Below are 173561 nucleotides of genomic sequence, written 5' to 3'. Positions count from 1 at the left end.
GGTGCCGAACCTCAGTTCTCCGAGCTGGATTTCTTCAGCTGTGGCACGAAGAAGATGGGTCTCTGCGGGGGAGCTATCAGAATATCACTGGATTTGATGCTAGTGCCCTTGCGACGCCTGGTCTTGCCATCCTTACCGACCGCCAGCAAATCACCGGTCGCAACAGCGATATCGAGCGCCTGCTTTACGCGAAACTCGTCAGCCATGGTGTAGTTGGTCAATCCGCTCATCAGGCCCAAAAAAGGTTTCCGTTCTACCTCGTAGACCTGGTTGGGCAAGAGCTCTGAAAGTTCTCCTCGGACGCGGTCATCGGTGGCATCGTCGAAGTGATGCTCATCCAACAGCAAATCGTGTTTGCATGATGGCGAGCGTTATGAGGTGCATCTCTGTGAGGCCTGCTTTTTCCGAGCGCTGAGTGGTCTCCGCCGCGAGCGTATGGTCAACACCATGTTCGACGAGAATCCCGATAGGACTGGCGATGAGTTCGGCCTTGTGCAGCGGAGCGAATTCTGGAAAGACAACTGAGCTCGGTTCAGATGGGACTATGGATACGGGTAGGAAGTGGGGCGTTAGCCTCGCAGATGTAATGCAGCAGAGAAGATCACGTGTTTACTAATTCGACTGCCGAGAGACTGACACGCTGAGGTTGAGTACGTGCGATCTCCCTCCACTCGGTACTGGTGCCCAAGCTCGCTACCTTGTGCATCACGAATTGAAAGGATCTCCAGTAACGGCTCCATCAACCAGCGACCCACCTCGTTCATATGCCCGGGACTCACAAGATACGCCTGCTCCAGCCAGGCGTGCTCGGTCTGCGCAGCTATGACCTGTTCCAGCAATGGAACCGACGGAACCATTAGCATGCTTCGAAAGGCCGCGTTTCCATCGTCCTCAACGATCTGCAGGTAGAACCAGGGCCAGGTCATCTCTAGCTCGACATATGACCAGAACTGCACGCCATCTGGCGCTGTTGAGAGCCCAGGAAGCAGTTCCGCATTCCGACTGGTTTTGAACACGCGCCAATCTCCTAATGATAATTGTACTTGATTGATGAACAATATATTTTGTAGTCATATATTGTTCAATCGCGCTTCATCGTTCCATTTTGCGGAGCAGCAAAATGGAAGTCCGGGATTCGTTCGGGAAAGCGTTGAGGCTCGTGCGGCAGCGTAGGGGGCTGGCACAGGAAGATTTCTCGCTCGTTAGCAGTCGTACCTTCGTCAGCATGCTGGAGCGCGGGGCAACGAGCCCGACTCTCGAAAAGCTCGATAGCCTCTGCACGGTGCTCGACACTCACCCTGTCACCCTCTTGGCCCTGACCTACTTGCTTGGATCCGAAGCTCCTGAAAGTTTTGAGCAGCTCCTGGAGAAGGTTGGTGAGGAGTTGAGAGCTCTAGTCGAACCTGACTGATTACTCAGCGAGGCTGTGTGAGGGGCCGGTTCCGTGGCCGCACAGTGAGTGTTGATCTTGCTGTCCCTCTGTCCCCAGTGGCTGGCCTGGAGGTCCTGTTTTTGGCAGGGCTTATAGTTTTTGTGGGCGTCAGAAAATATGTGGATTCTGACTTTTTGGGGCTCATATGTCCGTCGCGCAAGCTATTTTAAATCGAGTCAAGCACATGCCAAAGGGGAGGCCATTTGCCGGCGCGGTGTTCGCGCAGGTCGGTTCCCGTGCGTCGATTAATAAAGCGCTTTCTAGGCTGGTGCAATCAGGCACGCTGGAGCGAGTCGCTCGCGGTGTCTACATGCGCCCCAAAATGAGCAAGTACACCGGCAGGGTGGTGCGCCCGAGTCCGCTGGCTGTCGTGGAGGTCATCACGAAGGCGAACGGCGAGACGATCCAGATACACGGCGCGGAGGCTGTTCGGAGGTTGGGCCTCAGCACACAGATGCAGGTGTTGCCGACCTTTTACACCAGCGGATCTACTCGCGAGATCAAGGTTGGCAATGCGGTGGTTCGCCTCCGCCACGTATCCAAGGACCGCTTGCAGCACGCCGGCACGACGGTAGGTGTGGCGCTTACTGCTCTCTACTACATCGGGAAAGAAGGGCTGTCCGCTAATGTGGTTTCCAAGATTGTTAGTGCGCTGAGCGGCGAAGAGCTGATGAAGCTCCGGGCCTGCAAGATGCCGGAGTGGATGCGGTCGGCATTGCGCTTTGCTGCCAAGGAGATTGAGTAGTGCGCAATAGCACCTACCCGACTCCACCTACTGGCAGCTACCAAAGCCTGAGGCGAGACGTGGCTGGCTTTTCTGACAAGACAATGCGACTTCCTGCGCATTTAGCAAAACGTGGAATTCGTCGAAGATCACCAGGCCGACGCCTTCCAGCGCCGGGTCGTCCTGCAGCCGCCGCGCGAGAATGCCCTCGGTGACTACCTCGATGCGCGTGTTCGGCCCGACCTTGCTGTCCAGCCGGATGCGGTAGCCGACGGTTTCACCGACGCGCTCGCCCAGCTCACTGGCCAGCCGCTCAGCCGCTGCGCGGGCAGCCAGACGGCGCGGCTCCAGCATGATGATGCTCTGCCCGCCCAGCCAGGCTTCGTCGAGCAGCGCCAGCGGCACGCGAGTGGTCTTGCCGGCGCCGGGCGGTGCTTCGAGCACGGCTTCGTCGCGCTGTTGCAGGGCCTGGCGCAACGCCGGCAGGACTTCGTCGATCGGTAGGGAATTCATGGGCACTCGCTTCGGGCAGACGATTCAACAACCGAGGCGCCCGCCCGAAGCTGGGCGCATCAGTTGACGCTATAGCCGCGTCCGGTCAGGCAGGCGCCAAGGGCGCGCTTGTAGGTGTCGGCAACGCTCGCCGCCGGAGCCGTCCGAGCGCTGGCCGGATCGAAACCGCTCTGGCTCACGGCCCAGGTATGACACTCGTAGCGCTCGCGGCTCTGCTGCTCGGCGCTCTGGCCCTTGGCCGGATAGGCGATGACATCATATCGCGTGGCCTCGCTGGCCGGCAGCGGCGGATGACTGACCGGCTCGTAGACATTGCGCTCTACATTCCACAGGTAATAGGTACCGGCGGCGATGAAGTAGAGCATGCTGCCGATCCAGATTTCCCGCGCACCGGGCGGCAGACCGTGGCCGTGACGCGGGCCCGGCACATGCTGCGTCCCCGGTCCCGCCGGCCCTCTATGCGCACCCGGCCCGGGACCGGGAGGTGCGGCGGTGACCGGCAAGGCGATGCAGAGGGAAAGAACGGCGCCAAGCGCGGCGCGCGGCAGTGACCTGGACATGATTGAACTCCGGGATGGGATGAAATCGCAGCGCGATTATCTGCCCGGCCGATGCAGTGGTCCGTCAGGCCTCGGTAAGGACTGGGTAAAGCCACCCCATGCGTCAGCGCACACGCCGAACACCCGAGCCCGCGGCATGGTCTGATATCGAGTAAACATCATCCAGCTGTCTTCCGGCCCTTGTATAGTTGCGCCACTTTTCCAGGAGGTCCTTATGCGTACTCGTAACCGAATCATCGGCGGCGTGTTGGCCGCTTCCCTGTTCACCCAGCTGACCGCCTGCGGCACGCTGTTCTACCCGGATCGCCGCGGGCAGATCGAAGGCCGCATAGACCCAGCGATTGCAGCTTTGAATGCGGTTGGTTTGATCTTTTACCTCCTCCCCGGCCTGATCGCCTTCGGCATCGACTTCGCCACCGGCGCGATCTACCTGCCCGACGACGAGTACTCCATGGCCCCGGAAAAGCTGCAGGAAGCCATTGGCGCCGACGGCCAGATCGATCAGGCCCGCCTGAAAGCCATCATCGAGAAGGAAATCGGCCGCAGCCTGCCGCTGGACGACCCGCGCCTGATCCAGCACAACGGCAGCGTCGAGCAACTGGCCGCCTTCGGTCTGCGCCCTGCGGCCTGATGACTCGCGCGGATAACGGCCAGCGATGAGCATCAATCGTGACCACGCCCGGCTCATGCGCCGGGCGACCGCTGCGGCCCTGGCGACGGCGATCCTGCTGGCGCTGAGCAAGGCCGTGGCCTGGTGGCTGAGCGGTTCGGTGAGTCTGCTCGCCGGCCTCACCGATTCGCTGCTCGACGGCGCCGCGTCGCTGCTCAACCTGCTCGCGGTGCACTACTCGCTGCGCCCGGCCGACGACGACCATCGCTACGGTCACGGCAAGGCCGAGGCGCTGGCCGGGCTCGGCCAGGCGGCGTTCATCTGCGTCAGCGCGATACTCGTCGGCGTGCAAGGCGTCGACCGCCTGCTGCATCCGCAACCGCTGGGCGCCCAGGGTGTAGGCATCGCGGTGATGATCTTTTCACTGCTGATGACGGCCATTCTGCTGAGGTATCAGCATCATGTGGTCAAGGTGACCGGCTCCACCGCCATCCGCGCCGACTCGCTGCACTACCGTTCAGACCTCTTGCTCAACACCAGCATCCTGCTCGCGCTGGTGCTGGCCAGCTTCGGCTGGGAGCGACTGGACGCACTGTTCGGCATCGGTATCGCGCTGTACATCTTCTGGAGCGCCATCACCATCGTCCGTGAGGCCGGCGCAGTGCTGATGGATACCGAACTGTCGCCGGAGATCAGCGAGCAGATGCAGAAGCTGGTCTGCGAAGTGCCGGGCGTGCATGGCTGCCATGACTTCCGCACACGCATTTCGGGCACCCGCTGGTTCGTGCAGTTGCATCTGGAGCTGCCGGGGGACCTGCCGCTGTCGCAGGCGCATGATCTGTGCGTGGCGGTGGAGAACGCGATTCACGATCGCTATCCGAATGCGGAGGTGCTGGTGCATGCCGATCCGCTTGAGGTTGCGCCGCCGAAGCGGTGATTGGAGTTTTCGGATTCCATTTCCAAGGCACCACCACAACGCCCACAACGAAAAAGACCACGCCTGGGCGTGGTCTCTTCGATTCGTCGGGCCGATGATAACGGCTTCTTCGCGCGGCGCCTCGTGAGCACCGGGGGCCCGGACCTTCGGTCTTGGTAAGACCTTCGGTGGTCACGGCGGGGATGCTGTGCCGTGTCCGTTTCTGCCGGGGGCTGAAGTTGAGATAAAGCTTACGCCGCACCACCCAGCACTGGATTGCGAATATTGCTGATCAAGGCATCACTTGCGCAATCAATCACCCGCCATTCATCATCATGCGCAATCCATTCCCAAACGAGCCTCTCCATGAGCAAACTAGATCGCTACGACCTGCGCATCCTCGCCGAATTGCAGCACGACGCCCGCATTTCCAACCAGGAACTGGCAGCACGCATCGGCCTGTCACCCTCGCCCTGCTCCCGCCGGGTCAAACAGTTGGAAGACGACGGCTACATTGCCCGCCAGGTCGCCCTGCTCGACCGCAAGAAGCTCGGCCTGACCCTTACCGCCTACGTGCTTATCGGCATGGACCGGCACACACCGGAGCGCTTCGAGCACTTCGAAGGCGTGATCGGCAAATGCCCGGAGGTGCTCGAATGTAGTCTGGTCACGGGGATGGACGCCGACTACCAACTCAAGGTCGTGGTGCCCGACATGGAGCATTACCAGCAGTTTCTGCTCGGCACCCTGACGCGCATCGAAGGCGTCTCCAGCGTGCGTTCCAGCTTCGTATTGCGCCAGGTGTCATCGAGTACGGAGCTGCCGCTGGAGCATTTGCGCAGCTGAGACACCGCTCACAGCTTTAGCCACACACTTCGCAGGGTTGCTGCCTATAATCCGCCCCCTTCTGCACCGCCTCGCATACGGATGATCCCGGCCGGGGCGGATCGTCCATCGCCTGCTCACCGGCGGGCCTCGCTGCAAAATGCCCTCGTGCAAGGGAATGCCCATGAAAGACACCAACCGCGTCATGCAGAGCTACGGCCGCTGCTGCGCCAGTCCCGACTTCTTCGATGACTTCTATGCGTCCTTCCTCGCCAGCTCGCCGGCGATCCGGGAGAAGTTCGTGCGCACAGACATGACCGCGCAGAAACAGCTGCTGCGCGCCGGCATTCTCAATCTGGTGCTGTTCGCCCGCGGCATGCCGGATACCAAACTCCGCGCGCTGGGCAAAAGCCATTCACGCGAGCAGCTGAATATCCACCCGGAACTCTATGACCTGTGGATCGCGGCGTTGCTGAAAACCATCGGCCAGCACGACGGGGAGCTGCAACAGCAGGACCTGCAGGCCTGGCGCACGGTGCTGAACAAGGGCATCGACGTGATCAAGGCGGCGTACTGAATACCGGTGAGACATTTCGCCGCACCGGCGCCCGCCTCGCGCGATCCGAACGCTTTCCGAGCTCGACCGTCCAACCAGCGGTGGCACACGCGCCGACTAATGCCGGCGTATACTGCGCCGCTTTCGCGCCCGGCCTGCCACGGGCGCATTCGTCGAAGTCAGTCAGGAGATCCCTGTGGAGCCCGAAGTTTTCGAAAAGTGGATGATGATCGTGCTCGTCGGCGGGCTGATGGCCTTCATGGCGTTCATCATCTGGGACCTGGCCAAGAAGTCGAAGGCCGGTCGCCTCGGCACCGCCATTCTCTTCCTCGGCCTGGGCCTGTGCCTGTTCGCCTTTCTCGCCAAGCCGGTCATCGGTTACGTCATCGAAGTGACTCAGGGCATCCCGCACTGAGCTGATGCCAAGCCGGCGCCTACAGCTGCGCCGGCACCTCCCGCCACTCACCCGGCTGCAGGCCATCGAGCGCCCACGGCCCGATGCGCACCCGCACCAGACGCAGGGTCGGCAACCCGACCGCCGCCGTCATGCGTCTGACCTGGCGATTACGCCCTTCGCGGATCACCAATTCCAGCCAGCTGGTCGGCACGCTCTTGCGAAAGCGCACCGGCGGGTTGCGCGGCCATAGCTCGGGCTCGTCCAGCTGCCGCGCTTCGGCGGGCAGGGTCAGGCCGTCATTGAGCTGGAGGCCATCGCGCAAGCGCTGCAGCTGCTCGGCGCTGACCTCACCCTCCACCTGCACCCAGTAGGTCTTCGGCAGCTTGTGCTTGGGGTCGGCGATGCGCGCCTGCAACTGACCATCGTTGGTCAAGAGCAGCAGCCCCTCGCTGTCGCGATCCAGCCGGCCAGCCGGATAGACGCCCGGCACCTGCACGTAGTCCTTGAGCGTCGCGCGGCCATCGGCATCGTTGAATTGCGTCAGCACGTCGAACGGCTTGTTCAGCAACAACAGGCGTGGCTCGGCCGGCGGTGCCTTGGCGACACGCCGCGGCGCGGATGGGCGCGCGGTTCGTGTAGGCGGACGCGAGGATGGAGGACGCGGTGGACGGGGCATGGCGACGGGTCTCGATACAGGCCGGCCATGCTAGAAGTGACACCCGGCAGCTGCAAGTGGCGCAGCCACTCGGCGCGGCACTGAAATCGGGCAAAGCGGCCTCCCGCGGTGCACCACCGCCCTTCGCGTGCACCAGCATGGCTCACCGCGAAAGCAGCCCGATCAACCCAAGATCGACGCAAAGCTGCGTCGCAGAAGGCTTTGCGCCATTTGGCACGGATGCTGCCATTACTCCTGGCGTTCCGATGTTTTCAGCCCACAGTTGCGCACGGACAGCCAAGGAGCCCCACAATGAAACGCCGTCCTCTGATCAAGACCACCCTCGCCGCCAGCGCCCTGATGCTCAGCGGCCTGTTCCCGTTCACCCTGCAGGCCGCCGAGACCATCAAGGTCGGTATCCTGCATTCGCTGTCCGGCACCATGGCCATCTCCGAGACCTCGCTCAAGGACATGGCGCTGATGACCATCGACGAGATCAACGCCAAGGGCGGCGTGCTCGGCAAGCAGCTCGAGCCGGTGGTGGTCGACCCAGCCTCCAACTGGCCACTGTTCGCCGAGAAAGGGCGCCAGCTGCTGACTCAGGACAAGGTGGCGGTGACCTTCGGTTGCTGGACCTCGGTGTCGCGCAAGTCGGTACTGCCAGTCTATGAAGAACTCGACGGCCTGCTGTTCTACCCGGTGCAGTACGAGGGCGAAGAGCTGTCGCCGAACGTCTTCTACACCGGCGCGGCGCCAAACCAGCAGGCCATCCCGGCGGTCGAGTACCTGATGAGCGAAGACGGCGGCAGCGCCGAGCGCTACTTCCTGCTCGGCACCGACTACGTCTACCCGCGCACCACGAACAAGATCCTGCGCGCCTTCCTGATCAGCAAGGGCGTGCCGGAATCGAGCATCGAAGAGGTCTACACCCCCTTCGGTCACAGCGATTACCAGACCATCGTCGCCAACATCAAGAAGTTCTCCGCCGGAGGCAAGACCGCTGTGGTGTCGACCATCAACGGCGACTCCAACGTGCCCTTCTACAAGGAGCTGGCCAACCAGGGCCTGGAAGCCACTGACGTTCCGGTTGTCGCCTTCTCGGTCGGCGAGGAAGAACTGCGCGGCATCGACACCAAGCCGCTGGTCGGTCACCTGGCCGCCTGGAACTACTTCCAGTCGGTTGAAAACCCGGTCAACGAAGCCTTCGTCAGCAAGTGGAAAGCCTACGCCAAGGCCCAGAACCTGCCTGGCGCCGACAAGGCCGTGACCAACGACCCGATGGAAGCCACCTACGTCGGTATCCACATGTGGGCGCAGGCAGTCGAGAAAGCTGGCACCACGGACGTAGGCAAGGTCCGCGACGCCCTCGCTGGCCAGACCTTCGAGGCGCCGAGCGGCTACACCCTGACCATGGACGAGAAGAACCACCACCTGCACAAGCCGGTGATGATCGGTGAAGTCCAGGACGACGGTCAGTTCTCGGTGGTCTGGGAAACCGAAAGCCCGGTCCGCGCGCAGCCGTGGAGTCCCTACATCCCGGGCAACGACAAGAAGCCGGATTACGCGGTGAAGTCGAACTAACCGCTGCGGTCGCCGCGGTGGATGGATGACGCGCCAACTCCGCGTCCCGATCCACCCTGCGATCACTCGGCTTTCGTTGGGCGGATCGAGACGCGTAGTCGAGACGATCTCATCCGCCTGCCCACCGCCGCCAGCTCCGCCAAGAGAGCACACGGCGCCCCCTGGGGAATACACAGATGAACACTGCCCTGCACCGATTATTGCTGCTGCTCCTGCTCGCCCTGCCCTGGGCGGCACAGGCCGGAGACGCAGCCGACTACGCCAAGGCCAGCCTGGCCAAACAGGCCAAGCTGCTGGAAAGTTGGGCCGCCGTGCCCGCGCCTGAGCGCCTGCCGTTGATCGAAGCGCTGCGCGCCAGCCGCGTGGTGATCGACCAGAACAAGACGCCCTTCATCGATGAAAACGGGGCCTACCGAGCCCTCGAAGGCGACGCCGAGCCGGTCGGCACGCCGAAGAAGCTGCGCCTGAACAACCGCCTGCGTGGTCTGCTCAACACCGCTCTGGCCAGCCACCAGCTGTTCGCCGAAGACCCCGCGCAGCGCCTCGCTGCGGCCAAGCGCCTGCAGCGCAGCGGCAAGCCGGAACAGCTCGAGCTGCTCCAGCAGCGCCTGGACGTAGAGGAAGATGCTGCCGTCAGCGAAGCGCTGACCCTGGCGCTAGCCAACCTGCAGCTGACCGCGAGCGACCCGGCCGTGCGCCTTGCCGCCGTGCGATTGCTTGGCGAAACCGGTGCTCCGCTGGCGCGGGTAAGGCTGGAAAACCTGCTGGCCGACGAGGCGGAAACCGACGCCGCCGTGCGCAAGGCCGCCGAGACCAGCCTGACCCAGGTCAAACGCAAACTGCTGATCGGCGAACTACTCGGCCAGGCCTTCAGCGGCCTGTCGCTGGGCTCGATCCTGCTACTCGCCGCCCTCGGTCTGGCGATCACCTTCGGCCTGCTCGGCGTGATCAACATGGCTCACGGCGAGATGCTCATGCTCGGCGCCTACACCACCTACATGGTGCAGGTGCTGATGGCGCGTCTCGCCCCTGAAGCGCTGGCGTTCTACCCACTGGTGGCGCTGCCGGTAGCCTTTTTCGTCACCGCCGCGATCGGCATGGCGCTGGAACGCACGGTTATTCGCCACCTCTACGGCCGCCCGCTGGAAACTCTGCTGGCGACCTGGGGCATCAGCCTGATCCTGATCCAGCTGGTGCGCGTGCTGTTCGGCGCGCAGAACGTCGAAGTCGCCAACCCCGGCTGGCTCTCCGGCGGCCTGCAGGTATTGCCGAACCTGGTGCTGCCGTACAACCGCATGGTGATCATCGGCTTCGCGCTGTTCGTGGTGCTCCTGACCTGGCTCTTGCTGAACAAGACACGTCTGGGCCTGAACGTGCGTGCGGTCACGCAGAACCGCAACATGGCCGCCTGCTGCGGCGTGCCCACTGGGCGCATCGACATGATGGCCTTCGGGCTGGGCTCCGGTATCGCCGGCCTCGGTGGTGTTGCACTTAGCCAGATCGGCAACGTCGGCCCGGATCTCGGCCAGAGCTACATCATCGACTCCTTCCTGGTGGTGGTGCTCGGCGGTGTCGGCCAGCTGGCCGGCAGCATCTTCGCCGCCTTCGGCCTGGGCATCGCCAACAAGATCCTTGAACCGCAGATCGGCGCCGTGCTGGGCAAGATCCTCATCCTCGCGCTGATCATCCTCTTCATCCAGAAGCGTCCGCAGGGGCTCTTCGCTCTCAAGGGGAGGGTCATCGATTGAACCAGCCACTTACCCTCACCGCCGCGCAGAAAGCCGGGCCGAAGCTCACCGCCGTCGCCCTCGGTATCGCTTTGGTCGTGTTGCTGGCCATGCCGCTGCTGCACCTGCTGCCGGCCGAGCATGCCCTGCACGTCTCGGCCTACACCCTGACCCTGGTGGGCAAGATCCTCTGCTACGCCATCGTCGCCCTGGCGCTGGATCTGGTCTGGGGCTACGCGGGGCTCTTGTCCCTCGGCCACGGCCTGTTCTTCGCCCTCGGCGGTTACGCCATGGGCATGTACCTGATGCGGCAGAGCGCCGGTGACGGCCTGCCGGCGTTCATGAGCTTCCTCGCCTGGAACGAACTGCCCTGGTACTGGTACGGCACGTCGAGCTTTCTCTGGGCCATGTGCCTGGTGGTGCTGGTGCCCGGCGTGCTGGCCTTCGTCTTCGGCTTCTTCGCCTTCCGCTCGCGGATCAAGGGCGTGTACTTCTCGATCATGACCCAGGCGCTGACCTTCGCCGGCATGCTCCTGTTCTTCCGCAACGAGACCGGCTTCGGCGGCAACAATGGCTTCACCGACTTCAAGACCATTCTCGGCTTCTCGATTTCGGCGCCGGCGACCCGCGCCACGCTGTTCCTCGCCACTGTGGCGCTCCTGGCCGGCAGCCTGTACCTGGGTTTCCGCCTGGCGCGCAGCAAGTTCGGCCGGGTGCTCACCGCCCTGCGCGATGCCGAGAACCGCCTGATGTTCTGCGGCTACGATCCGCGCGGCTACAAGCTGTTCATCTGGACGCTGTCGGCCGTGCTCTGCGGCCTCGCCGGTGCGCTCTATGTGCCGCAGGTCGGCATCATCAACCCCAGCGAGATGGCGCCGACGCAATCCATCGAGGCCGCCGTCTGGGTCGCCCTCGGCGGGCGCGGCACGCTGATCGGCCCACTGCTTGGCGCCGGTATCGTCAACGGTATGAAGAGCTGGTTCACCGTGGCCTTCCCCGAATACTGGCTGTTCGCCCTCGGCGCGCTGTTCATCATCGTCACCCTGTACCTGCCCAAGGGCGTCATCGGCCTTATCAAGCGGAGGGGCGAATGATGAAAACCGTACCTTGCAGCGCCGTCATCGACGGCTTCGATCCCACCGGCGGTGGCCTGACCCGCGATGCCATCGGCCTTGGCCGGGTAGCCGAGAAGGGCCTGGACGTACGCCACGGCACCATCCTCAGCCTGGAAGACATCAACGTCAGCTTCGACGGCTTCAAGGCGCTGACCAATCTCAGCCTGTACATCGGCGTCGGCGAGCTGCGCTGCATCATCGGACCCAACGGCGCCGGCAAGACCACCATGATGGACGTCATCACCGGCAAAACGCGCCCGGTCAGCGGCAGCGCCTGGTTCGGCGAAACCCTGGACCTGACCCGCATGAGCGAGGTGGACATCGCCCAGGCCGGCATCGGCCGCAAATTCCAGAAGCCCACGGTGTTCGAGGCGCTTTCGGTGTTCGAGAACCTGGAGCTGGCGCAGAAGACCGACAAGTCAGTGTGGGCCAGCCTCAGGGCCAAACTCTCCGGAGAGCAGAAGGACCGCATCGACGAAGTGCTGGAGACCATCCGCCTCGGCCAGTCGCGCCATCGCCCGGCCGGGCTGCTGTCTCACGGACAGAAGCAGTTCCTCGAGATCGGCATGCTCTTGATGCAATCGCCGCAACTCTTGCTGCTCGACGAGCCGGTGGCCGGCATGACCGACGCCGAAACGGAATTCACTGCCGAGCTGTTCAAGTCCCTGGCGCGCAAGCATTCGCTGATGGTGGTCGAGCACGACATGGGCTTCGTCGAAACCATCGCCGACCACGTCACCGTGTTGCATCAGGGTCAGGTGCTGGCCGAGGGTTCGCTGCAACAGGTGCAGGCGGATGAGCGGGTGATCGAGGTGTATCTGGGGCGGTAGAGCGGCTCGCAGGGGTGAATGAGGCCGGTTTGATCCATTGATGCCATCCCATGGTGGATGGGTAAAGCGTCATCCACCCTACGCCCGCCGAACGCCCATGCCCGCATCATCACAAACCTAATCGTAGGGTGGATAACGCCAGAGGCTTATCCACCAAGTGAAGGAGTCGCACATGCTGCAAGTCCAGCAACTGCACCAGTACTACGGCGGCAGCCATATCCTGCGCGGCCTCTCGTTCGAGGCGAAGGTCGGCGAAGTCACCTGCCTGCTCGGACGCAACGGCGTCGGCAAGACCACCCTGCTCAAGTGCCTGATGGGCCTGATCCCGGCCAAGGAAGGCGCGGTGAACTGGGAAGGCAAGCCGATCACCGGCTTCAAACCGCACCAGCGCGTGCACGCCGGCATCGCCTACGTGCCGCAAGGGCGCGAGATCTTCGGCCGCCTCACCGTCGAGGAAAACCTGCTGATGGGCCTGTCCCGCTTCAGCGCCAGGGAAGCCAGGGAAGTACCCGAATTCATCTACGAGCTGTTCCCGGTGCTGAAGGAGATGAAGCACCGCCGCGGCGGCGACCTCTCCGGCGGCCAGCAACAGCAATTGGCGATCGGCCGCGCGCTGGCGAGCAAGCCACGCCTGCTGATCCTCGACGAACCCACCGAAGGCATCCAGCCCTCGGTGATCAAGGAGATCGGCGCGGTGATCAAGAAGCTCGCGGCCCGCGGCGACATGGCGATCCTCCTGGTGGAGCAGTTCTACGACTTCGCCGCCGAACTGGCCGACCAGTACCTGGTGATGAGCCGCGGCGAGATCATCCAGCAGGGCCGCGGCGAAAACATGGACGCCGAAGGGGTGCGCGGGCTGGTCGCCATCTGAGCGATTAATGCACCAAAACGGCGCGTCATTCGCTCAATGCACCAGCCAGAAGCACAAGAGCGTCGTCCAGAAACGCTTGGTCAGGATGCGAATACGCGCCGGAAAGCGCTGCAACGCCTACCTGTCAGGCCTCGCCACCGGACGACGCACCAGGGCAGCGCACAACGGGCATGGCGATTGCTCTGCTTTCCTGACCGACAGATCGAAAAGCCTGCGCCCATGAACGCCCCTGCACCGCTGTTCACCCCCCACTGGCATGCCGAGCTCGAGCTCGGTTATGCGCTGTGCGCCAGTGCCACGCGGCCGGTGCTGCGTCGACACAGCGGGCCGCTGCGAGTGCAGAAGCATCTCTACCCAGAGGGACCTGAGGTCTGTCAGCACATCATCGTCCACCCGCCGGGTGGCATTGCCGGTGGGGATCGGCTGGATATCAGCGCCTCGGTTGCCGCCGGTGCCTGGGCGCAACTGACCAGCCCCGGTGCGGCCAAGTGGTATCGCGCAGTCGGCCCGGCGTTTCAGGACCTGCGCCTGCGCGTCGAAACCGGCGCCACGCTGGAATGGCTACCGCAGGAGACCATCGTCTACTCCGCGGCGCAGGCCGAGCTGAGCACGGTCATCGAGCTGGAAGGCGACGCGCGGCTGTTCTACTGGGACATGGTGGCGCTCGGCCGGCCGGCCGCAGGCGAGCGCTTCGACGCCGGGCATTTCCAGGCGCGCCTGGATATCCGCCGTGATGGCCAGCTCATCTGGCATGAACGCCAGCGCATCGCCGGCGGCGACGGCCTGCTGGATTCGCCGATCGGCCTCGACGGGCGTTCGGTGTTTGCGACCCTGATCGTCAGCGGCGAAATCAACGCGGAGCTGATGGAACGCTGCCGTGAACTACCCAGCCGCGTGCGTGGCGACCTGACCCAGCTGCCCGGCCTGGTGGTCGCGCGCTGCCTCGCGGACGAAGCGCTGCATGCGCGCGCCTGGCTGATCGATCTGTGGCGGCTGTTGCGCCCTGAACTGCTGGGCCGCGAGGCGGTACCGCCCAGGATATGGAGTACATGAACAACGGTGGGTAAGGCTGCGCCGTTACCCACCCTACCCAGCGCGCCTGTGTGCACGCTGCCTGAATGACGCTGCGTGGTCTCGACCACGAGCCGGTGGATGCGAAAAGCGACGTCCACCCTACGACTGGAGCTGTTATGGATCTGTCACCAAGAGAGAAGGACAAGCTGCTGATCTTTACCGCCGGCCTGGTGGCCGAACGCCGTCTGGCGCGCGGGTTGCAGCTCAACTACCCGGAAGCCATGGCCTACATTTCCGCGGCACTGCTCGAAGGTGCGCGCGACGGCCGAACGGTCGCCGAGTTGATGCACTTCGGCACCACCCTGCTCAGCCGCGAGCAGGTGATGGAAGGCGTGCCGGAGATGATCCCGGAGATCCAGGTCGAGGCCACCTTCCTGGATGGCACCAAGCTGGTCACCGTGCATCAACCTATTCCCTGAAACGCGGGTCAATGTCTACTGCGAACGACCTTGAACCGCTTTTGAAGGAACTCAACGTGCAGATACGCGACGCCCTGGACACCGACCTCGCAGGCATCCTGCGGATCTACAACGATGCCGTGCAGAACAGCACGGCAATCTGGAACGACCGGATCGTCGACCTCGACAACCGCCGCGCCTGGCTGGCCGAGCGCCACGATCAGGGTTACCCGGTGCTGGTGGCCATCGACGAGGGGGGCCAGGTGGCCGGCTACGCCTCGTTCGGCCCATGGCGCCCGCATGACGGCTTTCGCCACACCGTGGAGAACTCGGTGTACGTGAGCCCCGACCACCGCGGCAGCGGCATCGGCCGCAGCCTGATGAAGGCGCTGATCGAGCGCGCCCGGATGCTCGAGAAGCACGTGATGGTCGCCTTTATCGAAAGCGAGAATCGCGCCTCGGTGCATATGCACCAGCAGCTCGGCTTCATCCACGTCGGCCAGATGCGCCAGGTCGGCTGCAAGTTCGGCCGCTGGCTGGACCTGACCATGATGCAACTGACCCTGAACAGGACGTCCCAACCATGATTCCCGGCGAATACCAGATCCAGGACGGCGAGATCGAGCTCAACGCCGGCCGCCGCACCCTGACCCTCTGCGTGGCCAACAGCGGCGACCGGCCGATCCAGGTCGGTTCGCACTACCACTTCTTCGAAACCAACGATGCGCTCACCTTCGACCGCGCCGCCACGCGCGGCATGCGTCTGAACATCCCGGCCGGCACCGCGGTGCGCTTCGAGCCGGGACAGAGCCGCGAGGTGGAACTGGTCGAGCTGGCCGGCGATCGCCGGGTGTTCGGTTTCGCCGGGCGAGTGATGGGCGCGCTTTAAAAGCCCCTCCACCCCAGCCCTCTCCCAAGGAGAGAGGGAGAAAAGCAGCCACCGCGACGGAATGGACCAACGCCGATCAGCCCCCTCTCCCTCCGGGAGAGGGTTGGGGTGAGGGCAGAGCCAATACAGGGACCGACCAAGGAGCCCCGATGAAGATCAGCAGACAAGCCTACGCCGACATGTTCGGCCCCACCGTCGGCGACAAGGTGCGCCTGGCCGATACCGAGCTGTGGATCGAGGTCGAAAAGGACTTCACCACTTACGGCGAGGAAGTGAAGTTCGGCGGCGGCAAGGTTATCCGTGACGGCATGGGCCAGGGCCAGCTGTGTGCCGCGGATGTGGTCGACACCCTGATCACCAACGCGCTGATCCTCGACCACTGGGGCATCGTCAAGGCCGACGTGGGCCTCAAGGATGGCCGTATCGCCGCCATCGGCAAGGCCGGCAACCCGGACATCCAGCCGGACGTGACCATCGCCATCGGCGCCGCGACGGAAGTGATTGCCGGCGAGGGGATGATCCTCACCGCCGGCGGCATCGACTCGCATATCCACTTCATCTGCCCCCAGCAGATCGAAGAGGCCTTGATGAGCGGCGTCACCACCATGATTGGCGGCGGCACCGGACCGGCCACCGGCACCAACGCCACCACGGTGACACCCGGCCCCTGGCACATGGCGATGATGCTCAAGGCCGCCGACGCCTTCCCGATGAACATCGGCTTTACCGGCAAGGGCAACGCCTCGCTGCCCGAGCCGCTGATCGAGCAAGTCAAGGCCGGCGCCATCGGCCTCAAGCTGCACGAAGACTGGGGCACCACGCCCGCCGCCATCGACAACTGCCTGAACGTGGCGGACCAGTACGACGTGCAGGTGGCGATCCATACCGACACCCTGAACGAATCCGGCTTCGTCGAGACGACCCTCGGCGCGTTCAAGGGCCGCACCATCCACACCTACCACACCGAGGGTGCCGGCGGAGGCCACGCGCCGGACATCATCAAGGCCTGCGGCTTCCCAAACGTGCTGCCCAGCTCGACCAACCCGACGCGGCCGTTCACACGCAACACCATCGACGAGCATCTGGACATGCTCATGGTCTGCCACCACCTCGACCCAAGCATTGCCGAGGACGTGGCCTTCGCCGAGAGTCGGATTCGCCGCGAGACGATTGCGGCCGAAGACATCCTGCATGACCTCGGTGCCTTCTCGATGATCAGCTCCGACAGTCAGGCCATGGGCCGCGTCGGCGAGGTGATCACCCGCACCTGGCAGACTGCCGACAAGATGAAGAAGCAGCGCGGCGCCCTGCCCGGTGATGGCGCCGGCAACGACAACTTCCGCGCCAAGCGCTACATCGCCAAGTACACCATCAACCCGGCGATCACCCACGGCGTCAGCCACGAGGTGGGCTCCATCGAAGTGGGCAAGTGGGCGGATCTGGTGCTCTGGCGCCCGGCCTTCTTCGGCGTAAAGCCGACGCTGATCCTCAAGGGAGGCGCCATTGCCGCCAGCCTGATGGGTGACGCCAACGCCTCGATCCCGACACCGCAGCCGGTGCACTACAGGCCGATGTTCGCCAGCTACGGCGGCTCGCTGCATGCCTCCAGCTTTACCTTCATCAGCCAGGCGGCGTTTGACGCTGGCGTGCCGGAGCAGCTGGGCCTGAAGAAAAAGATCGGCGTGGTAAAGGGCTGCCGTTCGGTGCAGAAGAAGGATCTGATCCACAACGACTACACGCCGGATATTCAGGTCGACCCGCAGAACTATCAGGTGCGCGCGGATGGGCAGTTGCTCTGGTGCGAACCGGCCGAGGTGTTGCCGATGGCGCAGCGCTACTTTTTGTTCTGATCAACCTGTTCTGATCGACCTGTTCTGATCGGCAGCGCGCCGGGACGGAGGGCCAATTGCCTTCCAGTCAGCGCGCGTTTTGACCATCGCCGCAAGGTCGATGCTCGCGCTGCACTTCGTCGGTTCGCGAGTGAATCAACCGTTCGATGGATTGGGAAAGTCGGGCATGGAATTACCGTCTGACAACCCAAGCGCAACGCTCTACCCAGGGATGCATGGATGCGCAGCGACCACCGGCTACCGTGGCTGGCGGGAGGCATTGCCGGTGTCGCGTTCGAGGGGAAAGCGGGCGTTTTCGGGTAACCGCGTCAGCTGAAAACCAGCGGCGCGATTGACTGAATCCTACGGAGAAACAATCGATGTTCAAAACCAACGTGCTTTTCGCTGCTGTCCTCGCCGTCTCTGCCACCCAGGCTATTGCGGCCAGCAGTGAAGCGGTTATCGAACAAAACGGTGTTGACCAGATCGCCGATGTCTACCAGGAAGGCGTCGGCCAGGCTTCGTACATTTATCAGACCGGCGCTTCGCAGCAGAACAGCGCCACGACCACCCAGCTCGGCCAGGACAACTTTTCCGAGGTGACTCAGCAGGGTGCCTTGCACCAGGCCGATGTCATTCAAACCGGCGTCGAGGGCGAGGTGTTCATCAGTCAGTACGACCGGGACAACAGCACCATCGTCGAGCAGGCCGGCTTTGCCAACAGCGCCGACGTGACCCAGGACGGCGTGAGCAACGATGTGGTGCTGATCCAGGACGGCGCGTACAACAGCACCATTGTCGATCAGTTCGGGGAGGGCAACGAAGCACTGATCTCCCAGAGCGGCCAGGAAGGCATCGTCGATCTCATCCAGACCGGCAACATGAACGTGGCCGATATCGATCAGGCCGGAATCGGCAACTCCGTCGACCTGGAGCAGCAGGGCGACGGCAACCTCGCGCTGGTCGATCAGTTCGGCGATTCCAGCCAGGCCGTGCTGCTGCAGACTGGCGCCGACAACTTCGCGACAGTGACCCAGGCAGGCTTCGCCGACTACGCCAGCGTCAGCCAGACCGGCAGCAACAACACCGCGATCGTTACCCAGCAGTAATCGCGTCATCGGCCGATTCGGTCGGAAAGCCAGGCCCCACGCAGGCCTGGCTTTTTTATGTGCCATCGGAAAGCACCCTGCTGGTGCACTGCACGCACCTTAGGCTCTCGAGCGGCGCATCCACAGACAGGGCTTTGCACTCTACCCGCCTAAACTCGCCACCCTTTCTGTATACAAAAAATCCAGGCGAACTGCCTGGGAGCGCCTAGAATCCAGGGGTTGGCGACGTAGCGCGCTGCGCCACAGTCGGACAATTCGCGAGCTCTGCCTTACGCGGAACAAGAACTGCATACAAAAAATCCACAGTCTTGCTCAGAGCGCCCTCCCATGAACCATGACGATTTCCAGATCAAGCAGATCGATCCCAGCCTGTACAACGCCGATCTCGCGCCACTTGCCCCGGCTGAGCGCAAATGGGGCTGGTTCGAGATATTCAATGTGTGGTCCAACGACATCCAGAGCCTGTTCGGCTACACCCTCGCAGCCACGCTATTCATCAGTTACGGCCTCAATGGCTGGGCGGTCCTGGCGGGCATCGTGCTGGCCGGTTTCATCGTCATGGGTCTGGTGCAGCTCACCGGCAAGCCCAGCGTGAAGTACGGCATTCCGTTCCCGGTGATGGCGCGGGCGAGCATGGGGGTACGCGGCGCGAATTTCCCGGCGGTGGTACGCGGCATCGTCGCCATCTTCTGGTACGGCGTGCAGACCTATTTCGCCTCGACCGCGGTGGCCCTGTTGCTGCGGACACTGCTCGGCAGCGAGCCACAGGCCGCCACGCTGCTCGGCCTGACGGCCATCGACTGGGCCGCCTACGTGATCGTCTGCGTGTTTCAGGTGGCGCTGTTCGTCCGTGGCGTCGACTGGGTAACGCGCTTTCTCAACTGGGCCGGCCCGCTGGTCTACCTGGTGATGATCTTACTGATGATCGCCATCTGGTATCAGGCCGGCCCGAGCCTGCTCGGCGCCCTCGGCGACATCTTCAGCGGCAGCGGAGAGCACGCCGGCGGACCGATAGCCGCGTTCGCCGCGGTGGTCGGCACCATGGTCGCCTACTTCGCCGCCGTGGTGATCAACTACGGCGACTTCGCCCGCTTCGTGAAGAGCGAACGGCAGATGCGCATCGGCAACTTCCTCGGTCTGCCGGTGAGCCTGGCTATCTTCTCGATGATTGCGCTGGTGATCACTGCCGGAACCGTGGTGGTGTTCGGCGAAACGCTGACCAACCCCACCGACATCGTCGCGCGCATCGACAACGTGACCCTGACGGTGGTGGCCGCCATCACCTTCTTTGCCGCCACGGTCGGCATCAACCTGGTCGCCAACTTCATCCCGCCGGCCTACGACATCGCCAACCTGGCGCCGGCCAGGATCAGCGCGCGTACCGGCGGTTTCATTACCGCAGCCATCGCCTTCTTCATCGGCGCGCTGTGGGTGGCCTTCATCAGCGAGGTGGGTATCGCCGCCTTCGTCGACACACTGGGCGCGGTGCTGGCGCCGCTGTACGGCATCATCGTCGCCGACTACTACTTGGTTCGCCGCCAGCATCTGGACCTGCAGCAGCTGTTCTCCACCGAGCGCAGCGGGATCTACCACTTCAATGCCGGCTGGAACCGCAAGGCGATGATCGCCTTCGGCGTCAGCGCGCTGTTTTCGGTGGCCTCGGTGTGGGTGCCGGGCCTGGAGAGCCTGTCCGGCTTCGCCTGGCTGCTCGGCGCGCTGTTCGGCGGCGTGCTGCACTACGGACTGATGCGTAACCAGTCGTTGCTCGCTCGGGCGGGGCAACCCGCTCCGCTCGGCTGACCGGCGCCTGCTGCAGAGGTCGGCCATGTTAAAGTGGCCGGCCTTTTTACGTCGCTCAGGGCCTGCAGATGGTGCGATCCATCCTCGACGACCTGCTCACCGTCCAGCGCATCAGCGCCGTCCCGGCCATCCTGCAAGTGGTCAGCGAAACCACTGGCCTGCGCTTCGCTGCGGTTGCCCGCGTCACCGAGACGAGCTGGACCGCCTGCGCCGTACTCGATCGCATCGAGTTCGGCCTGAAGGTCGGCGGTGAGCTGGACATCACCACCACGCTTTGCAGCGAGATCCATGCCTCGCAGCAGCCGATCATCATCAGCCAGGTCAGTGCTGACCCCGATTACTGCAACCATCACACACCGCAGATGTATGGCTTCGAAAGCTATATTTCGGTGCCGGTGCTGCGCGCCGACGGCAGTTTCTTCGGCACGCTCTGTGCGCTCGACCCGCTACCGCGCGACCTTTCCCACCCGGCGACGCGAGCGATGTTCGAGTCATTTGCGCGGCTGCTGACGCTGCAGATCGAAGCCGAGGAGCAACAGCAGGCCACGCGTGCGGCGCTGGCCGATGAGCGCATCACCGGCCACCAGCGCGAACAGTTCATCGCCCTGCTCGGCCATGATCTGCGCACCCCACTGGCCTCGATCCAGGCGGCTAGCGATCTGTTAGTCCGGCGCTCTACGGAACCCGATACGCAACGACTCGCCGAGCATGTGCGCACGTCCAGTCAACGCGCCTCACGAATGGTCGATGATCTGCTGGATTTCGCCCGCGGCCAGCTGGGCAATGGCATACCGCTGAACTGGACGGCCTCGGCCAACTTGCATCTTGTTCTATCGCAGGTGGTCAACGAGCTGCGTACCGCCTATCCACGCCGGGTGTTGCTTGACCAGCTGCCGGAGCTGCCGGTGTTCGAGTGCGACCCGGACCGCATCGCCCAGCTGCTGGCCAACCTGATCACCAATGCCCTGCATCATGGCGCCAGTACCGGCCCGGTGATCGTGAAGGCCGAAATAGTCGACGGGCATTTCCAGCTATTGGTACACAACCGCGGCACGCCGATCCCAGCTGAACGGCTAGAACAACTGTTCCATGCCTATTCCCAGGAAGACGACACCTCGCGCAACGGGCTTGGGCTCGGGCTGTTCATCGTCGATCAGGTGGCCAAAGCCCATGGCGGCGGCATGCGGGTAACCTCCAGCGCCGAAGCCGGTACCACCTTCACCTTCCGCATGCCGCTGCGGCGCGCCTGATCAACGCAGCTGGCTGTCCTTGCTGCCACGGCGGTTGTAGCCGCTGAACCTGGCGTCTTCCTTGTCCTGCTCGGCCTGGCACTTGATGCACAGCCTGACGCCGGGCACTGCCTGGCGCCGCGCTTCGGGAATGGCCGCGCCGCACTCCTCGCAATGCTTGAGGCTCTCGCCGCGGGCGAGCTTGCTGCGGGCACGCTGCACCGCGTCTTCGACGGTACTGTCGATCTGCTCCTGGACGGCACCGTCGCCTGCCCAACCTGTCGCCATTGCTCACCTCCCGCATCGCTCGATGCTGTTCTGCTTTGGAGTCATTGCGCGGGGCGGATGCTCACCCCAGGCGATACCGCCCATCGAATGACGCCGGGCAATCGACGGATGGCGCTGCCCGGGCGGCATAGTCGCCTATCCTGCCCCGGTTCACGCCGACGGCTCAGCGCCTCGGGCATTTGCGAACCGGCAGGGCAGCCAGCATGAAGCGCATCTTACCGACCATAACCAGCCTGCTCCTGGCAGCGGGCTGCGCCAGCGAACCACAAGTGCTCGAGCGCGAACTGGGCACCTTCGACCTCAAGCTGGGCACCGAGCCTACCCGCAGCATGGCGCAGGGCCTGGTGCAACCGAGCACCGGCAACGCATTCCATGGCGGACTCGATCTCACCCATGCCAGCGGGCTGTATGTCGGGCAGTGGTCCCCCAGCGTCGGATTGGTCGACGGAAGGCAACTCGAGGTGAATTCCTATCTCGGCTATGTGCAGCAGAACGATCATGACCAACTCGGCTATGAGATCGGCCTGATGCGCTACAGCTTTCCGGAACTGCCCGAATGGGATCGTCACGAATACTACGGTGGCCTGACGCTGGGCGACCGGCGCCTCGGCGCGGCGCTGAACAGCGCCGCCGGGCGTACCGACAGCACGCTTTATCTGGACCTGGGCACGGTGACGCCTTTCGCCGTCGGCGTCCGCGTGAAGTACTCAAGCCACGCGCTGGCCGCACCGCATTATCTCGGCGGTGGCGACAGCGTGGACCTGTTCAGCGACTGGTCGCTGGACCTCTCGCGGCCCTGGCTGGGCCTGCAGCTGAACCTGTCCTACAGCGACTCCAGCCTGAGCGGCCAGGCGTGCAGCGCCTACTCGGGACAGAACCCGCGCTGCGACGGGCTGCTTACCTTCCGCGCCGAGCGTCAGCTGTTCTGAGCGCGGCTATTCCTTGACCTGCATGTATTCCTCGGCCCAGACGACGTATTCATCGGCCGTGGAGTATTTTACCGACAGCTGCGAAGCGTTCAGGTCCAGCGCATCGACCTGGCGTTGCTCGCGCAGGCAGTCGTAGGTGGCCTTGATCGCCGCGAAGTAGGCCGCGTGGCCGTTGACCACGATGCGCACGCCGAGCGCCGCCAGCCGAGCGTTGTCGCGCAGGTTGGGGTTGCCGTAGGTGACCAGCATCAGCGGCTTGCTGAGCTGGCTGGCTGGCGATGCTTTCCAGATGGTCGAAGTCCTCGATGCCGACCAGACAGATGGCATCGGCGCCGGCCTTCTCGTAGGCCTGGGCGCGGGCGATGACTTCCTCGAAGCCGATCACCCCGGCATTCGTCCGGCCGATGATGGCCATTTCCGGGTCGACTCGCGCCTCCAGCGCCGCACGGATCTTGCCAACCGCCTCGAACATGCCGATGAGGTCGGTGGAGCGGCGACCGAATTTGGGCGGCAGCAGGGTGTCCTCGATGGTCAGCGCGGAAATCCCGGCGCGCTCCAGTTCGGAGACGGTGCGCATCACGTTCAGCGCATTGCCGTAGCCATGATCGGCGTCGGCCAGCACCGGCAACTGGGCGACACGGCAGATACGCGTGGCCTGCTCGACGAACTCGCTCAAAGTGATGAGGTTGAAGTCCGGCGCGGCGAGGACCTGCAGCGAGGCCACCGAGCCGCCGAGGATGCCCACTTCGAAACCGAGGTCGGCGGCGATGCGCGCGGACATCGGGTCGAACACCGAGGCGGTGTGGAAGCAGCGGTCGGCGTTCAGCAGCTCGCGAAAGTTGCGGCGCAGGTCGTGATGAGAGAGTCGCGGCATATAGGCTCCATGGGTGCACGCAAGGGTCGATTCGCCCTGTCTTTTCATTTCAGTGTTGTTGAGAAGCTGCCTGGTCGGCCGAATGGCACATTTTCGCTGTTTATCCCTCGGCCGGCCCCTGGCGGCGCTGCACATAGGCCATGCACAGGCCGCTGGCGATGATCACCGCCATGCCGATCAGCGCCCCGGCATCCGGCGCGTGATCGAAGGCGACATAGCCGACCGCCCCGGCAAACACGATCTGCCCGTAGGTGAACGGCGCCAGCGTCGCCGCGCTGGCGAAGCGGAAGGCATTGGTCAGCAGCAGGTGCCCGAGCATCGCCATGCCACCGAGCGCGCCCATCAGCAGCGCGTCGTGCAGCGTTGGCGTGCGCCAGTTGAAGACCACCAGCACGCTCAGGGTCACGCAACCGACCAGGCTGGTCAGGTAGTTGCTGGTCACCGGGTGATCGGTGCCGGCCAGGCGCCGGGTCACCAGCTGATACACGGTGAACGACAACGCCGCGCCGAAGGGCAACAGCACCGCCGGGGTGAACAGCGCCGAACCGGGGCGCACGATGATCACCACCCCGAGCAGACCAAAGGCCACGGCCAGCCACTGGCTGCGACTGACCCGCTCGCCCAACAGCGCCGAGGCAATGGTTACCAGCACCGGGGTCAGAAAGATCACCGCGGTGGCTTCGGCCAGCGGGATGAAATGCAGGCCGTTGATGAACAGCAGGCTGACGCTGACCAGGCTTAGCCCACGCAGCAATTGTGGCCACGGCCGCAGAGTGCGAAACACACGCTGGCCCATGCGCGGCACGAACAGCGCGGTCATCAGCACCGTCTGCGCGACATAACGAGCCCAAATGACCAGAAACACCGGGTAGATTTCCGAGAGGTGTTTGGCCAGCCCGTCATGGCTGGCCAGCAACAGCCCCGACAGCAATATCAGCAGAACGCCGTAGAGCGGGTGGTGGTGATCGTTCAACGCAGGCCTCAAGCCACTTGTTAGCAGGCTAACCATTATGCCTGTCATCTTGTCGCACCGCTGCACCAATCAGCTGAAACCTTTCACCTGAGCCTGGACACGGCCGCGGCTGTCCGGCTGTCCGGCTGTCCGGCTGTGCTGGCAGCGGAGCTGCGGATGCGCCGCCCGGCGGCAAGCGGAGCGCCGGCATTTCGCGTATGATCGCCGGCTTTTTGCCGAGCCGCGCGGCGTTTCGCGGCGTTCGAGTGTAGTCGTGATGTACCAGTTGAGAGCGATGCAGGAGCGCGATATCCCTGCCGTCCTGGCGATCCAGGAAGAGTCCTATGCCGCCGAGGTTCTGGAAGACGAGGCGGTGATCCGCTCACGTCTGGCGACATTTCCGCAGTTGGCGTGGGTGGCCGAGGATGACGAGGGTGTGTGCGCCTATCTGTTCGCCTACCACTCGCGGCTGGGTAAAGTGACGCCGCTGGACGGGGAGTTCTGCACCGACGGCGAAGCCGATTGCCTTTACCTGCATGACCTGGCCGTGGCCGGACGGGCCGCCGGCCGCGGCATCGGCCCGGCACTGGTGCGGCATAACCTGCAACAGGCCGGCGCCGCACAGCTGCGTTATTCGGCGCTGGTGTCGGTACAGGATTCCACGGGATTCTGGTCGCGTCTGGGCTACGAAGCCCACGACGAACTCGACCCGCCGCAGGCCGGCAACCTGGCCAGCTATCAGATCCCTGCCGTGTACATGGTGCGCGACCTGCACCAATAAGGCGCACGCACCTGACCCGACCCCGACAGGCGCACCATGACGGTGCTCTCAAAGCCCCATTATCAGGCACTCTGGTCCGGCAGCCTCCGGGATCGCGATACATGGGCTCGGTTGGCAAGCCACTTGCTCTTGTTCCGGAAACGATCCGACCGGAACTCTGCACATGCTGGTGATTCGCCAACGCATCGACGCCCGCCCCGAGTGGCAGGCCGAACTTGAACTGACCTACGACGCGCGCAGCAAGAGTCGCCTGCGCTGCTTCAGTACCAGCGGCGAAGACGTCGGCCTGTTTCTCGAACGCGGCCAGCCGCCGCTGCACGATGGCGAATGCCTGCTCGCCGGTGATGGCCGTGTCGTGCGCGTGCGTGCTCGGCCCGAGCAACTGCTGCACGTCACCTGCGCCAGCGCTTTCGAACTGACCCGCGCGGCGTATCACCTGGGCAACCGCCATGTCGCCCTGCAGGTCGGCGATGGCTGGCTGCGGCTGCTCGACGACTACGTGCTCAAGGACATGCTGTTGCAGCTGGGCGCCGGCGTCGAACACATCGAAGCCCCCTTCCAGCCGGAGCATGGCGCCTACGGCGGAGGTCATCACCATTCCCACGCGGGTGAGGCAGAGTTCAGCTACGCGCCGCGCCTGCACCAGTTCGGCGTACGGACGTGAACGCGACGGCCGCTCCCGGCTCGGCCTGGGCGCTGCTCCGGCTGGCCAGCCCGCAGCTGCCGATCGGCGGCTACAGCTATTCCCAGGGTCTGGAAATGGCGGTGGAAAACGGCTGGGTGAACGACCCGGACAGCGCCCGGCGTTGGCTGGAGGATCAACTGCTGCTCAACCTCGCGCGCTTCGAGGCGCCGCTGCTGCTCGCGCATTGCGAAGCGGCGGCACAGGACGACTGGCCGCGTCTGTTGCTTCTGGCCGCCGAGCACCGCGCCAGCCGCGAAACCCGCGAACTGCAGCTGGAAAGCCGGCAGATGGGCTATTCCCTGACGCAGCTGCTCGACGGCCTGCCGGAACTCGACCAGCCAGCGCGCGACTGCCTGGCCGCTGCCGACGAGCCCGGTCTGGCACTGGCCTGGGCGCTGGCCGCCCGAGCCTGGCAAATCACGCCCGCCGACGCTCTCGCCGCCTGGCTGTGGGGCTGGCTGGAAAACCAGCTGGCGGTGCTGATGAAGACACTGCCGCTGGGGCAGCAGGCGGCGCAGCGGTTGACCTCGCAGCTGGTGCCCACTCTGACTCAGGCGCAGCGGGAAGCCAGCGAACTGCCGGAGCGGGAATGGGGCAGTGCGCCGTTTGGAATGGTGCTGACCAGCATGGCGCATGAGCGGCAGTACAGTCGGTTGTTTAGGTCATGAGCGGATCGAGTCCGGCGTTGCCGTGCGCGTCTGTAGGAGCGAGCGCTGCTCACGAACCCGATGGTCACTCGTGGCGAACGGTGTTCACCGAACCAATGCGAAGGAATCTTGGCCGCGAAACTGTTGGCTTTCTGCCTGAGTGCCGGCGCTCCGCACTTTCCTCGGCGCGAGCGACAGGTTGCGCCTCTCACGACGCCTTACTTTTCTTTGCACGCGCAAAGAAAAGTAAGCAAAAGAAAGCGCGCCCCTGCATCCGGCCCTGCACTACGCGCAGGGTTCGTTCACTCCATCGCCGCTCCAGGGGCCGGCTTACAAGGGCCATCCATGGCCCTTTAAGCCTTTCGCCGCATCCGTGCGGCTCATCCCCTTACGCAACGATTCCGCTCACCCTCCTGAAGGGGAATTGGATGTTGCCTGTCAGGCCGTGGATGGAAAAGCGAATGCCGGTGCAACGCAATGTAGGGTGGAAAACTGCGCAGCATTTTCCACCGCAAGCTACAAGCAAGCCCTTGCCGCGCCATGGCCGATTACTTTGCAGAACGGTGGGTAAGCTTCGCGTTACCCACCCTACGGACTTCGCGCCCCTCCGCGCACCCCGGCAGCACCCCCTTCGCATCAACCCCAAGGCAGCCACACCGCCTTCCAGAGGAGAACACCCATGAACACCCAACCCCTGCGCGTCGGCATTGGCGGGCCGGTCGGTTCCGGCAAGACCGCCCTGACCCTCGCCCTGTGCCAGGCCCTGCGCGACCGCTACAACCTCGCCGTGGTGACCAACGACATCTACACCCAGGAAGACGCCCAGTTCCTCGTGCGTAACGAAGCCCTGGCACCCGAGCGCATCATCGGTGTGGAAACCGGCGGCTGTCCGCACACGGCGATCCGCGAGGACGCCTCGATCAACCTCGAGGCGGTGGAGCAGCTCAACCGGCGCTTTCCCGGCCTGGATCTGATCATCGTCGAGTCCGGCGGTGACAACCTCTCGGCGACCTTCAGCCCGGAGCTGTCGGACCTGACCATCTACGTGATCGACGTGTCCGCCGGCGACAAGCTGCCGCGCAAGGGCGGGCCGGGCATCTGCAAGTCCGACCTGCTGGTGATCAACAAGATCGACCTGGCGCCCATGGTCGGTGCCTCGCTGGAGGTGATGGATCGCGACGCCCGCAAGATGCGCGGCGAGCGGCCGTTCGTCTTCAGCAACCAGAAGGTCGGCCAGGGTCTCGAGGAAATCATCGCCTTTATCGAGAAACAGGGAATGCTCAGCGCCGCGTGACCTCGCCCATCAACGGAAATCGACCGAGTGCCAGCTTCTCGGTCCAGCTCTCAGCCTTGCAATCAGAGGAACTCGCATGAACGTACAGAAAATCCTGGTCACCTCCGCCCTGCTGCTCAGCCCTGCGCTAGCCCTGGCTCACCCCGGCCATGACCACGCCGGAGTGCTGTCCGGTATCGCCCACCCGATCTTCGGCCTCGACCATCTGCTGGCCATGCTCGCGGTGGGTCTATGGGCGGCTCAGCAGACTGGCAAGGCGCGCTGGGCGCTGCCGATGACCTTCGTCGCGACCATGCTGCTCGGCGGCCTGGCCGGGTTCGCCGGAATCGAAATGCCGCTGATGGAAACTGGCATCGCCGGCTCGGTGCTGGCCCTCGGCCTGCTGGTGGCACTGGCGGTACGCCCGCCGCTGGTCGTCGCTGCCGCACTGACCGCGCTGTTCGCCGCCAGCCACGGCGTTGCCCACGGCCTGGAACTGCCAGAGCTATCCAGTCCGTGGGGTTATGCCGCCGGCTTCGTTATCGCCACTGCCGCTCTGCATGCCGCCGGTTACGCGCTGGTGCGTTACCTGCCGCAGGCCGCGGCGCCGCTGGTGCGTGTCGCCGGTGCTGCCTCGGCACTCACCGGCGCCTGGTTGCTGGCCAGCTGAGAACCAGGCCATGCCTAGTGGTAGCGCCGTCGCAGCGCCACATTGAGGCGATCGACCACTTCGGCCCAGTCGGCATCCTCGAGGATTTCCTCGCGCAGGAAAGCCGCCTGGGCCGGCGTCCAGAACGACGCATCGGCCAGATAGACGTCTTCGGCCAGGGGTGAGTGGGTTTCGATAAAGCGCCTGATCGAGACATCATCGTTGGGCAGGCCCAATTGCTCGAACAGGTTATGGAAGGCGTGGATCGACTGTTCCATGTTGAACCTCCGGTGCTGACGCGGGAATGAACGCTATGAGTATCGTCCATTCCCACGAAAGCGCCGGCAGCCCATGCTGATTCAGCGGAACGGCGGCTCGTCAAAGCTGCGTAGCTTGCGCGAATGCAGCGAGTTGAGCTGGCTGCGCAGCAGTTCCAGTGCGGTGATGCCGATTTTCAGGTGCTGGGTCACGGCCCGCTCGTAGAACGCATTGGCCGAGCCCGGCAGCTTGATCTCGCTGTGCAGCGGCTTGTCCGATACGCAGAGCAAGGTGCCGTACGGCACCCGCAGGCGGTAGCCCTGGGCGGCGATGGTGCCGCTTTCCATGTCTACCGCCACGGCACGTGACAGGTTGATCAGCGGCCGTTCCTGCGCCCAGCGCAGCTCCCAGTTGCGGTCGTCATAGGTCAGCACGGTGCCGGTACGCAAACGCTTCTTCAGCGCTTCGCCCTGTTCACCGGTGACCGTCGCGGCGGCATCCTGCAGCGCCTGCTGCACCTCGGCCAGTGCCGGCAGCGGGATGTGCGGCGGCAACACCCGATCGAGGATGCCATCGCGGCGCATGTAGGCGTGGGCCAGCACATAGTCGCCGATGGATTGCGACTGCCGCAGCCCGCCGCAGTGACCGATCATCAGCCAGCAGTGCGGGCGCAGCACGGCGAGGTGGTCGGTGATGTTCTTCGCATTGGACGGGCCGACGCCGATGTTGACCAGGGTGATGCCGTGGCCGTCCTCGGCGATCAGGTGATAGGCCGGCATCTGGTAGCGGTGCCACATCACGCCACCGATGATCGCCTGCGCCTCGCCCTCCTCCATGCCGCGCTCGATGATCACGTTGCCCGGCAAGACCATGCGCGTGAAGCGGGTGTCGTCGCGCAGCATGTCGAGGCCGTGGCGGATGAACTGGTCGACGTAGCGGTGGTAGTTGGTCAGCAGGATCCACGGCTGTACGTGGCGCCAATCGCTGCCGGTGTAGTGCACCAGCCGGCGCAGCGAGAAATCCACCCGCGCGCCATCGAACAGTGCCAGCGGATAGGGATCGGCGTGCTCCCAGTCGTAGAGCCCGTCGGCGATATCGTCGGTAGCGGCGGACAGGTCGGTGCTGGGGAATACCCGCGCCAGCTCAGCGGCGGTCACGCCGGTGCCGGCCAGCTCGTCGCCCTGCTCGATGACGTACGGATAAGGGATGTTGCGGTCGCTCATGCCGACCTCAACGGTGACGTTGAAGTCCTGGATCAGCGGTTTCAGCTGATCGAGCAGATAGGCGCGGAACGCCGCCGGATGGGTCACGGTGACGCTGTACACGCCGGGCGCCTGGACCTTGGCGTAGGCACGGGTCGAGGCCGGCACTTCGCCGTGGCACTCGTAGGTCAGGCGCAGCTGCGGGTAGCGGAACAGGTTGCGCTCCGCGGCGCTGGGCTCGGTGCGGCTGGTTACGTAGCGTTTGAGCGCCTGGTTTAGGGCCGCTGTGGCCTGCGCGTGCAGCTCGGCCAGCTTGTCGACCGCCTCCTCAGCGCAGGTGGCGACGGTGAAGGTTCTGGATTCGTTGGAAGTCATGGCTCATCCTGGCTTAACACACGGGCCTATCTTGGCTGCATTTGGTGACGGATGTATACGCAGCCGAGCGGTTGGAGCCGCATCCGAGACGCCGGCGCGCTGGAAATGTGCGCCGTCATCGGCGAAAAAAAATCCGACGCCAGAGCCTGGCGTCGGATTCGGGTACCGCTTCGAGCCCGCCGCCGATGCATTGCTGCATCAGCCGCACAGGCTCCTACCGATTACTTGTCCAGCAGCATGGTGCCGTTCTTGGCGAAGTTGGCATGCCAGGAGAAGGCTTTTTCCAGCACGTGCGGGGTGTGGCCGCCACGCTGTTTCGCCTCTTCGAGGTAGGCGAGCGCCTGGGCCCTGTAGTCCGGGTGCATGCAGTTGTTGATGACTCGCGCCGCCGCCTCGACGGGCGCCAGCCCGCGCAGATCGGCATAGCCCTGCTCGGTGATGATCACGTCGACGTCGTGGTTGGTGTGATCCACATGCGTGACGAACGGTACGATGGAGGAGATCTTGCCGTCCTTCGCCGTCGAGGTCGTCACGAAGATGCTGATACGTGCGTTGCGGGCGAAGTCACCCGAGCCGCCAATACCATTCATCATGTGGGTGCCGTTGACGTGCGTGGAGTTCACGTTGCCGTAGATGTCGGCTTCCAGCGCAGTGTTGAAGGAGATGATCCCCAGCCGGCGGATCACTTCCGGATGGTTGGAGATCTCCTGCGGACGGAACACCACCTTGCCGGCGTACTTGGCGAGGTCCGAGGCCAGGTTGTCCACGCGCTTCTTCGACAGGGAGAAGGCGGTGGCGGCGGCGAACTTCACCACTCCGGCGTCGATCAGGTCGAAAACGCCGTCCTGCAGCACTTCGGAAGCGACGGTCAGGTCCTTGAACTCGGAAGTCTTCATGCCGGCCAGCACCGCGTTGGCCACCGAGCCCACACCCGACTGCAGCGGAGCCAGGCTGTTGGTCAGGCGTCCCAGCTTCACTTCCTCACGCAGGAAGTCCAGCAGGTTGTCGGCGATCTTCTGGGTTTCGGCGTTCGGCTCGAACAGCGGGGAAGGAATGTCCGGCTCGCTGGACAGCACGATACCGCGCACCTTGGCCGGATCGACCGGGATACCGATCGAGCCGATGCGCTTGCTGACGTTGTAGACCGGGATGTCCTTGCGCGAATCCTCGCCGGCCGGGCCGGGAATGTAGATGTCGTGCATGCCTTCGTACTCGCGCGGAGCAGAGGTGTTCAGCTCGATGATCACGTGCTTGGCGTTCTGCACGAAGATCGGCGAGTTACCGACCGAACCGGTCGGGATGATCTGGCCGTCCTCGGTGATGGCCGCCGCCTCGATGATGGCGTAGTCGACCTGTGGCAGCACGCCTTGACGCAGCAGTTCCGCGGTATGGGACAGGTGCTGGTCGATGTAGAGCACCTCGCCGGCGTTGATCTTCTTGCGCTGCACCGGGTTGCCCTGATACGGAATGCGCTTGTTGATGATGCCGGCTTCGGCCATCGACTGGTCGGCTGCCGGGCCCATGGACGCGCCGGTGAACAGGTTGACCTTGAATTTCTCGCGCTGGCCGCGTTCGGACAGTGCCTTCGGAAACACCTTCGGCTCCCCGAACAGGGTGAAGCCGCTCATGCCCAGCGTCATGCCGTCCTCAATCCACGACGCGGCCTCTTCTGCCGAGACGACCTTGTCGAGAAACGCTGCGTTGCGGATGTACTTGTTTAGATCGGTTGCCATGAACTCACCTCAGAAACTCATCGAATGCTCGTCCGTGAAGGCTCTGCAAAGAAATTCGCCAGGCCTGACGAGGCAGGGAGACGGCCACTTGATGTCCGGAGACAAAGCGCCCATGTCTTTTGCCGCTCAATATCGGAACCTCAAAAAATCATGCGGCACTTGCAACCCCGTAACGTAGTCGCTCGCCCCATTCTAGGAGCACCAGCTCGTTTGGCTGTTATACAAAGGTACTAGCAGGCCGCCGCACAGGAGAGGTCATAGCCGGTATCGACGCCCAGCGCAACCGCAACCGGCCGGCGGCGAGGCGTTCGCGAACTGCACTTCCCGCAGTAAACCGGGCCATCCAGGCTGTCGCCGCGCTCAAAGCGCCGCCTGAACGCTGTCAAATCAGGTAACGAACCGGGCACCGCCGTCACTTCCCCGCGCTGGTCTTCGCCACCATACTCGCGCCCGCCCGACTGTATTCAACGGTAGCCCCACGGTCGCGGGCAGGGCGATGATCGAAACAGACAGGTAGGCATCATGCAGGCAACACCCGTGGAAACGAGTACTCGTCGTCGACTGCAACAGGTCATCGAGCAGCCAGCCGTTCAGCGCAGCATTCTGCTGCTGATCGTGATCAACGCGGCCATCCTCGGCATGCAGACCTCGCCGGCACTGGTGGCCAGCTGGGGCGAGCTGCTAAGAGTGCTCGACATGTTGATCCTCGGCGTATTCGTGGTGGAAATCGCAGCGCGCATCTACGTTCATCGCGCGGCGTTTTTCCGTGATCCCTGGAGCCTGTTCGATTTCACCGTGGTTGCCATCGCGCTGGTGCCCGCCAGCGGCCCGTTCAGCGTTCTACGTGCCCTGCGCGTACTGCGGGTGATGCGCATGGTCACCATGGTACCGTCGATGCGCCGTGTGGTCGGCGCGCTGCTGTCGGCCATTCCCGGCCTGGGCTCGATTGCCATGGTGCTGGCGCTGGTCTTCTACGTGTCGGCGGTGATCGCCACCGGGCTGTTCGGCGCCGACTTCCCCGAGTGGTTCGGCAACCTCGGCCGTTCGATCTACACACTGTTCCAGGTGATGACGCTGGAAAGCTGGTCGATGGGCATCGTGCGCCCGCTGATGGACGTGTTCCCCTACGCCTGGGTGTTCTTCATCCCGTTCATCCTGATTGCCACTTTCACCATGCTCAACCTGTTCATCGCCATCATCGTAAACGCGATGCAGACGGTTACCGATGCTGACCACGAAGCCACTCAGGCAACCATTGAGGCGGCACGCGAGCACATCGAGGCCGACCTGCATGAAGAGGTCCGCGCCCTGCGTGGCGAAATCGCCGAACTCAAGGAACTGCTACGCGGGCAGGCTCGCCGCTAGGCGACGCAACCCTGCCACGGAGTCACAGCTGCGGCCCACTGCGCGCCAGCAGCGCGTCGATGTCGAGCCCGCGCGGCAACGTTCCATAAACCCGCCCGTGCACTTCCAGGCGACTGACGATGAAGGCATCCGAAACGGCGGCGTTGCCCGCTTCGAGCAGCAGTTTGGCCTGCAGGCCGACGGCAACGTCCTCGGTGAGCTGACGGGCGCGGTACTGGATGTCCTCAGTATCGCCGAAGGCCGCCTTCAGCCGCCGGATATGCGCCTTCAGGCGGGCGTCGCCGTGGCCATCGCCGAGCTCGGCGAACAGTACTTCGAGCACGCCCGGCTCCTTCGATAGCGCGCGCAAGACGTCGAGGCACTGCACGTTGCCGGAACCTTCCCAGATGGAATTCACCGGTGCCTCGCGATACAGCCGCGGCAGGATGGTTTCCTCGACGTAACCGGCGCCACCCAGGCATTCGCTGGCCTCGGCGATCATGTTCGGCGCGCGTTTGCAGATCCAGTATTTGCCGACGGCGGTGACCAGCCGGGCGAACTTGTCTTCGTGCTCTTCATGGCGATTGTCCTGGGCGCGGCCCATGCGCAGGGTCAGCGCCAGCGCCGCTTCGCTTTCCAGGGCGAGATCGGCCAGTACGTTCTGCATCAGCGGCTGCTCCAGCAGGACCCGGCCGCCGACCTGGCGGTGCGCGCAATGGTGCATGGCCTGGGTCAGGGCCTGACGCATCAGCGAGCTGGAGCCGATCATGCAATCGAAACGGGTCGAGGAGACCATCTCGATGATGGTCGGCACGCCGCGCCCTTCCTCACCGACCATCCAGGCCAGCGCGCCGCGGTACTCGACTTCGCTGGAGGCGTTGGCCCAGTTGCCCAGCTTGTTCTTCAGGCGCTGGATGTAGAACTGGTTGCGCGTGCCATCCGGGCGATGGCGCGGCAGCAGGAAGCAGGACAGGCCCTTGTCGGTCTGCGCCAGGGTGAGAAAGGCATCGCACATCGGCGCCGAGCAGAACCACTTGTGCCCGACCAGCTCGTAGGTCTGCCCGGGGCCACCGGCGCCAACCGGATACGCGCGTGTGCTGTTGGCGCGCACGTCGGTGCCGCCCTGTTTCTCGGTCATCGCCATACCGATGGTGACGCCGGCCTTCTGCTCCAGCGGCAGGTTGCGCGGGTCGTATTCGCGGGCAAGAATCTTCGGCAGCCAGCGCTCGGCGAGATCCGGCTGCAGGCGCAGTGCCGGCACGCTGGCGTAGGTCATGGTCAGCGGGCAGCTGCTGCCGGCCTCGGCCTGGTTGTGCAGGTACATCAAGGCGGCACGCGCCACCTGTGCACCGGGTTGCGGGTCGCTCCAGGGCAGCGACGGAATACCGTGCTCGACGGCGCTGCGCATCAGCTCATGATAAGCGGGATGAAACTCCACCAGATCGATGCGATGGCCGTAGCGGTCATGACTCTTGAACACCGGCCTGTTCTCGTTGGCGTGAAAGCCGGCCTGCATCAGCGGCCCACCGGCAAGCGCGCCGTAGACGTCCAGCCGCGCCTGCGCCCAGCCCGCCTGATAACGCTGTACCCACTGCTGCAACGGCAAGTCGATGCGATAGAGATTGGCACCGTCGAGTGGCGGAACCTGGTTGGTGACCTCATGGGTTTCGGCGCAACTCTGCAGATTCATCTGAGCGTCCTCCTTCGATACCGGCGCAGCTGCCAGCAAGCGTAGTCGGCCTGGGCGGTGCGTCGGCCGCGCGGCAATGGATCGGCAGTGAAACATGCTGCGCGGCGAGGATTGAAGCGAGGTATCGGCCAAAAGGTCCGCGCGTCAGGCAATCGGCGCGCTGGGCGGAAGTCCGTTGGCACGGCCCGCGGCGAGCCCATCCGCGGCGCTCAGCGGCAGGCGCAGGCGCACGCAGAAGCGGCTACCCAGCCCCGGTCGCGATTGCTGATCGAGCTGTCCACCCATCACTTCGATCAGCCCCCGACTGATAGCCAGGCCGATGCCGAGGCCGCCGTAGCGCCGGGTCATGGAGCCGTCGACCTGACGGAACTGGTGATAGAGGAAGGCCTGATCGGCGTCGCTGAAACCGATGCCGCTGTCGACGACCTCGATATCCAGCAGCAGCTCGCGCTGCTCCACCGCGCCGGCGAAACGCAGCGTGACGGCTCCGCGGGAAGTGAACTTGACGGCGTTGTCGAGCAGATGACAGATGCTCTGTTCCAGCTTCTCGCCATCGCCGTACACGCGGTCTGGCAGTTTCTCGTCGAACTCGAGATCGAAGGCCAGGCCCTTGTCCTGCGCCCGCGGGTCGAACTGCTGCTGCAGCCGTGCCGCAGTTTCCCGCAGACTGAAACGCTGATCCTGCAGGCGCAGCTTGCCGGCGCGCAGTTCGCTGAGCACCAGGATGTTGTTGACCAGGCGCATCATGTCGCGCGCCGAGCCGGTGGCGATGTGCTGGTATTGCTGCAGCTCTTCCGCCGTATCCGAGCTGGGCAACAGCTCCAGGGCGCCCATGACGCCCATCATCGGCGTGCGCAGTTCGTGGCTGATATTGGAGAGAAACTCGTCCTTGAGCCGGTTGCTCTCGGCCAGCTCGCTGTTCAGTTGTTCCAGCTCGGCGCGGGCGTTTTCCAGGATCTTCGCCCGCTCGTCCTTCAGCGCGTTGATGCGATCGGCCAGCGCCATCGACAGCAGCACTACTTCCAGCGCGGCGCCAAGCTGGCTGGCGTACATGGTCAGGAAGTTGTGCGGCAGGTGCCCGAGCACCATCAGCGTGTTGATCTGCCCGCCGACCAGCAGCGCGCTCCAGGCGATGATGAAGTAGCGCGCCACGCGCATGCCACGCAGCCAGGCCAGGATGCCGGCGGCAAACACCGCCAGGGTGAACAGCAGCGCCAGCGCGGTGGCCAGGCGCAGGGCCACTCCGTAATCGGCGGCCATTGCGAGCGCCATCACCAGCACCGAGAAGACAATGATCAGCCGCAGCAGCCAATCCACCCAGCGGCTGTGCTCGGCGGTGCGCAGGAAGCTGCGGGTAAACAGGCAGCCGAACAGCCCGGTGGCCCCGATCAGCAGCGGCGTCGCGGCATTGGCCCACCAGGGACGATCCGGCCAGAGGAACTGCACGCCGGCGCCGTTCACCGAGACCTGGTAGAGGCCGAACGCGGCGATGTAGAGGATGTAGTAGAGATAGCTGGGATCGCGGATGCTGATATAGATGAACAGGTTGTAGACCAGCATCGCCAGCAGTACGCCGTAGATCATGCCCAGCACATAGAGCCGCCCGGGTTGCGCCTCAAGATAGGCGTGATGCGACCAGAGACTCAGGGGCACCTGGATCGAACCCTCGCTTTGCACGCGCAGGTACAGGCGCTGGGGCCGATCAGTCGGCAGCTGCACTTCGAACAGGTAGTTGCCCTGGCCGATCTCGCGGCTGGCCCAGGGCCGGGTGTCGCCGGTGTCGCGAGCCAGGCGGTAACCGCCTTTGCCGTCCGGCAGGTACAGCTGCAGGCTGTCGAGCGGCGGATAGGCCACCTCCAGCAACCAGCGTCGCGCGCCTTGCACGGTTTGCGGACGGTAATGCAGATCGACGCGCACCCAATGCGCGGAGCGCGAATAGCCGGCGTTGAACACCGCGGTCCGGTGAGGCAGGAAGTGACTTTCGAACGCGGGCGAGGCGACTTCGTCGATTTGCGCGTCGCCAAGTGGGTCCTCGAACACCCGCATGTGCTGCCCGAGTGGCAGGTGACGGGTGTGTTCGTCCAGTTCGACGGCAGCGGCCAGGGCCGGCAAGAGGGCCAGGATGAGCAGGAAGACGTACCGCATGATGCCTCGTGCAGGCCAGGCGACGAAAACGGATTCACGCCCCGCGAACCCCGCCACCCGGTCCGAAAACCAAAGTGCCAGCAATCTACCACAGCGACGGTTGCAGCCGGAAAAGGCGAATGTCTGAGCGATCGATCGCCCGACGTCCGGCGAACGCCTCGGTGGCGGTTCGACGCACAACTGCCGCGTCCCGCCAGCGCTGTTTGGTGATAAGCTCGCACGCCATGAAAAACCCTACTTCAAGACCCGTCGTCCTCTGTCTGTCCGGCCATGATCCCAGTGGCGGCGCCGGCCTGCAGGCGGACATCGAAGCCCTCCTGGCGCAAGCCTGTCACGCCGCACCGACGGTCACCGCACTGACCGTGCAGGACACCGTCAACGTCACCGACTTCCGCGTCCTCGACCGCGAATGGGTGCTCGCCCAGGCCAACGCAGTGATCGCCGATATGCCGATCGCGGCAGTCAAGCTCGGGATGCTCGGCTCGGTGGAAATGGTCGAGACCGTTCTCGAGATCATGGCCAGGCTGCCCGGCGTGCCGCTGGTCTGCGATCCGGTGCTACGCGCCGGTGGCGGCGGCGCGCTGGGCAAGGATGATGTCGGCTTCGCCATGCGCGAACGGTTGTTCCCGGTGTCGACCATCGCCACACCGAACCTGCCGGAAGCCCGCATCCTCGCCGAGCTGCCCGAGGGCAGCGCCGACGAATGTGCCGAACGCCTGCTGCCGCACATCCGCCACCTGCTGATCACCGGCGGCCACGGCGATGAAAGCGAAGTGCATAACCGTCTTTACTGCCGCGATGGTAGCCGCCACGATTTCACCTGCGCGCGCCTGCCCGGCAGCTATCACGGTTCCGGCTGCACACTGGCCAGCGCCCTGGCCGGCCGTCTGGCGCTGGGCGAGGAGCTGACCAGTGCCGTCCGTTCGGCGCTCGACTACACCTGGCGCACCCTGCGCGATGCCGAGGCGCCCGGCCACGGGCAATTCGTCCCGCGGCGCCTGCCACTGGACCTGGTCTGACTGGAGAGCAGCGCATGAAGGATTCGACCCGCCTGCGCGGCCTGTACGCCATCACCGACAGCAAGTTGCTCGCCGAGGGCCGTTTGCTGCCGTATGTCGAAGCCGCGTTGAAAGGTGGCGCCCGCCTGCTGCAGTACCGCGACAAATCCAGTGACGAGGCCCGTCGCTTGCGTGAGGCCGATGCGTTGCAGGAACTCTGCGCCCGCCATGGCGCGCAACTGATCATCAACGACGACGCCGAGCTGGCAGCGCGACTGGGTGTCGGCCTGCACTTAGGCCAAGAAGATGGCTCGCTGGCGGCCGCCCGTGCCCTGCTCGGCCGCCAGGCAATCATCGGCGCCACCTGCCATGCGCAGCTGCCGCTGGCCGAGCAGGCCGCGCGTGAGGGCGCCAGCTATGTCGCCTTCGGCCGCTTCTTCCAGTCGCAGACAAAGCCGGGCGCACCCTCGGCCGGTCCCGAGCTGCTGCGCGAAGCCCGCGCCTGCATTGGCCTGCCGATTGTCGCCATTGGCGGCATTACGCCGGAAACGGCACCAAGCCTGATCGCCGAGGGCGTGCAGATGATCGCCGTGGTGCACGCGCTGTTCGCCGCTGACAGCCCGGCCGAGGTCGAGCGCCGCGCCAGAGCGTTCAGCCAGTTGTTCAATACCCCCTGATTCCGCCACGGCTGACCCGCCACACGGCGGTCAGCCCCTGTTCTGCGAGGCCCGCATGTCCCGTTCCGAAGCCCTTTTTGCCAGCGCCCAGACCCACATCCCTGGCGGCGTCAATTCCCCCGTGCGCGCCTTTCGCAGCGTCGGCGGCACCCCGCTGTTTCTCAAGCACGCCGCCGGCGCCTATGTGATCGACGAAGATGACAAGCGCTACGTCGACTACGTCGGCTCCTGGGGCCCGATGATTCTCGGCCACAGCCACCCTGAGGTGCTCGATGCCGTGCGCCGCCAGCTCGAACACGGGCTGTCCTACGGCGCGCCGACCGCCATGGAAACCGAGATGGCCGAACTGGTCTGCCGCCTGGTGCCATCCATGGAGATGGTGCGCATGGTCAGCTCCGGCACCGAAGCGACCATGAGCGCGATCCGCCTGGCCCGTGGCTACACCGGCCGCGACGACATCATCAAGTTCGAAGGTTGCTACCACGGTCACTCCGACAGCCTGCTGGTCAAAGCCGGCTCCGGCGCCCTGACCCAGGGCGTGCCGAGCTCGGCCGGGGTGCCGGCGGATTTCGCCAGGCACACCCTGACCCTGGCCTACAACGATCTAGCAGAAGTCGAAGCCACGCTGAAGGAAAAGGGCGAGCAGGTCGCCTGCATCATCGTCGAGCCGGTCGCCGGCAACATGAACTGCGTGCCCCCGGCACCGGGCTTCCTCGAAGGCCTGCGCACCCTGTGTGACGCGTATGGCGTGGTGCTGATCTTCGACGAAGTGATGACCGGTTTCCGCGTCGCCCTCGGCGGCGCCCAGGCCTACTACGGCGTGACGCCGGACCTGTCGACCTTCGGCAAGATCATTGGCGGCGGCATGCCGGTCGGCTGCTTTGGCGGCAAGCGCGCCATCATGCAGCACATCGCCCCGCTCGGCCCGGTCTACCAGGCCGGCACCCTGTCGGGCAATCCACTGGCGATGGCCGCGGGCCTGACCACGCTGGGCCTGATCAGCCGCCCCGGCTTCCATGACGAACTGAGCGCCTACACCAGCCGTATGCTGCAGGGCCTGCAGGACCGCGCCGATGCCGCTGGCATCCCCTTCGTCACCACCCAGGTCGGCGGCATGTTCGGTCTGTATTTCAGCGGCGCCGATGACATCGTGACCTTCGCCGACGTCATGGCCAGCGATGCCGATCGCTTCAAGCGCTTCTTCCATCTGATGCTCGAAGGCGGCGTCTACTTGGCACCGAGCGCGTTCGAGGCCGGTTTTACCTCCATAGCCCATGGCGACGCTGAGCTCGCAATCACTCTGGATGCCGCCGAGCGCGCCTTCGCCAAGCTCAAGTGAGCCCGACGATGGAATTGCTGCAGAGCATCCTGCTCGCCCTGACTGCCGGCGTCAGCGCATTGCTGATCGGCCGCGCCCGGCGCCGTTACGGCGAGGCGGACCAGCCAGCGCTGTTCAGCGCACTGCTTGGCTTCATCCTGACGGCCGCCAGCGCTGCGTGCGCCGCCGCGAGCCTGCTTGGCATGGATCTGGAGGAGGCGTACCAGTGGCTGGAGCGCGCCAGCCTGCTGCTCGGTTTGCCGCTGATCGCGGTAGCTGCGCTGACCCTGGCGCGGCGCTGGGTGTGGAGTCGACCGAACTGGGGTCGCGTGGTGTTGGGGCTGTGCGTGTTCTTCGAACTGGCGCGACAGCTGGGCTGGAGCGAGCCCTACGCCTTCGGCCTGATGCTGACCAGTGCGCTGCTGGTGGTCTATGCCGGCGCGCTGCAATGGCCGGCAAGCCTGCCGACCCTTGCCGGCTTGGCGGCTGGCGCGCTTCTGCTGGGCGCGGCACCGCTGCCGAACGGCGTGTCGATCGTCCATCCGCTCGGCGACCTGAGACCGCTGCTATTGGCCATCGCCAGCCCGCTGCTGGCCATTCTGCTGGTGCGCCTGCCGGGCAGCACACGCGAGGACAGTCCGGCAGTCGCGTAAAAAGCCGATGACAGGCGGTTAAAGGCTTTGTAAGCAGGCTGCAGCTTATCCATAATGTGACGGCTGGCTCGTTCCAGCCTTTCATTACCGCCCTGCTCCTCGAGGCGCCAGATTTTCATGATCCGCACCGGCCGCATCCTGTCTTTGGGCTGTCTGCTGCTTCTCTCGCCTCTCACGGCCCTGGCCGGCGGGAATACCCTGCTGATCCCGGCGACCGCGCGCTGCGCGCTCGATACCCTTCCCGAAGAACTCCCCGAAGCACTGCGCAACTGCCAGCAGGCCGCCAGCGAAGGCGATGTGCAAGCCGCCTACGAGCTGGGCGAGTTTCACTACGACGGCAAGCGTGCGCCACGCGACCTGGCCAAGGCGCTGTACTGGTTCGAGCAGGCCTCACTGCGCGGTCATGCAGCCGCGCAACACCGGCTCGGCGTGATGTTCTTCCGCGGTGAAGGGGTCAAGGCCAACAACGTCCAGGCCTACATCGTACTGAAGATGGCTGCCGTGAATGGCGAAGACGATGCGCTGGATACCGCCGACCGAGTTTCCGGACAGATGCGTCGCGACGAGCTGGAAATTGCCACCCAGGTCCTCGGGCAGATCTTCCGCGACTACCTGATGCAACTGCAGGCCGCCGACGCGCCGCAGATCCCCTGAACAATCGAGAAACCCCGCGGCATCCACCCGCGCTTTCCCCTGCTCGGTCGTGGGCATATAATCGCCGGTCATTTTTTGCACAACGCCGGCCCGTAACATGACCCGCAAGCTTTTCATCGAAACCCATGGCTGCCAGATGAACGAGTACGACAGCTCGCGCATGGTGGACCTGCTGGGCGAACACCAGGCCATGGAGATCACCGAGAACCCGGCAGAAGCCGACGTGATTCTTCTCAATACCTGCTCGATCCGCGAAAAGGCCCAGGAAAAGGTCTTCTCGCAACTGGGTCGCTGGCGCGAACTGAAGCTGGACAATCCACAACTGGTGATCGGCGTCGGCGGCTGCGTGGCCAGCCAGGAAGGCGCGGCCATTCGCGACCGCGCCCCGTACGTCGACGTCGTCTTCGGGCCGCAGACCCTGCATCGTCTGCCGGAAATGATCGACGCCGCGCGCACCACCAAGAAACCGCAGGTGGACATTTCGTTCCCCGAGATCGAGAAGTTCGACCGCCTGCCAGAGCCGCGCGTCGACGGCCCCAGTGCCTTCGTTTCGGTCATGGAAGGCTGCAGCAAGTACTGCACCTTCTGCGTGGTGCCCTACACCCGCGGCGAAGAAGTCAGTCGCCCGCTGGCCGACGTGCTGGCGGAAGTCGTCCACCTGGCCGAAAACGGCGTGAAGGAAGTCACCCTGCTGGGGCAGAACGTCAATGGCTATCGCTACGACGGGCATGACTTCGCCGACCTGCTGCACGCCGTCGCCGCAGTAGAAGGCATCGGCCGTATCCGCTACACCACCAGCCATCCACTGGAGTTCTCCGACGCGATCATCCAGGCCCATGCGGACATCCCGCAGCTGGTGAAATATCTGCATCTGCCGGTGCAGGCCGGGTCCGACCGCATCCTCGCGGCGATGAAGCGCAACCACACCGCCCTGGAGTACAAGTCGCGCATCCGCCGGCTCAAGGCCGCAGTGCCGGATATCCTGATCAGCTCGGACTTCATCGTCGGCTTCCCCGGCGAGACCGACAAGGACTTCGAGCAGACCATGAAGCTGATTGAGGACGTCGGCTTCGACTTTTCCTACTCCTTCGTCTACAGCTCGCGTCCCGGCACCCCGGCCGCGGATCTGGCCGACGACACCCCGGACGAGGTGAAAAAGCAGCGCCTGGCGATCCTCCAGCAGCGCATCAATCAGCAGGGCTTCGAGAACAGCCGACGGATGGTAGGTACCACTCAGCGCATCCTCGTCAGCGACTACTCGAAGAAGGACCCTGGCATGCTGCAGGGCCGTACCGAGCACAATCGCATCGTCAACTTCCGCTGCGACAACCCGCGGCTGATCGGCCAGTTCGTCGACGTGCACATCGACGACGCGCTGCCGCACTCGCTACGTGGCACCTTGCTAGGTTGAGAACCGGGTATGCGGCCCCCATGTGATTGCATCGGGGCCGCGACTGCGCTTTCCGCTTTGCGCCCGCGGCGCTATTCTTCCCTCACCACTTCGCCGACCACGGCCACATATAAAAGCCCTTGAACGCACCCATAGAACCGCATCGTTTCACCCTCGAACCCTTTGAAGCCCGTCGCTTCGCCAATCTCTGCGGCCAATTCGACGAGCATCTGCGCCTGATCGAACAGCGCCTGGAACTGGAAATCCGCAACCGCGGCAACCAGTTCGAGCTGATCGGCCCAACCGACGCGGCCAAGTCTGCCGAACAGCTGCTGCGCCGGCTGTACCGGGAAACCAAGAACACCGAGCTCTCTCCGGACATGGTGCATCTGTACCTGCAGGAATCCGGAATGGAGGAACTGGCCAATCCAAATGCTCACCAGGGCGTCGCCCTGCGCACCAAGAAGGGCATGATCCGCCCCCGCGGTGCGAATCAGCAGCGCTACGTCAAAGCCATCCTCGACAACGACATCAACTTCGGCGTCGGTCCGGCCGGTACCGGCAAGACCTACCTCGCCGTCGCCTGTGCCGTGGACGCGCTGGAGCGCGAACAGGTGCGCCGCATCCTCCTTGTACGCCCGGCGGTGGAAGCCGGCGAGAAGCTCGGCTTCCTGCCCGGCGACCTGGCACAGAAGATCGACCCCTACCTGCGCCCCCTCTACGACGCGCTCTACGAGATGCTCGGTTTCGAGCATGTGGCACGGCTGATCGAGAAACAGGTGATCGAGATCGCCCCGCTGGCCTACATGCGCGGCCGCACGCTGAACAACAGCTTCATCATCCTCGATGAAAGCCAGAACACCACCCAGGAACAGATGAAGATGTTCCTTACGCGGATCGGCTTCGGCTCCACTGCGGTGATCACCGGCGACATCACCCAGGTCGACCTGCCCCGCGGCACCAAGAGCGGTCTGGCGCACGTCATCGAGGTGCTCAAGGACGTCAACGGCATCAGCTTCACCCACTTCAAGCCAAAGGACGTCGTTCGCCATCCGCTGGTGCAGCGCATCGTCGAAGCCTACGAGTCCTTCGAGGATCGCCAGTCGCCGGCCAGCAAGCGTGCCGCGCAGGACGCCAGCGATGATTGAGCTCGACCTGCAGTGCGCCAGCACGGGCGCTGCGCCGGCCCTCGCCGATCTGCAACGCTGGTGCGAACGGGCGCTACGCCAGCGTAGCGGCGACTCGGAGCTGACCATTCGCCTGGTGGACGAGGAAGAAGGGCGCGAGCTGAACCGCACCTGGCGGCAGAAGGACTACGCGACCAACGTGCTGTCGTTCCCGGCAGACGTTCCCGACGAACTGCTGGACATCCCGCTGCTCGGCGACCTGGTCATCTGCGTCCCGGTGGTCGAGCGCGAAGCCGCGGAGCAGGGCAAGGCACTGGCGGCACACTGGGCGCATCTGGTCATCCATGGCTGTCTGCATCTGCTCGGCTACGATCATATCGACGATGCCGAAGCCGAAGAGATGGAAGAGCTGGAGCGTCAACTGCTGGCCGAGCTGGGTCATCCCGACCCCTATGCCGAAGAATCGCCCGTCATGGGCACTTGCAAGGACTCCTGAGTCAACGACATGAGCGAAGATCGATCGATCAGCGGGCAGAAGACCTGGCTGGAAAAAATCACCCAGGCTTTTGCCCATGAGCCCAAGAATCGCCAGGAGCTGCTGGAAATCCTGCGCGAAGCCCATCAGAACAAGCTGCTCGACAGCGAGGCGCTGGCCATCGTCGAAGGTGCCATCCAGGTCGCCGATCTGCAGGTACGCGACATCATGGTGCCGCGTTCGCAGGTGATCAGCATCAAGGCCGATCAATCCCCCCGCGAGTTTCTGCCGGCCATCATCGGTGCCGCACACTCGCGTTATCCGGTCGTCGGTGAAAGCCTCGATGAAGTGATCGGCGTGCTGCTGGCCAAAGACCTGCTGCCGCTGATCCTCAAGGATGAACACCACAGTTTCGACATCAAGGATCTGCTGCGCCCGGCCACCTTCGTGCCGGAGTCCAAGCGTCTCAACGTACTGCTGCGCGAATTCCGCGCCAACCACAACCACATGGCCATCGTCATCGACGAGTACGGCGGCGTGGCCGGCCTGGTGACCATCGAAGACGTGCTGGAGCAGATCGTCGGCGACATCGAGGACGAGCATGACGTCGAGGAAGACAGCTACATCCGCCCGCTGCCCAGCGGCGACTTCCTGGTCAAGGCGCTCACCCCGATCGACAGCTTCAACGAATACTTCGGCAGCGCCTTCCCCGACGACGAATTCGATACCGTCGCCGGCCTGGTGATGAGCACCTTCGGGCACCTGCCCAAGCGCAACGAAGTCACCGAGATCGACGGGTTCCGCGTGCGTGTGCTCAACGCCGACAGCCGCCGTGTGCATATGCTGCGCCTGAGCCGCACCGCGGGCGCGTAAGCCGGCACGAGCCGTTCCGCGCAGCCGACCCTGCGCGGACGCTCGTCCGCCAGCTGCTTGCCGGCCAACTTCATCGCCCTTAGCCTCCCTCCCCGCACCGCTGCGCAAGGAACTTCCATGCACTGGATCACCCGTCCCGGATGGCCGGGCAACCTGCTGGCACTGGTCGCCGGCACACTGACCACGCTGTCGCTGGCGCCTTTCGACATCTGGCCGCTGGCGCTGCTCTCGGTGGCGCTGCTGTACCTTGGCCTGCGCGAAACCGCAGCGAAGCAGGCGGCGCAGCGCGGCTGGTGCTACGGCTTTGGGCTATTCGCCTCGGGGGTCAGCTGGGTCTACGTCAGCATCCATGACTTCGGCGCGGCCTCGCCGGCGCTGGCCGGATTGCTCACTCTCGGCTTCGTCGCCGGCCTGGCGCTGTTCTTCGCCCTGCTCGGCTGGCTCTGGGTGCGCCTGCTGCGCAATCGCCATTCCGCACTTGGCGATGCGCTGGCCTTCGCCGCACTCTGGCTGGCGCTGGATGCGCTGCGTGGCTGGATTCTCACCGGCTTTCCCTGGCTGTACATCGGCTACAGCCAGCTGGATGGTCCGCTGGCCGGACTGGCTCCGCTCGGCGGGGTCTGGTTGCTGAGCTTTGCCGTCGCACTGAGCGCCACCCTGCTCGCGGCGATCCCGCGACTGCTTGCCGACAAAGCACGCCTGGCCGCCGCCGTCGTGCTGCTGCTTTCCCCCTGGCTGGCAGGCCTGGCACTCAAGGACCATGCCTGGACGACCAGCAAGGGCGAACCGCTGACCGTTGCCGCAGTGCAGGGCAACGTCGCACAAAGCATGAAGTGGGACCCGAAGAAGCTCGAGATGCAGCTGCTGCTGTATCGCGACATGACCTTCGGTAGTCGCCCGGCAGACCTGATCGTCTGGCCGGAAACCGCCGTGCCGATCCTCAAGGAGCATGCCGAGGGCTACCTGACGATGATGGCCGGCTTCGCCAACCAGCGCGAATCGGCACTCATCACCGGCGTACCGGTACGCCAGCCCAATGCGGCTGGCGAGCTGCGCTATTACAACGGGCTGACCAGCACCGGTGACGGTGCCGGCACCTACCTCAAGCAGAAACTGGTGCCGTTCGGCGAGTACGTACCGCTGCAGGATCTGCTGCGCGGCCTGATCGCCTTCTTCGACCTGCCGATGTCCGACTTCGCCCGCGGCGAATCCGGCCAACCACTGTTGCAGGCGAAGGGCCTGCAGATCGCGCCATACATCTGCTACGAGGTGGTCTACCCGGAGTTCGCCGCAGGGCTCGCGGCGCAGAGCGATCTGCTGCTGACGGTGAGCAACGATGCCTGGTTCGGCCGCTCCATCGGTCCGCTGCAACACCTGCAGATGGCGCAGATGCGCGCTCTGGAAGCCGGGCGCTGGATGATCCGCGCGACGAACAACGGCATCACCGTGCTGATCGACCCCTACGGCCAGATCACCGAGCAGATTCCGCAGTTCGAACAGGCCGTGCTGTATGGCGACGTCACCCCGATGCAGGGGCTGACGCCGTATCTGCGCTGGCGCTCCTGGCCGCTGATCGCGGTATGCGTGCTGCTGCTCGGCTGGGCACTGGTCAGGCGCAAGGCATAGCCTCAGCTATGCGAAGCTGCTGGGACCTGAACGGGTCTTTTGACTGCCGCTGAGAGGGCTTCATCGCAAGCCAGGCGGTTATGCCGAGCGCTGCCGCTCTTGACTGCGAAAGTCCAGCTCCGAGCTGGCTTTGTTCGCGCCCAAGGCCGCTCCTACAGCCGCCAACGTGGGGGCGACCTTGACCGCAAATGGCGAGTTGCGGACAGAGGCTCACCCCACGACCGTACACTCAGGTTAATGCGTTCGACTCAGTCGTTCGCGGAGCGGTACACAAGCGGGTAAACCGCCATACCAACGACCTCGTTGAGCAACATGCCGTTCTGCCAGAAGGCCTTGGCCTCCGGCAACCAGCCATTCAACGGCCGACCATTGGGCACGCCCATGAAGCCCACCGGCGCAGCTATCACCTCGATCCCGTTCTGCTCGAAGCACCAGCGCGAGCGTGGCATGTGCGAGGCGGATGTCACCAGCACCACCCGCTCGATGCCCGCCTCACGCAGCATCTCGGCGCTGAAAACCGCGTTCTCCCAGGTCGTCCGGCTACGCTCCTCGAGCCAGCGCGTGGCGACACCAAAGTCGCGCTGCAACACCTCCGCACCGAGCATCGCCTCGCTGGGTGGCTGGCCATAGTGCAAGCCACCGCTGGTGAGAATCGGCAACTCCGTCACCTTGGCCAGGCGAGCGGCATAGCGCAGGCGCTCCAGTGCGGTGTAGCCGGGCTGATCGCCGCCCCATGCCGGATCGTGCTGCTCGCGCCCGGCCCCCAGCACCACGATGGCGCCGGCCTGCTCCGGCAATTGCGCCCACTGCGACTCGATCAGCGCCGGCTCGCGCTCGACCAGTCGCGCTGTCCACTCGACGACCACCGGCAGACTCATCAACCAGAGCCCGACCAGCCCGACACCAAAGCACAGCGCCGCGAGCCTTGGCGCACGTCGGCGTAACCACCAGCCGAGCAGCAGCAGGAGCAGCAGCCCGCCCGGCGGCAAGAGCATCTGCTTGAAGAAATAGCGAATCGGCATCCGACCTCCGCGACAAAGGCAGACACTCTAGCCGCAGCCGCGGCGTTTGTCGGCCATCGCAGCGGTCAATGTCGCGGATAGGTATGCAGACGCTGCCGTGCGCGTAGCAGTTGAGACCCGCACACATGACAGGCAGCGGGTCCGGCGCCCTCCGGCCAGCTCACCTCGGCGTTACACAGCGCGCAACTGAGAGTCTGTTGCAATGCCAGCGGCGCATGACGGCCGTGCGCAGCATGCCGCGGCCGAGCACTGCGTACAGCCGGTCGCAACGCCTGACGTGACAGATGAGCCTGCTCCTCGGCGGCGGCATGCCAACCGGAAAGCCACTGTGAATCACGCTGCAGATACGCACGGATCAGCTCGAATTCCGCCGGCGTCAAACCGCGCACTTCCAGCTCGCCAGCACCGTCCGCATCAGCGGACGTAGCACGTTCGGCCTCCTGCAGGGCCGAGCTCAGTCGCTGCAACACCCTTGCATAAAGACTACTGTCCTCAGATCGTGGCTCTCGGTCCATCAACCTCACCTCACATTCGTCCCGCCCCTGGATCAAGCGTAGCTCAGCCTGACGCGCTCAAGCCGCGCACGACGGACGGAGCTCTGGAGCAGCGGCAAATGGGGTTTCCCTAGGCCGCGGGGGGTCATGTATGCTACGGCGCTTCCATGCCTCCGCCCGCAGCCCGCCGGGTCGCGTTAGCGCCAGGTCCGCCGGACCTGCCAACGTGCCCGCGACAACGCATTCGCGGAGAGCCAGCCCCCATCCCAACGCCAGTAGCCATGCACGAACAGTATCAGCCCCGCGAAATCGAAGCCGCCGCGCAATCCCATTGGGACGCGCAGAAATCCTTTGAAGTGAGCGAACAGCCAGGCAAGGACACCTTCTATTGCCTGTCGATGTTCCCCTACCCCAGCGGCAAGCTGCACATGGGTCACGTGCGCAACTACACCATCGGCGACGTGATCGCGCGCTATCAGCGCATGCAGGGCAAGAATGTCCTGCAACCCATGGGCTGGGACGCGTTCGGCATGCCGGCGGAAAACGCCGCGATGAAGAATCAGGTGGCACCGGCGAAGTGGACCTACGAAAACATCGCCTACATGAAGGCCCAGCTGAAAAGCCTCGGCCTGGCGGTCGACTGGACGCGTGAAGTCACCACCTGCAAACCGGACTACTACCGCTGGGAGCAGTGGCTGTTTACCCGCCTGTACGAAAAGGGCGTGATCTACCGCAAGAACGGCACCGTCAACTGGGACCCGGTCGACCAGACCGTACTGGCCAACGAGCAGGTCATCGACGGCCGTGGCTGGCGTTCCGGCGCGTTGATCGAGAAGCGCGAAATCCCGATGTACTACTTCAAGATCACCGCCTACGCGGATGAGCTGCTGGAGAGTCTGGACGAACTGGATGGCTGGCCGGAACAGGTCAAGACCATGCAGCGCAACTGGATCGGCAAGTCGCGCGGCATGGAGATCAGCTTCCCCTACGACGTGGCCAGCATCGGCAGCGAAGGCGTGATGAAGGTCTTCACCACCCGTCCCGATACGCTGATGGGCGCAACTTACGTCGCGGTGGCCGCCGAGCACCCGCTGGCCACGCTCGCCGCGCAGAACAATCCCGAGCTGCAAGCCTTCATCGATGAATGCAAGCGTGGCGGCGTTGCCGAAGCCGACATCGCCACCCAGGAGAAGAAGGGCCTCGCCACTTCACTGCGCGTGCAGCATCCGCTGACTGGCGAGTTGCTGCCGGTGTGGGTCGCCAACTACGTGCTGATGAACTACGGCGAAGGCGCGGTCATGGCCGTCCCGGCGCACGACGAGCGCGACTTCGAGTTCGCCAGCAAGTACGACCTGCCTATCAAGCCGGTGGTACGCACCAGCGCCGGCGACCAGACCCCGGCACCCTGGCAGGACGCCTACGGCGAACACGGCGAGCTGATCAATTCCGGCATCTTCGACGGCCTCGACTTCGACGGCGCGTTCGATGCCATCGAAGTGGCGCTGCAGAAGAAAGGCCTCGGCCAGGCACGCACCCAGTTCCGCCTGCGCGACTGGGGCATCAGCCGTCAGCGCTACTGGGGCTGCCCGATCCCGATCATCCACTGCGACAGCTGCGGCGACGTCGCGGTCCCCGAAGACCAGCTGCCGGTCGTGCTGCCGGAAGACGTGGTACCGGACGGCGCCGGCAGCCCGCTGGCGCGCATGCCGGAGTTCTACGAATGCAGCTGCCCGAAGTGCGGCGCGCCGGCCAAGCGTGAAACCGACACCATGGACACCTTCGTCGAGTCGTCCTGGTATTTCGCCCGCTACGCCAGCCCGAACTACGAAAAGGGCATGGTCGACCCGGCCGCGGCCAACCACTGGCTGCCGGTGGATCAGTATATCGGCGGCATCGAGCACGCCATCCTGCACCTGCTCTACGCGCGCTTCTTCCACAAACTGATGCGTGACGAAGGCCTGGTCAGCTCCAACGAGCCGTTCAAGAACCTGCTGACCCAGGGCATGGTGGTCGCCGACACCTACTACCGCACCCTCGAAAACGGCGGCAAGGACTGGTTCAACCCGGCCGACGTGATCGTCGAGCGTGACGCCAAGGCCAAGATTATCGGCGCGAAGCTGGCCAGCGATGGTCTGCCGGTGGAAATCGGCGGCACCGAGAAGATGTCCAAGTCGAAGAACAACGGCGTCGACCCGCAGGCCATGATCGATGCATACGGCGCAGATACCTGCCGCCTGTTCATGATGTTCGCCTCGCCGCCGGACATGAGCCTGGAATGGTCTGACTCCGGCGTCGAGGGCGCCAGCCGCTTCCTGCGTCGCGTCTGGCGTCTGGCTCATGCACATGTCAGCGCTGGCGTCGCAGGCACGCTGGACACCGCCAGCCTGAGCGACGAGCAGAAGGCCGTACGCCGCGCGATCCATCTCGCCATCAAGCAGGCCAGCGTCGATGTCGGCCAGCATCACAAATTCAACACCGCCATCGCCCAGGTGATGACGCTGATGAACGTGCTGGAGAAAGCCGCGACCGCCAGCGAGCAGGATCGCGCGCTGTTGCAGGAGGGCCTGGAAACGGTCGCCCTGCTGCTCGCACCGATCACACCGCACATCTCTCACGAACTGTGGCAGCGACTCGGCAAACAGGGCGCGATCATTGACGCGCGATGGCCGAAGGTCGACGAGTCCGCCCTGGTGCAGGACAGCCTGACTCTGGTGGTACAGGTCAACGGCAAGCTGCGCGGGCAGATCGAAGTACCGGCTGCGGCCACCCGCGAGGAAGTCGAGGCCGCGGCCCGTGGCAATGAGAACGTGCTGCGCTTCACCGAGGGCCTGACGATCCGCAAGGTCATCGTGGTGCCTGGCAAGCTGGTCAACATCGTCGCTAACTGATTCGGCCCCGGCGCATGCGCCGGGCCTGCAAGGGGATAACAAGATGAACAAACGGAATCTGGTGGTGCTGGGCCTGACACTGCTGCTGAGCGCTTGCGGCTTCCAGCTGCGCGGCACCGGTGACGTGGAGTTCGGTCTCAAGGAGATCGACCTGCAGGCCCGCAACAGCTACGGCGAAACGGTTCAGCAGCTCGAAGACCTGCTCAAGAGCAATGGTGTGCGGGTTTACCCGGGCGCCAAGTACAGCCTGAACCTTGCCCGCGAGCAGACCCGCCAGCGCACCGCCAGCTACACCAGCTCGGCACGCAGCGCCGAGTATGAGCTGACCAGCACCCTCGATTACGAATTCCTCGGCCCGCAGAACATGCTGCTGCTCGAGGACAGCATCGAAGTGCAGAAGGTCTACGTGCACGACAGCAACAACCTGATCGGCTCGTCCCAGGAAGGCGATCAGCTGCGCCAGGAAATGCGCCGCGAGCTGCTGCAGCAGCTGACCCTGCGTATCCAGCGCATCACCCCGGCGCAGCTCGACCGCCTGCAACAGGAAGCCGAAGCCAAGGCCCGCGCCGAGGCTGAAGCCATGGAAGCTGCCCGTCGTGCCCAGGACGCGCAGCCGCAACAGTCGCCCATCCAGCTGCCCATCCAGTAACAGGTAACGGGGGCCTCAAGGCCCCCGTCTTCGTACCATGAAGCTTTCTCCCGCTCAGCTCGGCAAACACCTGCAAGGCCCGCTGGCGCCCGTGTACGTCGTCTGTGGCGACGAGCACCTGCTGTGCCAGGAAGCCTGCGATGCGATCCGCACAGCGACCCGAGCGCAGGGCTTCAGTGAGCGTCAGGTCTTTCACGTGGAGACCGGCTTCGACTGGAGCCAGTTGATCGAAGCCGGTGCGAGTCTTTCGCTGTTCGCCGAGAAGCGCCTGCTCGAACTGCGCATCCCCAACGGCAAGCCCGGTGACAAGGGTGCCGCGGCGCTGCTGGAATATCTGGCCCGCCCCGCCGAGGACACCGTGCTGCTGGTCAGTCTGCCCAAGCTCGACGGCAGCACCCAGAAGACCAAGTGGGCCAAGGCGCTGATCGATGGCAAGGACGTGCAGTTCCTGCAGATCTGGCCAGTGGATGCCGCGCAGCTGCCGCAGTGGATACGTCAGCGGCTGGCCCAGGCGGGCCTGTCCGCGGACCAGGAAGCCGTCGAACTGATCAGCGCCCGGGTCGAAGGCAACCTGTTGGCCGCGGCGCAGGAAATCGAAAAGCTCAAGCTGCTGGCCGAAGCCAGACAGGTCACCGCGGAAACCGTCCAGGCCGCGGTGGCTGATAGCGCCCGTTACGATGTATTCGGCCTGATCGACGCAGCCCTGCACGGCCAGGCGGCCCATGCGCTGCACATGCTGGAGGGCCTGCGCGGTGAAGGCGTCGAGGCGCCGGTGATCCTCTGGGCGCTGGCCCGCGAACTGCGCCTGCTGGCCAATATTGCGCAGCAATATGCTCAGGGCACTCCGCTCGAGCGTGCCTTCAGCCAGGCCCGCCCACCGGTCTGGGATAAGCGTCGCCCGCTGGTTTCCAAAGCACTGCAACGGCATGACGCGGCCGGCTGGAACCAGTTGCTGAGAGACGCGCAACGCATCGACGAGCAGATCAAGGGCCAGGCCGCCGGGGATCCCTGGATCGGTCTGGCGGACATTTGCCTGCAACTGAGTGGCCGCCGGATCGGTACCTGACGAGCGAATCGCGGAGAGCGAATTCACGCCGCAGCGCACTGGACATTTTTTGTACAAGGCCTATGATTCCCTCGCCCGATAGCGGGCCATTTGAGGGAATCGAAATGAGCACACGCAAGAAACGGCCGAACAAGGCCAAGCACCTGGTTGCGCAACCCCTGTTCCGCCTCCGCCAGGAAACGCCGAAAAAAGGCAAAGGCAGCTACCGCCGCGAAGCCTCCCAGTCCACCAACTGGGAGGCTTCGGTCCTTCTGGCAGCCTGAAAACCCAACACCGCCAAAGCGTGATAATGTCTGCGGCCGACGACACGTTTCGAGAGCGGTGCATGTATCACACCTTCGTTCCCGTTCTGCTGCTACGTACCCTGGTTGCCGCTTCGGCGATGAGCCTGGTCGTTGCCTGTGCAGCCGAACCCCTCGCGCAGTCCACTCTGGTCAGCAACGTCCCCGCCGCCAGCCAGCCTAGCGACGCCACCATCGCCGATGTCCGTTCGGAAGCCACCCACCTGAGCTTCAGCCAGTGGCGCGAGCAGTTCCGCGCTGAAGCCCTTGCGGCCGGTATCTCCGCCGCGACCTTCGACCAGGCCTTCGCCGGCGTCCAGCCCGATCCAGCGGTGATCGAGGCAGACCGTAGCCAGCCCGAGTTCACCCGGCCCGTCTGGCAGTACCTGGAAGGCGCCATTTCGCCACAGCGCGTGCGCAGCGGTCGCCGCTTGCTTAGCGAGCACGCCACCACACTGGATCAGATCGAGGCCCGCTACGGCGTCGATCGCGAAACCCTGGTTGCCGTCTGGGGACTGGAAAGCAGCTTCGGCCAGATAATGGGCGACAAATCGGTGATTCGTTCCCTTGCGACCCTCGCCCACGAGGGTCGCCGTCCGGCATTCGCCAAGAGTCAGCTGATTGCAGCGCTGGAAATCCTCCAGCACGGCGACGTCGCGCCACTGCGCATGCGCGGCTCCTGGGCTGGTGCCATGGGGCAGACGCAGTTCATTCCGACCACCTACAACACCCATGCCGTGGATTTCGATGGCGACGGCAAGCGCGATATCTGGAACAGCTCGGCCGACGCCCTTGCCTCCGCCGCGCATTACCTTCAGGCATCCGGCTGGAAACAGGGTAAGGCCTGGGGCTTCGAGGTAGAGCTACCCGAAGGGTTCGACTACGCCTTGGCCGACACCGAGATTCGCAAGCCGCTGGCCGAATGGCGCAGCCTCGGCCTGCGCAACCTGCCCGGCGACCAGGAAGAAGCCAGCGCCAGCCTGCTGCTGCCTGCCGGCCATCGTGGCCCGGCATTCCTCATCATGGACAATTTCCGCGCCATCCTGCGCTACAACAACTCCTCGGCATATGCCCTGGCGATCGGCCTGCTGGCAGAGAATTTCCAGGGCAAAGGCGAGGTCGCGGGCAGCTGGCCACGCGGCGAACAGCCACTCAGCCGCTCCGAGCGCCTTGAACTGCAGGAACGTCTCGTCGCTCAGGGCTTCGACCCGGGCACCCCGGACGGCATCATCGGCGCCAATACCCGCAAGGCTATCCGCGGCTTCCAGCAACGCCTGGGTTGGCCGGCCGATGGCCATCCCACTCAGGAGCTGCTCGGGCGACTGCGCGCCCACAATTGATCGAGTTGGGCTTGGCGCCATACACAAAAGCCCCGGCAGACTGCCGGGGCTTTTTTTTATCCCTGCAACAAGATCAGTGTTTGATGGCTACTTCGTAGAGGTAGTCCGGCAGCGGGTCGATGATTACCTGCTGGCCTTGATAGTGGGCCTTCACTGCCTCGCGCGCGACCACGCCATGTGGCACGCGCTGATCACCACCAAGGCGCTGGCGTGCGCGGTAGTCGATCACGCAGCCGTCGGTCTCGACCCAGAAGTGTGGTGAAACCACCTTACCGTCCAGTTCGACCTGCCCCAACATCGCTCGGTATGGAATGTGCTGCTTGGCCAGCCGCGTCACCACCAAGCGGCTCATCGCGTCGCACTCGACCTTCGCGGCATCCAGATCGTCAAGCAAGTCCTTCAATTGGGGTTCGTTCATCTGCAGTGGCCCTCGGTTGGCCTCATGGTGTAAACGAACGCCACTATAGACCAAAGTCTAATGCGACGTAATGCCGCAATTTTCTTGCCAACCGCTTGGCAGTTCCCGCGCCATGCGCTTTCGCAAGGCGCATGGCGGACGGAAAAGAAAAAACCGCGCAGACAGCCTGGACTGTCTGCGCGGTCCTCAAGAGCCGCAACAACTTTACGGTTTCAGTCTTTTTTGGCTCCGTGCGCCTGCTGATCGGCATGGTACGACGAGCGCACCAGCGGGCCTGAGGCGATGTTCTTGAAGCCCATCTTCATCCCCTCTTCGGCAAACCAGGCGAAGGTGTCGGGATGAACGAAGCGCTGCACCGGGAGGTGGTTACGCGAAGGCTGCAGGTACTGCCCCAGGGTCAGCATGTCGATATCGTGCTCGCGCATGCGGTGCATGACCTCGATGACCTCCTCGTCGGTCTCGCCGAGGCCGAGCATCAGTCCCGACTTGGTCGGCACGCCCGGCACGCGCTGCTTGAACTTCTCCAGAAGATCCAGTGACCACTCGAAATCCGAGCCCGGCCGCGACGACTTGTATAGCCGCGGTACGGTCTCCAGATTGTGGTTGAACACATCCGGCGGCTCGCTGGCAGTGATATCCAAAGCGATATCCATGCGCCCACGGTAGTCGGGCACCAGGGTTTCCAGCTGGATCGACGGCGACAGCTTGCGAATCTCGCGCAGGCAATCGGCAAAGTGCTGGGCGCCACCGTCGCGCAGATCGTCGCGATCCACCGAGGTGATGACCACGTACTTCAGGCGCATGTCGGCGATGGCCTGGGCCAGGTTCTTCGGCTCATCCGGGTCCAGCGCATTCGGCCGGCCGTGGCCGACGTCGCAGAACGGGCAGCGTCGGGTGCAGATGTCGCCCATGATCATGAAGGTCGCGGTTCCGCTGGAGAAGCACTCGCCCAGGTTGGGACAGGAGGCTTCCTCGCAGACGCTGTGCAGTTTGTGCTTGCGCAGGGTCTGCTTGATCTGGTCGACCTCCGGGGAAACCGGAATGCGCACGCGAATCCAGTCCGGCTTCTTCGGCAGCTCATCGGTGGGGATGATCTTCACCGGAATCCGCGCAACCTTCTCGGCACCACGCAGTTTGACGCCAGCCTCTACCTTGGCCGGGCGCTTGCCTGCCGTTTCTACACTACTCATATGCTTCGATTCCGCCCGCGAGGGTCTTCTGTTGCGCGTATCCGAGCTGCCGGACCAGATGACCACGCAGTCGATCGGCCACTTCAGAGATGTTGATCGGCCCGATCAGGTCACGCAGCTGGGTCATGGGCAGCCCTGCATAACCGCAGGGGTTGATGCGCCGGAAAGGTTCGAGATCCATGTCCACGTTCAGCGCCAGGCCGTGGAAGGAACGGCCATTGCGAATGCGCAGGCCCAGAGACGCGATCTTCGCACCGTTGACGTAAACGCCCGGCGCATCCGCTTTGGCAGCCGCCTCGATGCCATAGCTGGCGAGCAGATCGATCAGGCTCTGCTCGATACGACTCACCAGCTCGCGCACACCGATACCGAGTCGGCGCACATCGAGCAACAGATAACCAACCAGTTGGCCGGGCCCGTGATAGGTCACCTGACCGCCTCGATCCACCTGCACTACCGGAATTTCGCCAGGGAACAGCAGGTGCTCGGCCTTACCGGCCTGGCCCTGAGTGAATACGGGCGGGTGCTGCAGCAGCCAGATTTCGTCGCCACTGTCTGCATCGCGCGTGTTGGTGAAGTGCTGCATGGCCTGCCAGGCAGTCCGGTACTCGATCTGGCCGAGCTCACGCACGCCCACTTCGAGGGTCATCACAGCACCATGTGAACACGGCCAGTGGCGCGCAGGTCGACGTGAATGGCCTGCAGCTGCTCTACGCCGGTGGCGGTGATCAGCACCTGCAGCGAAAGGAATCGCCCGTTGCGGCTGTCGCGGGTGACGACGGTGGTTTCGTCGAAATCCGGCGCGTGGCGCTGGATGACTTCGATCACGACCTCACGGAAGCCTTCGCCAGCGTCGCCGATCACCTTGATCGGGTAGCGCTCGCAGGGGAAGTCAATCTTGGGTGCTGCGACATCTTGGTTATCGGTCATGGGCGTAACGGACTCGTGATCCGCACGTGCGCCGCGGCGGGATCAGCCGCGGTGCACTCGCGCGTGGTCAGTTGAACAGGCTGTAGAAGAAGAGGCGAATGCTATCCCAAAACCGGCGGAACAGCCCACCCTCTTCGATGGTTTCCAGCGCCACCAGATCGGTGCTGCGGACGACCTTGTCCTCCAGCTTGACCTCGACCTTGCCGATGACGTCACCCTGCTGGATCGGTGCGGTGAGTGTGCCGTTGAAGCTCATGACCGCTTGCAGCTTCTCTGCCTGACCACGCGGCAGGGTCATGGTCAGGTCCTGTGCCAGGCCCGCCTTAAGCTTGTCCTGCTGGCCTTTCCACACCTGCGCCTGAGCCAGCTCGGTGCCCTTCTGGTAGAAGGTGCGGGTCTCGAAGAAGCGGAAGCCATAGGTCAGCAGCTTCTGGGTCTCTGCCGCGCGGGCCTGCTCGCTGTCGGTACCGAACACCACCGAGATCAGGCGCATGTTGTCACGCACGGCAGAGGCCACCAGGCAGTAGCCGGCCTCTTCGGTATGACCGGTTTTCAGGCCGTCGACGGTCTTGTCGCGCCACAGCAACAGGTTGCGGTTGGGCTGCTTGATGTTGTTCCAGAAGAACTCTTTCTGCGCGTAGATGGCGTAGTGCGCCGGGTCTTCGTAGATGATCGCGCGAGCCAGCTTGGCCATGTCGTTGGCCGAGGAATAATGATCCGGGTCCGGCAGGCCGGTGGCATTCATGAAATGGCTGTTGGTCATGCCCAGGCGCTGAGCCGTGCTGTTCATCAGGTCGGCAAAGGCCTCTTCGCTGCCGGCGATGTGCTCGGCCATGGCGACGCTGGCGTCGTTGCCCGACTGAATGATGATGCCATGCAGCAGATCGTCGACCGAGACCTGCGTGTTGACCTGGATGAACATCCGCGAGCCGCCGGTACGCCAGGCCTTCTCGCTCACCGTGACCATGTCGCTGTCGCTGATCTGACCCTTCTGGATTTCCAGGGTGGCGATGTAGGCGGTCATCAGCTTGGTCAGGCTCGCTGGCGGCAGGCGCTCGTCACCGTTGTGCTCGACCAGTACCTCGCCGCTGGCCGCGTCCATCAGCATGTAGGACTTGGCCGCCAGCTGCGGGGCGGACGGTACGATCTGCGCTGCCCAGACGGTCGGGGTGACCGTCAGCACTGCCAGGACTATGAAGCGTTGCACGAGGCTGGTGATGTTCATCCGAATCTCAAATTAGTCAGGTAAAACGAAGGCAAGGTTTGCAGCGATCAGTCAGCGGCAACGCGCCGCGGCTGTCCGAGGTTGGCCAGGCGTACGCTCTCTTCGAGCTGCATGGCCTCATCCGGTGTGTCGATGGGTCCCAGGCGCACGCGGTGCAGGGTCTGCTGGTTGTGTACCACCGAGCTGATGAACACCGGGGCAGAGACCACGCCGCTCAGCTTGTCCTTGAGCAACTGCGCTGCATCCGGATTGGCGAAGGCGCCAACCTGGAGAAACAGGCCAGAGGCTGCGGGCGAAGCGTTTTTTTTTGCATCGACTTCCAGCGGCACCGTGGCCGCAGCGTGCTGCTGGGGCGGCGGCGTGTACTGTTCGATCGGCTGCGCGACATTGCTGGCGGGCTTGCTCGCAACCATCTCCGGCTGCGCCATCATCGTCGGCACCGGTCGGCCCTGGTCGGCCCACCATTGCTGAGGGTCGATGCCTTCGACCTTTACCCGCGCCGTTCCACTCTCGGCATAGCCGAGCTTCTTCGCCGCGGCGAAAGACAGATCGATGATCCGATCGGAGTAGAACGGACCACGGTCATTGACGCGCAAGACCACGGTGCGCCCGTTATCCAGATTGGTGACCTTGACGTAGGTGGGCAAGGGCAGCGTCTTGTGCGCCGCGCTCATGCCATAAAGGTCGTACTTCTCGCCGTTGGCGGTGGGCTGGCCGTGAAACTTGGTGCCATACCAGGATGCCGTCCCGGTAGCCGAATAACGTCGACCATCGCTGATTGGAAAGTAGGTCTTGCCCAGCACCGTATAGGGATTGGCCTTGTAACGGCCGTAATGCGGCATCGGCGTGGCATCGGGGATCTGCGAAACGTCGACGTCCCACCAGGGCGCGCCGTCCTTGTGCGGACGGCTGTAGTCGCCGGGACCACTGATACCGGTACTCTTGCTTGGTGCACTGCTCGGTGTCGGCGTCGATGAGCAGCTCGCCAGCAGCGCCCCGGCGACACCCAGCGCGACCAGCCTTGTCCAGATCACGGTCATTGTTCGCCTCGCGCTTCGGCCAGCAGCTGGGACAGCTGATGCACGGCCATCGCATACATCACGCTACGGTTGTAGCGGGTAATGACATAGAAATTCGGCAGGCCCAGCCAGTACTCATCACCCTCTGCGCCATCCAGGCGGAAAGCAGTAATGGCCGTATCGTCGGCCACCGACTTGTCGAACTGCCAGCCCAGGCTACGCATTTCGCCGGCATTCTTCTGCGACTCCAGGCCGACGGTCAGCCCTTCTTCATAACGCTCGCCGCCTACCTTGGCCCGTGCCACCACCGGCTCGCCCGCAGCCCAGCCATGTTGCTTGAAGTAGCTGGCCGCACTGCCGATGGCATCGGTGGGGTTGTTCCAGATATCGATGTGCCCGTCACCGTCGAAATCCACCGCGTAGGCGCGGAAGCTGCTCGGCATGAACTGCGGCAGTCCCATCGCACCCGCGTAGGAGCCCTTGAGCGTAAGCGGGTCGACCTGCTCCTCACGGGTCAGCAGCAGGAACTCCTTGAGCTGCTGACGGAAAAACGGCTGACGCGGAGGGTAATCGAAGCCCAGCGTCGACAGCGCATCGATCACCCGATGGCTACCGGTATTGCGGCCGTAGAAGGTTTCCACGCCGATGATCGCAACGATGATTTCCGCCGGCACGCCGTATTCGGTTTCCGCACGAGTCAGCGCGGCTTCGTTCTCCCGCCAGAAATCGACGCCCTGGGCGATGCGCGAGTCGGTGAGGAAGATAGGTCGGTATTCCTTCCACGGCTTGACCCGCTCCGCAGGACGCGAAATGGCATCGAGAATCGCCTGCTTGCGCTCGGCCTGCTTGAACAGATCACGCAGCTGCTCGTCGGCAAATCCATAGTCGCGGGTCATCTCCGCGATGAACTCGTCCACGTTGGCGCCGGTGTAATCGGCCGCCTGCAGCGGCAGGCTTCCCAGCACAGCGCCGGCCAAAGCCACGCCCCCTAGCATCCGCGCCATCCAGCCACGCCGTAATGAAGTCAACAAATTCACTCTCGTCAAACCTGCGCGATCCACTTGCGATGGGTGTGGATCGACATCAAAACCCCGAACCCTGACAGCAGGGTCACCAATGAAGTTCCGCCATAACTAATGAAGGGCAATGGCACCCCCACCACCGGCAACAGCCCACTGACCATACCGATATTGACGAAAACGTAAACAAAGAAGGTCATCGTCAGCGCACCGGCCAGCAATTTTCCAAACAGCGTTTGCGCCTGCACGGTGATAACAAGGCCGCGGGTGATCAGCAGACCATACACCAGCAGCAGCAGGCAGACGCCGACCAGGCCGAACTCTTCAGCGAGCACGGCGATGATAAAGTCCGTGTGGCTTTCCGGCAAAAAATCCAGGTGCGACTGCGTGCCTGCCAGCCAGCCCTTGCCGAACACCCCACCCGAACCGATCGCCGCCTTCGACTGGATGATGTTCCAGCCAGTGCCCAGCGGATCGCTTTCCGGATCGAGAAACGTCAGTACTCGCTGCTTCTGGTAGTTGTGCAGTACGAAGTACCACATTGCCACAGCGATGGGCACGATCGCCGTGACCGCGCCAATGATCCAGCGCCAACGCAGGCCGCCGATGAACAGGACGAATGCGCCGGAGGCGAGAATCAGCAGCGACGTGCCCAGATCCGGCTGTTTGAGGATCAGCACGAAGGGCACGAGGATCAGCGACAGACTGATCGCAGTGTGCTTGATGCTCGGCGGCAGGCTGCGCGAGGACAGATACCAGGCGATGGTCATCGGCATGATGATCTTCATGAACTCCGACGGCTGGAAGCGGATCACCCCCGGAATGTTGATCCAGCGGGTGGCGCCCATCGCTGTATGGCCGACGACCTCGACCGCCACCAGCAGCGCTACCACAGCGAGATAGCCCAGCGGTACCCAGCGCGCCATGAAGCGTGGCTCGAACTGTGCAATGACCAGCATTGCACCCAGGCCGAGGCCGAAGGACGTCGCCTGCTTGATGACCAGATCCCAGTTCTTGCCGCTGGCCGAATAGAGAATGAACAGGCTGCCCGCCGCCAGCATCAGCAGCAGCACCAGCAGCAGCCCGTCGATATGCAGGCGCTGCAACAGGCTGGCGCGACGCCGCAGTACGTCCTCGCGCGACAGGGTTCGGTCGAAATTGCCGCTCATGGCTTCTTCCCTTCGGCGGTCAGCGGCGGGGCGAACTCGGGCTTGAGCACGCCCTCCTCGTTCAGCAGCCAGGCGTCCATGACCTGCTTGGCCACCGGCGCGGCGACGCCCGAACCGGATTCGCCGTTCTCGACCATCACCGCCACGGCGATCTGCGGGTCATGCACCGGGGCGAAGGCGACGAACAGCGCATGGTCCCGATGGCGTTCGGCCAGCTTGGCACTGTCGTATTTCTCGCCCTGGCGGATCGCGACCACCTGGGCGGTACCGCTCTTGCCGGCAATACGATACGCCGCGCTGTCACCGACCTTCCTTGCCGTACCCCGCGCGCCATGCAGAACCTGCTCCATGCCGTGGGTCGCGTAGTCCCAGAAGCGCGGATCGCGAAGCTGGATGTCCGGAACCGGATCATGGTCCACCGGCGCTTCACTACCGACGCTGCGCGCCAGATGCGGCCGAATCCACTTGCCGCGGGTCGCCACTAGCGCCGTGGCCTGGGCCAGCTGCAGCGGCGTGGCCTGCATGTAACCCTGGCCGATACCGAGAATCACTGTTTCACCGGGATACCAGGGCTGGCGATAGCGCGCCCGTTTCCAGTCGCGCGACGGCATCAGGCCCGCCGTCTCCTCGTGCATGTCCAGGGATACGCGCTGCCCCAGGCCGAAGCGGGTCATGTATTCGTGCATGCGATCGACGCCCAGCTTGTGGGCCATGTCGTAGAAGTAGGTGTCGTTGGAGCGGGCGATGGCCAGGTCCAGGTCCACCCAGCCGTCGCCGTTGCGGTTCCAGTTGCGGTACTTGTGCTTCACGTTCGGCAGTTGGAAAAAGCCCGGATCGAACACGCGACTGCTCGGCGTGATCACGCCCGCATCGAGGCCGGCAACGGCCATCATTGGCTTGATGGTCGAGCCGGGCGGGTAAAGGCCTCGCAGCACACGGTTGAACAACGGACGATCAATAGAGTCGCGCAGTTCACCGTAATCCTTGAAGCTGATACCGGTGACGAACAGGTTGGGGTTGAAGCTCGGCTGACTGACCATCGCCACCACCTCGCCAGTGCTCGGCAGCAGCGCGACGATTGCACCGCGACGACCACCGAGCGCCGCTTCTGCGGCCTCCTGCAGGTCGAGATCGAGCGACAGCGTGATGTCCTTGCCCGGTATCGGATCGGTACGCTTGAGCACGCGCAAGACCCTGCCGCGGGCATTGGTTTCGACCTCTTCGTAGCCAACCTGGCCGTGCAGCTCGTCCTCGTAGAATTTCTCGATACCGGTCTTGCCGACATGGTGCGTGCCGCTGTAATTGACCGGGTCGAGTTGCTTGAGCTCTTGCTCGTTGATTCGCCCGACATAGCCTACCGAGTGCGCGAAGTGCGGACCCTGCGGGTAATGCCGGACCAGCTGCGCCGCCACCTCGACCCCAGGCAGGCGGAACTGATTCACGGCAATGCGCGCAATCTGCTCCTCGGACAGCTCATACATGATCGGTACCGGCTCGAATGGCCGGCGCCCCTGCAACACGCGTTTCTCGAACAGCCCACGCTCTTCCTCGCTGAGCTCCAGCACCTCGACCACGCCATCGAGCACAGTCTTCCAGTCGCCGGCGCGTTCGCGGGTGACGGTCAGGCTGAAGCTGGGGCGGTTGTCGGCGATAACCCTGCCCTTGCGGTCGAAGATCAATCCGCGATTGGGCGGAATCGGCTGAACGTGGACGCGGTTGTTCTCCGACAGCGTCGAATGGTGCTCGAACTGCACCACCTGCAGGTAGTACATCCGCGACACCAGCACACCGATCAACAGCAACACGAACGCAAGGCCGACGATGACGCGCCGGCGCACCAGCACGGCGTCCTTCTCGTGATCCTTGAGTTGAATCGGTTGCGGCATCTTGAAGGGGTTCGCGGACTACTTGTGATAGGGATGACCGGACAGCAGCGTCCAGGCGCGGTAGATCTGTTCGCCGATCAGGATTCGCACCAGCGGATGAGGCAGGGTCAGCGGCGACAGCGACCAGCGTTGCTCGCTGCGCGCGCAAACCTCGGGTGCCAGCCCTTCCGGACCGCCGACCATGAGGTTGACGTTGCGTGCATCGAGCCGCCAGCGCTCGATTTCCGCCGCCAGCTGCTCGGTGCTCCACGGCTTGCCATGTACTTCGAGCGTGACAATGCGCTCGCCTGGCTGAACCTTGCCCAGCATGGCCTCGCCTTCCTGGCGAATCAACCGCGCCACGTCGGCGTTCTTGCCACGGGTATTGAGCGCGATCTCATGCAGCTCCAGCGGTAGTTCGGACGGCAGGCGCTTGGCATATTCCTGCCAACCATCCTCGACCCAACGTGGCATCTTCGAGCCGACCGCAATCAGCTTGATACGCACGGCTTATTCCGGGTCGTGAGCGTGCTGCGCGCGGCTCTGCTCGGCGCCCTGCCAGAGACGTTCCAGATCGTAGAACTGGCGGGTCGGCACCTGCATCACATGGACGACGACATCGCCCAGGTCGAGCAACGCCCACTCACCGCCTTCGAGGCCCTCGCTGCCAAGCGGGCGAACGCCCTGCTCCTTGACCTGCTCCAGCACGTTTTCGACGAGCGACTTGACGTGCCGGCTGGAACTGCCGCTGGCGATGATCATGTAATCGGTGACACTGGTCTTGCCGCGCACATCGATGGTGGTGATGTCCTGGCCTTTCAGATCTTCCAGGGCGGCAACCGCCAGCTGGACCAACTCTTCAGTTTGCATAACGTGAAAACAACCTCAGTTCGACGCCCGGTACAGTCCGTGCGCGTTGATATAAGCCAGTACGGCATCGGGAACCAGGAATCGGACCGACTTGCCGCTGGCCAGCAATTGGCGAATCTGTGTGGCAGACACTTCCAACGGTGTCTGCCAGACGAAGGCAATCTGCCCGCTGCCCCCGCAAAGCACCTGGGGATCGGGCACGCTGCGTGCGGCGAGCAGATCGCGCAGCACCTGCGGCGCCTCGCTGCCGGCATCCGGGCGTTGCAGGACGAGGATATGGCAATAGTCGAGCAGCTCTTCCCAGCGATGCCAGGTTGGCAGGCCGCAGAAGGCATCCCAGCCCACCACCAGCAACAACTGATCCTCCTCGCCCAGCTCGGCGCGCAGGGAAATCAGCGTGTCGATGGTGTAGGACGGCTTCTCCCGCTCCAGCTCACGAGCGTCCACACAAAGTGGCGGCAGGTCTTGCACCGCCAGGCGAACCATTGCCAGGCGATCCTGCGCCGAGCAATTGGGGGTGTCACGGTGCGGCGGACGCGCGTTGGGTATCAGCCGCAGCTCGTCGAGATCGAACATCTCGGCCACTTCCAGCGCCCCGCGCAAGTGACCGATGTGTACCGGATCGAAGGTGCCGCCGAGTATACCGATGCGCCGGGCGCCGCTGCCTTGGCTCATCAGGTACGGACGTGGCCGTCGCCAAACACCACGTACTTCTCGCTGGTCAGCCCTTCCAGACCGACCGGACCACGGGCATGAAGCTTGTCAGTGGAGATGCCGATCTCCGCGCCCAGGCCATACTCGAAGCCATCGGCGAAACGCGTCGAGGCGTTGACCATCACCGAAGCGGAGTCCACCTCGGTGAGGAAGCGCCGGGCATCGGTGAAATTCTCGGTGACGATCGCGTCGGTGTGTTGCGAGCCGTAGCGATTAATGTGCTCGATGGCGGTATCCAGCGAATCGACGATGCGGATCGACAGGATCGGTGCGTTGTACTCGGTGGACCAGTCTTCTTCGCTGGCCTCCAGCACATCGCCGCCAAGCAGCGCCTGGGTTCGCGCACAGCCACGCAACTCAACGCCCTTCTCGCGATAGATGGCCGCCAGTGCCGGCAGCACCCGATCGGCGATGCCCTGGTGAACCAGCAGCGTCTCCATGGTGTTGCACGGCGCGAAGCGCTGGGTCTTGGCGTTGTCGGCGACGCGAACGGCCTTGTCCACGTCCGCCGCCACGTCGATGTAGACATGGCAAATGCCGTCCAGGTGCTTGATCACCGGTACCCGGGCGTCGCGGCTGATGCGTTCGATCAGACCCTTGCCGCCGCGCGGCACGATCACATCGACGTATTCCGGCATGCTGATCAGCGCGCCGACCGCGGCCCGGTCAGTGGTCTCCACGACCTGCACCGCCGCTGCCGGCAGCCCGGCTTCGGCCAGGCCAAGCTGGATGCAGCGGGCGATGGCCTGATTGGAATGGATCGCCTCGGAACCACCGCGCAGGATGGTCGCATTGCCCGACTTCAGGCACAGGCTGGCGGCGTCGATGGTCACGTTCGGCCGCGACTCGTAGATGATCCCGACCACGCCCAGCGGCACGCGCATCTTGCCGACCTGAATGCCCGAAGGCATGTAGCGCATGTCGCGAATCTCGCCGATCGGGTCCGGCAGCGCGGCGACCTGGCGCAGCCCTTCGATCATGCCGTCGATCACCTTGGGCGTCAGCGCAAGACGATCGAGCATCGCCGCGTCCAGACCGTTGGCGCGGCCACCGGCAAGGTCCCGCTCGTTGGCACTGACCAACTCGTCGCGGGCTGCGTCGAGCGCGGCGGCGGCGGCCTGCAGGGCACGGTTCTTCTGCGCCGTGCTGGCGCGCGCAAGCACCCGCGAGGCCTCGCGCGCGGCGCGGCCCAGGCGGTTCATGTAATCGAGTACGGACTCGGTCATGGATCTAGCTGGCCTGACTGAAGGGAAAGCGGCTGATTATAGCCACCCCGACCGCCCGCGCACAGCGGCGCCGGGCGAAAGGCGCTCGAATGCATGCGCGGACAGCGCTACGAACCAGCCAGCACGGCGCAGTATCCTCGCGCCGAGGAAACCCACCACCCTTTCGTCAGGTCGAAAGGCGATCTCGATTCAAGGAAATTCGCATGAGCCAGTGGCTCGACACCCTTACCCAATGGCTCGCCAGTCACCCGCAATGGTTGGGCCTGGCAGTACTGGTCCTCGCCTGCATGGAATGCCTGGCAGTTATCGGACTGATCATTCCGGGCACCGTTCTCATGTTTGCCGTCGCCATGCTTGCTGGCAGCGGCATACTGACGCTTGGGGAAACCCTGCTGCTGGGCTTTATCGGCGGACTGATCGGCGACCTGCTTTCCTATGCCCTCGGTCGACGCTATCACCAGGGCATTCGCAGCTTGCGAGGCCTGCGCGACCATCCCGAGTGGCTGATGCAGGCCGAGCACTACTTTCAGCGCTACGGCGTAGCCAGCCTGCTGGTAGGCCGCTTCATCGGCCCGCTGCGTCCCATGCTGCCGATGACCGCCGGCATGCTCGACATGCCGTTCGGACGCTTCCTGCTGGTCAGCCTGTGTGCTGCCGCCGGCTGGTCGATGGCCTATCTGCTGCCCGGCTGGAGCGCCGGAGCCGCCATCCGCCTGCCGCTGGAGGAGGGTTTTTGGAGCGAAGCCGGGATAGTGGTCGGCGCGCTGCTGACGCTGATCGCGGCAACTGCATTCGGCAGCCTGCGCGGCTTGCGTTGGGTAAGCGCACTGTCGGCCGGCCTCGGCGTTGCCATCCTGCTCGGTTTGTTTTTCGGCTGGCCGCACCTGAAGGAACTCGACGAAGGCCTGCTGGCAGTGATCCAGGGCGCACGCAGCACCACCTTCGACCGCATCATGGTGATCGTCACCCGCGCCGGCGACTTTCACACCCAACTGTGGGCCGCGGTATTGCTATGTTTGCTGCTTCTGGTCGCACGCCAATGGCGCGCCGCCCTGTTCGCCATTCTCACGCTGCTGGGCACGGCCCTGGCCAACGGCGCCCTTAAGGCCACCTTTGCTCGCGTTCGTCCGGAAGTGCTGATGGAGCCGCTGAGCAGCTACAGTTTTCCCAGCGGGCACAGCTCAGCGGCGTTTGCCTTCTTCCTCACCCTCGGCGTGCTCGCCGGTCGCGGCCAGCCACCGCGCCTGCGCCTTGCCTGGCTGGTCCTCGCCAGCCTGCCGGCGACGGCGATCGCACTCTCGCGGGTCTATCTCGGTGTGCACTGGACCACCGACGTCACGGCTGGCGCCCTGTTGGCCGCAAGCATCTGCGCCGCCAGCCTGACCCTGGTGCAATGGCGCAGCCCGCTGCACGCAATGGCACCGAGAGTCTGGTGGCTGATCCTGCCGGCCTGTCTGGGCCTGCTCGGCGCATTCAGCGTCTGGGCCCTGCCGACGGCGATGCAGATGTATCGGTATCAGTGATTGCTCCCTCAAGCGTGTGATCCGAAATTTTTTTCTGGTGCGAACCAGGAATGTGCGAGGCGTCGTTGCGTATGTCGCGCCACCGGCGGAAAGTCCGCACCTTGGCAGAGCAGCCTTCCGCCGTTGAGTTTCGGATAACTCAATAACTGTCCAGGGACCAGGATATTCCGATGCGCGAGTCACGCCTTCTAACTTTCAGCACCCACGATGCCTTAGAGCTTTCCTACCGCCATTGGCCCGCGCTTTCGTCCACAGGGCCTACAAGGCGGGCCGTCGTCATGTTCCATCGCGGACATGAGCATTCCGGCCGGCTGGCCCACCTCGTTGATGAGCTCGACCTTCCTGACTGCGATTTCTTTGCCTGGGATGCGCGCGGGCACGGTCTGTCGCCTGGCACCCGTGGAGACAGCCCGAGCTTCGCGACGAGCGTACGAGACGTGCAGACGTTCATTGATCACATCGGCTCTATGCACTGCATCAAAGAGGAAGACCTGGCAATTGTTGCGCAAAGTGTAGGGGCGGTAGTTATTGCGACATGGGCCCACGACTATGCGCCCAAAGTTCGGGCGCTGGTGCTGGCGTCACCGGCGTTCAAGGTAAAGCTGTATGTACCATTCGCACGGACAGGCCTAAGGCTAATACGAGCGTTTCGCGGCAACTTCTTCGTCGACAGCTACGTCAAGGCCCGCTTCCTGACGCACGATCCCGCGCGGATTCAGAGCTATCAGCAGGATCCGCTCATCACCAAGGCCATTTCCGTCAATATGCTCCTTGGGCTGCATGAAGCGGCGCGGCGCGTGGTTGCAGATGCGCAGGCGATCCAGATCCCAACTCAGCTCTTTATCTCAGGCGCAGACTTCGTCGTAGAACACAAACCACAAGTAACTTTTTTCGAAAGACTTGGCAGCTTACGAAAAGAAAAACACGTTCTGCCGGGTTTCTTTCACGACACGCTCGGCGAGCGAGATCGTAATCGGGCAGTAAGCCAGGCCCACCGCTTCATTCGTCATAATTTCGATATGCCAATGGCGCCCCCATCGCTCCTCGATGCGGACCGAATAGGTCCGATGTGTGCGGAAGCAGAAGCACTGGCTGCCCCTGTAGCTCCGAATTCCGTGGAAGGATGTTATTGGCGCGCCATGCGTGCGGGAATGCGCCTTGGCGCCCGGCTTTCTCACGGACTGAAGCTCGGTTTCGAAGCGGGTTTCGATTCCGGCAGCACTCTCGATTACGTCTACAGAAACGAACCAGCAGGGCTGACTGCGCTGGGGCGCAAGATTGACCAGCTTTATTTGAACTCCATAGGCTGGCGTGCAATACGTCCGAGAAAAAGGCATGTAGAAGAGCTGTTACGTGGGGCGATGAGCCGCCTGCGAAGCGCCGATCAGCCAGTACATATCGTGGACATCGCCGCCGGCCATGGCCGCTACATTCTCGAGGCAATACAGGACCTCGAAGAACGCCCTGCCTCGATTCTCCTGCGCGATTACAGCGATATCAATGTACGCGACGGCAGTGCCCTGATCCGGGCAAAGGGTTTCGAAGAGGTCGCTCGATTCATCAAGGCAGACGCATTCGATCAGGCGGATCTGGCCGCACTCTCGCCGCGCCCCACGCTTGTAGTGGTATCGGGTCTCTACGAGTTGTTCGGCGACAACCAGATGATCGGCCGCTCTCTTGCCGGCGTCGCCGATGCGCTGCAACCGGGCGGCTACATCGTATACACCGGACAACCCTGGCACCCACAGCTGAAGCTCATAGCCCGAGCGCTGACCAGTCACCGAGATGGGCAGGCATGGGTGATGCGACGGCGTACCCAAGCGGAGATTGACCAACTGGTAGCAGCGGCAGGTTTGGTAAAAATCACGCAGCGTATCGACGACTGGGGGATCTTTACGGTGTCGTTGGCACAAAAACCCTACTGACGACCTTCTCTAGCGACACCAAGGTTGGCCAGTGCGGCGCTAGGTCACGCTGGCGAACACACGGGGGCGACACGCCTTACGCCCCGTCCTGCAATTGCTCGAGCAGGCTTTGAATCTGCTCGAGCTGCGACGCTGGCTCGTCCAGCCCCAGCAATTCGATCTTCTGCTCCGCATCGAATGGCAACAGGTAGGCCAGCTGACTGGCCAGAGCTGCCTGATCACTCACCGCGCCGCCCAGCCCCAGGGTTTTCACCATCGGATGCTGACCCAGCGCGGCGAGCAGTACGACGAGGTCGGCGTGCTGCTCGGCCAATGGTTGGCTGTCGGCTTCGCTGCGCCAGGCGACCTGGGCGACGGCCAACTGGTCACGCAGTACTTCGAACGATTGCACATCGAAGCGCCGCCCGCCTTCGACCCGGATACCCAACAGGCCGTTGGGCAGCTGTTGCCAGTCGCGAATCAGCGCTTCGCAACCGACATGAGAGAACGCCGCCGGTGCTGCGCCAACCTCCTTGCCATCCAGAATGTGCACCACGCCAAAGCCATGCCCGGCCTTGAGGCACTGGCTGACCATGTCGAGATAGCGTGCCTCGAATATCTGCAGGTCGAGAAAACAACCGGGGAACAGCACGGTATCCAGCGGGAACAACGGCAATCTCATGGCGACTCCATCACAGCAGCAAGGCAACCACCAGCGGCAACAGCACCGCAGTCATTACCCCCATCAGGCTCATGGCCAGGGCCGCGAACGCACCGCATTCGTCGCTTTCCTGCAGCGCCTGCGCGGTGCCCACGGCGTGGGCGGTCAGCCCGAGCGCAATGCCGCGGGCCGCAGGATGCTGAACGCCAAACCGGCGCAACAGTTCCGGACCGCAAATCGCGCCGAGCACGCCGGTGATCATCACGAACACCGCCGCCAGCGCCACCACACCGCCGATCTGCTCGGCCACCAGCATGGCGATCGGCGAAGTGACCGACTTCGGCGCCAGGGTCATCAGGATCATGTCATCCGCGCCGAAAGCCCAAGCCAGGGCCATGCCCAGCGCCGTGGCAAACACACCGGCGACCAGCAAAGTGATCACGATCGGGCCGAACAACTCGCGAATCCGCCGCAGGTTCAGGTACAGCGGCACGGCCAGCGCAACGGTAGCCGGCCCCAGCAGCAGCGTCAGCCACTGCGCACTGATGCGGTATTCGTCATAGTCGATACCACATAGCAGGAGGATGCCGACGATCAGCGTCATCGACACTAGAACCGGCTGCAGGAATACCCAGCGGGTCTTCTCATACGCCGCATACGCCAGCTGGAAGACAGCCAGGGTAATAGCCACACCGAACAGCGGATGATGGATCAGCGCCTCCCAAGCGGCCTGCCAGTGCAGTTCGATCATGCGCCCTCCTGCTGACGCTGCTTGCGCCGGATCAGCGTCTGCATCAGCCAGCCGGTGAAGACCAGCGAGACCAGCAGCGAAATTACCAGCACGCCAACGATGGCCCAGAAGTCATCAAGGATCGCCTCCGTATAGGCCATCACCCCAACCGCCGGCGGTACCAGCAGCAGCGGCAGGTAGCGCAACAGGCTGCTCGCCGCCAGCTGCAGCGATTCGCTGGCCCGGCCGCGCGCCAGCAGGCCGGCGAACAGCAGCACCATCCCGATGATAGGGCCCGGCAGCATGGGCAGGAACAGCACATTGAGGACGGTGCCGAGCAACTGGAATGCGACCAGCCAGGTCAGGCCTCTGAGCAGCATGGGAGCCTCCCGCAAAATTGCGACAGTATAAAGGGCAACGCCGGCAGGCGCCCGCGCTGCGCTATGACGGGCCATTCGCGGTGCCGATGCTGGTTTGCGGCGACACCTGCCCGTGCTGATCTAGAGCTGTAAATGACGCAGAGCCAGCCGGCCGCTTCGGGCCCGGCACTGCCCCTCTCTAGTCAGACTGCACATCACTGCAGCCATACAAGAACAATCAGGAGGACACATGCCACAGGTACCCGTCGCACAGCTCAAGGATTACATCGGCAAGGAACTGGGCCACTCCGAGTGGCTGACCGTCGATCAGCAGCGCGTCAATCAGTTCGCCGACTGCACCGGCGATCACCAGTTCATCCACATCGATGCCGAAAAAGCCGCGCAAACACCGTTCGGCGGCACCATCGCCCATGGTTTCCTGTCGCTGTCGTTGCTGCCGATGTTGTCTGGCGACCTTATGGTCGTGCCGGAAGGCACGCGGATGGGCGTCAACTATGGGCTGGACAGCCTGCGCTTCATCCAGCCGGTGAGGGTCGGCTCGCGGGTGCGTCTGGGACTGACGCTGATCGATGCCTACGAGAAGAATCCCGGGCAATGGCTGCTCAAGGCGCGCGCGGTGATGGAGATCGAAGGCTCGGAAAAACCGGCCTATATCGCCGAAACCCTGGCGCTGTGCGTCCTCTGAGCGCCAACCCTGCGCGATTGTCGCAGCCCGCTCCGTTTGCGGCATACTGCGGACGTCCTGCCTGAGCGGATGTCCGCATGCTGCGTCTTCTACCCTTCCTGTTACTTGGTCTGCTCACCGCCTGCGGCGAGGGCGAGCCTCTCACCCCTGCCGATGGAGTGCTGCCGGACGGCGGCCGCTATCGCGGCGAAATCGTCGAGGGCTTGCTGCAGGGCGGCGGTCGTATCGACTACCCGAACGGCAGCTACTACCTCGGCCAATTCAAGGACGGCCAGTGGCATGGCCTGGGCACCTGGCAAAGCGCAACAGGCGATCGCTACGAGGGTGAGTTCAGGCACGGCTTGTTCGACGGCATGGGCCGTTTCAGCTATATCGAGGGTGGCGTCTACGAGGGCGAATTCCAGGCCGGACGCATGCATGGCCACGGGCGCTTCAGCCAGGACGGCACGGTCTACGAAGGCGAGTTTCGCAACAACCTCTACCACGGCCAGGGCAGCCTGGAATATGCCGACGGCTTCAGTCATCGAGGGCAGTTCAGCAAAGGCCAGCCGGATGGACCGGGCACCCGCAGCGACGCCAATGGTCAACTCAGCGGGCATTTCAACGCGGGCAACCTGAACGGCGAAGGCAGCTTTTCGACCGAGCATGGCGAGCGCTACAGCGGCCACTTCGAGAACGATCAGTTTCATGGCCAGGGACGCTACGAGGACAGCGAGGGCAACGCCTGGAACGGCACCTTCGTCCACGGCGAACTGAGCGGCACCGGCACTTATGTCGCCAGCGATGGCAGCCGCTACAGCGGGCAGTTTCGCAACTGGCGCTACCACGGCCAGGGCCGTCTCGATCGCGCAGACGGCAGCTTCTATACCGGCGGTTTCCGCCACGGACACTTCGCCGGCGAGGGCGTACTGACCCAGGCCGACGGCACCGAGCTGCGCGGCAGCTGGCGTAATGACCGACGCGTCCGCGACGAGCAGGCACACGCGCTATCGGACCCGCTCGAGCTCGCCCTGCTGGAACAAGGCTCACTGCTCGAGCGTGCGATCAGTGCGCTACCGCCATCCAGCCCTGCCCAGGACCTCTATACGCTGACCGTGGCCGGCGATGGCCGGCAGAGCGTGTTCATGCGCGAAACCGATTACGTACAGAAGCTGCTCGCCGAGCGTTTCGCCGCCCATGGCCAACTCAGCCTGGTCAACCACCGCGACCATCTCGTCGACCGGCCGCTGGCGACCCGGGAGAACCTGACCCGAGCGATTCGCACGCTGGCCGAACGCAGTGGCGAGGAAGACCTGATCTTTCTCTATTTCACCAGCCACGGTTCGGCGGACCACGAACTGGTGCTGAACCAGCCGCGTCTTTCGCTGGACGACCTGCCGGCAGCGGATCTGGCGCAACTGCTCGCGCCGCTCGCCAAGCGCAAGGTCATCCTGGTGATCTCGGCCTGCTATTCCGGCGGTTTCATCGAGCCATTGAAGAACGAGCAGACGCTGATCATGACCGCCGCCCGCGCCGACCGGGTGTCCTTCGGCTGCTCCGAGCAGAGCGACTTCACCTACTTCGGCCGCGCGCTGTTCGCCGAAGCGCTGCAGGAAACCGACGATATCGTGCAGGCCTTCACGCTGGCCGCAGCAAAAGTTGCCGAACGCGAGCAGGCCGACGACTATCAGGCATCGGAACCGCAAATTTGGGCGCCGGAAGCGGTCGTCCAACGCTGGCAGGAGCTGCGGCAGCGGCGTGCCACCCAATGATCGCCACAGGAGCAAGACCATGTATTTGACGCCACAGCGCATTCTGCTTGCCGGCGCCACCGGACTCACTGGCGAGCACCTGCTCGATCGCCTGCTCAACGAACCCACCGTCGAACGCGTGCTGGCGCCCACACGCAGACCATTGGCGGCCCATCAGCGCCTGGAAAACCCGGTCGGAGAGCTGCTGGCGTTGCTGCCAACGCTGGGCGGCGAGATCGACACGGCCTTCTGCTGCCTGGGCAGCACGCTAAAGCAGGCCGGTGGCCAGGAGGCGTTCCGCGCCATCGATCATGATCTGGTGCTGGCGTTTGCCCGCTGGGCTAAGGAGATGGGCGCGCGTCACCTGCTGGTGATCAGCTCGCTGGGGGCCAACCCGGACAGTTCGATCTTCTACCTCAAGGTCAAAGGCGAAATGGAGGCGGCATTGCAGCAGCAGGACTGGCCACAGCTGACCATCGCCCGCCCCTCTCAACTGATCGGCCCACGCCTGGAGCCGCGGTTGAGCGAACGCATCGCGGCGCCCCTGTCGCAGCTGCTGCCGGGCAAGTACCACGGCATCGAGACCTGCACCCTGGCCCGGGCGCTGTGGCGACTGGCGCTGGAGGAAGGCGACGGCATGCGCATCGTCGAATCGGACGAGCTGCGCAAGCTGGGGAAATAACTGTCGGCGCCTCGCCAGAAGGCGCCGATTGACCACTGGATGCACGACGCTGCGGCCTCACTCTCACGATGATCATCAGTGACGCAGGGTGGATGTCGCTTTTTACATCCACCTGGCCTCGTCGGTGGATCGGTGAAGCGTCATCCACCCTACGATCCGCAAACGCGTCAGGCGTTAACGCCCCTTTCAGACCCTGATGAAATGCTCGCGGTAATGCCGCAGCTCGGCGATGGAATCACGGATGTCGTCGAGCGCCAGGTGCGTGCCGCTCTTCTTGAAGCCTTCCATGATCTGCGGCGCCCAACGCGCGGCCAGCTCCTTGAGCGTGGAGACATCCAGGTTGCGGTAGTGGAAGTAGGCCTCGAGCGTCGGCATCTGCCGGTAGAGGAAGCGGCGGTCCTGGCAGATGCTGTTGCCGCAGATAGGCGACTTGCCTTTGGGCACCCACTGCTCGAGGAAGGCCAGCGTCGCCTGCTCGGCCTCGGCGGTGGAAATCCTGCTCTCACGCACGCGCTGTGTCAGGCCCGAGCCGCCGTGCTGACGGGTGTTCCACTCATCCATGCGCGCCAGTGTTTCATCGCTCTGGTGTACCGCGATCACCGGCCCCTCGGCCAGCACGTTGAGCTGACTGTCGGTGACGATGGTCGCCATCTCGATGATGACGTCGTTGTCCGGATCCAGACCGGTCATTTCCAGGTCGATCCAGATCAGGTTCTGCGGGTTCTGCATGGCGGGCTCCTTGGCTGTGCGGCGCAGTTTAGCCGCTCGTATCGACGCCGTCAGGTGTCGCGCCACCGGGGTACCAGATCAGCAGCCGCGAGCGGCGCCAGTCATTCAATTGCTGCACTTCAACCGGCTCGACCCCTGGCACCGCGAAGCTGTTGCTGATCAACCGCGCGCCGGGACGCATCTCGGCGTGCGCCTTGTCCCACAGGGCGGACATGGGTGCCGGTGAGAGGAAGCAATAGACCACGTCGTACTCGGCGAGATCGACCCGCCACAGACTGAGCAGGCGAATATGGCAGTTGCGCCGCGGCAGGCAGCGCAGCCAGGACAGTGCGAAGGTCAGCGGCGCGGTTTCCACGCCAATGAACTGCGCGGCCGGAAAGTCCCGCGCCAGGCGCGACAGCGTGCCGGCCAGGCCGCTGCCCAGGTCGATATAGCGGAAACCCGCCGGCAGCTCGCTCAGCCGGTTGCGCAACTGGCGCTCGGCTTCACGACCGGTCAGGTAGAGCGGCACGCGCTCGGTGAAGGCATTCCAGTTCAACAGCAACAACAACGTGAATGCGCCCAGCGGCAACCAGCCCGGCACATCGAAATCACGCAGCAACGCCAGGCCAGGAACGAACATCAGGTTGATCGCCAGCCACCAGGCCGACAGCCCGAGCCGGGCCCCGATCAGCGCCGCCAGACAGCCCTGCGCGACTGCCACAAGGATGAGACCGGGACGCACACCCAGCACGCCGACCAGTCCGAGCAACAGCAGCCAGACCACCAGCAGCGCCAACAGCTGGGCCAGCAGCGCACGCAGGATGGGCAGGCGAGTAACGACAGAAGCAGGCATGACCGACAATCGAACGGGTGAAGGAGCACCAGTCTAACCCTCCGGCTTCAGCGCGATACAGGCCGAAGTGGGCGGGTTGCAGCATGCTAGACTCGCTCACCAACCTCAGAGACAACCGAATTCATGGCCAAACGCCAACTCAACCGCCGGCAGAACTGGCGTATCGAGAAAATCCAGGAAGAGCGCGCCGCCCGCGCCGCGCGTCGCGAAAGTCGTGCACTCGAAGAACTCGAAGGCGGCGATCTTGGCCCGGAGCAGACCGGACTGGTCATCGCGCATTTCGGCGTGCAGGTCGAGGTGGAAGCACTGGAAGGCGAACACAGCGGGCAGGTCTTTCGCTGCCACCTGCGCGCCAACCTGCCGGCGCTGGTCACCGGCGATCGTGTGGTCTGGCGCCCGGGCAACCAGGGCATCGGCGTCATCGTTGCGCAGCTGCCGCGACATTCGGAACTCTGCCGCCCGGATACCCGTGGCCAGCTCAAGCCCGTGGCGGCGAACGTCGACCTGATCGTCATCGTCTTCGCGCCGCTACCGGAGCCCCACGCCAACCTGATCGACCGCTATCTGGTCGCCGCGGAGCACGCCGGCATCACGCCATTGCTGCTGTTGAACAAGGTCGACCTGATCGACGAGCAGAACGAAGCCGCGCTGAATCGCCTGCTGGAAGTCTATCGGCAGCTGAACTATCCGCTGCTGGAAGTCTCGGCCCACGGTGGTGGCGGCATGGAAGCGCTCAAGGCGCGGCTCGACGGCCACGTCAGCGTCTTCGTCGGGCAATCCGGGGTAGGCAAGTCTTCGCTGGTGAACAGCCTGTTGCCGGGCGTCGACACCCGCGTCGGGGCGCTGTCGGAAATGACCGGCAAGGGCACCCACACCACCACCACGGCACGCCTGTTCCACTTTCCCGGTGGCGGCGAACTGATCGACTCCCCCGGCATCCGCGAATTCGGCTTAGGCCACGTCAGTCGCGCCGACGTCGAAGCGGGCTTCATCGAATTCCAGGATCTGCTCGGGCACTGCCGCTTCCGCGACTGCAAGCATGATCGCGAGCCCGGCTGCGCCCTGCTCCAGGCGCTGGAGGACGGGCGCATCCAGCCGCAGCGCATGAGCAGTTACCGACACATTCTCAGCAGCCTGCCAGAACCGGATTACTGATCTGGCGCTCAGCCCTCGCCGGGCTGACTGAACTGCAGCACGCCATCTTCGAAGATGTTCAACCGCTCCCGCAGTTGCTCCGGCTGTAACGGCTCCTCCCCAGCCGGCGCCGCGCCGCCAGATGGGGCGACTTCGCCTTCGGCAGCACCGGTCGAATACGTGGCAGCGGGCTGCTCATCCTCGATCGAACGCTGCGCCTTCTTGGTCAGCACCAGAATATCGATGCGTCGGTTGACCGGATTGAGCGGGTCCTTGCGATCGAACAGCGCGGACGAGGCGTAGCCCACTACCCGCGCGATCTGATCTTCCGGGTAACCACCGATCACCAGCGTGCGGCGTGCAGCGTTGGCACGCCCGGCCGAAAGCTCCCAGTTGCCGAAGTCGCTGCGCCCCGAGAAAGGCTTCGCATCGGTGTGGCCGCTGACGCTGATTTTGTTCGGCACCGCGGCGATGGTGTCGACCAGCGCCAGCAGGATGTCTTCGAAGTAGGGCTGCAACTGGGCGCTACCGAGGGCGAACATGGGCCGGTTCTCGGCATCCATGATCTGGATGCGCAGGCCGTCCTGGGTGATTTCGAAAAGGATCTGGTCCTTGAACTTCTGCAGCTCGGGATTCTCGTCGACCTTGTTCTGCAGCTCCTGCAACAGCAGCTCGAGGCGCTCGCGCTCCAGCTGTTCGGCGAAGGTTTCCACCTGATCGCTATCGATCTGCGCTTCGCTCTGCGCCGGCTCCAGCTCTGGATTGAGGGTGCGGTCCGGCGAGGGTGTCGGCGTCCCCCCCAGGTCGATGACGTGCGGGCTGGCGCTTTCGGTGAAGCCGATCGGATCCTGGAAGTAGCCGGAGATCAGTTTCTTCTGCTCAGGCGTCGCCGAACTCATCAACCACATCACCAGAAAGAACGCCATCATCGCGGTAGCAAAGTCGGCGAAGGCGATCTTCCACGCGCCGCCATGGTGGCCGCCCGCAACCTTCTTGACCCGTTTGACGATGATCGGTTGAGTGTTGTCCATGACGAGCCTTTAGCTGCCGCGCATGGCTTGCTCGAGCTCGGCAAAGCTCGGGCGATGCGCCGGATAAAGGACCTTGCGCCCGAACTCGACGGCCAGCGTCGGCGGCATGCCCGAGGCCGAGGCGACCAGCGTGGCCTTGATTGCCTCGTACACGTTCAGCTCCTCCTTGGCGTCGTGCTCCAGTGCCGCGGCCAGTGGCCCGAAGAAGCCATAGGAGGCAAGAATACCGAGGAAAGTACCGACCAGCGCCGAGCCAACCTTGTAACCGATCATCGCGTTATCCGCCTCGGCGAGGATCGACATGGTGATGACGATGCCCAGTACCGCCGCGACGATACCCATCGCCGGCAGGCCGTCCGCCACTTTGGCGACCGCATGGGAGGGATGTTCAAGTTCTTCCTTCAGGCTGTTCAGTTCCATGTCGAACAGGCCTTCGAGTTCGTGCGGCGCCATGTTGCCGGACGACATGATGCGCAGGTAATCGCAGGTGAAGGCGGTCATGCGCTCGTCCTGCAGGAAGCCCGGGTACTTGCTGAACAGCGGACTGGCGGCGGGATCTTCCAGGTCAGCTTCAATGGCCATCATCCCTTCACGACGACTCTTGTTGAGGATCGAGTAGAGCAGGCTGAGCACTTCCAGATAATAGGTATGGGTAAAACGGGTGCTGAACATCTTCAGCGATTTTTTGAACACCAGCATGGTGGTGCTGGCGGGGTTGGCCTGCAGAAAACCGCCCAGAGCCGCACCACCGATGATCATCACCTCGAACGGATGGATGAGCGCGCCGATCTTGCCGCCAGAGAGCACGAACCCGCCCAGCACGCTGGCGAACACGACGATAATCCCGATTATTTTGACCATAGGAGGTACGTCTAAAACCTGGTTACGAGCCGTCCGGATCAAGGGCAAATAAACGCCCAGAATCGCCACCAGACGACCTTGCGAAAGGAATGTTGGAAGAATTGTTCTGGTTATCGGAACTTTTGCGCCAGACTAAAGGCCATCCCGATGAAAAGCTAGTTCGGCCATGACCACCACACCTCCGCTGCCACGCACGATACCCGCCTGGATCAAGGCTCTCGACGATGCACCCCTTCCCGCGTTTGCCGGCGTCCATGGCAAGGTGCGACTGGCGCTGCGCGACAGCAGCAAGTCGATGCGGCAGATCGCCGAGCTTATTCAGGACAGCCCCGTGCTGGCGCTGCGTTTCATCCAGGAGGCCAATCGAGGCATCGGCGACAGCCAGCCGGCCGAGAGCCTGGAGGTCGCGCTCAGCCGCATCGGCCTGCAGCGCGCCGAAGCGCTGCTGGCGCGCATTCCGGCCATGGAGGCCGCCGACATGCCGCAGCCACTGCGGCAACTGGTATTAATCAGCCGCCACGCCAGCCAGCAGGCCAACGGACTGTTCGCCGCCCGCCTCGCACGACTGTGGCAGGACATTCACTGGGGCAGCCTGCTGTTCCTGTCTCCCGCCTGGGCGCTGATAGGCGCCTATCCGCATCTGCTCGACAGTTGGGAGCAGCGGGTACTGGTCAAGGGCGAGCCGGCCAGCAGGGTCGAGCGCGAGCTGCTCGGCGTATCCCTGCTGGAGCTGTGCCTAAGGCTTGCTGAGCATTGGCGGCTGCCGGACTGGATCATTCAGGGTTATCGCCTGCTGGGCACCGATCGGCGGCGCCTGATCAAGGCCCTGCATATTGCCCACGACAACGAGCACCCGCTGCATCAGCAGCAGATGCTCGACGCCGACCCCGACTTGCGCCGCTGGCTGACGCTGCCGAGCAACACCATCGTGCTGGCCAACGGCCTGGCACTGTCCTCGCACCATAGCTGGAGCGGCGTACACAGCCTGCGCTGGCAGCGCCTGGCCGGTTTGTATCTGCAGGTGTCGCTCGCCGATCTGCAGCAGATGGTGCACCAGCAGGCGGCGACCAGCGCCCGGGAGATCGGCCGGACCGATCTCTGGCATCCGGCTCAAGGCCTGCTGTGGCCTACCGGTACCCGTTTTCAGGTGTTGCGTGCTGCGCCGGTAGCAAGCGACGCCGATCTGGCCGAATGGCGCGAGCACTGTCGCCGCCTGCTCAGCGAGCCGACGCCGTTCAGCAACGTCTTGCAGCTGACCGCTACCGCCAGCCAAGCCCTTGCCTGCGCGGGCATGCAGCGCACACTGGTGTTGCTGTTCGACCGAAAGCAGAACCGCCTGGTCGCCCAGCAATCGGCCGGCCTGCCAAGCGATGCTGCGCGACTTACCCTCACCCCCGAGCAGAGCCAGATCGTGCGCCGTCTGCTGGAAAAGCCGGCACAGCTGCGCCTGCAGCCGGCCAACATGGCACAGTTCTCGGCATTGCTGCCCGGCAGCCTGAAAGCGCTTTTCAGCGGCGAACATCTGCTGCTGCGCTCGCTGGGCATCGACGGGCGCGTGCTGATGCTGGTGGTTTCCGACCAGAACGGCGCACCCTTCTCCGACACTACCCTGCAAACATTCGCTAAAACAACGCAGTGCATCGAGCGCGCATTGGCTACCTTCAGCAGGCGCGGGGTCTGAGCTTTTTCGCTAGACTTCGCCCCTTCTACGACTAGATGAGGGCTGCCGTGTCTGCCTTTTCCAACCTGCCGCTGGTGATCGAGCCAGCCGACCTGGCCGCACGCCTGGACGCGCCGGAGCTGATTCTGGTCGACCTGACCAGCGCCGCCCGTTATGCCGAAGGCCACCTGCCGGGCGCTCGCTTCGTCGATCCCAAACAGACCCAGCTCGGCCAGCCGCCAGCGCCGGGATTGCTTCCGGATATTGCGCAACTGCAGCGATTGTTCGGCGCACTGGGTCATCGGCACGACGCGGTGTACGTGGTGTATGACGACGAAGGCGGCGGCTGGGCCGGTCGTTTCATCTGGCTGCTCGACGTGGTCGGCCATCACCACTACCACTACCTCAACGGCGGGCTGCACGCCTGGCTCGGCGAGGCGCGACCGCTGACCCAGCAGATACCCGAGGCGGCGCCCGGCCTGCCGAACCTGACGCTGGACCCCGCCCCAATCGCGACCCGCAGCCACATCGAAAGCCGCCTCGGCGCAGACGATCTGGTGATCTGGGACGCGCGCTCGCCGGCCGAATTCCGTGGCGAAAAACTCTTTGCCGCGCGGGGCGGCCACATACCCGGGGCAATCAACTTCGAGTGGACCGCCGCCATGGACCGTGCTCGCGACCTCCGAATCCGCGAGGACATCGCCGAGCAGCTGGAGGCACTGGGCATCGTCCCGGAAAAGGAAGTCGTAACCCACTGCCACACCCATCATCGCTCCGGCCTCACCTACCTCCTGGCCAAGGCACTCGGCTACCCACGCGTCAAGGGCTATGCCGGCTCCTGGTCCGAATGGGGCAACCTGCCTGATACACCGGTGCAGCAATGAAAAGGACCCACATGAAAGATCGCCTGTTCGTCATCAGCCAGTACGTGCTGCCCCATCACCTCATCTCCCGCCTGGCTGGCTGCCTGGCCGAGTGCCGGCTGCCGTGGGTGAAGAACACCTTCATCAAGTGGTTCGTCCGGCATTTTCAGGTCGACATGCGCGAGGCCCAGGTCGAGGAGCCCACGGCCTACGAGCACTTCAATGCCTTCTTCACCCGCGCATTGAGAGACGGTGCCCGCCCGCTGGATCAGACTCCGGGCGCCATCCTCAACCCCTGCGACGGCGCAATCAGCCAGCTGGGCCGGATAGAACAAGGCCGTATCTTCCAGGCCAAGGGCCACAGTTACAGCGCCATGGAGCTGCTTGGCGGCGATCACGAGCGCGCTGCTCCGTTCATGGGCGGCGCGTTCGCCACGGTCTACCTCTCGCCCAAGGATTATCACCGCGTGCATATGCCGGTCAGCGGCACGCTGCGGGAAATGGTCTACGTGCCGGGGCGCATCTTCTCGGTCAACACGGTCACGGCGCAGGGCGTGCCGGAGCTGTTCGCGCGCAACGAGCGGGTGGTCTGCCTGTTCGATACCGAGCACGGGCCGATGGCCATGGTGCTGGTCGGCGCGATGATCGTCGCCAGCATCGAGACCGTCTGGGCCGGTCTGGTCACACCACCCAAGCGTACCTTGAAGACCTTCCGTTACGACGAAGCGGCGCGTGCGCCCATCCACCTTGAGAAAGGCGCCGAGATGGGCCGGTTCAAGCTGGGTTCGACGGTGATTCTGCTGTTCGGGCCGGAACAGGTGCGCTGGGCTGAACAACTGGGGCCGCTGAGCCCCGTGTGCATGGGCGAAGCGCTGGGCCAGGCGACGCTCAGCCCAACCGTCGCCGACCCGCTCGAAACCCTCTGATTCCCGCCCCAGCGACGTTCGGCAGCCCATAACTGCCGAACGTCGGCTAATATCATGAAGCTATCATTCAGTCCTGCCCGCTGCGGCAGATATTGATAGAGTTCTCATTAATTATGCCCTGACCGCCGCGGAGCCAACCGTTTGGATAGACAGAGCCATCATCTGCTGTTGCGCGTACCAGCGCCCACCCGGCAGACCCTGTCCTTCTGCGACGCCAGCGTGCGCGGCGTAACCGGCTGGCTCGCCGGCTTGCCGAAAGCCAACATAGGCGAAACCGCGCGCCAGCTTTACCAGGCGCTGATCGAACTCAACCAACTGCGCATCGCCACGGAAACCCGCCTGCAGATGCTGGAACTGCTGCGGCCGGACGTGCACTTCGTCTGCAACCAGCTGGAAAAGCACTTCGTCAACCAGCCCATCGTGCTCAGCGAGCGACCACGCAAAGTCGCCGGTCTCTGCCAGGCGCTGCAGAATCACCTCGCGGTTGGCTACAAGCTGATCGTGGTGCGTGTGGTTTCGCAACCCGAGCGCGATCGTCACCAACTGTTGTCGATCGCGCTGCAACGCGCCATTCACAGCCTCGGCGCGTTGCTGATCCGCTCCACCCAGCTCTACAGCCCGGCTGCTGCCGGGTTGTGGCTCGAACTGCACCAGCTCTATCAGCTGGCAGTCGAGCATGGCACCGAGCGCCTCCTGCTGCGCGATCCGCTGGCGCGATACTCCAAGGATCTCACCGCTGAGCAGAGCTACCTCGCAGCGCTGCTGCTCGGTTGCGCGCGCTGCAATCAGTTGCGTCAGCAGAGCATCGTCAAGCTGGCCGCGGCACTGGAGGCCTGGGGCGCAATGGCGCAGATCCAGGCAGCCAGCGCCGCCAGCAGCCTTTTCCTCCTGTCTCCGCTGGTGGACGGTCCGCCGCGCTACCGTTCGCTGTTTCCCGACAGAAATCAGCAGAACCTGCTCGGCATCGATACCCGGATGCTGGTCGGCATGATCGATGAGCACCTGCGCCTGGCGCCCGACAACCGCCGGCTGAGCCGTCTGCCAGCCGCCGCAGGACTGGACGACGATCTGCTGCGCCACCTGAACTCGGCCTGGGGCGCCATCTCCGAACGAACCTTCCAGCGCACGCCGGCAAAGGGCACGCTGGCGCTGTGCATCGGCATGACTGCGCTGCACTATCAACTCGCCGGTCAGCGCGCCTTCAACGAAGTGCTCGAACTGCCCGGCACCTCGAATCGAGCCGTGTTCAAGCTGCACAACGGCGCCGCAGATGTCTGGGCCAACGCATTCGATGCACAGAGCAACAGCATCGAACGCCTGCCGGACAGCGACCACATCGAGTTCGTCAGACCCGATGTTTCACGCGCAACGCCAGCGACCAGAGCACCCGTGTCTGCATCGACGAAAGGTAAGTCCACCAGCAACGAAGATCATCCGATCTATCAGGTCCAGCTGGTGGACCATAGCCCCGGCGGTTACTGCCTGGCCTGGGAAGGCGAGGTGCCCAGCCTGCTGCAGACCGGCGAGCTGTTGGGACTGCGCGAAGACACCGGGCAAACCTGGAGCGTCGCCGTGGTGCGCTGGATTCGCCAGGTACGCGGCGGCAGCACGCAGCTGGGCATCGAACTGATCGCACCGCAGGCCAAGCCCTGTGGTCTGCGCCTGCTGCGCAAGGTCGACCAGGGCAGTGAGTACCTGCGCGCCCTTCTGTTGCCGGAGATCGCCGCGATCTCCCAGCCGGCAACCCTGATCGCGCCACGCCTGCCTTTCCAGGAGGGGCACAAGGTTCAGATCAACCGTAACGGCGAGGAAGAGCGCGCCGTGCTGAACCAACGCCGTGCGGCTACCGGCAACTACAATCAGTTCGAATACCGCTCCCTGGGACAGGTCGCACCGGAGCGAGAGACGCCTGTCACAGGCTGGAAAACCCACACTGCGGGCGGGGATGAAGATTTTGACTCACTCTGGAAGTCGCTGTAGATTGCCGACTCTCGCATTCCTGCCTGCCCGCGCCGCTTTGGCGCGCACTTAAGCTGTTGCCATGGCCCTGCAAAAGAAAACCATCCGCCTGCTGATTCTCGAAGACTCGCAGAACGAGGCCGAGCGTCTGGTCAGCCTCTTCCGCAATGCCGGACAGGCGACCCGGGTGCATCGGCTGACCTCCAGCGACGATCTGGCCGAAGCGCTGAAACAGACCTGGGATCTGCTGATCAACGCACCGCAGAGCGAGAATCTCGACCCCAGCGAGGCAATCAGCGCCATTCGCCGGCAGGCCAAGGACATCCCGATCCTCCAGCTAACCGCAGGCAACGACGCCGAAGCGATCACCGAAGCGCTGATGCTCGGTGCCCAAGATGCCCTGCCGCAGGGTGAGGACGAGTGGCTGCTGCTGGTGGCCAATCGCGAACTGGCCAATCTCGAAGAGCGCCGCGCGCGCCGTTCAGCCGAAGTGGCCCTGCGTGAAGCGGAAAAGCGCTGCCAGCTCTTGCTCGACAGTTCGGTGGACGCCATTGCCTACGTGCACGACGGCATGCACATCTACGCCAACCGCGCCTACCTCGAGCTGTTCGGCTACGAGGACGTGGAGGATCTGGAAGGCATGCCGATGATCGATCTGATCAGCGGCACCGACCAGAGCCGTTTCAAGACCTTCCTGAAGAACTACCAGAGCATGGAAGGCAGCGCCGAACTGGCCTGTGGCGGCGTGCGCGCCGATGGCGACACGCTCAAGACACGCATGCACTTCTCGCCGGCGGCCTATGACGGCGAGCCCTGCATCCAGGTGGTGATCCGCGCCGAGAACGACAGTGCCGAACTGCAGAAGCTGCGCGAGATCAGCAGCCAGGACCCGGTAACCGGCCTGCTCAACCGCAACAGCTTCCTCGAAGTGATTGACGCCGCGGTAGAGCGCGCGATCAATGCCGGTCAGCCCGCCAGCCTCGCCTATATCCGCGTCGATCGCTTCGCCGCGCTGCAGGCAGACATCGGCCTGACCGACTCCGACCAGCTGCTCAACCAGCTCGCCACCCTGTTGCGGGGCCACTTCCCCGGCGAAGCCCAGCTGGCTCGCTTCGCCGATGACGTCTTTGCGGTCCTGCAACCCGGCGTCATTCCGCAGCAGGCCGAACCGGAGCTGCGCAAGCTGCTGACCAAGGTCGAAGGCCAACTGCTCGATGTCGGCGGTCGCACGGTGCAAACCACCCTCAGCATCGGCGTTGCCGGCCTCGACGAGAAGACCGCCAAGGCTCAAGACGCGATCGAGCGCGCGCACCGCTGTGCCGATGAGCTGAGCGACGGCAATGCGCTGAAGCTCTACAACCCGGCCGACGAACTGGCGGCAGCAGCCAACCGCGGCGACATCGTCGCGATGCTCAAGCAGGCGCTGGAAAGCAACAGCTTCCGCCTGCTGTTCCAGCCGATCATCAGCCTGCGCGGCGATAGCTTCGAGCATTACGAAGTGCTGCTGCGGCTACTCGATCCGCAGGGCGTGGAAGTCCCGCCGAACGAGTTCCTCAGTACCGCGGCCGACGCCGGCCTGGCTGCCAAGATCGACCGCTGGGTCATTCTCAATTCCATCAAACTGCTCGCCGAGCACCGCGCCAAGGGCCATCGCACGCGACTGTTCCTGCACCTGTCCGCCGCCAGTATCCAGGACCCCAGCCTGCTGCCCTGGCTCGGCGTCGTGCTCAAGGCTTCGCGCCTGCCAGGCGATTCGCTGGCCTTCGAGTTCGGTGAAGCCGATGCCGTGGCCTATCTCAAACCGGCCAAGGCGCTGGCCCAGGGACTCAACGGCCTCGGATGCCGCACCGCGCTCGCCCAGTTCGGCTGCGTGCTCAACCCATTCAATACGCTCAAGCATCTGGATGCCGAGTTCATCAAGGTCGATGGCTCCTACACCCAGGATCTGACCCGCCAGGAAAACCAGGAAGCGCTCAAGGCCCTGCTCGCCGAACTGCACGAGCAGCAGAAGCAGAGCATCGTACCGTTCGTCGAAAGCGCGACCGTACTCGCTACGCTGTGGCAAGCCGGCGTCAGCTACATCCAGGGCCATTATCTGCAGGGCCCGAGCCAGTCGATGGACTACGACTTCGCCTCCGACGAGGAGTGATGCGCCGCCGGGCTGGCAGCCTCCCGCCAGCCCCAACGCCACCAGACAATCCACCTCAGCTTGACTACGATCACTGGCCAGCCGCAGCGCTGAGCTAGAGTGTCCGGACGCCTTCAACTCGAAGAGGAGCCGCACCATGGTCATGATGAAAGCTGCCGTATTCGTCGAACCGGGCCGCATCGAACTGCAGGACAAGCCCATCCCCGAGATCGGCCCCAACGATGCCCTGCTACGCATCACCACAACCACCATCTGCGGCACCGACGTGCACATTCTCAAGGGTGAGTATCCGGTCGCGCCCGGCCTGACCATCGGCCACGAGCCGGTAGGCGTCATCGAAAAGCTGGGTAGCAACGTCAAGGGCTACCAGGAAGGTCAACGCGTCATCGCCGGGGCCATCTGCCCGAGCTTCACCTCCTACGCCTGTCAGGACGGCCTCCCCTCGCAGGACGGCGGCTGCTCCTGCCATGGTTACAAGCCCATGGGCGGCTGGCGTTTCGGCAACAGCATCGACGGCACCCAGGCCGAGTACGTACTGGTACCCGACGCCATGGCCAACCTGGCGCCCGTACCGGACGGCCTGACCGACGAACAGGTGCTGATGTGCCCGGACATCATGTCCACCGGGTTCGCCGGCGCCGAGGCGGCCAATATCAAGATCGGCGACATCGTGGTGATCTTCGCCCAGGGGCCCATCGGCCTCTGTGCCACCGCTGGCGCCAGGCTCCGCGGTGCGGGCACCATCATCGCCGTGGACGGTGTGGATGCGCGGCTGGATATCGCCCGGAAGATGGGTGCGGACGTGACGCTCAACTTCCGCAATGTCGATGTGGTGGAAGAGGTTCTCAAGCTAACCGGCGGCCGCGGCGTCGACGCCTCCATCGAGGCACTGGGCCTGCAATCGACGTTCGAGAGCGCATTGCGAGTACTCAAGCCGGGCGGAACGCTGTCCAGCCTGGGCGTCTATTCCAGTGACCTGACCATTCCGCTCGGCGCTTTCCATGCGGGGCTTGGCGACAACAAGATCGTCACCTCGCTCTGCCCGGGCGGCAAGGAGCGCATGCGCCGACTGCTCAATGTGGTCGCCTCGGGCCGGGTCGATCTCGGCCCGCTGGTCACCCATCAATATGCGCTGGACGACATCACCGACGCCTACGACCTGTTTGCCAATCAGCGCGATGGCGTGCTGAAGGTGGCGATCAAACCCTGAAGACACTGCAAGGCATGAGTGACAAAACTAGAGCCCCGGATCGATTGATCCGGGGCTTTGCGTTGTTCGAGCCTGCAGCCGCGCTTTATTCCGTGCCGTCGCGATCGCGGAAACCCAGCAGGTAGAGAATCCCGTCCAGACCCAGGGTTGAAATCGCCTGCTTGGCCGACTGCTTGACCAGCGGTTTGGCGCGGAAGGCAACGCCCAGGCCGGCCAGACCAAGCATCGGCAGGTCGTTGGCGCCATCACCCACGGCGATGGTCTGCTCCAGACACAGCCCTTCCTGCTCGGCCAGCTGGCGCAGCAGATCCGCCTTGCGCTGGGCATCGACGATCGGCTCGACCGCCACGCCGGTGACCTTGCCGTTCTCGATCTGCAATTCATTGGCGAACACGTAGTCGATGCCGAGCTTGGCCTGCAGCTGCTTGGCGAAATAGCTGAAGCCGCCGGACAGGATCGCTGTCTTGTAGCCCAGGCGCTTGAGTTCGGCGAACAGCACTTCGGCACCCTCGGTCAGGCGCAGGCTGGCACCGATGTCCGCCAGCACGTCTTCCGACAAGCCTTCCAGCAGCGCCAGGCGCTCCTTGAAGCTGGCGCGGAAATCCAGCTCGCCACGCATCGCCCGCTCGGTGATCTCCGACACCTGCTCGCCAACACCGGCGGCCTTGGCCAGCTCGTCGATGACCTCGGCCTCGATCAGCGTCGAGTCCATGTCGAACACAGCCAGCCGGCGATTGCGCCGGTAGACCGAATCACGCTGGAAGGCGATATCGACATTGAGCTCCTGCGCCACGCTGAGAAACTCGGCGCGCAGCGCCGCGGTATCGGCCGGCTCGCCGCGCACCGAAAACTCGATGCAGCCCTTGCCCAGTTCTTCAGGCATGTCCAGCGGCATGCGTCCGGACAGGCGGTCGATATGGTCGATGTTGAGCCCGTACTTCGCCGTGATCGAGCTGACCCGCTGCAATTGCTCGGCGGTGACCTTGCGCGTCAGCAGGGTGACGATGTGCCGGGACTTGCCCTGCCCGGCCACCCAGTGCTGGTAGTCGGCCTCGGCCACCGGGGTGAAGCGCACCTGCTGGTCATGCTTGTAGCCCATGAACAGGACGTCCTTGAGTACCGACGAGGCGCGCTCGTTATCCGGAATCTCGATCAGGATGCCGAACGACAGCGTGTCATGGATCACCGCCTGGCCGATGTCGAGAATGTTCACGCCACCCTGGGCGAGCACGCCGGTGATGGCCGCGGTGAGGCCCGGACGGTCTTCACCGGTGATATTGATCAGGACGATTTCGCGCAAGGCGCAGCTCCCATGGCAGGCAACGAAGGCGGGCATTCTACATCAGCTGACCAGCGCGCTGGACAGGCCCCGCGGCAGGCACATCGCGCTCCACCACGATGACCCTGGACGCAATTCGTCAGCTTACCGTCGCAGACCTTCAGCGCCCCCCGTGCTTTCCGTATACTGCTCGGCAATTTCCCGACGAGAAGAGCCGCGCTCTGTGAACCGGCCCGCATCCGTAAAGCCAGACAACTTCTTCCTCATGCTCTATCGCGCAGTACGCCAGCATCGCGTGCCGCTGGTGTTGCGTATTGCCAGCCATACGCTGCTGCTGGTGGCGCTGGCGCTGATCATCTACGCGTGGGTGATCGGCATGCAGTTCAAGCATGCCATGGAGCAGCAGGCCGATGCCCTCGGCCAGAGCCTGGTCACCCAGACGGCCGCCTCGGCCACCGATCTGCTGGTGGCCAACGACATCCTCAGCCTCAACGTGCTGCTGAGCAATCTGGTGAAGAATCCACTGGTCGCTCACGCAGCGATCTACAGCGTGGACAATCGCGTGCTCGCCGAGTCCGGAACCCGGCCTCAGCAGGGCCTGCTCGGGGACGATAACGGGCTTTATTCAACACCAATCAGCTTTCAGGAAGTGATTGCCGGGCATCTGCGCGTGAGCCTGGACATGCAGCAGTTTCAGCAGCCGATGACCATCAGCCTGCAGAGCATGGGACTACTCAGCCTGATCCTGCTGGCGTTGACGCTGATGCTGAGCCTGCGCCTGGGCCGGCAATTGGCGACGCCCTTGATGCAGCTGCGCCTGTGGCTGCGCGACCCGGACGACCCCGCCCCGGGTGCCGGACGGCAGGACGAGATTGGCGACCTTGCGCGCCAGCTGCAGGCACGCCTGGTGCCGGAGAAGCCCGAGGCGGAGCTTGACCTGAGCGATGCACTGGACGACGACTATTTCGACCAGGGTGACGACCACAGCATTGACTCACGATCCCCCGCAGCGCAACCGGAGCGCTTCGATATCGAGCTGGACGACGAGTCACATCGCACACGCGGCTTTTCCGCGAACGCTGATGACGACGTGCAGCAGCTGGACGACGACGTCCCGTTCGAGCTCCCGTCACTGGGTACCCCGAGCGTACAACCTCCTACCCCGCCGCAACCTACCCGCAGCGCCGTGCTGGCCATCCAGCTCGGCGGGCAGGAACAATTGCGCCGCTTGCCGCGGCCGCGCCTGACCGAACTGCTGCAACGCTATCGAGACTGCCTGCAACAAGCCGCGACGCTTTACCAGGCCGAGCTGCACACGCTCAACGATGGCAGTAGCCTGATGTTGTTTCATAGCCAGGACGACGAGCAGAACTACCTCACCCACGCGATCTGCTGTGGCGAACTGATGCGTGCGCTGGGCCATGCCTTGCAGATCGACGTCGCCGACAGCGGCATCACGTTGCAACTGCAGCTCGCCCTGACCCAGGGCGATGGCCTGTTCGACCTGAGCCAGGGCGACCTGCTGCTGAGCCAGCCGGCGCAAGCTGCGCTGGATATGTCGCTGCACAGCCGCAACCTGCTGCTGGTAGAGGGCAGCATCAGCGAGGACCGGCTGATTCAGCAGCGCGCGCGAATCCGCCCGATTGCCAGCCCGGAAGGCGCCTGCTGCGTCGAGCGCCTGCTGGACCCATACCCCTCGTTGCTGGAACGCCAGCTGACGCGCATGCACGAACTACGCAGCCGCACCCACTGACGCAAGCCATACGGTCGCTATCAAACGACCGTTGGCCTTTGGTCGAGCCCGCAGTCGCAACCAGCCCGAGAAAATGAAAAAGCCCGACCAGATCACTGGCCGGGCTTTTCAATGCGCTGGCTGCAACAGCAGCCGCGACAGAGTCAGAAGCGGAACACTTCCATATCCGTACGAATGGGTTCGGCGGCCGGGATGCGCGGTGCCGGTGCCTCGGCAGACTTGCTTACCTGTGGCTTGGCAGGGGCAGCCTTGGGTGCGGTCTTGGCTACCAGGGTAGGTTCGACCGCATCGGCGACCATCTCGCTCAGCCGCTGCAGCAGAACGCTCTGCGCCCGCACCTGGTCGCTCGCGCTGCCCTGGTGCTCCTCCTGCAGGCGCACCAGTCGACTGCCCAAATGCTTGCCCGCCTTGTCGCGCAGACGCCATTGCGCCTCGAGTACCGCCGGGAATTCGGGGCCGGAATCAAGGCGCGTGATGGACAGCTCGATCTGCACTTCTGGCGTAAAGCCTTCGTCGGCCGGGCCAAGCACCAGGCTCTGCGTATCCAGACGCCAGGCCAGCTGGCGCAGCAACACCTGCTCGACGTCGGCCTTCAGGCTGCCCGCCCAGTGGGCGCGCTGACCGTCGACGGCCAGGCTGCCGTCAGCCAGACGCTGAAGCAAGGCGTCACGCTGCAGATAATCGGCAAGCGTCACCGGTGCCAGCAGCACGGCGGCGCCATCGGTTCGCTCAGGCACTTCAGTCGTACCGCTGTCCAGTCGGTACATTGGTGCAGGCTGCAGGCCGATGCAGCCTGTCAGCCCCATGCTGGCCAGCAACAAAACAGTCGGAACACGCAGCAAATTCTTCATTACCGTCATAACACCAGAGTTCAGGCCGCTCGCGACCATCAGATCGCCAATGCCTCGTGCATATGTCTCGCCGGACAATCGACTCCGCCGACGCGAAAGAAAGCACCGGGCAACATGCCGCAGGCTGGAAAGGCCGCTATCTTCCGTGAAAGCGGCCTTCGATTCCAGCGCCAATACGTTTGGTCATGCTTCGACCAGCAAGCCTTCGACGCGCTGGAAGCCTCGTGGCAGCTTGTTGCCGCGCCTGCCACGTTCGCCTTTGTAGTGCTCCAGATCCTCGGCCTTGAGCGACAGCGTGCGCTTGCCCGCCTGCAACACCAGTGTCGCACCGGTCGGCAACACGGCGAGATCGACCAGATACTCCTCGCGGCTCGCGACCCGCTCGCCGGGGATGCCGATGATCTTGTTGCCCTTGCCCTTGCCCAGCTGCGGCAGATCCCGCACCGGGAACACCAGTAGACGGCCCTCGGTCGTCACTGCAGCCAGCCAATCCTCCTCGCGACTGGCCAGCGGCCGCGGCGCGACGACCTTGGCGCCTTTCGGCAGCGAGAGCAGCGCCTTGCCCGCCTTGTTCTTGGCCTGCAGGTCCTCGCCCTTGACCACGAAACCGTAGCCGGCGTCCGAGGCGATCACGTAGAGCGCCTCATCATCGGGCAGCATCACGCATTCGAAACTCGCGCCCGGCGGTGGCGTCAGCCGGCCGGTGAGCGGCTCGCCCTGGCCTCGCGCCGAAGGCAGCGAGTGCGCCGCCAGCGAATAGCTGCGCCCAGTGGAGTCGATGAACACCGCATATTGATTCGAGCGCCCGGCCGCAGCTGCCTTGAAGCCATCTCCGGCCTTGTAGGACAGCCCGCTGGCATCGACATCATGGCCCTTGGCGCAGCGCGCCCAGCCTTTATCGGAGATCACCACGGTCACCGGCTCGGACGGCAGCAGCTCGTTTTCCGACAGCGCCCGCGCCTCGGCTCGCTCGACGATCGGCGAGCGGCGATCGTCGCCATAGGTTTCCGCGTCCTCAATCAGCTCCTTGCGCACCAGTTTCTTCAGCTTGGTTTCACTACCCAGCAGCGCCAGCAGCTTCTCGCGCTCCTTGGCCAGCTCGTCCTGCTCGCCGCGGATCTTCATCTCTTCCAGCCGCGCCAGCTGACGCAGGCGGGTGTCGAGGATGTAGTCGGCCTGCAGCTCGGAGAGCTCGAAGCGCGCCATCAGCACCGGCTTGGGCTGATCTTCGGTACGGATGATGTGGATCACTTCATCCAGATTTAGGAAGGCCACCAGCAAGCCTTCCAACAGGTGCAGACGCCTCTCGACCTTGTCCAGGCGGAACTGCAGGCGACGGCGCACGGTGCCTATGCGATAGGTCAGCCACTCGCTGAGCAGGGTACGCAGGTTCTTCACCTGTGGGCGACCATCGAGCCCGATCACGTTGGTGTTGACCCGGTAGCTGGACTCCAGATCGGTGGTGGCGAACAGGTGCTGCATCAGCGCTTCGACATCGACCCGGTTGGAGCGCGGGATGATGACGATGCGACAGGGGTTCTCATGATCCGACTCATCGCGCAGGTCGGCGACCATTGGCAACTTCTTGGCCTGCATCTGCCCGGCGATCTGCTCGAGCACCTTGGAGCCGGACACCTGGTGCGGCAGCGCGGTGACCACGACGTCGCCGTCTTCGACACGGTAGACGGCCCGCATGCGAACGGAACCTCGACCTGTCTCATAGATCTTCAGCAGGTCCGCACGCGGCGTGATGATCTCCGCCTCGGTCGGGAAATCCGGCCCCAGCACATGCTCGCAGAGCTGCTCGACACTGGCGCTCGGCTCGTCGAGCAGACGTATGCAGGCGCTCGCCACTTCACGCAGGTTGTGCGGCGGCACATCGGTGGCCATGCCCACGGCGATGCCGGTGGTGCCGTTGAGCAAAAGGTTGGGCAGGCGCGCCGGTAGCGTCGCCGGCTCGTCGAGGGTGCCATCGAAGTTCGGCACCCACTCCACCGTACCCTGCCCCAGCTCGCTGAGCAGCACCTCGGAATAACGCGACAGCCGGGCCTCGGTGTAACGCATGGCGGCGAAGGACTTGGGATCATCCGGCGCGCCCCAGTTGCCCTGACCATCGACCAGCGTGTAGCGATAGCTGAACGGCTGCGCCATCAGCACCATGGCTTCGTAGCAGGCACTGTCGCCATGCGGATGAAACTTGCCGAGCACGTCACCGACGGTACGTGCGGACTTCTTGTGCTTGGCGTCGGCGCCCAGGCCGAGTTCGCTCATGGCATAGATGATGCGCCGCTGCACCGGCTTCAAACCGTCGCCGATATGCGGCAGTGCGCGATCCATGATCACGTACATGGAGTAGTTGAGGTAGGCCTGCTCGGTGAAATCGGCGAGGGAGCGACGCTCCACGCCGTCCAGGCTCAGGTCGAGGGATTCGCTCATCAGCAGTTTTCTTCAGCAAAGGATGGATGACTCACGGCTGGTTGCTCGCCGAACTTGAGCAAGTTGCCGTGGGCGTCGATGACATAAAGTTCTTGCATGCCCCAGGGCTGCATAACGGGCGCGTCCAGGACCAGGCCACGCTGACAGAACTCCCGGTACAGCGCCTGGCAATCGCCGGTACGTATGTAGCAGGAGGTGTTCTCGGCAACGTGGCGCTCCGTGCAAAGCCAGAAATGCAGCTGCGCACCGTCGCGCTCCACGATCAGGTAGTCAGTGGCCTGGAGCACGACCTGGAAACCCAGATAGGTCGTGTAGAAGCCGCGGCTTTCATCGAGATTCAACGAAGCCAGGACAGGCACCGTGGACTGTATGAGCGCCCTCATCGGTCTTGCCCCTGAGGTAGTTGCTGGCGCAGCACCAGGGTGCCGGCGCGCTGGGTGAATTCAAGCTGCTTCAGTGCGCTCATACCGAGCAGAACCTGTTCGCTGCGAAAGCCGGGAGCGACGATAGCGCGCACGTCGTGCAGGCGGATGTCTCCCAGATCAAGGCTCGACAGCACGGTGCGATAGCCGGTGGTCTGGCCGTTGGCGGTATGCAGCATCACCGGTGCGCCACGCTCCAGCCTCAGCCGTTCGGCCAGCTCGGCCGGCACCGCGACATCGGTAGCACCGGTGTCCAGCAGAAAGGTGACCGCCTCACCATTGATCCGCCCACTGGCAACGAAATGGCCTTGCACGTTGCCGGCCAGCTGCACTTCGATCTGCTCGCCCTGCAGCTGGGAAACCGGCTGCCGATTGGGGTTGAGCCGATCCTCCTCCCAAGCGGCGAAAAAGCGGGTGGCCAGGAACAGTCCGACGCCCCAGGCGAGCACCAGCATCACGCGCCCGGCACGCCGCCCGGCGGTCTGGCTCACGGCTTCGCGCCCCAGCCGCCATCGGGCGCGGCAAAACGCCAGACGATCGGACGCTTTTCGCCATCGCCACGGGCCTTGCCGTTGTTGTCGACGCCGATCCAGACACCTTCGGCATCGACCCATAACGCCTCGGCATTACCGTAGGGCTCAGCGTAACGGCGCCCCTCGGTCAAGGCTTCCTCGGCAAATGACCAGCAGCGCTCGACCACTCCAGTGGCCGGGTTGCGACGACAGACGCGGTAGGCCGAGGGCTCCAGTACGAAAAGCTTGTCGGCGAAGAACGCCACCGCCGAGAAGCTCTTTGGCAGCGGCGCATCGCCCAGCGCAGCGGGCGGCAGCTGATCGCCCCCCTCGGCCATCAGCACGCAACCGCCCGTGCACTGCCAGCTGCTCTGCTGACGATGCAGCACCAGAAGACCGCGGCGCTCGCGTTCGGCCGCAAGCCACATGCGCTCGGCCTTCGGATCGACGGCGATCCCTTCGAACAGCGCGTTGAAGTGCCAGAGCATGCCGCTGGCCCGCGCCTGTCGTACCAGCGTATCGGGCAGGCGCAGCCATTCCGCCGTACCCGCCGGGCTGACCCGCAGCACGCCGGCATGGGCCTCACTGACCACGTAGCGGTTGCCCAGGCTGTCACAACTCAGACCTTCGAAATCCAGCTGACCACCCCGCACCTGGCCACTGACCCAGGCGCGCATGCGCATGCCCCAGGGCAAGCCGCTGTCCGGCGGCGGGCCCGCCTCGAAACGCTCGGGCTCCGCCTGCCAGGGCGAGACGCTGGTATCCAGACGATAGAGAACGTCGTCCTCGCGATCGGAAACGGCCCACAAGGCATCGCCGCACCAGGCCATTCCGGACAGGTTGCCACCGGCTATTCCGGCCACCGGGTGCTCGCCGAGCAATTTCAGTTCGGGCGCCGCCTCGCTGGCCCAGAGCGGTGCCGAAGCCAGACTCAGCAACGCCAGCCAACGGCGGATCAAACCAGCACCTCGGCCAGATTGCCCTTGGACTCGAGCCAGCTCTTGCGGTCGCCGGCGCGCTTCTTGGCCAGCAGCATGTCCATGATCTCGCGGGTGCCCTCGAAATCATCCAGGGTCAGCTGTACCAGTCGACGCGTGTTGGGGTCCATGGTGGTCTCGCGCAGTTGCGGCGGATTCATCTCACCGAGGCCCTTGAATCGGGTGACCTGAGGTTTTCCACGGCGCTTTTCAGCAACCAGACGCTCGAGGATGCCGTCGCGCTCGGCCTCGTCCAGCGCGTAGAAGATGTCCTTGCCCAGATCGATGCGATACAGCGGCGGCATGGCGACATAGACATGGCCGGCCTCGACCAGAGGGCGGAAATGCTGAACGAACAGGGCGCAGAGCAACGTGGCGATGTGCAGGCCGTCTGAGTCGGCGTCGGCGAGGATGCAGATCTTGCCGTAACGCAGCTGGCCCAGATCGGCCGCGCCCGGATCGACGCCGATGGCGACGGCGATGTCGTGGACTTCCTGGCTGGCCAGTACTTCGCCGCCGTCGACTTCCCAGGTGTTCAGGATCTTGCCGCGCAGCGGCATGATCGCCTGGAACTCCTTGTCCCGCGCCTGCTTGGCCGAGCCGCCGGCCGAGTCACCCTCGACCAGGAACAGCTCGGCGCGCATCGGGTCCTGCCCGGCGCAGTCGGCCAGCTTGCCCGGCAGCGCCGGGCCCTGGGTGATCTTCTTGCGTTCGACCTTCTTGCCGGCCTTGAGGCGGCGCCCGGCGTTGCTGATCGCCAGCTCGGCCAGTTGCATGCCCAGCTCCGGGTGGGCATTAAGCCAGAGGCTGAAGGCATCCTTGACCACACCGGAGACGAATGCCGCGGCCTCGCGGGACGACAGGCGCTCCTTGGTCTGCCCGGAGAACTGCGGCTCCTGCATCTTCATCGAGAGGACGAAGGCGATGCGCTCCCAGATGTCTTCCGGCGCCAGCTTCAGCCCGCGCGGCATCAGGTTGCGGAATTCGCAGAACTCGCGCATGGCGTCCAGCAGGCCCTGGCGCAGACCGTTGACATGGGTGCCGCCCTGGGCCGTTGGAATCAGGTTGACGTAGCTCTCCTGGACACTCTCGCCACCTTCCGGCAGCCACAGCAGCGCCCAGTCCACCGCCTCGGTGTTGCCCGCCAGGGTGCCGACGAAGGGCTCGTCGGGCAGGCGCAGATAATCGCTGACCGAGTCGACCAGGTACGAACGCAGGCCGTCCTCGTAGTGCCACTCGACCTTCTCGCCGCTGCCCTTGTCCTCGAAGCTGACGCTCAGCCCCGGGCAGAGCACGGCCTTCGCCTTGAGCACATGCTTGAGGCGGCTGATGGAGAATTTGGGGGAATCGAAGTATTTCGGATCGGCCCAGAAGCGCACGCTGGTACCGGTGTTGCGCTTGCCGACGCTGCCGATGACTTCCAGGTCAGTGGCCTTGAAGCCATCGGCGAAGCTCATGCGGTACTCACTGCCGTCGCGCTTGACGGTTACTTCGACCCGCGTCGACAGGGCGTTGACTACCGAGATGCCGACCCCGTGCAGACCACCGGAGAACTGGTAGTTCTTGTTGGAGAACTTGCCGCCGGCGTGAAGCTTGGTGAGGATCAGCTCGACGCCCGGCACACCCTCTTCCGGGTGGATGTCCACCGGCATGCCACGGCCGTCGTCGATCACTTCCAGCGAATTGTCTTGATGCAGGATCACCTGAACCGAGCGGGCATGGCCGGCGATGGCTTCGTCGACGCTGTTGTCGATGACTTCCTGGGCCAGGTGGTTGGGCCGCGAGGTATCGGTGTACATGCCCGGGCGCTTGCGCACCGGGTCGAGGCCGGAAAGAACCTCGATGGCTTCTGCGGTATAAGACATCTGTCTGGCACTGTCCTTATGTTCTGAATGAATCAGCCCTTGCGGGCAGCGAAAGTCTGCGCAACGCCGGAATGCAATGGCCGGTCCGCGTTCGCGAAACCACCCTGACCGCCGACCAGCCGCGCTAACGTTGCGCCGCGCATCAGCATCCCTTCAGAGCCGATCAAGCCATGCCTGCGGCTCGAAGCCGGCAAAGGCCAGCAGCGCCGGCAGACGCTCGGCAAATCCCTGGAAGCCATGGTCGCCACCGGCCTGAATGCGCAGTGCACAGCCACGATAGAACTGCGCGGCGTCACGGTAATCCAGCGTCTCGTCGCCCGTCTGCAGCCAGACCTGATAGCGCTCGGCATCCTGTGGTGGCGCGGTTTCCAGTTCCGCCAAGGCGGTTACATGATCGTCGGTGAGGTCCCAGACTTCCCCGCTATACAGATTGGTCTGCGGCCCAAGATAACCGTCGAACCGGCGGTGCGGTGTCACGGCCGGATTGATGAGCAATGCCTTGAGGCCATGGCGCTCGGCGAGGTGCGTCGCATAGTAGCCGCCAAGCGAGCTGCCGACCAGCAACGGCCGGCCGAGCTCCGCCAGGCATGCTTCGAGTTGGGCGATGGCCTGACGCGGATGATGGTGCAGCGCGGGGACCCGCAAGCGTTCGGCCATGCCCAGTTTCTCCAGCGCAGCGGACAACTGGCTGGCCTTCTGCGAGACCGGTGAGCTGTTGAGACCGTGGATATAGAGAATCGAAGGTGAATAGCTGGACATGGATACAGTTCGTAGGAAAACCGCAAGGCTACAAGGCACTTGCCGCCGTCTGCAAGCAGGCCGGCGGCATGATGGGGTGGGCTCGGGGTATCTGCTGGCAAGTACCGCCAGGGCGTGTCACTGCGCGCAGAGCCGCCTTAGTAGCCCTTGACGCTGTAGTCGATCTCGAACTCGATACCGCTGACTCGGGAAACGCCCGTCTCCAGCTGCCCATCGGCATATAGCCGCAGCCAGCGATAACCCGGCGCCACGCTGTCGACCTGAAAGTCTTCGCTCTGCGGGGCGAACTGCACGCCGGTCGATGGCGACGCCAGCAGGCGTACACCGTTGCGCCAGTGATCGAACTCCTGGTGGATATGGCCCCAGAGCAATGCACGCACGTTGCGGTGACGATCGAGCACCTCGAACAGGGCTTCTGGATTGCGCAGCCCGATGGTATCCATCCAGCGACTGCCGATGGACACCGGATGATGGTGCAGACAGATCAGGTGGTGATGGTCCGGCGCCTCACTCAGTGCGCGCTCGAGCAGTTCCAGCTGATCGTTGCGCAGCATGCCGAACACCGAGCCCGCCACCAGCGTATCGAGCATCACCACACGCCAGCCGCCGATCTCCAGCACCGGTTCCATCAGTGCACTGCCACGGCAGGCCTCACGCATTGCTGCCAGCTCGTCGTGGTTCCCCGGACACCAGCGCGCTGGTGCTTCGATGCGCTCGGCAAGCCGGCGGAACCGCTGGTAGGACGCTACCGAGCCATCCTGCGACAGGTCGCCGGTGGCAAGGATCAGGTCGATGCGCGGCTGCTCGTCGATGGCCAGCTCGACCACCTGCTCCAGGCTGTCACAGGTATTCATGCCCAGCAGCTTGCCGTCCGCTTCGGCAAACAGATGGCTGTCGGTAAGCTGCACCAGCAGAACCGAATCTTCAACAGTCAGGGACGCACCAGGCAATGCCCTTCTCCTTGAGCTAAATCGCAACGGAATTATGGTAGGTGCCCGGCAGGGGGGTAAACCTCGGGATGTGGGCTTGGATCACAGAATAGCGCTGCGCATCCAGGGCGGATCAAGCGCAGTATCAGGCTATCAAGGCATGGCGCAAGGGGTCAGAGCACCGGTTCCAGCTCGTGCCCGCAGGCCAGACAGTGGCCCAGCCATTCGCCGAGGAACAGATTGAGCTGGTTCTTCTCGTCCGGCTGGTGCATCTGCGCGTTGGGGTAGTGATAGATGCCGCGGAAACGTCGCGCATTCTCGGCGCGAATGACTTCGGCCATGCGCGCATCGTGGTACACCCGCACCTCCATCTTCGGCACCGGCAACCAGGTCAGGCAATTCTCCTGACTGACCTGCAAGGTCGTGGTGTAAGGGCAGCTCTCCAGCACCTCGAGCACCAGCACACCGAGCAACATGTCGCCCTGACTGATGGCGATGCGGCGCGCGTCGCAACCGTTACGCATGCCCGGCAGCAGGCGCATCAGGCGCAGGTAATTGGCCTCGCAGGCCGACTGCAGCTCGAGCAGGTCGACTCGGTATCGCTCGCGCGTCTTTCTCATGTCCACGCCCCCCGCACCTGCTCTCGATTCAAGGCCAGCCACTGCAGTGCAATGATGCTGGCCGCGTTGTTGATACGACCCTCGTTGACCGCGCGGAGTGCCTGCTGCAGCGGCCAGACATGCACGCGGATATCCTCGCCTTCCTCGGCCAGACCGAAGACGCCTTGTGCGCCTTCGCTGTCGCAGCGACCGATGTAGAGATGCACCTGTTCATCGCTGCCGCCCGGGGACGGGAAGTACCGGGTGATCGGCCACAGCTCGCCCAGCTCCAGCCCGGCTTCTTCGACCGCCTCGCGCCGGGCCACCGCGTCAGGTGACTCGTCCTTGTCGATCAGCCCCGCCACCAGTTCGATCAGCCAGGGGTTCTCAACCTTGCCCAGCGCACCCACGCGGAACTGCTCGATAAGCACCACCTGATCGCGCTGCGGATCGTAGGGCAGCACGCACACGGCGTCATGCCGCACGAACAGCTCGCGACTCAACTCCGCGCCCATGGCGCCGCTGAACTGGCGATGACGCAGGTGCAGGCGTTCCAGCCGGTAAAAACCGCTGAAGCATTGCTCTCGTCGGAGGATCTGGACATCATCCGGTCCGGGCTTGAAGGTCTCGCTCATCGGGTACTACTCATATCGGTTTGAACCGCGCCTTACGTGACGGCGGGCGACTGCAACCGTCACAACGTGAGCGGCTTCGTCGCCATCCTAACGCGGCATCGTCGCTGGCGCAGCCCTTTGCAGACCACCGTAGCCGAAGAAAGCTCCACCTGCAGCGCCGCACGAACTTCAGGTGTCTTCGGCAATCGAAAGCGCACTGCCATGCCTGGACCAACCATGAATCGAACCGCCTCCATCCGCACTCTGATCCTCCTGAGCAGCCTTGTCGTGCTGCTGAGCGGCTGTCAGCACCTCGCCTCCGAACGCCCGGTGGAGGTGCGCCAGAACCTCACCGAGCAACGCCCGCAGGGCTGCCAGGGCGAAGACTGCCCACTGGTGAACATCGACACCCTGACCTTCACCGACGAATCCGAACTGAACAACCTGATCGACGCGCGCCTGCGCCGGATGACCATCAATGGTCCGGATGATCGCCTGCCGGATTCGCTCAAGGGTTATCAGCAGCAGTTTCTACGCACTGCCGAGCCGGGCTGGAGCAGCTACCTGCAGGCCAAGCTGCGCGAGCAGCACCGCGACATCCTGGTCGTCGAGCTGTCCAGCTATCTGTATGTCGGTGGCGCCCACGGTATGCCCGGTCGCGGCTTCATCAACTACGACCGAGAGGCCGATCGGGAATTACGTCTCGAGGACCTGCTGATCCCCGGGCAGGAGGGCAGTTTCTGGCGCGTTGCGCGCCAGGCCCATCAACGCTGGCTGGTGGAGAACGGCCACGCCCCGGACGCCGAGTTCACCGGCTTCTGGCCCTTCCAGCAGACAGAAAACATCGCGCTGCTGAAAGACAGCGTGTTGCTCAAGTACGACGTGTACAGCATTGCGCCGTACTCGAGCGGGCACCCTGAACTGTTCATCCCCCATGAACAGCTGGAAGGCATTCTGAAGCCGGAATATCTCTGAGGATACGAAGCGGGCCGGTATATGCCGACCCGCTTCGAGTCGTCTACAGCCAGTCGATCACACCTCGCCGGTCACACCTGCTTGTAGATCACCGAGCCTTCGTCCTTGAAACGCGAGGACTGCTCGGCGAAGCCCGCCTCGATGGCCTTCTGCTCGTCGGTCAGGCCGTGCTCAGCGGCGTATTCGCGCACTTCCTGGGTAATCTTCATCGAGCAGAACTTCGGCCCGCACATGGAGCAGAAGTGCGCCACCTTGGCCGATTCCTTCGGCAGCGTCTCGTCGTGGAAGGCACGCGCGGTGTCCGGATCGAGGCCGAGGTTGAACTGGTCTTCCCAACGGAACTCGAAGCGCGCCTTGGACAACGCATTGTCACGGATCTGTGCGCCCGGGTGACCTTTTGCGAGATCAGCAGCATGGGCGGCGATCTTGTAGGTGATGATGCCGGTCTTGACGTCATCCTTGTTCGGCAGACCAAGGTGCTCCTTCGGCGTGACGTAGCAGAGCATGGCGCAGCCAAACCAGCCGATCATCGCCGCACCGATGCCACTGGTGATGTGGTCGTAACCCGGTGCGATGTCGGTGGTCAGCGGGCCCAGGGTGTAGAACGGCGCCTCGTCGCAGCATTCCAGCTGCTTGTCCATGTTCTCCTTGATCATGTGCATCGGCACGTGACCCGGGCCTTCGATCATGCACTGCACATCGTGTTTCCAGGCGATCTTGGTCAGCTCACCAAGGGTTTCCAGCTCACCGAACTGTGCAGCGTCGTTGGCGTCTGCAATGGAACCCGGACGCAGGCCGTCGCCCAGCGAGAAGCTGACGTCATAGGCCTTCATGATTTCGCAGATGTCTTCGAAGTGGGTGTAGAGGAAGTTTTCCTGGTGATGCGCCAGGCACCACTTGGCCATGATCGAACCGCCGCGCGAGACGATGCCGGTCACGCGCTTGGCCGTCAGCGGCACGTAGCGCAGCCGCACCCCGGCGTGGATGGTGAAGTAGTCCACGCCCTGTTCAGCCTGCTCGATCAGCGTGTCGCGGAACAGCTCCCAGGTCAGGTCCTCGGCCACGCCGTTGACCTTCTCCAGCGCCTGATAAATGGGCACGGTGCCGATCGGCACGGGCGAGTTGCGGATGATCCATTCGCGGGTTTCGTGGATGTGCTTGCCGGTGGACAGGTCCATCACCGTGTCCGAACCCCAGCGGATGCCCCAGGTCAGCTTGGCCACTTCCTCTTCGATCGAGGAGCCCAGAGCCGAGTTGCCGATGTTGCCGTTGATCTTCACCAGGAAGTTGCGGCCGATGATCATCGGCTCGAGCTCGGTGTGGTTGATGTTGGCAGGGATGATCGCGCGTCCGCGGGCTACTTCGTCACGCACGAATTCCGGCGTGATCTCCTTGGGGATCGAGGCGCCGAAGCTATGCCCGGCGTGCTGATCCTTGAGCAACCCAGCCTCTCGAGCTTCGGTCAGTTTCATGTTCTCGCGGATGGCAACGTATTCCATCTCGGGCGTGATGATGCCCTTGCGCGCATAGTGCATCTGGCTGACGTTATGCCCGGCCTTGGCCCGCCGCGGATGGCGTACATGGGCAAAACGCATGGCGGTCAGCTCGGCGTCGTTCAGGCGACGCTGGCCGAACTCGGAGGTCAACCCCGGCAGCTTCTCGGTATCGCCGCGCTCCTCGATCCAGGCACTGCGCACATCGGCCAGGCCCTTGCGTACGTCGATCTGCACGTTCGGATCGGTATAGGGGCCGGAGGTGTCGTAGACGGTAACCGGCGCGTTGATCTCGCCGCCGAAGTCCGTGGGCGTCACGTCCAGGCTGATCTCGCGCATCGGTACGCGGATATCTGGACGCGAACCCTGCACATAGATTTTCTGCGAACGCGGGAAGGGTTGGATCGACTGCTGGTCGACCTGGGCGGATTCACTCAGGTTCTGTTGTTCTACACGCATCAGGCTGGCTCCTAGAGAATTGTCGGAGCGAACCTGAAAACACGGATGGCAAGGGCATCGGGTGCGCCGGAACTGGCGCTGAGAGAGCTGGCCGAACGACTGGCGAGCACATCTTGTTCCCTACGCAGGCCTTAACCTGATCAGGTTCAACGGGATCCGGAACTTTCCGATCTCAGCCTTCGCTTCAAGGCACCCCGACAAGAACGCTATCGAGTCTAATCAAGACCCAGTACGAACGCCATGCCAAGGGCGAAACTAGTCGACCGCTCGGTCATTCCGGCCGGCCGCAACCGGCATCTGACATTGCCTCGCACACGCGCCTTGACCCCCCGTCAGCCGCCGCTTAGCCTTGCCCCTCAGCTCTATTCAGGATGGACCCAACATGCTGCGCAGACTCCCCCTGGCTCTCGCCGTGGCTTCCCTCACCGCCGGAGCAGCCTGGGCACAGCAAACCGTCCCGCTCGCCAGCAAGACCGATCTGGTCAGCGTCTATCAGCAAGCCGTCAACAACAACGCCGATCTGGCTGCAGCGCGTGCGCAGTTTCGCGCACGCCAGGAAATCGTGCCGCAGGCGCGGGCCGGGCTGCTGCCCAACCTCAGCGCCGGCGCCGAGCTGAGCGATACCGAAACGGACGTCGATACCAGCAGGGGCTCCACCTCGCTGTCGCGCAGCGGTACCGTCTACCAGGCAACGCTGAGCCAGCCGATCTTCCGTGCCGATCGCTGGTTCCAGCTCAAGGCCGCGGAAGCCGTGAGCGAGCAGGCCGCAATCGAATACTCCATCACCGAACAGGACCTGATCCTGCAGAGCGCCCAGGCCTACTTCGCCGTGCTGCGCGCACAAGACAACCTGGCGGCAGTGAAGGCCGAGGAGGCTGCATTCAAGCGCCAGCTCGACCAGGCCAACGAGCGCTTCGAGGTCGGCCTGTCGGACAAGACCGACGTGCTCGAAGCCCAGGCCGGCTTCGATACCGCCCGGGCCAACCGCTCCATCGCACAGCGCCAGGTCGAGGACGCCTTCCAGGCGTTGTACACACTGACCAACCGCGAATACATCGCCCTCGAAGGCATCCGCCACACCCTGCCGGTGCTGGCCCCGGTGCCGAACGAGGCCAAGGCGTGGGTCGATACCGCAACACGGCAGAACCTCAACCTGCTGGCGGTCAATTACGCGGTGACCGCAGCGGAAGAAACCCTGCGCCAGCGCCGCTCCGGCCATGCACCGACGCTCGATGCTGTGGCGTCCTATCGCAAGGGCGACAACGATGCGCTGGGCTTCAGCAACAGCCAGAGCATCCCGGGCTTCGACATGCCACGCTACACCGGTGACGTCGAGCAGCGCAGCATCGGCCTGCAGCTGAACATCCCGCTCTACAGCGGCGGCCTGACCACCTCGCAGAGCCGCGAGGCCTATTACCAGTTGAGTCAGAGCGAGCAGCAGCGCGAAAGCCTGCGCCGCCAGGTGGTGGAAGCCACACGCAACCTGCACCGCGCGGTGAACACCGATATCGAACAGGTCCAGGCCCGCCGGCAGTCGATCATCTCCAACCAGAGTGCGCTGGAAGCCACTGAGATCGGCTATCAGGTCGGCACACGCAACATCGTCGACGTACTCGACACCCAGCGCCGCCTGTATGGCGCCGTGCGGGACTACAACAACGCCCGCTACGACTACATCCTCGACAACCTGCGCCTGAAACAGGCCGCCGGCACGCTCAATCCGGACGATCTGCAGCAGCTGGCGGCCTACCTGAAGCCCGACTACAACCCGGACACCGACTTCCTGCCACCGGATCTGCCGCAAACCATCGGCCAGCCGGTGCGGATCGATTACTGAGTGACGGAAAAACAGGTGCATGACCGGCCGGGTAGCCTAGCGATACCGTCATGCACTTGTGCGAGCACCCAGCGGCTGACAACTCTAGTGTTGAGTTGCCCGGCCCGGGGCGGGAAAACGACAAAAGCATCCAGCGCCGAACATGGCCACCTGACGCCGAATCCGCCCGGCTAATTACCCGAGCAGCCGCCCCAACCCCGCCAGCAACCGCTCCAGAGCCCCCTGATTGGCCTTGAGCACGCCGAGACCGGCATCGCGCATCGCCTGAGCTCCGCTTGGATCGCCCCAGAGTTCGCTGACCGCTTGCGCCAGTTGCACGGCATCCTGCACTTCGCGCAGGGCGCCGGCATCGCGCAGTTGCGCGGAGATTTCGAGAAAGTTGAATAGGTGCGGGCCGCTGAGCACCGGCTTGCCCAGCGCGGCGGGCTCTAGAAGGTTGTGCCCACCGTTGGGCACTAGGCTGCCGCCAACGAAGGCGACATCCGCCAGCGCATAGAGAAACAGCAGCTCGCCCATGGTGTCGCCGACCAGCACCTGGGTGCCGGCGTCGACCACTTCCCCCGTCGAGCGCCGCACGGCGACAAACCCGTCCCTGACCGCCGACTCGTACACCGAGGCGAAGCGCTCCGGGTGTCTGGGCACCAGGATCAGCAGCGCCTGCGGGTGTTCGCCAAGCAGCTGGCGATGAGCAGCGAGCATGATCTCGTCCTCGCCAGCGTGAGTACTGGCGGCGATCCACAAAGGCCGCTCCAGCGCCGCCCATTGGCGGCGCAAATCGGTCGCCCGCGCCAGCAGTGCCGGGTCGATGGTCAGGTCGAACTTGATCGAGCCGGTCACCTCGACGCACTCATCGCGCGCACCGAGCTGGCGAAAACGTTCGGCTTCAGCCTCGGTCTGCACGGCAATCAGGCTCAGCTCGGCCAGCATCGGCGCGGTCAGACGGGCGAAGCGCGCGTAGCCGCGAGCCGAGCGCTCGGACAAGCGCGCATTGGCCAGCGCTACCGGAATGTCGCGGCGTGCACACTGATGGATATGGTTGGGCCAGAGTTCGGTTTCCATCACCACCGCCAGCTTCGGTCGCACGCGCTCAAGAAAGCGCGCCGCCGCCCAGGGCAGGTCATAGGGCAGATAGCAGTGCTGCACGCTGTCGCCGAACAGTGCCTGGATGCGCTCCGAGCCGGTCGGGGTCATGCAGGTGACGGTGATCGGCAGATGCGGATAGCGCGCCATCAGTTCGCGGACCATCGGCGCCGCGGCGATGCTCTCGCCGACCGACACCGCATGCACCCAGATGCCACCCGGACGAAGCGGCGGCAAACCAAAGGCGAAACGTTCGCCGATACGACGGGAGTAGGCCGGCGCGCGCCAGGCGCGCCAGAGCAGGCGCAGAAATACCAGCGGCAGGCCGAGGTGGAACAGCAGGGTATAGAGGGTGCGATTCATGGGCGCGGAGCTTAGCAAGCCGCCTGCCGGCGAGCCACAATCGCCACGGCTGGCGAACTAGTTGACGAGGACGCGACCGAACGAAGTTGACCTCCTCCAGCCCACGATCAGGATTTCCCATGTCCGGTTACGTTTACCTGGCCATCGCCATCTGCGCCGAAGTGATCGCCACCACCTCGATGAAAGCCCTGGCCGGCTTCAGCCGCCCGCTGCCCCTGTTGCTGGTGATTTGTGGCTATAGCCTGTCCTTCTGGATGCTGGCGCTGGTGGTGAAGACCATTCCGGTGGGGATCGCCTACGCCATCTGGGCGGGCCTGGGCATCGTGCTGGTCAGCATCGCTGCGGCGCTGATCTATCGCCAGCACCTGGACCTGCCGGCAGTGCTCGGTATGGCCCTGATCATCGCTGGCGTGGTGGTCATTCAGCTGTTCTCCGGCAGCACCGGCCACTGAGCACCCCGCGAACTGCATGCAGTTATACTGCGCGTCCGTTTCCCCGTATGAGGCCTGCACATGCCTGAATCCCTCAGCACCGATGTCCTGATCGTTGGCGGCGGCGTCGCCGGCCTCTGGCTCAACGCGCGCCTGCGCAGGCAAGGTTTTGCCACGTTGCTGGTGGACAAGGGAACGCTGGGTGGCGGGCAGAGCGTGAAGTCCCAGGGCATCATTCATGGCGGTACCAAATACGCCTTGAGCGGCGCCCTCACCGGCGCATCCGAAGCCATCGCCGACATGCCACGGCGCTGGCGCGAGGCTCTTGCAGGCAAGGGCGAGCTGGATCTCAGCGGCGTGCGCCTGCTGTCCGATGCGCATTACCTCTGGTCGCCCGGCACGCTGGCCGGCAATCTCACCAGCTTCTTCGCCAGCAAGGCAGTGCGCTCGCGGGTTGGTCAGGTCAAGGGCGACGAACTGCCACCCGCTCTGCAACACCCGAAATTCAAAGGCAAGGTCTACCGCCTCAGCGAACTGGTGCTCGATGTGCCCAGTCTGATCGCCCGCCTGGCCGAGCTGGCCGGCGACAGCCTGCTCGCCGGCCAGCAGGTCGAACCGCTGCTCGATGGCGACGAGCTGGTCGGTCTGCGCGTCGACGGCCGCGAGATCCGCGCTCAGCGCATCGTCTTCAGTGCCGGTGGCGGGACGGCCGAGCTGCTCACGACGCTCGGCCTGCAGCAACCGGCCATGCAGCGCCGTCCGCTGCACATGGTCATCGTCAAGGCGCCGACGCTCAAGCCGCTCTATGCCCATTGTCTGGGCGGCGGCACCAAACCGCGAATCACCGTGACCAGCCATCCGGCGGCAGACGGCGAGTGGGTCTGGTACCTGGGCGGCGATCTGGCCGAAGCCGATGGCGTGGCGCGCGACGAAGCCAGCCAGATCGCCGCGGCGAAGAAGGAACTGGCCGAGCTGGTACCCTGGATCGACCTGTCCGCAGCGCACTGGGCCACACTACGCATCGACCGCGCCGAGCCGGCGCAATCGGCCCTCGCCCGTCCGGACAATGCCTTTCTCGCCGAGCAGGGCCGCCTGCTGGTCGGCTGGCCGACCAAGCTGGCGCTGTCACCGGACTTTTCCGACCGCGTCGAAGCCGCTCTCGCCCGCGACGGCATTCGCCCCGGCCAGCATCCTGCGCTACCGGAACTGCCGCGACCACCGTTGACCGGGCCGTTCTGGGAAGGGCTGCTGCCATGAACGCAACACTGCATGAGTTGCACCGCCCGCTGGGCAGCATTGGCCTGAACATCTCGCCGCTGGGTCTGGGCACGGTGAAGCTCGGACGTGACCAGGGCGTGAAATATCCCAGCGGTTTCGCCATTCCCGACGATGCCCAGGCTCGCCAGCTGCTGGCTCTGGCCCGCGATCTGGGCATCAACCTGATCGATACCGCCCCGGCCTACGGCGTCAGCGAAGAGCGGCTGGGCCCTCTGCTCGCCGACCGGCGCGATGAGTGGGTGATCGTCAGCAAGGTCGGAGAGGAGTTCGAGAACGGCCAGTCGCGCTTCGACTTTTCCGCCGCGCACACACGCTTTTCGGTCGAACGTAGCCTCAAGCGTCTGCGCACCGATCGCATCGAACTGGTGCTGGTGCATTCCGATGGCAACGATCTGGACATCCTGCAGCACGCCGAGGTCTACCAGACCCTCGCCGAGCTCAAGCGCGAGGGCAAGATTCTCGGCTACGGCCTCTCCGGCAAGACCGTGGACGGCGGACTGCTGGCGCTGCAACAGGGCGACTGCGCGATGGTCACCTACAACCTCAACGAGCAGGCCGAGCGACCAGTGCTCGACTACGCTGCAGCCCACGGCAAGGGCATTCTGATCAAGAAGGCGCTTGCCAGCGGCCACGCCTGCCTCAAGCCAGGTGAAGACCCGGTGCGCCGAAGCTTCGAGTTGCTGTTCGGCCACCCCGGGGTCAGTGGCGCGATCATCGGCACTATCAATCCGCAGCATTTGACGGCTAACGTACGGACTGCTGCTGCTGTTCTGACCGGCAACTGAAACGGTCCTGGCGGCAACGTTCATCCGCTACGCGGAAGCGCATTACGCTGATGCCGCGCGGTTACTTTCTTCGCCGCAAGGAGAAACCGAATGCCAAGAGTTCTGGTGCGCAAGAGCCCTGCCGCATTCAAGACCCTGCCTCTCTACGTCGAGGCCAGCCAGGACAACCTGAGCTACCAGAGTCTGGGCCGGCCGCTGAACTTCGGCGAAGTCATCGAGCGTCGGCGTCCGGTCGAGGTCCCCAGCACCCACCGCTTCGCCCTCGAGCTGGCCAATCTGGGCGTTTCGGTGCGCCTCACCCTCGACTGGCAGGATCGCGAATACTGGGTGCTGGTACGCCAGCAACGGCTGGATCGCGGCGACGTGGTACTCAAGCTGATCTCCGGCTACGTGCCGGCTCACGAACTCAATCTGCCGCTGCTCACCGCCATCCAGGAAATCGCCGAGGAATGCCTGCTGGAAACCCCGGAAGGCTGGCTGAGCGGCCGCTTCGGCGATACCTGGCTGCCAACGCCGTATGAAGGCCCGCTGCAGTACCGCGAAACGCCGCACTTCGCGCTCGCCTCGCTGACCGGCGCCACGCGGCCGGTGCACTGCGGCGAGCGGGTGCTGATGGAACGTCCGTGTGCATACGTGCACCTGCCTACGGCCTCGCTGCAGCTGGTTTACGACATGCGTCTGGAAGTGCCGAAGGACGTGCATCGGCCAAGCCTGTTCCATGTCGACGAGCGTCTCGAGGACGGCGAGCTGGTTGCCCGTCTGGATCGCAGTCAGGCCGATCTCTATCTGATTCCGCTGCGGCATGGCGAACCGCAGGAGCAGCTGCTGCAGCTGCGTAGCGGCCGCCTGAGCCCGGTGGCGACCCGCGGGCTGTGGCTGTCGGAAAGTTTCGCGCCGCAGGACGGCTGGGTAGTGCGCGACGAGCGCATTGGCTGGAAGGACTGGTGGGCCGGCCGCGCCCTGGCTGTCGCCCGCTGAGTGGCGGCGGCACGGCCGCGGCCGCTAGGCCTTGCGAATCTTCTCGACAATGGCGGTGGTGGAGCTGTTCTCTACCAGCCCCAGCACACGCACCTCGCCGCCATAGGCGCGGACCAGCTCGGCGCCGACCACCTGATCGACACCGTAGTCGCCACCCTTGACCAGCACATCGGGGCGTACCTGCGCCAGCAGGTTCTCCGGCGTGTCTTCGGAGAAGCACACCACCCAATCCACCGCCTCCAGGCCGGCGAGCACCGCCATGCGCCGGTCGACACTGTTGATCGGGCGGCCCGGCCCCTTCAGGCGACTGACCGAGGCGTCGTCGTTGACCGCGACGATCAGCCGGTCGCCCTGAGCGCGCGCCTGCTCCAGATAGGTCACGTGACCGGCGTGCAGAATGTCGAAGCAGCCGTTGGTGAAAACGATCTTCTCGCCCTGGGCGCGGGCATCCTCGACCACGGTGAGCAGTTGCTCGACCGTCATCATGCCGCGCCCGGAGCCTTCCTCGCGCTGGATCGCGCGGCGTAGCTCCGGCGCGCTGACACAGGCGGTGCCCAGCTTGGCGACCACGATGCTGGCGGCCAGGTTGGCCAACGCCACGGCCTGCGGCAGCTCGGCACCGGCGGCCAGCGCAGCGGCCAGTGTGGAAATCACGGTATCGCCGGCGCCAGTCACATCGAATACCTCGCGCGCGCGCGCCGGCAGATGCAGCGCGGCGTGGTCGGGGCGCAGCAGGGTCATGCCGTGCTCGCCACGGGTCACCAGCAGAGCGTCCAGCTGCAGGCGGCGCATCAGCTCGGCACCCTTGGCGACCAGCTCGGCCTCATCGGCGCAATGCCCGACGATCGCCTCGAATTCGCCGAGGTTCGGCGTGATCAGCGACGCGCCACGATAGATCTCGAAATCCTTGCCCTTGGGATCGGCCAGCACCGGAATCCCGCGGCGGCGCGCCGCCTGGATCAACGCCTGATGATTCCTCAGCGCGCCCTTGCCGTAGTCAGACAGCACTAGCACCTTGACCCCGGCCAACAGCGCCTCGACCTCAGCCAGGATCGCCGCCGGATCGGTATCGAACGACTCCTCGAAATCCATGCGCAGCAATTGCTGATGGCGGCTCATGACGCGCAGCTTGACGATGGTCGGCTGGTGCTCGATGCATTGGAAATGCGCTTCAACGCCGGCGGCTGCGAGGCTGTCGACCAGGCTCTGACGCGCCTCATCCTCGCCGGTCACGCCGACCAGGCGGGCAGGCGCGCCCAATGCAGCAATGTTCAGCGCAACGTTGGCCGCACCACCGGGGCGATCCTCGATCTGCTCGACCTTGACCACCGGCACCGGCGCCTCCGGCGAGATGCGCGACGTGCCGCCATGCCAATAGCGATCGAGCATGACGTCACCCACCACCAGGACGGGGGCTTGGTCGAAACGGGGCATGGACAGCTTCATTGATAGGGCTCCGGGGCGCTGGAAAACGCCGCGGATCATAGCATGCCGGCGCGCCGCGGCTCGCGCGGCCCAGCAGACACGCGGATCACGCCGGCTCGTCGTCCTTGAACTGCTTCTCGTGCAAACGAGCATAGGCACCGTTCGCCGCCAGCAGCTGCGCATGGTTGCCGCGCTCAACGATACGCCCCTGCTCCATCACCAAGATCAGATCGGCCTTCTCGATGGTGCTCAGGCGATGGGCGATGACCAGCGTGGTGCGGCCACTCATGGCGTGGTCCAACGCGCTCTGGATATGCCGCTCGGATTCGGTGTCCAGCGCCGAAGTCGCCTCGTCGAGGATCAACACCGGCGCGTTCTTCAACAGCGCGCGGGCGATCGCCAGACGCTGGCGCTGACCGCCGGAAAGCAACACACCATTCTCGCCAACCAGCGTCTGGTAGCCTTGTGGCATCTGCTGGATGAACTCGTCCGCGTAGGCATCGCGCGCCGCGCGCTGGATGTCTTCCAACGGGGCACCTGCCAGATCGCCATAGGCGATGTTGTTGGCGACAGTGTCGTTGAACAAGGTCACCTGCTGAGTCACCAGAGCGATATGCCGACGCAGATTGCGCAGCGTGTAATCCTCGATATCCACGCCATCGAGCAGAATCTGCCCTTGTTCGTGGTGGTAGAACCGCGGAATGAGATTAGCCAAGGTCGATTTGCCACTGCCCGAGCGCCCGACCAGCGCAACCATCTGCCCCGGCTCGACACTAAAGCTTATATCGTGCAACACGCGCTTATCGGTGCCCGGATAGACGAAGCTCAGCCCGTTAATCTCCAGTCGCCCCGCCACTCGCTCACGCTCCAGCGTACCGCCATCGACTTCCGAGGCTTCGTCCAGCTGCTCGAAGATGCTTTCGGCACCGGAAACACCCTTTTGTATAGTGGAACTGACCTCGGACAGCTGCCGGATCGGTTTCGGCAGCAGGCCGGCCAGGGTGATGTAAGCAACCAGATCGCCAGCAGAAGCATCACCGCGCATGTACAGCACCAGAAACATTAGTACCGCCATCGCGCTGTAGATCACCAGCTGCAGCGTCGGCGTATAGACCGCATTGGTCTTGACCATGCGCAGCTGCTTGCCGGTGTTGTCCTGACTCGCGCCGAGAAAACGTGCCTGCTCGTAGGACTCGCCACCGAAACTGCGCACTACCCGGTAGCCCTGGATGGTTTCCGAGGCCACATGGGTGACATCCCCCATCGCGACCTGGATCTTCTTGCTCTGCTTGCGAAATTTCTTGCTGGCACTGGAGACCATCACCCCGATCACCGGCAGGATCGCCACCATCACCAACGTTAGCTTCCAGTTCATCCACAGCAGCGTGGCGAACAGGAAGATCACCGTCATACCCTCGCGCACCACCACCTTGATCGCATCCGTCGCCGCCCCCGTCACCATCGTCACGTTGTAGGTGATGCGCGAGATCAGATGTCCGGAGTTGTGGCTGTCGAAGTAGCGATTGGGGAGCGTCAGCAGGTTGTTGAACAGCGCCACACGCAGGTCATGTACCAATCCCAGCGAGACGCGGGCCAGGAAATAGTTGCCAAGAAACGAACCGACACCCTGCAACAGCGCGATGACAACGATCAGCAAGGGCACCGCCTGCAGCAGCTTGAGCCCGGCCAGCCACTCCAGTTCGTTGAGATGAGGCACCTGGGCAAAAAAACTGGCGTCCGGGTTGTTCAGCCCGTCGACGAAGAACTTGAGGATGTAGCCCAGCATAGGCTGGGTGGAGGCGAAGATCAGGAAACCGAGGATGCTGATCAGGAAATAACCGGCATATGGCTTCACGTAGCCGAGCAGCCGAAAGTAGATTTTCAGACTGGATGGCTGCTCTGGCGCAGATGCGTTCGCACTCATCTTGAAATTTCGTCAATCATTGAGAGGGCGCGGAGTCTATCACACCGGGCTTGGGCCTCTTGGAACTCGAAATGGCGAACGCCAATGCAAGCGGCAGCCAACTGATAAACCATTCCGCCCGGGGCGTATCCCAGAGGCTTGCCGCATCGAACTGCATCGCCACTCCTGCATAGACGAGCAGCACAAACACCAACCGCCCAACAGCTTGTCGACGGGCCCTCCAGGCTCGGAGCAGCGCCGCGCACCACAGCACCATCCAGATCAATATTCCCGGCCAGCCAAGCTCGATTCCAACATGCAGCGGCAGATTATGGGAGTGCTCGAATACCGTAGTGACGGTATCGACCCTGACGCCATAGTCAGTTCCGGCACCGATACCCCAAGGAGCGCCAGCAACCATCTGTGCAGCAGACAACAGAATCTCCGGTCGATAACTTGCGCCGCGCGCCATCAGCAGAGGCTCATACATCCACCAGCCCAAGGCGCCCGCGAGCACGATCGCACCCACCGCGTAGCCAAGAATGCGTGTCCGACCGAGCAACAGAAGCACGGGGATCGCAACAAACACAGCCAAGTAGGCGCCCCGACTTTGGGTCATGGCGACGAAGATGAACATGGGCAACACCGCAACCAGCGTAAGCCCCCGCAGCTTGCTTTGCTCTGGCAGCAATGCAAGCAACCAAACCATGGCTGCCCCTATCACATAGCCACCGAGAATCGGATGCTCCAGCCCTCCGCTACCTCGTAGTCGATGATTCAGCGGGTTGCCCTGCTCACCATAAAAGACCAGCAAACTCGCTAACGCGCCCAATGAGAGCCCCCATCCTGCGAGCCAGAGTAGCCGGTAAAGAGATCTTTCTCGGCGAGCGTCTCCATATAGCAATACGAATGAGAGCCAGAACAGTGCGATGTAAAGCAGATGCTTTACCGTGCGCAGGGGTTGCGACGTGTCGCTCCATAGCAGGGTAAGGGCAGCCCAAAGCATCAGGCCCATCATCAGCACCCATCCCGAAGGCCAGCAATGCCACCGCTGAGCCCATTGCTTTCGCCAGATCCAAGCAGCCGCCAGTGTAGGGAGCCATAGCAACACGACCAAGCCCTGCTGATACAGCTTGCTGCTTGGAGCCCAGGCAAGCATCGCCAGAAACCAGAGCTGCCCCAACCACAACCATCGCTGCAGGTTCACCAGATCGCCCATCATGAGTGTATTTGCCTTGACTCGCATTCAACCTCTCCACAGGGATGGCGATCATGCTTGCCCCAACGACGCAAAGCAAAGGGTATGATACATCCCCCTTGATCAAGCTCGCGCCGCCATGCAACGCAAAAAGCTAATGCAGTTTCAGCTCGACCACATGCTTAAGGGAGCCCGGCTAATTGAGGCGGACGGCCATGGCCCAAAGGTCTATCAGCTCGCAGACGGAACTTTCCTGAAGATATTCCGCCGCAAGCGGCTACTTTCATCTGCATTGTTTCGCCCCTACTCCAAGAGCTTTTGCAACAATGCGCAGCGCCTCAAGGAGCTCGGCATCCCCACGCTGGAACCTATTTCGCGCTTCAATCTGGAGCAAGCGGAACTGACAGCTGTTCACTACAAGCCGCTGCCTGGGCAATCACTCTTTCAGCTATCGAAGGCGCCGAGATTTGAATGGGGCGATCTCATGCCCGAATTAATCTGCTTTATTCGCAACCTCTATACCCAAGGCGTGTACTTCCGCTCCCTGCACCCTGGCAATATTGTGAAAACACCGTCAGGAGAACTCGGACTTATCGACATAGCAGACATGAAATTCTATCGTCGGTCATTGTCGACCCAATTGCGGCGTCGCAATCTGGCCCACTTTCATCGCTACCTCGAACGAGAGGGGTTGTCCGAAACATTCCCCTTTGCCGAGCTCGGCCAAGCACTATTGCCAAGCTAGAAGATTGCGAGCGGCATGCTGATAATTCGCCCACTGGCGCTGAGCAGCAAGAACCTGCCCCTGCCGCTGGGACACCTGCTCGGGAGATTGTGCGAGACATAGCTCAATAGCCTTTTGCCAGCCTGAAACACTACCTGGCTCGACATAAATTGCCGAATCTCCGAGCTGCTCGCGAAATACCGTTAAATTACTTGCCACAACAGGCACCTGGGCAATTACCGCTTCCTGCAGAACCAACCCCAGCCCCTCACGGTAAGAGGGCATCACAACCCAATCAAAAGCGCGATACAACGTCGCCGCATCGTCTAGATGGCCCGGCAAATGTACACACCTAGATAGCCCAAGGGAGGCAATACGCTGCTGCAGCAGCGGCCGTTGCTCTCCTTCTCCCAGAACCACCATATGCAAATGCGGATGGCCGCATGCGACCTTGGCAAAGGCCTCGATCAATACATCGAAGCCCTTTTCCGCAACCAGCCGGCCTAAGGCACCGAAGACTACCGCATCACCCGGAAGCCCCAAACGGCTACGCGCCGCAGATCGACCTAGCAAACGCCGGGCGACCTGCTCAGGGTCCAGCGCACTACGCAGCACCGCTACCGGCAAGCACGAGCTCTCGGCAATTACAGCAGCAAGTGTTTGTGAAACGGCGGCCAAACGCAGCCGATCAGCCGGGACGCCGCCGAAAATGGCATTGTCAGCCGAACGTATTCGCACCTCTCCGTGAAACAGCACAACAGCCTTCAGATTCTTGCTCTGCTTCAGAAGCGGCAAGACAAAACGCGCAACACCCAAACCATCTATCAAGAGAACCCGCGCGCCGACTGCTTGCAGTTCGTGCAGGATGCGCCTTCGCCAAAACCATTGCGTTAGTCTTCTGAAACCTCGCCTCTTCAGCACTCGGCTCGGAACATGCCAAGCACGAGAGCCGCTGCAAGGATCGCCTTGAAGCACCCAGTTCTCATACCCGCCTTCATATCCAGCCGCAGTGAGCAATTGCTCATGCACCTTATGAACAGAGGCATAGGCCGACCCGGAACACCACATTATGTTAACCAGCATCACATCTCCGAATGCTCGCTTTCCTTTCCGAATCCATCAGCATGGATGAAAACCTTTTTCACTGATGCTCCAGCAATCCTCCCGGGCCAAATTGGGTAAGGCAACACGATCGGAATCAGCAAGCCCTCTCCACGGAGTGTTTTTCCAGGTAATAAAATGAAAATATGGAAACTCGCGCTCGCCATCCAAATCAGTACGCAAGCTGCCCTTGTTCCAGGTCCACCTCTGCGGAAACCGCATACTGCCATCAGTCCATCGAATTCTTGTATAGGGTGTACTAAACGCCTCCAAGAACTCGCTGTGGCGCCGGAGCACATTGAATTTATCCCTGATATTTCGAATCGGCTCCGGCCAGTTCTTGCCTCGGATAAACAGGCGACTAAAAGCTTTCTCATCGAAAGCCAGATGAACTTCGACAGCCAACATTTTCTGCCAATCTGGAACACGCATAAAAGTGCCACGCATTTGCGCATCGTTACGCAGCAGGCATAAATGTCCAGAAATCCGCCTCTCATGAGTCGACAAAAGATCATAGCGCTGCAGGCGTTGGTCGAAGAAGTACCGCCTCAGGTCTCCATAAACCAGATCGATATCACCAAACCCCCAAAAATCATAGCCAGCCAGTTCGGACTCATGAATGTACCCAAGCGCAGGTTTTAGGTCGCAGAGCTTATATGGGCTAGCCGGCGAAAAATCGATATTCAGGCGAGCGGAAACCAGAGAGCAATAAGATGAAAAACTAATTTCACGAATACGAACATTCGGAGGGCAATTCGGCGGCACGCCACAATCACTAAACAGCAGCCAGTCAACACTCGGGTTATAGCGGCAACTTTCCAGAAAAAAAGACATCCAGAAAGGCCATCGACCGAAATAGGGAATGACGAGGCAGATCCGTGGAGAAGCCATTCACACCCCCAGACGCGAACGCAGCCGATCCAGCCAGCCGGGCTCGGGCCGGCTGCGCAGGGGCGGCTCCAGCGCTTCGACGATGGCCTTGCCCAGAGCCGCGAAACTGTAGCGCTCGGTGACCAGGTCGCGGCCGCGCTTGGCGATGGCCTGGGTCCGCTGCGGGTCGGCCCGTAAGACGGCCAGCTTCGCCTGGATATCGGCCACCGTGCGGTAGAGCACCAGATTGTGCATGTCGACGAAGCCCAGGGCCCGGTTCTCCGCCTCGCCCTGGTCGTAGGCGAAGAGCACGCAGCCGCAGGCCATAGCCTCGAAATTCTTGATCATGTACTCCCCCATGCCCACATCGGCACTGACGAAGAAGCGGATGCGGTTCAGGGTATTGAGGTAGTCCTCGCCGGACTGAGTACGGGTCACCAGCAAGTTTTCCACTTTTCCCAGTTCGTCCAGCAGGGCCTTGCGTCCGCTGTAGGCGCCGCTCTTGGTGCTGCCGACGAAGGCCAGTTCGAGGTCCCGCTCCAGCCATAGGTCGCGCAGCAGTGCCTGGTCGTAGCCCTTGGGCACGAAGTGCGCATCGAAACCTTCCTGGCGCAGCCGCTCGCTAACCATGAAGCCCGAACTGATCACCCGCGCCCACGGCAGCCTCGCATAGTGCCGGCTGAACTTGCCGGTGTACTTGCAGGGAATGTAGTTCTGGTAAGCGTCGTGCTCGAGGATCGCCAGGTTCGGCACGCTGCGGATGAACGGGACCTGGCGGATCTCCTGCTTGAAGCGCAGGAAGAAGAGAATCCGGTCGTAGCGGGCGACATCCACCTCGCGGCGGAAATAGCCCTGCAGATCCGCTTGCTCATCCCGGCTCAGCCAGCGCAGGTCGCAGTCACAATGGCTGGCGATGCCTTCATACAGGCGGTCGAGAATGACCCGTTGCTCGGCCTGGACAAGAAATAGGAGCCTCATAGAACCTGACCGCCTTCCCGGGTTATGCACAGTGTTGGAAATTCGCTCCCGGCCGTGAAGCTCCTCTCGCCGAGCGCTCTCAGAAACACCTCTGGACTGTTGAGCGGCAATTGGACCAAATCAGCGACAGGGATATCCCACCATTTCGCCTTCAGCAGCTGTTGCGCTACGGATTCCGGATGCCTTTGCGCAACCACTCTGGCCGGAACGCCTGCAGCGATCGAATAGGGCGGCAAGCTCTTGGTAACCACCGATCGGGCCGCCACGATGCAGCCGGTGCCGATCTCCACGCCTTCCATGACCATGGCATCGCGCCCGATCCAGACATCGTGCCCGATACGGGCCGGCGTGCCGCTCGCTTGGTAATGCCAGGCGGTTCCGGAATACTGGAACGGATGGGAGCTAACCCAGTGGGTCGGGTGCGTATTGCGCTCCTGCCCCAGCACCACATTCGAGCCGATCGAGCAGAAGCGCCCGATGGCGGCGACGTTCTGCAGTTCGCCACCGCTGCGCATGTAGGTCCGGGCGCCAATGCTCAGCTCACCGAACAGCATCTGGACATGCCCGATTTCGACCCCGGCCTCGATATGGAGACGGCTGCCCTTGCGTATGGCCATGGTACCGCTGGCCACCTTGCAGCCATGCCGGCGGATCCAGCGCTTCCAGTATTCATTCTTGAGCCGGGCAATCATGCGTCCGGGGACTCCAAATCAGCCTAGATAGTGCCTGACGAGCCGCTGGCTCTTCAGGCCAGGGTAAAAGACGCGATCATATCCAACTGCCAGAAACGAGCGCGTACCGCCACATCAGAGAAGACACCGCTCTGCCGCTGGATCATCATTCGAGCGCACAGGCTGCACTGCTCCGACGTCAGCGCGGACATGCGCGCCAAGCCTTCGGCCAAAGCCCCGGCATCGCCCAGCGGAAAGAGAACACCGACACCCTCGACCACCTCCTTACCACCACCGCAATTGCTGACAATGAGCGGCACGCCGGCGACCATCGCCTCCAGCAGCACCATGCCGAACGGCTCGTGGTCGGAAGTCAGGGCGAATACGTCGAAGGCCTTGAAATAGCGCCGCCCCCGAGGCACCTGGCCGAGAAAGCGCACCTGCTCGGCGACGCCCAACTCCGCAGCCAGCGCCTTCAGCGATGACTCCAGGCGACCCGAGCCCATGATCGTCAGCAGGCTGCCTGGCGGCAGTTGCGGCAGCGCCTGGGCGAAGCCGCGAATCAGGGTAGCCTGGTCCTTGTCCGGATGCAGGCGACCGACGTTGCCGACCACCCAGGCATCCTGCGGCAGGCCGAGGAACTTGCGCGCAGCCTCGCGGGACACCTGTTCGGCCTGTACCGCGGCGACATCGATGCGGTTGTACAGGGTCTCGATGCGCTCTGGCTCCCAGCCCGGCAGATGACTACGCATCTCGTCGCGCACGGCATTGGAAACGCCCAGCAGCAGCAGGCGGGAGCGGAAGCGGTTGATGAACCAGCGGCGCATGCGCCGCTGGTAGACGCCGAAGGCATGGTGCACGCCGATCACCGGCAGGCGGGTGGCCAACAGGGCGATGTAGATCGGCTTGAAGCGGTGGGCAATGCAGACACGGAAGTCGCGACCGGCAACGATCTCGCGCAGCCGACGCATGGCACCGAGCTTGAGCCCGCGCACGTCCTTGCTGTCGTAGCCAAGAAAGATCACTTCATCGGAGGCCGAACCACGCTCGACCTCCTCACTGGGCTGACCAGTCAGGTAGACAGTGCACACCCGATACGGCGTGTTCTTGAACAGCACCGCGTACTGGCGAGCGCAATCCAGAAAGGGGCCGTCATAGCCGTGGCAGAACTGCAGCACCCACGGCTCATCAGGGGATCTTGCCTTAGATGGCGTCATGCCAAGTCATCCCGTCCTTGATCACCAGAATATCTTCCATGATCAGATACTGCAGATCCGACCCATAGAACATGTTCAGCGCATCGGTCGGCGAGCAGATCATCGGTTCGCCGCGGCGGTTGAGCGAGGTGTTCAGGGACACGCCGTTGCCGGTGAGTTTTTCCAGCTCGACCATCAGGTCATACCAGCGCGGGTTGTGCTGGCGCTCGAGCACCTGGGCGCGGGAGGTGCCGTCCTCGTGGACGACTTCGCCGACACGCTCCTTCCAGCCTTCATTGACCTCGAAGGTGAAGGTCATGAAGGGGCTGGGATGGTCGACCTTGAGCATCTGCGGCGCGACGGTATCGAGCATCGAGGGGCAGAAGGGTCTCCAGCGCTCGCGGAACTTGATCTGCTCGTTGATGCGGTCGGCCACGCCCGGCACGCTGGGGCAGCCGATGATGGAGCGGCCGCCGAGGGCGCGCGGACCGAACTCCATACGCCCTTGGAACCAGGCTACCGGGTTGCCATCGACCATGATTTTGGCGATGCGCTCGGGGACGTCGTCGATCTTCTGCCACACCGGCTTGTTGGGGTGGCGGGCGCAGGCAGCAATGACGTCCTCGTTGCTGTAGGAGGGACCGAGGTAGACGTGTTCCATCTTTTCCACCGGCACGCCGCGCTGGTGGGAGACGTAGGCGGCGGCACCCACCGCGGTACCGGCGTCGCCGGAAGCGGGCTGAACGAACAGCTCCTTCACTTCGGGGCGGGCAATGATCTTCTGGTTCAGCTTGACGTTCAGCGCGCAGCCGCCGGCGAAAGCGATCTTGCCGGTTTCGCGGATGATGTCGCCCAGGTAGTAGTCCATCATCTCCAGCGCCAGCTTCTCGAACAGCGCCTGCATGCTGGCGGCGTAGTGGATGTAAGGATCGTCAGCGATGTCGCCTTCGCGCTTGGGACCGAGCCAGTCGATCAGCTTGGGCGAGAAGTAGTAGCCCTTGCCGTTTTCCTTGTAGCGACGGAAACCGATAACGTTGGCGTAATCGGTGTTGATGATCAGCTCGCCGTTCTCAAATTTCGCCAAGCGAGAGAAATCGTACTTGGCCGCGTCGCCGTAGGGCGCCATGCCCATGACTTTGAATTCGCCATCGAGCATCTCGAAGCCGAGGTATTCGGTGATCGCTCCGTACAGACCGCCCAGCGAGTCCGGATCGTAGAATTCCTTGATCTTGTGGATCCTGCCGTTCTCGCCCCAGCCGAAGAACGTGGTGGCGTACTCACCCTTGCCGTCGATGCCCATGATCGCGGTCTTCTCGGTGAAGCCGGAGCAGTGGTAGGCACTGGAGGCGTGGGCCAGGTGATGCTCGACCGGCTGCAGCTTGACCTTTTTCAGATCGAAGCCAAGCTGCTGCAGGCACCATTGGATGCGTTTCTTGTAGCGATAATAGCGACGGTTGCCCATGAGAATGGCGTCGAGCGCGCGGTCCGGCGCGTACCAGTAGCGCTTGGCATAGTGCCAACGGGCTTTCTCGAAAATGCTGATGGGGGCGAAGGGAATCGCCACCACGTCGACGTCGCTCGGCTTGATGCCGGCCTGCTCCAGGCAGAACTTGGCGGACTCGTAAGGCATACGGTTCTTGGCATGCTTGTCACGCACGAAGCGCTCCTCCTCGGCAGCAGCGATGAGCTTGCCGTCGATGTAGAGGGCAGCGGAAGGATCATGGCTGAGGGCGCCGGAAAGGCCGAGAATCGTCAATGCCACGGGTGAAAGCCTCTTGAAAGCGAGCTGAACGCCTGAAGCCGGAGGCTTGAAGCAACAGCGGATGTTTAGTTCAGCTCCGCAGAGCGTGTTCTTCCAGCTTCAAGCATCGGGCTCCAAGCTGTCCTTCGGTATTCGTTCGGCCAGTAGCCGATGCAGCGCCGAGTCGGCCGGCCAGTTGCGCAAAAAACGTGCGCGATCACGCGTATAGGCGCGACTGAAGCCCGCCTCGCTGCCGTGCTGCTGCGCAGCATCCAGATCGATCAGCGTCCAGCACCCCTGATCCCAGAGCAGGTTGGTGCCCTTAAGATCACCGTGGCTGATGCGCTCACGACGTAGCGCAGCGAACAACTGATCGAGTGCCAGCAACTCGGATTCGGGCGGCGAACCGGCGAGGTATGGCTGAAAACGCGCAATTATATCCTCGCCGCCGCTGTATTCGGTAATCAGATAGCTGCGTTGGCGCAGGCCCAGCCAACGGCGCTCCAGCATGGCCAGCGGTCGTGGCGTGGCGATGCCGAGAAAACTCAGGCGATTTCCCTCGACCCAGCTGTGCCAGGCACGGCTGGGCCGCCAGCAGCGACGCAGCCAGTGGCCCAGGCCCTTTATGTTGTAGCGCTTGATGACCAGCGGCCGGCCGGCTGTCTCGATCAGCGCCACGCTGGCACTGCCGCCCCGCTTCATTGCACGTCCCGACTCGAGCGCCATATCCGGCGCGTCCAGCAGACTCTCCAGTACAGTCGCCTCGCTGCGACGAACGATGCGTAGCTCGCTCAGGCTGCGCCTTGCGCTGAACAGCGAGCAGTCGCGGCCAAGCTTGCCGAGATAGTCGCGCAGTCGCCAGCGACGTACGCCTGCGATCTCCCGCAGCAGAGCCTCCAACGGCAGGGCATGCTCGCCGTTGACCAAGATGTAGTGCACCAGCAGTTCTTCGATGTACGGCTCCAGACCAGCCGGCAGCTGCGCGAAGAACACGCCGAGGTTGGCCAGTACCTTATCGCGTGCCAGCGGCTGGCCCGGAGTCTGCGCCTGAATGCCGCCGCCATCGATGATGAAGAGATGGCCGTCATGCCGCAGCAGATTGTCCAGGTGCAGATCGTCCTGCCACAGGCCGCGCGCGTGTAGTTGCGCGATGGCGCCCAGTGCTTCCCCCAGCACCATCTGTTGGAGATCGGACAACGGCGGTTCGTGCTCCACTGCCCGCCAGGCCTGCTCCAGACTTTCGGCGCCGACGAGGAAGTCGAAGAGCAGCCAGCCACCCTGCCCGGCCTCGAAGCCCTCAGCGAGCAACGCCGGGGTGCTCATGCCCTGCTCGGCCAATAAGCGAGCACCCTGGCGCTCGCGCTGAAAATGGCGCTCGGCCTTAGCGCCGACCAGCAGCTTGGCCAGCACAGTACGCCCCTGCCATTCGGCCCGACCTACATATCGCTGCCCCGGCAGTACACGCAGCCACTGCAGCATGCTTAGTTCGCCGATGGGCAGCAAGAGCGTCAGCGGCAGCGCCGGCGTACGCCCAGCACGGGAGAGTTCCGTCAGTATCATATGCCTGCCATCCTGCACTGCTGGCGGCCGGCGATCGCCTCCCGCGCGGCGTCGATAGCCGCATCGCTCCGATACCGCTGGATATTGCGAAACTCGAAAGCAAAGGTCGGCTCGCCGAACGGATAGCGCAGGCTGTGGATCAGGTAGTTGCTCTGTCGCTTCAGGTAATAGGCCGTATCGCCCAACTCCAGGCGAAACACGCTACTCCAGCCGCCGCGACCGGTATTGGGCATATCGACCGATTCGAGCTGCACGGCCCAGAGTGCATCGAAGCTGGCCAGGCCGTGCGCCTCGAGCAGGGGCCGATCAGCGACAGAAAAAAACTCGTTCATTCGCGCCCCTCGAAATACTCCAGCACCTGCGCGATCAACGCTCGATCAGCCGGTATCAGCCGCCCACGCCGCTGGTACTGCAGGTAGAAGCGCAGGCGCTGGGTGCGACTCAAATGGTACTTGGCCACCTTGTCCAGGCAGGCCAGATCCTTGATGATGCGCCGCCGCAGGAAAGGCCCCCACCAGAAGTTGCCCGAGGGGCAGTCAATCAGGAACAGCTCGCCGTCCTCATTGATCAGCAGGTTGCGCCATTTCAGGTCGTTGTGGGCGAAATGATGGTCATGCAGGGTGCGGGTGGCATGCGCCAGTTGGCGACTGATGCGCGCGACCCAGTGTCGATCGCCAAGACGCGGGTCGTTGTTCGTCGCCATTGCCGCCATGTCGACGGTATTGGGCACCTCCAGCGTGATCAGCGCCCCACGCAGGAATGCACCTCCACGGCGCTCCATGCCCCAGGCCACGACTGGCGCGACGGGAATACCCCAGCGCGCAAAGTGCCGCAGGTTCTGCCATTCGGCCTTGACCCGCGGACGCCCGAAAAAGCGCCGCAAACCTTTGCCAGCCGCCCAATAACGTTTGACGTAATAGCGCAAGCCGCCGCACTCGACGCGAATCACCTCGGATAACGGATCGCGGGCAATCGCCTCGCCGGTCAGCGCGAACACCGTCGGCAGATCGGCGAACGCCGAGGCTGCCTCGACGGGCATGCCGGATGCGAGCTGCCAGCCACTCACGCCTGTGCGCCCGGTGCGTACTTGCGCGCATAGCGACTGGATAGCCGCTCGGCCTTGCGCTGCAGCCAGGCGAGCAGACGCGCCTCGTCGTGCAGGATGTCGCGCAAGGGCCGCTGAAAATAGCCGCGCAGAAAGCGCAGCCTATCGCCGCGCGTCAGGCCGATGCCCAGCGCCGAGAAGTACAGCCCGGCCAGATCCTTGTCGCGCCAGCGGCGCGGTGTCTGCGCTCGGGTCTGGGCGCGGTGCAGGTCGATCAGCGACAGGCGGAAATTACTCGCTGTAACGGGCTGGTCGGTGTGCAGCAGAAAGTGACAGATATAGAAGTCCCGATGATTCACACCGGCGCGGTGCATGGTGCCAGCCATGCGCGCCACCTCGGCAATCAGCGCACGCTTGAGGGTCGGCGCCGGCGGCTGCTCGCGCCAGTTCGCCGAGAAATCCTCGAGACTGACTGTCGGCGCCAGCTCCTCGGTGACGATGAACGAATGTTGACTGGCTGGATTAACGCCGCGCTCGCCGTAGGCCACGGCGGTCATGGTCGGTACGCCGACTTCGTGCAGACGCTGAATCGCCCGCCATTCCTGGCCGGCGCCGAGCACCGGGGCCTTGGCGGTGAGCAGATTCTTGACGATCTCGCCCCAGCCGATACCGCGGTGAATCTTGACGAAGTAGCCGCGCCCATCGACCTCGGTACGCAGCGTGCGGCGGCCTTCCAGCTCGCGGTAGACCTGGCCTTCGAGGCGCTCGACCTCGGCGAAGGCATCCTTGCCCCGCCACAGGCTCTTGAAGGGTTCGGCGAGGATCAGTTGCATGGCAGCCCCTCCGCCAGAGTGGGCACGGTGTAGCCTTGCCCACCACTGACGCACTGCAGCAGCGCCGACGAATAAGCACTGCGCGTGTTATCCAGCCTGCGGGACAGGCAGCAAGGCCGAATCATTTGCCCTCCGCGAGAATCACGTCGGCCGCCTTCTGCGGCATGGAGTAGAGGTCCGCGGCCTCGGCATAAGCCAGTGCGTTGCGCCGCCAGCGGGCACGCTGCTCGTCATCGGCGAGCGTCTGCGCCAGCAACTGGTCGAGCGTCGCCTGCTCGAACGGACTGGGCACCACACAGCCGCAGGCGGCGTCCTCGATGTAGTGCGCGTAGCCACAGACATCGCTGACCAGCACAGGCAAGCCGGCAACCAGCGCTTCCAGCAGCACGGTGCCGGTGTTCTCGTTGTAAGCCGGGTGAATCAGCAGGTCGGCCCCGAGCAGGAAGCGCGGGATGTCGCTGCGCCCCTTGAGGAACTCGACCATACTGGAAACGCCCAGCGCCTTGGTCTGCAGCTTGAACGGCTTGGGATCATCCTGGCCGATCACCAGCAGCCGCGTGCGCTGCTTCAGTTCGCGCGGCAATGCGGCGAGCGCCTTGAGGCTGCGGTCGACGCCCTTGGTCTTGAAGCCGGAGCCGATCTGCACCAGCAACAGCTCGTCGGGGCGCAGCTCGAATTCTTCGCGGAACTCGGCGCGGATCGCTGCGGCATTGGCCGGCGCGCGGCGGTCCGCGGCGATGCCCGGTGGCAGCAGGTGAAAACGCTCGGCCGGGGTGGCGTAGTGCTTGACGAACAGTGGCTGCTGCACCTCGGAGATCATCAGGATCTCGGTCTTCGCTTGCGGGTCGAACACCGCGCGCTCGTACTCGGCGAAATGCTTGTAGCGCCCCCAACGCCGGTAGATCGGGTTGCGCAGGGTCTGCGCCTTGTCCTCGAAGCAGGGGTCGGCGGCGTAGTAGACGTCGAGCCCCGGCATCTTGTTGAAACCGATCACCCGATCCACCGGGCGGCGCGCCAGGTCGGCGTCGACCCACGCGGTGAAGCGCTCGTTGCGGGTGTGGTTGAACAACGCCTTGACCGGCGCGATCAGCACCTCGAAGCCGTCCGGCACTTCGCCTTCCCAGATCATCGCGTAGACGCGGATGGCATGGCCGCGGCGCTGGCATTCCAGGGCGATACGCATGAAATCGCGCTGCAGCCCGCCGAAGGGGAAGTACTTGTAGAGGATGAACGCCAGTTGCATCAGTCGGACTCCGTGGCCCGCAGCAGGGCATTCAATTCAGCGACGACGCGCTCGGGGCGCAGCTCGTCGAAACAGGGCCGGTGCCGGTCGCCGCTGCCGGCGTTCGGCCCGCTGGCGCACAAGTGCACCTGCGAGCGCCCGTAGGCGCCAACGCGCCCGGGCAGCGTCGGACCATAGAGTGAAATAGCCGGCACATCCAGCGCTGCCGCCAGATGACCGAGACCGGTATCTACCGCAACGCAGGCGCGCGCACCGGCGATCACCCGGGCAATACCCGCCAGATTCAGTTTCGGCAGCACCGCCGCGTTGCCGATGCCATCGGCGATGCGCTCGGCGCGGGCCTTCTCCTCGGCGTTGCCCCACGGCAGGCGGATCGCCCAGCCGAAATCGCTCATGCGTTCGGCCAGTTCGCGCCAGTAGGTTTCCGGCCAGTGCTTGCTCGGCCAAGTGGTGCCGTGCAGAAACAGCAGATACGGCTGATCGCTGGGAGCGGCCATCTGCTCGCGATTCAGGCCGTAGTCGGCAACATCCTGCGGCAGCGGGTAACCGAGCGCCTGAGCGAACAGCTGACGCACCCGCTCCAGCGCATGCTGCTCACGCGGCACGGCATAGCACCGATCATAGAAGCGTGTCGCCAGCGGCTCGCGGGCCGAATCGTGATCCAACCCTGCGACCGGCGCCTTGACGTAGCGGGTCAGCCAGGCGCTCTTGAGCAAGCCCTGGGCATCGATCACCAGGTCATAACGACTTTCGCGCAGGCGCGCCTTGAAGCGTCGCCACTCGCCGCTGCGCAGGGTATTGATCGGATGTTTGCGCCAGCGACGAATCGCCACCGGAATCACCTGCGCCACCGCTGGATGCCAGGCCGGGATTTCGGCGAAGCCCTCCTCCACGACCCAGTCGAACTGGATGCCAGGCAGCGCCCGCTGCGCATCGGTCAGCGCCGGCAGGGTATGCACGACATCGCCCAACGACGAGGTCTTGACCAGCAGGACCTTCAATCAGCGCACCTCGACCGACTGCGGGGCCAGACGATCCAGCGCCTCGATCACCGCGCGCGGCTTCAGCTCGCGCATGCAGTTGTTGTGGCCGAAGCGGCAGGTGCGTTCAAAACAGGGGCTGCAGTCGAGACCCAGCCGCACCACCTCGACCTGCTCGGAAAGCGGCGGGGTGAAGGCCGGTGACGTCGAGCCATAGACTGCAGCCAGAGGCCGGCCCAGCGCGGCGGAGACGTGCATCAGCCCGGAGTCGTTGGACACCACTGCGTCAGCGCAGGAGAGCAGATCGATGGCCTCGGCCAGGCTGGTCTCGCCGGCCAGGTTCACCGCCTCTTCGCGCAACCCAGGAATCAATCGCGCGAGGATTTCCTCGCCCACCGGGTGGTCGTTTTTCGAGCCGAACAGCCAGACCTGCCAACCCTCGCGAATCTTCAGCTCGGCGACTTTGGCGAAGTGCTCGGCCGGCCAGCGCTTGGATTCGCCGAACTCGGCGCCCGGACACAGCGCCAATACCGGACGATCCAGGCTCAGGACGAAACGTGCCAATGCCACATCGCGAGTCACGGGGTCGATACGCAGCGAAGGGTTCGGATACGGTCTGGGCAACTCGGCGCCCGGCTCGAACGCCAGCGCCATGAAGCGTTCGATCATCAGCGGATAGCGTTGTTTGTCGAGCTTGCGCATGTCGTTGAGCAGGCCGAAGCGCATTTCGCCGCGCCAGCCGGTGCGCTTGGGAATACCGGCGAAGAACGGCACCAGCGCCGACTTCAACGAATTGGGCAAGAGGATCGCCTGCTCATACTGACCACGCAGGCTCTGCGCCACCTTGCGCCGGGTCGCCATGTCGAGCACGCCGTGCCCGACCGGAAAGCTCAGCGCCTGGCGTACCTCGGGCATGCGCTCGAGAATCGGCCGGCTCCACTCGGGTGCCAGCACGTCGATCTGGCAGTCGGGATGGCGCTGTTTCAGGCAGGCGAACAACGTCTGCGCCATCACCATGTCGCCAACCCAGCTGGGTCCCACAATCAGAATATTCATAAGGGCAGCTTCAAGCCACGAGCCTCAAGCTGCAAGCGGCAAACCATCGGCCGCGTGCAGCTTGGCGCCTGCGCTTACTTGACCAGTGTCCGCCATTCGGCATGAGCAGCGGTCTTGCCGGAGACCAGATCGAAGTAGGCCTTCTGCAACTTTTCGGTCACTGGGCCACGACGACCGATGCCGATGGCGCGGCCATCGACTTCGCGAATCGGCGTCACCTCTGCGGCAGTTCCGGTGAAGAAGGCTTCGTCAGCGATATAGACCTCGTCGCGGGTGATGCGCTTCTCGACCACCTTCAGGCCGTGCTCGGCGGCCAGGGTCAGCACGGTGCCACGCGTGATGCCATTCAGGCAGGCGGTCACTTCCGGGGTGTAGATCGCGCCATCCTTGATGATGAAGATGTTCTCGCCCGAACCTTCGGCCACGTAGCCTTCAGGATCCAGCATCAACGCTTCGTCAGCGCCACCGGAAATGGCTTCCTGCAGGGCCAGCATCGAGTTGATGTAGGCACCGTTGGACTTGGCGCGGGTCATGGTGATGTTGACGTGGTGACGGGTGAAGGAGCTGGTGCGCACCTTGATGCCCAGTTCCAGCGCCTCGTCGCCCATGTAGGCGCCCCAATGCCATGCCGCGACGATCACGTGCACTTTCAGGCCGCTGGCGCGCAGGCCCATGCCTTCGCTTCCGTAGAACACCATCGGGCGGATGTAGGCGCTTTCCAGGTTGTTCTCGCGCACTGCGGCGCGGGTCGCTTCGTTGATCTCTTCCTTCGAGTACGGCATCGGCATGTTCATGATGTGTGCCGAATCGAACAGGCGGTCGGTGTGCGCCTGCAGGCGGAAGATCGCCGTGCCGTCCGGTGTGTTGTAGGCGCGTACGCCTTCGAATACGCCCATGCCGTAGTGCAGGGTATGGGTCAGCACATGGGTGGTCGCATCACGCCACTGCACCAGTTCGCCGTCATACCAGATGACGCCATCACGATCGGCCATCGACATCGTTGCCAGCTCCTCAGAATTCGAATTTGCCAGTAGCCCGACGAGGGGCTCAGCTTAGGCCCAACTCACGCCAGATACGCATGACAGCGCGGCGCTCGTCGTGGAATTGATCCCCACTCACCACTCCGGGCTGCTTCTGCAGTGATTGCCGGTGCGCTGCGGCGCGGTAGGCCTTGTAGGCATCCTGCAGCAGCCGAACCTCATCGCCGGTCATCAACCCGGCCTGCTCCAACCCATCGAGAATGCGGATGTTATCGGTATAGCGCAGCAGTTCGGGATGCTGGTGCGACCACGCCAAAGCCGCGTATTGCACCATAAATTCGATATCCACGATACCACCGGCGTCCTGCTTGAGATTGAACTCGGCTGCGCCGTCGAAGGCTTGCTCGGCAGTCCCCGCATGTGTCGCGCGGGTCCCGAGGTTGTCGCGCATCTTCGCGCGCATGTCGCTGACTTCGCGACGCAGCGCATCCAGATCACGTTCACGACCGAGCACACCGGCGCGCACCCGTTCGAAGTCGGCAGTCAGCTGCGGACAGCCAACCAGCACCCGCGCACGCACCAGCGCCTGGTGCTCCCAGGTCCAGGCTTCCTGGCCCTGGTAGCGCTCGAAGGCGCCGAGGGAGCTGACCAGCAGCCCGGAAGCGCCGGACGGACGCAGGCGCATGTCCACCTCGTACAGCTGGCCGGAGGTGGTCTGGGTAGTCAGCAGATGAATGATGCGCTGACCTAGACGGGTAAAGAACTGCGCGGTGTCGATGGGCTTGGCGCCATTGGTCTCGGCGGCAGGGTCGCCGTCATGGATGAACACCAAATCCAGGTCGGAACCGTGACCGAGCTCGATCCCGCCGACCTTGCCGTAACCGACGATGACGAAGGCCGGATCGCACAGCGTGCCGTCGCTGCGCTGCGGCTGACCATGACGCGCGACAGTGTGGCGCCAGGCCAGGGTCAGTACTTCCTGCAGAATGGCCTCCGCCAGCCAGGTCAGGTAGTCACTGACCTTCATCAACGGCAGCGTCCCGGCGATCTCCGAGGCTGCGACGCGCAGGCGATGCGCCAACTTGAAATGACGCAGCGCCTCCATCTGCTGCTCGAGGTCATCCTCGGGAATACGCATCAGCCGCTCGCGCAATTCTGCGGCCAGCTCCGGCGCCAGCGGCGGGCTATACAAACGACCGGCGTTGAGCAATTCGTCGAGCAGCAACGGGAACCGCGCGATCTGCTCGGCGACCCACGGGCTGGCCGCGCAGAGTTCGAGCAACCGCTGCAGCGCGCCGGGATTTTCGGTCAGCAATACGAGATAGGCCGAACGCCGGGCCACCGCCTCGACCAATGGCAGCACGCGCTCGAGCACCAGATCCGGGTCGTCCTGCTCGACAGCCTGTGCCAGCAAACGAGGAATGAAGGCATCCAGACGCTCGCGGCCGAGACGCTGCATGGTCCTGACCTGACTGGCATTACGCAGTGCGGCGAGGCGCTGACAGGCAACCTGGCCATCACGGAACCCGGCTTCGGACAGCTGTCGACAGGCGAACTCTTCGTCCCAGTCCTGCTCCCACAGCGGCAACCACTCGCCGCCGACCAGCGCCTCGCCTTCGGCATTCTCGTCCTCGTCCGGGTCGGCGATAACCTGGTGAAAATGCCAGTCGATACGCCCACGCCAGTGCAACAGCTGCTCGTGGAAGGCCTGCCAGCTGTCGAAACCGAGCATGAAGGCGACCCGCGCGCAGTCGACCTCAGTCTCCGGCAGCATCTGCGTCTGGCGATCAGCGATGGCCTGCAGCGCATGCTCGGTATAGCGCAGAAACTCATAGCCTTCGCGCAGCTCCTTCACCGCCGCACCCGGCAGATAGCCCTGACCTTCCAGGGTAGCCAGCACCTTGAGCAACGGCCGCTGCTGCAGGCTGAGATCGCGCCCGCCGTGAATCAGCTGAAACGCCTGGGCGATGAACTCCACCTCGCGGATGCCACCGGCACCCAGCTTGATATTCGAAGCCATGCCCTTGCGCCGCACTTCCTGCTGGATCAGCTGCTTCATGGTGCGCAGCGCTTCGATGGCGGAGAAATCAAGGTAGCGCCGATAGACGAACGGCCGCAGCATTTCCAGCAGCTCCTTGCCGGCCTGCTGGTCGCCACCGATGACACGCGCCTTGATCATCGCGTAGCGCTCCCAGTCACGCCCCTGGTCCTGGTAGTACTGTTCCAGCGCGTTGAAGCTGTAGACCAGCGGACCGGACGAACCGTACGGGCGTAGGCGCATATCGACGCGGAAGACGAAGCCATCGACGGTGATGGCGTCCAGCGACTTGATCAGCCGCTGACCGAGCCGGACGAAGAACTCCTGATTGTCCAGCGAGCGCTTGGCACCCACGGTTTCGCCCCCCTCGGGGTACCCGAAGATCAGGTCGATGTCCGAGGACAGATTCAGCTCATGGGCGCCCAGCTTGCCCATGCCAAGGATGACCATGTGTTGCGGGTTGCCGCTGCGACGCCCGGTGGGTACGCCGAACTGCTCGCAATGGCGTGTGTACAGCCAGTGATACGCCAGATCGACCGACGCATCGGCGAGATCGGAAAGGTCGCGACAGGTTTCGGCAAGGTCGGCCTGACGGGTCAGGTCGCGCCAGATGATCCGCACCTGCTGGCGGGTCCGGAAGCGGCGCAAGGTCAGCGCCAGGGCATCCTCGCTGTCGCACGCGGCGACCTGCTCGCTCAGTGCGTCACGCATCTCGGCCGGCGCGAGCGATCTGTCCAGCCAGCCCAGCTCGGCCAGCTGCAGCAGCATCTGCGGATCTCGACTAACCTGTTCGCTGACGAAGTCGCTCGCCGCACAGACCCGGCCGAACGCCTCGCGCTGCTCCACCAGCCAGGCGCGGCAACGTGCCGCAATGGCATCCGACAGGCTGCCGGCAGCAGCGAGGAACGACTCTTCGGCACGACTGACAAAAGGCAGAAGCGAGGGCGGCAATGCAACCAGCGATGGCAGACTCATTGAGGTTTCCTTCACAGCAACACAGTGAAACCGCGCGATTCAGAGCCTCGCAGATGCCTTTCTCAGGAAAATGCCAGCGCCGCTGATCTGTAGTTTTACTACTAAAGAGTATTTCAGGGGGCTGATCCCGACGTCATTTTGTAGTAAAACTACAGACGCCCGGTCCTACCCCCGGCACTCGTCCAAGAACATTACACGCACCGGCCCACAAAGCCGGTCGCGAACAGGCAACCGATTCTGGAAGCCTTTCCGCCATGGAGCAAGCCATGCAAGATCTCGATCCCGTCGAAACCCAGGAATGGCTGGACGCCCTCGAGTCCGTCCTCGACCGCGAGGGTGAAGACCGCGCTCACTACCTGATGACCCGGATGGGTGAACTGGCCACACGTAGCGGCACCCCCCTGCCCTACGGCATCACCACGCCGTACCGCAACACCATCCCCGTTACCCGTGAAGCCAAGATGCCTGGCGACCTGTTCATGGAGCGCCGCATTCGCTCCCTGGTCCGCTGGAACGCACTGGCGATGGTGATGCGCGCCAACCTCAAGGATCCGGATCTGGGTGGGCACATCTCCACCTTCGCTTCCAGCGCGACCCTCTACGACATCGGTTTCAACTATTTCTTCCAGGCCCCAACGGAAGAGCACGGCGGCGACCTGATCTACTATCAGGGGCATGCCTCCCCTGGCATTTACGCCCGCGCCTTTCTCGAAGGCCGCCTGAGCGAAGACCAGATGCTCAACTTCCGCCAGGAAGTGGACGGACAAGGCCTGTCGAGCTACCCGCACCCGCACCTGATGCCGGACTTCTGGCAGTTCCCGACCGTGTCCATGGGTCTCGGCCCGATCACTGCGATCTACCAGGCGCGCTTCATGAAGTACCTGGAGAACCGCGGCTTCATTCCGAAAGGCAAGCAACGCGTCTGGTGCTTCATCGGTGACGGCGAGTGCGACGAGCCGGAAACCCTCGGCGCCATTTCCCTGGCCGGTCGTGAAAATCTCGACAACCTGGTGTTCGTCATCAACTGCAACCTGCAGCGTCTGGACGGTCCGGTACGCGGCAACAGCAAGATCATCCAGGAGCTGGAAGGCGTATTCAAAGGCGCCAACTGGAACGTCAACAAGGTCGTCTGGGGCCGCCTGTGGGACCCACTGTTCGCCGCCGACGAAGACGGCCGCATGCAGCGCCGCATGGACGAAGCCATCGACGGCGAATACCAGAACTACAAGGCCAAAGACGGCGCCTATGTGCGCAAGCATTTCTTCGGTGCCGATCCCGAGCTGCTCAAGCGTGTCGAGAGCATGTCCGACGAGGAAGTCTGGAAGCTCAACCGCGGCGGCCACGATCCGTACAAGGTCTATGCGGCCTACCACCAGGCGGTCAACCACAAGGGCCAGCCGACAGTCATCCTGGCCAAGACCATCAAGGGTTACGGCACCGGTGCCGGTGAGGCGAAGAACATCGCCCACAACACCAAGAAAGTCGATATCGACAGCCTGAAGAAATTCCGCGACCGCTTCGACATCCCGGTCAACGATTCGCAGCTCGAAGAACTGCCGTTCTACCGCCCGGCCGAAGACAGCGCCGAGATGCGCTACCTGCGCAAGTGCCGCGAGAAACTCGGTGGCTCGCTGCCGCAGCGCCGTCCGAAGAGCTTCAGCATCCCGACGCCGCCATTGGACACCCTCAAAGCAGTGCTCGACGGTTCCGGTGATCGCGAGATCTCCACCACCATGGCGTTCGGTCGGATCCTGTCGCAGCTGGTGAAGGACAAGGATCTGGGCAAGCGCATCGTGCCGATCCTCGCCGACGAGGCGCGCACCTTCGGCATGGAAGGCATGTTCCGTCAGCTGGGTATCTATTCCCCGGTGGGGCAGCTTTACGAGCCGGTCGACCGTGATCAGGTGATGTACTACCGCGAAGAGAAGGACGGCCAGATCCTGCAGGAAGGCCTGAACGAAGCGGGTGCCTTCTCCTCGTTCATCGCGGCGGGTACCGCCTACAGCAACTACAACCAGCCGATGCTGCCGGTCTACATCTTCTATTCGATGTTTGGCTTCCAGCGGATCGGCGACCTGGCCTGGGCGGCCGGCGATGCCCAGACCCGTGGTTTCCTGCTCGGTGGCACCTCCGGACGCACCACCCTGAACGGCGAAGGCCTGCAGCACGAGGACGGGCATAGCCACATCCTCGCCAGCACCATCCCCAACTGCCGCAGCTATGACCCCACCTACGGCTATGAGCTGGCGGTAATCATGCATCACGGCATGCACGAAATGATGGAGCTGCAGAAGAGCGTCTACTACTACATCACCGTGATGAACGAGAACTACCAGCAGCCGGCCATGCCGCAGGGTGTCGAGGACGGCATCATCAAGGGCATGTACCTGCTCGAGGAAGCCAAGGGCGACTTCAAGCACCGTGTACAGCTGCTGGGCTCGGGCACCATCCTGCGTGAAGTGCGTGCTGCAGTGGACATCCTCGCCAAGATGGGTGTCGGCGCCGACGTCTGGAGCGTAACCAGCTTCAACGAGCTGCGTCGCGATGGCCTGGCGGTCGACCGCTGGAACCGTCTGCACCCGACAGAGGAGCCGCGCAAGAGCTATGTCGAGCAGTGTCTGGAAGGCCGCGAAGGCCCGGTAGTGGCCTCGACCGACTACATGAAGCTGTTCGCCGATCAGATTCGTCAGTGGGTTCCGTCGCGCGAATACCAGGTGCTCGGCACTGACGGCTTCGGCCGCAGCGACTCGCGCGCCAAGCTGCGTGACTTCTTCGAAGTCGACCGCCGCTGGGTTGCCGTCGCGGCACTGCAGGCACTCGCCGATCGCGGCGCCATCGAACGCACCGTGGTGGCCAATGCCATCACCGAGTTCGGTATCGACCCCGAGAAGCGCAATCCGCTGGATTGCTGATGCTGCGTGCGCACAGGAGAACCTATTGTGAGTGAAACCATACGCGTACCCGACATCGGCAGCGGTGAGGGTGAAGTAATCGAGTTGTTCGTCAAGGTCGGCGACCGTATCGAAGCGGACCAGAGCATCCTGACGCTGGAGTCCGACAAGGCCAGCATGGAAATCCCGGCACCCAAGGCTGGCGTCGTGAAGGCCTTGAAGGTCAAGCTCGGCGACCGCCTGAAAGAAGGTGACGAGCTACTTGAGCTGGAAAGCGAAGAAGGAACTGACAGCGAAGCGCCGGCGCAAGCCGCGGCCGAGCCTGCCGCTGCCAGCACTGGCGGCCCGACTGATGAAGCCGAAGCACCTACGCCTCCGAGCGATGAAAACCCCTCGGCCTCAGCCGAGGAAGGCGAGTCGCAGGAAATCAAGGTTCCGGACATCGGCTCCTCCGGCAAGGCCAGCGTGATCGAGATTTCAGTGAAGGCCGGCGATACCATCGCCGCCGAGCAACCGCTGATCACTCTCGAGTCCGACAAGGCCAGCATGGAGATCCCCTCTCCAGCCGCTGGCGTAGTCGAGAGCATTTCGGTCAAGGTGGGCGACGAAGTCGGTACCGGCGACCTGATCCTGATCCTCAAGGGTACCGCCTCGAGCAAGCCGGCAGCGGCCAGTGCTCCGGCCAGCCAGGCACAAGGCCCGGCCAAGGAGAAACTGACCGAGCAGGCCGCAGAAGCACCGGCCGAAACTGCAGGCGAGTCCGTGGAGGAGGTTCGTATTCCGGACATCGGTTCCAGCGGCAGCGCCAAGGTCATCGAAGTCATGATCAAGGCCGGCGACAGCGTCGAGGCAGACCAGTCGCTGATCACCTTGGAATCCGACAAGGCCAGCATGGAAATTCCGGCGCCCAAGGCGGGCGTGGTGGAGTCGCTGTCGATCAAGGTGGGTGACGATGCCAAGACTGGCGACCTGATCCTGACCCTCAAGGTCCAGGGCTCGGCGCCAGCGAAAAAGGCCGAGAGCAGGCCGCAGGAGGCCGTTTCCCAGCAGCAGGCCGTCGCACCGAACAAGCAGGGCGTACCGGAGGCAAAGGCCGCGGCGACGCCGGCTCCGGCCGTCAGCGGTCCGAGCAAGGCCGGCACCAAGGTTCACGCCGGGCCGGCGGTTCGCATGACCGCGCGCGAGTACGGCGTCGACCTGGCCGATGTTCCGGCCACCGGTCCCAAGGGTCGGATTCTCAAGGAGGATGTCCAGGCATACGTCAAAAACATGCTGCACAAGGCCAAGCAGGCTCCGGCCGAAGGTGCCTCGGGCGGTGCCGGCATTCCGCCGATCCCGGCCGTGGACTTCAGCAAGTTCGGCGAAGTCGAAGAGGTCGCGATGTCGCGCCTGATGCAGATCGGCGCAGCCAACCTGCACCGCAGCTGGCTGAACGTACCGCACGTGACCCAGTTCGAATCGGCCGACATCACCGAACTGGAGGCTTTCCGCGTCTCCCAGAAGGCTGCCGCCGAGAAGGCCGGCGTCAAGCTCACCGTGCTGCCGTTGTTGCTCAAGGCGTGTGCGCACCTGCTCAAGGAGCTGCCGGACTTCAACAGCTCGCTGGCGCCAAGCGGCAAGGCACTGATCCGCAAGAAGTACGTGCACATCGGCTTCGCCGTGGATACGCCGGATGGCCTGATGGTCCCGGTGATCAAGAACGTGGATCAGAAGAGTTTGCTGCAGTTGGCTGGCGAAGCGGCCGCGCTGGCAGAGAAAGCGCGCAGCAAGAAGCTCTCGCCTGACGCCATGCAGGGTGCCTGCTTCACCATTTCCAGCCTTGGCCACATTGGCGGCACCGGCTTCACGCCGATCGTCAACGCGCCGGAAGTGGCGATTCTCGGGGTATCCAAGGCGACGATGCAGCCAGTCTGGGACGGCAAGGCATTCGAGCCGCGCCTGATGTTGCCGCTCTCGCTGTCCTACGATCACCGTGTAATCAACGGGGCTGCTGCCGCACGCTTCACCAAACGGCTGTCGGAGCTGCTGGCGGATATCCGCACCCTGCTGCTGTAACGGCTGAGCCAAACGAAAAACGCCGCATCCTCTGAAGAAGATGCGGCGTTTTCTATTGTGCAGGGATCACGCGCACCAACTGCTGCGTCAACCCTTCTGCAGATTACGAATCAGAAAAGACAGTGCCTTGGCCAGCTCTTCGGCACCCTGGGGGTCGCGCAGAATGACCAGCAAGGGCAGGCCGTCGATGGGGCTGCTGATCGAACAACTGAACCCTTGCGCAGGACACTGATATTGCAGATAGGGATCAAGCCCGAATACCGACAGACTGCGGTTGCGCACGGCAACACCGCCGCTGCTGCTGCGGACTTCCTCGCGTATGCGCAACTCGCCAGGAGTGGCCACGCTCAGCTCGTAGAGAAAGTCCTGCGGATTGGCCTGACCAACCTGATAACCCGCTCGCAATGCGTAGGTATCGAGCAATCCGTTACTATGCGCAAGCAGCGCTTCGCGATCGCTGCTGGTGAGATAAAGCTTTTTCAATTCAGTGAGATAGCGTGCCGACTCATCCGAGCCGAACTCCACCACTTCACTCGCGATCAGAGGTGTTCCGATCACGCAGAGAACCGAGACCATCACTAACTTTGCAAGCCGACTTGTCAGTCCCTGTCGCATGATGCACCCTTGCCGAAATTAATATTATTTAGCCATCGTCCTTCGCTGGAACGGCGCCTGGAGCACAGGCCAGCCCGACTCCGTGGAGCATACTGGAAGCCAACCGCTCGATGAAAATACATACCGATGCCGCCAGCCGTCTGGCGACCGAGGTTGTGACGCAGTTGCCAGTGCCTTCACGGCTCGGCATGCTGCGTTTCGAGCGCTTGAACGAGTCCAGCTGGACACTGCTGTTTCTCGATCCCGCGTGCGAGCGTTATCTCGGTGTTTCCGCCGGCGACCTTTGCTCCCTGGTCGACGCCCCCTACGCCAGCCTGATGGAGCCCAGCGTCCGTCACCAGCTACACGAAGAGATTCAGCAACAGCTGACAGGCCGCAGCCACTATTCAGTCAGCTATCGACTGCACACGCCTGACGGCGTGCAGGACATCACTGAACTCGGCGAAGTTTGCCAGCAGTATGGTCGCGAGCTGCTCAGGGGCTATCTGATGCCCGGACGCCAGCCTGAATCGGATCAGGATCTCAGGGCGCAGAACGCCCGACTGCGCACGGCGCTGCAGCAACATCAGCAAGCCCAGGACGAACACATCGAGCACATGCTGCGTTCGCGCACCCAGCAGAGCCTGATCGTCAGGCTGGCTCGGCATCGCTACGGCTCCGCCAATCCGGAACTGGAAGCGGCACAGCTGATCACCCAGGCCGCCTGCGAAGTCTACGAGCTGAACCGCGCGACAATCTGGCATCTGGACGGCACGCGCCTGGAGCCAGTGTCGTGCTACCGACTCGACAGCGACCATTACGAAACGCCCTCAGCCCTGGAACTCGCACCCTTTCCCCGCTACTTGCAGGCGCTGCAGAGCGGTCGCGCCGTCGATGCGCAGGACGTGTCCCAGGATCACCGCACCTGCGAACTTGACCAGCTTATCTATCGCCCGCAGGGCGTTCGCTCGATCCTGGACGCCAGCATTCGAGTAGGTGGGGAGGTAATCGGCGTTCTCAGCCTGCAACACACAGGCAAACCGCGCGCATGGCAGGCCGACGAGATCGCCTTCGCCGGCGAACTGGCCGATCAGTATGCGCAGGTGCTGGCCAATCAGCAGCGGCTCAGCGCAACCCATATGCTCGGCCTGTTCCAGCGCGCCGTGGAACAGAGCGCCAGTGCCTTCATCCTGGTCGACCGAGAAGGCCGGGTGGAATATGTGAATCCGGCATTCACCGTCATCAGCCAGTTTTCCTCAGCCGAGGTACGCGGTCAGCGTCTGGCCGATCTGAAGGCTCTGGAAAACCTCGGCGAGCTGCTGTTCGACACCTCTTCGGTACTTGCCCACAGCAACAGCTGGCAGGGCGAGTTCCGCTCCCGACGCAAGAACCTCGAGCCGTACTGGGGTCAGCTTTCCATCTCCAAGGTCTTCAATGAAGAAGGCGCGCTGACCCACTACATCGGCATCTACGAGGACATCACCCGCAGCAAACTGGCGCATCAGCATATCGAGCGTCTGGCCTATACCGACAACCTGACCAACCTGGGCAATCGCCCGTACTTCATTCGCAGCATCGAGGAGCGTTTTGCCGCCGGGGCCGAGCCCAGGCTCTGCCTGTTGCTGGTGGACATCGACAACTTCAAGCGCATCAACGACAGCCTCGGCCACCAGACCGGCGACAAGCTGCTCACCAGCCTTGCCCGGCGACTGCGCAACGGACTCAGCCAGCAGGCCGTACTGGCACGCTTTGCCAGCAACGAGTTCGCCCTGCTGTTCGATGACAAGGGACTGGACGAAGGCGTCCGCCTGGCAGACCAGGTGCTGCGCATCCTCGATAAGCCGCTATTCGTCGACAAGCAGCTGATCAGCGTCAGCGGGTCCCTGGGGCTGGCGTGCTCGCCCCAGCACGGGCGTGACCCGGAAACGCTGATGAAGCATGCCGGGCAAGCGCTGCACAAGGCCAAGGCGAACGGCAAGAACCAGGTGCAGATATTCACCGAAGCCCTGCATGCCGAAGCCAACTACAAGCTGTTCGTCGAGAACAACCTGCGCCGTGCGCTGCTGCAGAACGAGTTGGAAGTGTTCTACCAGCCCAAGCTATGCCTGCATACCGGCCGGCTGCAGGGGCTGGAAGCGCTGCTGCGCTGGAACCATCCGGAAAAGGGCATGATCCGCCCGGATCAGTTCATCAGCGTCGCGGAAGAAACCGGGCTGATCATCCCGATCGGCAAGTGGGTCGCGCGGGAGGCGTGCCGGATGGGCGTCACCCTGTCAGCGCTAGGCCTTGGCACGCCCCAGATCGCAATCAACCTTTCACCCAAGCAGTTCTCGGATCCGGATCTGCTTGGCACGATCGCCGCAATTCTGCTCGAAGAGCAACTTCCCGCCGCGCAGCTGGAGCTGGAGCTGACAGAAAGCCTCCTGCTCGAAGCCACCGAGGAAACCCGACAGCAGCTGATCGGCCTCAAGGCGCTCGGCCTGACGCTGGCCATGGACGACTTCGGCACGGGGTATTCCTCGCTGAGCTACCTGAAGAAATTCCCCATCGACGTGATCAAGATCGATCGCAGCTTTATCAAGGACATCCCGGGCAACCAGGACGACGTGGAGATCACCTCGGCAGTGATCGCCATGGCCCGCAAGCTGCACCTGAAGGTCGTCGCTGAAGGAATCGAAACACCGGAGCAGCTGAAATTCCTGCGTCGTCATCGCTGTGATATCGGTCAGGGCTACCTGTTCGACAAGCCGATCCCCGGCAACATCCTGACCGAGGCTCTGCGCCGCTACCCCCGTTGGTGCTGAGCGCCAGCCGTTTGCGCAGAACTCTGCGACGCGTGGTAGCCGTGGCGCTTTCACTGGCTCCCGGGCTTTTGTAGCCTAGCTTGTCAGCCACCTTCCCCGCTCGAGGCTCGCATGTCGCTACGCTCGCAGATTCTGATCAACAAACAGGCACTGCCCACCGCCGAGCAGGCCTTGCCCGGCCGCTCGACACCCATACCGGTCCCCCCCGACCACTACGTCAACGGCAACCCGCTGCAGCCACCCTTTCCAGCAGGGCTTTGCCAGGCGGTGTTTGGCATGGGCTGCTTCTGGGGAGCGGAACGCCGGTTCTGGGAGCAGCCGGGAGTGTGGACAACGGCTGTCGGCTATGTCGGAGGCCTGACCCCGAACCCGACGTACGATGAAGTCTGTTCCGGGCTTACCGGGCATACGGAGGCGGTACTGGTGGTCTTCGATCCTCAGCAGATCGACTACGGCGCGCTGCTACGCGTTTTTTGGGAGGCGCACAACCCGACCCAGGGGATGCGGCAGGGTAATGATGTCGGCAGCCAGTACCGTTCGGCGATCTACTGCATGGATGCACAGCAGCGCCGCGAGGCAGAGGCAAGCCGTGAACGTTTCCAGCGGCAACTAAGCGCAGCGGGCTTTCCGGCCATCACCACCGAGATAGACGATGCACCGTCGTTCTACTACGCAGAGGCCTATCACCAGCAGTATCTGGCAAAGAATCCTGGGGGATATTGCGGGCTTGGTGGGACTGGTGTGTGCCTGCCGAATTGATGCCGAGGGAAGTCGGGCTAAGCCTAAGCGGTCGCAAGGCCGCCTGAATGGCTGACTGCTGGCATAAGAACTAAGCAGAAAAGAAAAACCCCGCCGAAGCGGGGCTCTGCAGACTGAATCCTGACATCCATGATCGCGCGCCATCCTGGCGCCGCTCCCTGTGTGGTCCGTTTTATTGATTTGCGCTTTCCATGCGCCACGTCCTTAAGCAGTAGATTACCGTCAGACCTTGTGAGCCTGTAGTAGCCATTGTGCATCACGCCTTGTAAGCCTTTTCCTACATCGCGTCATCCTTGATGCAATGCTGTAAGTCCAGGCTTACATGGTGCGGTTTTTATGACCTGAAGGGCGGCTTAATCGTTCCGCGTCATGGCCAAATAATTTCATATTGCCTTTAGATTAAGCCGCGGCTTCTCAGAATTGAGCAGCGTCGAGCAGGTACAGCGACTCGCTTCCGGCCTTGACCGAAGCACTCAGCGAATGAATTCGCGGCAACAGGCGAGCAAAGTAGAAACGCGCGGTTCCCAGCTTGCTCTGGTAGAAGTCGCCTTCATCCTGTTTGGCGAATGCCGTCGCCGCCATGCGTGCCCACATGTACGCATAAGCGGTGTAGCCGAACACGTGCAGGTACTCCACCGAGGCGGCGCCGATTTCGTTCGGATTCACCTTGGCCTGATCGATGACCCAGGCGGTCAGCTCATCCAGATTGTCCATGGCAGCCTTGAGGGGCTCGGTGAACTCCGCCAGCTCTGGAGCGGCATCAGCGATGAATGCACGAATTTCATCGACGAAGGCCTGATACATGGTGCCACCACTGCCGACGATCTTGCGCCCAACCAGGTCCAGCGCTTGAATGCCGTTGGTGCCCTCGTATATCTGGGTAATGCGGCAGTCACGCACCAGCTGCTCCTGGCCCCACTCGCGGATGAAGCCATGGCCGCCGAAAATCTGCTGGCCATGTACCGTGGTTTCCAGCCCCATGTCAGTGAGGAAGGCCTTGGCTACCGGTGTCAGCAGCGCCACCTGCGCCTCGGCTCGCAGCCGCGCCTCGTCGTCGTCACTGAACTTGGCGATATCGAGCTGCAGCGCGACATAACTGGAGAACGCGCGACCACCCTCGTTCAGCGCCTTCATGGTCAGCAGCATGCGGCGCACATCCGGATGCACGATGATCGGATCGGCTGCCTTGTCCTGCGCAATCGGCCCGGTCGGTGCGCGGCTCTGGATACGCTCGCGGGCATACTCGATGGCGCTCTGATAGGAGCGCTCGCCAGTCGACAGGCCCTGAATACCGACGCCCAGACGCTCGTAGTTCATCATGGTGAACATCGCTGCGAGGCCCTTGTTCGGCTCGCCGACCATCCAGCCGGTGGCACCGTCGAAGTTCATCACGCAGGTCGCCGAGGCCTGGATACCCATCTTGTGCTCGATGGAACCGCAGGACAGCGAGTTGCGCTCACCCAGGGTGCCGTCCTCGTTGACCATCACCTTCGGCACCAGGAACAACGAGATGCCGCGGGAGCCAGCTGGCGCATCCGGCAGCTTGGCCAGCACCAGGTGGATGATGTTCTCGGTCAGGTCATGCTCGCCGCCGGTGATGAATATCTTGGTGCCGCTGATCTTGTAGGAGCCGTCTGCCTGCGGCTCCGCCTTGGTGCGGATAATGCCGAGGTCGGTACCGGCATGAGGTTCGGTCAGACACATGGAGCCGGACCAGACACCGGCATACATGTTCGGCAGGTACTTCTGCTTGAGCTCCTCGCTGGCGTGGGCGTAGATCGACAGGCAGGCGCCGGACGTCAGCATCGGATAGAGGCCGAAGGCCAGACTGGCGGAGTTCATCATCTCCTCAACCTGAGCCGAGATGACCTTGGGCATGCCCATCCCGCCGAACGCTGGATCGCCACCGACGCCGACCCAGCCGCCTTCGGCGTATAGCTGATAAGCCTCGCGGTAGCCGGCGGGCGTAGAAACCGCCCCGGCGTCCCAGCGGCAGCCTTCTTCGTCACCGCTGCGGTTCAGCGGCGCGATGCTATTGGCGGTGATCTTGCCAGCTTCCTCGAGAATTGCATCGGCCGTCTCGGCATCGACCACCTCGGCCAGCGCTGGCAGCGACTGCCAGAGTTTCGGCGCGTCGAAGACTTCATTCAGGACAAAACGCATGTCGCGCAGCGGCGCTTGATAGTCGGCCATGGCAAGGTTCCTCGCAAGACACTGGGTTGCGGCCACTATGGACCGTTTCCAGCGAGTCTAACCGAATAACCAGGACAGGATTAAGCGTCTTTTTATGACCAGATAGTTTTTGCCGGTCACTATCAATACCACTGCAACCCTAACGCGAATGCTCGGCCATACGCACCGCACCGCGGCCGCTGCCGTGCACTCGCAGACAGTTTCTTCCTGCTTTTTTTGCACTGTACAGCGCTTGGTCGGCGGCCTTGATCACTTCTTCCGGACTGCGCTGCTCGCCTTGTCGCTCCGCCACTCCGATGCTGATGGTCACCGAGACCTGGTTCGCCGACGCCGCTCCCCGGGCCATACGGCCGCGCCGATCATCCTTCGGCCGATTGTCTGCGTCACGCAGCTGCAGGGCATAAGCCTCCACCGACTGGCGTACCGCCTCGAGGTGCGGCAGGCACTCCTCGATACTGTGCCCAGGAAATACCAGAGTGAATTCCTCACCGCCATAACGATAGGCGCGCCCACCGCCGCCGATCTTGCGCAGCCGGCTGGCAACCATCTTCAGCACCTGATCACCGACGTCGTGACCATAGGTATCGTTGAAGCGCTTGAAGTGGTCCACATCAGCCATCGCCAGCACATACTGCCGCCCCAGGCGCTGCAGTCGCTCATTCAGAGCGCGACGCCCAGGCAGGCCGGTCAGCTCGTCACGAAAGGCCATGAGATAAGCCTCATGAGCGATTGCCGTCACCAGCATCAGCAGCACATGGCTGCTCAGAATGTTGAGGGCGGCATAGCGGCTGAACGTCTGCGGCAGCATCAGCAGAATGCCGAGCAGCGCGATGATCTGCGCCGCATGGGAGGGTCGCGGCTGGCGAAGGTACTGGACGATCAGCAACACCAACGCCACGAGGAACACCGGATACGCCAGCTGGATGAGCGGGAGCCAGTCGGCCTTGAGCGCGGGCCAGCGAATCACCACCAGCCAGGCATGTAACGCTTCCGGAAACCGCTTTGCCAGCGCCACGGCGACGACGCCGACGGCAAACAGCACGGCGGCACGGGCCAGGCCGTCCTGCGCTAGGTGACTGCGCTCTCGCCACACGCCATACAGGCCGTAAAGCAGCGGCAGCAGCAAGCTGCAGAGATGAAAGGTCAGTGCAGTATCGTCCAGCAGAGTGCCATGCGCCCGGTAGTGATCGGCGTGGATATCGAGGAGGAAATAGGCAAGATAGACGCAGAGCAGCAGAAACAGCTCGCGGATGCGGCCGTACATCATGCAAAGCGCACCGCCGAGCAACAGCAGTACGGTCGGCAGGACGTTATAGAGCGACGTGAAGAACTCGTTCAGCGAAACCTGACGCGCGATGACCTCTCCGCCGAGCAACAGGGCCAATGGCGCGAGAAAATGGCTGAAGCGAGGCGGGACGGTACGCGACACGGCAACTCCGGCATGCTGCCGAGAAAAGCTAGCATTTTGCCTTCTTGCTCCCAGTTGTGCAGCCGAAATACCGGCGAAGATGCGGCAAAAGCAGTACAACGTCTGGATCGGGCACAAAAAAGCCGCTGCAAAGCAGCGGCTTTCCTTTACAACCTCAACCCGTCAGTAACCGAGAGCGAAATCTTCCTCGGCCATATCCATCAGGTTGTCGGCACCGGACATCATGGCGTCAACGTGCATGCGGGTACGCGGCAGGATGCGCTGGAAGTAGAAGCGCGCAGTCTGCAGCTTGGCCTTGTAGAACGCCTCATCGGAGGTACCCTCAGCCAGTTTCTCGGCAGCAACGCGAGCCATGTCAGCCCAGAAGTAAGCGAGGCAGGCGTAGCCGGAGTACATGCAGTAATCCACGGACGCCGCGCCGACCATCTCACGGTCCTTCATGGCAGCCATGCCAATCTTCATGGTCAGCTCGCCCCACTCCTTGTTCAGCTGATTCAGGGGGGTAACGAACTCCTTGATGGCTTCGTTGCCTTCCTGGTTCTGGCAGAACTTGTGCACGATCTTGGTGAAGGACTTCAGCGCCTCGCCCTGGGTCATCAGCACCTTGCGGCCCAACAGGTCCAGCGCCTGGATACCGGTGGTGCCCTCGTACAGCATGGAAATACGCGCGTCACGCACGTTCTGCTCCATACCCCACTCGGCGATGAAGCCGTGACCACCGTAGATCTGCACGCCATGGTTGGCCGCTTCGAAGCCCACTTCGGTCATGAAAGCCTTGGCGATCGGCGTGAGGAAGGCCAGCAGCGTGTCGGCCTGCTTCTTCTGTTCTTCATCCTGGCTGTTCTTGACGATGTCGACCTGCTTGGCGGTGAAGTAGACCATCGCGCGGTTGCCCTCGGCGAACGCCTTCATGGTCAACAGCATGCGACGCACGTCCGGATGCACGATGATCGGGTCGGCTGGCTTTTCCGGCGCCTTGGGGCCGCTCAGCGCGCGCATCTGCAGGCGCTCACGAGCGTACTTGATGCCGCCCTGGAAACCGATCTCGGCATGTGCCAGACCCTGCAGCGCGGTACCCAGACGTGCGGTGTTCATAAAGGTGAACATCGCGTTCAGGCCCTTGTTCGGCGGACCGATCAGAAAACCGGTGGCGCCGTCGAAGTTCATGACGCAGGTCGCGTTGCCGTGGATGCCCATCTTGTGTTCAAGCGATCCGCAGTTCACACCGTTGCGCTCGCCCTTCTCGCCTTCGGCGTTGGGCAGGAACTTGGGCACGATGAACAGGGAGATGCCCTTGGTGCCAGCCGGAGCATCGGGCAGGCGAGCCAGAACGATATGGACGATGTTCTCGGCCATGTCGTGTTCACCGGAGGAGATGAAGATCTTGGTGCCGTTCAGCTTGTAGCTGCCGTCGGCCTGGGGCTCGGCCTTGGTGCGCAACATGCCCAGATCGGTACCGCAGTGCGGCTCGGTCAGGCACATGGTGCCGGTCCACTGGCCGGACACAAGCTTGCTCAGATAGGTGTGCTTCTGATCGTCGGTACCGTGGGTAGCGATGGTGTTCATGCAGCCATGAGACAGGCCGGGGTACATGCCCCAGGACCAGTTGGCCTGCCCGATCATTTCGCTGATCGCCAGACCGAGGGACTCGGGCAAGCCCTGACCGCCGTGGTCGACGTCATGGGCCAGGCTCGGCCAGCCGCCTGCCACGTACTGCTCGTAAGCTTCCTTGAAACCGGTCGGCGTCTTCACGCCCGACTCGCTCCAGGTGCAGCCTTCGATGTCGCCGACGCGATTCAGCGGAGCGAGGACCTGCTCACAGAACTTCGCGCCCTCGTCGAGAATCGCGTTGACCATGTCCGGGGTGGCGTCTTCACATCCCGGAAGGCTCTGATAGTGCGCTTCGTAGCCGAGCAGCTCGTCACGTACGAAACGGATATCGCGCAAGGGGGCCTTGTAGTCGGGCATAGCGTAAACCTCAGCGGTGAGTTCTTGTAACAAGCTGACCGGGCGACCCAGCCATCTGAATTCGATTTCGACCGTCGGACTACCAGTCCGAAGGGTCAAACAGGCGTTTGAAACATACGTTTCGACCTGAGCGATGTCAAGCGCGGAACAGGGCACCACTTATCGGCTGAATCAGCCAAATTCAGGTCGAGCGAAGGCCACTCCTGGCGAAATTCGGGAACAGGAAATCTGATGTTGCAAAGACGCAGCAAGCCCGGCGCCTGCCGAGCTGGCTGGCGGGAACGAAGATGCAGGAAGGAGAAAAGCGAAGCTGGCCGAGCGCATGAATGACGACTCGAATCAGCAAGGAGAATCGATAAGCGCCGGAGTACGCGATCAGGCCTGGGTATCGATCAACGTGCCGAGGACTTCGTCAGCGCTCTGGATCATACGGGCACCTGCCTTGGCACTGTGTTCACCGACCTTCAACTGGATCAGCTGCTCGGTGATTTCGGTGACCGCCTGGGAGTTGCCCAGCACTGGCGCGTTGGCGGAGGCGATGGAAGAAGCGGCCTGCTCGACGCGCTGCTGACCGCCCTGGTAGGCACTGAGGCCCGCGCCCAGAAGGTTATTGGTGATTTGCATGGTGACTCCACGCGCTATCAGGTTGCCAGCATTCAAGCAGATGCCGACACGTACCGCAAGGCGCGAGTCGCCGCAATGCGCGTCCGCTCACACCGGCTGCAACGCGGGCAACGTCAGGTAGCGCGCGACCTGACGCGCCGTTGGCGCAGCGAGGCGAGGCACCTGGCCAAGGCAGGGTGCCGGTAGCAGCTCAGCGAGCGTGGCGAGGTTGTCATCCAGCCGCGATGTGGCAGGGTCGATGATATTCGCCACCCAGCCAGCCAGCGCCAGCCCGTCGCGGGCGATCGCTTCGGCACTGAGCAGCGCATGGTTGATACAACCCAAGCGCACCCCTACTACGAGAATGACCGGTAAACCCAGCGCCGCGGGCAATGCCGACAGATACTCACGCGCATTCAGCGGGACTCGCCAGCCTCCCGCGCCCTCGACCAGAGTGACGCCGGCCTGCCGGGCCATTACCGGTTGCACGGCCTCGATCAGACGAGCGGCGGTCAGTTCGACACCCGCTTCGCGGGCAGCTATGTGCGGGGCAATGGCCGGCTCGAACGCGAACGGGTTGACCGTCGCATAGTCCAGCGCAAGGCTGCACTCGGCCAGCAGGGCCAGCGCGTCGCTGTTACGTAAACCCTGCTCGGTCCTTTCGCAGCCTGAGGCGACCGGCTTCACCGCCGCGGTGGACAACCCCGCCAGGCGCGCTGCATGCAGCAGGCCCGCGGCGATAGTGGTCTTGCCAACATCGGTATCGGTGCCGGCAATGAAGAAAGCGCGATGCATCATGGCTCCTTGTGCAGAATGCCGTAGATCACCTGGTAGGTCGCCGGAAGCCCCTCGGGACGGCGGAACCCTTCGTAGGCCTCGACCAGCGCGCGGATGCGTGCACGCCCGGTCAGTCCATCCGGGCGACCCGGATTCAGGTTGTGCGCACCCAGCGCCTTGAGCTCATGGGTCAGCTGGCGCAGATCGGGGAAATGCAGCACTTCCGGGCGAACTTCGAGACTCGCCAATCCCAGACCGCAGCCCCTACACAGCGTCTGGTAGGCCTCCCGCGAGCGGAAGCGGTTGACGTGAGCGAAGCCGTCCACCGCCTGCCAGCTGTCCCGCAGCTCCTGCAGGGTACCGCTGCACAGACTGGTGAAGGCAAAGATGCCGCCCGGACGCAGCACCCGCCGCACTTCGCTCAGCACGCTGGCAAAATCCTCGCACCACTGCAGTGCCAGGCTCGAATAGATCAGGTCGACAGTGCCATCACGCAGCGGCAGCCGCTCGGCGTCACCGGTGACGAAATGCCGTGCGCCGCCCTGCGGCCGTGCATGGCGCAGCATGCCCTCGGCGATATCCAGTGCCAGGCCATCGGCCTCCGGAAAGGCCGCAGCCAGGACGCGGGAGAAGTAGCCGGTGCCGCTGCCAAGATCGAGCCAGCGGCCGGGTTGCCGAGTGGAGGGCAGTCGGGCCAGCAATTGATTGCCGACCTGTCGCTGCAGTGCGGCGACGCTGTCGTAACTGCCCGCAGCACGGGAAAACGATGCCGCGACTTGGCGCTTATCAGGCAACTGCGCCGGCGGACGCTCGCTGAGCGATGCTTCAGTCATCCTCGCCATCACCCATAAACGCCAGCATTGCCGTCGCCACGTCGTCGGCACGCCCCAGCGGCAGGCCGTGGCTGGCATTGGCCAGCACATCGACTTCTACATCCGGCAGACAGGCCAGCAGCGCATCTGCCGCTGACGCCGGCACCAGCGCATCACCATCGGCGAACAGATGCAGCTGTGGCCCCACATAACCTTGCAGCGCCTCGCGGCCGTCCAGCTCGGCGAGCAGACGCAGCCCGGCGGCAGCCACTGACGAAGGCTGCTCGAGCAGGCTCACCTGCAGTTGCCGCGCCAGCGTGCGCGGATCGTAGGCACTGCGGCTACACAGCAGGCTGAAGCGCTTGAGCGTGTCATCCGGCCCGAGGCGGAAGGCCTCCTCGAAGGCATCGAATACTTCGGCAGGCATCGCCGTCGGCCAGTCGTCACGACTGCGGAAGCAGGGATTGCTGCAGAGGGTGATCAGCCCCGGACAGTTGTCGCCGCGCCGCGCGGCCAGTTGCGTCGCCAGCATGCCGCCAAGCGACCAACCGGCGAGCCAGCTGTCGACGGGCAGCCGCGCATCCAGCTCATCGAGCCAGGCCTCGGGGCGATCCAGCGTCGGCAGTGGGGCAATGTCGACCTGCAGGCGTGGCTCGCGGTCGCGCAATAGCTCGGCCAGGGGTTCAAGGGCGGCCGAGCTGAACGCCCAGCCCGGCAGAAGAATCAGTCGATCACGCATCCTCGTTCTCCTTGGGCAACAGGGCCCAGCACTCGGCCAGCGCTTCCAGCAGGCGGTCCAGCTGTGCCTCACTGTGGCTCGCCGTGAAGGTGATCCGCAGCCGTGCGCTGCCGGCCGGAACGGTTGGAGGGCGAATCGCGCCGACCAGGATGCCGCGCTCGCGCAGCAATGCCGACAGCCTCAACGCCCGTTCGCTGCTGCCGACCAGCACCGGCTGGATCGGTGTCGGGCTGTCCATCAGTGTCAGGCCGATCCGCACCGCGCCTTCGCGGAAACGCGCCACCAGCCGGTTCAGGTGCTCGCGGCGCCAGCCCTCGCTGCGCAGCAGATCCAGGCTTTTCAGTGTGGCACAGGCCACCGCAGGCGGCTGGCTGGTGGTGTAGATGTACGGTCGCGCGAACTGGATCAGCGTTTCGATCAGCTCCTCGCTACCGGCGACAAAGGCGCCTGCGGTGCCAAACGCCTTGCCCAGCGTACCGACCAGTACCGGGACGTCATCCATGCCCAGATCGAAATGCTCGACGATGCCGCCGCCCGTCGCACCCAGCGGACCGAAGCCATGGGCATCGTCGACCATCACCCAGGCGCCACGCTGCTTCGCCGTGGCACAAATCGCCGGCAGTTCTGCGAGATCGCCGTCCATGCTGAATACGCCATCGGTCACCACCAGAGTATTGCCGCTGGCTTTCTCCAGGCGCTTGGCGAGGCTTTCGGCATCGTTGTGCAGGTAGCGCGAGAAGCGCGCGCCGGAGAGCAAACCGGCGTCGAGCAAGGAGGCGTGATTGAGGCGATCCTGCAGCACCGTATCGCCCTGCCCGACCAGCGCCGTCACCGCAGCAAGATTCGCCATATAACCGGTGGAAAACAGCAGCGCCCGTGGTCGGCTGGTGAATTCGGCAAGGGCTTCCTCAAGCTGGTGATGCGGCGTGCTGTGGCCGATCACCAGATGCGAGGCGCCGCCGCCCACACCCCACTTCGCAGCGCCCTGCTGCATGGCGTCAATCACCTCGGGATGATTGGCGAGGCCCAAATAATCGTTGGAACAGAACGCCAGCAGGCGGTCGCCATCGACCATCACCTCCGGCTGCTGCGGCGCTTCCAGCAGCGGACGTTGACGATAGAGATGGGCCGCGCGGCGCTCGGCGAGACGGGCGGAGAGATCGAAGCTCATGGGTACACCGAGAGGAGGTGGATGACCACACGCGGGTCATCCAGCCTGCAAATGGGTTGGCCAGGCCAGCGGCGGATGCGTGCAACCGATGCCGCACTCATCCACCGGACCCGATCATCAGACCGCGGCGTTGTAGAACAGCTTGCTGTCGCGCTGTTCGATCAGCGCCTGCTCGATGGCCGCCTGGTGTACTTCGTCGGCATGCTCGTGGCGCTCTTCCGGCTTGATGCCCAGACGCGCGAACAGCTGCATGTCCTTGTCCGCCTGCGGATTGGCGGTGGTCAGCAGCTTCTCGCCGTAGAAGATCGAGTTGGCGCCAGCGAAGAAGGCCAGGGCCTGCATCTGTTCGTTCATCTGCTCGCGACCGGCGGACAGCCGCACATGGGATTTCGGCATCATGATCCGCGCCACGGCTAGCATGCGGATGAAGTCGAACGGATCGACGTCCTGTTCCTCGGCCAGCGGCGTGCCCTTGACCTTGACCAGCATGTTGATCGGCACCGATTCCGGGTGCTCAGGCAGGTTGGCCAGCTGGATCAGCAGGCCGGCGCGATCGTCCAGCGACTCGCCCATGCCGAGAATGCCGCCGGAGCAGATCTTCATCCCCGCCTCGCGCACGTAGCTCAGCGTTTCCAGACGCTCGCCATAGGTGCGGGTGGTGATGATGTTGCCGTAGTACTCCGGCGAGGTGTCGAGGTTGTGGTTGTAGTAGTCCAGCCCCGCCGCCGCCAGCGCCTTGGTCTGCTCCTGATCGAGCTTGCCGAGGGTCATGCAGGTTTCCAGGCCCATCGCCTTGACCCCTTCGACCATCTTCAGCACGTAGGGCATGTCCTTGGCCGACGGGTGCTTCCAGGCGGCGCCCATGCAGAAACGCGTCGAGCCGATGGCCTTGGCTTCGGCCGCCGCCTCCAGCACCTTCTGCACCTCCATCAGCTTTTCCTTGTCCAGGCCGGTGTTGTAGTGGCCGGATTGCGGGCAGTACTTGCAGTCTTCCGGGCAGGCGCCGGTCTTGATCGAGAGCAGCGTGGAAACCTGCACGCGGTTGGCATCGAAGTGCTGGCGGTGCACGGTCTGCGCCTGGAACAGCAGATCGTTGAAGGGTTGCTCGAAGAGCGCCTTGACCTCGGCGAGGGTCCAATCGTGACGCGTAATAGAGGCGGAGGTGGCGCTCATGGGCATTCCTTGTAATTAATAGCGGCTCGGCGGCCTGGCACGGATGCGGAATGTTTAGCCAAGCTCGATACGCTGTCAACCAGGAAAGGAATCATGGTTTACAACTGGTCAATTAATATACAGCACTGCCTACTGTGCGATGAACCTTGCGACGGTCACCCACTGTGCGGCCCTTGCGAAGCCGAACTGCCCTGGCTCGATGGCCGGTGTGCAACCTGTGCCGTGCCACTGCCGACACGTGGGCTGGTCTGCGGCGAATGCCAGAAAAGGCCGCCAAGCTATGACCACGTCGAGGTGCCCTGGCGCTTCGCCTTTCCCGTGGATGCGCTGATCACCCGCTTCAAGCATCAGGCGCGCTGGCCATTCGGCCGTCTGCTTGGCGAGCGCCTGGCGCTGCATCTGCAACATGCCTTCACCGACGGGCTGCCGCAGCCGGACCTTCTTGTACCCGTGCCGCTGGCCCGCCGTCGCCTGCGCCAGCGCGGCTTCAATCAGGCGCAGATGCTGGCCCAGTGGCTGGGCGGCGCGCTGAAACTGCCGGTCGACGAGCATCTGCTGGAACGCATCGTCGATACGCCCCCGCAGCAGCAACTGGACGCCGCCACGCGACGGCGAAATCTGCGCCAGGCGTTTTGCCTGGCGCCGGGCAACGACATCAAGGGCCGCCATCTGGCGCTGATCGACGACGTGCTGACCACTGGTGCGACCGCCGAGGCGCTGGCGCGACTGCTCAAGCGTGCGGGTGCGGTGCGAGTGGACGTCTACTGCCTGGCACGCACGCCCAAGCCAGGCGACTGATAGCGGCGGACGCGCGGTTGTTTAAAAGCCCCGGTGCAATACACTGATCGGTCTATTCTGCGGAGCCGGTCATGTCTCATCCCTTCGATACACTCACGCCGGACCTGGTCCTCGACGCTGTGGAAAGCATCGGTTATCTCAGCGATGCCCGCGTGCTGGCGCTCAACAGCTACGAGAACCGCGTCTATCAGGTGGGCATCGAAGATGAAACACCACTGATCGCCAAGTTCTACCGTCCCGGTCGCTGGAGCAACGAGGCGATTCTCGAGGAGCACCAGTTCAGCCTGGAACTGGTCGAGCACGAGGTGCCGGTGGTGGCGCCGCTGGAACGCAACGGCACGACGCTGTTCGAGCATGCCGGTTTCCGCTTCGCGCTCTTTCCACGCCGCGGTGGTCGCGCGCCGGAGCCGGGCAATCTCGACCAGCTCTATCGCCTCGGCCAGCTGCTGGGACGCATGCATGCGATCGGTGCAAACCGGCCGTTCGAGCATCGCGAAACCCTGGGCGTACAGAATTTCGGCCACGACTCGCTGAACAGCTTGCTGGACGGTGACTTCGTGCCCAAAAGCCTGCTGCCTGCCTACGAGTCGGTGGCGCGCGACCTGCTCAAGCGGGTCGAAGACGTCTTCGCCAGCACCAACTTCACCCCGATCCGCCTGCATGGCGATTGCCACCCGGGCAACATCCTCGCCCGCGACGACGCCTTTCATCTGGTCGATCTCGACGATTGCCGCATGGGCCCTTCTGTCCAGGACCTGTGGATGATGCTCGCCGGCGAGCGCCACGAGCGGCTCGGCCAGCTGGCCGAACTGGTGGACGGCTACAACGAATTCCACGATTTCGCCCCCCGCGAGCTGCCGCTGATCGAGGCACTGCGCGCGTTGCGGCTGATGCACTACAGCGCCTGGCTCGCCCGCCGCTGGGACGATCCGGCCTTTCCGATGAGCTTTCCCTGGTTTGGCAGCGAGCGTTACTGGGGCGACCAGGTGCTGATCCTGCGCGAACAGATATCGGCGCTGCAGGAAGAGCCGCTCAGGTTGTTCTGAGGCATGGTGTGGCTGCGGACCCGTGACGGTGGATGTGAAAAGCGACATCCACCCTACGAATCCCGGCGTCTGCGTAGGGTGGATCGCGCTTTATCGATCCACGGTGTGGACGTCCACCGGGTGGCGGTCGCCGCGACTCAGGCCTCCTCGATCAGCCAGTCCAGGCGCCAGCTGGCCTGGCTCTGCGCCAGCTGCTCGGCCAGCCACGGCAACAGCTCACGCAGCTCATCCTCCAGCCCCCACGGCGGGTTGACGATAGCCAGGCCCGAACCGCTCAGGCGGCTGGCATCGTCGGCGGGGTGAACGAACAGTTCGGCACGCAGCAACTTGGGCGCCCCGCTGCGCGCCAAGTCCTGATAGAAGCGCTTGAGCTGGCGCTCGTCCTTGATCGGATACCAGATCACGCCGATGGTCTGGCGCATACGGCCGAGCGCTTCCTTCAGCGCCGTCACACAGCGGCTCAGCTCGTCGGCCTGTTCGAACGGTGGATCGATCAGCAGTACCACGCGCTTTTCCTGCGTCGGCATCAAGGCCCTCGGCACATGCCAGCCCTCACCGCGGTGCACGGCCACGCGGCGGTCGCCGGCCATGTTGTCCTTGAGCAGCGCGCCGTCCTCGGGATGCTTTTCGTTGAGCTGCAGACGATCCTGCTCGCGGGTCAGTTGTCGCGCCAGCTCCGGCGAGCCGGGGTAATAGCGCAGCGCCCCGTCCGGGTTGAGCTGGCGGATCACGCCGAGGTAGTCATCGAGCAGCGTCGGGAGCGCCTCGGCCTGCCAGATGCGGGCGATGCCCTGCAGCCACTCGCCGGTGCGGCTGGCCTGGTCGCCGGCCAGGTCGTAGAGGCCGACGCCGGCATGGCTGTCGAGGTAGGCGAAGGGCGCCTCCTTGCGCGACAGCAGGGCGAAGATCCGGCTCAACACCAGGTGTTTGAGCACATCGGCGTGGTTGCCGGCATGGAAGGCGTGGCGGTAGTTCATCTGATCCTCCTCGAGAGCCGCGCAGTTTACCCGTCCGCCTTGCGCCGCGCAGGTCCGGCTTGACCAGCGTCGTTTTCCCCGGCCACCGACTAGGGCTACAGTGGCGCCCCACGACGACTAAACGGAGCTGACCTCATGGACCTGCGCGATCTTTTCGGCATCGAGCACCCGATCATCCAGGCGCCCATGGCCGGTGCGCAGAATCATCTGCTGGCCGCGGCTGTCTGCGAGGCCGGCGGGCTGGGTTCGATCCCGGCCGGCATGCTCAATGCCGAGGCGCTGGACGCCGAGCTGACCGCCATCGAGGCGCTGACCGACCGGCCCTACAACGTCAACTTCTTCTGCCACCAGACGCCGGCTGCCGACCCGACGGCCTTCGACGCCTGGCACCGGATGCTGGCACCCATGTTCGCCGAATTCGACATCGACCCGGCTGGCATTCCCGCCGGTGCCACCCGCCAACCGTTCGACGCGGCAATGGCCGCGGTGCTGGAGCGGCACAAGCCGGCGCTGATCAGCTTCCACTTCGGCCTGCCGGCGCCCGATCTGCTGCAACGCGCCCGCGCCACCGGGGCGAAGATCGCCTCCAGCGCGACTACGGTCGCCGAAGGCCTCTGGTTGCAGCAGCACGGCGTCGACCTGGTGATCGCCCAGGGCCTGGAGGCCGGTGGCCACCGCGGCATCTTCCTCAGCGAGGACCTGACCACCCAACTCGGCACCTTCGCCCTGCTGCCGCAACTGGTCGCCGCGCTGAACGTGCCGGTGGTCGCCGCCGGTGGCATCGCCGATGCCGGGGGCGTGGCCGCGGCACAGACCCTCGGTGCGGCTGGCGTACAACTGGGCACCGCCTACCTGTTGTGTCCGGAAAGCCGCACCAATGCGCTGCATCGCGCCGCACTGAAGAGCCCGCACGCAGCGCATACCGCGCTGACCACCCTGTTCAGCGGGCGCCCGGCGCGCGGCATCGTCAACCGCATCATGCGCGAACTGGGTCCGCTGCCCGAAGGCGTGCCGCCCTTCCCGCTGGCCGGCAACGCCATCGGCGCGCTGCGCGCCCAGACCGAGAAGCAGGGCCTGGATCACTGCACGCCGCTGTGGGCCGGGCAGAACGTCAGCGGCTGCCGGGAGATCCCGGCCGGCCAGCTGACCCGTGAACTTGCGGCCGGCTGGCGGGCCTGAGTCATTACGCAGTCCGTCGCGGCGAGCCCTGGGCCACTGCGACGGGGCGTAGAATCGACCGCACGTCACACGGAACGCCGCCATGAGCCCACTGACCAACACGCTCGTCTTCCTCGCCACCCTGGCCGGCATGGAGGTCTTCGCCTGGTGGGCGCACAAGTACGTGATGCACGGCTGGGGCTGGGGCTGGCACAAGTCGCACCACGAGCCACGCAGCGGCTGGTTCGAGAAGAACGACCTGTATGCGGTGGTGTTCGCCGGCGTGGCGATTCTGCTGATCGCCCTCGGTACCGCCGGTTATCACCCGCTGGAATGGATCGGCGCTGGCATGACGGCCTACGGCTTTCTCTATTTCGTCGCCCACGACGGCCTGGTGCACCACCGCTGGCCGCTGCGCTACGTGCCGCGCAACGGCTACCTCAAACGGCTGTATCAGGCGCACCGTCTGCACCATGCGGTCGAAGGCAAGGAGCGCTGCGTGTCCTTCGGTTTTCTCTACGCGCCGCCGCTGCCGGTGCTCAAGCGCCAGCTGCGCGAGCTGCACGACGGGCCGCTGCGCAAGCACCAGGGTACATCTAGCGAGGACGTCTCCAGAGATCGTCAGGACGCGGCCTGACCTGCATCCGCCGCGAGGCCAGCGCCAGCACGCCGCCCCCCAGCAGGAACTGCAGCTTCTGCCCTTTGCTGGTCGACACCCGCGCATCCCAGGCCGCCGCGCCGCGCGCTTTCACCTCGACGCCGATCTGCCGGTAGACGCCATGAGCCGTGGCAATCGACCAGGCCGAGCGTAACGGCAGGTCCCGTAAGCCCTGAGATGCTGATTGATAGTAAGGTTCGGCCAGATCCACCAGTCGCGCTGCCAGCGTGGCCAATGCCGCACGACGCTCAGGTAGCGCAACCTCATCTTCAGGGATGCCCACTTCGGCCAGCCACTCGGCCGGCAGGTAAACGCGCCCGATCTGTGCATCCTCGACGATATCGCGCGCGATGTTGGTCAGCTGAAAGGCCAAGCCCAGGTCACAGGCGCGATCCAGCGTCGGCTCCGCTTCGGCGCCCATCACCCGCGCCATCATCAGCCCCACCACGCCGGCAACCCGGTAGCAGTAGAGCAAGGTGTCGTCGAGGGTCCGGTACTGGTAATCCTGCACGTCCATGCGAAAGCCGGCCAGATGCTCCAGCGGGTATCGCTTGGGAATCTGGTGCCGCTGAACCACTTGCTGAAACGCAGCAAAGGCCGGATCGCTCATCGCCTCGCCGGCATAGGCGCGCTCAGTGAGATCGACCAGCTCGGCCAGGCGCGCCTCACCGCTGTTGCGATCGCCGGCGAGCTGACCATGCCCCAGCGTCTGCCCATCAATCACGTCATCACAGTGACGGCACCAGGCATAGAGCATCACGGCACCCTGGCGGGTGTGCTCGTCGAACAGTTTTGCCGCCGCCGCGAAGCTCTTGGAGCCGACGTTGATCGCCTGGGTCGAGTGATCGATTACCCGGTCGTTCATCCGGCCTGCTCCTTCAATAGGAAGTCCTCCAGCATCAGCCCGGCAGTGGCCTTGGCCGAACCTACGACGCCCGGAACTCCCGCGCCCGGATGGGTGCCGGCGCCGACGATATAGAGGTTGGGAATCACGTCATCACGGTTATGCGGGCGGAACCAGGCGCTCTGGGTAAGGATCGGCTCCAGCGAAAACGCCGAACCCAGATGAGCGTTGAGCTCGTCGCGGAAATCGTGCGGCGTGAAGATGCGGTGGGTCACCAGATCATCGCGCAGACCGGGAATATAGTGCCGCTCCAGGTATTCGAAGATGCGATCGCGGTACTTCGGCCCCTCCACCGCCCAATCGATATCTGCCGTGCCCAGGTGTGGCACCGGCGCCAGCACGTAGTGGCTGGCACAGCCCTCCGGTGCCAGCGACGGATCGGTCACGCCGGGCGCGTGCAGGTAGAGGGAGAAATCATCGGCCAGCGTTTCGCACTTGAATATCTCGTCGATCAGCTCGCGGTAGCGCGGGCCGAAACACACCGTGTGGTGTTGCAGGTGCTCATGGCGGCGCTTGAGGCCGAAATGGATGACGAACAGTGACATGGAGAAACGCTTGCCGGAGAGCCGCTTGGCCTCTTCGCGACCACGCTGTTCGTGGCCGAGCAGCTGCTTGTAGGTGTTGACTACATCAGCGTTGGAGGCCACCGCATCGGTATCGAAGCGACGGCCGTCACCCGTGATCACCGCCTTCGCCCGCCCTTCGGCTAGCTCGATGCACGCCACCTCGGCGTTCAGCTCCAGCTTGCCGCCCAGGTCCTCGAAAAGCCGGACCATCCCCTGCACCAGCGCACCGGTACCGCCGCGCGGAAACCAGACGCCGCCCTGGCGCTCCAGCGCATGAATCAGCGCGTAGATCGACGAGGTTTCGAAGGGGTTGCCGCCGACCAGCAGCGATTGAAAGGACAGCGCCTGGCGCAGCCGGTCGTTCTCCACGAACTTGGCCACCATGCTGTACACGTTGCGCCAGGCCTGCAGCTTGGCCAGCTGCGGAGCGACGCCAATCATGCTGCGGAACGACAGGAAGGGCACGGTGCCGAGTTTGACGTAGCCCTCTTCATACACCGCGCGCGAATAGGCGAGAAAGCGCTGATAGCCGGCGACGTCACGGGGGTTGAGCGCATGGATCTGCCGATCCAGCTGGGCCTGGTCGTTGACGTAATCGAAGCTGTAGCCGTCCTCCCAGCACAGCCGGTAGAAGGGGCTGACCGGCAGCAGCTCGACGTAGTCGGCCATGTGCTTGCCGGCGCCGCTGAAGAGTTCTTCCAGCGCTGGCGGATCGGTGATCACCGTCGGCCCGGCGTCGAAGGTGAAACCCTGGTCGTGATAGACGTAGGCGCGGCCACCCGGCTTGTCGCGCTTCTCCAGCAGCGTGGTCTGGATGCCGGCGCGCTGCAGGCGGATGGCCAACGCCAGCCCGCCGAAGCCGGCGCCGATCACCACCGCTCGTTTAGCTTGGTTCATCGGTAATCCTTGCGATGCAGATCATGGGCGGCAAGTGCGCGCAGCGCCTCGCCGAGCGGAACAGGAGGCTTGCCCGAGACGATGCGCAAGCGGTCGCGGGTGGTCAGATTGGCCGCGTAGAAGCGCTGGATCAGCGGTTCGCGCAAGCGGTAGAAACGTTGCATCACCGCCCAGCGGCGATCCGCCGGACCGGCCATGAACAGCATGCGATTGAGCAGTCGGAAGAAGCCGCGCTGGCGCCACTGCGCCAACGAGTAATCGCGGATCGCCTCGAACAGGCTGGTGGCATCCCAGCGATCCAGCGCGATCAGGTGATCGGCCAGACGCACCGCGTCGGGCAGTGAGTAGCCGGTGGTGGGATGAAACAGCGCCGCGGCCAGCCCCGTCTGCGGCACGCCGCGCGCCTCCTCCCAGAACGCCGGCAGATCACCGGAAAGCACGATTGGCAGCACGCCCTGCTCCTCGCGTAACACGTCGGCGATAGCCCAGCCGCGCGTACTGGCGTAGCTGCCGATGTTGTCACGCAGCTTATCGAGCGCCACGGCATCGCCGTCGGCGTAGTAGGTGTCTTCGATCAGCAGGGTGTCCGCACTCAGCGGCAGCACGTAGACAAAGCGATAACCGTCCTGCTGGGCGACGCTGGCGTCCATGATGATCGGCTCGCGCAAGCCGTGCGGCTGCTGCAGGCGCAGTTCCTGGCCGAGAAACTTCTGAAAGCCGAGCGCCAGCTGATCGGTCCGGCGCACGCCGCGTCCATCGATCACGGCGCCGGCTTGCAGGATGTCCCCCGAGCCCAGACGCACCCTGTGTGGCTCCACGCTGGCAACGGTGGTGCGCAAACGCACGCCATCGCTCAGTTCGGGCATCAGGTACTGGTGAAAGCGCTCCGAGAAGATGCTCGCGTAACCGCTGCCCAGCCGGCGCTGCAGGTCGGGAAAGATCACTTCATAACCGGGCCAGCGGTTGCCCACCATGGGCTCCAGCCAACGGTGCTGAGCCGGCGTCAGATCGTGCTGGTGAAACGACCAGGTGTGATTGCCGCCCAGGACGTCGCCCTGCTCGACGATCAGCAGGCGCAGATCGGGTCGCTGCTGACGCAGGCGTAGGGCCAGAAGCCCGTTGGCCAGCCCGCCGCCAACCAGGATCAGGTCCGCATCAAGCGCCACTCGCCACCTCCGCTCGCGGCCCATCTGTCCCGAGCGCCGCCTCGATCAGCTCGGCGGCACGCACCGCACCGCCAGCCTCACGCACTTCCGCCCCGAGCCGCACCGCCCGCTGGCGAGACTCGCCTTCGTTCAACAGCCGCTGCAATGCGTGGCCGATCCGCGCCGGGCTCGCCAGTTGCGACTGCAAGCGCAGGCCGACGCCGGCATGTTCGATACGCGCTGCGACACCCGGCTGATCGAAGGCAATCGGCAGCGCCAGCATCGGCACACCGGCCTCCAGGGCATCGAGCACGGTATTCAGCCCGGCATGGGTGATGACCGCCGCAGCCCGGGCCAATGCCGCCCGCTGGGGTGCGAAGTCGGTGACCCAATGCGCGCCCTCATCCTGTAGCCGCGCCGCTTGCGCGGCATTCAACCCGCCGCAATGGGCGATCAACAGCTGTACGCCGAGCGGCTTGCAGGCGCGGGCGATATTGCGCAGCAAGGTATAGCGATGTCCCTGCAGGGTGCCCAACGAGGCGAAGACGAACGGCCGCGTCGGATCGATTGGCAGGTTCAGCTCGGCTTCGTTTTCCAGCGGACGCCGCAACGGCCCGACAGCATGAAAATTCGCCGGGAGCTGGCGGCGCGGAAAGTCGAAGCCTTGCACCGTCTGGCTGACCTGCAGCAGGGGCGACAGGCACTCGCTCAAGGTCGAGCGCGGCGCCAGGCCGAACGCCTGACAGTAGTGCTGGATCACCTCGGCGTGGGGGCGCATCAGGCGGTCGTAGACACGACTGCTGTGCAGGTTGAGCTGCTCGCCCCAGTCGGTCGCCCGGTAGCGCCAGGGCATCACCGGCAAGGGCACCAGCGGCTCGCGGTTGAACGGCAAGGCGCAGGCGATGGATACGAACGGCAGGCCAAGATGCTCGGCCACCAGCGCACCCGCTGGCTCCATCTGATCGGCCAGCACGGCGTCGACCTCTAGCGAACGCAGCATGCCCGGCGCCTCGCGACAGAACAGTGCAGTACTCGCCGCCATGTCGGCGATGACCCGCCGAATGCCGAACGGCCCCGGTTGCGCGGCGCGGCGGACCACCGCAGCCAGGCTGCCCGGCGGATGGGAATCGGCGCCGATGGCGGCGAATCCGGCCGAGGGCAACGTCAACAGCTCGGCGACATCGGCCTGCTGGACGAAGGTCACTCGGTGGCCTCGCTGCGTCAGCGCCCAGGCGACTGCTTCGAACGCGCGCAGGTGGCTGAGAAAGGGCGGCGCGATTGCCGCGAAATGAGTCATCTGGCGGCTCCGCCCGGCATCAGGCAGTGGGCACTTGCAGCAGCCGCGCCTGCCGCAGCTCGGCCAGGCCGGCCGAACCTGTACAGAAACAGGCGACCCGCAGTTGCTCGATCAGCACTTCGAAGTGCTTGACCACCGCCTCACTGCTCAGCATCGCGGCTTGCAGCACGCCCGCTGCCTGCCCTACCAGATCGGCGCCCAGGCAGATCGCCTTGGCCGCCTCCACACCGTCGCGGATGCCTCCGGAGGCGATCAGCGGCGTATCCGGGCAGGCCTTGCGCACGGCCTGCAGCGCCTGCGCCGTGGGGATGCCCCAATCGGCGAAGGCCTGGGCGATCGCACGCTGGCTGACATCGCTGGCGCGCTCGGCTTCCACTGCGGCCCAGCTGGTTCCGCCGGAACCGGCGACATCGATGGCGGCGGCGCCGGCGTCGACCAGCTGCCGCGCCACCATCGCGGATATGCCGGCACCGACTTCCTTGATCACCACAGGCGCGGCCAGGCGGCTGGCAAGTGCTTCGATCGCCCGCAGCACGCCTCGCCAATCACGGTCGCCACCCGGCTGCACCGCTTCCTGCAGCGGGTTCAGGTGCACGATCAGCGCATCGCCATCGATCATCTCGACCGCACGCCGCGCCTCGTCCACGCCGTAGCCGCGTACCAGCTGGGCGGCTCCGAAATTGGCCAGCAGGAGGATGTCCGGCGCGAGCTGGCGCAACTGGCCCGTCAGGCCCTGATCGCCCGCAGTTTCGAGCGCAACCCGCTGCGAACCCACCGCCATGGCGATACCCAAGTGTTGCGCGGCTTCCGCCAGGTGCGCATTAATCGCAGCAGAACGTGCGGCGCCGCCAGTCATCGAGCTGATCAGCAGCGGCGCCCGCAGCTGGCGCCCGAACAGCGCGCTATGCAGGTCGATCTCATCAAGGTGCAACTCGGGCAGGGCGCAGTGCTCAAAGCGAAATGCGCCGAAACCGGTACCCGTCGCACCGGCTGCCCGCGTCGGGTCCAGGACGATATCCAGATGATCGTTTTTGCGGCTGACCAACGATTGTTTGCTCATGGAAATCGGCTCCCGGGAAGACTTGTTTGGACGTGACGCCCTGAAAAAAGTGCTATGCGATGGCAACGAGTTGTACAGGTTTTTGTCATAACGTCCAATCGTTGTACAACATTGCACAACCCTGGTGCTCGAACTGAGGCGCCAGCAAGGGCACCGCCATGCAAACGCAGAATTCCACCCTCCCGCTTCCGCAATGCGACAGCCTGCTACGCCTGCGGCGACAGGTCGACGAGCGCCTGGCCATGCGCCTGCCGCGACCCGAGTCGGAGCTGGACAAGGTCACGCTGGCGTTACGTGAAGGCACCCTCGCTCCCGGCAAACGAATCAGGCCACTGTTGTTGCTGCTGGCGCTGGGAGATCTCGGCGTCGACCCCGATATCGGCCTGGACCCGGCATGTGCGCTGGAGATGATCCACGCCGCCTCGCTGTTTCTCGACGACATGCCATGCATGGACAACGCCAGCCTGCGGCGCGGCCAGCCGACCATTCATCTGCGTTTCGGCGAGGATGTCGCCGTGCTCGCCTCGGTCGCACTGCTCAGCCATGCCTATGGCATAACCGCCACCGCGCCCAGGCTCACCCCCAGGCAGCGCAACGACGCGGTGGCCACACTGGCGCGAGCGGTCGGTGCGCAGGGCCTGGTGCGTGGGCAATTTCGCGACCTGCATGGCGCACAAGAAGCGCAGCAGCTCGATGCGGTGATTGCCACCAATCAGCTGAAAACCGGCTCGCTGTTCACCGCCGCATTGGAAGTTGCCGCCCTGCTCGCGGGGGCTGAGCGGACGCGGACACGCCATCTGCAAGGCTTTGCCAACGAACTGGGCCTGGCGTTTCAGCTGCTCGACGATATCGCCGATGGCCTGACGCCCGAACAGACCGGCAAGGACTGCCAGCAGGACCGGGCCAAGGCGACCGTGGTCTCGCTGCTTGGCCAGCAGGCGGCAGAGCAGCAGCTGGCAACCCATCGAGAGGCCGCCCTCAGCCATCTTGATGCCGCCGGCCTGGGCGATGGCGAACTGGCCGCGCTCATGCGCCAGCTGTTCGGCTGAATGGCGCGACCCCGTGTTGACGCTTCATCAGTGCAATGGATGAAGCTAGGCAATGGAAAACCGCGGTCCTTAGACTCGGGCCGATAAAAATGGAGGTTGACCATGACCGAGACCCTGCTCTGCCCGCGTAACCTGGCATTCGAACTCTACGAAGTGCTGGACGCCGAGGCCCTGACCCGCCGCGAGCACTTCGCCGATCACAGCCGCGAAACCTTCGACGCCGCCATCGGCACCGCGCGCACCATCGCCGAGAAATACTTCGCACCGCACAACCGCAAGTCCGACGAGCACGAGCCGCAGTACGTCAACGGCGAAGCGGTGCTGATTCCCGAGGTCAAGCCGGCCGTGGACGCCTTCATCGAGGCGGGCTTTCACAACGCGCAGCGCAGCTTCGACGACGGCGGCATGCAGCTGCCGAATCTGCTGTCGCGGGCCTGCTTCGCGCATTTCCAGTCGGCCAACATCGCCACCAGCTCCTACCCAATGCTGAGCATGGGCGCCTCGCACCTGATCGAGGCCTTCGGCTCCGACGAGCAGAAGCAGCGCTTCCTGCAGCCGATGCTCGAGGGGCGTTTCTTCGGCACCATGGCACTCACCGAGCCGCACGCCGGCTCCTCGCTGTCGGACATCCGCACCCGCGCCGAACCGGCCGGTGACGGCAGCTATCGCCTCAAGGGCAACAAGATCTTCATTTCCGGCGGCGACCACCCGCTGTCGGAAAACATCGTGCACATGGTGCTGGCCAAGCTGCCGGACGCGCCGCCCGGGGTGAAGGGCATCAGCCTGTTCATCGTGCCGAAGTTCCTGGTCAACGACGACGGCTCGCTGGGCGAGCGCAACGACGTGCTGCTGGCCGGCCTGTTCCACAAGATGGGTTGGCGCGGCACCACCAGCACGGCGCTGAACTTCGGCGACAACGGCAACTGCGTCGGCTATCTGGTAGGCGAGCCGCACAAGGGCCTGGCCTACATGTTCCAGATGATGAACGAGGCGCGCATCGGCGTTGGCATGGGCGCGATCATGCTCGGCTACGCCGGCTACCTCTACTCGCTGAACTACGCCCGCGAGCGTCCGCAAGGCCGCCTGCCGGACGGCAAGGACCCGGCCTCGACCCAGGTGCCGATCATCGAGCACACCGACGTCAAGCGCATGCTGCTGATGCAGAAGGCCTATGTCGAAGGCGCCTTCGATCTCGGCCTGTACTCGGCACGCCTGGTGGACGACGAGCATACCGCCGAGAGCGACGAGGAGCGGCGCAACGCTGGCGAGCTGCTCGACCTGCTGACGCCGATCGTCAAATCCTGGCCGTCGGAGTATTGCCTGAAGGCCAACGAACTGGCCATCCAGATTCTCGGCGGGCATGGCTACACCCGCGAATACCCGGTGGAACAGTACTACCGCGACAACCGCCTCAATCCGATCCACGAAGGCACCCACGGCATCCAGTCGCTGGACCTGCTCGGCCGCAAGCTGATGCAGAACAAGGGTGCCGGCCTGCGCCAGCTGCTCGGGTTGATCCAGGCCAGCTGCGCACGCGCCGCCGAGTACGACTCGCTGACCGCACTGCGCCAGCCGCTGGAGCAGCACATCGCCCGCCTCACCAGCGTGACCCAGGCGCTGCTCGGCGATCTGGCAGCCGGCAAGGTGAACCAGGCGCTGGCCAACTCGGCGCTGTACCTGAAGGTGTTCGGCCATGCAGTGATCGGCTGGCGCTGGCTGGAGCAGGCACTGCGCGCCGAACGCGGGCTGGCCGAAGGCAATCCGGCGGATGCGGACTTCTACCGTGGCAAGCTGCAGGCCGCGCGCTACTTTCTGACCTGGGAAGTGCCGGCTTGCGCGCACGAGCTGGCCATCCTCGACGCACGCGACGACACCTGCCTGACGATGCAGGACGCCTGGTTCTAGAGCGTGCCGCACATGCTGTAACAGCGCCCCGCTCCTGCGGGGCGTTTTTTTGACAGGCTGTCAAATCATCAGGTTAGAATCGCTGGCATATCCCGTGCATGCGCACGCGGCAGCTATCTCTAGCGGAGACTTCATTTGGACGTCGGCAACATCAACCACCTGTTCTTTATCGGTGCCTTGTTGGTGGCGGCGAGCATCCTGATGAGCTCCCTTTCGGCGCGTCTCGGCGTGCCGATCCTGGTGATTTTCCTCGGCGTCGGCATGCTTGCCGGGGTCGATGGCGTAGGCGGTATCGTCTTCGAGGACTATCGGCTGGCTTTCGTCATCAGCAACCTGGCGCTGGCGGTGATTCTCCTCGACGGTGGCATGCGCACCCGTACCGCAACCTTCCGCGTGGCCCTGAAACCGGCGTTCTCGCTGGCGACCCTGGGCGTGGCGATCACCTCCGGCTTTACCGGGCTGGCCGCTGCCTGGCTGTTCGATTTGCCGCTGCTGCAGGGCCTGCTGATCGGCGCGATCGTCGGCTCCACCGATGCCGCCGTGGTGTTCAACCTGCTCAACGGCAAGGGCCTGAACGAGCGGGTCGGTTCGACGCTGGAAATCGAGTCGGGCAGCAACGACCCGATGGCGATGTTCCTTACCGTCGCGCTGATCGACATGCTGCTCGCCGGGCAGACCACCTTCGGCTGGGACTTCCTGCTGACTCTGCTGCAGCAGTTCGGCATCGGCACCGTGCTCGGTCTGGCTGGCGGCTGGCTGCTGCTGCAGCTGATCAACCGACTGTCCGTAGCCGACGGGCTCTACCCGCTGCTGGCAGTGGCCGGCGGCCTGATGATCTTCGCCCTGTCCGGCGCCATCGGCGGCAGCGGCATCCTCGCCATCTACGTCTGCGGTCTGCTGCTGGGCAACCGGCCGATCCGCAACCGCCACGGCATCCTGCACATGTTCGACGGCCTGGCCTGGCTCAGCCAGATCGGCATGTTCCTTGTGCTCGGCCTGCTGCTCACCCCCAGTGAACTCTTGCCCATCGCCCTGCCGGCACTGGCGCTGTCGCTGTGGATGATCCTGTTCGCTCGCCCGCTGGCGGTGTTCGTCAGCCTGTTGCCGTTCCGCAGCTTCCACCTGCGCGAGCGCCTGTTCATCTCCTGGATCGGCCTGCGCGGCGCGGTGCCGGTGATTCTCGCGGTGTTCCCGCTGATGGCCGGGCTGGAAAACGCCCAGCTGTTCTTCAACGTGGCGTTCTTCATCGTCCTGGTGTCGCTGCTGCTGCAGGGTTCGACGCTGGCCTGGGCGGCGAAGAAGGCCAAGGTCGAGGTACCGCCGTCGCCTATGCCGGTCTCGCGTACCGGCCTGCAGGTGCACACCACCAGCCAGTGGGAAATGTTCGTCTACCGCCTGAGCGCCAGCAAATGGTGCGTCGGCGCCGCCCTGCGCGAACTGAAGATGCCACCCGGCACGCGCATCGCCGCGCTGTTCCGCGGCAAGAACCTGCTGCATCCGTCCGGTAGCACGCGGCTGCAGGTGGACGACATCCTCTGCGTGATCGGGCATGACGAAGACCTGCCGGCGCTAGGCAAACTGTTCAGCCAGGCACCCAAGCGCGGCCAGGACCTGCGTTTCTTCGGAGACTTCATCCTCGAGGCCGACGCCCAGCTCAGCGCCATCACCGCGCTCTACGGCCTCAAGCTCGGCGATGTGGACGGCAATCAGACCATCGGCAACTTCATGGCCGAAGAGGTCGGTGGCCGGCCAGTGGTGGGCGACCAGATCGAATGGAACGGGCTGACCTGGACCGTGGCAGCAATGGAGGCCGGCGAAGTGCGCAAGGTCGGCCTGAAGTTTCCGGAAGGTGACAAGCCAGGCCCACAGCTGATGTTCTAAAGCCACCATGGCCGGCGGATGACGCGGCTTCACCGCTCATCACCCGACCGGTTGCGCGGTACTCGCGCTGGGCAGGCGCAGCCCGTAGACTTTCGCACTTTCTGGTCATCCGCTGCGTCACTGCCCCCATGTCCCTTCTGCGCGCCCTGTTGCTCTCGACGTTCTGCCTGTTTGTCGTCCCCCTGCATGCTCAATCACTGGACAGCCTGACGGGCACCCCGCCCGCCAGCGAAGGCGAAACGAAATCCGCACAACCCTCGCTGGACGAGCAGACCCGGCGCATGAGCGAGCAGACTGCGACCAGCGAAACCCGCCTGGCCGAACTGAAAGCGCAGCTGGCGCAGGCGCCGAAGGAAGTCACCGAGGCTCAGCGCGAGCTGGGGAAACTCAAGGCCAGCCCGGACGAAGACCCCGCCAAACGCTATGCCAGCCAGTCGGTGGAGGCACTCGAGCAGCGCCTGAGCGCGCGGGTCGAGGAGCTGTCCGAATGGCAGAAGCAGTTCAGTGCCGCCAACAGCATGATCATCAGCGCGCAGACCCGTCCCGAGCGCGCCCAGGCGCAGATCGGCACGGCACAGACGCGCATCCAGGAAATCAACAACCTGCTCAAGGGCGGACGCGAATCCGGCAAGCCGCTGAGCGAGGAACGTCGCGCGCTGCTGGAAGCGGAGATCGCCTCGCTCGGCGCGCAGATCGAACTGCGCCGCCAGGAACTGGCCGGCAACAGCCTGCTGCAGGACCTGGGCAAGGCCCGCCGCGACCTGCTGGCCGAGCGCATCGCCCGTGCCGAGCAGGACACCCAGGCCCTGCAAGGGCTGATCAACGAGAAGCGCCGTGCCGAATCGGAGCAGACCGTCGCCGAGTTCTCCGCGCGGGTGCAACAGGCCGGCTCGGACAAGCTGCTCGCCGCCGAAAGCGCCGAGAACCTCAAGCTGTCCGACTACCTGTTGCGGGCCACCGAGCGCCTCAACCGCCTCAACCAGCAGAACCTGCAGACCCGCCAGCAGCTCGATACCCTCAACCAAACCGACCAGGCGCTGGAAGAACAGATCGCCGTACTTGAAGGCAGCCTGCTGCTGTCGCGCATCCTCTACCAGCAGAAACAGGCGCTGCCGAGCCTGCAGCTGGACAAGGACCTCGCCGACGAAATCGCCGATATCCGTCTCTATCAGTTCGAGCTCAACCAGCGCCGTGAAGCCGCGGGCAATGCCGCCGCCTATGTCGACCAGTTGCTGGCCGAGCAGAAAGAGGAGGAAGTGACCCCCGAACTGCGTCGGACCCTGCTCGACCTGGCCACCACCCGCAGCGAGCTGCTCGACCGCCTCAACCGTGAGCTGGACGCGCTGCTCAACGCCTCGATCACCCTGCAGCTCAACCAGAAGCAGCTGCAGGACACCGCCAGCGCGCTTAGCAATACCCTCGACGAGCAGATGTTCTGGATTCCCAGCAACAAGCCGCTTGATTTGGACTGGCTGCAGGGTTCGGTTCGCCGACTCAAGGCGCAGCTCGCGGCGATGCCCTGGCTGTCCGCGGTGCAAGAGTTGGGTGCTGGACTGAAGGAACGCCCGCTGTTCTTTCTGCCGCTGCTGCTGCTGATCGCCGCGCTGCTCTGGTGGCGCAAGAAGATCGACGCCAAACTCAGTTCGCTGAGCGAGGAAATCGGCCATTTCCGCAACGACAGTCAGTTGCACACCCCGCTGGCGCTGCTGCTCAACCTGCTGCTGGCGCTGCCCGGCGCGATGTTCCTGGCCCTTTGCGGCTACCTGCTGCAGATGGACGCGCGCGGGCAGAACTACGTCCTCGGCGCCGCCCTGTACGAAATGGCCCAGGCCTGGCTGGTGTTCTACAGCGCCTACCGCATGCTCTCGCCAGGGCGCGTGGCCGAGCTGCACTTCGGCTGGTCGCGGCCGCAGGTGGCCTTCCTGCGTGACGAGATTCGCCGGCTGGGGCTGATCGTCATGGCCCTGGTTGCCGTGGTCAGCGTCGCCGAACATCAGCCGGCGCGGCTGGCCGACGACGTGCTCGGCATTCTCGTGGTGCTGACCTGCTTCGCCCTGATGAGCTGGCGTCTCAACCGCCTGCTGCTCAAGGGCCCGTCGAGCCAGAACGCCCCGCCGCTGCGCCTGATGATCGGCCTGCTGTTCAGCGTGCTGCCGATCGCGCTGATCGTCGCGGTGGGCTTTGGCTACTACTACACAGCGCTGAAGCTGACCGACCGCCTGATCGACACACTCTACCTGCTGATGATCTGGATCGTCGTCGAAGCGGCGCTGGTCCGCGGCCTCACCGTCGCGGCGCGGCGGCTGGCCTACAAGCGCGCCCTGGCCAAGCGCCAGGCGCAGGGCGACGATGGCAGCGACACGGTGGAAACCCAGGGCGAACCGGGGCTGGACATCGAACAGGTCAACCAGCAGTCGCTGCGCCTGACCCGCCTGACCATGTTCGGCGTGTTCCTCGTGGCGCTGTACTGGGTCTGGTCCGACCTGATCTCGGTGGTGTCCTACCTGGACAACATCACCCTGTACGAATACACCACCGGCAGCGGCGATGCCCTGACCACCGCGGCGATCAGCCTGAACAACCTGCTCGGCGCACTGCTGATCATCGCCATCACCGTGGCCCTGGCGCGCAACCTGCCCGGCCTGCTGGAAGTCATGGTGCTGTCCAAGCTGCGTCTGGCCCAGGGCAGCGCCTACGCCACCACCACGCTGCTGTCCTATGCGCTGGCCGGCTTCGGCATCGTCACCACGCTGTCCACTCTCGGCGTCAGCTGGGACAAGCTGCAGTGGCTGGTAGCCGCGCTCTCGGTGGGCCTGGGTTTCGGCTTGCAGGAAATCTTCGCCAACTTCATCTCCGGCCTGATCATCCTCTTCGAACGCCCGGTACGAATCGGCGACGTGGTGACCATCGGCAACCTGTCGGGCACGGTCAGCCGGATTCGCATCCGCGCCACCACCATCACGGACTTCGACCGCAAGGACATCATCGTCCCGAACAAGACCTTCATCACCGGTCAGCTGATCAACTGGTCGCTGAGCGACACCGTGACCCGCGTGACGGTCAAGGTCGGCGTGGGCTACGGCTCGGACCTGGAGCAGGTGAAGGCGCTGCTCTACAAGGCCGCTCAAGCCAACCCGCGCGTACTCAAGGACCCGGAGCCGCAGGTGTTCTTCCTCAACTTCGGCGAGAGCACGCTGGACCACGAACTACGCATCCACGTGCGTGATCTGGGCGACCGCAACCCGGCCACCGATGAGATCAACCGCTTCATCGACCGTGAATTCACCAAGGCCGGCATCAACATCGCCTTCCGCCAGGTCGATGTGTTCCTGAAGAACTTCGCCGGCCAGCAGCTGCAGCTCAGTGCCACGCCGAAGCCCGCCGACGACACGCCGAAGCCGGCGACCGACGATCGCGGCTGAGGAACGTCCGGGCACCGCGCACTCTCCAACGTCCAGAACGCCCGGCTGCGGCCGGGCACTCCTCGTCCGCCTGCCGCCGCCGGAGACATCTTGAAAAGCCTGACCCAGCTGACCTTCGACAACCGCTTCGCCCGTCTCGGCGATACCTTTTCCACCCAGGTATCGCCGCAGCCGCTGGAAGCGCCGCGCCTGGTGGTGGCAAGCGAGGCGGCGATGGCCCTGCTGGATCTCGACCCGACCGAAGCCGAGCAGCCGCTGTTCGCCGAACTGTTCTCCGGGCACAAGATCTGGTCCACCGCCGAGCCGCGCGCGATGGTCTATTCCGGCCACCAGTTCGGCAGTTATAACCCGCAGCTCGGCGACGGCCGAGGCCTGCTGCTCGGCGAGGTGGTGAACGAGGCCGGCGAGTACTGGGACCTGCACCTCAAGGGCGCCGGCAAGACGCCCTATTCGCGTATGGGCGATGGTCGCGCGGTGCTGCGCTCGTCGATCCGCGAATTCCTCGCCAGCGAGCACCTGCACGCCCTCGGCATCCCCAGTTCCCGCGCGCTGTGCGTCACCGGTTCGGACACCCTGGTCTACCGCGAACGCCCCGAGCGTGGCGCCATGCTGCTGCGCCTGGCGCCGAGCCACGTGCGTTTCGGCCACTTCGAGTTCTTCTACTACACCCGCCAGCACAGCGAACTGAAGCAGCTGTTCGAGCATGTCGTCGAGGCGCACTTCCCCGAACTGCTGGAACATCCCGAACCGTTCCACATGTTCTTCCGCACGGTGCTCGAACGCACCGCCGCGCTGATTGCCCGCTGGCAGGCCTACGGCTTCTGCCACGGGGTGATGAATACCGACAACATGTCGATCCTCGGCATCACCTTCGACTTCGGCCCCTACGCCTTCCTCGATGACTTCGATGCTCGCTTCATCTGCAACCACTCCGACGATACCGGCCGCTACTCCTTCGAGAATCAGGTGCCCATCGCCCACTGGAACCTGGCTGCGCTGGCCCAGGCGCTGACGCCCTTCGTCGAGGTCAAGGTGCTGCGCGAAACCATGGAGCTGTTCCTGCCGCTGTACGAGGCCGAATGGCTCGATCTGATGCGCCGCCGGCTGGGTTTCAGCCAGGCCGAGGATGGCGACGCCGAGCTGATCCGCCGCCTGCTGCAGTTGATGCAGGGCAGCGCGGTGGACTACACGCGCTTCTTCCGCGAACTCGGCGAGCGCCCGGCCGAACAGGCCGTGCAGCGGCTGCGCGAGGACTTCGTCGATCTGCAGGGCTTCGATGCCTGGGCGGCGGATTACTGTGCACGCACGGCCCTGGAGGGCGGCGATCCCGCCGCGCGGCAGGCGC

154 protein-coding genes, 3 pseudogenes and 1 riboswitch (1 of these 158 only partly in view) are annotated in these 173561 nt (G+C 63.9%); of the genes and pseudogenes, 75 read left to right on the top strand and 82 right to left on the bottom strand.

Annotated features, from left to right (window positions below; all coding sequences use genetic code 11):
• Nucleotides 1–11: 11 nt before the first annotated feature.
• Both BM275_RS10935 and BM275_RS10930 read right to left on the bottom strand, forming a co-directional pair.
• Nucleotides 12–350 (bottom strand): annotated as a pseudogene (locus BM275_RS10935) (three-Cys-motif partner protein TcmP); the annotation flags it as partial.
• A 219-nt stretch (nt 351–569) separates the two neighbouring features.
• Nucleotides 570–1016, bottom strand: a complete 447-nt coding sequence (locus BM275_RS10930; protein WP_003292632.1) for a hypothetical protein — start codon at nt 1014–1016, stop codon at nt 570–572.
• Between the two features lie 104 nt (nt 1017–1120).
• Here BM275_RS10930 and BM275_RS10925 point away from each other — a divergent pair, with 104 nt between their 5' ends.
• Entirely contained in the window at nt 1121–1411 is a 291-nt protein-coding gene (locus BM275_RS10925) for a helix-turn-helix domain-containing protein (protein ID WP_003292631.1), read from the top strand.
• 166 nt (nt 1412–1577) lie between these two features.
• Nucleotides 1578–2177, top strand: coding sequence for a DUF6088 family protein (locus BM275_RS10920; protein ID WP_015275564.1), 600 nt, complete (start codon nt 1578–1580; stop codon nt 2175–2177).
• A 27-nt stretch (nt 2178–2204) separates the two neighbouring features.
• Here the strand turns inward: BM275_RS10920 and BM275_RS10915 are convergent, their stop codons facing one another.
• Nucleotides 2205–2669, bottom strand: coding sequence for a DEAD/DEAH box helicase (locus BM275_RS10915; protein WP_090521155.1), 465 nt, complete (start codon nt 2667–2669; stop codon nt 2205–2207).
• 59 nt (nt 2670–2728) lie between these two features.
• On the bottom strand, nt 2729–3229 hold the full coding sequence (locus tag BM275_RS22415) for a hypothetical protein (RefSeq protein ID WP_244153871.1): 501 nt from the start codon (nt 3227–3229) through the stop codon (nt 2729–2731).
• Between the two features lie 214 nt (nt 3230–3443).
• Between BM275_RS22415 and BM275_RS10905 the strand changes: the two genes are divergently transcribed.
• The 5 genes from BM275_RS10905 (at nt 3444) to BM275_RS10885 (ending at nt 6551) form a co-directional block, all read left to right on the top strand.
• A complete protein-coding gene (locus BM275_RS10905) occupies nt 3444–3860 on the top strand; it encodes a hypothetical protein (protein WP_044315331.1) in 417 nt (138 codons plus the stop codon).
• 25 nt (nt 3861–3885) lie between these two features.
• The gene (locus BM275_RS10900) at nt 3886–4776 is read left to right on the top strand and encodes a cation diffusion facilitator family transporter (protein ID WP_023444965.1); all 891 of its coding nucleotides are present in this window, start codon (nt 3886–3888) and stop codon (nt 4774–4776) included.
• Between the two features lie 345 nt (nt 4777–5121).
• Entirely contained in the window at nt 5122–5601 is a 480-nt protein-coding gene (locus BM275_RS10895) for an Lrp/AsnC family transcriptional regulator (RefSeq protein WP_090521153.1), read from the top strand.
• Between the two features lie 163 nt (nt 5602–5764).
• Nucleotides 5765–6157 (top strand): globin, encoded by a 393-nt coding sequence (locus BM275_RS10890; RefSeq protein ID WP_003298284.1) that lies wholly within the window; start codon nt 5765–5767, stop codon nt 6155–6157.
• A 175-nt stretch (nt 6158–6332) separates the two neighbouring features.
• Nucleotides 6333–6551, top strand: a complete 219-nt coding sequence (locus BM275_RS10885) for a DUF2788 domain-containing protein (RefSeq protein WP_003298283.1) — start codon at nt 6333–6335, stop codon at nt 6549–6551.
• Nucleotides 6552–6570: 19 nt separating this feature from the next.
• Here BM275_RS10885 and BM275_RS10880 read toward each other — a convergent pair whose 3' ends face one another.
• On the bottom strand, nt 6571–7209 hold the full coding sequence (locus BM275_RS10880; RefSeq protein WP_090521150.1) for a pseudouridine synthase: 639 nt from the start codon (nt 7207–7209) through the stop codon (nt 6571–6573).
• A gap of 291 nt (nt 7210–7500) precedes the next feature.
• On the opposite strand from BM275_RS10880, the gene urtA reads away from it, so the two are divergent.
• The 13 genes from urtA to BM275_RS10815 all read left to right on the top strand — a co-directional run bounded on the left by urtA (nt 7501) and on the right by BM275_RS10815 (nt 21661).
• Nucleotides 7501–8769: an urea ABC transporter substrate-binding protein gene (urtA, locus tag BM275_RS10875; RefSeq protein WP_090521148.1), complete on the top strand. Its 1269-nt coding sequence runs from the start codon at nt 7501–7503 to the stop codon at nt 8767–8769.
• 176 nt (nt 8770–8945) lie between these two features.
• Nucleotides 8946–10517: an urea ABC transporter permease subunit UrtB gene (gene urtB / locus BM275_RS10870; RefSeq protein WP_090521146.1), complete on the top strand. Its 1572-nt coding sequence runs from the start codon at nt 8946–8948 to the stop codon at nt 10515–10517.
• Entirely contained in the window at nt 10514–11590 is a 1077-nt protein-coding gene (gene urtC / locus BM275_RS10865) for an urea ABC transporter permease subunit UrtC (RefSeq protein ID WP_041015926.1), read from the top strand. The genes urtB and urtC overlap by 4 nt, the downstream gene beginning before the upstream one ends.
• Entirely contained in the window at nt 11590–12441 is an 852-nt protein-coding gene (urtD, locus tag BM275_RS10860) for an urea ABC transporter ATP-binding protein UrtD (RefSeq protein WP_041016072.1), read from the top strand. Before urtC ends, urtD begins: the two co-directional genes overlap by 1 nt.
• Nucleotides 12442–12613: 172 nt before the next feature.
• Entirely contained in the window at nt 12614–13312 is a 699-nt protein-coding gene (urtE, locus tag BM275_RS10855) for an urea ABC transporter ATP-binding subunit UrtE (protein WP_090521144.1), read from the top strand.
• A 219-nt stretch (nt 13313–13531) separates the two neighbouring features.
• Entirely contained in the window at nt 13532–14365 is an 834-nt protein-coding gene (locus BM275_RS10850) for an urease accessory protein UreD (protein ID WP_090521142.1), read from the top strand.
• A 137-nt stretch (nt 14366–14502) separates the two neighbouring features.
• Nucleotides 14503–14805, top strand: coding sequence for an urease subunit gamma (locus BM275_RS10845; protein WP_090521139.1), 303 nt, complete (start codon nt 14503–14505; stop codon nt 14803–14805).
• A gap of 11 nt (nt 14806–14816) precedes the next feature.
• Nucleotides 14817–15371, top strand: coding sequence for a GNAT family N-acetyltransferase (locus BM275_RS10840; RefSeq protein WP_090521136.1), 555 nt, complete (start codon nt 14817–14819; stop codon nt 15369–15371).
• Nucleotides 15368–15673, top strand: coding sequence for an urease subunit beta (locus BM275_RS10835; RefSeq protein WP_014818996.1), 306 nt, complete (start codon nt 15368–15370; stop codon nt 15671–15673). Before BM275_RS10840 ends, BM275_RS10835 begins: the two co-directional genes overlap by 4 nt.
• A gap of 149 nt (nt 15674–15822) precedes the next feature.
• Complete coding sequence (ureC, locus tag BM275_RS10830) at nt 15823–17523, top strand: urease subunit alpha (protein ID WP_090521133.1); 1701 nt, start codon at nt 15823–15825, stop codon at nt 17521–17523.
• Between the two features lie 359 nt (nt 17524–17882).
• Nucleotides 17883–18611: a hypothetical protein gene (locus tag BM275_RS10825; protein ID WP_090521131.1), complete on the top strand. Its 729-nt coding sequence runs from the start codon at nt 17883–17885 to the stop codon at nt 18609–18611.
• Between the two features lie 327 nt (nt 18612–18938).
• The gene (locus tag BM275_RS10820) at nt 18939–20411 is read left to right on the top strand and encodes an NCS1 family nucleobase:cation symporter-1 (RefSeq protein ID WP_090521129.1); all 1473 of its coding nucleotides are present in this window, start codon (nt 18939–18941) and stop codon (nt 20409–20411) included.
• 68 nt (nt 20412–20479) lie between these two features.
• Nucleotides 20480–21661: a GAF domain-containing sensor histidine kinase gene (locus tag BM275_RS10815; protein WP_090521127.1), complete on the top strand. Its 1182-nt coding sequence runs from the start codon at nt 20480–20482 to the stop codon at nt 21659–21661.
• On the opposite strand, the gene BM275_RS10810 is transcribed toward BM275_RS10815, so the two are convergent.
• The gene (locus tag BM275_RS10810) at nt 21662–21928 is read right to left on the bottom strand and encodes a DksA/TraR family C4-type zinc finger protein (protein WP_003301757.1); all 267 of its coding nucleotides are present in this window, start codon (nt 21926–21928) and stop codon (nt 21662–21664) included. It abuts the gene before it with no gap.
• A gap of 203 nt (nt 21929–22131) precedes the next feature.
• Here BM275_RS10810 and BM275_RS10805 point away from each other — a divergent pair, with 203 nt between their 5' ends.
• Nucleotides 22132–22857: a TorF family putative porin gene (locus BM275_RS10805; RefSeq protein ID WP_090521125.1), complete on the top strand. Its 726-nt coding sequence runs from the start codon at nt 22132–22134 to the stop codon at nt 22855–22857.
• A 6-nt stretch (nt 22858–22863) separates the two neighbouring features.
• Here BM275_RS10805 and BM275_RS10800 read toward each other — a convergent pair.
• Together BM275_RS10800 and BM275_RS10795 are read right to left on the bottom strand one after the other, a co-directional pair.
• Nucleotides 22864–23731, bottom strand: a pseudogene (locus BM275_RS10800) (isocitrate lyase/PEP mutase family protein).
• A gap of 100 nt (nt 23732–23831) precedes the next feature.
• Nucleotides 23832–24704 carry a DMT family transporter gene (locus BM275_RS10795; protein ID WP_044314365.1) on the bottom strand — a complete coding sequence of 291 codons (873 nt, stop codon included), beginning with the start codon at nt 24702–24704 and terminating at the stop codon, nt 23832–23834.
• Between the two features lie 274 nt (nt 24705–24978).
• Between BM275_RS10795 and BM275_RS10790 the strand changes: the two genes are divergently transcribed.
• The 5 genes from BM275_RS10790 to BM275_RS10765 all read left to right on the top strand — a co-directional run bounded on the left by BM275_RS10790 (nt 24979) and on the right by BM275_RS10765 (nt 28739).
• Nucleotides 24979–25464: a GNAT family N-acetyltransferase gene (locus BM275_RS10790; protein WP_041015919.1), complete on the top strand. Its 486-nt coding sequence runs from the start codon at nt 24979–24981 to the stop codon at nt 25462–25464.
• Between the two features lie 163 nt (nt 25465–25627).
• The gene (ureE, locus tag BM275_RS10785; RefSeq protein ID WP_038656553.1) at nt 25628–26128 is read left to right on the top strand and encodes an urease accessory protein UreE; all 501 of its coding nucleotides are present in this window, start codon (nt 25628–25630) and stop codon (nt 26126–26128) included.
• Nucleotides 26125–26817: an urease accessory protein UreF gene (locus BM275_RS10780; RefSeq protein WP_090521121.1), complete on the top strand. Its 693-nt coding sequence runs from the start codon at nt 26125–26127 to the stop codon at nt 26815–26817. Before ureE ends, BM275_RS10780 begins: the two co-directional genes overlap by 4 nt.
• A 658-nt stretch (nt 26818–27475) precedes the next feature.
• On the top strand, nt 27476–28090 hold the full coding sequence (ureG, locus tag BM275_RS10770) for an urease accessory protein UreG (RefSeq protein ID WP_014818985.1): 615 nt from the start codon (nt 27476–27478) through the stop codon (nt 28088–28090).
• Between the two features lie 76 nt (nt 28091–28166).
• Entirely contained in the window at nt 28167–28739 is a 573-nt protein-coding gene (locus BM275_RS10765; protein ID WP_090521119.1) for a HupE/UreJ family protein, read from the top strand.
• A gap of 14 nt (nt 28740–28753) precedes the next feature.
• Here the strand turns inward: BM275_RS10765 and BM275_RS10760 are convergent, their stop codons facing one another.
• From BM275_RS10760 to BM275_RS10750, 3 genes are all read right to left on the bottom strand, one after another.
• Complete coding sequence (locus BM275_RS10760; RefSeq protein WP_014818983.1) at nt 28754–28996, bottom strand: DUF2789 domain-containing protein; 243 nt, start codon at nt 28994–28996, stop codon at nt 28754–28756.
• Nucleotides 28997–29077: 81 nt separating this feature from the next.
• Nucleotides 29078–30553: an AMP nucleosidase gene (amn, locus tag BM275_RS10755; protein WP_023444943.1), complete on the bottom strand. Its 1476-nt coding sequence runs from the start codon at nt 30551–30553 to the stop codon at nt 29078–29080.
• Nucleotides 30554–30774: 221 nt separating this feature from the next.
• Nucleotides 30775–32286 carry a succinate CoA transferase gene (locus BM275_RS10750; protein ID WP_046617695.1) on the bottom strand — a complete coding sequence of 504 codons (1512 nt, stop codon included), beginning with the start codon at nt 32284–32286 and terminating at the stop codon, nt 30775–30777.
• 522 nt (nt 32287–32808) lie between these two features.
• Between BM275_RS10750 and BM275_RS10745 the strand changes: the two genes are divergently transcribed.
• Nucleotides 32809–33651, top strand: coding sequence for an ion transporter (locus tag BM275_RS10745; RefSeq protein WP_090521115.1), 843 nt, complete (start codon nt 32809–32811; stop codon nt 33649–33651).
• A gap of 22 nt (nt 33652–33673) precedes the next feature.
• Here BM275_RS10745 and BM275_RS10740 read toward each other — a convergent pair whose 3' ends face one another.
• Together BM275_RS10740 and BM275_RS10735 are read right to left on the bottom strand one after the other, a co-directional pair.
• Nucleotides 33674–35320: an acyl-CoA dehydrogenase family protein gene (locus BM275_RS10740; protein WP_090521112.1), complete on the bottom strand. Its 1647-nt coding sequence runs from the start codon at nt 35318–35320 to the stop codon at nt 33674–33676.
• Between the two features lie 144 nt (nt 35321–35464).
• The gene (locus BM275_RS10735) at nt 35465–37465 is read right to left on the bottom strand and encodes a sensor histidine kinase (protein WP_090521107.1); all 2001 of its coding nucleotides are present in this window, start codon (nt 37463–37465) and stop codon (nt 35465–35467) included.
• A 224-nt stretch (nt 37466–37689) separates the two neighbouring features.
• Here BM275_RS10735 and BM275_RS10730 point away from each other — a divergent pair, with 224 nt between their 5' ends.
• The 10 genes from BM275_RS10730 (at nt 37690) to lnt (ending at nt 47256) form a co-directional block, all read left to right on the top strand.
• Nucleotides 37690–38484 (top strand): hydroxymethylpyrimidine/phosphomethylpyrimidine kinase, encoded by a 795-nt coding sequence (locus BM275_RS10730; protein ID WP_023444938.1) that lies wholly within the window; start codon nt 37690–37692, stop codon nt 38482–38484.
• Nucleotides 38485–38498: 14 nt separating this feature from the next.
• Nucleotides 38499–39140, top strand: a complete 642-nt coding sequence (thiE, locus tag BM275_RS10725; protein WP_090521104.1) for a thiamine phosphate synthase — start codon at nt 38499–38501, stop codon at nt 39138–39140.
• 55 nt (nt 39141–39195) lie between these two features.
• Nucleotides 39196–40479, top strand: a complete 1284-nt coding sequence (gene hemL, locus BM275_RS10720) for a glutamate-1-semialdehyde 2,1-aminomutase (RefSeq protein ID WP_090521100.1) — start codon at nt 39196–39198, stop codon at nt 40477–40479.
• 8 nt (nt 40480–40487) lie between these two features.
• The gene (locus BM275_RS10715) at nt 40488–41111 is read left to right on the top strand and encodes a hypothetical protein (protein WP_090521098.1); all 624 of its coding nucleotides are present in this window, start codon (nt 40488–40490) and stop codon (nt 41109–41111) included.
• Between the two features lie 117 nt (nt 41112–41228).
• Nucleotides 41229–41765, top strand: a complete 537-nt coding sequence (locus BM275_RS10710) for a tetratricopeptide repeat protein (RefSeq protein ID WP_014818973.1) — start codon at nt 41229–41231, stop codon at nt 41763–41765.
• Between the two features lie 97 nt (nt 41766–41862).
• On the top strand, nt 41863–43176 hold the full coding sequence (gene miaB / locus BM275_RS10705; protein ID WP_041015906.1) for a tRNA (N6-isopentenyl adenosine(37)-C2)-methylthiotransferase MiaB: 1314 nt from the start codon (nt 41863–41865) through the stop codon (nt 43174–43176).
• A 119-nt stretch (nt 43177–43295) separates the two neighbouring features.
• A complete protein-coding gene (locus BM275_RS10700; RefSeq protein WP_003301727.1) occupies nt 43296–44303 on the top strand; it encodes a PhoH family protein in 1008 nt (335 codons plus the stop codon).
• Nucleotides 44296–44778 (top strand): rRNA maturation RNase YbeY, encoded by a 483-nt coding sequence (gene ybeY / locus BM275_RS10695; protein WP_090521097.1) that lies wholly within the window; start codon nt 44296–44298, stop codon nt 44776–44778. The genes BM275_RS10700 and ybeY overlap by 8 nt, the downstream gene beginning before the upstream one ends.
• A gap of 9 nt (nt 44779–44787) precedes the next feature.
• A complete protein-coding gene (locus BM275_RS10690) occupies nt 44788–45630 on the top strand; it encodes an HlyC/CorC family transporter (RefSeq protein ID WP_003301723.1) in 843 nt (280 codons plus the stop codon).
• 117 nt (nt 45631–45747) lie between these two features.
• A complete protein-coding gene (lnt, locus tag BM275_RS10685) occupies nt 45748–47256 on the top strand; it encodes an apolipoprotein N-acyltransferase (protein ID WP_090521095.1) in 1509 nt (502 codons plus the stop codon).
• A 248-nt stretch (nt 47257–47504) separates the two neighbouring features.
• Here the strand turns inward: lnt and BM275_RS10680 are convergent, their stop codons facing one another.
• Together BM275_RS10680 and BM275_RS10675 are read right to left on the bottom strand one after the other, a co-directional pair.
• Nucleotides 47505–48278, bottom strand: a complete 774-nt coding sequence (locus tag BM275_RS10680; protein WP_090521093.1) for a YdcF family protein — start codon at nt 48276–48278, stop codon at nt 47505–47507.
• A 65-nt stretch (nt 48279–48343) separates the two neighbouring features.
• Entirely contained in the window at nt 48344–48748 is a 405-nt protein-coding gene (locus BM275_RS10675) for a hypothetical protein (protein ID WP_090521091.1), read from the bottom strand.
• Nucleotides 48749–49053: 305 nt separating this feature from the next.
• Between BM275_RS10675 and leuS the strand changes: the two genes are divergently transcribed.
• The 5 genes from leuS to BM275_RS10650 all read left to right on the top strand — a co-directional run bounded on the left by leuS (nt 49054) and on the right by BM275_RS10650 (nt 54996).
• Nucleotides 49054–51660 (top strand): leucine--tRNA ligase, encoded by a 2607-nt coding sequence (gene leuS / locus BM275_RS10670; RefSeq protein WP_090521088.1) that lies wholly within the window; start codon nt 49054–49056, stop codon nt 51658–51660.
• A gap of 43 nt (nt 51661–51703) precedes the next feature.
• The gene (locus BM275_RS10665) at nt 51704–52309 is read left to right on the top strand and encodes an LPS-assembly lipoprotein LptE (RefSeq protein ID WP_042921806.1); all 606 of its coding nucleotides are present in this window, start codon (nt 51704–51706) and stop codon (nt 52307–52309) included.
• Nucleotides 52310–52346: 37 nt separating this feature from the next.
• On the top strand, nt 52347–53375 hold the full coding sequence (gene holA, locus BM275_RS10660) for a DNA polymerase III subunit delta (protein ID WP_090521085.1): 1029 nt from the start codon (nt 52347–52349) through the stop codon (nt 53373–53375).
• A 104-nt stretch (nt 53376–53479) separates the two neighbouring features.
• Complete coding sequence (gene arfA / locus BM275_RS10655) at nt 53480–53638, top strand: alternative ribosome rescue factor ArfA (RefSeq protein ID WP_003285150.1); 159 nt, start codon at nt 53480–53482, stop codon at nt 53636–53638.
• 62 nt (nt 53639–53700) lie between these two features.
• Nucleotides 53701–54996: a lytic murein transglycosylase gene (locus BM275_RS10650; protein WP_090521083.1), complete on the top strand. Its 1296-nt coding sequence runs from the start codon at nt 53701–53703 to the stop codon at nt 54994–54996.
• 73 nt (nt 54997–55069) lie between these two features.
• On the opposite strand, the gene BM275_RS10645 is transcribed toward BM275_RS10650, so the two are convergent.
• From BM275_RS10645 to BM275_RS10585, 13 genes are all read right to left on the bottom strand, one after another.
• Nucleotides 55070–55414 carry a hypothetical protein gene (locus BM275_RS10645; RefSeq protein WP_003301712.1) on the bottom strand — a complete coding sequence of 115 codons (345 nt, stop codon included), beginning with the start codon at nt 55412–55414 and terminating at the stop codon, nt 55070–55072.
• Nucleotides 55415–55626: 212 nt separating this feature from the next.
• Nucleotides 55627–56604 (bottom strand): lipoyl synthase, encoded by a 978-nt coding sequence (lipA, locus tag BM275_RS10640; protein WP_041015898.1) that lies wholly within the window; start codon nt 56602–56604, stop codon nt 55627–55629.
• Nucleotides 56597–57253 carry a lipoyl(octanoyl) transferase LipB gene (lipB, locus tag BM275_RS10635; protein WP_090521081.1) on the bottom strand — a complete coding sequence of 219 codons (657 nt, stop codon included), beginning with the start codon at nt 57251–57253 and terminating at the stop codon, nt 56597–56599. The genes lipA and lipB overlap by 8 nt, the downstream gene beginning before the upstream one ends.
• A complete protein-coding gene (locus tag BM275_RS10630; protein ID WP_041015896.1) occupies nt 57253–57534 on the bottom strand; it encodes a DUF493 domain-containing protein in 282 nt (93 codons plus the stop codon). Before BM275_RS10630 ends, lipB begins: the two co-directional genes overlap by 1 nt.
• 67 nt (nt 57535–57601) lie before the next feature.
• A complete protein-coding gene (locus BM275_RS10625) occupies nt 57602–58759 on the bottom strand; it encodes a D-alanyl-D-alanine carboxypeptidase family protein (RefSeq protein ID WP_014818959.1) in 1158 nt (385 codons plus the stop codon).
• A 47-nt stretch (nt 58760–58806) separates the two neighbouring features.
• Nucleotides 58807–59799, bottom strand: a complete 993-nt coding sequence (locus BM275_RS10620; RefSeq protein ID WP_014818958.1) for a septal ring lytic transglycosylase RlpA family protein — start codon at nt 59797–59799, stop codon at nt 58807–58809.
• On the bottom strand, nt 59796–60773 hold the full coding sequence (gene mltB, locus BM275_RS10615; protein ID WP_041015894.1) for a lytic murein transglycosylase B: 978 nt from the start codon (nt 60771–60773) through the stop codon (nt 59796–59798). The genes BM275_RS10620 and mltB overlap by 4 nt, the downstream gene beginning before the upstream one ends.
• 47 nt (nt 60774–60820) lie before the next feature.
• Nucleotides 60821–61966: a rod shape-determining protein RodA gene (rodA, locus tag BM275_RS10610; RefSeq protein WP_023444920.1), complete on the bottom strand. Its 1146-nt coding sequence runs from the start codon at nt 61964–61966 to the stop codon at nt 60821–60823.
• Nucleotides 61963–63852 carry a penicillin-binding protein 2 gene (gene mrdA, locus BM275_RS10605; RefSeq protein ID WP_090521079.1) on the bottom strand — a complete coding sequence of 630 codons (1890 nt, stop codon included), beginning with the start codon at nt 63850–63852 and terminating at the stop codon, nt 61963–61965. The genes rodA and mrdA overlap by 4 nt, the downstream gene beginning before the upstream one ends.
• A gap of 18 nt (nt 63853–63870) precedes the next feature.
• Entirely contained in the window at nt 63871–64338 is a 468-nt protein-coding gene (rlmH, locus tag BM275_RS10600; protein WP_014818954.1) for a 23S rRNA (pseudouridine(1915)-N(3))-methyltransferase RlmH, read from the bottom strand.
• Nucleotides 64339–64341: 3 nt separating this feature from the next.
• The gene (rsfS, locus tag BM275_RS10595; protein WP_014818953.1) at nt 64342–64701 is read right to left on the bottom strand and encodes a ribosome silencing factor; all 360 of its coding nucleotides are present in this window, start codon (nt 64699–64701) and stop codon (nt 64342–64344) included.
• Between the two features lie 15 nt (nt 64702–64716).
• Entirely contained in the window at nt 64717–65376 is a 660-nt protein-coding gene (gene nadD, locus BM275_RS10590) for a nicotinate-nucleotide adenylyltransferase (RefSeq protein ID WP_014818952.1), read from the bottom strand.
• A complete protein-coding gene (locus BM275_RS10585; protein WP_090521077.1) occupies nt 65376–66641 on the bottom strand; it encodes a glutamate-5-semialdehyde dehydrogenase in 1266 nt (421 codons plus the stop codon). The genes nadD and BM275_RS10585 overlap by 1 nt, the downstream gene beginning before the upstream one ends.
• A 203-nt stretch (nt 66642–66844) precedes the next feature.
• Here BM275_RS10585 and BM275_RS10580 point away from each other — a divergent pair, with 203 nt between their 5' ends.
• Nucleotides 66845–68164, top strand: coding sequence for a bifunctional DedA family/phosphatase PAP2 family protein (locus tag BM275_RS10580; RefSeq protein WP_090521075.1), 1320 nt, complete (start codon nt 66845–66847; stop codon nt 68162–68164).
• Nucleotides 68165–68334: 170 nt separating this feature from the next.
• Nucleotides 68335–70089 (top strand): bifunctional alpha/beta hydrolase/class I SAM-dependent methyltransferase, encoded by a 1755-nt coding sequence (locus BM275_RS10575; RefSeq protein WP_090521073.1) that lies wholly within the window; start codon nt 68335–68337, stop codon nt 70087–70089.
• A gap of 76 nt (nt 70090–70165) precedes the next feature.
• Here the strand turns inward: BM275_RS10575 and BM275_RS10570 are convergent, their stop codons facing one another.
• Genes BM275_RS10570 through BM275_RS10560 form a run of 3 tightly spaced genes read right to left on the bottom strand, consistent with a single transcriptional unit; the run spans nt 70166 to nt 71839 of the window.
• The gene (locus BM275_RS10570; RefSeq protein ID WP_090521072.1) at nt 70166–70750 is read right to left on the bottom strand and encodes an LON peptidase substrate-binding domain-containing protein; all 585 of its coding nucleotides are present in this window, start codon (nt 70748–70750) and stop codon (nt 70166–70168) included.
• A gap of 10 nt (nt 70751–70760) precedes the next feature.
• Nucleotides 70761–71480 (bottom strand): LrgB family protein, encoded by a 720-nt coding sequence (locus BM275_RS10565; protein ID WP_090521070.1) that lies wholly within the window; start codon nt 71478–71480, stop codon nt 70761–70763.
• Entirely contained in the window at nt 71477–71839 is a 363-nt protein-coding gene (locus BM275_RS10560) for a CidA/LrgA family protein (RefSeq protein WP_014818946.1), read from the bottom strand. Before BM275_RS10560 ends, BM275_RS10565 begins: the two co-directional genes overlap by 4 nt.
• A gap of 229 nt (nt 71840–72068) precedes the next feature.
• On the opposite strand from BM275_RS10560, the gene BM275_RS10555 reads away from it, so the two are divergent.
• The 3 genes from BM275_RS10555 (at nt 72069) to BM275_RS10545 (ending at nt 74936) form a co-directional block, all read left to right on the top strand.
• Nucleotides 72069–72524 (top strand): MaoC family dehydratase, encoded by a 456-nt coding sequence (locus tag BM275_RS10555; protein ID WP_003301687.1) that lies wholly within the window; start codon nt 72069–72071, stop codon nt 72522–72524.
• Nucleotides 72525–72601: 77 nt separating this feature from the next.
• Nucleotides 72602–74275, top strand: a complete 1674-nt coding sequence (locus BM275_RS10550) for a C13 family peptidase (protein WP_090521068.1) — start codon at nt 72602–72604, stop codon at nt 74273–74275.
• Nucleotides 74276–74294: 19 nt separating this feature from the next.
• Nucleotides 74295–74936, top strand: a complete 642-nt coding sequence (locus BM275_RS10545) for an oxidoreductase (protein WP_090521066.1) — start codon at nt 74295–74297, stop codon at nt 74934–74936.
• A gap of 186 nt (nt 74937–75122) precedes the next feature.
• Here the strand turns inward: BM275_RS10545 and orn are convergent, their stop codons facing one another.
• Nucleotides 75123–75665 carry an oligoribonuclease gene (gene orn / locus BM275_RS10540; RefSeq protein WP_090521065.1) on the bottom strand — a complete coding sequence of 181 codons (543 nt, stop codon included), beginning with the start codon at nt 75663–75665 and terminating at the stop codon, nt 75123–75125.
• A 28-nt stretch (nt 75666–75693) separates the two neighbouring features.
• Nucleotides 75694–76500, bottom strand: coding sequence for a class I SAM-dependent methyltransferase (locus BM275_RS10535; RefSeq protein ID WP_090521062.1), 807 nt, complete (start codon nt 76498–76500; stop codon nt 75694–75696).
• A gap of 123 nt (nt 76501–76623) precedes the next feature.
• Between BM275_RS10535 and rsgA the strand changes: the two genes are divergently transcribed.
• Nucleotides 76624–77655: a small ribosomal subunit biogenesis GTPase RsgA gene (gene rsgA / locus BM275_RS10530; protein ID WP_014818941.1), complete on the top strand. Its 1032-nt coding sequence runs from the start codon at nt 76624–76626 to the stop codon at nt 77653–77655.
• 8 nt (nt 77656–77663) lie between these two features.
• Here the strand turns inward: rsgA and motB are convergent, their stop codons facing one another.
• Nucleotides 77664–78665: a flagellar motor protein MotB gene (gene motB / locus BM275_RS10525; RefSeq protein WP_090521061.1), complete on the bottom strand. Its 1002-nt coding sequence runs from the start codon at nt 78663–78665 to the stop codon at nt 77664–77666.
• Nucleotides 78666–78674: 9 nt separating this feature from the next.
• On the bottom strand, nt 78675–79526 hold the full coding sequence (motA, locus tag BM275_RS10520; RefSeq protein ID WP_042921826.1) for a flagellar motor stator protein MotA: 852 nt from the start codon (nt 79524–79526) through the stop codon (nt 78675–78677).
• Nucleotides 79527–79692: 166 nt separating this feature from the next.
• Between motA and BM275_RS10515 the strand changes: the two genes are divergently transcribed.
• From BM275_RS10515 to BM275_RS10490, 6 genes are all read left to right on the top strand, one after another.
• Entirely contained in the window at nt 79693–81207 is a 1515-nt protein-coding gene (locus BM275_RS10515) for an HDOD domain-containing protein (RefSeq protein ID WP_045666784.1), read from the top strand.
• A gap of 47 nt (nt 81208–81254) precedes the next feature.
• On the top strand, nt 81255–82070 hold the full coding sequence (locus tag BM275_RS10510) for a rhodanese-like domain-containing protein (RefSeq protein ID WP_090521059.1): 816 nt from the start codon (nt 81255–81257) through the stop codon (nt 82068–82070).
• 11 nt (nt 82071–82081) lie between these two features.
• Nucleotides 82082–82975, top strand: a complete 894-nt coding sequence (gene asd / locus BM275_RS10505; protein ID WP_042921831.1) for an archaetidylserine decarboxylase — start codon at nt 82082–82084, stop codon at nt 82973–82975.
• Between the two features lie 141 nt (nt 82976–83116).
• Nucleotides 83117–84955, top strand: coding sequence for a molecular chaperone (locus BM275_RS10500; RefSeq protein WP_090521057.1), 1839 nt, complete (start codon nt 83117–83119; stop codon nt 84953–84955).
• Nucleotides 84956–85016: 61 nt separating this feature from the next.
• Nucleotides 85017–87083 carry a GGDEF/EAL domain-containing response regulator gene (locus BM275_RS10495; protein WP_023444901.1) on the top strand — a complete coding sequence of 689 codons (2067 nt, stop codon included), beginning with the start codon at nt 85017–85019 and terminating at the stop codon, nt 87081–87083.
• A gap of 136 nt (nt 87084–87219) precedes the next feature.
• Nucleotides 87220–88293 carry an NAD(P)-dependent alcohol dehydrogenase gene (locus BM275_RS10490; RefSeq protein WP_041015879.1) on the top strand — a complete coding sequence of 358 codons (1074 nt, stop codon included), beginning with the start codon at nt 87220–87222 and terminating at the stop codon, nt 88291–88293.
• 85 nt (nt 88294–88378) lie between these two features.
• On the opposite strand, the gene serB is transcribed toward BM275_RS10490, so the two are convergent.
• Nucleotides 88379–89593, bottom strand: coding sequence for a phosphoserine phosphatase SerB (serB, locus tag BM275_RS10485; protein WP_023444899.1), 1215 nt, complete (start codon nt 89591–89593; stop codon nt 88379–88381).
• Nucleotides 89594–89795: 202 nt separating this feature from the next.
• Here serB and BM275_RS10480 point away from each other — a divergent pair, with 202 nt between their 5' ends.
• The gene (locus tag BM275_RS10480) at nt 89796–91325 is read left to right on the top strand and encodes an AhpA/YtjB family protein (RefSeq protein ID WP_090521054.1); all 1530 of its coding nucleotides are present in this window, start codon (nt 89796–89798) and stop codon (nt 91323–91325) included.
• Nucleotides 91326–91468: 143 nt separating this feature from the next.
• Here the strand turns inward: BM275_RS10480 and BM275_RS10475 are convergent, their stop codons facing one another.
• The 10 genes from BM275_RS10475 to BM275_RS10430 form a co-directional block, all read right to left on the bottom strand.
• Nucleotides 91469–92176 carry a PqiC family protein gene (locus BM275_RS10475; protein ID WP_090521052.1) on the bottom strand — a complete coding sequence of 236 codons (708 nt, stop codon included), beginning with the start codon at nt 92174–92176 and terminating at the stop codon, nt 91469–91471.
• A 183-nt stretch (nt 92177–92359) separates the two neighbouring features.
• Nucleotides 92360–94612, bottom strand: a complete 2253-nt coding sequence (gene parC / locus BM275_RS10470; RefSeq protein ID WP_045667037.1) for a DNA topoisomerase IV subunit A — start codon at nt 94610–94612, stop codon at nt 92360–92362.
• Entirely contained in the window at nt 94612–94995 is a 384-nt protein-coding gene (locus tag BM275_RS10465; RefSeq protein WP_031297512.1) for a bleomycin resistance protein, read from the bottom strand. Before BM275_RS10465 ends, parC begins: the two co-directional genes overlap by 1 nt.
• Entirely contained in the window at nt 94992–95525 is a 534-nt protein-coding gene (locus BM275_RS10460) for a retropepsin-like aspartic protease family protein (protein ID WP_090521050.1), read from the bottom strand. Before BM275_RS10460 ends, BM275_RS10465 begins: the two co-directional genes overlap by 4 nt.
• Entirely contained in the window at nt 95522–96505 is a 984-nt protein-coding gene (locus tag BM275_RS10455; RefSeq protein WP_090521048.1) for an esterase-like activity of phytase family protein, read from the bottom strand. Before BM275_RS10455 ends, BM275_RS10460 begins: the two co-directional genes overlap by 4 nt.
• Complete coding sequence (gene parE, locus BM275_RS10450) at nt 96502–98388, bottom strand: DNA topoisomerase IV subunit B (protein ID WP_090521046.1); 1887 nt, start codon at nt 98386–98388, stop codon at nt 96502–96504. The genes BM275_RS10455 and parE overlap by 4 nt, the downstream gene beginning before the upstream one ends.
• Before the next feature lie 153 nt (nt 98389–98541).
• Entirely contained in the window at nt 98542–99147 is a 606-nt protein-coding gene (locus BM275_RS10445) for a YqiA/YcfP family alpha/beta fold hydrolase (RefSeq protein ID WP_041015874.1), read from the bottom strand.
• Between the two features lie 137 nt (nt 99148–99284).
• Nucleotides 99285–100097, bottom strand: a complete 813-nt coding sequence (cpdA, locus tag BM275_RS10440; RefSeq protein ID WP_090521044.1) for a 3',5'-cyclic-AMP phosphodiesterase — start codon at nt 100095–100097, stop codon at nt 99285–99287.
• A 152-nt stretch (nt 100098–100249) separates the two neighbouring features.
• Nucleotides 100250–100696: a DUF1249 domain-containing protein gene (locus tag BM275_RS10435; RefSeq protein WP_003301652.1), complete on the bottom strand. Its 447-nt coding sequence runs from the start codon at nt 100694–100696 to the stop codon at nt 100250–100252.
• Nucleotides 100693–101310, bottom strand: coding sequence for an NUDIX domain-containing protein (locus BM275_RS10430; RefSeq protein WP_090521042.1), 618 nt, complete (start codon nt 101308–101310; stop codon nt 100693–100695). Before BM275_RS10430 ends, BM275_RS10435 begins: the two co-directional genes overlap by 4 nt.
• A gap of 216 nt (nt 101311–101526) precedes the next feature.
• Between BM275_RS10430 and BM275_RS10425 the strand changes: the two genes are divergently transcribed.
• Nucleotides 101527–102264 carry an RsiV family protein gene (locus BM275_RS10425; RefSeq protein ID WP_090521040.1) on the top strand — a complete coding sequence of 246 codons (738 nt, stop codon included), beginning with the start codon at nt 101527–101529 and terminating at the stop codon, nt 102262–102264.
• A 71-nt stretch (nt 102265–102335) separates the two neighbouring features.
• Here the strand turns inward: BM275_RS10425 and thiC are convergent, their stop codons facing one another.
• Nucleotides 102336–104216, bottom strand: coding sequence for a phosphomethylpyrimidine synthase ThiC (gene thiC / locus BM275_RS10420; protein ID WP_090521038.1), 1881 nt, complete (start codon nt 104214–104216; stop codon nt 102336–102338).
• 100 nt (nt 104217–104316) lie between these two features.
• Nucleotides 104317–104423: riboswitch (TPP riboswitch) on the bottom strand.
• A 175-nt stretch (nt 104424–104598) separates the two neighbouring features.
• Here thiC and BM275_RS10415 point away from each other — a divergent pair.
• A complete protein-coding gene (locus BM275_RS10415; protein WP_090521036.1) occupies nt 104599–106053 on the top strand; it encodes a TolC family outer membrane protein in 1455 nt (484 codons plus the stop codon).
• Nucleotides 106054–106227: 174 nt separating this feature from the next.
• Here BM275_RS10415 and waaA read toward each other — a convergent pair whose 3' ends face one another.
• The gene (gene waaA / locus BM275_RS10410) at nt 106228–107496 is read right to left on the bottom strand and encodes a lipid IV(A) 3-deoxy-D-manno-octulosonic acid transferase (RefSeq protein WP_090521032.1); all 1269 of its coding nucleotides are present in this window, start codon (nt 107494–107496) and stop codon (nt 106228–106230) included.
• Between the two features lie 119 nt (nt 107497–107615).
• On the opposite strand from waaA, the gene BM275_RS10405 reads away from it, so the two are divergent.
• The 4 genes from BM275_RS10405 (at nt 107616) to BM275_RS10390 (ending at nt 110968) form a co-directional block, all read left to right on the top strand.
• Nucleotides 107616–107948 (top strand): DMT family transporter, encoded by a 333-nt coding sequence (locus BM275_RS10405; protein ID WP_046617622.1) that lies wholly within the window; start codon nt 107616–107618, stop codon nt 107946–107948.
• 60 nt (nt 107949–108008) lie between these two features.
• Nucleotides 108009–109184, top strand: a complete 1176-nt coding sequence (locus BM275_RS10400) for an NAD(P)/FAD-dependent oxidoreductase (RefSeq protein ID WP_090521029.1) — start codon at nt 108009–108011, stop codon at nt 109182–109184.
• Nucleotides 109181–109990 (top strand): aldo/keto reductase, encoded by an 810-nt coding sequence (locus tag BM275_RS10395; protein ID WP_090521027.1) that lies wholly within the window; start codon nt 109181–109183, stop codon nt 109988–109990. The genes BM275_RS10400 and BM275_RS10395 overlap by 4 nt, the downstream gene beginning before the upstream one ends.
• A 90-nt stretch (nt 109991–110080) precedes the next feature.
• A complete protein-coding gene (locus BM275_RS10390; protein WP_090521025.1) occupies nt 110081–110968 on the top strand; it encodes a metal ABC transporter ATPase in 888 nt (295 codons plus the stop codon).
• Between the two features lie 24 nt (nt 110969–110992).
• Here the strand turns inward: BM275_RS10390 and hldE are convergent, their stop codons facing one another.
• The 3 genes from hldE to BM275_RS10375 form a co-directional block, all read right to left on the bottom strand.
• Nucleotides 110993–112414: a bifunctional D-glycero-beta-D-manno-heptose-7-phosphate kinase/D-glycero-beta-D-manno-heptose 1-phosphate adenylyltransferase HldE gene (gene hldE, locus BM275_RS10385; RefSeq protein WP_090521023.1), complete on the bottom strand. Its 1422-nt coding sequence runs from the start codon at nt 112412–112414 to the stop codon at nt 110993–110995.
• A gap of 85 nt (nt 112415–112499) precedes the next feature.
• Complete coding sequence (gene msbA / locus BM275_RS10380; RefSeq protein ID WP_090521021.1) at nt 112500–114317, bottom strand: lipid A export permease/ATP-binding protein MsbA; 1818 nt, start codon at nt 114315–114317, stop codon at nt 112500–112502.
• Nucleotides 114318–114333: 16 nt separating this feature from the next.
• Nucleotides 114334–115518, bottom strand: a complete 1185-nt coding sequence (locus BM275_RS10375) for an O-antigen ligase family protein (RefSeq protein WP_036997396.1) — start codon at nt 115516–115518, stop codon at nt 114334–114336.
• A gap of 115 nt (nt 115519–115633) precedes the next feature.
• On the opposite strand from BM275_RS10375, the gene BM275_RS10370 reads away from it, so the two are divergent.
• Entirely contained in the window at nt 115634–116239 is a 606-nt protein-coding gene (locus BM275_RS10370; protein WP_036997383.1) for a toluene tolerance protein, read from the top strand.
• Here BM275_RS10370 and BM275_RS10365 read toward each other — a convergent pair.
• The 15 genes and pseudogenes from BM275_RS10365 to glnE all read right to left on the bottom strand — a co-directional run bounded on the left by BM275_RS10365 (nt 116225) and on the right by glnE (nt 133485).
• Entirely contained in the window at nt 116225–117301 is a 1077-nt protein-coding gene (locus BM275_RS10365) for a glycosyltransferase (protein ID WP_003286622.1), read from the bottom strand. The genes BM275_RS10370 and BM275_RS10365 overlap by 15 nt on opposite strands.
• Before the next feature lie 36 nt (nt 117302–117337).
• A complete protein-coding gene (locus BM275_RS10360) occupies nt 117338–118210 on the bottom strand; it encodes a DUF6625 family protein (RefSeq protein WP_080573106.1) in 873 nt (290 codons plus the stop codon).
• Nucleotides 118211–119167, bottom strand: coding sequence for a glycosyltransferase family protein (locus BM275_RS10355; protein ID WP_003286624.1), 957 nt, complete (start codon nt 119165–119167; stop codon nt 118211–118213).
• Nucleotides 119164–119859: a CatB-related O-acetyltransferase gene (locus BM275_RS10350; RefSeq protein ID WP_090521019.1), complete on the bottom strand. Its 696-nt coding sequence runs from the start codon at nt 119857–119859 to the stop codon at nt 119164–119166. Before BM275_RS10350 ends, BM275_RS10355 begins: the two co-directional genes overlap by 4 nt.
• Before the next feature lie 53 nt (nt 119860–119912).
• Nucleotides 119913–121055: a glycosyltransferase gene (locus BM275_RS10345; protein ID WP_036997385.1), complete on the bottom strand. Its 1143-nt coding sequence runs from the start codon at nt 121053–121055 to the stop codon at nt 119913–119915.
• The gene (locus tag BM275_RS10340; RefSeq protein ID WP_090521017.1) at nt 121042–122796 is read right to left on the bottom strand and encodes a carbamoyltransferase family protein; all 1755 of its coding nucleotides are present in this window, start codon (nt 122794–122796) and stop codon (nt 121042–121044) included. Before BM275_RS10340 ends, BM275_RS10345 begins: the two co-directional genes overlap by 14 nt.
• 99 nt (nt 122797–122895) lie before the next feature.
• The gene (locus BM275_RS10335) at nt 122896–124335 is read right to left on the bottom strand and encodes a lipopolysaccharide kinase InaA family protein (protein WP_090521014.1); all 1440 of its coding nucleotides are present in this window, start codon (nt 124333–124335) and stop codon (nt 122896–122898) included.
• Between the two features lie 20 nt (nt 124336–124355).
• Nucleotides 124356–124667, bottom strand: a pseudogene (locus BM275_RS10330) (lipopolysaccharide kinase InaA family protein); the annotation flags it as partial.
• Nucleotides 124664–125374, bottom strand: a complete 711-nt coding sequence (locus BM275_RS10325; RefSeq protein ID WP_272891003.1) for a lipopolysaccharide kinase InaA family protein — start codon at nt 125372–125374, stop codon at nt 124664–124666. The gene BM275_RS10325 and the pseudogene BM275_RS10330, both read right to left, overlap by 4 nt.
• 23 nt (nt 125375–125397) lie before the next feature.
• The gene (gene rfaP / locus BM275_RS10320; protein ID WP_090521007.1) at nt 125398–126213 is read right to left on the bottom strand and encodes a lipopolysaccharide core heptose(I) kinase RfaP; all 816 of its coding nucleotides are present in this window, start codon (nt 126211–126213) and stop codon (nt 125398–125400) included.
• A 121-nt stretch (nt 126214–126334) separates the two neighbouring features.
• On the bottom strand, nt 126335–127456 hold the full coding sequence (locus BM275_RS10315) for a glycosyltransferase family 4 protein (RefSeq protein WP_090521005.1): 1122 nt from the start codon (nt 127454–127456) through the stop codon (nt 126335–126337).
• Nucleotides 127456–128457 (bottom strand): lipopolysaccharide heptosyltransferase I, encoded by a 1002-nt coding sequence (gene waaC, locus BM275_RS10310; RefSeq protein ID WP_090521004.1) that lies wholly within the window; start codon nt 128455–128457, stop codon nt 127456–127458. Before waaC ends, BM275_RS10315 begins: the two co-directional genes overlap by 1 nt.
• Nucleotides 128458–129492, bottom strand: coding sequence for a lipopolysaccharide heptosyltransferase II (gene waaF / locus BM275_RS10305; protein ID WP_090521001.1), 1035 nt, complete (start codon nt 129490–129492; stop codon nt 128458–128460).
• 74 nt (nt 129493–129566) lie between these two features.
• Nucleotides 129567–130490, bottom strand: coding sequence for a branched-chain-amino-acid transaminase (gene ilvE / locus BM275_RS10300; protein ID WP_090520999.1), 924 nt, complete (start codon nt 130488–130490; stop codon nt 129567–129569).
• A gap of 49 nt (nt 130491–130539) precedes the next feature.
• Nucleotides 130540–133485, bottom strand: a complete 2946-nt coding sequence (gene glnE / locus BM275_RS10295; protein ID WP_044313855.1) for a bifunctional [glutamate--ammonia ligase]-adenylyl-L-tyrosine phosphorylase/[glutamate--ammonia-ligase] adenylyltransferase — start codon at nt 133483–133485, stop codon at nt 130540–130542.
• A gap of 266 nt (nt 133486–133751) precedes the next feature.
• Here glnE and aceE point away from each other — a divergent pair, with 266 nt between their 5' ends.
• Nucleotides 133752–136397 (top strand): pyruvate dehydrogenase (acetyl-transferring), homodimeric type, encoded by a 2646-nt coding sequence (aceE, locus tag BM275_RS10290; RefSeq protein WP_041016067.1) that lies wholly within the window; start codon nt 133752–133754, stop codon nt 136395–136397.
• Nucleotides 136398–136424: 27 nt separating this feature from the next.
• Nucleotides 136425–138431, top strand: coding sequence for a dihydrolipoyllysine-residue acetyltransferase (aceF, locus tag BM275_RS10285; protein ID WP_090520997.1), 2007 nt, complete (start codon nt 136425–136427; stop codon nt 138429–138431).
• An 87-nt stretch (nt 138432–138518) separates the two neighbouring features.
• Here aceF and BM275_RS10280 read toward each other — a convergent pair whose 3' ends face one another.
• The gene (locus BM275_RS10280) at nt 138519–139007 is read right to left on the bottom strand and encodes a hypothetical protein (RefSeq protein ID WP_014818874.1); all 489 of its coding nucleotides are present in this window, start codon (nt 139005–139007) and stop codon (nt 138519–138521) included.
• 149 nt (nt 139008–139156) lie between these two features.
• On the opposite strand from BM275_RS10280, the gene BM275_RS10275 reads away from it, so the two are divergent.
• Together BM275_RS10275 and msrA are read left to right on the top strand one after the other, a co-directional pair.
• Nucleotides 139157–141829 (top strand): bifunctional diguanylate cyclase/phosphodiesterase, encoded by a 2673-nt coding sequence (locus BM275_RS10275; protein ID WP_041015857.1) that lies wholly within the window; start codon nt 139157–139159, stop codon nt 141827–141829.
• A 111-nt stretch (nt 141830–141940) separates the two neighbouring features.
• The gene (msrA, locus tag BM275_RS10270) at nt 141941–142588 is read left to right on the top strand and encodes a peptide-methionine (S)-S-oxide reductase MsrA (RefSeq protein ID WP_090520995.1); all 648 of its coding nucleotides are present in this window, start codon (nt 141941–141943) and stop codon (nt 142586–142588) included.
• 414 nt (nt 142589–143002) lie between these two features.
• On the opposite strand, the gene BM275_RS10265 is transcribed toward msrA, so the two are convergent.
• From BM275_RS10265 to bioB, 9 genes are all read right to left on the bottom strand, one after another.
• A complete protein-coding gene (locus BM275_RS10265) occupies nt 143003–144781 on the bottom strand; it encodes an acyl-CoA dehydrogenase C-terminal domain-containing protein (RefSeq protein WP_090520993.1) in 1779 nt (592 codons plus the stop codon).
• A 139-nt stretch (nt 144782–144920) separates the two neighbouring features.
• The gene (locus tag BM275_RS10260; protein WP_090520991.1) at nt 144921–146210 is read right to left on the bottom strand and encodes a GGDEF domain-containing protein; all 1290 of its coding nucleotides are present in this window, start codon (nt 146208–146210) and stop codon (nt 144921–144923) included.
• Between the two features lie 162 nt (nt 146211–146372).
• Nucleotides 146373–148178 carry a phenylacyl-CoA dehydrogenase gene (locus tag BM275_RS10255; RefSeq protein ID WP_090520990.1) on the bottom strand — a complete coding sequence of 602 codons (1806 nt, stop codon included), beginning with the start codon at nt 148176–148178 and terminating at the stop codon, nt 146373–146375.
• A gap of 375 nt (nt 148179–148553) precedes the next feature.
• Complete coding sequence (locus tag BM275_RS10250; protein ID WP_014818868.1) at nt 148554–148802, bottom strand: hypothetical protein; 249 nt, start codon at nt 148800–148802, stop codon at nt 148554–148556.
• A gap of 87 nt (nt 148803–148889) precedes the next feature.
• Nucleotides 148890–149576, bottom strand: coding sequence for a dethiobiotin synthase (gene bioD, locus BM275_RS10245; protein WP_046617610.1), 687 nt, complete (start codon nt 149574–149576; stop codon nt 148890–148892).
• The gene (gene bioC, locus BM275_RS10240; RefSeq protein ID WP_014818866.1) at nt 149576–150391 is read right to left on the bottom strand and encodes a malonyl-ACP O-methyltransferase BioC; all 816 of its coding nucleotides are present in this window, start codon (nt 150389–150391) and stop codon (nt 149576–149578) included. The genes bioD and bioC overlap by 1 nt, the downstream gene beginning before the upstream one ends.
• Complete coding sequence (locus BM275_RS10235) at nt 150384–151109, bottom strand: alpha/beta fold hydrolase (protein ID WP_090520988.1); 726 nt, start codon at nt 151107–151109, stop codon at nt 150384–150386. Before BM275_RS10235 ends, bioC begins: the two co-directional genes overlap by 8 nt.
• Nucleotides 151102–152280 carry an 8-amino-7-oxononanoate synthase gene (bioF, locus tag BM275_RS10230; RefSeq protein ID WP_090520987.1) on the bottom strand — a complete coding sequence of 393 codons (1179 nt, stop codon included), beginning with the start codon at nt 152278–152280 and terminating at the stop codon, nt 151102–151104. The genes BM275_RS10235 and bioF overlap by 8 nt, the downstream gene beginning before the upstream one ends.
• Nucleotides 152281–152397: 117 nt before the next feature.
• A complete protein-coding gene (bioB, locus tag BM275_RS10225) occupies nt 152398–153453 on the bottom strand; it encodes a biotin synthase BioB (RefSeq protein WP_090520985.1) in 1056 nt (351 codons plus the stop codon).
• Nucleotides 153454–153546: 93 nt separating this feature from the next.
• Between bioB and BM275_RS10220 the strand changes: the two genes are divergently transcribed.
• Nucleotides 153547–154251 carry a ComF family protein gene (locus BM275_RS10220; protein ID WP_090520984.1) on the top strand — a complete coding sequence of 235 codons (705 nt, stop codon included), beginning with the start codon at nt 153547–153549 and terminating at the stop codon, nt 154249–154251.
• Between the two features lie 71 nt (nt 154252–154322).
• Nucleotides 154323–155297 carry a serine/threonine protein kinase gene (locus BM275_RS10215; protein WP_090520982.1) on the top strand — a complete coding sequence of 325 codons (975 nt, stop codon included), beginning with the start codon at nt 154323–154325 and terminating at the stop codon, nt 155295–155297.
• Nucleotides 155298–155434: 137 nt separating this feature from the next.
• Here the strand turns inward: BM275_RS10215 and BM275_RS10210 are convergent, their stop codons facing one another.
• Entirely contained in the window at nt 155435–156274 is an 840-nt protein-coding gene (locus BM275_RS10210; protein WP_090520980.1) for a 23S rRNA (adenine(2030)-N(6))-methyltransferase RlmJ, read from the bottom strand.
• 135 nt (nt 156275–156409) lie between these two features.
• On the opposite strand from BM275_RS10210, the gene BM275_RS10205 reads away from it, so the two are divergent.
• Both BM275_RS10205 and BM275_RS10200 read left to right on the top strand, forming a co-directional pair.
• The gene (locus BM275_RS10205; protein ID WP_090520975.1) at nt 156410–157453 is read left to right on the top strand and encodes an NAD(P)H-dependent flavin oxidoreductase; all 1044 of its coding nucleotides are present in this window, start codon (nt 156410–156412) and stop codon (nt 157451–157453) included.
• 82 nt (nt 157454–157535) lie between these two features.
• On the top strand, nt 157536–158069 hold the full coding sequence (locus BM275_RS10200) for a sterol desaturase family protein (RefSeq protein ID WP_090520971.1): 534 nt from the start codon (nt 157536–157538) through the stop codon (nt 158067–158069).
• On the opposite strand, the gene BM275_RS10195 is transcribed toward BM275_RS10200, so the two are convergent.
• From BM275_RS10195 to fni, 5 genes are read right to left on the bottom strand one after another with little or no spacing between them, the layout of a single operon-like run.
• On the bottom strand, nt 158029–158955 hold the full coding sequence (locus BM275_RS10195) for a phytoene/squalene synthase family protein (protein WP_090520967.1): 927 nt from the start codon (nt 158953–158955) through the stop codon (nt 158029–158031). The two genes, BM275_RS10200 and BM275_RS10195, sit on opposite strands and share 41 nt — an antisense overlap.
• Nucleotides 158952–160457 carry a phytoene desaturase gene (locus BM275_RS10190; RefSeq protein ID WP_090520964.1) on the bottom strand — a complete coding sequence of 502 codons (1506 nt, stop codon included), beginning with the start codon at nt 160455–160457 and terminating at the stop codon, nt 158952–158954. The genes BM275_RS10195 and BM275_RS10190 overlap by 4 nt, the downstream gene beginning before the upstream one ends.
• On the bottom strand, nt 160454–161623 hold the full coding sequence (gene crtY, locus BM275_RS10185) for a lycopene beta-cyclase CrtY (RefSeq protein ID WP_090520961.1): 1170 nt from the start codon (nt 161621–161623) through the stop codon (nt 160454–160456). Before crtY ends, BM275_RS10190 begins: the two co-directional genes overlap by 4 nt.
• Nucleotides 161613–162899, bottom strand: a complete 1287-nt coding sequence (locus BM275_RS10180) for a glycosyltransferase (protein WP_090520958.1) — start codon at nt 162897–162899, stop codon at nt 161613–161615. Before BM275_RS10180 ends, crtY begins: the two co-directional genes overlap by 11 nt.
• 19 nt (nt 162900–162918) lie before the next feature.
• Nucleotides 162919–163959, bottom strand: coding sequence for a type 2 isopentenyl-diphosphate Delta-isomerase (gene fni, locus BM275_RS10175; protein WP_090520954.1), 1041 nt, complete (start codon nt 163957–163959; stop codon nt 162919–162921).
• A gap of 158 nt (nt 163960–164117) precedes the next feature.
• Between fni and BM275_RS10170 the strand changes: the two genes are divergently transcribed.
• The 5 genes from BM275_RS10170 to selO form a co-directional block, all read left to right on the top strand.
• Complete coding sequence (locus BM275_RS10170) at nt 164118–165008, top strand: polyprenyl synthetase family protein (RefSeq protein ID WP_031297626.1); 891 nt, start codon at nt 164118–164120, stop codon at nt 165006–165008.
• 102 nt (nt 165009–165110) lie between these two features.
• The gene (locus BM275_RS10165) at nt 165111–166913 is read left to right on the top strand and encodes an acyl-CoA dehydrogenase (RefSeq protein WP_090520950.1); all 1803 of its coding nucleotides are present in this window, start codon (nt 165111–165113) and stop codon (nt 166911–166913) included.
• Between the two features lie 135 nt (nt 166914–167048).
• Nucleotides 167049–168794: a potassium/proton antiporter gene (locus tag BM275_RS10160; RefSeq protein WP_090520948.1), complete on the top strand. Its 1746-nt coding sequence runs from the start codon at nt 167049–167051 to the stop codon at nt 168792–168794.
• Nucleotides 168795–168922: 128 nt separating this feature from the next.
• On the top strand, nt 168923–172216 hold the full coding sequence (mscK, locus tag BM275_RS10155; RefSeq protein ID WP_090520946.1) for a mechanosensitive channel MscK: 3294 nt from the start codon (nt 168923–168925) through the stop codon (nt 172214–172216).
• A gap of 90 nt (nt 172217–172306) precedes the next feature.
• Nucleotides 172307–173561, top strand: partial view of a protein adenylyltransferase SelO gene (gene selO, locus BM275_RS10150; RefSeq protein ID WP_090520945.1) — the 5' portion only. It continues 206 nt past the right edge of the window; the window shows 1255 of its 1461 coding nt (coding positions 1–1255); its start codon is at nt 172307–172309; its stop codon lies beyond the right edge, outside the window.

Origin of the sequence: Stutzerimonas kunmingensis (genome assembly GCF_900114065.1) — a bacterium.
Taxonomy (GTDB): domain Bacteria; phylum Pseudomonadota; class Gammaproteobacteria; order Pseudomonadales; family Pseudomonadaceae; genus Stutzerimonas; species Stutzerimonas kunmingensis.
This window is presented reverse-complemented; position numbering and strand designations above follow the sequence as displayed.

What these genes read in the sequence shown, in the direction of transcription:
- BM275_RS10925 (WP_003292631.1), top strand. Translation starts at nt 1,121, where the DNA reads ATGGAAGTCCGGGATTCGTTCGGGAAAGCGTTGAGGCTCGTGCGGCAG.
- BM275_RS10920 (WP_015275564.1), top strand. Translation starts at nt 1,578, where the DNA reads ATGTCCGTCGCGCAAGCTATTTTAAATCGAGTCAAGCACATGCCAAAG.
- BM275_RS10915 (WP_090521155.1), bottom strand. Translation starts at nt 2,669, where the DNA reads ATGAATTCCCTACCGATCGACGAAGTCCTGCCGGCGTTGCGCCAGGCC.
- BM275_RS22415 (WP_244153871.1), bottom strand. Translation starts at nt 3,229, where the DNA reads ATGTCCAGGTCACTGCCGCGCGCCGCGCTTGGCGCCGTTCTTTCCCTC.
- BM275_RS10905 (WP_044315331.1), top strand. Translation starts at nt 3,444, where the DNA reads ATGCGTACTCGTAACCGAATCATCGGCGGCGTGTTGGCCGCTTCCCTG.
- BM275_RS10900 (WP_023444965.1), top strand. Translation starts at nt 3,886, where the DNA reads ATGAGCATCAATCGTGACCACGCCCGGCTCATGCGCCGGGCGACCGCT.
- BM275_RS10895 (WP_090521153.1), top strand. Translation starts at nt 5,122, where the DNA reads ATGAGCAAACTAGATCGCTACGACCTGCGCATCCTCGCCGAATTGCAG.
- BM275_RS10890 (WP_003298284.1), top strand. Translation starts at nt 5,765, where the DNA reads ATGAAAGACACCAACCGCGTCATGCAGAGCTACGGCCGCTGCTGCGCC.
- BM275_RS10880 (WP_090521150.1), bottom strand. Translation starts at nt 7,209, where the DNA reads ATGCCCCGTCCACCGCGTCCTCCATCCTCGCGTCCGCCTACACGAACC.
- urtA (WP_090521148.1), top strand. Translation starts at nt 7,501, where the DNA reads ATGAAACGCCGTCCTCTGATCAAGACCACCCTCGCCGCCAGCGCCCTG.
- urtB (WP_090521146.1), top strand. Translation starts at nt 8,946, where the DNA reads ATGAACACTGCCCTGCACCGATTATTGCTGCTGCTCCTGCTCGCCCTG.
- urtD (WP_041016072.1), top strand. Translation starts at nt 11,590, where the DNA reads ATGAAAACCGTACCTTGCAGCGCCGTCATCGACGGCTTCGATCCCACC.
- urtE (WP_090521144.1), top strand. Translation starts at nt 12,614, where the DNA reads ATGCTGCAAGTCCAGCAACTGCACCAGTACTACGGCGGCAGCCATATC.
- BM275_RS10850 (WP_090521142.1), top strand. Translation starts at nt 13,532, where the DNA reads ATGAACGCCCCTGCACCGCTGTTCACCCCCCACTGGCATGCCGAGCTC.
- BM275_RS10845 (WP_090521139.1), top strand. Translation starts at nt 14,503, where the DNA reads ATGGATCTGTCACCAAGAGAGAAGGACAAGCTGCTGATCTTTACCGCC.
- BM275_RS10840 (WP_090521136.1), top strand. Translation starts at nt 14,817, where the DNA reads ATGTCTACTGCGAACGACCTTGAACCGCTTTTGAAGGAACTCAACGTG.
- BM275_RS10835 (WP_014818996.1), top strand. Translation starts at nt 15,368, where the DNA reads ATGATTCCCGGCGAATACCAGATCCAGGACGGCGAGATCGAGCTCAAC.
- ureC (WP_090521133.1), top strand. Translation starts at nt 15,823, where the DNA reads ATGAAGATCAGCAGACAAGCCTACGCCGACATGTTCGGCCCCACCGTC.
- BM275_RS10825 (WP_090521131.1), top strand. Translation starts at nt 17,883, where the DNA reads ATGTTCAAAACCAACGTGCTTTTCGCTGCTGTCCTCGCCGTCTCTGCC.
- BM275_RS10820 (WP_090521129.1), top strand. Translation starts at nt 18,939, where the DNA reads ATGAACCATGACGATTTCCAGATCAAGCAGATCGATCCCAGCCTGTAC.
- BM275_RS10815 (WP_090521127.1), top strand. Translation starts at nt 20,480, where the DNA reads ATGGTGCGATCCATCCTCGACGACCTGCTCACCGTCCAGCGCATCAGC.
- BM275_RS10810 (WP_003301757.1), bottom strand. Translation starts at nt 21,928, where the DNA reads ATGGCGACAGGTTGGGCAGGCGACGGTGCCGTCCAGGAGCAGATCGAC.
- BM275_RS10805 (WP_090521125.1), top strand. Translation starts at nt 22,132, where the DNA reads ATGAAGCGCATCTTACCGACCATAACCAGCCTGCTCCTGGCAGCGGGC.
- BM275_RS10790 (WP_041015919.1), top strand. Translation starts at nt 24,979, where the DNA reads ATGCAGGAGCGCGATATCCCTGCCGTCCTGGCGATCCAGGAAGAGTCC.
- ureE (WP_038656553.1), top strand. Translation starts at nt 25,628, where the DNA reads ATGCTGGTGATTCGCCAACGCATCGACGCCCGCCCCGAGTGGCAGGCC.
- ureG (WP_014818985.1), top strand. Translation starts at nt 27,476, where the DNA reads ATGAACACCCAACCCCTGCGCGTCGGCATTGGCGGGCCGGTCGGTTCC.
- BM275_RS10765 (WP_090521119.1), top strand. Translation starts at nt 28,167, where the DNA reads ATGAACGTACAGAAAATCCTGGTCACCTCCGCCCTGCTGCTCAGCCCT.
- BM275_RS10760 (WP_014818983.1), bottom strand. Translation starts at nt 28,996, where the DNA reads ATGGAACAGTCGATCCACGCCTTCCATAACCTGTTCGAGCAATTGGGC.
- amn (WP_023444943.1), bottom strand. Translation starts at nt 30,553, where the DNA reads ATGACTTCCAACGAATCCAGAACCTTCACCGTCGCCACCTGCGCTGAG.
- BM275_RS10750 (WP_046617695.1), bottom strand. Translation starts at nt 32,286, where the DNA reads ATGGCAACCGATCTAAACAAGTACATCCGCAACGCAGCGTTTCTCGAC.
- BM275_RS10745 (WP_090521115.1), top strand. Translation starts at nt 32,809, where the DNA reads ATGCAGGCAACACCCGTGGAAACGAGTACTCGTCGTCGACTGCAACAG.
- BM275_RS10740 (WP_090521112.1), bottom strand. Translation starts at nt 35,320, where the DNA reads ATGAATCTGCAGAGTTGCGCCGAAACCCATGAGGTCACCAACCAGGTT.
- BM275_RS10735 (WP_090521107.1), bottom strand. Translation starts at nt 37,465, where the DNA reads ATGCGGTACGTCTTCCTGCTCATCCTGGCCCTCTTGCCGGCCCTGGCC.
- BM275_RS10730 (WP_023444938.1), top strand. Translation starts at nt 37,690, where the DNA reads ATGAAAAACCCTACTTCAAGACCCGTCGTCCTCTGTCTGTCCGGCCAT.
- thiE (WP_090521104.1), top strand. Translation starts at nt 38,499, where the DNA reads ATGAAGGATTCGACCCGCCTGCGCGGCCTGTACGCCATCACCGACAGC.
- hemL (WP_090521100.1), top strand. Translation starts at nt 39,196, where the DNA reads ATGTCCCGTTCCGAAGCCCTTTTTGCCAGCGCCCAGACCCACATCCCT.
- BM275_RS10715 (WP_090521098.1), top strand. Translation starts at nt 40,488, where the DNA reads ATGGAATTGCTGCAGAGCATCCTGCTCGCCCTGACTGCCGGCGTCAGC.
- BM275_RS10710 (WP_014818973.1), top strand. Translation starts at nt 41,229, where the DNA reads ATGATCCGCACCGGCCGCATCCTGTCTTTGGGCTGTCTGCTGCTTCTC.
- miaB (WP_041015906.1), top strand. Translation starts at nt 41,863, where the DNA reads ATGACCCGCAAGCTTTTCATCGAAACCCATGGCTGCCAGATGAACGAG.
- ybeY (WP_090521097.1), top strand. Translation starts at nt 44,296, where the DNA reads ATGATTGAGCTCGACCTGCAGTGCGCCAGCACGGGCGCTGCGCCGGCC.
- BM275_RS10690 (WP_003301723.1), top strand. Translation starts at nt 44,788, where the DNA reads ATGAGCGAAGATCGATCGATCAGCGGGCAGAAGACCTGGCTGGAAAAA.
- lnt (WP_090521095.1), top strand. Translation starts at nt 45,748, where the DNA reads ATGCACTGGATCACCCGTCCCGGATGGCCGGGCAACCTGCTGGCACTG.
- BM275_RS10680 (WP_090521093.1), bottom strand. Translation starts at nt 48,278, where the DNA reads ATGCCGATTCGCTATTTCTTCAAGCAGATGCTCTTGCCGCCGGGCGGG.
- leuS (WP_090521088.1), top strand. Translation starts at nt 49,054, where the DNA reads ATGCACGAACAGTATCAGCCCCGCGAAATCGAAGCCGCCGCGCAATCC.
- BM275_RS10665 (WP_042921806.1), top strand. Translation starts at nt 51,704, where the DNA reads ATGAACAAACGGAATCTGGTGGTGCTGGGCCTGACACTGCTGCTGAGC.
- holA (WP_090521085.1), top strand. Translation starts at nt 52,347, where the DNA reads ATGAAGCTTTCTCCCGCTCAGCTCGGCAAACACCTGCAAGGCCCGCTG.
- arfA (WP_003285150.1), top strand. Translation starts at nt 53,480, where the DNA reads ATGAGCACACGCAAGAAACGGCCGAACAAGGCCAAGCACCTGGTTGCG.
- BM275_RS10650 (WP_090521083.1), top strand. Translation starts at nt 53,701, where the DNA reads ATGTATCACACCTTCGTTCCCGTTCTGCTGCTACGTACCCTGGTTGCC.
- BM275_RS10645 (WP_003301712.1), bottom strand. Translation starts at nt 55,414, where the DNA reads ATGAACGAACCCCAATTGAAGGACTTGCTTGACGATCTGGATGCCGCG.
- lipA (WP_041015898.1), bottom strand. Translation starts at nt 56,604, where the DNA reads ATGAGTAGTGTAGAAACGGCAGGCAAGCGCCCGGCCAAGGTAGAGGCT.
- lipB (WP_090521081.1), bottom strand. Translation starts at nt 57,253, where the DNA reads ATGACCCTCGAAGTGGGCGTGCGTGAGCTCGGCCAGATCGAGTACCGG.
- BM275_RS10630 (WP_041015896.1), bottom strand. Translation starts at nt 57,534, where the DNA reads ATGACCGATAACCAAGATGTCGCAGCACCCAAGATTGACTTCCCCTGC.
- BM275_RS10625 (WP_014818959.1), bottom strand. Translation starts at nt 58,759, where the DNA reads ATGAACATCACCAGCCTCGTGCAACGCTTCATAGTCCTGGCAGTGCTG.
- BM275_RS10620 (WP_014818958.1), bottom strand. Translation starts at nt 59,799, where the DNA reads ATGACCGTGATCTGGACAAGGCTGGTCGCGCTGGGTGTCGCCGGGGCG.
- mltB (WP_041015894.1), bottom strand. Translation starts at nt 60,773, where the DNA reads ATGCTAGGGGGCGTGGCTTTGGCCGGCGCTGTGCTGGGAAGCCTGCCG.
- rodA (WP_023444920.1), bottom strand. Translation starts at nt 61,966, where the DNA reads ATGAGCGGCAATTTCGACCGAACCCTGTCGCGCGAGGACGTACTGCGG.
- mrdA (WP_090521079.1), bottom strand. Translation starts at nt 63,852, where the DNA reads ATGCCGCAACCGATTCAACTCAAGGATCACGAGAAGGACGCCGTGCTG.
- rsfS (WP_014818953.1), bottom strand. Translation starts at nt 64,701, where the DNA reads ATGCAAACTGAAGAGTTGGTCCAGCTGGCGGTTGCCGCCCTGGAAGAT.
- nadD (WP_014818952.1), bottom strand. Translation starts at nt 65,376, where the DNA reads ATGAGCCAAGGCAGCGGCGCCCGGCGCATCGGTATACTCGGCGGCACC.
- BM275_RS10585 (WP_090521077.1), bottom strand. Translation starts at nt 66,641, where the DNA reads ATGACCGAGTCCGTACTCGATTACATGAACCGCCTGGGCCGCGCCGCG.
- BM275_RS10580 (WP_090521075.1), top strand. Translation starts at nt 66,845, where the DNA reads ATGAGCCAGTGGCTCGACACCCTTACCCAATGGCTCGCCAGTCACCCG.
- BM275_RS10575 (WP_090521073.1), top strand. Translation starts at nt 68,335, where the DNA reads ATGCGCGAGTCACGCCTTCTAACTTTCAGCACCCACGATGCCTTAGAG.
- BM275_RS10570 (WP_090521072.1), bottom strand. Translation starts at nt 70,750, where the DNA reads ATGAGATTGCCGTTGTTCCCGCTGGATACCGTGCTGTTCCCCGGTTGT.
- BM275_RS10565 (WP_090521070.1), bottom strand. Translation starts at nt 71,480, where the DNA reads ATGATCGAACTGCACTGGCAGGCCGCTTGGGAGGCGCTGATCCATCAT.
- BM275_RS10560 (WP_014818946.1), bottom strand. Translation starts at nt 71,839, where the DNA reads ATGCTGCTCAGAGGCCTGACCTGGCTGGTCGCATTCCAGTTGCTCGGC.
- BM275_RS10555 (WP_003301687.1), top strand. Translation starts at nt 72,069, where the DNA reads ATGCCACAGGTACCCGTCGCACAGCTCAAGGATTACATCGGCAAGGAA.
- BM275_RS10550 (WP_090521068.1), top strand. Translation starts at nt 72,602, where the DNA reads ATGCTGCGTCTTCTACCCTTCCTGTTACTTGGTCTGCTCACCGCCTGC.
- BM275_RS10545 (WP_090521066.1), top strand. Translation starts at nt 74,295, where the DNA reads ATGTATTTGACGCCACAGCGCATTCTGCTTGCCGGCGCCACCGGACTC.
- orn (WP_090521065.1), bottom strand. Translation starts at nt 75,665, where the DNA reads ATGCAGAACCCGCAGAACCTGATCTGGATCGACCTGGAAATGACCGGT.
- BM275_RS10535 (WP_090521062.1), bottom strand. Translation starts at nt 76,500, where the DNA reads ATGCCTGCTTCTGTCGTTACTCGCCTGCCCATCCTGCGTGCGCTGCTG.
- rsgA (WP_014818941.1), top strand. Translation starts at nt 76,624, where the DNA reads ATGGCCAAACGCCAACTCAACCGCCGGCAGAACTGGCGTATCGAGAAA.
- motB (WP_090521061.1), bottom strand. Translation starts at nt 78,665, where the DNA reads ATGGACAACACTCAACCGATCATCGTCAAACGGGTCAAGAAGGTTGCG.
- motA (WP_042921826.1), bottom strand. Translation starts at nt 79,526, where the DNA reads ATGGTCAAAATAATCGGGATTATCGTCGTGTTCGCCAGCGTGCTGGGC.
- BM275_RS10515 (WP_045666784.1), top strand. Translation starts at nt 79,693, where the DNA reads ATGACCACCACACCTCCGCTGCCACGCACGATACCCGCCTGGATCAAG.
- asd (WP_042921831.1), top strand. Translation starts at nt 82,082, where the DNA reads ATGAAAGATCGCCTGTTCGTCATCAGCCAGTACGTGCTGCCCCATCAC.
- BM275_RS10495 (WP_023444901.1), top strand. Translation starts at nt 85,017, where the DNA reads ATGGCCCTGCAAAAGAAAACCATCCGCCTGCTGATTCTCGAAGACTCG.
- BM275_RS10490 (WP_041015879.1), top strand. Translation starts at nt 87,220, where the DNA reads ATGGTCATGATGAAAGCTGCCGTATTCGTCGAACCGGGCCGCATCGAA.
- BM275_RS10475 (WP_090521052.1), bottom strand. Translation starts at nt 92,176, where the DNA reads ATGAAGAATTTGCTGCGTGTTCCGACTGTTTTGTTGCTGGCCAGCATG.
- parC (WP_045667037.1), bottom strand. Translation starts at nt 94,612, where the DNA reads ATGAGCGAATCCCTCGACCTGAGCCTGGACGGCGTGGAGCGTCGCTCC.
- BM275_RS10465 (WP_031297512.1), bottom strand. Translation starts at nt 94,995, where the DNA reads ATGAGGGCGCTCATACAGTCCACGGTGCCTGTCCTGGCTTCGTTGAAT.
- parE (WP_090521046.1), bottom strand. Translation starts at nt 98,388, where the DNA reads ATGTCTTATACCGCAGAAGCCATCGAGGTTCTTTCCGGCCTCGACCCG.
- BM275_RS10445 (WP_041015874.1), bottom strand. Translation starts at nt 99,147, where the DNA reads ATGTCCAGCTATTCACCTTCGATTCTCTATATCCACGGTCTCAACAGC.
- BM275_RS10435 (WP_003301652.1), bottom strand. Translation starts at nt 100,696, where the DNA reads ATGAGAAAGACGCGCGAGCGATACCGAGTCGACCTGCTCGAGCTGCAG.
- BM275_RS10430 (WP_090521042.1), bottom strand. Translation starts at nt 101,310, where the DNA reads ATGAGCGAGACCTTCAAGCCCGGACCGGATGATGTCCAGATCCTCCGA.
- BM275_RS10425 (WP_090521040.1), top strand. Translation starts at nt 101,527, where the DNA reads ATGAATCGAACCGCCTCCATCCGCACTCTGATCCTCCTGAGCAGCCTT.
- thiC (WP_090521038.1), bottom strand. Translation starts at nt 104,216, where the DNA reads ATGCGTGTAGAACAACAGAACCTGAGTGAATCCGCCCAGGTCGACCAG.
- BM275_RS10415 (WP_090521036.1), top strand. Translation starts at nt 104,599, where the DNA reads ATGCTGCGCAGACTCCCCCTGGCTCTCGCCGTGGCTTCCCTCACCGCC.
- waaA (WP_090521032.1), bottom strand. Translation starts at nt 107,496, where the DNA reads ATGAATCGCACCCTCTATACCCTGCTGTTCCACCTCGGCCTGCCGCTG.
- BM275_RS10405 (WP_046617622.1), top strand. Translation starts at nt 107,616, where the DNA reads ATGTCCGGTTACGTTTACCTGGCCATCGCCATCTGCGCCGAAGTGATC.
- BM275_RS10400 (WP_090521029.1), top strand. Translation starts at nt 108,009, where the DNA reads ATGCCTGAATCCCTCAGCACCGATGTCCTGATCGTTGGCGGCGGCGTC.
- BM275_RS10395 (WP_090521027.1), top strand. Translation starts at nt 109,181, where the DNA reads ATGAACGCAACACTGCATGAGTTGCACCGCCCGCTGGGCAGCATTGGC.
- BM275_RS10390 (WP_090521025.1), top strand. Translation starts at nt 110,081, where the DNA reads ATGCCAAGAGTTCTGGTGCGCAAGAGCCCTGCCGCATTCAAGACCCTG.
- hldE (WP_090521023.1), bottom strand. Translation starts at nt 112,414, where the DNA reads ATGAAGCTGTCCATGCCCCGTTTCGACCAAGCCCCCGTCCTGGTGGTG.
- msbA (WP_090521021.1), bottom strand. Translation starts at nt 114,317, where the DNA reads ATGAGTGCGAACGCATCTGCGCCAGAGCAGCCATCCAGTCTGAAAATC.
- BM275_RS10375 (WP_036997396.1), bottom strand. Translation starts at nt 115,518, where the DNA reads ATGATGGGCGATCTGGTGAACCTGCAGCGATGGTTGTGGTTGGGGCAG.
- BM275_RS10370 (WP_036997383.1), top strand. Translation starts at nt 115,634, where the DNA reads ATGCAACGCAAAAAGCTAATGCAGTTTCAGCTCGACCACATGCTTAAG.
- BM275_RS10365 (WP_003286622.1), bottom strand. Translation starts at nt 117,301, where the DNA reads ATGCTGGTTAACATAATGTGGTGTTCCGGGTCGGCCTATGCCTCTGTT.
- BM275_RS10360 (WP_080573106.1), bottom strand. Translation starts at nt 118,210, where the DNA reads ATGGCTTCTCCACGGATCTGCCTCGTCATTCCCTATTTCGGTCGATGG.
- BM275_RS10355 (WP_003286624.1), bottom strand. Translation starts at nt 119,167, where the DNA reads ATGAGGCTCCTATTTCTTGTCCAGGCCGAGCAACGGGTCATTCTCGAC.
- BM275_RS10350 (WP_090521019.1), bottom strand. Translation starts at nt 119,859, where the DNA reads ATGATTGCCCGGCTCAAGAATGAATACTGGAAGCGCTGGATCCGCCGG.
- BM275_RS10345 (WP_036997385.1), bottom strand. Translation starts at nt 121,055, where the DNA reads ATGACGCCATCTAAGGCAAGATCCCCTGATGAGCCGTGGGTGCTGCAG.
- BM275_RS10335 (WP_090521014.1), bottom strand. Translation starts at nt 124,335, where the DNA reads ATGATACTGACGGAACTCTCCCGTGCTGGGCGTACGCCGGCGCTGCCG.
- BM275_RS10325 (WP_272891003.1), bottom strand. Translation starts at nt 125,374, where the DNA reads ATGCCCGTCGAGGCAGCCTCGGCGTTCGCCGATCTGCCGACGGTGTTC.
- rfaP (WP_090521007.1), bottom strand. Translation starts at nt 126,213, where the DNA reads ATGCAACTGATCCTCGCCGAACCCTTCAAGAGCCTGTGGCGGGGCAAG.
- BM275_RS10315 (WP_090521005.1), bottom strand. Translation starts at nt 127,456, where the DNA reads ATGCAACTGGCGTTCATCCTCTACAAGTACTTCCCCTTCGGCGGGCTG.
- waaF (WP_090521001.1), bottom strand. Translation starts at nt 129,492, where the DNA reads ATGAATATTCTGATTGTGGGACCCAGCTGGGTTGGCGACATGGTGATG.
- ilvE (WP_090520999.1), bottom strand. Translation starts at nt 130,490, where the DNA reads ATGTCGATGGCCGATCGTGATGGCGTCATCTGGTATGACGGCGAACTG.
- glnE (WP_044313855.1), bottom strand. Translation starts at nt 133,485, where the DNA reads ATGAGTCTGCCATCGCTGGTTGCATTGCCGCCCTCGCTTCTGCCTTTT.
- aceE (WP_041016067.1), top strand. Translation starts at nt 133,752, where the DNA reads ATGCAAGATCTCGATCCCGTCGAAACCCAGGAATGGCTGGACGCCCTC.
- BM275_RS10280 (WP_014818874.1), bottom strand. Translation starts at nt 139,007, where the DNA reads ATGGTCTCGGTTCTCTGCGTGATCGGAACACCTCTGATCGCGAGTGAA.
- BM275_RS10275 (WP_041015857.1), top strand. Translation starts at nt 139,157, where the DNA reads ATGAAAATACATACCGATGCCGCCAGCCGTCTGGCGACCGAGGTTGTG.
- msrA (WP_090520995.1), top strand. Translation starts at nt 141,941, where the DNA reads ATGTCGCTACGCTCGCAGATTCTGATCAACAAACAGGCACTGCCCACC.
- BM275_RS10265 (WP_090520993.1), bottom strand. Translation starts at nt 144,781, where the DNA reads ATGGCCGACTATCAAGCGCCGCTGCGCGACATGCGTTTTGTCCTGAAT.
- BM275_RS10255 (WP_090520990.1), bottom strand. Translation starts at nt 148,178, where the DNA reads ATGCCCGACTACAAGGCCCCCTTGCGCGATATCCGTTTCGTACGTGAC.
- BM275_RS10250 (WP_014818868.1), bottom strand. Translation starts at nt 148,802, where the DNA reads ATGCAAATCACCAATAACCTTCTGGGCGCGGGCCTCAGTGCCTACCAG.
- bioD (WP_046617610.1), bottom strand. Translation starts at nt 149,576, where the DNA reads ATGCATCGCGCTTTCTTCATTGCCGGCACCGATACCGATGTTGGCAAG.
- bioC (WP_014818866.1), bottom strand. Translation starts at nt 150,391, where the DNA reads ATGACTGAAGCATCGCTCAGCGAGCGTCCGCCGGCGCAGTTGCCTGAT.
- BM275_RS10235 (WP_090520988.1), bottom strand. Translation starts at nt 151,109, where the DNA reads ATGCGTGATCGACTGATTCTTCTGCCGGGCTGGGCGTTCAGCTCGGCC.
- bioF (WP_090520987.1), bottom strand. Translation starts at nt 152,280, where the DNA reads ATGAGCTTCGATCTCTCCGCCCGTCTCGCCGAGCGCCGCGCGGCCCAT.
- bioB (WP_090520985.1), bottom strand. Translation starts at nt 153,453, where the DNA reads ATGAGCGCCACCTCCGCCTCTATTACGCGTCACGATTGGACCCTCGCC.
- BM275_RS10220 (WP_090520984.1), top strand. Translation starts at nt 153,547, where the DNA reads ATGGTTTACAACTGGTCAATTAATATACAGCACTGCCTACTGTGCGAT.
- BM275_RS10215 (WP_090520982.1), top strand. Translation starts at nt 154,323, where the DNA reads ATGTCTCATCCCTTCGATACACTCACGCCGGACCTGGTCCTCGACGCT.
- BM275_RS10210 (WP_090520980.1), bottom strand. Translation starts at nt 156,274, where the DNA reads ATGAACTACCGCCACGCCTTCCATGCCGGCAACCACGCCGATGTGCTC.
- BM275_RS10205 (WP_090520975.1), top strand. Translation starts at nt 156,410, where the DNA reads ATGGACCTGCGCGATCTTTTCGGCATCGAGCACCCGATCATCCAGGCG.
- BM275_RS10200 (WP_090520971.1), top strand. Translation starts at nt 157,536, where the DNA reads ATGAGCCCACTGACCAACACGCTCGTCTTCCTCGCCACCCTGGCCGGC.
- BM275_RS10195 (WP_090520967.1), bottom strand. Translation starts at nt 158,955, where the DNA reads ATGAACGACCGGGTAATCGATCACTCGACCCAGGCGATCAACGTCGGC.
- BM275_RS10190 (WP_090520964.1), bottom strand. Translation starts at nt 160,457, where the DNA reads ATGAACCAAGCTAAACGAGCGGTGGTGATCGGCGCCGGCTTCGGCGGG.
- BM275_RS10180 (WP_090520958.1), bottom strand. Translation starts at nt 162,899, where the DNA reads ATGACTCATTTCGCGGCAATCGCGCCGCCCTTTCTCAGCCACCTGCGC.
- fni (WP_090520954.1), bottom strand. Translation starts at nt 163,959, where the DNA reads ATGAGCAAACAATCGTTGGTCAGCCGCAAAAACGATCATCTGGATATC.
- BM275_RS10170 (WP_031297626.1), top strand. Translation starts at nt 164,118, where the DNA reads ATGCAAACGCAGAATTCCACCCTCCCGCTTCCGCAATGCGACAGCCTG.
- BM275_RS10165 (WP_090520950.1), top strand. Translation starts at nt 165,111, where the DNA reads ATGACCGAGACCCTGCTCTGCCCGCGTAACCTGGCATTCGAACTCTAC.
- mscK (WP_090520946.1), top strand. Translation starts at nt 168,923, where the DNA reads ATGTCCCTTCTGCGCGCCCTGTTGCTCTCGACGTTCTGCCTGTTTGTC.